The organism is Pseudomonas fragariae (ex Marin et al. 2024) (assembly GCF_059621105.1).
Genome location: NZ_CM184369.1, coordinates 1,945,291 through 2,175,976 on the forward strand (window position 1 = coordinate 1,945,291; position 230,686 = coordinate 2,175,976).

Genomic DNA, 230,686 nt, shown 5'->3' on the forward strand with positions numbered 1-230,686 from the left:
CGCGTTCCTGCAGCAACACTTTTGCCTGTTCCAGCGCCTTGTCGGTGCTATTCAATTGCACACGCAGTTGCTCGACATGCGCATCGTCGTAGGTCAGCAAGGTGTCCAGCGCGCTATCGTCCAGCTGAGGATGCTGAGCGCGCCATTCGCTGATCTGCACATCAAGTTCAGCCAGTTCCTGTTGCAGGGACTGCTGTTGTTGCTGTCCGGACTTGAGTTCGGCAGCCAGTTGAATCAGCTGATTGTGGATGTCCTGCAGCGCCTGCGCCGCCAGACTTTCCGCCTGCCTGGCCTGCTCGATGGTCTGCTCCAGCGTCTGCTGCCATTGCTCTGCGCTGGCGTGGTCGCCCAGCAGACCGGCAAGCGTCTGCTGACTGGTCTGCTGTTGCTCGCCGAGCCGGGTGAGTTCCTGCGCCAGTTCGGTCTGGCGGTGCAGACGCGTCTGCTGCTCGACCTGCTGCTTCTCGATCTTCTGCTGACGCTCGGTTTGCTCTTGCTGCTCTTCGTGTTGCTGCTCCAGCTGATCGAGACGCTGGGTCACCTGCTGTTCGAGCTGCAGCACGGTCGCCGATGCATCATTGCGCAGCCCTTCAAGCACCTGCGGTGATACCAGCGGCGTGAATGCCGTCAGTTCTTCTTCCAGTCGCTGCCCGTCGGCCTCCAGTTGTTTGAGCTGCTCGGCAACATGACCCGCAGCGGTCTGGCTGGCTTCGGTCGCCGCCTGAAGCTGCTGCTGCAGGCGCGCAGCGTCTTTTTGCAGGGTCAACAAGGCTTGCTGACGTTGCTCGTCACGGCTGATGACTTCGCTCAGTTGACTCAATTGCTGACTCAACCAGGCGTCGCGCTTGTCGGCGTCGCGGTCGAGCAATTGGGCGGCGAGGGGGTGTGACTCCAGGTCCGGTGCCAAAGCCTGATGGCGCACTGTGAGCTGCTCATGCTGGCGCAGCAGCTCTTTCTGCCGGGCGATTACGCCGCCGACCTGTTCACGCAACTGATTGCGTTGCTCGGTCAGCAGGTCCACGGCTTTCTGCGCGCTGGCCTGCTCGTTGTCGTCGTGTTGCGTGAGGCTTTCGAGCAGCGCCTCCGGCTGATGCCAGGGGTGTTCAATGCTGCCACAGACCGGGCAGGGCTGGTCGTCCTGCAACTGCACGCGTAACTCCTCGACACTGGCGCTGCGGGCCAGCCGCTGGCGCTCCAGCAGTTGCCGGGTGACGGTCAGGGTCTGCTCGGCGACGGTCAGTTCATCACGAACGCGAAGGCCTTCGCTGTTGAGCTGTTCGCGTTGCTGCTGGGCGCTCTGCTGTTGCTGGGAGAGGTCGGCAAGCTGGCGGTCGACGTCTTGCTGACTGGCCCATAGACGGGCCAGCTCCTCGAATGCACGTTGCTGTTTGCGGTTGTCCTGCAACAGGCTGCCGAGAATCTGCACCTGCTCGGCCACTGCCTCTACTTCGCAATCGGCTTCGCGGTACAGCAACTCCAGCGCGCTGCGTTGCTCGGTCAACTGCTGATCGGCAGTGCTGGCACGCTGCTGCAGCGCCGGCAGCTCACTGTGGCCGTGCTTGAGACGATTGGCGATCAGCGTGAGGGATTTCAGCCGGTCACGCCACGCGTTCCAGGCCTGAGCCAGCGGTGCCAGTTCGCTGCTGTGCTGCAGTTGCCCGGCAATACGCTCCAGACGTTGAGCCACCTGCTGTTGCTGATCGAGCAGGGTTTGCAGGCTGGTCTGGCCCTGGATGCAGAGCTGCTCGCTCTGCTGGTGCAGGTCGGACGCCTTGGCCAGTTCCTGGGCCAGGTGGTTCAGAGTGTTCTGTGCTTCGAAAGCCTGCAGCAACAGCGGTTTGGCGCTGCTGTGCGCTTGCTGTGCTTCCAGCAGACTGGTCTGCGCCTGAGTACGGCGGCTTTCCAGCTGTTGCTGCTGGTCGTGCAGCGAGGCCTGCTGTTGCTGATGCTGGCGAATCTGTTCAGCCAGCGGATCAAGCTGAGCGTTCAGTGTGACCCGACGCGCGAAGCGATGGCGCTGCGGGCCCAGGCGTTCCAGCTGGCCGAGGGTCTGGCGTGCACCGCTGTGCTCGTCCCAGGCCTGTTGCGCACTGTTCAGTGCTTCCTGGGCAGCGAGCTGTTCGTCACGCAGGCGGTGCAGCTCGGTCAGCCACTGCTGTTTGATTTCCAGTTGTCGTTGCTGTGTCTGATGGGCCTTGAGCTGTTGCTGCGCGTCGCTCAGGCGCTGCTCCAGTTCCGCCAGCAGTTCCGGGGCCAGCGGGATGATGTTGCTGGCCTGCGCGGTCAGGGTTTTCAGGGCGTCTTCGGCTTCCTTGCTTTTACTGTAGGCGCGTCGACCGAGCTGGCTGTAGATCGCGGTGTTGGTGAGCTTTTCCAGCAGTTCGCTGCGTTCCTTGTCATCCGCCTTGAGGAATGCGCTGAATTCACTCTGGGCAAGCATTACGGCACGGGTGAACTGCTCGAAGTTCAGGCCCAGGCGGTTTTCGATCAGTTGCTCGAATTCGCGTTTGCTCTGGTTACTGAGGATTTGCTCGCTGTCCAGATCGGTGAGGGTCTGGCGGCTGGCCTGCAGCTTTTTAGTCGCATTGTCGCGCGCGCGATTGGTTTCCCAGCGCGCGCGATAACGCCGCTGATCAATGCCGATGAAGTCCACCTCGGCGTAACCGCTGCCCGTGCCGCGGCGCAGCAGGGTACGTGGGTCGCTGGTGGTGATGTCGCCGTCGATGTCCGGGACCTTTGACTGACCGATATTACTCAGCCGCGGAATCGCCCCGAACAGCGCCAGGCACAGGGCATCGAGCAGCGTGCTTTTGCCCGCGCCAGTCGGGCCGGTGATGGCAAACAGTCCGGCGCTGGCCAGCGGCTCTGCAGTAAAATCGATTTCAAAGGGGCCGGCCAGCGAGGCGAGGTTTTTCAGGCGAATGGCGAGAATTTTCATGGCTGCTCGCTCTCCTGCTGGACTTCACGCAGCAGCGTGGCGAAATCGGTCAGCGTCTGTTCGTCGACCTCGCTGCCGAAGTTGTCCTGCCAGGCACGGCTGAACAGTTCCTGAGGCGTGAGCTGGTCCAGTTCGATCAGCGTGGCGTCACCCTCGCTGCCGTCCGCGCTGCCTTTGCCGGCGTATTCGGCACCGATGCGCACCAGCCGCACGGCCTTGCCCTGTAGGGCGTTTTCGATCTGGTTGCGCAGGTCCGGCTGGGGTTCATCCAGACGCACGCGCACTTCCAGCCACGGCTGGCGGTCCGGGTCGGCAAGCAGGTCGATGTCGGGCAATGCTTTGAGCTGCACCAGCAGGTCGGCCAATGGTGCAGGCCCGAGGCGTTGCAGGTTGACGGCGCGAGGGATCAGCAACGGCTCGACACTGGTCAGCGTCTCGCCGTGGCAATTGATCTCCAGAATCTGGTGCTGATAGCTGATTTCCGAAAAGGACAGCGGGATCGGCGAGCCGCTGTAGCGAATGCGCTCTTCGCCGTTGACCCGCTGCGGTTTGTGCAGGTGGCCCAGCGCAACATAGGTGATGCTCGGCCCGAACAGGCTGGCCGGCAGGGCTTCGGCGTTGCCGATGATCAGGCTGCGCTCGGAGTCTTCCGAGACCGAGCCACCTGCCATATGGGCGTGACTGATGGCGATCAATGCCTGACCGGGCTGGCGCTTGAGGTCAGCCGCCGCGATCAGCAGCTCATGCACCCGGCCGATGCCTCGCAGATAGTCATCGCCCAGGGTCGGGCCGGTGACTTCGGCGGGACGCAGAAAGGGCAGCGCCAGGCACCAGGCCTTGATCTCGCCATTGGCGTCTGGTAACGGCAACAGCAGACGTTCGGCATCCAGCACGCCGTCGTCCAGCCACATCACCCTGCCCAGCGCGTGAGTGCGCAAGCGGCGCATCAGCGGGGCGGGAAGTTCGATACGCGAGCCGGAGTCGTGGTTGCCGGCGATCATCACGATGGTCAGCAAGGGTTGCTGTTCGTGGGCGTTGACGATGAAGTCGTACAGGCGCTCCTGCGCTTTGACCGGCGGGTTGACGGTGTCGAAGATGTCGCCCGCGATCAACAGTACATCCGGTTTACGGTCGGCCAGACGGGCCAGCAGCCAGGTCAGGAAGCAGGCGTGTTCGAAATCCCGCTCCTGGCCGTGCAGGTTCTGACCCAGGTGCCAGTCAGAGGTGTGAAACAGACGCATTGGTTTACCTTGTCGTATAGGGGTGTTGCCTGAGCTGCATCCTTATTTGGGATACAGCGGCGGCAACCCGGCATCACCTGCCGGGTCCTGAATATGTTCGGCGGCGGGCAGTTTGCGCACCGCGCGCCAGAGGTCCTCGCCCAGCCACAGCTTGCCGGTTTCGCTGTACAGCGCACCGTTGAGACCGTCCAGAGCATCGGACAGCGGCACGAAACGCGCGGCCATTTCGGCCAGGGTTTCCGGCTGCTGACGTGCCCAGGCGTCGAGCGCCTGACGGGTGCCCTGCGGGTCGTTGGCCAGGCAGGCGCGTTTGAGGTCATCGAGTACGGTACGCGGGCTGGGCCCGGTCTGCACGGCCCGGGCGATTGCCGGCTGTCCACGGGCGCGCCACCACAGGCCGAAACCGAGCAGGGTGGTGCAGGCCAGCAGCAATGTGCTCATCTGCCACGGCCAGACTGGCGGGCCGATCACGGTCACACCGCTCATGTCGTTGTTCACCGGTGTGTCCACCGCCAGACCGGGGTTGCTGCTGATCTGCAGGGTGCGCGCGGGCAGGCTGCTGTGCTCCAGATGATCTTCGCGGGTGTTCCACCAGGTCACTTCAACCGCAGGAAGGTCGATTGCGCCGGCGCGGGCGGGCACCAGGGCCTCGCGTTCTTCGCGCGTGCCGATCAGGCCGCGTTCGCTGGGCAGGTTGCGCAGTTGTGGCTGATCCGGGTAACGCCGCAGGCCGGGTACTTCCGTGGGCGGCAGGGGCGGCAGTTGCGCGCCGGCCAGCCCTTCGGCCTTGAGCGTCAGGGTGCGGGTCAGCGAATCGCCGACCTGCGTAGTACCGGGCTCCGGGCTCCAGTTTTCTTCCAGATTGATACTGCGTGCCGGCAGCCAGGCGACATCGGCCGGGTAGTCGGCAGGCTTGGGCTTGACGGTCAACGGCACTTCGGCGGACTTGACCCGCACCGACCGGCCCGGCTGCGGGCCGAACGGATTGGCGTCCTGGGCTTGCGAACCCTCGGCAGGCGTCTGCACCAGCGTGGCACTGAACACTTGCGCCGGTATCTTCAGTACGCCGCTCTGCTGCGGGTAGATCGCGTAGCGTGTCTCGATCACCCCATGGCGCACACCGTTGATCAGCTTTTCGTAGGTGCGCGAATCACCCAGTTTTTCGACCCGTGCGTCCGGCACTTGCAGAGGGCTCAGGCTGCTGTCGTCGAACAGTGACACCGAGTGGTAGACGCGCAGGGTCAGCACGGCCTGGGCCTGAACATACACGCTGTCCTGATCCAGGCTCGCTTCGATGAAGATCGATGCCAGATGGTTGCCTGGCTCCTGGGGTTCGCTCTGCAGGACCTGCAGGGTCAGCGGCTGGCTTTTCAGTTCGCCCAGTTGCAGCGACGGAATCAACACGCTTCCGGTCTCGCGGGGCAGCAGAGTGACGATCCAGCGCGTCGTGGCCTGGCTGCTGCCATCCAGGGTTTTCAGGCTGTTGAGCTGACGCGTGTCACGCACCTCGAAACTGCTTTCCAGCGCGCTCATGTCCGGTTTGCCGAACTGCGTCACATCGTCTGTTTCCAGCGTCAGTTCGACGGTTTCCCCGGCGTTGAGGCGCGTGCGGTCAACGCTGGCGGTCAGTTGCGCAGCCTGCAGCGACAAGGTGACCAGGCTCAGCAGCAGGCTGATCAATAAGGTGTACACGCGACTCATCGGGTCTTTTCCTGATGTTGCTGTTCGTAGCGAAATTTGCGCCGCAACAGTTCGCCCGGATCATCCGGAATCTGCCTCAGCCACTGCTCCAGTTCCTGACGCCGCTCGCCGGTCATGGGGCTGTCGGCGGACTGTAGCGGCGGGCGGGTGGTCTGTTCGTCGTCGGTCGACTCGCCCGAGGTGGCCTTACCACTGGTGTCTGGCGGCAGGCTTTCGCTGGTGCCGGGTTGATCCGATCGGGACGGGTTCTGCTCGGCGGGTGATGCGCTGCTGTTGGGGTCTTGCGACGCCTGTTGACCTTCTTCGCCCTGATCGGCCTTGTTCTGTTCATCCTGGGCAGGCTTCTGCTCATCGGCCTGATCCAGCAGGCCTTGCACCAGTGCCCGATTGGTTTGCGCCGCAGGGAAGTCGGGTTGTCGGTCCAGGGCCTGCTCGTAGGCATCCAGTGCCGCTGCCAGCTCACCGCTGCGGGCCAGGGCATTGCCACGATTGTAGTGGTCGGCGGCGCTATTGCCTTCGGCAAACTGCCGGGCGGCGCTGGCGTAGTCTTGCGCCTGGTACAACGCCACGCCTTTCCAGCGCGAGTCTTCGAAGCGCTGCGCGGCCTCGGCCGGCCGATGCTGTTCCAGCAGGCGCTGGCCCTGTTGGTCGGGACGCAGCCACAGGTCCTGAAACTCGAACGCCTGGCTGTTCTGCGGAAACATGAACAGCAGCGGCAGGCAGAACAGCCAGCCGCGCCGGCCGGCCAGTGCCGCGATCAGCAACAGCGGCAGCAGCAACCAGTGGCCCTGGTCAGCCCAGGTGTCGAGCTGCACGACCTGACCGTCGCGGGTCATGTGTCGGGGGCTGGCCAGCAGACCGAGGCTGCGCAAGTCTTCTTCATCGCCGCGTGCCTGACGATAGCTGCCACCCACCTGATCGGCGAAGTCGTTGAGGCTGGTACTGTCCAGACGCGGCACCAGAATCGCACCTTGATCATCCTTGAGCAGGCTGCCGTTTTCCTGCGTGACCGGTGCGCCTTCCGCTGTGCCGACCCCGAGAATCAACAGCGGCGGCGATTGCCCGCGCAACGCGGCGCGGATGCCCTGACGTTCCTGTTCGCTCAGCGACGAGGTGATCAGCAGAATCCGCCCCTGACCCAATGCGCCCTGTTTGAGCAGGTGCAGCGCTTTCTGCACGGCCAGATCGGCGCGCTGGCCGGTCACCGGCATGATCGACGGTCTGATGGCTTCCAGCAGGTTGTGGCTGGTGACCAGATCATCGGACAGCGGCACCAGGGTGTGTGCGCTGCCTGCGTAGACGACGATGGCGGTCTGTGCATCGCTGCGTTTTTGCAACAGGTCCAGCAGCTTGCGTCTGGCCTGTTCCAGGCGGGTAGGCGGCGTGTCGGTGGCGAGCATCTGCGGGGTGAGCTCGAGAATCACCACCAACGGATCGACCGGTTTCTGGCTGATCTGTTCGACGCGCTGCCAACTGGGGCCCAGCAAGGCGAAAAGGGCCAGCAACCAGGCGAGCCCCAGCGCGATCCATGGCAGTTTGCTGTTGCTGCCGCGCCCGCCGTTGAGCAACACCTCATGAAAGTGAGTGGGCAGCAGCATTTGCCAGCGTCCGGCGCGTTTCTGCCGGTGCCAGAGTCGCCAGATCAGCAGCGCCAGCAAGGGCGTGATCAGCAGCCATTCCGGGCGAAACCAGTGCGGCCAGAGTCCGCTGATCATCGCGACCTCCACAGGCTTTTGCAGCGCTCGCGCCAGTTGATGGAACGCACCACCGCCAGCAGGCGTTGCAGTGCGTTGTTCGGCCATAACTCGCGCAGCACCAGCAGCACACTCAACAACAGGGCTGTCGCCAGTGGCCATTGATAAAGCGCTTGCGCCGGGCGCGCCTGGGTGGGCTGCTGTGCAACCGGCTCCAAGGCATCGAGGGTGGCGCGGATCTTTTCCAGCTGGTCGCCATCGCGCGCGCGGAAGTACTGGCCACCGCTGAGGCTGGCGATTTCCTTGAGCGTCGGTTCGTCCAGATCAAGGCTGGGGTTGAGGCCCAGCACGCTTTGCAGCGCGTCTTTGTCCGGGTCCGAGCCGATGCCGATGGCGTAGATTTTTACGCCTTCTTCGGCAGCCAGTCGTGCAGCGGTGACCGGATCGATCTGACCGGCGTTGTTGGCGCCGTCGGTGACCAGCACCAGCGCACGACTGGTGGCCGGACGCATACGCAGACGTTTCAGGGCCAGGCCGATCGCATCGCCCAGCGCAGTGTTCTTGCCGGCAATGCCTATCCTCGCCTCGTCGAGCCAGACCCGCACGGTGCGGCGGTCATAGGTGAGTGGCGCCTGGACAAACGCCTGGGTGCCGAACAGGATCAGGCCGACCCTGTCGCCCTTGCGGCCCTCGAGAAAGTCACCGAGCAGTTGTTGCACCAGCACCAGTCGGCTGACTTCATCGCTTTTCCATTGCATGTCCGGGTAGTCCATCGACCCGGACACGTCGACCGCCACCAGCAGGTCGCGGCCACTGGCGGCGACCGGCAGTGGCTCGCCCAGCCACTGCGGTCGCGCTGTGGTGATCAGCAGCAACAGCCAGATCAACAGAAACGGCGCACGCTGTCTCCAGACCGGCAGATTGGCTTTGGCGCGGCGACCGCTCAGGCCTTCGAGTTCACTGAGAAAGCTGACCTTGAGCGCCGGCTCGCCGCTGTCGGCCATGGGCAGCAGGGCGCGCATCAGCCACGGCAATGGCAGCAGCACGAAAGCCCACGGCCAGGCAAACTCAAACATGTTTGCGGATCCAGGTATCGACCGCCTGAGTCAGGCCGGTGATGGCCTTGTCGTCCAGTTTGCACTCGGGCTTGTAAGCGCCTTCGACCAGGATCATCCAGCGCGTCAGACCGGCAGCCGGGCAGCGGTTGTCGAGGAACGCCAGCCATTTGCGGCCGTTGAGGGTATGGCTCTGGCTGTGCGGGTAGTGGTTACGGCACAGGCGCTTGAGCAGGCCGTTGATCTGCTGCAGCCAGGCACCGGCCGGCGCGCCGTCGTAGGGTTTCGGCAGGCTCGCCAGTTCTGCCAGCGCGGCGAGGCGAACCGGGTCCAGCGGCTGTTCGCTGCGCACCTTGCGAGCTTTGGCCGGCAGCAGTTTGCGCAAGCGCCACAGGCCCCAGCCCGCCACGGGGATCAGCAACAGCAGCAGCCACCAGCCCGGCGCAAGCGGCCAGAAGCCGACGGCTTCGGGCGCAATCAGTGGCTCCAGCTGATCGAGGGGATTCATTTGCGCTTCACCGGACGACGCGCATTGAGGTATTCGCGCAGTTGTTCGACGAGCTCCGCCTGAGTGCTCAATGGCATGAGCAATACCCGCAGCTTCTGCGCCAGCAACTCCCAACGCGCCGTGCGCTCCTCGCCCTGTTGCCGATAGGCGCGGCGCAGCTCGGGGTTGAGCGTATCGATCTCCAGTTGCGCGCCGCGCTCGGCAAAGCGCAGCAGACCGGCAGCGGGCAGGGCGCGGTCCAGTGGGTCGGACAGCGGCAGCAACAGCAGGTCGCTGTGGCGTGACAGCAGGCTCAGTTGTTGTTCGGCGGCATCGGACAGGGCGCGCTCGTCGCACAGGACGATGACCAGACTGCCGGGGCGCAGCACTTCCCGGGCACGACGCAGCGCAGTGCCGAACGCATCGCGGTCTGGCGGAATCTCGGTATGCAACGACTGATTGACCCGCACCAGCCGGTTGAGCAGTTGCAGCAGGCTTTGTTTGCTGCGCCGGGGCTTGATCTCGTAGTGTTCGTTATCGCCGAACACCAACCCGCCGACCCGGTCATTGTGTTCCAGCGCCGCCCAGCCGATCAGCGCCGCCGCCTGAGCGGCGAGTACCGACTTGAACATCAGGCCGGAGCCGAAGAACAGCCGTCGGCTCTGTTCCACCAGGATAAAAATGGGCCGTTCGCGTTCCTCATGAAACAGCTTGGTGTGCGGCTCCTGCGTACGTGCCGTCACGCGCCAGTCGATGCTGCGCACGTCGTCACCGGCCTGATAGACCCGCACCTGATCGAAATCCACGCCACGCCCGCGCAGCTTGGAATGGTGCAGGCCGATCAGCGGGCTGCGCTGGCTCGGGGTGGAAAACAGCTGCACTTCCCGCACCCGATGACGCATCTCGATCAGCTCGCTGAGGCTGACGCGGATGCCCGGCTGGGGGATCAGGTAGGGTTGCATGGGCTCAGGCGACGGCCACGACGTCGAGGATGCGCTGAATCACGCGATCCTGATCGATACCCGCAGCTTCGGCCTCGAACGACAGGATGACCCGGTGGCGCAAGACATCGAACAGCACCGCCTGAATGTCTTCAGGGCTGACGAAGTCACGTCCGGCCAGCCAGGCATGCGCACGGGCGCAGCGGTCCAGCGAGATGGAACCCCGCGGGCTGGCACCGTAGGCAATCCATTCGGCCAGTTCCGGGTCGAACTTGGCCGGGGTGCGGGTGGCCATGACCAGTTGCACCAGGTATTCCTCGACCGCATCGGCCATGTACAGGCCAAGGATTTCCTTGCGTGCGGCGAAGATCGCCTGCTGGCTGACGCGGCGCTCCGGCTTGGTTTCGCCATTCAAGGCTTCGCCACGCGCCTGTTGAAGGATCTTGCGTTCGACGGCGGCATCCGGGAAGCCGATCTTGACGTGCATCAGAAAACGGTCGAGCTGGGCTTCGGGCAGCGGGTAGGTGCCTTCCTGCTCGATAGGGTTCTGGGTCGCCATGACCAGAAACAGCGGCGACAGGTCGTAGGTGCTGCGCCCGACACTGACCTGCCGTTCGGCCATGGCTTCGAGCAGCGCCGACTGGACCTTGGCCGGCGCACGGTTGATTTCGTCGGCCAGCACCAGGTTGTGGAAGATCGGCCCTTGCTGGAACACGAAGCTGCCGGTTTCCGGGCGATAGATTTCCGTACCGGTGATGTCGGCAGGCAGCAGGTCGGGGGTGAATTGAATGCGGTGGAACTGGGCTTCGATACCTTCTGCCAGCTCCTTGATCGCCTTGGTCTTGGCCAGGCCGGGAGCGCCTTCGACCAGCATGTGGCCGTCGGCAAGCAGGGCGATGAGCAGACGTTCGATCAGCTTTTCCTGGCCAAGGATCTGCGTTGAAAGAAAAGTTCGCAGCGCAATCAGCGCTTCACGATGTTCCATCGGTGACGGTTCCTGGCAGGGCGAACAGCGGTGTCTGATGACTGCTGAGCTGGGGGCGATACTTTAATCCATCCAGGCAGGTATCGACTAACGACTCCCGCGTTTTTTATTGCATTTAGAGAAGTGCCTGTCATTTATGCAGGTATTGTCCTACATGATCCATGGGTGTCCATGTAGGACGACTGGCTCGGGCTCCCGGAGCCGCGGCGTCAGAGTCGATAGAAGCTCGCCGCGTTATCCCACAGCGCCTGACGAGCGCCGCTTTCGCCCAGTGCGTCGATCAACAGGTCGATATCGTCGGGCCGGAAAGGGCGGGGTGCGCGGGTCGACGGCAGGTCGGTGCCGAACATCAGGGCATTCGGGTTGGCGGCGTGGATATCCCTGAGGGCCTCGCGCACCGGAAAGTCCACACGCCCGAAACCACAGGCCTTGACGCGTACGCCGTGCTCGGCAAGGCGCAGCACCACGGGCAGCCCTTCGGCACTCAGCCCCAGATGATCGATGCTGATGGCCGGGAGTTTGCGCAGGCGTGTTTCGATGGGCGCCAGTTCCCGCGAGTCGATGTACAGCTCGGAGTGCCAGCCTGCGTGCTCATGGACACGCACGGCCAGGGCCTCCAGCTGGTCGAGCTGCTCCGAGCCGCCGCGCTTGAGGTTGAAGCGCAAGGCGCGCACGCCTGCGGCATTCAGGGTGTCCAGTTCCGCATCGGTGACGCTGGCGGGCAATTGCGTGACACCGACGAAGCCCGGTCCCAGCAGACGCAGCGCCTGAAGCAGATAGCCCTGATCAAAACCCTGAAAGGAGCCCGATACCACCGCGCCGCCCTGAACGCCCAGCGGCTGGACCGTCGCAAGGTAGTCACTGACAGCGAACGGCTCCGGCACATAACCGTTATTGGCGATCAGCGGGAAACCAGGATCGATGATGTGGCAGTGGGCGTCGAAAATGCGGTTCATGACACACTCCTGTTTGGCGAAGTGCTCACTTTAGCGCTTTTTGCCCATCAGCTGATTGTGCTGGTGTACTCACCGACGTTTTCGAGAATGATCTGTAACGTCTGGTGAACGTCCTGCAACTCGCCTGCGTCGGTGGCATGGAGAATTTCGTACTGATGGTGGCCATCGAGCTGCTTGGCGTCCTGCGGTTCGATTTCCACCAGCAGGCGCTCGGCACTGAAGGTGACCTTCAGGCTGGACACGTTCAGTGACTTGTCGTCGCTGACGGTGATTTCCACTTCGTTCTCGTCCGGGAAACGGGTCAGGGAAAACAGCATGCCGTTTTCTGCGTGGCAGCAGAGCAGTGCCATATCGTCGTATTCGTCGTCGCACGGGTTGGCGATGAGGCTGGCGGTCTTGATTTGCATGGGGGGCTCCGGGTCTGTCCAGGTAAGGCGTGAGGGGATTTTGCCAGTCCCGGGCAAATTATGTCGGGCGATATTGGCACCATCGTACGCAGTGTATCGCGACCTGATGACCGAATATGTCGCAGCCTCGTAAGCAGTGTGCGCTCAGCTCTCGTTAAGCTGCATGACAGACGAGTGGTGTACGGTGTCGGGTGCGCGTAGCGTTTTTTCACCGCGATATACAAATGTGACTACCCTGACACAGCGCGCGTTACTACTTTAGCTTTACACTCGATCAGGTGATGCCCACGCGATTGACTGCAAGGGCACACCGGTTTCAACACCTTCTTCAAGCCTCCCCAATAAAAGCCAAAGCGGAGTACCACAGATGGCGTTCTTCACCGCAGCCAGCAAGGCCGACTTCCAGCATCAACTGCAAGCGGCACTGGCTCAGCACATCAGCGAACAGGCACTGCCACAAGTGGCGCTGTTTGCCGAGCAATTCTTCGGCATCATTTCCCTCGACGAACTCACCCAGCGGCGGCTTTCCGACCTGGCAGGCTGCACCTTGTCCGCGTGGCGCCTGCTGGAGCGTTTCGAACATGCTCACCCGCAGGTCCGTGTCTACAACCCCGATTACGAGCGCCACGGCTGGCAATCGACTCATACTGCCGTTGAAGTGCTGCATCATGACCTGCCGTTTCTGGTCGACTCCGTACGTACCGAGCTGAACCGCCGCGGCTACAGCATCCACACCCTGCAGACCACCGTGCTGAGCGTGCGTCGCGGCGCTGCTGGCGAATTGCTCGAGCTGCTGCCCAAAGGCACCACCGGCGAAGACGTGCTGCAGGAATCGCTGATGTACCTGGAGATCGACCGCTGCGCCAATGTCAGCGAGTTGAACGTGCTGGCGCGCGAGCTGGAGCAGGTGCTTGGCGAAGTACGCGCCGTCGTCGAAGATTTCGGGCCGATGAAAGCGCGTCTGCACGAACTGCTGGCCAGTATCGATGCCAACGAGTCGAACACCGATGTCGAGGAAAAGGCCGAGATCAAGGTCTTCCTGCAATGGCTGGTAGACAACCACTTCACCTTCCTCGGCTACGAAGAGTTCGAAGTGCGCAACGACGCCGAAGGCGGCCAGCTGGTCTACGACGAGTCGTCTTTCCTGGGGCTGACCCGACTGCTGCGCCCCGGCCTGACCCGCGAAGAACTGCACATCGAAGACTACGCGGTGAAATACCTGCAGGAACCGGTGCTGCTGTCGTTTGCCAAGGCGGCGCATCCAAGCCGCGTGCACCGCCCGGCTTATCCGGATTACGTTTCGATCCGGCAGATCGACGCGTCGGGCAAGGTCATCAAGGAATGTCGCTTCATGGGCCTGTACACCTCGTCGGTGTATGGCGAGAGCGTGCGGCAGATTCCGTACATCCGTCGCAAGGTCGCCGAGGTCGAGCGTCGCTCCGGCTTCGACGCCAAGGCGCACCTGGGCAAGGAGCTGGCGCAGGTGGTCGAAGTGCTGCCACGTGACGACCTGTTCCAGACGCCGGTGGACGAATTGTTCACCACGGTCATGTCCATCGTGCAGATTCAGGAGCGCAACAAGATTCGCGTGTTCCTGCGCAAGGACCCGTACGGCCGGTTCTGCTACTGCCTGGCCTATGTGCCACGCGACGTATATTCCACCGAAGTACGCCAGAAGATTCAGCAGGTCCTGATGGACCGCCTCAAGGCCAGCGATTGCGAGTTCTGGACGTTCTTCTCCGAATCGGTGCTGGCGCGGGTGCAGTTGATTCTGCGCGTGGACCCGAAGATCAATCTGGACATCGACGTCGCCCAGCTGGAAAACGAAGTCATTCAGGCGTGCCGTTCGTGGAAGGACGACTACGCCAGTCTGGTGGTTGAAAGCTTCGGTGAAGCGCACGGCACCAACGTGCTGGCCGACTTCCCGAAAGGCTTCCCGGCCGGATATCGCGAGCGCTTTGCGGCGCATTCGGCAGTCGTCGATATGCAGCACGTACTGAGCCTCAGCGAAGCCAATCCGCTGGTGATGAGCTTCTACCAGCCACTGGCCGGTGGCCGCCAGCAATTGCATTGCAAGCTGTATCACGCCGATACACCGCTGGCCTTGTCCGATGTGTTGCCGATTCTGGAAAACCTTGGCCTGCGCGTGCTGGGCGAGTTCCCGTACCGCCTGCATCATGCCAACGGTCGCGAGTTCTGGATTCACGATTTCGCCTTCACTTACGGCGAAGGTCTGAACCTCGATATCCAGCAGCTCAATGACACCCTGCAGGATGCGTTCGTGCACATCGTGCGCGGCGATGCCGAAAACGATGCGTTCAACCGCCTGGTGCTCACCGCCGGTCTGCCATGGCGTGACGTGGCGCTGCTGCGGGCTTATGCGCGTTATCTGAAGCAGATTCGTCTGGGCTTCGATCTGGGCTACATCGCCACCACGCTGAACAACCACACCGACATCGCCCGCGAGCTGACGCGTCTGTTCAAGACCCGGTTCTATCTGGCGCGCAAGCTGGGTTCCGACGATCTCGACGACAAGCAGTTGCGTCTGGAGCAGGCCATTCTGACTGCGCTGGATGACGTGCAGGTGCTCAACGAAGACCGCATCCTGCGTCGCTATCTGGACCTGATCAAAGCCACGCTGCGGACCAACTTCTATCAGTCCGATGCCAACGGGCAGAGCAAGAGCTACTTCAGTTTCAAGTTCAACCCGCGCCTGATTCCCGAACTGCCCAAGCCGGTGCCCAAGTTTGAAATCTTCGTCTATTCGCCGCGTGTCGAAGGTGTGCATCTGCGCTTCGGCAACGTGGCGCGTGGCGGCCTGCGCTGGTCGGACCGCGAGGAAGACTTCCGTACCGAAGTGCTGGGCCTGGTAAAAGCCCAGCAGGTGAAGAACTCGGTGATTGTGCCGGTAGGTGCCAAGGGCGGCTTCGTGCCGCGTCGCCTGCCGACCACCGGCAACCGCGACGAAGTGCAGGCCGAGGCAATCGCCTGCTACCGCATCTTCATCTCCGGGCTGCTGGACATCACCGACAACCTCAAGGAAGGCGCGCTGGTGCCGCCGGTCAACGTTGTGCGTCATGACGACGATGACCCGTATCTGGTGGTGGCAGCCGACAAGGGCACGGCGACGTTCTCCGACATCGCCAACGGCATTGCCATCGACTACGGTTTCTGGCTGGGTGACGCCTTCGCTTCCGGTGGTTCTGCCGGTTACGATCACAAGAAGATGGGCATCACCGCCAAGGGCGCATGGGTGGGCGTGCAGCGTCACTTCCGTGAACGCGACATCAATGTGCAGCAGGACAGCATCAGCGTGATCGGTATCGGCGACATGGCCGGTGACGTGTTCGGCAACGGCCTGTTGATGTCTGACAAGCTGCAGCTGGTCGCAGCGTTCAACCACCTGCACATCTTTATCGATCCGAATCCGGACCCGGCCAGCAGCTTTGCAGAGCGTCAGCGCCTGTTCAATCTGCCGCGCTCGTCGTGGACCGACTACGACACCAGCATCATGTCCGCTGGCGGCGGGATCTTCCCGCGCAGCCTGAAGAGCATTGCCATCACCGAACAGATGAAGGCGCGCTTCGACATCAAGGCCGACAAGCTGACCCCGACCGAACTGCTGCATGCGCTGCTCAAGGCACCGGTCGATCTGTTGTGGAACGGCGGTATCGGCACCTACGTGAAGTCCAGCGAAGAGTCGCACGCCGATGTCGGCGACAAGGCCAACGATGCGCTGCGCGTCGACGGCAACGAGCTGCGTTGCAAGGTGGTGGGCGAGGGCGGCAACCTGGGCATGACCCAGCTGGGCCGTGTCGAGTTCGGCCTCAATGGCGGCGCGACCAACACCGACTTCATCGACAACGCAGGCGGTGTGGACTGCTCCGACCACGAAGTGAACATCAAGATCCTGCTCAACGAAGTGGTGCAGGCCGGTGACATGACCGAGAAGCAGCGCAATCAGCTGCTCGAGAGCATGACCGACGAGGTCGGCCACCTGGTGCTGGGCAACAACTACAAACAGACCCAGGCGTTGTCGCTGGCAGCCCGTCGTGCTTACGAGCGGATTGCCGAATACAAGCGCCTGATGAGTGACCTGGAGGCGCGTGGCAAGCTTGATCGTGCCATCGAGTTCCTGCCTGCTGAAGAGCAGATTGCCGAGCGGATTGCGGCCAAGCAGGGCTTGAGTCGTGCCGAACTGTCGGTGTTGATCTCGTACAGCAAAATCGACCTCAAGGAAGCGTTGCTGGAATCCCGTGTGCCGGATGACGATTATCTGGCGCGTGATATGGAAACCGCGTTCCCGCCTTCGCTGGGCGCCAAGTTTTCCACGGCCATGCGCGGCCACCGCCTGAAGCGCGAGATCGTCAGCACGCAGATCGCCAACGATCTGGTCAACCACATGGGCATCACCTTCGTGCAGCGGCTCAAGGAGTCGACCGGCATGAGCGCTGCTGCGGTGGCCGGGGCCTACGTGATCGTGCGTGACATCTTCCACCTGCCGCACTGGTTCCGTCAGATCGAGGCGCTGGACTACAAGGTTTCGGCCGAAATCCAGCTGGCGTTGATGGATGAGCTGATGCGCCTGGGGCGTCGTGCCACACGCTGGTTCCTGCGCAGCCGTCGCAACGAGCTGGACGCTGGTCGTGACGTAGCGCACTTCGGTCCGCACCTCGCTGCACTGGGTCTCAAGCTTGACGAACTGCTGGAAGGCCCGACCCGCGAGATCTGGCAGACCCGTTATCAGGCCTATGTCGAAGCCGGTGTGCCGGAACTGCTGGCGCGCATGGTCGCCGGTACGACGCACCTGTATACGCTGTTGCCGATCATCGAAGCCTCCGACGTGACCGGGCAGAACGCTGCGGACGTGGCCAAGGCGTACTTCGCCGTCGGCAGCGCACTGGACATTACCTGGTACTTGCAGCAGATCAGCAGTCTGCCGGTGGAAAACAACTGGCAGGCTCTGGCACGTGAAGCGTTCCGTGACGATGTCGACTGGCAACAGCGGGCGATTACCGTGTCGGTTCTGCAGATGGCCGACGGTCCTTCGGAAATCGATGCGCGTCTGGCTCTGTGGCTGGAGCAACACACACTGATGGTCGAGCGCTGGCGTGCCATGCTGGTCGAGTTGCGTGCGGCAAGCGGCACGGATTACGCCATGTATGCCGTTGCCAACCGCGAACTGCTGGACCTGGCCATGAGCGGGCAGGGCATTACCGTGTAACCAGGCTGTAAAAGCTGTACCCATAAAAAACCCGCATCGAAAGATGCGGGTTTTTTTGTGTCTGACTGATAGGTTCGATCAGCCGATTACTGCGCCGCCGACAGGTGCTCATAAAGAATCGTCGCACCCACCACGATCAACACGATACCGCCAATGATTTCAGCGCGTTTGCCGACCATGGTGCCCAGCACCCGGCCCAGCATCACGCCGATGGTGACCATGACCGTGGTCGCCAGGCCGATGGCCAGGGCGGCAACCACGATATTGACGTCGACAAACGCCAGGCCTACGCCGACCGCCAGTGCATCGATACTGGTGGCGAATGCGGTGACGGCGAGAATCCAGAAAGAATGCTGCCCCGGCTTTTCCTGCTCTTCGTCATCGTCGTGCTTGATGCCGTTGTAGATCATGTGCAGGCCGAGCACCAGCAACAGGGTGAAGGCGATCCAGTGATCCCAGCTCTCGGCGAAGCGCGCAGCCACCTGGCCAATGCCCCAGCCGATGACCGGCGTGATGGTTTCGATGGCGCCGAATATGAGGCCCGTGCGCAACGCTTCGAGAAAGCGCGGTTTATGCAGGCTTGCTCCTTTACCAAGAGCCGCAGCAAAGGCGTCCGTGGACATGGCAAGCGCGAGAAAGAGGAGGGAAATCGGGTTCACGGTTATATCCAGTCGGGCTATGAGTCAACGACGCAACCACACGCCCGACTTTAGGCATGGATGCATCGTTGGTCTCGCCAACCAGAAGGTGTTCGCACCACGGCATGCTGCCGAGAATGTTGATACGAACGCTCTGTGACCGGAGTCACGAGCAGGCTACTCCCCAACAAGGGCCGCCACTATAGCCATGTGAATGTGAAAAATATATGTACGGGCATGCTCGAAAGCAAAAAAACCCCATCACGAGGATGGGGTTCTTCTGATGCCTGCTTTCGTGCTTACACTTGAACGGCCGGGATGTTGGCGTTCGCTGCGGCTTCACGGAACTCGGCGATTTGATCGAAGCTCAGGTAGCGGTACACGTCCGCTGCCATGGTGTCGATCTGGTTGGCGTAGCCCATGTACTCTTCGACCGTCGGCAGACGACCCAGAATCGAGGCAACGGACGCCAGCTCGGCCGAGGCCAGGTAGACGTTCGCGCCATCACCCAGACGGTTCGGGAAGTTACGGGTCGAGGTCGACACCACGGTCGCGTTCGGTTCAACGCGTGCCTGGTTACCCATGCACAGCGAGCAGCCCGGCATTTCCATGCGTGCGCCAGCCTTGCCGTAGATGCCGTAGTAGCCTTCTTCGGTCAGCTGGTGAGCATCCATCTTGGTCGGCGGCGACAGCCACAGACGCGTCGGCAGCTGGCCCTTGACCTGATCCAGCAACTTGCCCGCAGCGCGGAAGTGGCCGATGTTGGTCATGCACGAACCGATGAACACTTCGTCGATCTTCTCGCCCTGTACCGAAGACAGCAGGCGGGCATCGTCCGGGTCGTTCGGCGCGCAGAGCACAGGCTCCTTGACGTCGGCCAGATCGATTTCGATGATTTCGGCGTACTCGGCGTCCTTGTCGGCTTCCAGCAGCTCCGGGTTGGCAACCCAGGCTTCCATCGCCTGAGCACGACGCTCCAGGGTGCGAGGATCACCGTAACCCTGTTCGATCATCCAGCGCAGCAGGGTGATGTTCGAATTCAGGTATTCGATGATTGGCTCTTTGGCCAGCTTGATGGTGCAACCGGCAGCCGAACGCTCGGCAGAGGCGTCGGACAGCTCGAAAGCCTGTTCGATGCTCAGGTTGTCGAGGCCTTCGATCTCCAGGATGCGACCGGAGAATGCGTTCTTCTTGCCTTTCTTCTCTACGGTCAGCAGGCCAGCCTGAATCGCGTAGTAAGGAATGGCGTGAACCAGGTCGCGCAGGGTGATGCCAGGTTGCATCTTGCCCTTGAAGCGAACCAGGATCGATTCAGGCATGTCCAGCGGCATGACGCCCGTTGCAGCAGCGAATGCCACCAGGCCGGAACCGGCCGGGAAGGAGATACCGATCGGGAAGCGGGTGTGCGAGTCGCCACCGGTGCCGACGGTGTCCGGCAGCAGCATGCGGTTCAGCCAGCTGTGGATGATGCCGTCGCCCGGACGCAGGGAAACGCCACCGCGGGTCATGATGAAGTCAGGCAGCGTGTGGTGCGTCTTGACGTCGATCGGCTTCGGATAGGCCGCGGTGTGGCAGAACGACTGCATGACCAGATCGGTCGAGAAGCCCAGGCACGCCAGGTCTTTCAGTTCGTCGCGGGTCATCGGGCCAGTGGTGTCCTGGGAGCCGACGGTGGTCATCTTCGGTTCGCAGTAGGTGCCCGGACGAACGCCCGCTACGCCGCATGCCTTGCCGACCATCTTCTGCGCCAGGGTGTAACCCTTGGTGCTTTCGGCTGGCTGGTCAGGGGTCTTGAACAGGTCGAACTCCGGCAGGCCCAGTTCGGCGCGCGCCTTGCTGGTCAGGCCACGACCGATGATCAGCGGAATACGGCCGCCAGCGCGGACTTCGTCGAGCAGCACCGGGGTCTTCATTTCGAAGGTGGTGATGACTTCGTCGCTGTCGTGCTTGCAGACCTTGCCGGCGTAGGGGTAGACGTCGATCACGTCACCCATGTTGATGTTCGAGACATCGAATTCGATTGGCAGAGCGCCGGCATCTTCCATGGTGTTGTAGAAGATCGGAGCAATTTTGCTGCCGAAGCAGAAACCGCCGGCACGCTTGTTCGGGACGTAAGGGACGTCGTCGCCGAAGAACCAGAGTACCGAGTTGGTTGCCGATTTACGCGAGGAACCGGTACCGACCACGTCACCGACGTAGGCAATCGGGAAGCCCTGACCGCGCATTTCTTCGATCTGCTTCATCGGGCCGATTGCGCCCTGAACGTCAGGGACGATGCCGTCACGGGCCATTTTCAGCATGGCCAGGGCGTGCAGCGGGATGTCCGGACGCGACCAGGCATCAGGGGCAGGGGACAGGTCGTCGGTGTTGGTTTCGCCGGTGACCTTGAAGACGCGCAGGCTGATCTTGTCGGCCAGCGTCGGGCGCTTCTTGAACCACTCGCCGTCAGCCCAGGACTGCAGCACAGCCTTGGCGTGGGCATTGCCGTTCTTGGCTTTTTCGGCCACGTCGTGGAAGGCGTCGAACATCAGCAGGGTGTGCTTGAGTTGTTCGGCAGCGACTGGCGCGAGGGTGGCGTCGTCGAGCAGTTCAACCAGGGTGACGATGTTGTAGCCACCTTGCATGGTGCCGAGCAGTTCGGTAGCGCGTTTTTTGTCGATCAGGGGAGAAGTGGCTTCGCCCTTGGCCAGGGCAGACAGGAAACCGGCCTTGACGTAGGCAGCTTCGTCAACGCCTGGCGGAACGCGATTGGTGATCAGATCGACAAGGAAAGCTTCTTCGCCAGCCGGGGGATTCTTCAGCAGCTCGACCAGGCCTGCAGTTTGTTCGGCGTTAAGCGGCTGGGGCACGATGCCCTGGGCGGCACGCTCTTCGATATGTTTACGGTAGGCTTCAAGCACAGTATTAACCCTCATCAGTGGTCCCAAATGGGTGTCCGGGACGCTCATCCAGAAATCGCCCGTACCCACGCAAGGCTTATTGAGCCTTGTTGGCAGGGTATCGGTGATTCCTAACAGAAGCTGTTTTCAAAGTTTTACGCCTGCAGGGCGGGGGGAGTGGCGGTCGACACGGCCATTCGTGATGAGGGAATGGCCTGTCGACGCCGCACTGCGGGATTAACTTGACTGTGCTCGTGACGCTTTGAAAACAGCTTCCAACGGACATTGGCGCCTTAAAAGGCTCGCTGATTCTACGCCAAAACTTTGCCAAAGGTAAGTTAGCCCCTACATCTTCGGGGGTGAACTTGCTTAGACAAAGGGCTAACATGAGTCCCTGTTTCGCCTTCCGCAGTCCTGCCTGACATGCCCGATTACATTATCAAAACTCCCTGCGTCGGCCTCTGCTCCACTGTTTACGGGGATCTGGTGTGCCGTGGCTGCAAGCGGTTCCACCACGAGGTCATCCACTGGAACGGCTATAACGAAGACGAAAAAAGAGCCGTCTGGCTGCGTCTGGAGCAACTGCTGGTCCAGGTTATGACTGCCAAGCTCGAAGTCTTCGATGCCGACAGGCTGCGTGCGCAGCTCATCCAGCGCAAGATCCGCTTTGTGCCGCACCAGTCCGAATATTGCTGGGCTTACCAGTTGATCGCCCGTGGTGCCCGGGTCATCAGCCAGGTCGAGGCCTATGGTTTTGTGCTGTTGCCGGAGTTCCGCGACTGGACGCTGCCGGAACTGCGCGATGCGATCGACCGCGAGTTTTTCCTGCTGTCCGAGGCGCACTATCAGCGTTACATCGCGCCAGGCTTTTTGCGCGACGCCTTCGGCGCCTGACAAACCCGGCATGCTTTTGTGTCGCGGGGCATCGTTGCTGCTCGTATAATGCCCGGCCGTGCCTCTCCGTCATTCTGTGAGCCTATGTACCCGATCCCTGAAATCGAAGCCTTCCTGCTTTGCCGCACCCCCGACAGCTGGGTCCAGGCCGCGCTGCGCAATCTGGACATCCTGCTGATCGACCATGCGAACAACGAGAAGAAGGCCGCCGGGGCCGCGTTCCAGTTCATGTTTCAGTACAACGACAAGTTCGACCTGTTGAGCAAGATGTCACGTCTGGCCCGGGAAGAACTGCGCCATTTCGAGCAAGTCATCAGCATCATCAGAAAGCGCCAGATCCCCATGGCCAATATCAGCTCGGCCCGTTATGCCGGAGCGCTGCGCAAGCTGGTGCGCAATCACAACCCGTACCGGCTGACCGATGCGCTGATCGTCGGTGCCATCGTCGAGGCGCGTTCCTGCGAACGCTTCGCCGCGCTGGTGCCGCATCTGGACGAAGAGCTGGCCAAGTTCTATGGCGGCCTGCTGAAGTCCGAAGCGCGGCACTTTCAGGACTACCTCAAGCTGGCTTACAGCTACGGCGACAAGGCTGATGTCGATGCCAAGATCGAGGAGATCCGTCTGGCCGAGCGTGAGCTGATCGAAAGCCCTGACGAAGAGTTCCGCTTTCACAGTGGCGTACCTGTCGCCGCCTGATTGCTCTCGCGTTCCCTCCAAAACGACCGCCTTGCCAGCGGTCGTTTTTTTATGGGTATTTAGTAAGCAAGCTAATAAATGCTTTGACAACGGCTGCCTAGGCAGTAATATTTTGCAATCACTGCCTAGGCAGCTATCTGGGTCAATCCATGAAACATTTCAGCCCCGACAATTTTGAATCCAGCCTCATCGGGCTGCTGGTCGGTCGTACCAATGCGCTCAAAGACCGCATGCTCGACAAGTACCTGCTGCCCTATGACGTAACGTTCGCGCAATTCAAGGTGCTGATCATCATTGCCCAGTTTTCTACCGATACCCCCGTGGAATTGTGTCGGCACCTGTCGCTGGACAGTGGTTCGATGACCCGCATGCTCGATCGCCTGGAACAGAAGGGGCTGGTGGTGCGCCAGCGCTCCGCGACCGATCGCCGTCAGGTGCGTCTGGCGCTGACCGAGCAGGGGCAGGCGCTCTCCGATCTGCTGCCGCAGATTGGCGCGGACGCGATGAACGACACGTTCGCGGCGCTCGACAGTGAAGAGGTCGAGAGCCTGAAAAGAATTCTCACCAAAGTGCTGGTGGCTGCTGATGACCACATCACTCTGACTCGTTTGAGCTTCAACCCCAAAGCTAAACGCTGAGCGGCCGACGTGTTGGCAGGCGTGAGCCTGATCGCCGTCGTTCCGTCGCTTCGCTGATTAAAGGTAACTGCCATGGCCACTGCTGCCGCTGAAAACACATCTGCCCCGGCTCCTGAACAGGAGCCGAAGTCCGGCAAGCGCACGTTCATGCTGATCGGGCTTGCCATTGTCGTGGTGATCCTCGCACTGGGCATCTGGGCCTGGTACGAGATCTACGGCCAATGGAGCGAAGAGACCGACGATGCCTATGTGAATGGCAACGTGGTCGAAATCACCCCGCTGGTCACCGGAACCGTCATCAGTATTGGTGCGGACGATGGTGATCTGGTGCACGAAGGGCAGGTTCTGCTCAAGTTCGACCCGAGCGATGCCGAAGTCTCGCTGCAAAGCGCCGAGGCCAATCTGGGCAAGGTCGTGCGCCAGGTGCGCGGCCTCTATAGCAATGTCGATGGCATGAAGGCGCAACTGGCCGCGCAGCGTGCTGCCGTGCAGACCGCTCAGGACAACTATAATCGCCGTCGCAGCCTCGCAGCCGGCGGGGCGATTTCCCAGGAAGAGCTGTCGCACGCCAGGGACAGCCTGACCAGCGCGCAGAGCGCCCTGAACAATATTCAGCAGCAATTGAGCACCAGCGTGGCGCTGGTCGATGACACCGTGGTGTCCTCGCACCCGGACGTCAAGGCAGCGGCTGCGCAGTTGCGTCAGGCCTACCTGACCAACGCACGTTCAACACTCGTGGCACCGGTCACCGGCTACGTGGCCAAGCGCACCGTGCAACTGGGGCAACGCATTCAGCCGGGCACCGCTACCATGGCGGTCATCCCGCTGGATCAGTTGTGGATCGATGCCAACTTCAAGGAGACCCAGTTGGGCAAGATGCGCATCGGTCAGCCGGTGGAGATCAGCTCCGACCTGTATGGCAGCGATGTGAAGTACAGCGGCACCATCGACAGCCTGGGGGCCGGTACCGGCAGTGCCTTTGCGTTGCTGCCGGCGCAGAACGCCACCGGCAACTGGATCAAGATCGTCCAGCGCGTGCCGGTGCGGGTGCATATCAATCCTGAAGAGCTGGCGAAGTACCCATTGCGCATCGGCCTGTCGACCACGGTTGAGGTCAACCTGCACGACCAGAGCGGTCCGGTCCTGGCGCAACAGCCGCGCAAGCAGGCCGCTTTCAGCACTCAGGTGTACACCGAGCAACTGGCTGACGCCGACGCGCTGATCGCCCGCCTGATTCACGAGAACAGTGCGCCCGGTGGCAAGACTGCCGTTCAGCGCTGAACCGCCAATCCGTGAGCCCCGGCCTGCTGGCCGGGGTGTCGCATTCGTCTTCAGGGATTCGCGATGAGCAACAACGCCCCCGCTTCTTTTACCCCGCCAAGTCTGTTGCTGTGCACCATCGGTCTGTCGCTGGCGACCTTCATGCAGGTGCTCGATACCACGATTGCCAACGTGGCGCTGCCGACCATCGCCGGCAACCTGGGAGTCAGTTCAGAGCAGAGCACCTGGGTGATCACCTCGTTTGCGGTCAGCAACGCGATTGCCTTGCCACTGACCGGCTGGCTCAGTCGCCGCTTCGGTGAGGTCAAGCTGTTCCTGTGGGCCACCATTCTGTTCGTGATCGCTTCGTTTCTGTGCGGCATTTCCCAGTCCATGCCGGAACTGGTGGGCTTCCGGGCGCTGCAGGGCATGGTCGCCGGGCCGCTGTACCCGATGAGTCAGACTCTGCTGATTGCGGTGTACCCGCCCGCCAAAAGGGGCATGGCTCTGGCATTGCTGGCGATGGTGACGGTAGTTGCACCCATTGCCGGGCCGATCCTCGGTGGCTGGATTACCGACAGTTACAGCTGGCCGTGGATCTTCTTCATCAACATTCCCATCGGTCTGTTCGCTGTGCTGGTAGTGCGTACGCAGCTGGCCAAGAGACCGGTCAGCACGGCTCGCCAACCGCTGGACTACATTGGCCTGCTGGCGCTGATCGTCGGTGTGGGTGCGCTGCAGATAGTGCTCGACAAGGGTAATGATCTGGACTGGTTCGAGTCGAACTTCATCATCTTCGGCTCGCTAATTTCGCTGGTGGCGCTGGTTTTCTTCGTCATCTGGGAAATGACCGACAAGCACCCGATCGTCAATCTGCGCCTGTTTGCCTACCGCAATTTCCGCATCGGCACGCTGGTCATGATCGGCGGCTATTCCGGCTTCTTCGGCATCAACCTGATATTGCCGCAGTGGTTGCAGACCCAGATGGGCTATACCGCGACCTGGGCGGGGCTGGCTGTCGCGCCGATTGGCATCCTGCCGGTACTGATGTCGCCCTTTGTCGGCAAGTACGCGCACAAGTTCGACCTGCGTCTGCTGGCCGGGCTGGCGTTCCTGGCGATGGGGCTGAGCTGCTTCATGCGTGCAGGCTTCAACACCGACGTGGATTTCGAACACGTGGCGATGGTGCAGTTGTTCATGGGCATCGGCGTGGCACTGTTCTTCATGCCGACCCTGAGCATTCTGCTGTCCGACCTGCCGCCTGATCAGATCGCCGATGGCTCCGGACTGGCAACCTTCCTGCGCACCCTGGGCGGCAGCTTCGCAGCATCGCTGACCACCTGGATCTGGATCCGCCGCGCCAACCAGCATCATGCCTACCTGAGCGAAAACATCAGCACCTTCGACCCCGCCACCCGCCACGCCCTCGACAGCCTGGGCGGCGCCAGCCCGCAAGCCTACGCGCAACTGGAGCAGACCCTCAACGCACAGGCCTACATGATGTCCACCGTGGATTACTTCTACCTGCTGGGCTGGATATTCGCCGGACTGATCCTGCTCGTCTGGCTGGCCAAACCCCCATTCGCCGCCAAGGCCGGGCCTGCGGCAGGCGGCGGGCACTAGTTTCTTGTGCGCCTATCTGAACCGTGTCTATGGCCAAACTGCTCTAAAGTGCTTTTTCAACCACGATGGCACAGACGACGCAGAACCGCTGTGTGACGCAGAGCGTCACGAACTGCATTCCCACGCGGAGCATGGGAACGATATTCAAAACAATCTCATGCCTTACCCGCAGCCACTGCCGCAAAAGTGTTTTTCAACCACGATGGCACTGACGACACAGATTGCGACGTAAGTGACGGCTGAGTCCTGACATTGATCCGGGGGAAACTCGGCAAGGATGCCGAGTTAGCTGCACCGGGCCAGGGATGGCCCGTTGCAGCGACCCCCGGATCAGTGTCAGGACGAAGGAACCCGACGAAGTCGGGCCGGAAACAGGAGCGGGGACTTTGCTCACTTTGGTCCCTCAAAGTGAGTCGCCGAGGGGCGAAAAGGTGACCTGAGCCTACTGCCAATCTACCTGATATCGCAGAACCGCCGTGTGACGCAGAGCGTCACGAAAGGCATTACCACGCGGAGCGTGGGAACGAGAGTCTGTGTCGAGCCCCAATCCAAAGGTGACCTGAGCCGAACCCCAATCCACCTGACATCGCAGAACCGCTGTGTGACGCAGAGCGTCACGAACTGCATTCCCACGCGGACCATGGGAACGATAGTCAACCGTCCAGCTTTTCGGGTTCAGTTCACGCGATCCCGCACCATCAATTCAACAGCGCAACCGTCTCGGGCACAAAGTCGAACGAACTCAGATTGAAACCCTGCTCATCGACTTGCAACACCCAGCCCTGACGATCCCAGTCACCCAGCACAATGCGCCTGGCCGCCTGATCGCCAATCTGCAACTTATGAATAGCCGGACGATGAGTGTGGCCGTGGACCAACGTACGCACACCGAACTGCTGCATGATTCGCGGCACCTCGTCCGGCGTCACATCGACAATATCATTGGCCTTCATACGGGTTTGCGCACGGCTCTCATTACGCAACTTGCGCGCCAGCTTGTGGCGAGTGCCCAGCGGCAAATGGCGCAAAATAAACAGCGTCAGCGGATGGCGCAGATAGCGACGCATCCGGATATAGCCTTCATCGCGGGTGCACAGACTGTCGCCGTGCATCAGCAGCACCGGCTCACCGTTCAGTTGCACGACACTGGGGTCGCCCAGCAGCGTACAGCCCGCTGCCTTGCAGAAACCCTTGCCGAGCATGAAATCACGGTTGCCGTGCATCAGAAAAATTCGTGTGCCGCTGTCGCTCAATTCGCGCAGGGCCTTGCAGATCGAAAGCTGGAACGGCGACATCGCGTCGTCACCGATCCAGACTTCAAAGAAATCCCCGAGGATATACAGCGACTCGGCGTCGCGAGCGCGTCCTGCGAGCAGATCCAGAAACGCCCGGGTAATGTCCGGGCGCTCCTGTTCAAGATGCAGATCGGAGATCAGCAGTATCACTCAACGATCTCGGCTTTCTCGATGATCACGTCTTCTACCGGGACGTCCTGATGGCCGGCCTTGCTGGAAGTCGCCACGCCTTTGATCTTGTCGACCACGTCGGTGCCTTCGATCACTTCACCGAACACAGCGTAACCCCAGCCCTGAACGGTCTTGGCGCTGTGGTTCAGAAAGGCGTTGTCAGCGACGTTGATGAAGAACTGCGCAGAGGCCGAATGCGGCTCCATGGTACGGGCCATGGCGACGCTGTACTTCTTGTTCGGCAGACCGTTGTCGGCTTCGTTCTGGATGCTCGGGCGCTTGTCTTTCTTTTCTTTCATGCCAGGCTCGAAACCGCCGCCCTGAACCATGAAATTGCCGATCACACGGTGGAAAACCGTGTTTTCGTAGTGGCCGGCTTTAACGTATTCGATGAAGTTGGCAACGGTCAGCGGCGCTTTTTCTTCGTTCAGTTGCAGCACGATGTCGCCGTGGTTGGTAGTCAGCTTTACATTAGGCATTTGGGAAGTCGCTCTCTAGTCATGCATGAATGGGCGGATTATGACCCTGACGCGCAGTTTACAGACGAGGTTACATTTTTCAGCGCTTTTGCAGCTTTTATGCCTTCAAATACGCAGTCTGTTGTCAGGGACTTGACAGCTTCGGCTATGATAAGCGCTTTGATTTAGTCGGCCTACCCTGGCCGCGCACGTATGTCCAAGGATCCTATGAGCAAGCCCACTCCAGAACCCGCTGCCCATTCAAAGGCAGGTCCAGCCGTACCGACCAATTTCCTGCGTCCTATCGTGCAGGCAGACCTGGACTCGGGCAAGCACAGCAAAATCGTGACCCGCTTTCCGCCGGAGCCCAACGGCTACCTGCACATCGGTCACGCCAAGTCGATCTGCGTGAACTTCGGTCTGGCCCAGGAGTTCGGTGGCGATACGCACCTGCGTTTCGATGACACCAACCCGGCCAAGGAAGACCAGGAATACATCGACGCCATCATGAGTGACGTCAAGTGGCTGGGCTTCGAGTGGGCGGGCGAAGTGCGCTACGCCTCGCAGTATTTCGACCAGTTGCACGACTGGGCGGTCGAGCTGATCAAGGCAGGCAAGGCCTATGTGGACGATCTGACCCCCGAGCAGGCGCGCGAATATCGCGGCACCCTGACCGAGCCGGGCAAGAACAGTCCGTTCCGCGAGCGTAGCGTCGAGGAAAACCTCGACCTGTTCGCGCGCATGAAAGCCGGTGAGTTCGAGGATGGCGCTCGCGTACTGCGCGCCAAAATCGACATGGCCTCGCCGAACATGAACCTGCGTGACCCGATCATCTACCGCATTCGCCATGCGCATCACCATCAGACCGGCGACAAGTGGTGCATCTATCCGATCTATGACTTCACCCACGGTCAGTCGGATGCCCTCGAAGGCATCACCCACTCGATCTGCACCCTGGAGTTCGAAAGCCATCGTCCGCTGTACGACTGGTTTCTCGACAACCTGCCGGTGCCGTGCAAGCCGCGTCAGTATGAGTTCTCGCGCCTGAACCTGAACTACACCATCACCAGCAAGCGCAAGCTCAAGCAACTGGTTGACGAGAAACACGTCAATGGCTGGGATGACCCACGCATGTCGACGCTGTCGGGCTTCCGTCGCCGTGGCTACACGCCCAAATCGATTCGCAATTTCTGCGAAATGATCGGCACCAACCGCTCTGATGGCGTGGTCGATTTCGGCATGCTCGAATTCAGCATCCGCGACGACCTGGACCACAGCGCGCCGCGCGCCATGTGCGTGCTGCGGCCGCTGAAAGTGGTCATCACCAACTACCCGGAAGGCCAGGTCGAGAAGCTGGAACTGCCGCGCCACCCGAAAGAAGATCTGGGCATGCGCGAGCTGCCGTTCTCGCGGGAGCTGTACATCGATCGCGACGATTACATGGAAGAGCCGCCGAAGGGCTACAAGCGTCTTGAGCCCAATGGTGAAGTGCGTTTGCGCGGCAGCTATGTGATCCGTGCCGATGAGGCGATCAAGGATGCCGACGGCAACATCATCGAGCTGCGTTGCTCCTACGACCCGGAAACGTTGGGCAAGAACCCTGAAGGCCGCAAGGTCAAGGGCGTCGTGCACTGGGTGCCGGCAGCCGAGAGCGTAGAGTGCGAAGTGCGTCTGTACGATCGTCTGTTCCGCTCGCCGAACCCTGAAAAAGCCGAAGAGGGCGCAAGCTTTCTGGACAACATCAACCCGGACTCCCTGCAAGTACTGACCGGTTGTCGCGCCGAGCCTTCATTGGCGCAAGCGCAACCGGAAGACCGTTTCCAGTTCGAACGCGAAGGTTATTTCTGCGCGGACATCAAGGACTCCAAACCCGGTCGACCTGTCTTCAACCGCACCGTGACGTTGCGGGATTCCTGGACCTGATGCTGTACGTTTGAGGGGGAGCACGTGCTTTCTATCTACAACACGCTCACCAAGAGCAAAGAAGTTTTCAAGCCGCTGGATGGCAACAAGGTGCGCATGTACGTCTGCGGGATGACCGTGTACGACTACTGCCACCTGGGCCATGGCCGCAGCATGGTTGCGTTCGATCTGGTGACGCGCTGGTTGCGCTTCAGCGGTTATGAACTGACCTATGTGCGCAACATTACCGATATCGACGACAAGATCATCAACCGGGCGCGGGAAAACGGTGAGTCGTTCGACGCACTGACCGCGCGCATGATCGAGGCCATGCACGAGGACGAGGCGCTCCTCAACATCCTCAAGCCGGACATGGAGCCGCGTGCCACCGACCATATCCCTGGCATGCACGCCATGATCCAGACCCTGATCGACAAGGGCTATGCCTACGCGCCGGGTAACGGCGATGTGTATTACCGGGTCGGCAAGTTTCAGGGTTACGGCAAGCTGTCGCGCAAGAAGATCGAAGACCTGCGCATCGGCGCACGCATCGAAGTGGACGAGTCCAAGGAAGATCCGCTGGACTTCGTCCTCTGGAAAGGCGTCAAGCCGGGCGAGCCAAGCTGGGAATCGCCCTGGGGTGCAGGGCGTCCAGGCTGGCATATCGAGTGCTCGGTGATGTCGACCTGCTGCCTGGGCGAGACTTTCGATATTCATGGTGGCGGCAGCGATCTGGAGTTTCCGCACCATGAAAACGAAATCGCCCAGAGCGAAGCGGCCACCGGCAAGACCTACGCCAATGCCTGGTTGCACTGCGGCATGATTCGTATCAATGGCGAGAAGATGTCCAAGTCCCTGAACAACTTCTTCACTATTCGCGACGTGCTGGAGAAATACCACCCTGAAGTGGTGCGTTACCTGCTGGTGTCGAGCCACTACCGCAGCGCGATCAACTATTCCGAAGACAGCCTGCGTGAGTCGAAGGCGGCACTGGAGCGGTTCTATCACGCGCTCAAGGGCCTGCCGGTCGCCGAACCTGCGGGTGGCGAGGCGTTCGTCGAGCGTTTCAGCACGGCGATGAACGATGACTTCGGTACGCCTGAAGCCTGTGCGGTGCTGTTCGAGATGGTCCGCGAGATCAATCGTCTGCGCGAATCCGATATCGCAGCAGCGGCGTGTCTGGCGGCGCGCTTGAAGCAACTGGCCAGCGTGCTGGGTGTCCTGCAACTCGAGGCCGACGACTTTTTGCGCGCTGGCGCGGAAGGACGGGTCGATGCGGCTGAAGTGGAGGCGCTGATTCAGGCGCGTCTGGCGGCGCGTGCCGCGAAAGACTGGGCCGAGTCCGACCGTATCCGCGACCGGATCACCGCCATGGGCGTGCTGCTGGAAGACGGCAAGGGCGGCACGACCTGGCGTCTGGCGGACTGATCAAGGACTATCCCTGAAATACTATCGTGCCCATGCTCCGCATGGGCATGCTGTTCTGGACGCTCCGCGTCCTGTCCTCGATGATGTGCTGCCTGCCGAGCGTCAAACACTAAACGATCCGCTGCTCCCGCAACCGCTTGTACAGCGTGTTGCGGCTGACGCCCAGACGTTTGGCCAGCTGTGAAATATTCCCGCCTGCCGCTTGAAACAATTGGCCGAGGTCTTCGCTCGAGTGAAGGCGCGTGGCCGACTCCTGAGTCCTGACCGGGGCACGGCATTCCTCATCCGCGTGAGCGTCGAGCAGAAAGTCCTCGGGCAGATGGTCAGTGCCGATCGGCTGTTCGTCGGCCAGTGCCAGTGCTACCTGAATCACACTGTTGAGCTGGCGCAGGTTGCCCGGCCAGGGGTGATGCTCGAATAATTCAAGCACTTCTCTGGAAAAGCCCGCGCGCTGGTGAGCATCACGGTGCCGCTCCCAGATTCGCTGGATCAGCGCATGTTTGTCAGTCCGCTCGCGGAGGGGCGGGAGTTCGATGCTCAGGCCGCTGATCCGATAATAAAGATCCTGGCGAAAAAGCCCCGCCTGGACCTGATCGCGCAGGCCCCGGTTGGTGGCTGAAATCAGCCGTATATCGACCGGATACAACTCGCTGCTGCCCAATGGCTGAACGCAGCGCTCTTGCAGCACACGCAGCAGTCGCGCCTGTACCGGCATCGGCATGTCGCCCACTTCGTCGAGAAACAGCGTGCCTTTGTCGGCCTTGCGGATCAGGCCGATGCTGCCTTTCTGGTTGGCCCCGGTGAAGGCGCCTCTTTCATAGCCAAACAGCTCGGCCTCGACCAGATCGGCCGGGATCGCTGCACAGTTGACCGCGATTAGCGGCTGGCTGGCGCGTGCACTGGCCTGATGCAGGGCTTTGACAAACACTTCCTTGCCGACCCCGGTTTCCCCATGAATGAGCAGCGGGATGTCTTTTTCCAGCAGCCGCTGCGCCTGACGCACAGCCTTCTCGACCTTCGCATCGCCCAGGCTGATCGCCTGCAGATCAAGGTTTCGTGGTGCAGCAGGCACCTGCGCAGCCTGGACGCAATGCAGCTTCAATGGTTTGCGAGTCGGACGCTTGAGCAGGCATTGAAAGCGATTGTTGCCAAATGCATGCAGCGCAAACGGACGCGCTTCGGTCTCGCTGAGCAGTTGCAGGATCGGACACTTGAACAGCGTCTCGATGCTGGCACCGGCCGGAGTCGTCCCCAGCAAGGCGTCGGCACGCCGATTGGCGCACAGGATCTGGCCGCTTTCGTCAAAAATCAGCAGGCCAGCCCATTGGCTGTCGAGGTTGTTCAGGCCGGTATTGAAGATCAGCTGGAAATGGGAGTCGCGAAACTGGTCGAGGATCAGGCGGTTTTCCACCGACTGGCTCATCATTTTGACCATGCCCAGCGTGTGCGAAGGTGGCAGAAAGCTGTCGCTGGACACATCCAGCACGGCGATGATGCGCCTGTCTGCGTCGAAGATCGGTGAGGCCGAACCGGTCATGAAACGGTTGGCCTTGAGGAAATGCTCGTCCGGTTCAATATGGATGGCCTCTTCGCAGGCCAGCGCCGTGCCGATGGCGTTGGTGCCCGTGCCGCGTTCGTTCCAGCTGGCACCTGGCATGAAGCCTTGAGCCTGGGACGATTCGACGAAGCGTTGTGCACCCCATGACTTGAGCAACTGACCTTGACGGTCGGCCAGCAGAATCAGACAGCTGGAGTTGCTGAGAATGTTTTCGTAGACCGGCAGGACCTCCTGATGGGTGGTCTGTACCAGTCCGTGATGGCGCTCCAGCAGCCTGGAAACCTCCGTCCCCGGCAATTGGCCGAATGAGGGACGCGTCTGATGACTGAGGCCGAAGTCCCGGCAGCGGGTCCATGAATCCTGAATGATGATGTCGTGAGCAAGCGAAGCGCTGGTTTGAGACATGAGGATGCCTGCGAATGTGACGTATTGTTTTTGTTTTTAGGTCCCGTCGGCGTGACCATCCTTGCCCGCAACGTCAGTCCAGTGTCGTTCAGTTGTGTTCAAAGTCAATGTTCATTTTGTTCAAGTGTTCAGCCTTTTCTGTTCATTATTGTTCAGCTGTGAAAGGCGTTTCGTCCCCTGAATACGGGCGAACGCTCTGTCCCGGGCTTCACCGGCAAGCTGGCTGAGCTGGCACGAATGTCGCTATCTGCAAACAGTCACGCATTCACCCTTAAGAAAAAAACAACAAAGGGCACGCCATGTCACTCACGCTGGAGCATGTCAGTCGCGCCGTCGATGGCCAGGTCTGGATCGACGACGCTTCCCTGAGCTTTGAGCCGGGATCATTCAACGTTCTGCTGGGGCGCACCCTGTCCGGCAAAACCAGCCTGATGCGCCTGATGGCCGGGCTGGACAAGCCGGACAGCGGGCGAGTGCTGATGAACGGGGTCGATGTCACCCATCGTCCGGTTCGCCTGCGCAACGTCTCGATGGTTTATCAGCAGTTCATCAATTACCCGAGCATGACGGTGTTCGAAAACATCGCTTCGCCGCTGCGTCAGGCGGGTCTTTCCAAAGACGTGATCCACAGCCGGGTGCAGGAAACCGCGAAGATGCTGCGCATCGAAAAATTCCTGCAACGCCACCCCCTCGAACTGTCCGGCGGGCAGCAGCAGCGCACCGCGATGGCCAGGGCGCTGGTCAAGGACGCCGAACTGATCCTCTTCGACGAACCGTTGGTCAACCTCGATTACAAGCTGCGCGAAGAGCTGCGCCAGGAAATGCGCGAGCTGTTTGCCGCTCGCCATACCATCGCCATATACGCCACCACCGAGCCCAATGAAGCGCTGGCGCTGGGCGGCACCACCACCATCCTGCATGAGGGGCGGGTGGTGCAGAGCGGCAAGACCCCCGAGGTCTATCATCGACCTGCGACTGTGCTGGCCGCCGAGCTGTTCTCCGAACCGCCGATCAACCTCATGCCGGGCCGTATAGAGGGCAATGAAGTCAGCTTCGCCAATTTCGTGCACTTCCCTCTCAACGTCGACCTGCGTGCCGTCGGCGATGGCGAGTATCGTTTCGGCGTGCGCCCCAGCCATTTGAGCCTGGTGCCGTCCAACGATGACGACCTGGAACTGGCGGTTACTGTCGAACTGGCGGAAATCAGCGGCTCGGAAACCTTCCTGCATGTGCGCAACGAGCTGTTCTCACTGGTCCTGCACCTGCCGGGCGTGCATGCCTACGACGTCGATGCGGCGATTCGGGTGTACATCCCGACCCACAAATTGTTTGTATTCGATCAGCAGGGCGGCCTGATTCAGGCGCCGGGCCTGCGTATGGCGAGGGTTGCCTGATGGCCGAGATCCGCTTGCAGAACCTTGCGCACAGCTACAGTACCAAGCCTGGTCCTGACGACTATGCAATTCGCGAGATGAGCCACGTCTGGGAGCAGGGTGGTGCTTACGCGCTGCTCGGGCCTTCCGGGTGTGGCAAGTCAACCCTGCTCAACATCATTTCCGGTCTGCTCAGTCCGTCGCAGGGCCAGGTGCTGTTCGACTCGAAAGTCGTCAATGAGCTGCCCCCGGAACGCCGTAACATCGCTCAGGTTTTCCAGTTTCCGGTGATCTACGACACCATGACCGTGTTCGACAATCTGGCCTTTCCGCTGCGCAATCAGGGCATGGACGAGGCGCGGATTCTCATCAAGGTCAACGAAATTGCCGATGTCCTGGACCTGCAGCCGCTGCTGAAAAAGAAGGCGCGCAACCTCAGCGCGGATGAAAAGCAGAAAGTCTCCATGGGTCGCGGGCTGGTGCGCGATGACGTGTCGGCGATCCTCTTCGACGAACCGCTGACCGTTATCGATCCGCACCTGAAGTGGAAACTGCGGCGCAAGCTCAAGCAGATCCACGAGCAGTTCAATATCACCATGGTTTACGTCACCCACGATCAGTTGGAGGCGTCGACCTTCGCCGACAAGATCGCGGTGATGTATGGCGGACAGATCGTCCAGTTCGGCACGCCGCGGGAGCTGTTCGAAAAGCCGTCGCACACTTTTGTCGGCTATTTCATCGGCAGCCCGGGGATGAATCTGATTGACGTCACGCCGCAGCCGGGCGGTGCCGGTTTTGCCGATATTCACTTGCCGCTGCCTGAGTCGTTGCAGCAAAAACTGGCCAATACGCCGTGGAAAACTCTGAAAGTGGGTATTCGTCCGGAGTTCGTGCATGTCTGGGACGGGCCTTACGACGATGCGATGTGTGCCGACGTGACCTATGTGGAAGACCTCGGCACTTACAAGATCATCACCCTGAAACTGGCCGGACAACTGCTGAAGGTGCGTCTGCAGGAAGACAAACCGGTGCCGCAAGGCGAGGCCTGGATCAGCTTTCCGGGGCAATGGCTGATGCTCTATGCAGATGATTACCTGCTCGAAGCCGGCCCTGCCAGTGAGGTGTCCCATGCGTAAGGTTCAGAACAACAAGGCCTGGTGGCTGGTGATGCCGGTGTTTCTGCTGGTGGCATTCAGCGCGATTATCCCGATGATGACCGTGGTCAACTATTCGGTGCAGGACATCTTCGACCAGTCCAGTCGCTATTTCGTCGGCACCGACTGGTTCCGGCAGGTCCTGCAGGACCCGCGTCTGCACGACTCGCTGCTGCGTCAGTTCATTTATTCGGGCTGTGTACTGCTGATCGAGATCCCGCTGGGTATCGCGATTGCCCTGACCATGCCGACCAAGGGCCGCTGGTCGTCGCTGTGCCTGATCGTGATGACCATTCCACTGCTGATCCCGTGGAACGTGGTCGGCACGATCTGGCAGATCTTCGGCCGTGGTGATATCGGCTTGCTGGGTTACACGCTGAACAACGTGCTGGGCATCAACTACAACTACGCCGCCAATGCCTCGGACGCCTGGGTGACGGTGCTGGTCATCGACGTCTGGCACTGGACCTCGCTGGTGGCTCTGCTTTGCTATTCAGGGCTGCGGGCGATTCCGGATGTGTATTACCAGGCGGCACGCATCGATCGGGCGTCCGGCTGGGCGATCTTCCGGCATATCCAGTTGCCGAAGATGAAAAGCGTGCTGCTGATTGCGGTGATGTTGCGCTTCATGGACAGCTTCATGATCTACACCGAGCCGTTCGTACTGACCGGTGGCGGGCCGGGCAACTCCACCACCTTCCTCAGTCAGACCCTGACCACCATGGCGCTCGGGCAGTTCGACTTGGGGCCTGCGGCGGCGTTCTCGCTGGTGTATTTCCTGATCATTCTGTTGGTGTCATGGGTGTTCTACACCGCCATGACTCACAGCGAAAAGAATTGAGGGGCTGGTCATGAGTCTGCGCAAAATCATACCGCTGTGGATTTACCTGTTGTTTCTGCTGGTGCCGATCTACTGGCTGATCAACATGTCGTTCAAGACCAATACCGAGATCCTCGGTGGTCTGACCCTGTGGCCGCAGGATTTCACCCTGGCCAATTACAAGGTGATCTTCACCGACGAAAGCTGGTACAGCGGCTACCTCAACTCGTTGTATTACGTGTGCCTCAATACCGTGATATCGCTGAGCGTCGCACTGCCGGCAGCCTACGCGTTTTCACGCTATCGTTTTCTCGGCGACAAGCACCTGTTCTTCTGGCTGCTGACCAACCGCATGGCGCCACCGGCAGTATTCCTGCTGCCGTTTTTCCAGCTGTATTCGTCCATCGGCCTATTTGACACGCACATCGCCGTGGCACTGGCGCACTGTCTGTTCAACGTTCCGCTGGCCGTATGGATTCTGGAGGGCTTCATGTCCGGCGTTCCCAAGGAGATCGATGAAACGGCCTACATCGACGGTTACAGCTTTCCCAAGTTTTTCGTGAAGATTTTCATCCCGCTGATTGGCTCGGGAATCGGTGTCACCGCCTTTTTCTGCTTCATGTTTTCCTGGGTCGAGCTGTTGTTGGCGCGCACCCTGACTTCGGTGAACGCCAAGCCGATCGCTGCGGTGATGACCCGCACCGTGTCGGCATCGGGTATCGATTGGGGGGTGCTGGCGGCGGCAGGGGTGTTGACCATCCTGCCGGGCATGCTGGTGATCTGGTTCGTTCGCAACCATGTGGTCAAGGGCTTTGCTCTTGGTCGTGTCTGAGGAGTCGAAAAAATGGAGTGGATGTCCTGGACACTGCCCACTGCGTCCTTCTTCATCAGCATTGCGCTGCTGCTGGCAGGGATGACCGTATGGGAGCTGCGCTCGGCCAGTATCGAGCGTCGCGGTTTTCTGCCGATTGCCACCACGCGTGGCGACCGTCTTTTCATCGGGCTTCTGGGCAGCGCTTATCTGCATCTGCTGGTGATCGGCGCGACGGACTGGAGCATCTGGATCGCTTCGGGGGCTTCCCTGGTGTGGCTGTTGGTGGTGATGCGTTGGGGGTAGAGAGCGGCCGGGCGTGGCTGCCGGGGTGATCCGGTCGGCAGTATTGAAAAAGCGGGACTACATGAAAGCAACCTGGAGATGACTATGTTCAATAAGAAAAACAAGCTGCAACATAGCGTGACGCTGGCAACCATGATCATGCTCAGCGGGTTGAGTGTGTCGGCATGGGCGGATCAGTACGAAGATGCGGCGAAGAAGTGGGCGGCGAGCGAGTTCAAGCCGAGCACGCTCTCTGATGCCGAGCAGTTGAAAGAGCTGGAGTGGTTCATCGAAGCGGCCAAGCCGTTTCGTGGCATGGACATCAAGGTGGTGTCGGAAACCCTGACCACCCATGAATACGAGTCCAAGACCCTGGCCAAGGCGTTCACCGAAATCACCGGTATCAAAGTCACCCATGACTTGCTGCAGGAAGGTGATGTCATCGAGAAGCTGCAGACCGCCATGCAGTCTGACAAAAGCATCTACGACGGCTGGGTCAACGACTCGGACCTGATCGGTACGCACTTCCGCTACGGCAAGGCCCTGTCTCTGACCGACCTGATGGCCAGTCCGGAAGGCAGTAAAGTCACCTCGCCGACGCTGGACCTGAAAGACTTCATCGGCACTTCGTTTACCACCTCTCCCGAAGTCAAGAACGCTTCGGGTAAAGTCATTGTCGAATCGAAGCTGTACCAATTGCCCGATCAGCAGTTCGCCAACCTGTACTGGTTCCGTGCCGACTGGTTCGAGCGTCCTGATCTGAAAAAGAAATTCAAGGACAAATACGGTTACGAGCTGGGTGTTCCGGTCAACTGGTCGGCTTATGAAGACATCGCCAAATTCTTCAGCGAAGACGTCAAGGAGATCGACGGCAAGAAAGTCTTCGGGCACATGGACTATGGCAAGAAAGACCCGTCACTGGGCTGGCGTTTCACCGATGCCTGGTTCTCCATGGCGGGCAGCGGCGACAAGGGTTTGCCTAACGGTCTGCCGGTGGACGAGTGGGGTATTCGCGTCGAAGACTGCCATCCGGTCGGTTCCAGCATCACCCGCGGTGGTGACACCAACGGCCCGGCGGCAGTGTTCGCCACGCAGAAATACATCGACTGGCTGAAAGCCTATGCGCCGCCGGAAGCGGCGGGCATGACCTTCTCCGAATCCGGGCCGGTGCCTTCGCAGGGTAACGTCGCGCAACAGATCTTCTGGTACACCGCCTTTACCGCCGACATGACCAAGCCGGGTCTGCCTGTCATGAACGCCGATGGCACGCCGAAATGGCGCATGGCACCGTCGCCAAAAGGCCCTTACTGGAAAGAAGGCATGAAGCTCGGCTATCAGGACGTGGGTTCGTGGACCTTCCTGAAGTCGTCTGACGAGAAAAAGCGTCTGGCGGCGTGGCTGTATGCGCAATTCGTGACTTCGAAGAGCGTTTCACTGAAGAAAACCATCGTCGGCCTGACGCCGATTCGCGAGTCGGACATCAACTCCAAGGAAATGACCGCGCTGGCGCCGAAGCTGGGTGGTCTGGTGGAGTTCTATCGCAGCCCGGCCCGCGTGCAATGGTCGCCTACCGGCACCAACGTGCCTGACTATCCGAAGCTGGCACAGCTGTGGTGGAGCCATGTGGCCGAGGCGGTCACTGGCGAGAAGACTGCGCAGGAGGCCCTCGACGGTCTGGCCAAGGACCAGGATGCGATCATGATGCGCATCCAGCGTTCTGAGGTGCAGGAACCCAGCAAATGTGCACCGAAGATGAATAAGGAAACCACTGCGGAAGTCTGGTACAAGAAGGCCGAAGAGAGCAACGGCGAGTTCCTCGCGCCACAGCGCAAGCTGGCCAACGAGAAACCCAAGGGTGAAACCATCGCCTATGCGGACTTGCTGAAAAGCTGGGAAGCAGCCAGGAAGTAAGTTTTTTCGGGAATGAAAAAACGGCACCTCAGGTGCCGTTTTTTATGGGAGCAGAACAGCCTGATCAGTCGTGCAGGGTTTCTGCCGCGTACAGCGTGTTTTCCAGCAGGCAGGCGCGGGTCATGGGGCCGACGCCGCCAGGAACCGGGGTGATCCAGCCAGCGCGGGGCAGGGCGGTCTCGTAAACCACATCGCCTACCAGCTTGCCGTCTTCCTGGCGGTTGATGCCGACGTCGATGACGATCGCGCCCGGCTTGATCCATTCGCCTTTGACAAGGCCCGGCTTGCCGGCGGCAACCACCACCAGATCGGCACGACCCACGTGGCCTGCCAGATCCCTGGTGAAACGATGGGTCACCGTGACGGTGCAGCCCGCCAGCAGCAGTTCCATTGCCATCGGGCGGCCGACGATGTTGGATGCGCCGACGACGACGGCATCCAGGCCGTACAGGTCGACACCGGTGCTTTCCAGCAGGGTCATGATGCCTTTGGGAGTGCACGGGCGCAGCAGCGGAATGCGTTGAGCAAGGCGACCCACGTTATAAGGATGGAAGCCGTCCACGTCCTTGTCCGGGCGAATGCGCTCCAGCAGCAGCGAAGCGTCGAGGTGTGCGGGCAAGGGCAGTTGCAGCAGGACGCCGTCGACAGCGGCATCTTCATTGAGACGGTCGATCAGATCGGTCAGTGCTGCCTGAGTGGTATCAGCGGGCAAGTCGTAAGCCTGGGAGATAAAGCCGACTTCCTCGCAGTCCTTGCGCTTGTGAGAGACATAGACTTGGGAGGCGGGGTCGCTGCCGACCAGAATCACCGCGAGGCCCGGCGTACGCAGACCTTGCTGGCTACGTTCGGCGACACGTTTGGCGATCTGCTGGCGCAGGCTGGCGGCGATCGCCTTGCCGTCGATTAGTTTTGCAGTCATGACGCGTGATTAACCATCGAGAGGAAAAAAATGAGCGCGCATTCTCTCATGACATGGCGCGAGGGCAAAGGCGATTGCTTTGCATATTCAGCTAACTCCTTTATCTAGCTGAATTTTTTTCAAAAAAAGGTTGACGACCCCAGGGGGCGTCTATAAGATTCGTCGCACTTGCCGGGCAGAGCCCAGCACTGGTTAAGCTAGCACTGGTTGATTCGGTCAGGCAGAGTTGCAAATCAGCTCGGTGTGATCGATTGAAAGCCTTTTAGTTTGTTATCGCAAGAGTACAAATTATATAAGTGCCCGTAGCTCAGCTGGATAGAGCATCCGCCTTCTAAGCGGATGGTCGCAGGTTCGAGTCCTGCCGGGTGCGCCATTCAAGGCAGCTTTGGCACAGCAAGTAAGTTGCATCGTCACGCGCAATATGGTGGGCGTAGCTCAGTTGGTAGAGCACAGGATTGTGACTCCTGCGGTCGTGGGTTCGAACCCCATCGTCCACCCCATATTAAGAAGGGCGCCAGATTCATAGTCTGGCGCCTTTGCTTTAAAAGTCTGAAATGCGGATGTGGTGGAATTGGTAGACACACTGGATTTAGGTTCCAGCGCCGCAAGGTGTGAGAGTTCGAGTCTCTCCGTCCGCACCAGATGTACTTTCGTCGGGTTCCAGTGAGCGCCGCGAAAGTCAAGAGAAGCCCGCCCAGTGCGGGCTTTTTGTTGTCCTGGATTTTTCATTAGGCAGTTTTATCTGCGGTTTTGGCTGTGTCTGTGAGGTGGTGCGAATTTGGATCTGGTCGGCGATGGCTGAGGGGGAGAGGCTGCGGCGGCGCGAGCGGTAGTTCATGCTCGCGGCGCGCTGGACTGCAATTTCAGCCTGATGGCGGCTGTATGCTTATTCGATAACCAGCAAAACCCTGGATTGGCACAGAAGTGATGAGTGCTCGCCCGGAATTTCAGTGACTACGCTGTAGCCGCCGGATTCCAGTGAGGATAAATCGGCAGAGAATGAAAAGCCTGATTTCAGGAAGTTTTCATTGCCGAACGCTTTGATCAGATCAGGGCGGTCCACGATCACAGGATCTTTGAACGTGACGGGGGTGCCTTTGTAGCCCGTCAGGCGAAGTCTGATTTCCTTGGGGGCGCGCTGGTTGGCTGTGTCGATGGCCCATCCGTTGAACTGGGCCATGCCTTTGGCTAAATAGACAGTTGAGCCGGTCTTTCCGCCAATCGAGTCGATAGCGCACTTGTCTGTTGCATAGTTTGTGACTTTGGCTGCGCTTTCTTTGCTCCCGTCTTTATCATTGCACCCCGTCATGATCGCTGAAGTTATAGCGAGAACACTTACTGCAGCAATCATCTTGAGCATGATTTTTCCTGGGAGATGTCGATGTTGTGGGGAGGGGCTGAGTGGTTTTAACGGTTTGGCAGCGCATTGACGCGAGGCGGAGATTATATTATTCATCGTCGTCGCAGCCTCTGTCCCCGCTGCTCGGGCAGCAAAATCAGGGGTCTGATTATGGAGTGCTTAGCCCTGCAGCACAAGGGTGCAGGGTCGCCAGGCTCCGGGGTTGACCAGGTTCTCCCGTTGAATGATCCAGGCGATCCGGCTGGCTTGATCTTTCCGTGCGTCAGGTGGGAGGCCGGCTTTGCGTGCCGCTCGCTGCGATCCATCGCTTTCAGGCGAATTGACATGAACGTCCCGCTGTTATGAGCTTGTGTCGAGGTGGTTATAAAAGTTCAGGTGTTTCGCGTGTCGATGTTTTGTAGGTGTCAGGTCAGCAAAAAGTTGTCTTGTCCCCGATAACTTGCAGCGTCGTCGCCTGGATGCTTGATATGTGCGAAGTGGGGTTATTGCCATAAGTTTCAGTTATTGATGAACGGAGGGCGATCGCCGAGCCGGGGTGTATTTGCCCCCCCCCTGTTCGTTGTCAGGCGGTTGCGCGACCCGCCTGAGTAAAAAAGGCCAGTCCGGTCAATTGCTTGCCATGGGTGGCGCGGCATCGCTGCGTTGTGTACGATGCGCGCCGGGTTGAATAAGGCTTCGAAGTTGGAGCAGGCATTTGGTTGATTTTGTAATCGCCATCCGCCGGAGCCTGGATTGCCGGGGCGAGAGCTCCTCGGCTGCACGAAATGGCCGCCTTGAGCGGTTTTTTTGTTTCAAGGTATTCGTTTTAACGTTTCGCTGGTTCGGTGGTCACATTACCACTGGTCGAGTGGGGCGCTGTGTAGATGGAGTCGGTGATCGTCTTGTGCGGATGCGTCCTTATATAAAGGAAGCTGTGCCAGACCTGTCGCGGTTAGTGAGAGGGTCATTTCCATCTCGCCCGGCTGTAGGCCGATTCCTTCTTGTTAACCCGCCCTTTTTCAGTAGGGTGACTTCTTGAGTTTGACCCACTAGAATGCATGCCCTTGATTCTGGGGTCGGAAACGGCCGGCTAACGTCTGTGCAACGAGGAATATCCATGCAAGTTTCTGTTGAAAACACTTCCGCTCTTGAGCGCCGCATGACCATTGGCGTACCTGCCGAGCGCATCGAGACTGAAGTCAACAAGCGTCTGCAACAGACCGCGCGCAAAGCCAAGATCCCGGGCTTCCGCCCTGGCAAGGTGCCGATGAGCGTGATTCGTCAGCGTTACGAGGACGGCGCACGTCAGGAAGCACTGGGCGATCTGATTCAGGCTACTTTCTATGAAGCTGTGGTTGAGCAGAAGCTGAACCCGGCCGGTGCTCCTGCTGTAGAGCCCAAGTCGTTCGAAAAAGGCAAAGATCTGGAATACGTGGCTACGTTCGAAGTATTCCCGGAATTCACCGTTGCCGGCTTCGATAGCATCTCCGTAGAGCGCCTGTCTGCCGATGTGGCCGACAGCGATCTGGACAACATGCTTGAAGTGCTGCGCAAGCAGAACGTTCGTTTCGAAGTGACTGATCGTGCTGCCCAGAACGAAGACCAGCTGAACATCGATTTCGTCGGCAAGGTCGACGGTGAAGTGTTCGCTGGCGGTTCCGCTACCGGCACTCAGCTGGTTCTGGGTTCCGGCCGCATGATCCCTGGTTTCGAAGACGGTCTGGTTGGCGCCAAGGCCGGTGAAGAGCGCGTTCTGAACGTGACCTTCCCTGAGGACTATCAGAACCTCGAGTTGGCCGGCAAGGCTGCCGAGTTCACCGTGACCGTCAACACCGTGTCCGAACCAAAGCTGCCTGAGCTGAATGAAGAGTTCTTCAAGCAGTTCGGTATCAAGGAAACCGGTATCGAAGGCTTCCGCACCGAAGTTCGCAAGAACATGGAGCGCGAGCTGCGTCAGGCGATCAAGTCCAAGGTCAAGAATCAGGTCATGGACGGTCTGCTGGCCGCCAACCCGATCGAAGTGCCTAAAGCGCTGCTGGAAAACGAAGTCAACCGTCTGCGTGTGCAGGCCGTTCAGCAGTTCGGCGGCAACATCAAGCCTGACCAGCTGCCGGCAGAGCTGTTCGAAGAGCAGGCCAAGCGTCGCGTCGAGCTGGGTCTGATCGTTGCCGAGGTCGTCAAGCAGTTCGACCTCAAGCCTGATGATGCTCGCGTTCGCGAAATGATTCAGGAAATGGCCTCCGCCTATCAGGAGCCTGAGCAGGTCGTAGCCTGGTACTACAAGAACGAGCAGCAAATGAACGAGGTACGTTCTGTTGTGCTTGAAGAGCAAGTTGTAGATACTGTTTTGCAGAAAGCTAGCGTGACCGACAAATCGGTCTCCTACGAAGAAGCTGTCAAGCCGGTGGAAGCTCCAAAAGCCGACTGATTTCTCTTTTCGTGCGAAAACACCCACAAGCCAGCCTTCGCGCTGGCTTGTGCGTATTCAAGACTCGACTATTTGGGAGTGAATGCAGGACATGTCCCGCAATTCTTATATTCAGCAGAACTCTGACATCCAGGCCGCTGGCGGCCTGGTCCCGATGGTTATCGAGCAGTCCGCCCGTGGCGAACGCGCCTATGACATCTATTCGCGCCTTCTCAAGGAGCGAGTCATCTTTATGGTTGGTCCGGTAGAGGACTACATGGCCAACCTTATCGCGGCGCAACTGCTTTTCCTTGAAGCGGAAAACCCGGACAAGGATATCCATCTCTACATCAACTCGCCGGGCGGTTCGGTGACTGCTGGCATGTCGATCTACGACACCATGCAGTTCATCAAGCCGGACGTTTCGACCATCTGTATCGGTCAGGCCTGCAGCATGGGTGCATTCCTGCTGGCCGGCGGTGCAGAAGGCAAGCGTCATTGCCTGCCCAACTCGCGGATGATGATTCACCAGCCGCTGGGCGGTTTCCAGGGTCAGGCGTCGGACATCGACATCCATGCCAAGGAAATCCTGCACATTCGTCATCGCCTCAACTCGCTGCTGGCGCATCACACCGGCCAGAGCCTCGAAACCATCGAGCGCGATACCGAGCGTGACAACTTCATGAGCGCAGAGCGTGCAGCCGAATACGGCCTGATCGACTCGGTGATCAACAAGCGTCAAATGCCTGCCTAAGCGGCTCAAAATGTAGGGGGTCGGTACAACCGACCGCCTGCGGACTTGAAAAAGCCCGCAATAGCCTTCATCTTGTGTTGCAAGCCTACCGGATTGGATCGATCGAATGACTGACACCCGCAACGGCGAGGACAACGGCAAATTGCTCTATTGCTCCTTCTGTGGCAAAAGCCAGCATGAAGTGCGCAAATTGATTGCCGGCCCCTCGGTCTTTATCTGCGACGAGTGCGTCGACCTGTGCAATGACATCATCCGTGAGGAGGTGCAGGAAGCCCAGGCCGAAAGCAGCGCGCATAAATTGCCTTCGCCCAAAGAAATCAGCGGCATCCTTGACCAGTACGTAATCGGTCAGGAACGTGCCAAGAAGGTTCTCGCAGTAGCGGTGTACAACCACTACAAGCGTCTGAACCAGCGTGACAAGAAGAACGACGATGTGGAGTTGGGCAAGAGCAACATCCTGCTGATCGGCCCTACGGGCTCCGGCAAGACGCTGCTGGCCGAAACACTGGCCCGCCTGCTCAACGTACCGTTCACCATCGCTGACGCCACCACCCTGACCGAAGCCGGTTATGTGGGTGAGGACGTCGAAAACATTATCCAGAAGCTGTTGCAGAAATGTGATTACGATGTAGAGAAGGCCCAGATGGGTATTGTCTACATCGACGAAATCGACAAGATCTCGCGCAAATCCGACAACCCTTCGATCACTCGTGACGTGTCCGGTGAAGGCGTGCAGCAAGCCTTGCTGAAACTGATCGAGGGCACCGTGGCTTCCGTTCCGCCGCAAGGTGGTCGCAAGCACCCGCAGCAGGAATTCCTGCAGGTGGACACGCGTAATATCCTCTTTATCTGCGGTGGCGCCTTCTCGGGCCTGGAAAAGGTCATTCAGAACCGTTCCACCCGTGGCGGCATCGGCTTCAACGCCGAGGTTCGCAGCAAGGAGGAGGGCAAGAAGGTTGGCGAGTCGCTGCGTGAAGTCGAGCCTGACGATCTGGTCAAGTTCGGTCTGATCCCCGAGTTCGTGGGCCGTCTGCCGGTGCTGGCAACGCTGGACGAGCTGGATGAGGCTGCTTTGATACAGATCCTCACCGAGCCGAAGAACGCACTGACCAAGCAGTATGCCAAGCTGTTCGAGATGGAAGGTGTGGACCTCGAGTTCCGGACCGATGCGCTGAAATCGGTCGCCCGTCGCGCGCTGGAGCGCAAGACCGGTGCCCGTGGCCTGCGTTCGATTCTGGAAGGCGTGCTGCTCGACACCATGTATGAAATCCCGTCGCAGAGCGATGTGAGCAAGGTGGTGATCGACGAAAGCGTCATCGATGGCACGTCCAAGCCGCTGTTGATATACGAAAACAGCGAGCCGCCTGCCAAGGTTGCTCCCGACGCATAAACGCATGTTCATAGGCGTGTGAAGTAACACTGAAGGGGGCCTTTTTGGTCCCCTTTTGCATTTTTAAGCCGTTCATTCGTTTGGTATGAAGAAACTGATCTTGGCGGGTGGCGCCTCTAGAGCTTGTTTTTTTTGGACGCTACCCCCATCTTGGCTTCAAGCTAATTCCATCTGTCCCGGCCAATTGGCCGCCGTAGAGGCGAAATCATGAAGACCACTATTGAATTGCCTCTCTTGCCATTGCGTGATGTCGTGGTTTATCCGCACATGGTGATCCCGCTGTTCGTGGGGCGCGAGAAGTCTATCGAAGCCCTTGAAGCGGCAATGACAGGCGACAAGCAGATCCTGCTGCTCGCGCAAAGAAACCCGGCTGACGACGATCCTGATGAAAAGGCTCTGTACAGCGTCGGCACCATCGCCACCGTATTGCAATTGCTCAAGCTGCCCGATGGCACCGTCAAGGTGCTGGTCGAAGGCGAGCAGCGCGGTTCGGTAGAGCGTTTCATCGAAGTCGATGGCCACTACCGCGCAGACGTCGCGCTGATCGAAGAAATCGATGCGCCGGACCGTGAATCCGAAGTCTTCGTGCGCAGCCTGCTGGCTCAGTTCGAGCAGTACGTGCAACTGGGCAAGAAAGTCCCCGCAGAGGTCCTGTCGTCGCTTAACAGCATCGATGAGCCGGGTCGCCTGGTTGACACCATGGCTGCGCACATGGCGCTCAAAATCGAGCAGAAGCAGGAAATCCTCGAGATTATCGACCTGTCAGCCCGTGTCGAGCACGTGCTGGCCTTGCTGGATGCCGAAATCGACCTGCTGCAGGTCGAAAAGCGCATTCGCGGTCGTGTGAAAAAGCAAATGGAGCGCAGCCAGCGCGAGTACTACCTGAATGAGCAGATGAAGGCCATTCAGAAGGAGCTCGGCGATGGCGACGAAGGCCACAACGAAATCGAAGAGCTGAAAAAGCGTATCGACGCTGCGGGCCTGCCCAAGGATGCTCTGACCAAGGCGAATGCCGAGCTGAACAAGCTCAAGCAAATGTCGCCGATGTCGGCTGAAGCGACCGTGGTGCGCTCCTACATCGACTGGCTGGTTCAGGTGCCGTGGAAGGCGCAGAGCAAAGTACGTCTGGACCTTGCGCGTGCCGAAGCGATTCTCGATGCCGACCACTATGGTCTGGACGAGGTCAAGGAACGCATCCTCGAATACCTCGCCGTGCAGAAGCGCGTGAAGAAGATTCGCGGCCCTGTGCTGTGTCTGGTAGGTCCGCCGGGGGTGGGTAAAACCTCCCTGGCCGAGTCCATCGCCAACGCGACCAATCGCAAATTCGTGCGTATGGCACTCGGTGGCGTGCGTGACGAGGCTGAAATTCGTGGTCACCGCCGGACTTACATCGGTTCGATGCCAGGAAGATTGATACAAAAGATGACAAAGGTGGGCGTTCGCAACCCGCTGTTCCTGCTTGACGAAATCGACAAGATGGGCAGCGACATGCGTGGCGACCCGGCGTCGGCGTTGCTCGAGGTGCTTGATCCCGAGCAGAACCACAATTTCAACGATCACTACCTTGAGGTCGACTACGATCTTTCGGACGTGATGTTCCTCTGCACGTCGAACTCGATGAACATTCCGCCAGCGTTGCTGGACCGGATGGAAGTCATTCGCCTGCCGGGCTACACCGAAGACGAAAAGATCAACATCGCGGTCAAATACCTCTCGCCCAAGCAGATTCAGGCCAATGGCTTGAAGAAAGGCGAGATCAGCTTTGACGAGGAAGCGATCCGCGACATCATTCGTTACTACACCCGTGAAGCGGGCGTGCGCGGGCTTGAGCGTCAGATTGCCAAGGTCTGCCGCAAGGCGGTCAAAGAGCACGCGATGGAAAAACGTTTTGCGGTGCAGGTCACGGCCGACATGCTCGAGCACTTCCTGGGCGTGCGCAAGTTCCGCTACGGGCTGGCAGAGCAGCAGGATCAGATTGGTCAGGTGACCGGTCTGGCGTGGACCCAGGTGGGCGGTGAATTGCTGACCATCGAAGCGGCTGTCGTATCGGGTAAGGGCCAGTTGATCAAGACCGGTTCGCTGGGTGATGTGATGGTCGAATCCATTACCGCAGCCCAGACCGTGGTTCGCAGCCGTGCGCGCAGCCTGGGCATTCCAGCTGATTTCCACGAGAAGCACGACACGCATATCCACATGCCGGAAGGTGCTACGCCGAAGGATGGGCCGAGTGCTGGCGTGGGCATGTGCACTGCACTTGTCTCGGCGCTTACACAGATTCCGGTGCGGGCAGATGTGGCAATGACGGGCGAAATTACCCTGCGTGGTCAAGTGCTGGCGATTGGTGGTTTGAAGGAAAAACTTCTGGCCGCACACCGTGGTGGAATCAAGACGGTGATCATTCCAGAAGAAAACGTGCGTGATTTGAAGGAGATTCCTGACAATATCAAGCAGGATCTGCAGATCAAGCCCGTTAAATGGATTGACGAAGTCCTGCAAATTGCGCTGCAATACGCGCCGGAGCCTTTGCCGGACGTGGCTACAGATCTGGTCGCCAAGGAAGAAAAGCGCGAGTCTGACTCTAAGGACAGAATTAGCACGCATTAAGTCTGGGCAGGCTTCCTTGACAGCTTTTTGGAGCCCTTGTTATAAAGCGGCTCTTTAAAGCAATCACCGGCAAGCCTTCCAGCGCTCGTTTTGCTTAACACCTAAAACTTAGAAACATACTCAATATAGAGATAAGGGGACTTAGAGTGAACAAGTCGGAACTGATTGATGCTATCGCTGCATCTGCTGATATCCCGAAAGCTGCTGCTGGCCGTGCGCTGGACGCAGTGATCGAATCCGTCACTGGCGCTCTGAAGGCTGGCGACTCGGTTGTTTTGGTTGGCTTTGGTACGTTCTCCGTGACTGATCGTCCCGCTCGCATCGGTCGCAACCCTCAGACTGGCAAGACGCTGGAAATCGCTGCTGCCAAGAAACCAGGTTTCAAAGCCGGTAAAGCCCTTAAAGAAGCTGTCAACTAAGCCTCTCGATGCCTTTGCCCGCTGGATCGGGCCTGTCCTGATCCAGTAGCGGAGCGGTGGTGCATTCGGTTGCGACACCGAGGGGTTCGAGCCCTACCGCTTCGTCAGTTACGAGAAGGCGCATCCTCGGATGCGCCTTTCTTCTATCCGCTTTCTACCCACGCTCCGCGGTTGGTTAGTCAGTACAACCGTTTTGGGGGACGCAATGCTGCAGAACATCAGGGACAATTCACAAGGCTGGATTGCCAAGACAATTATCGGACTCATCATCGCCTTGATGGCCTTCACCGGCATCGAAGCGATGTTTACCGCTACCAGCAACAAACAGAACGCAGCTGAAGTCAACGGCGAGGACATCTCTCAGAATGAGTTGAGCCAGGCCGTGGACATGCAGCGCCGTCAGTTGGCTCAACAGCTCTCGCAACAGCTGGGCAAGGATTTCGATCCGGCCATGCTGGATGAGAAACTGTTGCGCGAATCAGCCCTCAAAGGCCTGATCGACCGCAAGCTGCTGCTGCAAGGCGCGGCGGATGCCAAGTTCTCGTTTTCCGACGCGGCACTGGATCAGCAGCTTTTGCAGACGCCTGAGTTTCAGGTGGATGGCAAATTCAACGCAGACCGTTTCGATCAGGTGATTCGCCAGCTAGGCTACAGCCGTCTGCAGTTCCGCCAGATGCTGGGTCAGGAAATGCTCATCGGTCAGGTGCGTGCTGGTGTTGCCGGTAGCGCCTTTGTAACCGACGCACAGGTTGAAGCCTTTGCACGCCTCGAAAAGCAGACCCGTGATTTCGCTTCGCTGACCCTGCCTGCCGATACCTCGGCGGTCAAAGTGACCGATGACGAAGTCAAGGCTCACTACGACGAGCATGCCAAGGAGTTCATGAGCCCTGAGCAGGTCGTACTCGACTACATCGAATTGAAGAAGTCGTCCTTCTTCGACAAGGTGCAGGTCAAGGACGAGGACTTGCAGGCGGCTTATCAGAAGGAAATCGCCAATCTGTCCGAACAGCGTCGTGCGGCACACATCCTGATCGAAGTGAACGACAAGCTGAATGACGAGCAGGCCAAGGCGAAGATTGAAGAAATTCAACAGCGTCTGGCCAAGGGTGAGGATTTCGCGGCACTGGCCAAGGAATACTCGCAGGACCCTGGTTCGTCGAACAAGGGCGGTGATCTGGGCTACGCAGGCAAGGGTGTCTATGACCCGGCTTTCGAAGAGGCGCTGTATGCCTTGAACAAGGACCAGGTTTCGCAGCCGGTGCGCACCGACTTCGGCTGGCACCTGATCAAGCTGCTGGGCGTTGAAGCACCTTCGGTGCCGAGCTTTGCCAGTCTGAAAGGCAAGCTGACCAACGATTTGAAATCGCAACTGGTCGAGCAGAAGTTTGTCGAAGTGACCAAGCAACTGGAAGACTCGGCGTTCGAATCGTCCGACCTGTCCCAGCCGGCACAGGACCTGGGCCTGAAGGTTCAGACCACTGCACCGTTCGGTCGTGAAGGCGGCGAAGGCCTGACGGCCAACCGTGCGGTCATCCAGGCGGCATTCAGCCCTGAAGTGCTGGAAGAAGGCGCCAACAGCAACACGCTGGAGCTGGATCCGGAAACTGTTGTGGTGGTGCGCTCCAAAGAGCACCTGCAGCCGCAGCAGTTGCCACTTGAGAGCGTCGCCAGCTCGATTCGCGCTCAACTGGTCAAGGAACATGCTTCGGCCGCTGCCAAGGCCAAGGGCGAGGCGCTGCTGGCCGGCCTGCGTGACGGCAAGATCCCGTTGGCGGCCAAGCAGGAAGGTCGTGACTGGAAGGTGATGGAAGCGGTCACTCGCAGTCAGGAAGGGGTTGACCCTCAAGTGCTGCAGACGCTGTTCCGCATGCCCAAGCCGACAGGTAAGGACAAGCCGGAATTCGCCAGCATCACTGCTTCGGATGGCAGCTTCGTGATCGTCCGTCTCAATGGCGTCAATCAGGCGGCTGCACCGACTGACGCCGAGAAGGCGCAATACCGTCGCTTCCTCTCCTCGCGTGAGGGGCAACAGGATTTCGCGGCGTACCGTGCACAGTTGGAAAGCAAGGCGAAGATCGAGAAGTTCTAATCTCGAAACGCGCAAACAAAGAAGGCCGCTCATTGAGCGGCCTTTTTTTTGGATGGCGGTGGGCCAGTTACGTACCTGCGTCAGGGTAAGTCATGACTCGTATTCACTCACGAGACTCTGACCATCCAAGCATGCTGTCCAGCACTGGACAAAGCCGTTGTCCCCATGGCGTAAGGCGATAATCAACCTGAGGGGGCTTGAAGTCGTGGAGGGTTCGAATGACCAACCCATCGCTTTCCAGGCTACGTAATTGTTGAGCGAGCATTTTTTGCGATATGCCTGTCACTCGGCGTTCGAGATCTGAAAAGCGCTGAATCTTCCCGTCGAACAGGTGGAACAAAATCACCAGTTTCCACCTGCCGCGCAACAGCGCGAGTACGCTGTTGACGTCTTCGGCAGCAGAGTCCGGTGTATACAACGTTCGATGGCTCATTGCTGTCACTTACTTTTTCGTGCGTTCTTGTGGGGTTACCCCTTGGCGATGATCATGAGTGTCTCGTCATTTGATAATGAGGCATCTCGATGAATATCACTCGGTACCAGGTCATTGAAGCATATTTTGCCAGCGAAGCAGGCACAGCCGTGAACGTGCTGGAGGACCTGTTCACCCATGACGCCCGCGTCACTGATGAGGGAGTGACGGTCTGCGGGATTGAAGCGATCAAGGCGTGGAAGCGAGCGGCGAAACACAAATATCAATATACCGTCGAGCCTGTCGAGAGCCTGGAAAGCGATGGACTGGTTATCGTGAAGGTAAGGCTTAGCGGAACATTTCCTGGAAGCCCTGCCGTGGTGAGGTTCAGCTTCGCAGTGACTGACGGACTGATCAGTGCACTGGAAATCGGTTAATGATCACAGCAGAGGTTCCAGCGATATCGCGGATCAGCGAAAGGGCATTTTCATAGCTGATGTGGAGTTTCATCCATTTTTGCCAACGCGTGAAAGGGCAAGGCGAAGCAGTCGGATAATTCAGGACAACAAAAAGGCCGCTCATTGAGCGGCCTTCTTTTTAAGTCCGGGAAAGTGCCGCTCGCGAGGAGCGGCGTTTACCGTATTACTCGTCCATGCTGCCCATCGCGGTGGTGTTGAAGCCGCCGTCGACGTACATGATTTCACCGCTGATGCCCGACGCCAGGTCGGAGCACAGGAACGCGCCGGCGTTGCCGACTTCGTCGATGGTGACGTTGCGGCGCAGAGGGGTCTGCGCTTCGTTGGCAGCCAGCATCTTGCGGAAGTTCTTGATGCCTGACGCGGCCAGAGTGCGGATCGGGCCGGCCGATACAGCATTGACGCGAGTACCTTCCGGGCCGAGGCTGCCGGCCAGGTAACGAACGCCGGCTTCCAGGCTGGCCTTGGCCATGCCCATGACGTTGTAGTTGGGCATAGTGCGCTCTGCGCCCAGGTACGACAGGGTCAGCAGGCTGCCGTTACGGCCTTTCATCATCTCGCGACCGGCCTTGGCCAGGGCCACGAAGCTGTAGGCGCTGATGTCATGAGCGATGCGGAAACCTTCGCGCGTGGTGGCTTCGGTGAAGTCGCCATCGAGCTGGTCGCCAGGCGCGAAGCCCACCGAGTGAACGATCACGTCCAGGCCGTCCCACTTCTTGCTCAGCTCTTCGAAGACCTTGTTGATCTCTTCGTCGCTGGCCACGTCGCAAGGGAAGCACAGCTCAGGGCCCGAGCCCCAGCCTGCGGCGAACTCTTCGACACGACCCTTGAGTTTGTCGTTCTGGTAGGTGAAGGCAAGCTCTGCGCCTTCACGATGCATGGCGGCGGCAATACCGGATGCGATGGACAGTTTACTGGCGACACCGACGATCAGGACGCGCTTACCGGCGAGAAAACCCATGTGTTGTTCCTCTTCAGGTTAATCGACAGCTACCGGCGCCAAGAAGGCGGCCTCCAGCAGCTGCTGTGTATAAGGATGTTGCGGTGCGGCGAAGATATCCTGCGCTGCACCCTGTTCGACCACTTGGCCTTGCTTGACCACCATCAACTGGTGGCTCAGCGCTTTGACGACAGCCAGGTCATGGCTGATAAACAAATACGTCAGGTTGTACTTGGTTTGCAGCGAGCGAAGCAGCTCGACGACCTGACGCTGTACGGTCCGGTCGAGGGCCGAGGTCGGCTCGTCCAGCAAAATCAGCGCCGGCTTCAAGACCAGCGCACGTGCAATGGCGATCCGCTGGCGCTGGCCACCGGAGAACTCGTGAGGGTAGCGGTGCCGGGTATCCGGGTCCAGACCAACCTCCCTGAGTGCTTCGATGATCGCCGTCTGCTGTTCGGCGGGCGTACCCATGCCGTGGATTCGCAAGCCTTCGCCAACGATTTCAGCCACTGACATGCGCGGGCTCAAACTGCCAAACGGGTCCTGGAAAACCACTTGCATCTGCCTGCGCAGCGGACGGATCTGCTGTTGCGACAGGGATTCTAGCGCGTTGCCCTTGAACCGTATGGTGCCCTGACTGCCGATCAGTCGAAGAATCGCCAGGCCCAGCGTCGATTTGCCCGACCCGCTTTCACCCACAATACCCAGTGTTTGCCCTTGCGGCAGGCTGAAACGTATGCCGTCCACCGCTTTGACGTGGTCGACGGTGCGCTTGAGCAGGCCTTTTTTGATCGGGAACCAGACTTTCAGGTCCTCGATTTCAAGCAGCGGAGCACCTGCGGGGTTGGTCGAAGGACCGCCGCTGGGCTCGGCGCTGAGCAGCACTTTGGTGTAAGGATGTTGCGGCGAACGGAACAATTCTTCGCACGATGCCTGTTCGACGATGCAACCGCGCTGCATGACACATACTCGGTTGGCTATTTGCCTTACGACGTTCAGATCGTGGCTGATCAGCAGCAGTGCCATGCCCAGGCGAGCCTGCAACTGCTTGAGCAATTCGAGGATTTTCAGCTGTACCGTCACATCCAGCGCGGTGGTCGGCTCATCGGCAATCAGCAGCTCAGGTTCGTTGGCCAGGGCCATGGCGATCATGACCCGCTGCCGCTGGCCGCCTGACAGCTCGTGTGGCAATGCTTTGAGGCGTTTGTGCGGCTCAGGGATGCCGACCAGATCGAGCAGCTCCAGCGTGCGCTCGGTGGCCGCCTTGCCGGTCAGGCCCTTGTGCAGGCCCAGCACCTCGTTGATCTGTTTTTCCACCGAATGCAGCGGATTGAGCGAGGTCATCGGCTCCTGGAAGATCATGGCGATCCGGTTGCCACGGATCGTGCGCAGTTTTTTCTCTTCCACTTTCAGCAGGTCCTCACCCGCGTAGTGAATCGTGCCGCTCGGGTGGCTGGCGATGGGGTAGGGCAGCAGGCGCAGGATCGAGTGCGCGGTGACGGACTTGCCCGAACCGCTTTCGCCGACCAGCGCAAGCGTTTCACCGCGACGAATATCGAAGCTGATGTTCTCGACCACGCGTTGCCGCGAGTCGCCCGTCACGAACTCGACCGCCAGATCGCGGATTTCGATCAGATTGTCATTGTTCATCTTATTTCCTTGGGTCGAAAGCATCGCGGGCGGACTCGCCGATGAACACCAGCAGGCTCAGCATGATGGCCAGTACAGCGAAGGCGCTGATGCCCAGCCAGGGCGCCTGCAGGTTGGATTTGCCCTGCGCTACCAGCTCGCCCAGTGACGGTGAGCCGGCGGGCAGGCCGAAGCCCAGAAAGTCCAGCGCCGTCAGGGTGCCGATGGCCCCGGTGAGAATGAACGGCAGGAAGGTCATGGTCGACACCATGGCGTTGGGCAGGATATGGCGGAACATGATCGCGCCGTTTTCCATGCCCAGCGCCCGCGCGGCCCTTACGTATTCCAGATTGCGGCCACGCAGGAACTCGGCGCGTACCACGTCCACCAGGCTCATCCAGGAAAACAGCAGCATGATGCCCAGCAACCACCAGAAGTTGGGTTGTACGAAGCTGGCGAGGATGATCAGCAGATACAGTACCGGCAGGCCGGACCAGACCTCGAGGAAGCGCTGGCCCAGCAGGTCGACCCAGCCGCCATAGAAGCCCTGCAAGGCACCGGCGATGACGCCGATGATCGAGCTGAGGATGGTCAGGGTCAGGGCGAACAGTACCGAAATCCTGAAACCGTAGATCACCCGTGCCAGCACGTCACGGCCCTGGTCATCGGTACCCAGCAGGTTTTCCCGGGAGGGTGGCGCCGGTGCAGGGACTTTCAGGTCGTAGTTGATGCTCTGGTAGCTGAACGGGATGGGCGCCCACAGGGTCCAGCCATCCTTCGCGGCGAGCAGTTCCTTGATGTACGGGCTCTTGTAGTTGGCCTCCAGCGGGAATTCGCCACCGAAGGTGGTTTCCGGGTAACGCTCGAATACCGGGAAGTACCAGCTGCCGTCATAACGCACGGCCAGTGGTTTGTCGTTGGCGATCAGTTCGGCGCCCAGGCTCAGACCGAACAGAATCAGGAACAGCCACAATGACCACCAGCCACGCCTGTTGGCCTTGAAGCGTTCGAAGCGACGGCGATTGAGAGGAGACAGCTTCATATCAATGCTTCCTGCTTTCGAAGTCGATGCGCGGGTCTACGAGGGTGTAGGTGATATCGCCGATCAGCTTCACCACCAGCCCCAGCAGGGTGAAGATGAACAGCGTGCCGAACACCACCGGATAGTCGCGGTTGATCGCGGCTTCAAAGCTCATCAGGCCCAGGCCGTCCAGCGAAAAGATCACTTCCACCAGCAGCGAGCCGGTGAAGAAGATGCCGATGAACGCCGACGGGAAGCCAGCGATGACCAGCAGCATGGCGTTGCGAAACACATGGCCGTAGAGCACCTTGTGGTTGCTCAGACCCTTGGCTTTGGCCGTGGTCACGTATTGCTTGCTGATTTCGTCGAGAAAGCTGTTCTTGGTCAGCAGCGTCATGGTGGCAAAGTTGCCGATCACCAGCGCGGTGACCGGCAATACCAGATGCCAGAAGTAATCGAATACCTTGCCCAGCGTGCTCAGTTCGTCGTAGTTGTTGGAGGTCAGCCCACGCAGCGGGAACCAGTTGAAGTAACTGCCCCCGGCAAACACCACGATCAGCAGAATGGCGAACAGGAACGCCGGGATGGCATAGCCGACAATGATCGCCGAACTGGTCCATACGTCGAACTGGCTGCCGTGGCGGGTGGCCTTGGCAATCCCCAGCGGGATCGACACCAGGTACATGATCAGGGTGCTCCACAACCCGAGGGAAATGGACACCGGCATCTTCTCGACAATCAGGTCGATGACCTTGGCATCACGAAAGAAGCTGTCGCCGAAATCCAGCGTGGCGTAGTTCTTGATCATGATCCACAGACGTTCCGGCGCCGACTTGTCGAAACCGTACATGCGTTCGATTTCCTTGATCAGTGCCGGGTCCAGGCCTTGCGCGCCGCGGTAGTTGGAGCCTGCCACCGATACTTCGGCGCCGCCTCCGGCAATCCGGCTGGTGGCGCCATCGAAGCCTTCGATCTTGGCGATCATCTGTTCGACCGGGCCACCGGGGGCGGCCTGAATGATGACGAAGTTGATGATCAGGATGCCCAGCAGGGTAGGGATGATCAGCAGCAGCCGTCGCAGAATATAAGCCAGCATGTTTATTGCTCCGCGTTCGCAGGCTTGGCCTGATCAGGGGCTGACGGGGTCGCGGTCACCGGTTTGACATCCGGCTTGGCCCACCAGGTCATCAGGCCGATATCGGAAAGCGCTTCGGCCTTGGGATGGTCGAGGTGATTCCAGTAAGCCACCCGCCAGGTCTTGATGTGCCAGTTCGGGACGACGTAAAAGCCCCACAGCAGCACGCGGTCCAGCGCCTTGGTATGGGTGATCAGGCTTTGCCGTGAGTCGGCGTTGATCAGGCCGTTGACGAGAGAGTCCACCGCAGGGTCCTTGAGGCCCATGAAGTTGCGGCTGCCCGGGTTGTCGGCGCTGGAGGAGTCGAAGTACACGCGCTGTTCGTTACCGGGCGAGCTGGACTGCGGATAGCCCGTGACGATCATGTCGTAGTCCCGCGAGCGCAGGCGGTTGATGTATTGCGACACGTCGGCCCGGCGGATCACCAGTTCAATACCCAGGTCACTCAGGTTGCGCTTGTAAGGCAGCAGAATGCGCTCGAACTCGGTCTGGGCGATCAGAAACTCCAGTTTTACCGGGCTGCCCTGCGCGTCGACCATCTTGTCGTCGACGATCTTCCAGCCCGCTTCCTGCAACAGCTGGAATGCCCGACGTTGTTGTGGGCGAATCATGCCGCTGCCGTCGTTAACCGGTAACTGAAAAGCCTCGGTGAATACCCGATCCGGAATCTTGCCGCGCAGCGGTTCGAGGATTTTCAGTTCCTCGGCAGAGGGCAGGCCGCTTGAGGCCATTTCCGAGTTGTCGAAATAACTTTTGGTACGGCTGTAGGCACCGTTGAAAAGCTGTTTGTTGGTCCACTCGAAATCCAGCAGCAAGGTCAGCGCTTCGCGCACCCGCGCGTCCTGGAATACCGGTTTGCGCAAGTTGAAAACGAACCCCTGCATACCGGTCGGGTTACCGTTGGGCAGCTCTTCCTTGACCAGCCTGCCATCGCGAACTGCCGGGGTGTTGTAGGCGGTCGCCCAGTTCTTGGCGCTGGTCTCTATCCAGTAGTCGAACTGCCCGGCCTTGCCGGCCTCCAGCGCTACTGTGTTGTCGCGGTAGTAGTCGGTGGTCAGTACATCGAAGTTGTAGAAACCCTTGTTGATCGGCAAATCCTTTGCCCAGTAATCCTTGACCCGCTCATAACTCACCGAGCGCCCGGCTTTTACATCGACCACCTTGTACGGCCCGCTGCCCAGCGGGAAGTCCAGGTTGCCTTTGCTGAAGTCGCGGTCGGCCCAGAAGTGCTTGGGCAGCACGGGCAACTGGCCAAGAATCAGCGGCATTTCGCGGCTGCCCTTGTGCTTGAATTTGAACAGCACCCGCAGCGGGTCTTCGACGACGACCTGATCGACGTCGGCGTAGTAGCCCTTGTACATGGGCGAGCCATGCTCCATCAGGGTCTTGAAGCTGAATTCGACATCGTCGGCGCGGATCGGGTGGCCGTCATGGAAGCGTGCTTCAGGCCGCAGGTAGAAGCGCACCCAGCTGTTGTCCGGCGCTTTCTCGATTTTGCCGGCAACCAGCCCGTATTCACTGAAGGGTTCGTCCAGGCTAGCGCGGGCCAGGGTGTCGTAGATCAGACCAATGTCGTCTGCCGGTACGCCCTTGTTGATGAACGGGTTGAGACTGTCGAAACCGCCGAAGCCTGCCTGGCGCAGCGTGCCGCCCTTGGGGGCATCCGGGTTCACGTAGTCGAAATGCTTGAAATCAGCCGGGTATTTCGGCGCTTCGTCGTACAGCGTCACGCCATGCTGAGGCGCAGCCTGTACCGTGCAGGCGAGGCTGGCCAGCAGCAGGCCGGCTGCCTGCGAGCGCAGGGAGTGCAGAGGGTTCATCGGGGCTTCTCCAGAGTCTTGAGCCACCACGCACGCAGCCCCAGGGTATAGGGCGGGGTAGTGACCATGGCGAATCGGTTGCGATAGGCAAGCCGATGATTGTTCAGATACCAGTTGGGAATGCTGTAGTGCTGAGACAGCAGTACGCGGTCCAGCGCCCGCGCCGCGGCGACCTGATCGTCGCGGGTCTGCGCAGCCAGCAGTTTGTTCAGCAGGGCATCGACCACGGGGTTGGCGATACCCGCGTAGTTCTTGCTGCCGTTGATCGCGGCCTGACTGGAATGGAAGTATTGCCACTGCTCCAGACCGGGGCTCAGGGTCTGTTGCAGGGTCATCAGAATCATGTCGAAATCGAAACGGTCCAGGCGTTGCTTGTATTGGGCGCGGTCGACGGTACGCAGTCCTGCATTGATTCCCAGGCGGCGCAGGTCTTCGATGTAGGGTTGCAGAATGCGTTCCAGGTTGGGATTGACCAGCAGGATCTCGAAGCGCAAAGGTTGCTTGTCGGCATTGAGCAAACCCTTGTCCGAGAGCGTCCAGCCTGCCTCGGCAAGCAGCTTCAGGGCCTTGCGCAAGGTCTCGCGCGGGATCCCGCCGCCATCGGTTTTCGACGGGGCGAACGGCTGGGTGAACAGGCTGGCAGGCAACTGATCACGGTAGGGCGCCAGGAGCAGCCATTCAGCCCCGGTCGGCAGGCCCGTCGCGGAAAATTCGCTGTTGGGGTAGTAACTGGTCGAGCGGTCATAGGCGTCGCTGAACAGCGTGCGGTTGGTCCATTCGAAATTGAACAGCAGCCCCAGGGCTTCGCGCACGCGGATGTCGGCGAAGGCGGCGCGCCGCGTGTTCATGAACAGGCCCTGGGTCTGGGTCGGTATGCGGTGCGGAATCTGCGCCTTGATCACCTGACCGTTGGCGACTGCAGGGAAGTCATAGCCATTGGCCCAGTTCTTGGCCTGATGCTCGATGTAGATGTCGAATTCACCCGCCTTGAACGCTTCGAACGCCACGTCGCTGTCGCGGTAGAACTCGACCTCGACGCGGTCGAAATTGTATTTGCCGCGGTTGACCGGCAAGTCCTTGCCCCAGTAATCCTTGACCCGCTCGAACACCAGTTGCCGACCCGGCTGCACGCGGGTGATGCGGTAGGGACCACTGCCCAGCGGCGGCTCGAAGGTGGTCGCCTTGAAATCCCTGTCTTTCCAGTAATGCTGCGGCAACACTGGCAGTTCGCCCAGGCGCAGGATCAGCAGCGGGTTGCCGGAGCGCTTGAAGACAAAGCGGATGCGATGACGATTGAGGATGTCGACGCGCTGCACTTCCTGCAGGGCGGTGCGGTATTGAGGGTGACCGTCCTTGAGCAGTGTCCGGTAGGAAAACGCCACGTCGTAGGCGGTGATGGGCTTGCCGTCATGGAAGCGCGCCTGTGGGCGCAGGTTGAACACCACCCAGCTGCGGTCCTCGCTGTATTCCACGGACTGGGCGATCAGCCCGTAACTGGAGGTCGGCTCATCGCCGGACGGGTCGTACTGGCCCGTGCCGACCATCAGCGGTTCATTCAGCTCGTTGACGCCATATTGCAGGAAGTTGCCGGTCGAGACCGGGCTGCTGCCCTTGAATGTGTAGGGGTTGAGCGTGTCGAACGTGCCGAAGGCCATCATTCTCAGGGTGCCACCTTTCGGCGCCTCGGGATTGACCCAGTCGAAATGAGTGAAGCTGGCCGGGTACTTGAGAACACCAAACTGCGCGTAACCATGACTTTCAGTGATGGCTGCGTTGGCGCAGAAGCTCAAGGCCAGGCTGAGGGTTAGCAGGAAGGGACGTATCACGATCCAGGCGGCTTGGGCTTTCGGGTCGCTAACAGTAACAGCTTGTTCCAGCTGGAAAAAGACTGCAGGTGATGGCGTTGCCGGGGCTGCATCGGCCACCCGCCCCAAGGTTATCGAAGGGCAAGTGGCCGAGCTCATCAATGTGGCAGGTAAACGGTCAGGGTCTGGCCGGGTTTGAGGGCCTGCCCGCTACGTGGATTCCAGCGCTTGAGATGTTGCATCTCGACGTTGAAGCGCTTGGCGACCAGGTACATCGAGTCACCTTTCTGGATCTTGTACTGCATGGATTTCTTTTCGCCATCCTTGGCGCTGGTGCTGGCGACCGCCTTGCTGGCGGCTTTACCGGCAGGTTTGCTGGTGTCCTGCATGACCAGCGTCTGGCCGACCTTGAGCTTCTTGCCGGTCAGCTTGTTCCAGCGTTGCAAGTCTTCGACGTCAACCTTGTTGGCTTGCGCGATGTTGGTCAGGTTGTCACCGCTGCGCACTTTGTAGCTGCGGGTACGTGACGGCTTGTCGTTGCTGGCCAGCGCTTCGAACACAGGCTGTGAATTCTGCATGCCCGGCTTGACCGGTATGCTCAGCGACTGACCGACCTTCAGGCGGTTGCCGGACAGCTTGTTATTGCCCTTGAGCGAGCTGACCGTGACCTGATAACGACTGGCCAGGCTTTCCAGAGTGTCGCCCTTGCGCACCCGGTAAGGCTGCCAGGCGACGAGCTCTTCCTGTTTCATGGTCAGCAGGCTGGCCGTCAGCAGTTGCGCCTTGGAGGTGGGCACCAGCAGGTGCTGGGGGCCATCGACGGTCAGGCGCTTCTTGTAGGCGGGGTTGAGCTGGATAAGCTCGTCTTCGTCGATGTCGGCGGCGCTGGCCACTTTGGACAGGTCGACACGCTTGTTGAGCTCGACGACTTCGAAGTAAGGCTGGTTGGCGATCGGGTTCAGATTGACGCCATAAGCTTCCGGCGACAATACAACTTGGGACAGGGCCAGCAGCTTGGGCACGTAATCGCGGGTTTCCTGCGGCAGCGGCAGGTTCCAGTAGTCGGTCGGCAGGTTGAGCTTGTCATTGCGCTCGATGGCGCGGCTCACCGTGCCTTCGCCGGCATTGTAGGCTGCCAGGGCCAGCAGCCAGTCACCGTTGAACATGTCGTGCAGGCGGGTCAGGTAATCCAGTGCCGCAACAGTCGAGGCCTGGATGTCGCGACGTCCGTCATAAAAGCTGGTCTGGCGCAGGTTGAAGTAACGCCCGGTCGACGGGATGAACTGCCAGAGGCCGACCGCCTGGCTGCGTGAAACGGCCATCGGGTTGTAGGCGCTTTCGATAACCGGAAGCAGGGCCAGTTCCAGCGGCATGTTGCGTTCTTCAAGGCGCTCGACGATGTAGTGCATGTACAGGCTGCCGCGCTCGCCAGCGTTTTCCAGAAAGGACGGGTTGTTGGCGAACCACAGGCGCTGTTGATCGATGCGGGGGTTCTGATCGTTGCCTTGTTGCAGTTGAAAGCCCTGACGCATGCGCTCCCAGACATCCTGTGGAGGTGCGAGAGGGGTGGCAGGCTTGTGTGACAGAAAAATCGGTTTTTGCTTGATTCCGGCGGCCAGGTTAGGCGCGCGATGATTACTGGCCGGGTCGACGCTGGCGGTGCTCTGGCAACCGGCCAGAAGGGCACTCGCGGTGACGGCCATGGCCTGAGCCAACCGAGTCAATGCGTCCGAATGTGAAGGCTTGCTGGTAGATGACGACATTGTTCGGGGGGTACATCCAGACGAAAATGTCGGGCGATTCTAGGAAGCAGCCTGCCGTCGGTCAACCTTTCAGAATTTTATTGCGGTTTTAGGGTCGGGTCAGAACTTATCTTTCCAGGCCCTCAAGCTGGCAAAGACCGCACTCTGCGAGGTGTTTTGCGCGTCGCTCCGTTCGTCCGCTTTTTCTTTAACGGATGTTTCCCCGGTACGCAGGAAGGGGTTGGTGCGTTTTTCCAGTGCCATATTCGAAGGAAGACTGATGCGATTTTCGCTGCGCCAGCGCGTCACTTCGGCCAGGCGTTCGGCAATATCGACATTGGCGGGCTCGACGGCCTGGGCAAAGCGCAGGTTGCTCAGCGTGTATTCGTGAGCGCAGTAGATCAGTGTGCTGTCCGGCAGTTCGGACAGGCGGCCGAGAGAATCGTGCATCTGTTGTGGCGTGCCCTCGAACAGCCGTCCACAGCCGGCGGCAAACAGCGTGTCGCCGCTGAACAGCAGGGGCGTCGTGGCGTCCTCATGATAAAACGCGATATGCCCCAGCGTGTGGCCTGGAACCGCATGCACCACAAATTCCAGGCCCAGCACGGTCAGCCGGTCATTGTCGACCAGCGCGATATCGCGCGCCGGTATGGTCTCGGCCGCTGGGCCCAGCACCCGCGCCGCGGTCGACTGCTGGAGTTCCGCAACACCGCCCACATGATCATTGTGGTGGTGCGTGATCAGGATATCGGTCAGCCGGTAGTCGGGATTCTGCGCCAGCCAGCCCAGCACCGGCTTCGCGTCGCCCGGATCGACGACAGCGCACTGCTGGCTCGAAAGGTCTTGTAACAACCATATGTAGTTGTCATTGAAAGCAGGAAGGGCGTGGATCTGTATCATGGCGCAGTTCGCATAGCGGCGGACAATGGTGCATCTTAGAGTCTGTTGCCGCTGTATGCGAGCACCTCTGGAGGAGAACTCATGACCGATGAAGCGTTCGCTCAGGCTGATCCTGAGTGGCTTGCATTGATCCGCGCTGCCCGCGAATGGCTTTCCGGGCCGCTCGGGCAGCTTCTGCTCGAAGAGGAGCGGCGCATTCTCGACGAAGAACTGGGGCGGTATTTCGGTGGCTATCTGGTGCATTACGGCCCGTCGGCGCAAAGCCCGCCGGTGGCTCCCCAGGTGCAGCGCAATGTACGCCTTGGTGCGCCATTGCCGGGTGTCGAGATCGTCTGTGAAGAACAGGCGTGGCCATTGAGTGAGCACGCGGCCGATGTCGTGGTACTGCAACACGGCCTGGATTTCTGCCTGTCGCCCCACGGCCTGCTGCGCGAAGCGGCCAGCAGCGTGCGACCGGGCGGGCACTTGCTGATTATCGGTATCAACCCCTGGAGCACCTGGGGCATACGCCATGTATTCGCCCGGGATGCGCTGCGCAAGGCACGCTGCATTTCATCCTCGCGGGTCGCTGACTGGCTGAATCTGCTGGGCTTCGCGCTGGAGAAACGACGCTTCGGATGCTATCGTCCGCCCCTTGCTTCAGCAGCATGGCAGTCGCGTCTTGCAGGGCTTGAACGCCTTGGCGAGGGACGTCAGAGCCCCGGTGGCGGCTTCTATGTACTGGTGGCGCGCAAACTGGTGGTAGGCCTCAGGCCTTTGCGCCAAGTGCGCCGTGACCCGATCGGCAAGCTGATTCCCATGCCGATGGCCAAGGTCAGCCGCAATACTCAGGATCAGGCTTGAGCAATGCCATGCCGCAAATGAAGCCCATCATTCTGGAAAGGTCGTAATGAGCGATAGCGTTGAACTCTTCACCGACGGTGCCTGCAAGGGTAATCCTGGCCCGGGCGGGTGGGGAGCCCTGCTGGTGTGCAAGGGCGTCGAAAAAGAGTTGTGGGGTGGCGAAGCCAATACCACCAACAACCGGATGGAACTGACCGGTGCGATTCGCGGGCTTGAAGAACTCAAGCGCCCCTGCGAAGTGACGCTGGTGACCGACTCTCAGTACGTGATGAAAGGCATTACCGAGTGGATGGTCAACTGGAAGAAGCGCGGCTGGAAAACCGCTGCCAAGGAGCCGGTCAAAAATGCCGACCTGTGGCAGCTTCTGGATGAACAGGTCAGTCGCCACACGGTGAAATGGCAGTGGGTGCGTGGGCACATCGGCCACCCTGGCAACGAGCGTGCCGACCAGCTCGCCAACCGTGGCGTCGACGAAGTGCGCGGCATCCGGCACGGCTAGACGCGCACGGGCTCGCAACGGCCGCTGCGTGCTAGAATCGCGGCCTGTACATGAGGCAACAGTCAATGGCATTGCAAAACCTGGATAACAGATCGATCGTCCTCGATACCGAAACCACCGGTATGCCGGTGACGGATGGTCACCGCATCATCGAGATCGGTTGTGTCGAGTTGATCGGTCGCCGCCTGACCGGGCGGCATTTTCACGTTTACCTGCAACCCGATCGCGAAAGTGACGAAGGCGCGATCGGTGTTCACGGTATCACCAACGAATTTCTGGTCGGCAAGCCGCGGTTTGCCGAAGTCGCCGATGAATTCTTCGAGTTCATCAAGGGCGCGCAGCTGATCATTCACAACGCAGCGTTCGACGTTGGCTTCATCAACAACGAATTTGCCTTGATGGGTTCGCAGGACAGGGCTGATATCACCCAGCACTGTTCGATTCTCGATACCCTGATGATGGCGCGAGAGCGCCACCCGGGTCAGCGCAACAGCCTGGATGCACTGTGCAAGCGCTATGGCGTCGACAACTCGGGCCGTGAGTTGCACGGCGCATTGCTCGACTCCGAGATTCTGGCTGACGTCTACCTGGCGATGACCGGCGGGCAGACCAGCCTGTCGCTGGCCGGCAATGCTTCCGATGGCAATGGTTCGGGCGAAGGCTCCGGCAACCGTGGCAGCGAAATTCGCCGCCTGCCGGCCGATCGCAAGCCTTGCCGCATCATTCGCGCTTCTGAAAGTGAACTGGCCGAGCACGAAGTGCGTATGAGCACCATCGCCAAGGCTTGCGGTGCTCCTCCGCTCTGGGTACAGATGCTGGAAGCCGGAGCGCAGGCATCTTCCTGACAGCAAGCGGCAAAGGTGGACTGAACGTGGCACATCCTGCTTTGAGCATTCGGGTTGCAGACGAATGCTTCGAGGACTACATCCTCAATAGCGAATTCACGTTTACAGTGCTTGGCTACGCCCAACCGCGCATCGGCGAGCCCGTGGATTCATGGCCGGTCGAGTTGGTCGAGCCGCACAGCAAGAATTACGGCATCGACTCTCAGGAGTTCGCCGATCATCGTGACGCCGCCACCAGTTCGGTGATGGTTGCCTGGCTGGATGACCACCCCGTCGGCCATATCGTGATGAGCACTCACTGGAGCGGCTTCGCCTACATCGATGAACTGGCGGTAGACGAGTCGGCGCGCCGTCATGGCGTCGCACGTTCATTGCTCGACGCCGCACAATTCTGGACTCGCAAGCGCGATCTGCCGGGCATCGTTCTGGAAACCCAGAACAATAATCTGGGAGCCTGCAGGCTGTACGAGAGTTGCGGGTACGTGGTCGGCGGGGTGGATCACATGCGCTATCGCGGCATCGATCCGAGCACTCGTGAAACGGCGATTTTCTGGTATCTGATCTTTTCGGATTAACAGCTTCCCGCTGGCCGTGCAGCCAAAGCGGGAATGCTGCCGGTATTACGTGGGGGTGCGGGTAATTTTTATGCCCGATTGCACCAGCTCGAAGTCCTCACCACCCAGATGCTTGACCCGGTCGCCGATTGCCAGCCTGTAGGTGATCACCGGTTGCCCGCTCTGCGCCTCATCCGGCTGCGATTCCTGGAACTCATGAACCGGATAAACGCGACCTTCGGCGTCCCTGGCATGAAATTGTCCGACGAGAACTGAAGCCATTTGCTCTGTAACCTCTGAAACTGAATATAACTGCTGGTTTACGAATCCATCGAGGCTAGTAGACCACTGATCTATAGGTGAGTTTGCCTTTGGGGGAAAAAATAATCCCTGCTGTTCCAGCGCGTAGGGAATTGACCGGCGCAAAGGTCGTCTAAACCGGGCTTCTGTTCTATACCTAACCTTCCCTTGAATCAGATGACGGATATTTTCATGAGCCAGGTTCATACCATTGCCGTATTGGTCGGCAGTCTGCGAAAAGACTCCATCAACCGCAAGATCGCTCTTGCTCTGGCAGAACTGGCACCTGCCAGTCTGAAACTGAATCTCGTCGAGATCGGTGACTTGCCGTTGTACAACGAGGACATCGACGGCGATTCACCGCCGCCTGCATACACCACCTTTCGCGAGCAGCTGGGTGCTGCCGACGGCGTGCTGTTTGTCACCCCGGAATACAACCGCTCGGTGCCCGGTGCCCTGAAGAACGCCATTGATGTGGGCTCGCGTCCCTACGGCAAAAGTGCCTTCAGCGGCAAGCCGGGCGCAGTGATCAGTGCCTCGCCGGGTGCTGTCGGTGGCTTTGGTGCCAACCATCACCTGCGCCAGTCGCTGGTATTTCTGGACGTGCTGTGTCTCCAGCAGCCCGAAGCCTACCTGGGCGGTGCCGGGAGCTTTTTCGACGAGTCCGGCGCATTGTCCGATAAAACCAGGCCTTTCCTGCAGAAGTTCATCGATGCCTTTGCCGCCTGGGTCGAAAAGAACGGCAAAGTCTCCGCCAACTGACGCTGACGCTGACGAAGCGCGTCTGCGGATAAATTGCTTTATCTAACGCAGGCGCTTCGCGCTACCTCAATAAGCTGTTTCCTTTTTTCCTCTGCCATGCGCTCACGCGCAATGCGCTACGAGGAGTTATCCAAGGGAAACAGTACATGCCAGCAGCACTGCCGTATTTCTTCAGTGAGGCTCTGCGGAGCAGATTTACACAGGACATCCAGTACGCAACGGATGAGGCTCGAATTACCAGCGACGAAGGACGGTGGCTAAGGTTACTGGTCGCTACAGACACTTCAGCAGATACCGGCACGACCTTCCCGAGAGTCGACAGGCTGACAATTGAAGACGGCTCCGCAGGCAATGCCGAGCTGGCCGGAGCATTGTTCATCAGTGATCCCGATAACGCTGACGCTCCTGTTTTTCTGAGTACATTGGCGTTCGGTATCGAGCGATTTGCTAGCCGTAGTTTGCTACTCGCCGGATTGCAGCAGCGGTTGGCCGAGGTCAGCGACATGTCGATTGTCGAAGCCGATCGTGTCGAAGAGGCGTTGTTCGAAGCGCGCAGTCTTGCGGTGATACGCCAGCAAGCCCGGTACCTGGAAGACCTGTGGACACTGTTACAGGACTTGCCTGATCTGTATTCAGCCTGTGGCAAGGCTTTGCAGGCGGTTCTGTTGGCGCGTGGGTTGGGAGACGGCATCGACGTCTTCACTCAGATCGTGCAGATCCTGGAAATGTCCCCTGCTGCCGATCCGGGACTGCCATCGGTCGTGGGCACCCAATACCTGATCGATGCCGCTGTGCAGGTCTTCATCGGCGAGTTGATTCCGACAGGTCTGACGCGGCAGTTTCTGGATGCCAGGGGGGATATCCTGTCCCAGGCCCAGTCAACGCTCTTCGAGCAAGCATTGTCTGACTCGGTTTCCGCAGTCAGCGCTGCCTACGAGCAATTGCTGGTTGACTACTGGACGTCCCTAAGGCCCGACGGCCGGACCGTGAAGGACTTCGCCACTCGCGCCTTGGCAGAGTGCTTTCGTCAGCACCTGCTGTCGAGCCGGGCACATGGCGCGATGACGGACGCGGAGTACCGCCATTTGCTCACCCTGTTGCCTTCATCCCCTGAAGCGATCGATGCACAATCGATCAGGGTCCGACGGTTGTCGGTGTCTGTGGCGGGGCAGGAGCCGGTCAAGCTGGTCGGTGTGGCCCTGATCGAGTTCCCGGCGGACGAACTGGCGGGTGTATACCTTTATTCCTCGTTATCGGGTTTGCTGCGCTTCAGCGATTCGGCCAACGCCATCGAGCACGTCCTGAGCGACCCTTCACGTAACGGAATGCTGTTTTATTCTTCGCTGGACGATCATGTTTCCATTCGGATGCAAGGACCCGTGGAGGTGCGTCAGGATACGCTCGCCACAGAGTTTTTCAGTGATTTCGTCGGGTCGCTCATCGCCCTGCAAAAGCGCAATCTTCGTTACGCGCTGGCGTTGCCGGCGATCGATGCGGCAAAAATTCCCGTCCGGGTTGATGATGCGCTGGATATTCGGGGGCTGCTGGACGGCCGATTGCTGAATCTGCACGACTCAGGACGCTGGCGCTCGGAACGTCTGACCTTTGATCAGGCCTGGGGTGTCTCTGTGCAGACCACCAGTGTGCAGCCGAGCCTCATTCCCGAGCCGTCCTATAACTGGGTCAGCAAACTGAAAAAGCTCGACTGGATGCTTGAGCGCGTTGATGCCCTGCATACGGGCGTGGACAGCTGCATGCGTCTTGCGCTGAACCGCTATCTGGCAGTGATTGGCGGCCCGCATCTTGATGCATGGATGCTCTGGGTGTTACCGGATGCCATCGATGCGCCGCCCGTGCGCCTGCTTTCGTTGGCGCTTGACCGCGTTTGCGGTTATGCACCGGCACCGCTGTCAGGCGGCGTGGTTCTTGCCGGGCTGCTGAAGCCGGTTATGGATCAACCGGTGCAACGTTTGCCCTTGGCATTGATCGAGCAGATTCTGTCCTGCGTCCAGCTGGATTTCCCTCGCCGCTTCAACGAGCAGATAAGCGAATTCTATTCACGCTCGATACGTCATCTGGATACCCGATTACGGCCCGACGTGATGTGCGGTCTGATTCGGGAGTACTCGCTGCGTCTGGAACTGCTGGTTGAAAAACGCATCGCTACGCTTCCTGATTCGGTCATCGCGAACGTCCAGCAAGTACTGGACAGACCGTTACCAGCGCACAGGGCTGCGCTGGGCGAGGCGCGTGTCGATGCTTTTACCGTCTCGGTCGAGTACGACCCGCAATCAGCCGCGATCAAAGTGCCCAATGCATTCGTGATCAATAACAGGTTGCCCGGCAACAAGCCCGCTCTGTGGATAGTGAACAAGGGGCTCATATGTTTCGAAACCCTGCAGGTACTGGAACAGTATGTTGCTGAGCGGTTTACCGGCAAAGAACTGGGATCGCACTTGCCCGGCGTTCTTGCCGAGCCTGACCGGCAGACGTTGCTCGACTATCGTGCCCGGAAGGGTGCTCTCACCCTCAAGGTCGTATTGCAGCGCATCGAAGGGCATTTCATCGAGGCCTTGCAACACGACGAGATAGAGCGTCAGCGGCGCACGATGGCAGAACTTTATCAGCAGGCCGTGACCTGGCGTGTGCCGTCAGAACTGTTTGTCAACCTGTTGGGGGCAGGGGAGCGGGATGACCGAAATCGCCAGAACCTCAGCCATCTGGGCGTCGCCATTCAGTTCATCATCTACAAAGCCATCGTGCCCTCATGGGTCCGCGAAGCGTCCAGGGCCGATCAGGTTATGCTGATTGATGCCCTGCGGCGTTTCTATGTGACCTGTGCCGGAAAGAAAGACTTTCTGTTTGATATTCCCAGCCTCTACGAATACTCCTGTGAACAACTGAGACTCAGGTTCCAGACCGATTTCACCGAGCCTCGTCCGGATCCTGAAAACATCCGGGTTACCCTGAAGCATTTTGTTCCCGCTCCAGTCGCGCCGGGGCAGACGCCTCAATCGATACCGGCGGCCACGGACGCAGTCAGTGAAAACCTGGCGGAGTTTGCCATCAACCGTTTCCTGTCCAGGCAGGACGGCGTCATTCTTCTCTCGTCACGAGATGATCAGCCGCTGAACGCGTCGCTGACGCCGGCTTATGTGCGTGAGCTGGTGAAGTCGCTGGACATTGCCGCAGGTTACCGGAGCCTGCTGGACTCGCGGCTGGCCGTGACGGCTGCGGATTATCCGGAGCGACGCAGGCTGTTCGTCGAACAGGTCCCCTCTCTCGATATTCTGCAAGCGTTTGCGCTCCGGCTTAAAAATGAGCTCAGCGAGCAAGCCTACCAAGTGATTGAAAATGTGCTGAGCATGCCTGATGCCCTCGCGCGACTTCCTGTCAACGGCTGCAAAGTGGTGCTGAGCCCCTTGCAATTGCTCCCTGCCAAAGAGGGCTGGGAGCCGACTGTCGTACTGAATACGTATCTGATGGGGCCGATGGACAACCAGCCGGGACCGTGGGTGCTTTACGCGCCGCTGCATGAAGATTTCGTTTTCAAGGAATACCCGGATCGGGCCGCGCTGTTGCATGACATACACACCTCTGCGTTTCTTCAACAATACATTCTGGATCGTGTTGATCCCGATGTGCGCAAGCTCTACGACAACGGTGGCTTTATGGAGCCGCACCTGCCTTTCAGTGCAGAGTCTTCGTTTGATTTTCCTTTTGAAACACCTGCACCGGTCACCCTGCAAATCGACCCGTATGAGGGAAACTGTCTGCTGCTGATGTTCAGGGGCGCCCTCGATATCCTGAAATTACAGGTGCAACAGCACAGCGTTACCAATGCCGAACAGCACCGTGCTACGTCCCGCTACCTGTTCACGCTGGGCGCCGAGCAAGTCATGGCGCTCATGCCGGGGAGGGTGGGTGCGTTGATCGGCATTATCCAGGGGCAGACGCTGCTGAATATGTCGGTCATCTCGGCCGGGGATCAGAGCTGGGGCAAGGCTTTTTCGGAGTTCATGGCTGCTCTGAGTGTGATGATTTCTTCTGGACAGGCGCCCTCGGCATTCCCGTCACGGGCGGTTGACGAGGTCAACATGACAGCGGAGGAAGCTGTCCTGTCTGACCCGCTTGTACAGCTGGATGACGACGCCGATGTGCCCGAGTTTTCCTGGAGCAACAGCTCACTGACCCAGCAGATACGAGAGCGGCTGCGCCAATTCGAAGTGCATGATGTTGCCTTGAACACGCTGCAAAGAGATGAGTTGTTGAGTACCTACCACGATCCGCTCCCAAATAGAGAGTATGCAGCCATTGGTGGCAAGATCTACGAATTGAAGTCTGATGCTAACGGCTGGTTCATCGTCTCGGGAACCATGGTAGGGCCCCCGGTCAGTCTTGATGCGGACCAGCAATGGAAGCTTGATATCCAGGGCGGGCTGAGGGGCGGAGGGGGCGCGCTGACGCGTATGGAGGGCAGCCTTGTCGACGACCTGGTTGACGACATAATGGTTGTAAACGCCCGGGGGATGTCCGAGATCCGCCACTCATACCGGGAAATGGCCCTGGCCATCGAGGACGCGCACAAGCAGGCGCAGTACTATCTGGAAAACAGCCTGGCCAACCTGGCGATACCCGTATCCGCCAAAGCAGTCGAACCACGCACGGAAAAAATCATCGCCGATTTCTTTGGTCAGAAGAATCCGGACGACCGATTGTACGACGTCACTAAAAAGACAATTACCGATATTTATCAGGAATTGATGAACCCTTCGATGTCGCCCATCGACTCTCAGCGTTATGTGGTGGGTATCAACCGGATGGGCAATGAGGCCTCCAGCGCATTCATCTTCGAGGCGGATCCGTTGAGGCGGGTGTTCCTGACTGAACAGTTCTTTCGTGTACCTACTTACCGTTTCAAGCTCAGCGCCATTCGCTCAGGTGAATTCAAGCATGCTCCGCATTATCGCGCTGCCATTCTGATTCACGAGTTATCGCATATGGTGCTCAAGACCGACGACATTGCCTATGTCGACTCTCAGGCCCCGTTCGTTGACCTGATCGAGGATACCCCGACGTATCGATTGCGCATCAGGAATGAACTGATTACCCAGCAGCAGAAAACCCTGTCCTACCAGACTGACCGCGACAAGCTGTTCAAACAACTGGATGAAGAAACGTGGCGCGATTTGCGGCGAATGGACGGTAACGGCAAGCAGACGATTCTGCGTATCTGCGGCAAGAAGACCCTCGAAGAAGCGCGTGATGTGTTTTACCAGGACGTCCACAAACGTACCGACGTCATGCTCAAAAATGCGGATTCCGTGGCGTTGCTGGTGACATTGCTGGGGCGCGAGCGCTTTGTGAGGCGCTGAGGGCATGCTCCGGCGACCGACGTCACCGGGGCATTCGTGCCTGTCAGACCAGATAATGGCGCAATTCACGGGCGATCAACAGGCGCTGGATCTCGCTGGAGCCTTCGTATATCTGGGTGATGCGCGCGTCCCGGTAGTAACGCTCGACCGGGTAGTCCTCCAGATAGCCATAGCCACCATGAATCTGGATCGCCTTGGAGCACACCCACTCGGCCATTTCCGACGCGAACAGCTTGGCCTGAGAGGCTTCCGACAGGCACGCTTGCCCGGCGCTGCGCAGCCGCGCGGCGTGCAGGGTCAGCAGGCGGGCGGCATTGATGCGGGTGTGCATGTCGGCCAGCAGATTGGCAATGCTTTGATGTTCGATGATCGGTTTGTCGAACTGCACACGTTCCCGCGCATACGCCAGCGCAGCTTCGAAGGCGGCGCGGGCGATACCCAGCGCCTGCGCGGCGATGCCGATGCGGCCGCCTTCCAGGTTGGAGAGGGCGATCGACAAGCCCTTGCCGCGCTCACCCAGCAGGTTGGCAGCCGGGATGCGGCAGTTGTTCAAGGTGACCGCGCAGGTGTCCGATGCGCGGATGCCCATCTTGTGTTCGCTGCGATCCACCACGAAACCGGGGTTTTCGGTCGGCACCAGAAAGGCTGACAGGCCCTTTTTGCCAAGCGCCGGATCGGTCACCGCAAACACGATAGCCAGTTGTGCCCGCTTGCCGTTGCTGACGAACTGCTTGGCGCCGTTGATCACCCACTCATCGCCCTGTAACTCGGCACGAGTCCGCAGGTTGTGGGCTTCAGAGCCTGCATGTGGTTCGGTCAGGCAGAAACAGCCGATGGCCCGGCCCGTGGCCAGTTTTTCCAGCCAGGCATGTTTCTGCTCGTCGGTGCCGTAGTTGAGAACCGGCCCGCAGCCCACCGAGCTGTGAACGCTCATCAATGTGCCGGTGGCCGCGTCGGCAGCGGAGATTTCCTCAACCGCCAGGGCGTAGGCGACGTAATCGATGTAGGTGCCACCCCATTGCTCCGGCACCACCATGCCCAGCAGGCCCAGTTCGCCGAGCTTGGCAACCAGTGCGTCATCGATCCAGCCGGCCTTTTCCCAGGCCTGGGCATACGGCGCGATTTCATTACGCGCAAAGTCGCGCGCCATGTCGCGAATCATTACCTGCTCTTCACTCAATTCAAGGTCGTGCACGGCTCAATTCTCCAGACCGCTGAAGAAACTCTGCACCTGCGCGGCACTGACGTCCTGCGCGCTGGCGTGTTTCCATTGCGGCTTCTTGTCTTTATCGATGATCAGCGCACGTATGCCCTCGATCAGGTCACCGCGTTCGAACCATTGGCGGTCCAGGTGCAACTCCATGGCGAAGCAGGCCGGCAGCGACAGATGACGGCCACGGCGCAGCATTTCCAGGGTCACCGCCATGCCCAGCGGTGAGTGAGCTTTCATTCGGGCTACGGTATCCAGCGCCCACTCGCGGGTGTCGCCGATGACCACCTGTTGCAGTTGCTCAAGCATGCTGGGAACATCCGGCAGCCCGAAAAAGTGGTCGATGGCGTGGCGCAGGGATTCCAGCGGAGGGGAGGGCAGACGCTGGGTCGCCAGCTTGGCCAGCGCACCCTGCAGGTCCTTGAGCGGGGTCGACTTCCATTTCAGATGATCGAGCATGTGGTCGAGGCGCGGCAGCAGTTCGCTGTTCATGGACCAGTTGGCAAGGCCGCAGTACAACGCGTCGGCAGCACCGATCTGCGACCCGGTCACGCCCAGCCAGGTCCCGAGTTCGCCGGGCAGCCGCGAGAGAAAATAACTGCCGCCGACATCAGGGAAATAACCGATGGCGACCTCCGGCATGCCGAGGCGGCTGCGTTCGGTGACCACGCGCAGGTCGGCTCCCTGGACCAGCCCCATGCCGCCGCCCAGCACCAGGCCATCCATCAGGGCCAGTACCGGCTTGCGGTAGCGGTGAATGGCCAGGTCCAGCTCGTACTCTTCGGCAAAAAACGTGTGGTGCAGATCCTGGCCGCTCTGGTGGCTTTCATACAGCGAACGGATATCGCCACCGGCGCAGAACGCCTTGCCGCCTGCGCCGCGCAGGACCACGGCATGAACCGAGGGGTCGTCGGCCCAGCGCTCAAGTTGCTGGCGAAGTGTGCGGACCATGTCCAGATCGATTGCGTTCAGGCCTTCCGGACGATTGAGGGTCAAGTGTCCGATGTGGTTACGCACGTCGATAACGATCGAATCCCGGCAGGCGGACGGTCGAACCGGGCGGGCGGATGAAACCTGTGAACTCATTCTGAACTCCTTGTTCGGTTGCGCTTTTTTCTTATTCGAGCATTCGAGCGTCGCAGAAGATCGTAGCAGCGCAAATGTGCAAAGCAAAACTGCGTTTAAGCATAGTCTGAAGTTTCAGATAGCCACTGTTTAACGCCTTCGCAAGTGCCTGAGTGTTGCGGTATTGGACTGACCGATACGAATCATTGCCTGGCGGATGAGTATTATGAGTGTCATTAATGTCACAAAAGGGAATTCCTCAGGTGTACCCCATGAAAGTCCCCGTGCCAGTCGTTTATGAGCGATAAGTATGCCCCGCGCGAGTGGGCCGCCCACGAGCGTCCGACCATGCCCGGCTCGCCGTCGACGCCACTGCATTCGACCGCGCGGCGTTGGGCGTTTGCCGTCGTGGGGGTTATCGTCGCGCTGACCGGCGGCCTCGGTAATGCGCTGGTGGTCGCCAACCTGCCGTATTTGCAGGGCGCGCTGGGGGCGACATCGCAGGACATTGCCTGGCTGCCGGCGGCCTACATCATGACTAACGTGTCGATGAATCTGCTGCTGGTGAAGTTTCGCCAGCAATTCGGCCTGCGCGCGTTCACCGAGCTGTTTCTGGTGCTGTATGCGCTGGTGACGCTGGCGCATCTGTTCGTCAACGACATCGATTCGGCCATCGCTGTACGTGCGGCACACGGTATGGTCGGCGCTGCGCTCAGCACTCTCGGGCTGTATTACATGATTCAGGCTTTCCCGCAGAAGTGGCGGCTCAAGGCGCTGGTGTTGGGGATTGGCACCGCTCAGTTGGCAACACCGCTGGCCCGGCTGGTGTCTGAAGACTTGCTGCAGATTGCCCAATGGCGTGGCCTGTACCTGTTCGAACTGGGCATGGCGCTGCTCTCGCTGGGCTGCGTGCTGCTGCTCAAACTGCCGCCGGGTGATCGCTTCAAGGCGTTCGAGAAGCTCGATTTCCTGACCTTCGGCCTGCTGGCCAGCGGCTTTGCGCTGTTCTGTGCGGTGCTGTCGCTGGGGCGTATAGAGTGGTGGCTGGAAGCGCAGTGGCTGGGTATCGCCTCAGCGGCATCGATTGCGCTGATCTGCACCGGGCTGGCTATCGAGCATAACCGCAGCAATCCGTTGCTGATCACGCGCTGGCTGGGCAGTGGGGCGATCCTGCGTCTGGGCCTGGCGGTTATCCTGTTTCGCGTGGTGCTGTCCGAACAGTCGGTCGGTGCTGTCGGTTTTCTTCAAGCGCTGAATATGGGCAGTCAGCAGTTGCACACCTTGTATCTGGTGATGTTGCTCGGCAGCGTCTCGGGGCTGGCGGTCAGTGCGCTGACCATCAACCCGGCGCATCTGATCAAACCCTTGCTGATCTCTCTGGCGATGATGGCAGTGGGGGCCTGGATGGACAGTCATTCCACCAACCTGACCCGCCAATCGAACATGTACCTCAGCCAGTTTCTGTTGGCGTTCGGCGGCACGTTTTTCCTCGGGCCCACCCTGGTGCTGGGGATCAGCGGGGTGTTGGCGAACCCGCGCAACATGGTCAGCTTTTCGGTGTTGTTCGGGATCACCCAGAACATCGGCGGGCTGATCGGGTCTGCTGCATTGGGCACCTTTCAGGTGGTGCGCGAGAAATTTCATTCCAGTTACATCGTTGAACACCTGACCCTCATCGATCCGCTGGTTCAGGCGCGACTGCAGAGCTACAGCGCCAGTTACAGCTCGGTGCTCGCCGACCCGTCATTGCGCAACAGTCAGGGCATCCGCGCGATGGCCACGGCAGCGACCCGGGAGGCCAATGTGCTGGCCTACAACGATGTGTTCATGCTGATCGCGCTGATTGCGGTGCTGACCATGATCTGGATTTCAGCCCGGGTCCTGTGGCTGAAAATGACCACTCAACCTCTGGCGCTGGCACCCGTTGCACCTGCTGCTTCGCCCTCCGTATCCAACTCCGGCGTTAAATCTTCATGACCGAATCCAAGACCCCAGATACCGAAGCTCCGCGCAACTCGCCGCCACCGGCACCGTTGACGTCCCCGGTGACCAGCAAGCCGCGCTCGACCCGCAAGCGTGTCGTGTCTTCCGTGATTTTCGGCGCCGTCGCCCTGGCCGGGGTGCTGGTGGTGCTGTACGCCTGGCAACTGCCCCCGTTTGCCAGCCCGATCGAGAGCACCGAGAACGCGCAGGTCAAGGGCCAGACCACGCTGATCGGGCCGCAACTGAGCGGCTATGTCTACGAGGTGCCGGTGCAGGACTTCCAGTTCGTCAAGGCCGGTGATTTGCTGGTGCGTCTGGATGACCGTATCTATCGTCAGCGCCTGGATCAGGCCATTGCACAACTGGCTGTGCAGAAGGCCTCGCTGGCCAATAATCTGCAACAACGGCGCAGTGCCGAAGCCACCATCGGCCAGCGTCAGGCCGAACTGCAGAACAGCATCGCCCAGAGCCGCAAGAGCGCCGCCGATCTGCGGCGCAATCAGGCGCTGGTGACCGACGGTTCGGTTTCGAAAAGCGAGCTGGATGTCACGCGTGCCGCCGATGCACAGGCAAACGCCGCCGTTGCCGAAGCCAGGGCAGTCTTGCAGATCGCCCGTGAGGACCTGCAGACCGTCATCGTCAACCGTGGCTCACTGGAAGCCTCGGTCGCCAATGCGCAGGCGGCGATCGAGCTGGCGCGCATAGACCTGGACAACACCCGTATCGTTGCCCCGCGGGACGGGCAGTTGGGGCAGATTGGCGTGCGTCTGGGGGCCTATGTCAATTCGGGCGCGCAATTGATGGCGCTGGTGCCCGAGCAGCGCTGGATCGTGGCGAACATGAAAGAAACCCAGATGGCCAACGTGCGCCTGGGCCAGCCGGTGAGCTTTACCGTCGATGCGCTCGATGGCCACGAGATGCACGGCCACGTACAAAGAATTTCGCCCGCTGCCGGCTCTGAATTCAGCCTGCTGCCCGCCGACAACGCCACCGGCAACTTCGTGAAGATTTCCCAGCGTATCCCGGTACGCATCGTGGTCGATGCCGATCAGCCCATGCTTGAGCACCTGCGGCCAGGGATGTCGGTGGTCGTGAGCATCGACACCAGCGCGGACGGCGATGTGCCGCCTGATCCGGCGGTGCGCTGAGCCTCTGGATGAGCCTGACAGCTGTAACGTTGTTCACTTTGAATATCGTGCCGACGCTCCGCGTCGGCATGCAGTTCATGACGCTCTGCGTCATCCACCTCTGATGCGAAACAACGTCATGCCTTACTCGCAGACGCTGCCAACGCAGTGCTTTTCAACCGCGATGGCACAGACGACGCAGAGTGCGACGTTAGTGACGGCTGAGTCCTGGCGCTGATCCGGGGGTAGCCTGGCAGGACGCCAGGCTAGCCGCACCGTGCCATGGATGGCGCGTTGCGGCGACCCCCGGATCAGTGACAGGGCGAAGGAACCCGACGAAGTCGGGCCGGAAACCGGAGCGAGGGGGTTTGCCTACTTTGGCCCCATCAAAGTAGGTCGCCGAGGGGCGAAAAGGTGACCTGAGCCGAACGTCAATCCAGCTGATGTCGCAGAACCGCTGTGTGACGCGGAGCGTCACGAACTGCATTCCCACGCGGAGCGTGAGGAACGATAGTCATCAGGTTCCGGGCCGTGCCTCTAGCCCGACTACTCTAAAGTGCTTTTCAACCGCGAAGGAACCCGACGAAGTCGGGCCGGAAACAGGAGCGAAGGACTTTGCTCACTTTGGTCCCTCAAAGTGAGTCGCCGAGGGGCGAAAAGGTGACTTGAGTCGAACTCTAATCCACCTGATGTCACAGATCCGCTGTGTGACGCAGAGCGTCACGAACTGCATGCCGACGCAGAGCGTCGGCACGATAGTCAAAGCGGGGGCGGGCGCAGCAGGCATCAGAACAGCTTGCTGAACACCCAATACAACGAACCTGACAAGAGGATCGCCGCCGGCAGGGTCAGCACCCAGGCTGTGGCCAGATTACGCAGGGTACGCATTTGCAGCCCCGAGCCATTGGCGACCATCGAACCGGCCACGCCGGACGACAGCACATGGGTTGTGGATACCGGCAGCCCATACATGTCCGCCGCGCCGATCGTGAACATCGCCACGACCTCTGCCGACGCGCCCTGGGCGTAAGTCATGTGCGTCTTGCCGATGCGCTCGCCCACCGTCACCACGATACGCTTCCAGCCGACCATCGTGCCCAGACCCAAGGCGATGGCCACGACAATCTTGACCCAGGTCGGAATGAACCGCGTAGCACTGTCGATCTGCCCCTTGAACGCCTCAAGCTTGGTCTTGGTGTTCGCGTCGAAATCGCCGACCTTGTTTTTCTCCATCAGGCGGATGGTTTCCGAGGTCAGGTACATGTCGTTACGCACGTTGGTCACGGCTTCGGCAGGCACCTTCGACAGCGAGCCATAACTGGCGACCTGATCGCCGATCTTGCCCGCCATCACCGCCAGCGCAGGGATCAGTTCAGGGCTCGCTTCCTTGCTGACCAGGTAATCCGACAGCGTCTTGCGCGCATCTCCCGGGGCCGGTTGAGGGACGCTGCGGATCAACGCCTGCTGGGTTACTTCAGCCACAGCAGCGAACTGGGTAGCCTGTTCGGCGGGCATGGTGCGGTTCAGCGCATAAGCCATCGGCAGTGTGCCGACCAGAATCAGCATGATCAGGCCCATGCCTTTCTGCCCATCGTTGGAGCCATGCGCGAACGACACGCCCGTGCAGGTCACGATCAGCATGGCGCGAATCCACAACGGTGGCGGCGCGTTGCCTTCCGGAGCCTTGTACAGCGCGCGGTTCTTGATGAACATGCGCATGGCCAGCAACAGCAACGCCGCACAGCCGAAACCCACCAGGGGCGAGAGCAGCAGTGAGTAACCGATCTTGGTGGCTTGGGACCAGTCCACGCCGCTGGTGCCGTCGCGGCCGTGCATCAGGGCGTTGGCGATGCCGACCCCGATGATCGAACCGATCAGCGTGTGTGACGAGGACGCCGGCAGACCCAGCCACCAGGTGCCGAGGTTCCAGATGATCGCCGCGATCAACAGCGCGAAGATCATCGCGAAGCCCGCCGATGAGCCGGTTTGCAGGATCAGTTCCACCGGCAGCAGGGCAATGATGCCGAATGCCACCGCGCCGCTGGAAAACATCACGCCGAGAAAATTGAAGAAGCCTGACCAGACCACTGCAAAGCCGGGCGGCAGGGAGTGGGTGTAGATCACGGTGGCGACGGCGTTGGCCGTGTCATGAAAGCCGTTGACGAACTCGAAGCCCAAGGCGATAAGCAACGCTACGCCCAACAGCACGAACGGGGTCCAGGTGGTGACCACCGTGCCCATGTCGTCAACGTCCTGTTTGAGGCTGTAGCCGGTGAACAGCAAGCCTGCGATGAGTATCGTGAAGAAAAGTATCATGGTCATTCGGCTGGGCTTGCGACCGAATTGACTCGCTGACAGGCTCGCCTTGCCGAGAGCGTCTGGAGACAGTGCGTTTGTAGCCATGTTCGCAATCCTGGATTGAAAGAATATTGAAATGGTCATTGCAAAATGTGACAGCGGTGAGACATGTAACAATTGATTGCGCTTTTGCGCCGGTTTTCTGACAACCGGCGGTTGCTGACTCAGTAATCGCCGCGTTTGCGGAACGCCCAGCGCCCGGCGACCAGCGTGAAGGTCGCGACCAGCGCCACCAGAATCCAGAAGCCCTCAGGGTCAGAGGCCAGCGGTACGCCCCCCACGTTCATGCCGAAAAACCCGGCAACGATGTTGATCGGCAAGGCCAGAACAGTCACCACGGTCAGGGTAAACAGGGTTCTGCTGCTCTGTTCGTTGAGGTTGGCGGCAATTTCTTCCTGTAACAGTTTGATGCGCTCGCCCAGCGCCGTCAGGTCGTTGATCACCAGTGAGGACTCTTCGATGGACTGACGCAACGCCTGGACATCCTGTTCGCGCAGCCATTGCGGAGGTTTGTGCAACAGGCGCATCAACGAACCGGGTTCCAGCGCCAGCAGGCGTTGCAGACGGACCAGCACCCGGCGCATGGCGCCGAGTTCGGAGCGATTGTTGCTTAGTCGCTGCGAAAGCAACTGGTCTTCGATGCGGTCGACGTTGACGCTGGTCTTGCGCAGGAACTGCGTCAGTACTTCGCCCTGATCGCTCAGCAGGTGGGCGAGGAGCTCCAGCGGTGAGTCGAATTGCTCGCCGCGCTTGACCGCCGAGCGCAGCTTGTCCACCGAACGCAGCGGCTGCAGCCGGGCGGTGATCAGCAAACGCTGGCGGGCACAGACCCACAGGGTGGAAATATCCGTCGAGAGCCTGTTGAAGTCGAACACCACATCGTTGACGACCGCCAGCAGCGTGGTATCCACGTGCTCGATCCGCGTCGAACGCGAGCCCTCGTGCAATGCTTCGAAAAACTCTTCCGGAAGGTCCAGCTGGGCTTTCATCCAGCGTTCGCAGGCCGCGTGCGAGAGGTTCAGGTGCAGCCAGATGAAGCTGTTTTCTTCGGGAGGGTTTTGCAGGTAATCCAGCGCGGCGGCCGAACCGATTTCCTGGCCACTTTCACCATGGCGAAAACGGAAGCCGTAGAGCAGACCGAAAAGGTCGGAGTCCTGATGGTGGTGAGCGATACTGTGGTTCATGGCTGTCCACGTGCGGCCTGGCCCGGGCAGGGGAGGCGAAGGCCGCATGATGACAAGGCGTTATTTCATATTTGTGACAGCTTGTTGCCGGGTGTGACATCCGCCAGATCGAGAAACGACTGCATGGGCAGCCGTTCAGTCAATCGACAGCTCGCTACCGCCTCGACAGCGGTCAGACCATCGCCAGTGGCACCTTGCGAGTCGGCGCAGGCCATGCCAGATCGATATCGGCCAGATCGCGCTCGGTCAGACGAATCTGCTCGGCAGCGATGTTCAGACGAATGTGTTCCGGGTTGGTCGCCTTGGGAATGGCGATCATGTTGTCCTGGCGAAGCACCCACGCCAGGGAAATCTGCGCCGGTGTTGCATCGTGGCGTTTGGCGATTTCGTGCAGGGCAGGGTGGTAGAGCAGATCGCCAGCCTGGCCGATCGGGCAGTAAGCCATCAAGGGCAGATGACGGTCTGCGCTCCACAGCATCAGGTCGAACTCGATGCCGCGTTGCTCCGGGTTGTAGAGCACCTGATTGGTGGCACAACGCGGGTTGTTGAGCTCGATCATGTCCGGCACATCAAAGTTGGACACCCCCCAGGCACCGATTTTGCCCGCTTCACGCAGACGCTCGAATGCCTCGACCGTCTCGGTCAGCGGGTACTGGCCTGGCCAGTGCAGCAAGTACAGATCGATGTAGTCGGTGTTCATTCGCCGCAGGCTGGCCTCGCACGCGGTTGGAATACCGGCGCGGCTGGCGTTGTGCGGGTAGACCTTGCTGACCACGAATACCTTGTCCCGCTGTCCGGCAATGGCTTGCCCGACGATTTCCTCGGCAGCGCCATCGGCGTACATCTCGGCGGTGTCGATCAGGGTCAGGCCCTGTTCGATACCGAGGCACAGGCCGGCGATTTCTGCCGAGCGCTGATGCCCTTTTTCACCCATGTGCCAGGTGCCCTGACCCAGCACTGGTACGGTTCTGCCTGCCAGTTCCAGTGTGCGCATGTGACCCCCTGCAATTAAATAAGCAGCTAATGAGCGGTTGAATAAGCAGGTCTCAGGCAACAAGAGGCGCACGAGGTTCCGTGACACCCCAATGACAATGCAGATTTAAACCCGGAACTGCTTCAGCAAGGTGTTCAACTCTTCGCTCAACCCGCGCAGATGCAGACTGGCCGAAGTCGATTGTTCGGCGGCCAGTGCGGTGCTCTGGGACAGTTGCGCGGCCTGGGTGACGTTCTGGTTGATGTCATCCACCACGTGCGTCTGCTGCAGGGTGGCGCTGGCGATCGATGCATTCAGGCTGTTGAGGTTGCGCAGCGCCTGACTGATGGAGGTCAGGCTCTGGCCGGCCTGATTGGCCTGCTCGATGGTCAACTGCGAAGAGCGGCTGCTGTCACCGATCACCTTGACCGCTGCATCGGAATGCTTTTGCAGGCGTTCGATCATTGACTGGATTTCTGCGGTCGATTTCTGCGTGCGCTGGGCCAGCAGACGCACTTCGTCGGCCACTACGGCAAAGCCGCGGCCCTGTTCGCCGGCGCGCGCGGCCTCGATGGCGGCGTTCAGCGCCAGCAGGTTGGTCTGCTCGGCAATCGAACTGATCACTTCCAGTACGCTGCCGATCTGCGTGCTCTCGCTGGCCAGGCTCTGCATCACTTGCACGGCCTGACCGATGGTGCTGGAGAGGTGTTCGATCTGGCGCAGGCTGTTATCGATATTGATTTGACCCTGCTGTGCCTGTGACTCGGCATCGCGCATTTCGCTGGCGGCATGTTCAGCGTTCTTGGCCACGTCCTGCACACCGTAGGTCACTTCGTTGACCGCAGTGGCAACCAGGTCCATCTGTTGCGATTGTTGCTCGCTGCGGCTCTGCGCCTGTTCGGCGTCGCTGCCCAGATCGGTCGAGGCCTGGCCCAGCGCCACGGCCGAGTGCTGCAACTGACCGACGACATTGCGCAGCTTGGCGACAAAGGCATTGAAGTGCGTACCCAGCTCGGTTATTTCATCCTTGCCATGGGTTTCCAGCGTGCGGGTCAGATCGCTCTCGCCACTGGCAATGCTGGCCATCGCACCGACCGCCGCTCTGAGAGGGCGCACGATGCTGCGTACGATCGTGACCAGCAGCAACACCATGATCAGCACGATGCCGGCGATGAACATCCCGGCGTTCCACAGTTGGGTCTTGAACTCCGCCGCTACGTCATCCACGTAAACGCCGGACCCCAGAATCCAGCCCCATGGTTGAAACAGCTGCACGTAGGAGGTCTTTTTCACCGGCTCGCTGGCACCGGGCTTGGGCCAGCGATAATTGACCATCCCGGCACCCTGGGCTTTGACCAGCGTGACCATTTCATTGAACACCGCAAAGCCGTCCGGGTCCTTGATGGTCGATAGATCCTGGCCTTCGAGCTTGGCGTTGGTGGGGTGCATGATCATCACCGGGCGCAGGTCGTTGATCCAGAAGTAGTCGCTCTGGCTGTAACGCAGGCTCTTTATCTCTTTCAAGGCTTGCTGTTGCGCAGCCTCGCGGGTCATGCCGCCGGCGGCTTCAAGCCCTTGATAGAAGGAGAGGATGCCGCTGGCCGTCTGCACCACATGCATGGTTTTCTCGGCCTTGGCCTGATACAGGTCATTATGCAGTTGCCTGAGCAGCGTCGCCGAAAGGACGAAGAGCATCAGTACTGAAACGACAAGAATCAGCCACAGACGGCGGCTGATGGACAAACTGCGCATACTCATGATCGGCATCCCATGCATTATTTTTTTTCTTCTGATGACTCTGATCCGCGCAGCGCGCGATTCAGGGCCTTTCAAGCATCTCGGCGCGTAATGACCAAACATGAGCGGTCGGTCACACTTTTTAGCGGCGTACACGGGTATGGCGAAAGGCTTACAGCAACAGACGCGATTGGCTCTATCGACTGACCCTCAGTGAATGTAGGATCCAATTCAACAGCTGCAGCGAAGGAACGCCGCAGTGATCAGGGAGGATCGACCATTGCCAGGAGGCTACTGACAGGATGTCGGAATGGTCATGTTGCAAAACCACCCGCTTCGGCGGGTTTTTTGCGTCTGCAGGAAAGCAGGGTGGGTTCAGCGGTCCGGCTCGCAGCCTTTGAGCACCAGCCTGAGGATGGTCCGGGTGGCCGCCTCGTAATCGGCATCCTGCAGTTTTGCCTTGCCGGTGACCGTTGCGATCTGCCAGTCGAAATCGGCGTAGGTCTGGGTCGCGGCCCAGATGGTGAACATCAGGTGATGAGGATCGAGCGGGGCGATCTGTCCGCTGTCGATCCAGGCCTGGATGCATTCGATGTTGTGCCGTGCCTGGCCATTGAGCTGTTCGATCTGCTGCGCTGTCAGGTGCGGGGCGCCATGCATGATCTCGCTGGCGAACACTTTCGAGGCGAAGGGCAGATCACGGGAAATCTGGATTTTCGAACGGATATAGCGGCTGAGGACTTCGGCAGGCACGCCTTCGGGGTTGAAGGGCGTCGACGCACGCAGAATGGGCTCGATGATGCTTTCCAGCACCTCGCGATAGAGGTTTTCCTTGGATTTGAAGTAGTAATAGACGTTGGGCTTGGGGACACCGGCTTTGGCCGCGATATCGCTGGTCTTGCTGGCGGCGAAGCCCTTGTCGGCGAATTCCTCGCTGGCAGCGCGCAGGATGAGTTCTTTGTTGCGCTCGCGGATACTGCTCATGACCCGGTTATTCCCTTGCCTGCATGGCGGTCGCGCATGTTAGCACCGGGTTTGCGCAGCGCTCAATGTTGACGGCCCGGGGCAGGGTTGCACCGGGCCGTTTACTCAGGCACCCATCAGTTCCTGGACTCTGGCGGCCAACGCTTCAATCGCAAACGGCTTGGTCAGTACGCGCATTCCTGGCCCGAGCTGTTCGTCACCGATGGCGGCGTTTTCCGCGTAGCCGGTGATGAACAGGGTTTTCAGATGCGGGCGGACCTCGCGTCCGGCATCGGCCATTTGTCGTCCGTTCATGCCGCCCGGCAAACCCACGTCAGTGATGAGCAGGTCGATATGCACATCCGAACGCAGCAGCTTGAGGCCAGCCAGGCTGTCGGCGGCTTCGATCAGCGTATAGCCCAGGTCGCCGAGGGCGTCGGTGAGCAGCATGCGCACCGTGGGTTCGTCGTCCACGATCAGGATGGTTTCCCCGGACTGGGTGAACTCGAACGGTGCCTTGTGCACATCGCCTTCGTCTCTGGCCGCAGTGCCGTCGTAGCGAGGCAGGTACAGGGATATCGCGGTTCCCTTGCCGACCTCTGACTGAATACGCACCCGTCCGCCAGACTGATTGGCGAACCCGTAAATCATCGACAGACCCAGCCCGGTGCCCTGGCCAATGGGTTTGGTGGTGAAGAACGGGTCGAATGCCTTGGCGATGACATCAGGCGTCATGCCGGTACCGGTATCGGTGACGCACAGCGACAGATAATGGCCCTCAGGCATATCGTGTGCGCGTGCCACATCGCCGTCTATCCAGCGGTTGCTCGCCTCGATGGTGATGCGTCCGCCGTCCGGCATGGCATCGCGGGCGTTGATGCACAGGTTCAGCAGCGCGTTTTCCAGCTGGCTGGCGTCGACCAGTGTCGGCCACAGCCCCGTGGCACCCAGGGTCTCGACCACGATGCTGGGGCCGACGGTGCGCTGGATCAGGTCGGTCATGCCTTTCATCAGCCTGTTCACGTCAGTCGGCTGCGGGTCCAGGGTCTGGCGTCGAGAGAAGGCCAGCAGCCGGTGCGTCAGAGCCGCGGCACGTTTGGCCGCGCCCTGGGCCGTCACGATGTACTTGTCGACCTCGCCCCAGCGCCCTTGCTCGATCCGGGTGCCCATCAGTTCCAGAGCCCCGGAAATGCCTGCCAGCAGGTTGTTGAAGTCGTGGGCGAGGCCACCGGTCAGTTGCCCGACCGCTTCCATTTTCTGCGACTGGCGCAGCTTCTCTTCGGCCTGCATGAGCTCGGTGGTGCGCGCTGCCACGCGTTGCTCAAGCGTGTCGTTGAGGGCACGCAGCGCGGCAGTGGCACGGTCGCGTTCTGCCGCCACGGCGCGTCGTTCGTCAACGTTGATGAGCACGCCGGGAAAGCTCAATGGTGTGCCATCCTCGGCCCGATCGACCCGGCCGTTGGCTTCGATCCAGTAGTAGATGCCATCAGTACGACGAACGCGGTACTGGTGGGCGTAAACACGCCCGTTGGTGATGACCGCATTGATCGCAGTGATCAGGCCTTGCTTGTCTTCCGGGTGAACAGTGGCAATGACTTGCTCCAGACTCAGGCCTTCACGGCCCAGCGCGGGGTCCAGACCGAAGGCCTTGGCGAAGGCTTCGTCGACGGTAAAGCGATCGGTCGGCAAGTCCCAGTGCCAGGTGCCGATGATTGCACCGGCGGCCAGGGCGAGCTGAACGCGGTCGATGTTTTCGCGTGCGACGGCCTCGCTGGTGCGCAAGCGCTCCTCGGCATCGCGTCGCGCCGTCACATCGCTGAAGATCACCGCAATCTGCCGATCAGCCGGTTCACCGACACGCACCGCCTTGACTTCGAACCAGCGCTCGAACGCCTTGGCATAGTTCTCGAAGCTGGCAGGCTCGCCGGTTTTGGCGACGTTGCCATAGGCTTCGAACCAGAACCGCTCCAGGTCCGGCGCGAACTCGGTCACCCACTTGCCGCGCAAATCGACACCGGCCTGACGTTCAAAGGCAGGGTTGGCCTCGATGAAGCGGTAGTCCACCGGGCTGTCATCGGCATCGAACCTGACCTGAATGATGGCGAATGCGGCTTCGATGGTCTCCAGCATGGCCCTCGAGCGCTCTTCGCTCTGGCGCAGCGCGGTCTCGGCCTTGCGCATCTGCGACATGTCGAGCATTGCGCCGATCATGCGCACCGCCTGGCCGTCGATATCGCGTATCACATGACCGCGGTCCAGTACGTCGGCATAGGACCCGTCCAGACGACGAAAGCGGTATTCGTCTGTCCAGGCAGTGCCATTGCCGTCGATCACGGCATGAATGGAGTTGTATACGCGGGTGCGGTCGTCGGGATGGATCTGGCCCATCCACCAGTCACCGGACTTGTCCAGGGTTGCCAGCGGGTGGCCGTAAGCCTCTTCCAGCGCGTCGTTCCAGAGCACCAGATTGGTTGCAAAGTCCCAGTCCCAGATCGAGTCATTGGTCGCCTTGGCGGCCAGCCGGTAACGTTCCTGGGCTTCTTCGGTCGCGCGGCCGGCCAGATGCTCGCGGGTACGGTCGCGCAGGATTTTCACGAAACCGAGGTGGGTATTGTTCTCATCGTAGAGCGGCATCATCTCGCCTGATGCCCAGAACAGCTCACCGTCCTTGCGCAGGTGCCAGCGCTCGTCCGACGCCCGGCCTACGCTCAGCGCAAGCTGCATTTCATGTTCGACCCGGTTGCTGGCCAGGTCTTCGGGCGTAAAGAAACGCTTGGCGCTCTGACCGACCATCTCTTCCTGGGTCCAGCCCAGAACCTGCTCTGCGCCCGGGTTCCAGTCGGTGATGATGCCGTTGCCATCGGTCAGGATCATGGCGAAATCCATCGCGCTGTCAAAGACTGCGCGCTGGCGTGCCGCCCGGGCGACGGCTGAGGGCCGACAGGTATTTGTTGCGGCGTCGATGCCGGCTTCTTCAAGCGTTCTGCGCAGGTCCACGATCTGCGCCTCCAGCTCTTCTCTTGTCAGGTCTTTCAGAGCGCCTCCCGCTCACACGTTATGTTTGGCATGGGCGGAAACTTGCCGATGGCCTGCTTTGCACGGTCTGCTTTCCCTCGGCAGGCAGTGCCTGATGGGCGTCTTTCTATGGCGACCACCATACAGTCATTGCCGCGCCTGAGCTCACGTCCTGCCGTGACTGCAGCGCAGTGGCTGCGTCAGTGGACACCTGCCGACGAATCGGGTTTCGAAGGATCAGAATTTAAAACAGCCATTGTGTCCTGCGCTGGTTCCGGGGACATGTTCAAAGGCGCAGCGATTTTCCCGGGTATTCATCGGCCTGGGGGCGGCTTTCTTTAGAGAATGTCAGGCCTGGGTAACAACTTTGTTTGCAGGCTGCACACATTGCTCATTACCTGATGCGGGTGGGGCTTTCGAGTCAGCCTTTTTTCGGGGTTTTTCGGAACGCGTGCTAGGATTTACCCTTTCGTTATGCGAAACGTGCCCTTCGTATGTCCATCGATGTAAACAGTCCCGCTACTCCTGCACCCACCAAGCGTCGCCTGCCCAAGGGCGAGGTGCGCAAGGCCGAGATCATCAAGGCGGCCATGACCCTTTTCGCTCGGGATGGTTATGCCGGCGCCTCGCTGACCAACATTGCCAAGGTAGCGGGTCTCTCTCAGGTCGGCCTGCTGCACCATTTCCCGACCAAACTGGTGCTGCTGCAAGCTGTTCTCGAACATCGCGACCAGTACATTGCCGGCCGGCTGCAGGATGCCGATCAGGTCGCTTCTCTGCAGGGGTTCCTGTCGTTTCTGAAGCAGGTCATGAGTTTCAGTATCGAAGACGCCGCGGTCAGCCAGGCGCTGATGATCATCAACACTGAAAGTCTGTCGGTCACGCATCCTGCACACCGCTGGTTCAGCGAGCGTTTTGCGATTGTGCACGGCCATCTTCAGGCGCATCTGAAGTTGCTGGTCGAGGCAGGCGAAATTCGGGCGGATATCGACGCAAGGCAGATCAGCCTGGAGATAGCCGCCATGATGGATGGCATGCAGATTCAATGGCTTCGATCGCCAGGGGATGTGCAGATAGAGGAGGGGTTTGCCAGGTTTCTCGAGCGACTGGCGCGGGATCTGGCGGCACGCTGAGCTGCGAGCATTTACCAGACAGGCATCGGTGGTCCTGTCGACCACCGATGCCGTTGGCTTAGTAAGCCTGTTCTGCCTTGACCTGTACGGCCTTGCGCAGCGGGATCGGCAGCGGGTTGGAGTCGCGAGTGGTCAATTGCTCCGGGTACAGCGCTACAACCGTGCGGTCGAGCGCCAGGTTTTCCGAGTCCTTGCCCACCAGCACCTTGAACTTGCCAGGGTCAACGTTCCAGCTCACCGAGTTGGTTGAGTAGTACGCGAACGAGCGCGAGTCCAGCGCAATGGTCACGGTCTTGCTTTCGCCAGGCTTCAGGTAAACCTTGGAAAAGCCCTTCAGCTCTTTCTCTGGACGATCAACCAGCGGCTTTGAAGGCTGCACGTACAACTGAGCCACTTCAAAACCGGCCTTGTCACCCGTGTTGGTCACCGTGAACGACGCCTGAATGGTCGCGCCCGGTGCCAGCACGTTGCTCGACAGCTTCAGATCGCTGTACGCATAGGTGGTATACGAAAGCCCGAAACCGAATGGGTAGAGCGGTTTGGTGTGCTTCTTGTCGTAACCGCGATAGCCCAGGTACAGGCCTTCGCTGTAGCTCATCTCGACAGGCGGATTAGGGCTGCTGAAATAGTACGGCACCGGGTTCGAGTACGACGCATAGCTCGGATTGTCCTGTGCCTTCTTGTCCAGCGTGATCGGCAGCTTGCCCGATGGATTGACCTTGCCGAACAGTATTTCAGCCAGTGCCTGACCGCCCTGTTGCCCTGGATACCAGGCGTGCAGAGACGCGGCTACCTTGTCAGCCCACGGCTGCATGTCCATGCCACCGCCACCGTGCAGTACCACGATGGTTTTTGGGTTGGCTTTCTGAATGAAACCGATCAGCTCGGACTGGAATTGCGGCAGTTCGAACGGACGATCGAGCGACTCACCCTCGTATTCGAAGTTATTGCCGGCGGCTACCACGACAGCGTCGTAATCCCCCAGACTCTTCGGTGGTCGCAACGCTGCCCAGCTCATCTGTACGCCGTTCATGCCGCCCAGTACCGGAGTGAAGTTGCCCTTGAGCCGGCGGTATTCGAGGCGCACGTTGTATTCGCTGCCAGCCTTGAGATTCGGTGTCTTGACGGTGCGCGGCACGACTGGGATCAGGTCGAACGAGACTTGCGCGCCTTCATCTTCAAGCACCAGCTCATCGTTGATCCAGAGTTTATAGGCACCGTCCGCACGGACCTTGAACACCTGCGGCCCGGTGATCGTCGGTTTGATCTTGCCAGTGAAACGGGCCGAGAACGAACCGGCTGAAGGGCTGTAGCCGTTGACCGCGCTGCTGCCGTAATCAGTGACGTTGGTGTTGGTAATCCAGTCCAGGTTGACGCCCGGCTCGATGCGAGTTGCCACCGGGTCGCCGGACAGCGAGGTGTTGGCGTAGTACTCGGCTTTTACGCCGGTATTGCTGATCGCCTGCTGGTCACTGCCTGGCTGATACCAGACCGACGATTTAGGGTTGAGGCTCATCTGTGGCAGGTAGTCCACGTTGGACGGGTCAGACGCCAGTTGCTTGAGTCCGCTCACTTCGGTGACATAACTGGCCGGCGCCGAATAGGCAGTACCGAACGGCGCGGTCGGCGGCTGCATGGCCATGTCGCCAATGACGGCGATCTTCGCGTTTCTCGGCAACGGCAGTAGAGGTTTCTGCCCGTCCACTGGCTCGTTGCGCAGCAGGACGATCGATTCTCTGGCCACGTTCAAGGCCGCCAGTTGACCGTATTCACGATGCTCCAGTGGCTGCGCCTTGTTGATCCCCTTGTCAAAACCGTAGCTGACCAGCGCTCTCAGGTTCCTGCGCACCTTGTCGTCGATCACGTTCTGGTGCAACTGACCGTTCCAGACATAAGGCAGCAGTTTGGCTTCAGTAAACTGAAGGCCGCTGGGCATGTCGATATCGGTGCCGGCCCAGGCGCCCTTGAAGGCGTCCTGAACCGAGTTGAAATCGCTCATGACGTTACCCTGAAAGCCCCACTGGCCTTTGAGGATATCGGTGATGAGGTGATGGTTTTCACACGCGTATTCGCCGTTGATCTTGTTGTAGCCGCACATGATCGAGGCGATATTCGAGTTCTTGACCAGCGATTCGAAGCCCGGCAGGTACAGCTCCTGCATCGCTCGTTCGTCGATCTTCACATCCAGATAATGACGGTTCGCTTCCTGCTCGTTCATCAGGTAATGCTTGGCGGCCGCCTGGATGCCTTGAACCTGGATACCGTTGGTGACGGCAGGTGCCAGTACTGCGCCGAGAAACGGATCTTCGCCACTCATGTACTCGGCCGCCCGGCCGTTGAAAGGCGTGCGGTACAGGTTGATGGCTGGCGACAGCATCTGCTGACCGCCTGCGATGCGGGTTTCGTAGCCAATGGCCAGACCGAATTCCTTGGCGCGATTGATGCTCCAGGTGGCCGCAAGTGCTGACGGGGAAGGGTACTGCGCGCCGAACGTCTTGCCGCCGACCAGTACACCCATGGCCGAGTCATAGGCGACCGTGCCCTGCAGGTTGAACTTGTCCAGCTTGGGAATCATGCGGCCGTCGTCAACGCGCGAAAAATTGATTTTTTCCGATTGCGTCATGTTGTCCAGCATCGCGCCTACGCGCGCTTCCACTTCATTGCCGGTCATCGGCGTGACAGCGAATACGCTGCCTGCCTGGGCGATACCGAGCGCCAACAGGCTCAGGCCCAGGCCTTGTTTGATCATGGACACGGAGTTATTCCTTACGTCATTCATTGATTGATCGGTTGCAGTCAGTGGGTCACTCAGTGGTCTTCATTGCCGGCAGGCGCGTCCGCAGTGTCGATCGGTGCATCCACCACCGTTTGCGCGCCGTTGGGCGTTTTCTGTACGGCAGCGTCGGCACCCGTGATCTGCTCACGCTGGGCGTCGACCTCTGCGCGGCGCTCGCTCGACGTGGATGGCAGCGGGTTCTGCCCGTCAGCGGCAGACACCGGGAGGGCGGCAAGGGACATCAGTAAAGTGGCAACAACAGGCAGCAGGGGGCTGGCCATCGGGAGAATCTCCAAACAGAAATATGAAACAGGCAGACAGGCAAGTCAGCAGCTCAGGGCCGCTGACAGTTCATTCAAGGCGTGCGTGACAAACAGAAAATTGCTGAAAGGTAAAATACACGAATGTAATTTTATATAGTTGAGGTTGGGTAAAATTCAATGGCAGATATTTGGTTTTAGTATTGCTTTAATTTCAAAATATAAATTTAATACGCAATATTTTTATGGTTTTTGTGTTTTTACAGAAATTAATCTTCTTTTTAAAAAGCAGAGTGATCACTCTGTTTTTGGCGGTTTAGATGGTTTTCATGGGGTCGCGTGCTGATGAGCGCAAGTATTGCTGACGCCTGAATACTGGCAGTGAGTGTCAGTATCATCACGTCGCTGTCCGGCCCGTCGAATAAAGTCCGGACGCCACCGAAGAATGCCTACGCCTGTCTGGACTGGAGTGAACGCGCCCCGCACATCGGCGGCTCGTTGGGTGCGGCGCTGCTGGAACTGATGCTCAAGCGTGGGTGGGTAAGTCGACATCTGGATTCCAGAGCACTGTATCTGACGCCCAAAGGGGCAGGCGGGATGGCGAAGGCGTTTGGTCTGGAAGGCGGTGCGTAAACGCTCAGATAACCACGCCGCTATCGGGCATGCCCGGTAGCAGCGTGGCTCAGGTTCAGAAGCTGTACTTGGCCGTCAACGCATAACTGCGCGGGTTGCCGTAGACGTCGGTGGAGCCCCAGACCGAGCTGGCGCCAATCGCCGTGTAGTAGGTGCGGTCGAATATGTTGTTGGCGTTCAGTTGCAGGTCGAGGTTCTTGCTCACCTGATACCCCGCCATCAGGTCGGCGACGGCGTAGCTGCCCTGTTCCAGGCGATAGCTGCCATCGGTGAGCGCGATGTCGTTGTACATGCGGCTTTGCCAGTAGACGTTGCCGCCGACGCGCATTTTCTCCAGTGCACCCTGCAGGCGATAGACCGTCGATGCCTTGAACAGATGCTCGGGTGTGTCGGTGTTGAATTGCTGGTTCTTATTTGCCGGATCCGCGTCCTTGAGGTAGTGGGTGCGGGCGTAGGTGTAGCCGGCGCCGACTTGCCAGTTCTCGGTCAACGCGCCTTGCAGCTCCATCTCGATGCCCTGACTGCGTACCAGGCCTGCAGCGTCGTAACAGGTCAGGACCGCGCAGCCTGCCTGAGTCGGTGACTGGGTCTTGAGGTTTTTCTGGTCGATCTGGAACACCGCCAGGGAGGTGTTGAGGGCGCCGTTGAAGTATTCACCCTTGATACCGACTTCATAGTTTTCGCCGACCACCGGCTTGAGCACCTTGCCGGACAGGTCCTGTGCGCTCTGCGGCTGAAAGACGTCGGTGTAGCTGGTGTACAGCGAGTGGTGTTCATCCAGCTTATAGATCAGCCCTGCGTAGCGCGTCAGGTTACGGGTGACTTTGTAGTCTTCATCGCCGACGCGGTCATCGTAGTCGTACCAGTCCAGACGGCCGCCGAGGATCAGGGTCAGCGGATCGGCCAGGCTCAGGCGTGTGGTGAGATAGACCGCGTCCTGGGTGGCGATGCTGTGCGTCTTGCCATTGCGAACGAAGTCCGGCTTTGGCGCGGCAATGGGCAGACCGGTGTCGTAGGGGCTGTACTCCTTGCTGGTCTGGTCGTACACGCGCCGGCTGGTGCCGACCACCACTTCATGAGTGCGGCCGAAGGCTTCGACCGGCCCACTGGCGTAGACATCGAAGGCGCTCTGCTGCTCTTCCGGCCTCGACTGGTAGGCCGTGGTTTCCAGCGGACCGTTGTAGCGAGACAGGTAGGTCCCCGAAAACAGGCCGTCCAGCGACGAGCTCGAGCCTGCTACGCGCAGTTTCCAGTCGTTGTCGAAACGGTGCTCCAGCTCACCGAACACGGTGTCTATCCGGATTTTCTTGTTTTCCCAATCCGAGCCGGAATAGGTGGAGCGCGGCAGGTTCAGGTGGTGACCATCGACACCCAGAGGCAGGCCGCCCCAGAAGTAGTTGGTCTGGTCTTCCTGACGAGAGAGGCCCAGGGTGGCGGTCGTCGCGTCGCTCAGATCGGCTTCGACCACCCCGTAGAACACGCCGTGATCGCTCTTTTCCTTGTCGCGGAAGCTGTTGGCATCCTGGTAGGAGCCGACTATGCGGCCGCGAACCGTGCGGCTGTCGTTCAGTGGGCCGGACGCATCGAAGACGCCACGGTAATCGTCCCAGCTCCCGACCGTGCCGGTGAGGGTGACCTGTGGCACGGCGGTAGGGCGTTTGCGCACCATATTGATCGCTGCCGAAGGATTGCCAGACCCTGTCGCCAGGCCAGTCGCGCCCCTGATCACCTCGACATGATCGAACATGGCCAGATTGGGTTGAACGCCTGCCGTGTAGCCCGAGTAGGAGGCGGGCAGGCCGTCGTACATGATGTTGTCGATGTCGAAACCGCGCGACGTGTAGGTTTGCCGGCCCGGCCCGCTGGACTGGTCCAAAAACAGTCCCGGCGTATACCTGACCACGTCATTGATGCTGGTCATGGCCTGATCGTCCATGCGTTGGCGGGTGACGACCGTCACGGCCTGCGGCGTTTCACGAATGGTCAGCGGCAACTTGGTCGCGGTCTGCATCGGGCCGGTGGTGTAGGACTGACTGCCCTCGGTTGTGGAGCCAAGTTGATCACTGCTGATCTGCGTGGCGCCCAGCTCCATGGTCGTGGCGGGCTGTTCTTCAGCGCCAAGGGCTGCCTGTGTAGTGGCAGCCCAGATGCCCATGGCCAGCAGACCCGGTGTGAAACGATTACGGCTTTGCGATTGTTGCCCCGACATGAACCCGACACTCCCTGATGCCCTCCATGGCAGGATGATAATAATGTTGATAATGGTTCGCATTAGTGTGACAGGTTGTTTCGCACAGAAAAAGACACTGCGAACAAATAGTTAACAAAATTTTCACATTCAACGCTGAGGCCGGGGGGCCGTCGTTCTGGGTGTCTGATAGGTACCCCATCGAAAAGCGCTATGAAAATCTTGTACATGAAATTACATTGGTACAAGTTTTTATGGCTGCGGAGCCTCTTCCATTGACCCAAGCCCCTCGTCTCCACCTGATCCTCGGCGATCAGCTTTCCTTCGATCTCGCATCCTTGGCGGGGCTGATCCCCGAGCGCGACACGGTCCTGATGGTCGAGGTCATGGAAGAGGCGAGTCATGTGCCGCATCATCCGCAGAAGATCGTGCTGATCTTCAGTGCCATGCGTCATTTTGCCGAGGCGCTGCGTGAGCGTGGTGTTCGGGTGCAGTACGTCATGCTCGATGATCCGCAGAACACCGGGTCGGTGCCGGGTGAGTTACAGCGCTGGCAGGCCCTGTTGCGAGCAGAAGAGTTGCACATCACCGAGTGCGGCGACTGGCGTCTGGAACAGTCGATCAAGGACTGCGGGTTGCCCATCCAGTGGCACGCCGATACGCGCTTTCTTTGTTCCCGCGACGAGTTCTCGTCGTGGGCGCACGGCAAGAAGCAGTTGCGCATGGAGTTCTTCTATAGGGAGATGCGCCGCAAAAGCAGGCTGCTGTTGAACGGCGACGGTACGCCGGTCGGTGGTGCCTGGAACTTTGATGCCGAGAACCGCAAGGCACTGCCCAAGGGCGTGGCAGCGCCTTACCCAATGCGCTTTTCCCCGGACGCTATCACCCGCCAGGTACTAAAGCTGGTGGGTGAGCGCTTTGCCAGCCATTACGGCTTGCTGGATAATTTCGACTATCCGGTTACGCATGCCGATGCCCAGGCGCTGTGGGAGTACTTTCTGGATTACGGCCTGGCCGGTTTCGGCGATTATCAGGACGCGATGGCCACTGATGAGCCTTTTCTGTTTCATGCGCGCATCAGTGCTGCGTTGAACATCGGCCTGCTGGATTTACGCCAGGTGTGCAGTGACGTTGAGTCCGCGTACTGGGCGGGCAGGGTGGGGCTGAATGCCGCCGAAGGTTTCATTCGCCAACTGATCGGCTGGCGGGAGTATGTGCGTGGCGTCTATTGGCTGAAAATGCCCGATTACGCGAGCGGCAATCTGTTCGGTAACAGCCGGCCGCTGCCCGAGTTTTACTGGACCGGCGAAACGCAGATGAACTGCATGAGTCAGGCCATCGGCCAGAGCCTGAAGCATGCCTACGCCCACCACATTCAGCGCCTGATGGTCACCGGCAACTTTGCCCTGCTTGCCGGGATAGTGCCGGAGCAGATCTGCGAGTGGTACCTGGCGATCTACATGGATGCCTTCGACTGGGTCGAGCTGCCCAATACGCTGGGCATGGTCATGCATGCCGATGGCGGCTATCTGGGCTCCAAACCCTATTGCGCCAGCGGCCAGTACATCAAGCGCATGTCTGACTATTGCCGCGGCTGTGCGTACAAGGTCACTGAAAGCACCACTGAGGATGCCTGTCCGTTCAATGCGCTGTACTGGCATTTCCTGATGCGCCATGGCGACCTGTTGCGTCGCAATCAGCGCATGGCGATTATCTATAAAAACCTTGATCGCATGGCTGAGCCCAAACAGCAGGCGCTGTGGGCGCGTGGCGAGCATCTGCTGGCCAGGCTCGATGCCGGAGAGGCGCTTTGAAAAAAGCCGAGCTGCCAGTCAAAACCTGTGTGGTCTGCGGGCTGCCGTTCACTTGGCGCAAGAAGTGGGCGCGCTGCTGGGATGAGGTGCTTTATTGCTCTGAGCGTTGCCGGCGAAACAAGCGCACGGCAAGCCAGTAGCGTTTTCAAAATATTTCGAAATGAAAAGCGCTGAACTATCGCTTGCTCAGCATGATCCTTCCTTATGCGCATTCAGCGCGACCCCGACCTGCCAGCGCATCCGCACTGAGTGTTGATCCAGGGTCGCCGAACGAAAAGGAGCCGTCATGACCGTAACCACCTATCCCGTCTACCGCTACACGCCAGGCCCGCTACATGCGACCTTGCTTGCCGGAACCGTGCCTTTGTTTCTCGGCGGCTTGCTGAGTGATATTGCCTATTACCAGACCTTTCAGGTTCAGTGGAGCAACTTTGCCGCCTGGCTGATTGCCGGAGGCCTGTTGTTCTGCGGGCTGGCGTTGCTGTTCGCGTTGGTCAATCTGGTTCGCGCCGATCACAAGGCTGGTCGTCCCGTGGTGTACTTCCTGTTGTTGCTGGTCACCTGGGTGCTGGGTCTGGTCAATGCCTTCGAGCATGCGAAAGACGCTTGGGCGGTCATGCCGTCGGGCTTGATCCTGTCGGTCATCGTCACCGTTCTGGCCTGCGTTGCGACGTGGACCGGGCTTACCAGCCTGCGTTCCGGAGGTGCAGAATGAGAAATATCCACGCATTGACTGCATTGAGCATGGCGCTGCTGCTGAGCGCCTGCGGTGGTGAAGCCGACAGCACTCAGGCGCGCGGACCGGACCCGAAGCTGCCTGACCCGCAACGCGGCCTGTTGCCGAGCATGAAGATTGCAGAACCCACCGCATGGGGCGATCAGAAGCCTGCCGTGCCTGAGGGTTTCAGCATCACGGCAATTGCCAGCGACCTGAATATTCCACGTCAGTCCATCGTTTTGCCCAACGGCGACATCATCGTTGCCGAAGGGCGCGGCGGCAGCGCTGCCAAGCTCAAGCCCAAGGACGTGATTGCCAGCGTCATCAAGGCCCAGGGCAACACCAAGGTCAAAAGCGGTAATCGCCTGACGCTATTGCGGGACGCGGATGGCGACGGCAAATACGAGCTGAAAACGGTGTTTGCCGAGAACCTGAATGCGCCTTATGGCCTGGCCTTCGCGAACGGCAAGCTGTACGTGGCCAACCAGGATGCGCTGGTCAGCTTCGATTATCAGGAAGGTCAGACCAAGGCCAGCGGTGAACCGACCAAGGTCACCGACTTGCCTGCAGCGATCAACCACCACTGGACCAAGTCGCTGACCGTCAGCCCTGATGGCCGTTTCCTGTACGTGGGCATCGGCTCGAACAGTAACGTGACCGAGCGCGGCATGGAGGTCGAGATCGATCGGGCGATGGTCTGGCAGATCGACGCCGCCACCGGTGCCCACAAACCTTATGCGACCGGTCTGCGCAACCCGACGGCACTGGCGATTCAGCCGGGCACCGGGCAACTGTGGACAGTGGTCAACGAGCGTGACGAACTCGGGCCTGATCTGGTTCCGGACTACCTGACCTCGGTGAAGGAGGGCGCGTTTTACGGCTGGCCTTACAGCTATTGGGGCCAGAATGTCGACACGCGTGCCCAGCCGCAGAATCCGGCCAAAGTCGCTGCGGCGATCAAGCCTGATTACAGCCTTGGTTCGCACGTCGCCGCACTGGGCGTGTCGTTCTCGATCCCGGCCATGGGCGACAAGTTTGCCGACGGCGTGTTCGTTGGCGAGCACGGCAGTTGGAACCGCGATAACCCGGTGGGCTACAAGGTGATCTTCGTGCCGTTCAGCAATGGGCGTCCTGCGGGCGAGCCTGTGGACTTCGCAACCGGTTTCCGCGGAGCTGACGGCAAGACTCGCGGCCGGCCAGTGGGCGTGACGGTTGATCCGAAAGGCGCACTCATCATCGCTGACGACCTGGCAAACACCGTCTGGAGAGTGACCCGCAACAAGTAGGTCACGATGGCCTGAGGTCGTTGTTGAGTAATCGTTCCCAAGCTCTGCTTGGGAACGCCGTTCTTGACCCAGAGCGTCGGCACGATAGCCGGTGATTGATCGTTCCCATGCGCCGCGTGGGAATGCCGTTCGTGACGCTCCGCGTCACCGATGCCACCTCGACCCGGAGCATCACCCTGATGGCCCGTCTTCGCGGGACCTACCTCGCGTCATCCACACAAAATTCTTTCGCAAGGTGGCTTCGATGCGCGCTTACACGTTAGGGTTGGCCGCTTCCATGCGCTGGCCTGAGCGGCCGGTCGCTGACATCCCTGAATTCTGGAACCGCTGTGAGTCGCTTTGAAACCGCTGGAAACGTACGAACAAAACCCGCTTCATGGTGGGCCGTTGGCAGCGTATCGCTTGGGTCGTTCGCCACCGTCACCACTGAATTTCTGCCGGTCGGGCTGCTGCCCGATATCGCTCGCGACCTGGGAACCAGCATCAGCCAGACAGGCTTGATGATGGCCGTCCCCGGCATCCTTGCGGCCATCTCGGCGCCGTCCTGTATTGCCCTGTTCAGTCATGTCGACCGCAAGCGCCTGCTGCTCGGGCTGCTGTCGATATTGCTGGCCTCCAACCTGATCGTCGCGTTGTCCACGCACTTCTGGCTGACTTTGGCGGGCAGGGTCCTGCTCGGCTTCGCGCTGGGGGGATTCTGGACGATTGCCGGGTCACTCGGGCCGCGTTTGAGGCCCGGCAAGGAGGGCGTCAAGGCCACCGCGTATGTGCTGGCGGGCGTCTCGATCGGCACTGTCGCGGGGATTCCGGCCGGCACGTTGATCGGTGAAGCCTTTGGCTGGCGTGCTGCGTTTGAAACAGCGGCAGTGGTCACGGTTGCCGTGGGGGTGTTGATTGCAACCTTCCTGCCTGCGTTGCCGGGCGAGCGCTCTGCCGGCATCAGCCAGATGTTGTCGCTGGCTGGCGAGCAGCGCATTCGTCGCATGTTCGCTGCCGCACTGTTGATCTATGTGGGGCACTTCGCGGCTTACACTTACCTCGCGCCCTTCGTGCAGGAATTCGCGCATATTCAGGGTCAGGCCCTGGGCGCATTGCTCTTTGCCTTCGGCCTGGCGGCGGTTGCAGGTAATCTGGCCGGTGGAGCTCTGGCGGCCAGGAGCGCACCGTCCTCGGTGCTGATCATGACCCTGCTGATGCTGGGTTCGCTGACCGCGCTGTTGATGTTCGTCGGTAACCCGTGGCTGCTCTGGCCGGTGATTCTGGTCTGGGGGTTCGCGTTCGGGATGATCCCCATCACCACGCAGATCTGGTGCTTCGAGGCCTCCAATGATCGGGTCGAAGGCGTTCAGGCGTTGCTGGTCTGTGTGGTGAATCTGTCGATTGGCGGCGGGGCGTTCATTGGCGGTGTGGTGTCCGGTCGGGCCGGCTTTACCGCTGCCATCGTGATCGGTGCGGTATGTGCTGCGCTGTCCATGCTCACCGTGATGCTGGCGATGCGCAACTCAAAGCCGGTCAGTTGCACCGACTGATCTGCCAATAATGAGAGACCGCGGCGACGCTGAATCCATCGCCGCGATACCTCATCACACCTTCGTCACACCCTCAGCCTGCCTTGAAAAATGCGACCTTGCGGGTCAGGCGATCCGCGAGCTGCGCCAGTTCCTCACTGGCGGTCGCCACTTGCTGCGATCCATTGGCAGATTTGAGTGTCGAGTCGTGGATGCTGGTGATGTTTATCGCAACGTCTTCTGCCACCGCGCTCTGTTGAACCGACGCGCTGGCGATCTGCGCGTTCATGTGATTGATCGCACTCACTTCCTGATTGATTCTCGACAAGGCGCTTTGGGCATTGCGTGTCTGTTCCACGGCACGATTGACCAGTTCACAGCTGTCGCGCATGTTCTGTGCCGCAGTTTCCGTACCGCCCTGCAGCGTGCTGATCATGTTCTGAATCTCCTGGGTCGACAGCTGGGTGCGATTGGCCAGCGAACGAACCTCATCGGCGACCACCGCAAAACCTCTGCCATGCTCGCCCGCGCGGGCGGCTTCAATGGCCGCGTTGAGGGCCAGCAGGTTGGTTTGTGAGGCAATCGAGTTGATCACCTCGATCACCTTTTCGATCTCCTCGCCATGCCGTGAGACCTGCTCCACGGTGCTGGTCGTTTCAGTCAGCGTGGCCGCCAGTTGTTCGATGGCAGTGGTCGTACCTTCAACGAGGCTGTTGCCGCTCGCCACCTCACTGTCAGCCAGGCGCGCGGCATCCGCGGCCTGTGCGGCATAGCCCGAGACTTCACTGACCGTCGCGGCCATCTCGCTGATGGCGGTGGCCACCTGTTCGGCTTCACGGGTCTGCACCATGATCTGCGCATTGTTGGCGGAGGAGGCCGCCGACAGCACGCTAGAGGACTGGCTGACCTCCTGAGCGGCCATTCGTACGTCGGTGATGGTTTCCGAAAGACGGCTCAGCGCTGTTCTCAGCACGCCCATGACGCTGTCGGGATACGCCGTGGTGATGGTTTGCTGCAGATCGCCCGCCGCCAGTCGGCGAATGGCCTCGGCAACGTCGACCGGCTCCGCGCCAAGGGTCTTTTTCACGAAGCGGATGATGAACGCCGACAGCACGATGCTCAGCAGCACAGCGAACGCAGTGGCCAGCAGCATCAGGCCGCGGAACTGGCTGGCGGTCGCCTGCACATTATCCAGCTGGACCCTGATCGAGGCTTCCTCATGGTCAATGAGCGCGTTGATGCGCTTCAGCCATTCACTGTAGTTACCGGAGGTCTGGCTCAGCAACAGGGCCTGCGCACCGGCGATGTCTCCGGCACGGCGCAAGGCAATCACGCTCTTGGTAGAGCTGAGCGTTTGCTGTTCGATTTCCTTGATGCCACGCAGCAACTGGCGTTCTTCGGCACTGACGTTGGGCTTGGTGAACAACTGCTCCATCGGTACGGCCGAGTCGACATAGTCCTTTTCAAGACGAGTCATCTCTGCCAGATGCAGCGCCATGTCCTGGTCGTTGTTGACCAGCACGGCGTCGCGCAGAGCGATCGCACGGTTATGCACGCTGCCCCGGAAGTTGATCGCATAGCGCTGCACCTTGGCGGCATTTTCGCCTACGTCTTCCAGGGTGGTGTCGATGAACCCGACCCGCTGAATGCCAACGGCTGTGATCAAGATGAGCAGCGAGACGACAGCGGCGAATCCCAAGCCGATGCGCGTAGCCAGAGAAACCTGATTTTTCATGAAATGAACCCGAGCGAGGCAAGAGAAGAAGTCGAATGAAATAATGGCGAAGAGCCTTTATTCGGAATGGCCTGACAATACCGCCCAGTCGACTCGCTGCCCAATAGATATTTGCGCACGGTGACATAGACAGGTGTTATTTCAGAACTGTATGACAGTTACGAAAGCGTACGGTGCGATCTTTACCGGCGCTCGTCGTCGCTGTGTGCAGCGGGTAACCGGCGAGGCTCATGCCGTTCGCCGGTTACGGGGGTTTTGCTGCGTCGGTCAGACGAAACCGGTCACTGCATGGGGCACGTACGGAGCCTCGAGACGTTTGATGTCCTCATCACTGAGCACCAGTTGCAGCGCTGCGATGGCATCGTCCAGTTGCGTGGCCTTGGAGGCGCCGACGATGGGCGCGGATACACCGCGCTTGGCCAATACCCAGGCCAGTGCGATTTGCGCCATCGGCACCCCGCGCTCTGCGGCCAGCTGTTCCACGGCATCGATCACGCGACCGTCTTCCTTTTCCGTCGCCTCGTAAAACGACTGGCCGGAAACGTCGGTTCTGGTCCGCTCGGTCTGCTGACCATGGGGCCTGGTCAGCCTGCCGCGTGCCATCGGGCTCCACGGCATCAGGCCGACCCCCTGATCGATACACAGCGGGATCATCTCGCGCTCTTCTTCGCGATAGACCAGGTTCAGGTAGTTCTGCATCGAGACGAACCTGCTCCAGCCATGCGCGGTCGCGACCTGCTGGGCCTTGGCGAACTGCCATGCGTACATGGAAGACGCGCCGATGTACCTGGCCTTGCCGGCCTTGACCACATCGTGCAGGGCTTCCATGGTTTCTTCGATGGGCGTGTCATAGTCCCAGCGATGGATCTGGTACAGGTCGACATAGTCAGTGCCGAGCCGGGTCAGGCTCGCGTCGATACTGGACATGATGGCCTTGCGCGAGAGCCCCTTTTCGTTGGGGCGGGTCGAGCCTTCCCACATGTTTGCCGGAAAGAACACCTTCGTTGCGATCACGGTCTCGTCGCGACGTGTGAACTCTTTGAGCAATTTACCGACGATGGTTTCCGAAGTACCTGCCGAGTAGCTGTTGGCCGTGTCAAAAAAATTGATGCCTTGCTCGACGGCGTGTTTGATGATCGGTCTGCTTGCTTCTTCGCCCAGTGTCCAGGGATGCGTTCCGGCATCGGGCTCGCCGAATGTCATGCATCCCAGGCACAGTCTGGAAATATCCAGTCCTGTGTTGCCAAGCTTTACGTAGTCCATGAATCCTCCGTCTATCGTTGATTGAGCAGCCGCCGAGCCGTTTCGCGTCTACAGTTGGGCAACGTCTGCCCGGAACAACTCGCTTTGACGCGATTGGTTCTATAGTTCTAGATCTGTAGAACTATAAGCGACTGTGCACGATTCGGGAGAGCAATATGGCCAGGCTGGAACAGATAGGGTTTCTCGGTTTCGATGTATTCGGCACCGTTGTCGACTGGCGAAACGGCGTGGCGCGGGCCGCTGCGCCATTTCTGCAGCGGCATGGCGTGGACGTCGATCCCCTTGATTTTGCCGATCAGTGGCGGGGTCTTTATCAGCCTTCCATGCAGCGCGTGCGTGCGGGTGAGCGCCCGTACGTGACACTCGAGGTGCTCAACCGGGAGAGTCTCGAAACAGTGCTGGCGCGCCACGAGGTGGATTTCGGCAGCATCCCCGACGCCGAGCTCGTCGAGCTCAACAAGGCCTGGGAGCGGCTCGATCCATGGCCTGACTCGGTCGCAGGCCTGAGCCGATTAAAGCGCAGGTTCTCGATCGGTACGCTATCGAACGGACACATCGCCGGAATGCTCAACCTGGCGAAATTCGGCGGACTGCCCTGGGACGTTATCGTCGGTGCGGAGATCGCCGGCACTTACAAACCGATGCCCCAGACCTACCTGAAGTCTGCAAAAGCAGTAGGCCTGGAACCGCATTGCGTCGCCATGGTGGCTGCGCATAACGCCGACCTGACTGCCGCTCGTGCGAATGGCTTCAAGACCGTTTTCGTCCGACGTCCCGCCGAGCACGGGCCAGGCCAGACGTCTGACCTGAGCGCCGAACAGGACTGGGACGTGATCGTCGATTCCCTGACCGAAGCGGCTGACGCGCTCGATTGCTGAAGCGCCCGTTATCCAGGTGCGCCGGTCACCCGCGCAAGTCTTTCCACATATGCACCTTGGCGACGAACCCGGTGCCTACAGCAACTGCAAGGGGTTCGAGGCCAAAGGTCACGAAGCCCATGCGCTCGTACAGTCCGACTGCTTCGGCGTTGCCCTGCGTGACAGTGAGCTGCACGACCAGAAGCTCGGCGCGGGTTCCGGCATGGTCGAGCACGTTGCGCACCAATCGAGCGCCGATGCCCCTGTTCCTGTGCGCCAGTGGCACGTACATGCCGAACAGGGTCGATTTGTGACGTGCCTTCTTTCGGGTTTCGACGCAGAGGCCGGCGACGCCCAGCAGGTGACCGTCTTCAACGGCTGCAAACACCACTTCGGTTGCGCCAGCGCTGTCATCGAGCCTTTTCTCCCACCACGCCAAAGGCAGCACTTCGCGCTCCGTCACGTCAGAGGTAAAGGCGTCTGGATGACGGTCATAGGCCTCGAGCATCATTGCGCGATAGGCAGGCGCATCGGCCGGAGTCAGTCGTCGGTAGGTGAGGGTCATGGAGGCCGGGCTCGTGTGAGTCAGGTTTCGAGTATTGCATTGCGTGCCGGGAAAAGTCGTCGCCCGATGCTGATATTTGAAACAGATCTCCCGCCGCGACAGCAGTGCCGTTTGACGGACACTTTCGCGGTTTGTAACTTTTTGTTTGCCTCACCGCCAAAAATCGTGGTTATTATCCCCGGCGCTCAGGGCCAAAAACCCAGCGCCAATGACTGTCACGGGTTCACAGACTCCGCAGTCACAGCCGATCGGGTCCACCCTGGCGCTGACACCCCGGCGCAGGCCGTTCCCCGTCGTTGACCCTCGAACGGAAGATGAGGTTTCAATTGGTCACGCGGTATGCAAACGTCAGTTCCAAGGGCAGAGCGATCAGTCTCGTCAACGAGCCAGCCACCCCCCTTTCTGTAGGCGAGTCGCGCCGTGCCGCGTTCGTCTGTCATCCCTCTGCGATCCCCCCGAGTGCTTGCATGTCAGGTCATGACATGAGCCCGAGAGCCCGCGCCGCACCTTCTCCCTGAGTCTCGATGTTCATCCGGCATTGCTCATGCCGTGCCTGACGGGCTTGCCGCTCTGCGCTCCCGTCTGCTTATAAAAAAATAATCTGCTCACGGACGGTGATTCCTGATGGTCGACAAATCTTCCTCGCGCGGGACGGGCTTCGCTCATCCTGATACAGAGCAACCCTTTGACCAAAACCAATGTGTTCATGGCCTTTTCGAAGCCCAGGCGCAGCGCAATCCTGACGCCATAGCGGCACGCTTCGAACTGGACACGCTTGACTATGCAACGCTCAATACCCAGGCCAACCGCCTGGCCCATTACCTGCGCAGCCTTGGTGTCGGGCCGGATGTGCGTGTCGGGATTTGCCTGGAGCGCTCGCTGGGCATGCTGGTCGGTGTGCTCGCGGTACTCAAGGCGGGCGGTGCCTACGTGCCACTGGACCCCGCGTACCCGAAAGCCCGTCTGGCACACATGCTGGCAGACAGCGCGCCACGCGTGCTGCTGAGCCACGCTCCGGCGCGCGCGGCGTTGCTGGCGGCGCTGGAGGAGGGTGAGGTCGCAACGCAGGTGCTCGATCTGACCGATACCCGGCTGTGGGCAGCGCAGCCGACGCACAACCCTGACCCGCACGCGGTTGGTCTGACGTCCCGCCATCTGGCTTACGTGATCTACACCTCGGGCTCCACCGGTATGCCCAAGGGTGTCATGGTCGAGCACCGTGGGCTGATCGCGGTGAGCACCGCCTGGGAGCATTTGTACGCGCTGCACACGCCACTCAATCACCTGCAGATGGCCGGGTTTTCCTTCGATGTGTTCAGCGCCGACCTGATCCGCGCACTGGGTTTTGGCGGCACGCTCGTGCTCTGCCCGCGTGACACGCTGATGGACCCGCCTGCGCTGTATCGCCTGTTGAGCGAGGCGCGCATCGATTTTGCGGACTTCGTGCCGGCGGTGCTCAACCCGTTGCTGGTCTGGGCGCAGGAGGCGGGGCGCGACCTGTCGTTCATGAGTACGGTGGTTTGCGGTTCGGACATCTGGACGGCGCACAGCGCGCGCCAACTGCGTGGGTTGTGTGGCGAGCAGACGCAGATCGTCCAGGCCTACGGTGTTACCGAAGCGAGCATCGACAGCACCTGTTTCGAGTTCGAACCCGACAGCCATGTCGACGCGGTGCTGCCCATCGGGCGGGCATTGGCCAATACGCGGATTTACCTGCTCGATGCTGCTGGCGATAGGGTTCCCCAAGGCGTGACCGGCGAACTGTACATCGGCGGCGCGGGGGTTGCGCGTGGCTACCTGAATTTGCCGGAATTGACCCGCGAGCGCTTCATTGACAGCCCGTTTGTGGCCGGTGATCGGTTGTACCGTACTGGCGACCTGGCCCGCTATCGGGCTGACGGCCATCTGGAGTTCCTCGGGCGCAACGACTCGCAGGCCAAGCTGCGCGGCCTGCGCCTGGAACTGGGGGAAATCGAGGCACGCCTGGCCGAGGTTGCCGGTGTGCGGGACAACGTGGTGGTACTGCGCGAGGACGGCGCGGGCGTGCCCAGGCTGATTGCCTACTTTCGCGAACAGACCGGCGCAGCGCTGACGCCCAAAGGCCTGCGCCAGCATCTGCAGCTCAGCCTGCCGGACTACATGATTCCTGCTGCGTTCGTGCGCATGGACGCGCTGCCGCTGACCGCCAATGGCAAGCTGGACCGCATCGCGCTGCCCGAGCCGGGGGATGACGCGTTCGATCGGCATGTCTTCGAAGCCGCGCAAGGCGCGCTGGAAGTCTCACTTGCGGCCATCTGGGCCGAGGTGCTGGGTGTCGAGCGAGTCGGTCGCCAGGATCACTTTTTTGCACTCGGCGGCCACTCGCTGCTGGTGATGCGCGTGCTGGCCAAGGTTCGGCAGACGCTGCATCTGGAGGTGTCACCCTCAGCCCTGTTTACCGCCCCTGTGCTGCAGCAGTTCGCCGAACGACTGAGCACCGCTCGGCAGGGCAGCCCCCGCCCACCAATCACGGCTGTAGCGCGTAGCGAGGCACACACGTTGTCGTCGGCCCAGCAACGCCTGTGGTTTCTGGCGCAGATGGAAGGCGGCAATGCGGCTTACCACATGCCCTTGAACCTGCGCCTGCGCGGGCCGTTGCAGGTGGCCGCGCTGGAGCGCAGTTTCAATCAACTGGTGACCCGCCACGAGGCGCTGCGCACCACGTTTTTCACGGTCGAGGGCGAGGGGCGGCAGCGTGTTGCGGCGGCGGGCGCGATCATGCCGTTGCCAGTCATTGACCTGCGCGACGAGCACGATGCCCAGGCGCGTCTGCTGGCGCTGATCGACGCAGAGGGCAGCAAGCCGTTCGATCTGGCGGTGGGGCCGTTGATGCGCGTCAGCCTGGTCAAGCTGGCCGACGACGATCACGTGTTGCTGCTGACCCAGCACCACATCGTCTCGGATGGCTGGTCGATGGGCGTGCTGACCCGTGAGCTGGGGCTGCTCTACGAGGCGGCTATTCAGCAACCGGCCGCGCACGGGCAGTCCCTGTCACTGCCGCCGCTGGCCGTTCAGTATGTGGACTACGCGGCCTGGCAACGCCAGTGGCTGTGCGGCGAGGTGCTGGATGCGCAGCGGCGCTACTGGCGTGAAACCCTGAGCGGTGCGCCGCTACTGCTGGAGTTGCCCACCGATCACAAACGACCGGCGGCCCAGGATTACCGCGGCGGCTTCGTGCCGCTGGTCTTTGACCGTGCGCTGACGGCACGGCTCCGAGTGTTGGCTACGCAGCAGGGCACCACGTTGTTCATGAACCTTCTGGCGGCCTGGTCGCTGCTGTTGATGCGCCTGTCGGGGCAGGATGACGTGGTCATCGGTGTGCCCTCGGCGAACCGCAGCCAGCAGGAGCTGGAAGGGTTGATCGGGTTCTTCGTCAATACCCTGGCGCTGCGCATGACCCGCTCCGGCAGCCCGACGGTGGCCAGTTGGCTGCAACAGGCGCGCAGCGTTGCGCTTGCCGCTCAGGAACATCAGGACTTGCCGTTCGATCAAGTGGTGGAGTTGCTCAATCCGCCGCGCAGTCTGGCTTACAGCCCGGTGTTTCAGGTGCTGTTCGCCTGGGAGCAGCATCAGGATTCGGATCTGGAATTGTCCGGGCTCGACGTCAGCGTGCTGCAAAGCGTACAGCCAGTGGCTAAATTCGACCTGCAACTGGCACTCAGCGAACGTGACGGACAAATCGTCGGCGGCTTGGAATACGCGTCGGGGCTGTTCGAGCCGGAGACCGTGGTGCAGATGGGCGAATACCTGCGCCGCATCCTCACGCAGATGGTCGAGGACAGCGAACAGCCGCTGGCGACGCTCGACCTGCTCAACGCCGAGCAGCACCGACGGATCGTCTACGACTGGAACCGCACCGAACGCGATACCTCGGCGCAGCCCGATTGCGTCAAGCGCTTCGAGGCCGTGGCGCAGCGCACACCTGACGCTGTGGCGTTGCTGGCCGATGAGCGAGCGCTGACTTACGCCGAACTCAATCAGTCTGCCAACCGCCTGGCGAACTACCTGATCGAGCAGGGCGTGAGGCCTGAGCAGTGCGTGGGGCTGTGCCTGGAGCGCTCGCCGCAGATGGTCATCGGCCTGCTGGCCATCCTCAAGACCGGCGCCGCTTACGTGCCGTTCGATCCGGCATACCCGGCAGAGCGTCTGGCGTTCATGTTCGCGGATGCCGCACCGAGCCTGCTGCTGACCCAGACTGCACTGCGTGCCGGTCTGCCGCCGTTGCCCGACACGCTGCCGATCTGCTGCCTCGACGTACAGGCGCAGCGCTGGTCTGGGTATTCCGAGGCCAACCCGCAAGTACCCGTCAGCCCCGGTAACCTGGCTTACGTGCTCTACACCTCCGGTTCGACCGGGCGGCCCAAGGGCGTGGCGCACAGTCGTGCGGCGCTGGATAACCTGATCGCCTGGCAACTGGAGCAAACGCCTGTTTCACAACGCGTGCTGCAATTCGCATCGTTGAATTTCGACGTGTCGTTTCAGGAAATCTGCAGCACGTTGTGCCAAGGCGGCAGCCTGGTGCTGATGAGCGAAGCCGGTCGCAAAGACCTCGCCGCGCTGCGTCCGACGCTGGTGGCCGAGGGCGTACAACGGGCGTTTCTGCCGTTCGCCGTGCTTCAGCAACTGGCCAGTTTCACTGAAACCGACGCGTCGGTGCCGATGCCCTTGCCAAAGGGCGGCTGCGAAGTCATCACCGCTGGCGAGGCGTTGCTCGTCAATGATGAACTGCGTGCCTTTGTCTGCGGCCTTGGCGGTGCGCAACTGCACAACCAGTACGGCCCGACCGAAACCCACGTGGTCAGCCAGTTCAGCCTGAACTGTGACGACGCCGGGCAGTGGCCGGACGCACCGCCGATTGGCCGGCCTATCGCCAATGCGCGTTTGTATGTGCTGGACGGCGACCTGAACCCGGTACCGGTCGGCGTGGCAGGCGAGCTGTATATCGCCGGTGCCTGCCTGGCCCGGGGTTATCTGAATCGTCCGGACCTGAGCGCCGAACGCTTCCTGCCGGACCCGTTCAACCCGCAGTCCGGTGCGCGCATGTACCGCAGCGGTGATCTGGCGCGATTTGCGGCCGACGGCAATGTGCACTACCTGGGTCGCATCGACCAGCAGGTCAAATTGCGCGGTTTTCGCGTCGAACTGGGCGAGATCGACAGCCTTCTGCACCAGCAACCCGGTGTGCGGGAAGCGGTGGTGCTGTTGCGCGAAGATGTGCCGGGCGACAAGCGCTTGGTGGCTTATGTGGTGGGGCCTGCAACCGCCGAAACACTGCGTGCCGAGCTGCACCGCCACCTGCCGGAACATATGGTGCCGACGGCCTGGGTGGCGCTGGCGCAGTTGCCGCTGACCCGTAACGGCAAGCTCGACCGTCAGGCGCTGCCGGCGCCAGAGCGGCAGGCCGCCAGTGCCTATGTGGCACCGCGCGACGAGACCGAGCGGCAGATGGTGTGTATCTGGGCCGATGTGCTCAAGTGCCAGCAGGTCGGCATCCACGACAACTTTTTCGAACTGGGCGGGCACTCGCTGCTGGCCACGCGGATGATCTACATGATCAACCAGCGCATGGGCGCGCAGCTGTCCCTGAGCAGTCTGTTCAAGACGCCGGTGCTGATGGACCTGGCCGAGCAGGTGCGGCTCGGGCGGGGTGACGGGCCTTCGCTCGACACACCCTTTGCCCCGATTGAAGCCGATCGCAGCGCACGTTACGCGCCGTTTCCTCTGACCGATATCCAGCAGGCGTACTGGTTTGGCCGCGAAGCGTCGGTCAGCCTCGGCGGGGTCAGTGCCCATGGCTATGAAGAACTGCGCATCCCCGGCCTCGACGTGCCACGTTTCGAGCAGGCGCTGAACCGCATGATCCAGCGGCACGACATGCTGCGCGTGGTGTTCCTTGGCGACGGCACGCAGCAGGTCCTCAACAGCGTGCCTATCTATCACCTGCCACGCAACGATCTGCGCGGCCTGTCTGCCGATGCTGCGCAGCAGGCCCTGCAAGTCACCCGTGAGCGTCAGTCCCATCAGGTGCTGGACGCCAGTCGCTGGCCGTTGTTCGAGTTCAGTCTGTCGTTGCTCGATGAGGGCATCAGCCATCTGCACATCAGCCTTGACGCACTGATCGTCGACGCCGCGAGTACGCAGATTCTGGCGCGCGAACTGATGGCCTTTTATGCCGACCCGCAGTTGCAACTGCCCGAACCGGGGCTGACCTTTCGCGATTACGTGTTGGCCGAGCAGCGCTTGCGCAATGACAGCCGCTACGCACAGGCGCTGGACTACTGGCGCGAGAAGGTTGCCACGCTGGCACCTGCGCCGGACCTGCCGCTGGTGTGCCAGCCGGAAAGTATCAGCCAGCCGCACTTTACCCGCCGCGACCGCGAGCTTTCAGCGTTGCAGTGGTCACGGCTCAAGGAACTCGCCAGGCAATTTGCCGTGACGCCATCGGTGATGCTGCTGACCGCGTTCAGCGAGGTGCTGGCGCTGTGGAGTCGACAGCCGCGCTTCACGCTGAGTCTGCCGCTGTTCAACCGCATGCCGCTGCACCCGGATGTCGATGAGATCATCGGTGACTTCACTTCGCTGGTCTTGCTTGAAGTCAATCTGGACGGGGCCGCGAGCTTCATCGACAAGGCGCGTGCCGTGCAGGCACGGTTGTGGCAAGACATCGACCATTCGGTGGTCAGCGGCGTGCGGGTGCTGCGTGAACTGTCCCAGGCCCGAGGCGTGCAGCAGACCGCCATGCCGATCGTGTTCAACAGCACCCTGTCGGAAGCTGCGCCGGAACTGGCTGAATTCAACCTTGCCGACGCGTTGAATGCCGAGCACATGCACAGCATCACCCAGACCCCGCAGGTCTGGCTTGACCACACGCTGCTGGAGCTGGAAGGGCGCCTGCTGTTCAACTGGGACAGCATCGACGAATTGTTTCCGCAAGGCCTGATCGAGCAGATGTTCGTCGCCTACAACGCGCTGCTGGATCGCCTGCTGCAGGCCGATGCCTGGAACGCCGGCACGGTGGACCTGATACCGCTGGCACGCTTGCCGGTGCCCGAGGCCAGCCCCGCTGACTCGGCGCTGATGCACGAACTGTTTGATCGCCAGGCACTCGCTGCCCCGGATGCGCTGGCGGTCATCGGCACCCAGCGGCAGTTGAGTTATCGCCAGCTGCGAGCCGAAGCGCGGCAACTGGCGGCGCTGCTTCAGCGTCGCGGCGTGGTGCCCAATCAACTGGTCGCGGTGGTCATGGAACGTGGCTGGGAACAGGTCGTCGCGACGCTGGCGATCCAGTACGCCGGCGGGGCCTACCTGCCGCTCGACCCGGCACTGCCGGTCGAACGCCTGGAGCATATTCTGCAACGTGCCGAAGCCAGCCTGGCGCTGACCCAGCCGGCACTGCTGCAACGTGTCGAGTGGCCCGCGCAGGTCCAGGTCATCAGCGTGAGCGACTCGATCATTGCCGATGCTGGCCGTTCCGATCAGGCCGAATTAAACGCCGTGCATCTCACCCCGGACGATCTGGCCTATGTGATCTACACCTCGGGCTCGACCGGCATGCCCAAGGGCGTGGTCATCGATCATCGCGGTGCGGTGAATACGCTGCTCGACATCAACCGGCGCTTTGCCGTCGGCGCTGCGGACCGGGTGCTGGCGGTTTCGTCGCTGAGTTTCGACCTGTCGGTCTATGACTTCTTCGGCACGCTGGCCGCTGGCGCAGCGGTGGTGCTGCTCGAACCGCAGCAAGCCCTCGACCCGGCGCACTGGCTGACGCTGATCGAGCGGCATCAGGTCAGCCTGTGGAATTCGGTGCCGGCCTTGTTCGGCATGCTGCTGGAGTATGTGCAAAGCGAGCGCAGCGCGTTGCCGTCGTGCCTGCGCGTGGCGATGCTGTCAGGCGACTGGATTCCCCTGACGCTGCCCGAGCGTGCCTGGGCGCTGCAGCCGGCGCTGCAACTGATCAGCCTTGGCGGGGCGACCGAGGCGTCCATCTGGTCGATCCAGTATCCGCTGCAGCAGGTCGACCCCACGTGGCGCAGTATTCCCTATGGCAAGGCGCTGGATCACCAGCGCTTCTATGTGCTGGATGACGCCTTGCAGGTTCGCCCGACCTGGGTGGCTGGCCAGTTGTATATCGGCGGTATCGGCCTGGCCAAGGGCTATTGGCGTGATGAAGCCCTGAGTGCCGGCAGTTTCTTCGCCCACCCGCTGACCGGCGAACGTCTGTACCGGACCGGCGACCTGGGCCGCTGGCTGCCCGACGGCAATATCGAGTTTCTCGGGCGGGAAGACACCCAGGTCAAGGTCCAGGGGCACCGCATCGAGCTGGGCGAGATCGAAGCGGCGCTCAATCGCCATCCCGGCGCGCAGAGCGCCGTGGTGCGGGTGCTCGGCGAAGCGCTGGGCGAGAAGCGGCTTGCGGGCTACGTACTCAAGGCCGATCCCTCGTTGCAGGCCAGTGATTTTACCCAGTACCTGGCAGACAAACTGCCGGCCTACATGGTGCCGACGTCGTTTACCTTCGTGCAGGAATGGCCGCTGTCGGCCAACGGCAAGGTCGACAAGAAGCGCCTGCCGGAGCCGTCGCAGGTTCAGGATGCCGGCCCCGCGCTGGAAGTGCAGGGGCCACAGGAGCAACAACTGGTGATGATCGTGCAGAACGTGCTCAAGCGTGCTTCGATCGCTGCCGACGCCAATTTGCTCAACCTGGGCGCCACCTCGATCGACATTGTCAGGATCAGCAATGCGCTGTCCGGCGAACTGCAGTTCCGTCCCAACGTTGCGCAACTGCTGGCGCAGCCGACGCTGCTCAACCTGCTCGGCATGTACCGCCGGAATCTGGCCAATGCCAGCATGGTCGACAGCGTTCGTCAGCACGCGGGTTCGCCCGAGCAGGTGATTGAAGATCCACAGCAGCGGGCGCGCTTCAAGGCCGATCAGCGCGGGCGGCGGACCTTCGCCCCGCAGGTTGTGGCGCTGGACCTTGCGCGTCCGGATGACCCGGCGTTCGCGCGACGCTTCAGCGACTATCGCTCGGTACGCCAATTCGCCGACCGACCCGTTCCCACCGAGGCGTTTGCCGGGTTACTGGCCAGCCTGGCGCAGGGGCAACTGCACGGCGAGGTCAAATATCAGTTCCCGTCCGCAGGTGGCCTGTACCCGATCCAGTGCTACCTGTACGTCAAACCCCAGCGGGTGACCTGCGTTGCTGCCGGTGCCTATTACTACGACCCGGTTGAGCACCGCCTGCTGATGCTCGACAGCGATCCGCTCGACCCCGACACCTACGATTATTTCGTCAACCGCCCGGTGTATGAAGACGCCGCCTTCTCGCTGTTCTTCATCGCCGACATGGCCGCGATCCGGCCGCTGTATGGCGAGCGCAGTCGCGACTTCTGTCATATCGAAGCCGGGGGCATGGCGCAATTGCTGAGCATGACGGCGGTGCAGCAGGGCCTTGGCCTGTGTGGCATGGGCTCGCTCGAAGAGCAGCAATTGTCGGCCCTGTTCGACCTGGGACCGAATCATCAGTTGATCTACTCGATGGTGGGCGGCCTGCGCACTGCCGACGAACAACGCCGCGCGCAGGTCGAGGCGTTCGCTTCTGCTGCGGATCAAACGGACGACGCCAGCGACATGGAGGAGATAGAGATATGAATGCCTATCAATTGCTGGAGTTGTTCGGTCGTCACGCCGTGGTGCTTGAAGTGGACGGCGAGAAACTGCGCTGCAAGGCGCCGCGCGGGTTTCTGAATGACGAGATGTTGCAGGCGCTCAAGCAGCACAAGGCAGAACTGATTGCCTTGCTGAGCGGCACCGACCCCGCCGCGATCCCTCGGCGTGCTGCCGGGCAAACGGCTGTTGCGCTGTCGTTTTCACAACGCCAGCTGTGGTTTCTCGATCAGATGGAGCCGGGCAATGCGTTCTACAACGTGCCCACTGCGGTGCTGCTGAAAGGCGTGCTGGATGTGTCGGCGCTGGAGCGGGCGCTGAACGAATTGATCATGCGCCATGAAATATTGCGCACCACCTTTGCCAGCGTGGATGGCGAGCCACGGCAGATTGTGCACCCGGCGATGCCGCTGGTGATGCCAGGTGTCGACCTGCGTGACCTGTCGCCGACGGCGCGCCAAGCGCACGTCAGCATGGCGGTGGAGCAGCAGGCCAAGGCGCCGTTTGACCTGGCCAGCGGCCCGTTGCTGCGGGCCTCGCTGCTGCGTTTGGCGGATGAGGAATATCTCTGGCTGTACAGCGTGCACCACATCATTGCCGATGGCTGGTCGATGGGCGTGATCCTTCAGGAAGTGACCGCCTTGTATGGCGATTTTCTGTGCGGTCGGGGGTCCAGTCTGGCGCCGCTGGCGGTGCAGTACGCCGATTACGCCTGCTGGCAGCAACAGCGTCTGGGTGATGAGGCGCTGGCCGGGCAGCTGGACTTCTGGAAGCGCACGCTGGCCGACGCGCCGCCGCTGCTCGACATGCCTGCCGACCGGCCACGTCCGACCGTGCAGCGCTACGTCGGGGCGACCTTCAGCTCGACGGTCGACGGCACCACCCTGCGTGCGCTCAACGCGCTGGCCAGACAGACCCAGGGCACGCTGTTCAACGTGCTGATCGGCGCGCTGTCGGTCCTGCTCTGGCGCCACAGCGGTCAGCGGGATCTGTGCATAGGTACACCGTTCGCCAACCGCAGCCGTCCCGAAATCGAGCCGCTGATCGGCCATTTTGTCAACACTCAGGTGATTCGCCAGCGTCTCGATCCGCAGCAGACCTTTGCCGAGCTGTTGCGCGAAGTGCGCGCCACTCTGCTGGATGTTCACGCGCATCAGGATGTGCCTTTCGACCGCGTGGTGGAGGCCGTCAACCCGCCGCGCGATACCGCGTATTCGCCTCTGTTTCAGGTGATGATGGTGTTGCAGAACACCCCGGGCAACGCCGCACAGATGCCGGGCCTGAGCATGACCCCATACGGCACCGGGAGCGCCACGGCCAAGTTCGACCTGGCGTTCGAATGGGTCGAGCGCGACGGTGTGCTGAGCCTGCTGGTGGAATACAACACTGATCTGTTTGACCAGACCAGCATCGAGCGCCTGAGCGGGCACTATCGTCAGTTGCTGGAGCAGGTGGCGCTGAACCCCAAGCAGCCTGTGGGTGCACTGACGCTGATCAGCGATGCCGAACGCGCACAGATACTGCATGAGTGGAATAGCCCGGCACCGCTGGCTCAGCCCGTCGACTGCGTGCATCGCCTGATCGAAGCTCAGGTCACGCGTCGGCAGGCCGAGTGTGCGGTCATCTTCGAGGGTCGATCGCTGAGCTACAGCCAGCTCAACACTCAGGCCAACCGCCTGGCGCATCACTTGCTCACCCTCGGCGTCGGCCCGGATGTGCGCGTGGCGGTCTGTATCGAGCGCTCGCTGGAACTGCCCGTGGCCTTGCTGGCGGTGCTCAAGGCCGGGGGCGCCTATGTGCCGCTGGACCCGGATTATCCATCGGGACGCCTGCGGCATATTCTCGATGACACGTCCCCCGTGGTGCTGCTTGCCCAAGGGCCGACGCGCAAGATCCTGCGCGAAGCTTTACAAGGAGCGGACTGCGAAGTGCCGATCCTCGACGTGCAGGCCGATGCCGTGCTCTGGGCCGAGTGCCCGTCGGACAATCCGCAGACGCAGCGTGTCGGTGTGAACGCCGACCACCTGGCGTATGTGCTTTACACCTCCGGCACCACGGGGCTGCCCAAGGGGGCGATGGTCACGCATCGCGGCCTGAGCAACCTGCTGTTGTGGTGTCAGCAGTTCTGCGGCGAATGTGGAAGCATGTTGCACAAGATCCCATTCGGTTTCGACGCCTCGGCCTGGGAGATCTTCTGGCCGTTGCTTACCGGTGGCAGGCTGGTCATCGCCCGTCCCGGCGGGCATTTCGAACCCGGTTACCTGGCGCAGGTGGTGCGCGAACAAAGCGTTACCGCGATGGTGTTCGTGCCAGCCATGTTGCAACTGTTTCTGGAGGTCGAAGAGGTCAGCGCCTGTCACACCCTCAAGGATGTGTTCAGTGGCGGCGGGGAGCTGTCGTCCGCAGTGGCCAGGCTGTTTCAGCAGCGTCTGCCACATGCCCGCCTGCACAACGTCTATGGTCCGACCGAAACCACAGTGATCAGCAGTGTCTGGACGCTGCAGCCCGGTGCCGACGTCCCGCCGCGCCAATTGCCCATCGGACGGCCCATCGCCAACACCCGTTTTTACGTGCTCGACGAGCGTGATGCGCCGGTGCCGGCCGGGGTCACCGGTCAGTTGCACATTGGTGGTGTAGGCGTCGCACGGGGTTATCTGGGGCTCGACGAGCTGACTGCCGAACGGTTTATCGACAACCCGTTCGTTGCCGGTGACCGGCTGTACCGCAGCGGCGACCTGGCGCGTTATCGTCCGGACGGTCAGTTGGAGTTTCTCGGTCGCAACGACTTTCAGGTCAAGTTGCGTGGCATTCGCCTGGAACTGAGTGAAATCGAAGCGCGGCTGGACCTGTTCCCCGGTATTCGCACCAGTGTGGCATTGATCGTCGGTGATACTGCGCAGAACCAGCGCCTGGTGGCGTGCTGCGTTACCGATAGCCCAGTGGATGAATCCGCACTGCGTGCGCATCTGGCAACGACCCTGTCCAGCGCCGTCATGCCCAGCGCTTATCTGTGGCTGGACGCCTTGCCGTTGACGGTCAACGGCAAGGTCGACCGTGCAGCGCTCGCGGCACAGGCCGATCAGGATCTGGCCGACCGGCAGGTCAATCTCGGCAGCCCCCGTGACCATATCGAGCTGACCCTGTATCAGATCTGGAAAGACCTGCTGCTGGTGCCGCAGATCGGCATTCGCGACAACTTCTTCAACGTCGGCGGGACATCGATTGCGGCGATCAAGATGGCCTACGAAATTGGCCGGGCGTTCAGCGTCGAGGTGCCTGTGCGCGTGATCCTCGGCCACCCGACCATCGAGGCGCTGGGCGGCTGGCTGCGTACCGGGGCCAGCCTGGCCGCGGCACAGGACAACCTGATCGAATTCCGGCGCGGCGCCGGGCAACGCAACGTGGTGTGCATTCACCCGGCGGGCGGCACGGCGTTCTGCTACCTGTCACTGGCCAAGGAACTGCCGGACAGCATCGGTGTGTACGGTGTGCAATCGCCAGGGTTGAACCCCGGAGAAAGCACCGAGCCGAGCGTCGAAGCCATGGCCGACGCCTATTTGCGGCGGATCGCGGCGTTGACCTCACAGCCGCTGGTGCTCACCGGACTGTCGTTCGGTGGCCTGGTGGCGTACGAAATGGCCCGCCGTCTGACAGCTGCCGGCCATCGTCAGGTGACGGTGGTGCTGCTCGATACCCAGGGCTCGGATGACCCGGGGTTCCGGCAACAGATCGGGACTGTGGACATGGCGGAGTTTCGCGACAAGCTGGTGCGCTTCAACGGCATGTACCCCGGCATCGAAGACGCGCAGGTCGAGCGGTATTTCCATCTTTACAACCACAACCGTCTGGCCATGGCCGCGTACGAGTGCGCGCCGCAAGCCGGGCGCATCGTGCTGATTCAGGCTCGCGAAGGCTTTACCCGCACGCAGTTGCATGAGCTGCGCAGCTTCTGGCGTCGTCGCGCGGGTAACGGTTACAAGGCCCGGCTGGTAAATGGCGGGCACTGGGACATGCTGGAAAGCGCCGAGGTGCATCGGGTCTCGCAGACGCTCAGGCAAGAGCTGCAACGTTTCGACACGCAGGAGGCGCAATGATGAACCGGCACGAGGAGAATATCGCCCGCAACCCCCAGACCCTGCTGTCGCGTTTTGCCGAGCAGGTACGCCGTGATCCCCAGGCGCTGGCCGTGGTCGATCGACAGGTACGGCTGACCTACGCGCAACTGGCCAGCGCCAGTGAACGCATCGCCAAAGGGCTGCTGGCACAAGGCGCAAGCCCTGCGGAGCCGATTGCCCTGTGCATGCCGCGCTGCTGGCAATGGGTCGCCACGATACTGGCCGTGCTGAAAGTCGGGGCTGTGGTGGTGCCGCTGGATCGGGCCAGCCCGGCCCGGCGTCGACAATTGATGCTCGACGACGCAGGCTGCGTCGGGCTGGTGACCCTCGGCGAAGACGCGGACAGTTTGGCAGCGCCACAACACGGCTGGTACGTCAGCGTCGAAGCCCTGCTGGAATTCCCCGATCAGCCTGCACTGCGGCTGCCCGAGGATTTTGCCGTGTCGAGCTTCCTGTTCTACACCTCGGGCACCACCGGCACCCCGAAAGCCGTGGACGTGGGCGAGCGTGGCCTGTTGCGTCTGGCCCGGACCGACGGCTGCCTGGATATTCGCGCAGGCGAGCGCGTGGCCTGTTTGTCCAACCCGGCGTTCGACGCCTGTAACTTCGAACTGTGGGCACCGCTGCTCAACGGCGGTTGTTGCGTCATCATTGCCGACGCAGACCTGCAGGACGCACAGCAACTGGCCAGGGTTCTGGAAACGCAGCAGGTCGATAGCCTGTTCATGACCGTTTCGTTGTTCAACACCTTGAGCGCAGATAACCCCGCCTGTTTCGCCAGCCTGCGCCAGGTGCTGATCGGCGGTGAGCAGGTCAGCGCCGCAGCGGTGCGTGCCTGGTATCAGGCCAATCCCGACAGCCGCTGCCGGATTTTCAACGCCTACGGACCTACTGAATGCACCACCTTCGCCGTGTGCTACCCGATCCCCCGCGATTTTGCCGGTGACGCAGTGCCGATCGGTCGGCCATTGCCTGACACCGGCGTGCAGGTGCTTGACCCGCAACAGCGGGCGGTTGCCAGCGGCGAGGCGGGTGAGCTTTACCTGAGTGGCAGCGGGGTCGCACGCGGTTACCGCAACCGTGCTGCAGAGACTGAACAGCGTTTCCTGCGCCTGCCGACAATCGATGCCGGGGACGTGCTGCATTACCGAACCGGCGATCAGGTGCGGGTCAATGCCGACGGGCTGATCGAGTACCTGGGGCGGATTGATCGTCAGGTGAAGGTCCGCGGTTTTCGCATCGAGCCGGGCGAGGTCGAGCAGCGCATTCTGGAGCATCCGCAGGTGGCGCAGGTGCATGTCTGTACCCGTCGCCAGGCGGCCGAAGACCACCAGTTGCTGGCCTTCATCGTGCCGCGCGAGGCGCTGGACTATCGCGATTTCGACCAGCATCTGCGCGACAACCTGGCGGTATGGATGCGCCCGCATCAACTGGTTGTGCTGCAGCGCCTGCCGCTGACCAGCAATGGCAAGATCGATCAGCGTGCGCTGCTGGAGCAGCCCTTGAAACCGTGGCGCCCGCAGGCGGGTTCTCGTGCAGACGAGCAACTCTCGCCCGCGCTGGACTGGCTGCTGAGCCAGGCCCGCAGGTTGTTGGCGCAACCTGAGCTGAACGGCGACGATGACTGGCTGGGCAGCGGCGGCGACTCGCTCAAGGCCATGCGTTTGCGCTCTGCAATCCGCACCCACTGGCGGCGCGAAATCACGCTGGGTGCGGTGCTGAGCGAATCGTTTTCGGCACTGGCCGAGCGACTCGGTGATGAGCAGGGTGAGGCGTCGGCCTATCCGCCTGCGCCGCCCGTCAACCGTTCAGGGCGTGCGCCAGCGACGGCCGAGCAAAGTCGCCTGTGGCTGATGCAGCAGCGCACGCCGCAGGCGACCGCCTACAACGTGCCGCTCATCCTGCACCTGGCGGCGGGTGTTCAACTCTCCGCACTGGTCGACGCCGTGCAGCGTCTGTTGACTCGGCACAGCGGGCTGCGCACGGCGTTCGTGTCCGCTGCCGACGGGCTGCATCAGCAGGTTCACCAACGGGACGCGGTGTGCCAGACCTTTGCCACAGGAGCGTTCAGTGAACAGACCTGGCGCAGCTTTGCAGCCCTGGTCTTCGACACACCTTTCGATCTGGCGACATCGGCCCTGTGCAAGGCCTGGCTGTTGCCGTTTGCCGATGGCAGCTGTCGCTTGCTGCTGAACCTGCACCACGTGGCCATCGATGGCTGGTCGATGAACCTGTTGTTCGATGACCTGGTGCAACTGTACGACGATGCGCTGCAGGGGCGGCCGAGTGCCGAGCCTTCGCCGGGTCTGGGCACGCTGGAGTTTGCGCTCTGGCAACGGCAATGGCGGGTCGACCCGCGTTACCGCGATCAGCGTCGCGCGCTGGCCGGGTTGCACCGTCAGCACCCGGCGTCTTCGCCCGCGCTGCTGCCGGTTCGCGAGCCTGGACCGCAGGCACGGCTCTATCGTCAGCCGCTGGGAGCCACGCGCAGTGCTGCACTGGATCGGTTTTGCAGCCGCCAGCGCGTCACTCGTTATGAGGTGCTGTTCAGCGTCTATGCCTGGAGCATTTACGCCCTGACCGGCTGTGAACGGCCACGCATCGCCAGCCCGGTATCCAACCGTCCGCTGAGCGAATTCGAAGACGCCATCGGGATGTTCGCCAATACCGTGCTGATCCCCACGGCGTTCGACCGCGACAAGGCGCTTGACCAGCAGCTGCATCAGCAGACCGCCACTGTGCGTGAGGTGCTGGCCTTGCAGGACGTCGCGCTGGCGGACCTGGTGGAAGACCTGCGGTTGTCGTCGAGCAGTGCGCTGTTCGATTTCATGTTTGTGCTGGAAAACACCGACTACGCCAGGCTGGCCCAAACCGGCCTGCGCGCCACGCTGGAATTCAACGAGACCGTGCAGGCCAAATGCCCGCTGACCTTGCTGGTGGTCGATGCCGGGTCACAGCTGGAATGCTGGTGGGAGTACCAGAGCAGTTATTTCGATGCGGGCCAAATGGTCGCCGTCAATCAGCTCTTGCAGCAGGGGCTTGATCTGCTGCTGGAGCAACCGACGGTCACACTCGATGCGCTGCTTACGCCTTACCGCTTCAGCCTGCCGCCCGCCAGTCAGGGCGACAGCGCTGAGCTGCCGTTCAACACCGTGGCCGACTGGTTCGCCTATCAGGTGAGTTGCACGCCGGATGCTCCGGCACTGATCGATGATCAGCAGTGCATCAGCTACGCCGAACTGGATGCACTGGCCGATACGCTGGCGGCCACCCTGGTCGAGCAGTGTCCGCTGCCGGAGGAAAATAGTGCGCCGCTGCAAGTGGTCCTGTACCTCGAGGCGTCGGTCGAGCACATCGTGGCCTTGCTGGCGCTGGCCAGGCTGAATTTGACGGCGGTGCCTCTGGACCCTGGCTATCCGCTGGCGGTGCAGCGCCAGGTCATGCAGCAGGCGCAGCCCGGCTGTGTGCTGTACAGCGCGGCCACCGAGGCAGCACTGGCGCAGTTAAGCGCAGACCCACGAGTCTGTCATCGCGTCGACCTGAGCGCTGCCGCACGGCCGTTCGAACGTCGCCGTCATGCGGGCGAACGACCGTTGTACACGCTGTTCACGTCCGGTTCGACGGGAACGCCGAAAGGGGTTCAGGTGCCGGACCGGACCCTTTGCAATCTGTTGCACTGGCAGCGCAACGAGGGGCAGTTGCTCGCGAAGTCAGTGACCCTGCAATTCTCCATGCTGTCGTTCGATGTGTCGTTTCAGGAGATTTTCAGCACCCTCTGTGGCGGAGGCTGTTACCACCTGATCAACCCGCGCTGGCGGCAGGATGCCCAGGCATTACTGAGCTATCTGGTACAGACGCGCATCGAACGGCTGTTCCTGCCGTGCGTGGCCTTGCAGCATCTGGCGCAGACCGCTGTCAGCCAGAGTGTGTATCCGCAGGCGTTGCGCGAGGTGATCACGGCGGGCGAGCAACTGCTGTGCACCGAGGCATTGCGCAACTGGTTTGGCGGCATGCCGCAGGCACGGCTGTTCAATCATTACGGCCCGACCGAAACTCACGTGGTCAGCGCCTGGCGTTTGCCTGCGGCGGTTCAGGACTGGCCACTGCGCGCGCCGATCGGGCGCGCAGTGAGCAATGCACGCCTGCTGCTGGTGGACGAACACGACCGACCGGTGCCGAGTGGCAGCCAGGGCTATCTGCTGGTGGCAGGGCCGATGATTTCGCGCTGCTACCTCGCTGACCCGGCGCTGAATGCCGCGCGTTTTGTCGAGTTGCCGCAGCCTGAGGGCCTGACCCTGTTCTATCGCACCGGCGACCTGGCGCGGGCTGATGCAAACGCCTGCCTGCACTACCTGGGCCGGGACGATCAGCAGATCAAGATCAGTGGCCAGCGTCTTGAGTTGGGGCAGATCGAGGCCGCGCTGATGCAGGTCGCTCAGGTGAGCAACGCGGTGGTGGCCATGCAGGCTGAGCCGCCCCGGCTGGTGGCCTGGTTGCACAGCGAGGGTACGCTGCCCGATGCACAGCAGCTTGACCGACAGATCAGCCTGCACCTGCCGGCGCATGTGCGTATCGACGAGTACCGGCGGGTCGACGCCTGGCCGCGTACGCCGAGCGGCAAGATCGATCGCAGGGCGCTGGGTGATCTGGGCGAGGTGCTGCAACGGCAACGCTCCGGGCTGCCTGCGGCACCGTTGAGCGCACTTGAGCAGCAACTGAGCGAGTTGTTCGTGGCGGTCATCGGTCGCGACATCGAGCCTGATCAGACCTTCTTCGAAGCCGGCGCCACCAGCCTCGGCCTGATGCGCCTGCATGCCCGCTACAACGAGGCACTGGCGCAGCCAGTGGCCATGGCCGCCTTGTTCGAGCATGTCAGCGTGCGCCGTCTTGCGCAGCATCTCTCCGGACCGGCAGGGCAAACGCCCGGTGCAGGGAAGGGCCATGAGCGAGTCGCCAAGGCTGGCGAACAACCCATGGCGATCATCGGCATGTCGGTGAATGTGGCCGGCGCGAGCAACCTCGCCGAGTTCTGGGCGATGGTTCAAGGAAATGGCTTGGGCATCGAGCGGTTTGACGCTGCCGAGGGGCTGGTCGGTGCGCGCAGTCAACTGAGCGGCCTGCTGGATTTCGATCCCGAGTATTTCGGCATCAGCCTGCAGGAAGCACGGCTGATGGACCCGCAACAGCGGCATCTGCTGATGGGCTGCGTGCAGGCACTGCAACATGCGGGGCTCACGCCCGCAGCCGACGGGCCGCGCATCGGCCTGATCGCCAGTTGCGGCGAAACCACGTATTTCCAGCAAATGCTGCGCGAAACCGCCGAGGGCGATCTGCCGGACGGCTTTCAGATGGCGCTGCACCACGACAAGGACTTTCTGGCCACCAAGGCGGCTTACCACCTCGACCTCGGCGGTCCGGCACTCAGCGTTCAGGCGGCGTGCGGCAGCTCGCTGATTGCCGTGCACCTGGCGGCGGCGATGCTGCGTCAGGGCGACAGTGACGTGATGCTGGCCGCCGGGGTGTTGATCGACCCGACTCTGACCGATGGCTATCGTTATCGCCCGCAGCACATTTTTTCCCGCGACGGGCTGTGCCGTCCGTTCAGTGACGACGCCAGCGGCACCATCGGTGCCAGCGGTTACGGGGTGGTGGTACTCAAGCCGCTGGAGCGCGCCCAGGCCGACGGCGACCGGATCTACGCACTGGTCGAAGCCTCTGCGCTGAACAACGATGGCCGCGCCAAGATGAGTTACACCGCGCCGTCGGTGGCGGGGCAGAGCGCGGTGATCAGCGAGGCGCTGCGCAAGGCCGGGGTCAATGGCGCCGACATGGGCTACATCGAGGCCCATGGTACCGGCACGCTGTTGGGCGACCCGATCGAAGTGGCTGCTTTGACCAAGGCGTTCGGCGCGGCGCCGGCCGCCCGTTGCGCGCTGGCCTCAGTGAAAAGCCAGGTGGGTCATCTGGGCGCGGCTGCCGGCGTGGTCGGGCTGATTCGCGCGACGCTTGCCGTGTTTCACGGGGTGATCCCGCCCAACCTGGGCTTTGCCCGGATCAATCCGCAAATCGACCTAGAGCACTCGCCGTTCTACATTCCCACCACCTCACGGCCCTGGCCCGAGGGGCGTCGGCGTCTGGCCGGGGTCAGCAGTTTCGGCATCGGTGGCACCAACGCGCATGTGATTGTCGGCGCCGCGCCGCAGCAGACAGACCGCGTCGAGGATTGCCCGGCGTGCCTGCTGCTGTCGGCGCACAGCCGTACTGCCCTGGAGCGGGACATGCTGGCGATTGAAGCCTGGCTCAACGCCTTTCCCGATCAGCAGGCTGCGCTGCTGCGTTACCTGCAAAACGGTCGACGCGCGTTGCCCTGGCGCTTCGCGATGATCTGCCAGCCCGGTCAGACACCGCGCCTGCAAGCCTCGTCGATCAAGCAGGTGACGCTTTCGGACGTGCGAGTGAACGCCAGCGAGCATTCGCCCCAGGCCCTGCTGGACGCCTGGTATGCGGGGGCCAGCATCGAAGGGGCGACCGGTTCGACGCCGCCACCCTGGGACTTGCCTCCCTCGGCATTCGATCTGCAGACCTTCCGCTTCAAACCGGCCGTTCGTACCGAACTGCAGAAGTCGTCAGCCGTCGAGCGCCAGCCGCTGGCAGACTGGTTTTATCAGCGTCAGTGGCAGCGGGTAAACCGTCTGCGTACACAACCGACTGGTGAGGGTCGTGACGTGCTGGTGGTGTGTAGCCATGAGCGTCTGGAGGCCACCACGCTTGGCAGTCTGCAGGGTGTCTATCGGCATGTCATCGAGGTGCAGGCCGGCAATGGCTACCAGCAGCTTGGCCCGAATCGTTATGAGCTCGACCCGCTGGACCCTGTGGCGTTTGGTCGATTGATCGCCACGCTCGATCAGAATGGGCAGACGGCGAGCGAACTGGACTGGCTGCATGCCTTGCCGCTGTCGGTGGGCGGGTCGGTTGACGAGCAAAGCCTTGCGGCCGCGCAATGGGCCTGTCTGGATACGCTCAGCGCGTTATTGCAGGCCTGGGGACAGAACGTACAGAAGACCGCCCTGCGGCTCTGGCTGTTGTCCTGGCAGGCATGCCCGGTGAACGGTCAGGTCTTGCGTCCTGAACTGGCGGCGCTGGCCGGTATCACCGAAGTGGCGCCGCAGGAGTACCCGATACGCTGTCATTGGCTGGACCTGCCCATGGCGCAGTTGAGCACTCAGGCGCGGCACCTGGCGGCGCTGCTGGCCGAACCGGCGTCGCTGCCGCGGCGCATGGCCATTCGTGACGGTTATCTGTGGCAGCCACAGCTGCTGCCCAGTCCGCTGGTGACTCCGACGGCTGGTTCGAATCTGTTGCCGGCGAACGGCACGTTGCTGGTGCTCGGCGGTACAGGCGGCATCGGGCGTACCTTGTGTGAACACCTGCTGCAATCCAGCCAGCGGCGGATAGTGCTGCTGTCGCGAGGTGGCGAGTGTCCGAAACAACTGCACGCCTACGCTTCGCGCATCGATAGCATCGCTGCGGATATCGCCGACCTGGCGCGCTGGCCCACGGTGCTTGAACAGTTGCGTGAGCGTTATGGGCATTTTGACGGCGTGATTCACGCGGCCGGCACCGGAGCGGGCAGCCTGATCCGTCAGCGCGAGGCTCACGTGCTGTCCGAGGCGATGGCCAGCAAGACCCGCGGCATGCTGGCGGTCGAAGCGTTGATCGAGCAGATGAATCCGGGGTTCGTGCTGTATTGCTCTTCGATGTCGGCACTGTTCGGTGGCGCCGGGCACCTGGACTACGCCGCCGCCAGTGCCATGCTTGACGGTTTTACCCACTACCGGCCGCATGCCGAAAATGGCTGTGTGCGTCTGGGCATCAACTGGGACATCTGGCGCGATGTCGGCATGGCCGCTGCCAGTGGCGTCGGGGATGACGCGCACCAGCGGCATCTGGCGGTCGGCATGTCGGCGCAGGAGGGCTGCCGGGTATTCGATGCGGCGATGACGGCTCAACTGCCGCAGCTGCTGATATCGACCACCGATCCAGCGACGGCACGACACTTTTACCCGGTTCGCCACAGTGCAGTGGCGACGCTGGCTGATACTGCGCCAGCGCTGGCGGCAGACACTGAAGCGCCGGACCGTCTGCCCGGGCATCTGCATGACTGCCTGTGCAAATGGCTTGGTGTGAATGCTCTGCAGCCGGATGCCTCGCTCTATGAGCTGGGCGCCGATTCTCTGACCCTGCTGGACCTGATCGATGAACTGCAGGCCGCGACCGGCGTGGTCTTCCAGTTGTCGCAGTTCAGCCACAAGGTCAGCCTGACCGAGGTCTTGGCGCTGGTGCAGGCGTCAGCGGCCGGAACGGCTGCGGACGAAGACCAATGGGCCGATGCGGTGAGGATCGATCAGTGGCATGCGGGCGCGGGCCGCGAGCGCCTGTATCTGATTCACCCGGTGGGTGGCGACGTGCAGGCGTACCGCGAGCTGGCCTCGGCGCTGCACCCTGATCTGGGCGTGTGGGTGATCGCCGATCCGGCCTTGCGCCTGCCCGAATTGCCGAACATCAGCGTGGATGAGCGCGCGCAACTGTATCTCAAGGCGTTGCAGGCCCATCACCCCGACGGCACGGCATGGCGGCTGGCCGGCTGGTCGTTCGGCGCGTGGGTGACGCAGGCGATGTGCAGCCTGTTAAAGGAGGATTGCGAGCAGCCATTGTTGTACCTGATCGATCCCCCCGCGCCGGATGCGGGCACCGAGCTGGCGCAGATCGGCGAAGCGCAGATTCAGCAGGTCTTCCAGCGCGAGTTTTCTGCACGGCGCGGCCTCAACACGACCACCAGCGCGGCCAGCGAAGACACGCCGCGTTACCTGCAAAGCCTGATTGTCTGCTGCCAGAACAATATGGCGAGCATGGCGGGCCACCAGCCCGTGACGCTGGCGCGCACTCCAGTGCGGCTGTTCATTGCCACGCAGCCCAATCCTTACGGCATGGGCAGCGCCTGGCGGATCGCCGATCTGCAGCGCGCCTGGCAAAGGCTGTTGCCGCACATGTCGAGCTGGCAAGCACTGGACACCGACCACTACGGCATTGTCGCAGCGCCCTGGGCGCAGGTGATTGCCGAGATGATCAATGCGGACCTGTCGGCGGCGCAGGGCTGAACGTAACGGCAGGCTTTTCAGGCGGGGCTGAAGTCCCCGCAGACGAACCACGGGCATGGTGACCAGCCATGCCAACAACCTGAAGGTGAGGGATCATGGATCAAATGGCACTCAAGGCCATAGAAGGCATCGCAGGCGCCGTGCGTGCGCCGTATCAGAGCATCACGGTCAACCGCCTGACACCGATCATCGGTGCCGAGGTCGGCGGTGTCGATCTGTCGCAGCCACTCAGTGCGGAGCAGTTGACGGAAATCCGCCGGGCCTTTCTGGAAAATCACGTGCTGGTGTTTCGCGACCAGCACCTGACGGTCGAGCAGCACAAGGCATTCGGCCGACTGTTTGGTCCGTTGCGCGCCTTGCCGGTGGACAGCATCGATAGCGATGACCCGGAACTGGTCGTGGTGCGCGCCAACGCCCAATCGCGTTTCGCTGCGGGCGAGCTATGGCACACCGACGGCACCGCTGATCTGGAGCCGTCGATGGGCTCGATGCTGCACGTCAAGGAGACACCCGCCATCGGCACCGGCGGCGACACGCTGTTTGCCAACATGCACCTGGCCATTGAAATGCTCTCGCCGGCGATGCAGCAGTTTCTCGGCGGGCTGACAGCCATTCACGATGGCGAGATTCCGTGGAAGGGCTATCAGCCACCTCCCGGCCTCCCGAAAAGCGAGCACCCGGTGGTGGTTCGCCACCCTGAAACCGGACGCCGCAGCCTGTTCGTCAATTCCGGGTTCACCTCGCATATCGTGCAACTCTCGCCCGGCGAGAGCCGCACCGTGCTGAGTATGCTGTTCGAGCTGATCGCCCGCGAACCTTGCCTCAGTTGTCGCGTGCGCTGGGAACCGAACACGCTGGTGTTCTGGGATAACCGTTGCACCCAGCATCACGCGGTGTGGGATTACTTCCCGCACTCGCGCCATGGCGAGCGGGTGACGATTCTCGGAGGGCGGCCTCAGGCCTGAAGGCACTTGCGGATTGACCGGCGAACACCGTTCAGCTGCTTCATCAGCGCAGTGGCAGGTGGTATATCAGGTCGTCGAACCACTGATCGCCGATCTGATAGGCCTGCGGGACGCGGCGCTCGAAGGTGAAGCCGCATTTCTCCAGGACCTTGCAGGAGGCGATGTTGCCGTCGGTCACGGTCGATTCCAGTGAATCCAGGCCGATGGCAGCGGCGTAGTCGATGATTGCCCGGCGTGACTCGGTGCCGAAGCCCTTGCCTTGATGTTCCGGCAGTAACAGACAGCCCACTTCGGCATGACCCGGCGACAGGATGCGAAAGCCACTGACCCCCAGCTCTGCATCGTTTTGTGTGTCTGTGACCACCAGGCACAGCCAGTGATCGGACGCCGGCGTCCACTCGGGGAGGCGATGATCGAAGCCTTTACGGATCTGCGCCTCTTCGATTTCTCCGAATACGTAGCGCATGGTCTCGGGCTCGGAATGCAGCCTCAAAAACAGTGGCCAGTCGCTGGCGAGCAGGGTTCGCAGATAAAGTCGTTCGGTGTGTAGTTCCAGCATCCGTTGCTCCCGGGACAATCAAAAAAGGCACAGGGTTTTGTACTCGGCCTGCGGTCAATGATCAATAATGCACGCGCATTTCATCGCCATTGCTCACGGTAATCGTGACGCAACCAGGCAGGGTCATATCCTTCGGCAGGTCAGGGACGAGTCAATGGCATTTCGCGTATTGGTCATCGGTGGCTACGGTAACTTCGGCAGCCTCATCTGTAATCATCTGGTGATGATGCCGCACATCGATCTGGTCATTTCCGGTCGTGACCCGCGCAAGCTGGCGGAAAAGGTCGCCGCACTGCAAACGCTGGGGGGCAGGTTCTGCGAGAGCTGGTGCGTGGACATCATGCAGGACGGCGCGGGCACTGAGCTGGGTGAATTGGGCATTGATCTGCTTATTCACACCGCGGGGCCTTTTCAGGGGCAGTCGTATGCCGTGGCCCGGCATTGCATCGAGGCGGGCGTGAATTATTGCGACCTGGCCGATTGCCGGGCGTTTGTCGCCGGTATCGCCACCCTAGATGCCCAGGCGCGCGAAGCAGGTGTCAGCGTGTTGAGCGGGTGCAGTTCGGTGCCGACGCTTTCGGCGGCCATCATCGATCAGCATCGGCAGCGTTTTCTACGCATCGATTCCATAGAGCATGGCATCTCCTCGGCAGCAAAAATGCCCGGTCTGTCGACCGTGCGCGGCGTACTGGCCAATGCCGGACGACCGATCAGGCAACTGCGCAACGGCAAGGTCCACGACGTTTACGGCTGGATGGGCCTGACCCTGCGCCGGATGCACGGCATGGGCACGCGGCTGGTGGCCAATGTCGACGTCCCGGACCTGGATGTATTCGCGACACGCTACGCCGCGCAGAACCTGAGCTTCAAGGCCGGTTCCGCGCTCAAGGCCGGCGGCATCGCGACCTGGCTGCTGGCGCTGGCGATTCGCTGCGGGCTGCTGCGCGATCCTGCGCCGTGGGCCGAGCGCCTGTACCGTTGGGGCGCGCGCTTTGAACACTGGGGTGATCGAAAGAGCGCGATGTACATCGATGTCGATGGCCTCGACCTCGGCGGCCAGCCGTTGCACATGCGTGCGCAATTGACTGCACTGAACGACAAGGGGCCGGAGATTCCCGGCAGTGCCGCCGTCGCGCTGAGCAGCAAAATGGCCGGTGGCTATCGTCCACAACCGGGCGCTCGGGCCTGCGTCGGAGAAATCACTGCGGACGAGTACCTGGCGGCAATCGATGAGCCGGAAAACATCCGGCTGGATATTCATTTCAAGAACCATAACGTCTGACACTGCTGCAGATGTCCGATGGCTCCGTACAGGCTGCTGACGTGGCTTTTTAGTGGCACTTTTTTGCTGTTTTCTGCGGCACCAATCATCGGAAAATTCTGTTCAGACAACTTAAATAAATCTTAATCATCGATCCCTGAGCCCGTAATTCATGGGGTGTGAGGTCCTCTCTCTCGACCGGTCCGTTATTCCAGACACATTAACTATCAAGTTAACTCTTTCAGCGCCGACTCACGGGTATTCCGGAAAAATTAAAGGCACACACGTAATGAGCGCAAAATGGTTGGACAATCTGAAAGTCAGCAAGAAGCTCGGGCTGGGCTTTGCCGCTATTTTGCTCGGGGTACTGACCGTTACCGTGATCGGTTACTCCAGCACCAACCTGCTGATCGAGCGCATGGGCAAAAGCAGCAAGGTCGCCGAGATCAAGGCTGACGTTCTGAATGCCCGGATCGCTGCGCAAGCCTATGCGACCGGCCCTACCGCCGCAGGTGTGCAGAATTACGCCAGCGCGCTGGATACCTTGAGCCGCAGTGTCGATCAGGGCCTGCAGGTGTTCGTGATCTCGAGCAACCTGGCCAAGCTGCGCGAGATCAAGGAGCAGGTGGGCGGTCTGAAGCAGACGTTCGACCAGCTGGTCGGCATCAATCAGAAAGTCGATGAAGCGTTGAAACCGATCATCAAGGTGTCCGATGACGTCAGCGCGACCTTCGAGAATCTGCTGAACAAGACCATTGACGACACCTTGCGCGCGCCGAATGAAACCGGCATCAGGCAGGTCAAGATCGCTGGCGACCTGCGTAACGGCATGACCAATTTCCGTCTGGTGTTTCGCCGCTACCTGAGCGTTCCGAATGCCGACAACCGTCAGGCCACCTATAAGGCCGCCGACGCCCTGATTGCGCAAGTGGATGCCGCTCGCAGCCAGTTGCCTGTCGAGGCAAATGCCGCAGTGGATGCCGCGCTGGTGGCGTTGAAACAGTACAAGGTGCTGATGACGTCGATTTCGGACATGCTTCAGCAGACCGAGCAGATCCGCAATGACCTGCAACAGCAATCCGTAGCGACCGCAGCCCGTGCCGATGATCTGGCGGCGCTGCAGGTCATCAGTGCCCAGAAAGAACAACAAACCGCTGTGGTGCAATTGCTCAGCGTAGCGCTGGTCGTGCTGCTGGTCGGCATCTTTGCTGCGTTCCTGATCACGCGTCAGATTACCGTGCCGTTGAACAGCACCGTGATTGCGGCGCGCCGTATTGCCGACGGTGATCTGACCCATGACAGCAGCACCACCCGCCAGGACGAACTGGGCCTGCTGCAGAACACCATGCAACACATGACCGTTTCGCTGCGCGGTCTGATCGGTGGCATCGGCAACGGTGTGACGCAGATCGCCACGGCGGCCGAGCAGTTGTCTGCGGTCAGCGAGCAGACCAGCGCGGGTGTCACCCTGCAGAAAAACGAAGTCGATCAGGTCGCCACCGCCATGAACGAAATGGCCTCTACCGTACAGGAAGTGGCGCGCAACACCGAAGACGCTTCGCAAGCCGCCAAGCAGGCCAGCGAGCGCGCCGCGCACGGTAGCAGTGTGGTGCAGCATGCCACGCGCGAAATCGGTCAACTGGCCGGTGAAGTACAGCAACTGGGTGAAGCCATGCAGCGCCTGACCGAAGACAGCGGCAAAATCGGCAGCGTGATTGACGTGATCAAGGCGGTCGCCGAGCAGACCAACCTGCTGGCGCTCAACGCAGCCATCGAGGCTGCACGGGCAGGCGAGCAGGGTCGCGGTTTTGCCGTGGTGGCTGACGAAGTCCGCTCGCTGGCTCAGCGTACGCAGAACTCCACAACCGAAATCGAAGCGCTGATCCAGGCGTTGCAAAAAGGTACAGGCGCCGCCTCGGGCCTGATGGACGCCAGCCTGCAGCGCACTGAAGGCACCGTGGTACTGGCTCGTCAGGCTGAACAGGCGTTGGTGGAAATCAACCAGTCCATTGGCACCATTGAACAGATGAGTCAGCAGATTTCCGCCGCGGCCGAGCAACAGAGCGCGGTGACCGAAGAAATCAACCGCAGCGTACTCAGTGTTCGCGACATTGCCGATCAGTCCGCTTCGGCCACCGAGCAAAGCGCAGCATCGACCGTCGAGCTGGCCCGTCTGGGCAGCGATTTGCAGAGCATGGTCGCGCGTTTCAAGATTTAATCTGCGCCAGGCTCTGTACGAAAAGTCGGCGAGCGAAGGTCTGGCGAGCCTGTTTTTAACGAAGCATCACCGAGCGCAGCCACTTTTCGTGCAGAGCCTAAGCAAAGTCGGCCTCCTGACCCCATCAAGAGGCCGACTGCCGTTGTTCCGCCCGCACCACCATCCACACGCCGATACCTGACACCGCCATGCCTGACGCCATCTGCCAGGACAGCGGTTCGTCGAACATCGCCCAGGCCCAGAGCATCGTCACCGGTGGGCTGAGGTACAGCACACTGGCGACGCGGGTGGCTGACGCGCGGCGCAGACACACCCAATACAGTCCGTACCCGCCCAGGGTTGCCAGCCCCACGGTCCATAGCACGCTCAGCGCAAAGCCGGTGCTGGCTACAGGCGCCAGGCTGCCCTGTGTGCCTTGAATGATCGCGAAGGCGACGCTGGAGACAGCGCACTGCAGCCACAGGTTGGGCAGCAGTGCCATGGGTTGCGCGGTACCGGATTGTTTCTGCCACAGCGTCGCGATGGCCAGCGAAAACATACCCAGCAGCGGCAGGCCATAGGCCCACAGCGGTGCGTCACCCACCGCCAGCGCGCTGTAGGTCACCAGCACGACACCGATCAGCCCGACAAACAGTCCCGCCCAGATTGGCCAGGCCAGCCGTTGGCCGAGCACTACTGCCGCCAGGAGTGCCATGCCCATCGGCAACAAATCGGCAAACAGCGCAGCGAGGCCGGCAGGCACACCCAGCGCAATGCCCTGCGTGACCCCGGCGACGTAGCCGGTCATGGCCAGCAGGCCGATACCTGCGTTTTTCAGCAGCGTGGCAGCCGGGATCGACCTCAGTTGCCTGGCGACAAAAGGCAGCAGGATCAGGGTGACCACCACACAACGCCAGAACACCACCAGCAGCGGCGGCGCGTGGTCAAGGGAAAAGCGTGCGCCGACGAAGCCCGAACTCCAGGTCAGAACCAGCGCAGCTTCCAGCAGGGGCAGAGGAATGGCCTGGTGCCAGGCAGGCCGCGAGACGCTCGGAGCAATCGACAGGTATGGGTTCATGGACACAGGTTACGAAACCGGCGTAGTCTAATAAATCAAAATTAACTGCATGAGTTATTCAGGAATTCTGAATCATGACGGCCATTCTCGACATCGAACTGGTGCGCACCTTTCATGCGGTGGCGCGGATAGGAAAGTTTTCCGCAGCCGCCGAGCAACTTCATAAAAGCCCGGCAGCGGTGAGTGTGCATATCCAGCGCCTTGAGGCCGTGGCAGGCGGGCGCTTGCTCAATCGGGACAACCAGGCAGTGTCGCTGACGGCGCTGGGCAAGCGCCTGCTGTTGTCGACGACAGAGCTGCTGTCCACGCACGACCGGGTGCTGGCGGATCTGCAAGGCACTCATCTGGCCGGACGCATCACGCTGGGGGTTCCGGATGAGTACGCCGTGCATGTCATTCGCGACATCCTGCCAGTGTTCGCGGCCGCGTGGCCCAATGTCGTGCTGGAGTTGAAATCCGCACCCAGCTACGCCCTGCGCGAGCAGGTTGCGCGTGGCAAGTTGCAGACAGCAGTGATCGCGCAACCCAAAGGGCAGCTGAGTGCTGATGCGCAGTTTCTGGTATCGACCAAGCCGGTCTGGGTCGGGCCGGCCAGCGTTGCACTGGCATCCGCTGACCCGGTGCCGCTGGCCGTTCACGCAGCGCAATGTCCTTATCGTGAAGCCATGCTGGCCTCACTCAAAGACAATGGCCGCAAAATCCGTGTAGTCCTCGAAAGCCCGTCCAATCAGGCGATCAAGGCCTGTGTGGAAGCGGGCCTGGCGATCAGCCTCATCGATCGGAGCGGGGTCACGCAAGCCATGCAGATTCTCGATGACCTGCCTGAAATACCCGAGCACGAAATCGTCTTCCTGCGCTCGCCGTCGTCACAGAACGACGAGGCGGTGAGCCTGCTGGCGCAGGCCCTGCAGAAGTATTTTCGGGTTTAGCCGGGAACACTGCAGCCGAAGTGTGTTATCGACTGCAGGAACGCTTTCGGCTCAACCGTCCTTGAACAGAAAGCTGTAGGCATTCAGCGCCGGCACGCCGCCCAGGTGGGCGTAGAGCACTTTCGAGCCTTCGGGGAATTCGCCGTTGCGCACCATGTCGATCATGCCGTGCATGGATTTGCCTTCGTAGACCGGGTCGGTCAACACGCCTTCCAGGCGGGCGCAGAGGCGGATGGCTTCGAGGGTGCCATCGTTCGGCAGGCCGTATTCCGGGTAGGCGTAGCGGGTGTCGAGCACCACGTCTTCGGCGGTGATTTCGCGGCCCAGCTCCACCAGTTTTGCAGTGTTCTGAGCGATGCGCAGGACCTGCGCGCGGGTCTTTTCCGGTTTCGCCGACGCGTCGATACCGATTACACGCTGTGCCCGGCCATCGGCAGCGAAGCCCACCAGCATGCCTGCGTGAGTGCTGCCGGTCACCGAGCAGACCACGATGTAGTCGAATTTGAAGCCCAGCTCTTCTTCCTGCTGGCGCACTTCATCGGCAAAACGCACGAACCCCAGGCCGCCATACGGATGTTCCGAGCAGCCCGCAGGAATCGGGAACGGCTTGCCGCCGCTTTCCTCGACGTCGGCCATGGCCTTTTCCCAGCTCGGACGAATGCCGATATCGAAGCCTGCCGAATCCAGGCGCACATCGGCGCCCATGATGCGCGACATCTCGATATTGCCGACCCGGTCGTACAACGCGTCGGAATAGTTGACCCAATTCTCCTGAACCAGCACGCACTTCATGCCCAGATGCGCCGCTACGGCTGCCACCTGACGGGTCTGGTTGGACTGGATGCCACCGATCGATACCAGTGTGTCGTAGCCGCCGTCGATGGCTTCCGGCACCAGGTATTCCAGTTTGCGGGTCTTGTTGCCGCCGAAAGCCAGACCGCTGTTGCAATCCTCGCGCTTGGCATACAACTCGACCTTGCCGCCCAGGTGCTCACTCAGGCGTTTCAGTGGGGTAATGGGCGAGGGGCCGAAGGTCAGAGGGTAGCGCTTGAACTTGCTCAGGTTCATATCGGGTCTCCGTTGATGAGTTGATCCGGGCATTGAAGGTGGGCCTCGATGTGTTTATCGAGCGGCCCGGCATGGCTCCCATCATAGGAAAACTGCGAATAATCGTGGTTGCAAAGAATTGTCTATCTACAAAATAAGCGTTAGCCTGAATACAACTAAACAGACTTTTATTGTGTGATTTTCATTATGAAAGCAATAAATGAACGCACTAAAAAGTCCGGTGCCGATGTAACGCCGCTGCTGGACAGGATTGACCGCGCCATCCTCAAGACCCTGCAACGTGACGCGTCCATTTCCAATGTGGCACTTGCCGAGAAGGTCAAACTGAGTCCGCCTGCGTGCCTGCGGCGCGTCGAGCGGCTGAAAGAGGCGGGCGTGATCAAGGGCGTGGTGGCGCTGCTCAATGGCGATGTTCTGGACGCGGGCATGGTGGTGCTGATCGGTGTCGTGCTGGACCGCTCGACACCGGATTCATTTGCGCAATTCGAAGCCGCCGCGCAGAAGGTTTCCGGCTGCATGGAGTTTCATGTCGTCACCGGCGAGTTCGACTACTTCATGTTGCTGCGCACCCGGGACAGTCAAAGCTTCAACCGGCTGCACGCTGAACAGTTACTGTACTTGCCCGGTGTCAGGCAGATCCGTTCGTTCATGGGGCTGCGTCAGGTTGTTTCCACGACACAATTACCTCTCTGACGGGTTTCGGCGTGGCCTGTTTGCTGCATGCAGCGTCAAACGTTCACGTCTGACCAAGGTCGGAGTTACTGACTGCCACACGATTGACTCTGGCGCATGATTCAATCAGTGCCTCTCTCTTTTTTACTTGCTCAAGGATTTTCATTTTGGCTGCTGGAAGCTTGCTTACCCTGCTTGACGATATTGCGACGCTGCTCGATGACGTGGCGCTGGCCACGAAGAAGACAGCGGGTGTGCTGGGTGATGATCTGGCGCTCAATGCCCAGCAGGTCACCGGTGTTTCGGCGGATCGCGAGTTGCCGGTTGTCTGGGCCGTGGCCAAGGGGTCGCTGCTCAACAAGGCCATTCTGGTTCCGGCAGCGTTGCTGATCAGTGCTTTCGCACCCTGGGCGATTCTGCCGTTGCTGATGATCGGCGGTGCGTTTCTGTGCTTCGAGGGCTTCGAGAAAATCGCCCATAAATGGCTGCATCCCGAAACCGGCGAAGAGCATGAGCAGCGCAAGCAGGCGTCGGCGGATGCGTCCGTGGACATGGTGGCGCTTGAAAAGGAGCGCGTCAAAGGCGCGATTCGCACGGACTTCATTCTTTCTGCGGAAATCATCGTGCTCGCACTGGGTGTGGTCTCGGCCAGACCCTTCATGGATCAGGTCGGTGTGCTGGTCATCGTCGCAGTGCTGATCACCGTCGGTGTCTACGGGCTGGTGGCCGGTATCGTCAAACTCGATGACCTGGGCCTGTACCTGAAGAAAAGCGCAGGTTCGGCGTCACAAAAGATCGGTGCCGGCCTGCTGTGGCTGGCACCGGTGTTGATGAAAGTGCTGTCGATCGTCGGTACGGCTGCGATGTTCATGGTCGGCGGCGGGATTCTGGTCCACGGCCTGCCGTTCGCTCATCATTGGGTCGAAGGCGTGACCGAAGCGGCAGCCGGGGCGGTAGGCGGTCTGTCGATGATCGTCCCGACCCTGATCGATGCGCTCGCCGGGATCATTGCCGGTGCCGTGCTGGTGTTGGTCGTGACGCTGATTGGCAAGGTCTGGAAAGCTGCGAAGGAGTGATTGAGGCGGTCATCCACACTTCTGATCCAAGGCCGTGAAGGCGAGCCGGGCGACGCTTCGCTTGCTCGCGAAGGGGTTGGTACAGCCAACCGAAGGGTGGCTGAAACACCGCCTTCGCGAGCAAGCTCGCTCCCATAGAATTCCGGAGTGAGCGTCATCACCGTCAAACAACGTGCTTAGAAGAACACCTTGACCAGCAAGCTCGCGGTGTTCTGATCGGTGTCGAAGGAGCTGGTGTCCTTGATGCCGTATTTGTTGGTCCAGTAGTCGTATTCGATACCCACGTACAGCTGCCGCTCCGGGTAATTCAATGCCTTGCCCAGGTCATACTTGATCTGCGGGTTGAAGTGCAGGTTGGAGTGGTAAGTGCCACGCGAGGTCTTGTCGTTGTCGACCACCCAGTCCATGAAACCGTCGATCAGCACATCCGATTTGCCCACCGGAATGGTGTAGGACCACACCGGAGTGATCTGCCACACGCCGTCGCCCGGGCGATTGCCTTCGGTCTGGCGCTGGTAGAAGTTGAGCTGGAAGTAGTCGAAACCCGGGATCTTCAAGTCGAACGCCGGACCGATCAGGTACGACTCGTTATCGCCCTCACCGAACTCGTAAGTTGCGGCAATCAACACATCGCTGATCGGCCCGAACTCGAACTTCTGGCCGAAGATCTTGCCCAGCGACAGGCGTGGCGAGAACTCGCCGTAATAGGTGTTATCGCCAGCGGTAGCGTCTTTCTTGCCGTTGTAGAAGATCTTGTCGACGAAGAAGAAGTTGTCGCCGTACTTCCAGCTGTCCGCGTGCTCAAAGGTAAAGGTCTGCTGATTTTCCGGGTTGACAGCAAAGTCTCGTCCATTGAGATAGGTCAGGCTATTACTCTGCCACTGGAAGATATCACCTGCCATGGCGGGTGCAGCAGCCAGCAGACTGCTGGCCAGTAATGCACTGGAAATCGTACGGTTCATGCGGTGAGCCCCTTGATGTAGATCGTGATTTTTTCGGACTGGCGTTCTATGCGTGACGCCTTGTCGGTGGTTGCAATAATTTGTCTGTCTGGTCAGCTTTGTGTTGTTAGCAAGAGCTGCGCCAATCAGTGAAAAAAAGTTTAAGTAACCCTTCAAATCGATATCCAGGTGTCGATTTCAGGTCATTTTTTTCAATGGGCAGCGTTCTGAGTGCCGTTCAGCCAGTGGGCCGCCCGGTCAGGTTCAGCTATCGGCAAAGAGAGGGGCGCGTTGGCAGCGGCGGCGGAGGATACTGACTCGCGTCGCCGTGCTCAAGTGCTCCAGAGCAGGGCGTCCGGAGCGAAAACAGGGCAATGCCCGTTGCCTCAGTTGATGTGTGCGCCCTGATCGATCCAGGCGCCTACCAGATCACGTTCCTGCTGGGTCATCTGGGTGATATTGCCCAGCGGCATGATCGGCGCGGTGATTGCCTGCGCCTTGATGCGCGGCGCCTGTTGCTGGATCTGTTCAGGCGTATCGAACATCACACCGGCCGGAGCGACGCTGAACAACTGGCTGGTAGGCGTGGCCGAGTGACAGACCGAACAACGTTGCCGGATGACGTCGTGCACCTTGTTGAAGTCTGCACCTGCCACCTTGGCAGGCTCGGGCTGAGCAGGCGCTGCCTGGGCAGGCGCAGCGGCGGGTTGCGCAGGTTGCTCATCAGCCCGATGACCGCCGACCGCCGTACCGGGCAGTGGCTGATAGACGATCTTGGCTGGCGGTTGCGTAGGGCCGGTGACATACGCCAGGCACAGCATGCCCAGTGCCGCGACCGGCAGGGTCCAGGCGAATCGATGGCTGTTGTGTCGTGTATTGAAGTAATGGCGCACCAGCACGGCCAGCAGCGCGATGCCGGCGAGAATCAGCCAGTTGTACTCACTGCCGTAGGTGCTTGGAAAGTGATTGCTGATCATGATGAACAGCACGGGCAGGGTGAAGTAGTTGTTGTGTCGTGAACGCAACAGGCCTTTTGCCGGCAGGCTTGGGTCCGGCGTACGGTTCTCGGCAATGGCGGCCACCAGCGCGCGCTGGGCCGGCATGATGATGCGGAACACGTTGCCGACCATGATGGTGCCCATGATCGCGCCCACATGCAGGTAGGCACCGCGACCGCTGAATACTTTGCTGAACCCGTACGCCGCCGCCACCAGCAGCACGAACAGGACCACGCCCAACAGGGCAGGGCGCTTGCCCAGTGGCGAGTCACACAGAAAGCTGTAAATGAACCAGCCGACGAACAACGAACCCAGGCCGATGTGCACGCCCTCGGCGCCACTCAGGCTGCTGCCCGGGGCCAGCAGGTACAGCGTCGGATTGGCGTAGAACACCACGCACAACAGCGCGACCCCTGATAGCCAGGTCGAATAGGCTTCCCATTTGAACCAGTGCAGATTCTCCGGCATGGTCGGTGGTGCGAGCTTGTACTTCTCCAGGTGGTAGATGCCGCCGCCGTGGATCGCCCACAGATCACCCGACAGGCCTTCACGCGGGTTGCTGCGGTTGAGGTTGTTCTCCAGCCAGACGAAGTAGAACGATGCGCCGATCCAGGCGACGCCGACAATCATGTGAATCCAGCGCACGCCCAGATTCAGCCATTCCATCATATGTGCCAGCACGGTGTTTACCCTTCCAGTGGGTGGGGATCGAGAACCAGCAACTGGCTCTCGGCAAAGTAATGCTCGTCGCAGTTGTTGCCTTCGCCACTGCGATCAACCACCAGGAAGTCATCCCGCTTTTCGATCGTCAGCACCGGATGGTGCCAGACGCCGCGATGGTAATTGACACCCTGCCTGCCGTTCGACACGAAGGCGCGGGTCGCCTCTGATTCAGGCACATCGCCAACCGGCGCGACCACGATCAGAAAGGGGTTGCCGAGCAGCGGCACGAACGCCTGACTGCCCAGCGGATGACGCTCCAGCATGCCGATGGTCAACGGCATCGGCAGCGCTTCGGCGTGGAAGATGCTGATGATCGCCTTGTCCTCGGGCTGCGCGGTCTGCACGTCAGCCAGACGATGAAAGCGCATGGTCGAGCCGTTGTTGATCATGAAGTGATCGCTGCCGTCGGTTTCGATCACATCACCGAATGGCGCAAAGGCTTCCTTGGTCAGTGGCTCGATTATCAGTTTGCGCATGCGGGTTCTTCTTCAATGGTTTTCAGGGTGCGCTCATCGTTATACACAAATCCGCTTTGGATTCTGGCCGGAGGCCGTAGGAGCGGACCGGGCGACGCTTCGCTTGTTCGCGAAAGGGCCGGTACATTCTCCAAAAATGCGTCGTCTGAAACACCGTCTTCGCGAACAAGCGAAGCGTCGCCCGGTCCGCTCCTACGCCCTTCGGGCAGAAGCCTGGCAGCCTTTTATTCAGGGCGCTCCAGGACTTATGTATATGATGAGCGCCGAACGTAGGAACGAGAGTTTATGCGTTGTTACCTGGCCACCTTGCCCAGCACTCGCAGGCGGCTCACGCCACCGTCCGGGAATACGTTCAGGCGGATGTGGGTGATCGGGCCGATCGCCTTGATCTGCTCGGCGAACTCGTGTTCGGCGTGCATGGTCAGCTTCTGGCTGGGCAGCAACTCGCGCCAGAACAGGCTCTGGGTTTCGATCTGGCTGTCGGTGCCACCCTTGACCAGGGCGCCCTGGATCGAGCAACTGTCCGGGTAGTTACCTTTGAAGTGCAGGGTATCGACGATGACTTTTTCGACTTCACCCTTGTGCCCGAGCGCCACGATCACCCAGTCGTTGCCGGGCGTGCGGCGCCGCGCGGTTTCCCAGCCGTCGCCCATGTTCACGCCGCGACCAGGGTTGAGGATGTTGCTCATGCTGCCGTAGTGTTCATCGGAGCAGGCAATCGATCGGCCGCCATTGAGTGCTGCAACCAGATCGATCTGCTCGTCCGCGCTGACTTTCGACCAGTCGCGATGCGGCACGCCGTACACGCGCAGACGCGCGACACCGCCGTCCGGGTAGATGTTGAAGCGCAGGTGGCTGAACGCCTGATCGCTGCTGATCTCATGGTAATGATGGCTGTTGCCTTGCAGCTCCACAGACGGCAGCACTTCGGTCCAGGCGGTGTTTTCATCGGGCTCGCCCGACGCCAGGAAGCACGCTTCCAGCGATGCGGAAGGCGGGAAGTTACCGGTGAAAAACGAGGTGTCGATGTCCACACCCTTGATGGTTCCCGCCACACCGAGGCGAATCACCGCGCTGTCGTACCCTTCGAAACGCTTGCGGCGTGACTCCCAGCCGTCCATCCACTTGCCGTTGTCGTCGAACACACCTTCTTTCCAGACGGCCGGGGTCGGCTGGAACAGCCGGTTGGCGTCGGCGAACCAGTCATCGGTGACCGAAAGGATCTTGGTGCCCAGACGCGCGTCGGCCAGGTTCACGAACTTCTCGAACGGTGCGGCGTAAACTTTCATGCTCTTTGTCTGCCTTCTGAATACGGTTATGACTGCGACGCTCAAAGCGCCTGTAGACGAAACAGTGCGATCTTGTTGATCTCGGCCAGGGCGCAAGCGAACTCGGCCTCGAGCGAGTGGTGAATGCGTTGCTCGAACGCCGCCAGAATCTTATGCCTGTCGCTGCCCTTGACCGCCATGATGAACGGAAAGCCGAAGCGGGCCTTGTAAGCCTCGTTCAGCTCGGTAAAGCGCTGGAACTCCTCAGGCGTGCAATGGTGGATACCGGCGCCGGCCTGTTCATCGGTACTGGCCTGAGTCAGCTCGCCTCGAACGGCAGCCTTGCCCGCCAGGTCCGGGTGGGCATTGATCAGTGCCAGTTGTTGCTCGTGAGTGGCACCCAGCAGGATCGCGCTCGTGCGCGCATGCAGGGTCTCGACCTGATCGAGTTGCGCGCCTGTGCTTTGGTCGAACGCCTGCTGCGCGACCCACGGTGAGTGTTCGTAGATATCGGCAAAGGCCGCGATGAACGCATCCCGGCCCAGGCTTGAAGGTGTCAGTGTCTTGAACGTGCTCATTGCTCGGCCTTGCCGGTAAACGGATGTTCAGTGTGCCAGTGCCGGGCGATATCGACACGACGGGTAAACCACACTTGCTCATGACCTTTGGCGTACTCGATGAAACGCTTGAGTGCGGCGAGGCGGGCGGGGCGGCCGATCAGGCGGCAATGCAGGCCGATGGAAAGCATCTTCGGCGCGTCTTCGCCTTCGGCATACAGCATGTCGAACGCATCCTTCAGGTACTGAAAGAACTGCTCGCCGTTGTTGAAGCCCTGCACCTGGGTGAAACGCATGTCGTTGGTGTCCAGGGTGTACGGAATCACCAGATGCGGCTTGCCGGTCGGGTTGTTCGGCTCCCAGTACGGCAGGTCATCGTCGTAGGTGTCGCAATCATAAAGAAAACCGCCTTCCTCCATGACCAGGCGCCGGGTGTTGGGGCCGGTGCGCCCGGTGTACCAGCCCAGCGGCCGTTCGCCACTGATTTCGGTGAGGATCTGGATCGCCTGGCGCATGTGCTCACGTTCCTGGGCTTCGTCCATGTTCTGGTAGTCGATCCAGCGATAGCCGTGGCTGCAGATCTCATGACCTTCGGCGACCATGGCGCGGATCACCTCCGGGTGACGCTGCGCGGCCATGGCCACGGCGAAAATGGTCAGGGGGATATCGAACTGTCTGAACAGCTTGAGAATGCGCCACACACCGGCGCGGCTGCCGTACTCGTACAGCGACTCCATGCTCATGTTGCGCTGGCCCTGGAGTGGCTGCGCGGCAACCATCTCGGACAGAAAGGCTTCTGATTCCTTGTCGCCATGCAGAATATTGCGCTCGCCACCTTCCTCGTAATTCAGCACGAAAGACAAGGCAATGCGCGCATTGCCCGGCCAGCGTGGGTGAGGCGGGTTGTTGCCGTAACCGATCAGGTCGCGTGGGTAGTCAGCGCTCACTGCAAGCTTCCTTCTTGTCCATGGGGTGCGTTGGTTGCGTTAAGTCAGGTGCAATGCCAGGCGCGGTCGAGGCATTGCTGGGTCAAGATTGTATACAATTTTATTTTCAGCTTGTAACCCTGTACGTTTCTGCACCGAAGCGTCTCGGCAAGAGTAAAACAAGCAAGAAACCTGCCTGACTGGTCAGCTAATCGTAAAAAACCTGATATTTTTCCTCTGCTTCCTCAAAGTCCGGCCCATCCCGTGCCCAGCCAGCCTCTTGAATACGGGCTGTTGGTCGATCAGGAATTTATTGTGTACAGCTTTTCCCGAAAGTGTCTTAATCGGTCGCAATCGCACGATGTAGAGCACTTCATTGGTGCACTGCGTCACCATGGCCGGATGTGAGGAGTGAAGTTTTGGGAAAATTGACCACACACGTACTGGACGCCGCTCACGGCTGCCCGGGCAGCGCCATCCGCATCGAGTTGTACCGGGTCGAAGACCAGCAGTTGCTGCATATTGTCAGTCTCCTCACCAACAGCGATGGGCGTTGCGATGCACCCCTGCTGCAGGGCGAGGCCTATCAATCCGGCGTCTATCAGTTGCACTTCAAGGCTGGCGATTATTACCGCGCGCGGGGCGTGGTCCTGAATGAGCCCGCCTTTCTCGATGAGGTGGTGCTGCGCTTCGGCATTGATGCAGGTCAGGAACACTTTCATGTGCCGCTGTTAATCTCGCCGTACAGCTACTCGACGTACAGGGGCAGCTGAATACCTCTTGCCCGCCCCACACTGCGGGCTTTTTTTTGCGCGTATCTGCGCTTTTGCCCTGTGTACAATGCGCCAGTCCCGACGCCGCCATCCACCTGCGCACGAGTGCCCATGAACGACCAGTCCCTGCCTCTCAAGAAACAGCCGCGCAGCCTTGGCTCAAGCCGTAACGTCACGCAGGACGATGTCGTTTACGAACATGTTTTCGATGCCATTCTGGAACAGCGGCTGGCGCCGGGCACCAAACTGAGTGAGGAGGCGCTGGGCGAGATTTTCGGTGTCAGCCGCACCATCATTCGTCGCGCCCTGTCGCGGTTGGGCCATGAGGGCGTCGTGCTGTTGCGCCCCAACCGTGGTGCGGTGGTTGCCAGCCCCAGCGTCGAAGAGGCGCGTCAGGTGTTTTTCGCGCGGCGCATGATCGAGAAGGCAATCACTGAACTGGCGGTCGAGCACGCCACTGCCGAGCAACTGGCCGAGCTGCGCCAGATGGTCAGCGACGAGCGCGACAGCTTTGCTCGCGGTGATCGGGGCGCCGGTATTCGTCTGTCCGGCGAGTTTCACCTCCAGTTGGCCGTGGCCGCGAGGAACGCGCCGCTGATCAGCTTCCAGCGCAGCCTGGTGTCGCAGACCTCACTGATCATTGCCCAGTACGAAACCGGCAATCGCACGCATTGTTCCTACGATGAGCACAACCAGCTGATCGACGCCATCGAAGCCCGCAATGCAGCGCTGGCCGTCGAACTGATGATGCATCACATGGACCACATCGACAGCAAGCTCAACCTTGACGAAGACAGCGCCTCGGATGATTTGCATGCGGTGTTCTCGCACGTCATGGGCCGGAAAAAGCCGGTGCGTTGAGGGTGTCTGGATAATTCAATCTCTTGACGACGCAGAGCGTCGTGAACTGCATTCCCACGCTGGAGCGTGGGAAACGATAATCTTAACTTCGTGCTGAAGCTCTGCGTCGGTAATTCAACTATCGTGCGACGCAGAGCGTCGGCATGCCGTTCCGGACGCTCCGCGTCCTCTTGACGACGCAGAGCGTCGTGAACTGCATTCCCACGCTGGAGTGGTGTGACCCCCGAAGGTTGGACAATTATCCACCTACGCTGCCTTGGCGGCCTGCATTCTGTATTCCACAGGACTCAGGCCGTTAAGCTTCAGTTTTATGCGTGAGTGATTGTAATACTCAATGTACTCTTCGATACCCGCTTGAAGCTCATCCAGATCGTTAAATTTGTTCAGGTAGAAAAATTCGGATTTCAGCGTGCTAAAAAAGCTCTCAATAGCCGCGTTGTCGTAGCAGTTACCCTTGCGCGACATGCTGGCTGCGATCGAATTCTCATTGAGCAGTCGCTGGTAAATAGGCATCCGATATTGCCAGCCCTGGTCGGAATGCAAAATCGGCTTTTCATGCGGTCCAAGCCGCTTAAATGCTCCTTCAAGCATTTCGTCGACCATGGAGTACAGCGGGCGCCTGGCAATCGCATAGGAAATGATTTCGCCGCTGTACAGATCCATGATCGGCGACAGATAAAGTTTCTGGCCTCCTACTTTGAATTCGGTCACGTCGGTGGCCCATTTCTGGTTAAGGTATTGCGCTTTGAAATCACGCTTTAGCAGGTTAGGCGCGGCCTTGCCTGTTTCGCCTTTGTAGGAACGGTATTTCTTCACGCGTATCAGGCTCTTCAGGCCTAGCTGCCCCATTAGTTTCTGCACCGTCTTGTGGTTCACAAGATGGCCCGCCCTGCGCAAAGCTGCCGTGATGCGACGATAGCCATACCGGCCCTTGTGCTCGTAGAAAGTTGCCTGAATCAGGTCTTTCAGCCCGGCGTATTTGTCATCTACCAGCAGTACCTTTTGTTGATAGTAAAAAGTGCTGCGTGCCAGACCGGCAAACTTCAGCAGGCCGTCCAGAGAATGTAAAGGCCTCAGTTCCATCACGATTTGCGCTTTTTCTGCTGCGCTATTCGTTGCTTCTTCTGAACCAAGGCATCGAGCTTTTTTAGATAATCGACCTCCATCCGCAGTTGCTTCACCTCGGCAAGCAACTCGTCACGCGAGCGCGATTCATCGTTGATCGGAGCGGAGTTCACAGGGGGAAGGGGCGTCGTCATCTTTCTTGGGCGTCCAACTTTCTTAGGGGGCTTTGAGGATGCGTTAAGAGCACCTTCGTCAAAAAGGCGCTGCCATAGATTGATGATGCCGAACTGACGGATATCGAACAAGGCCGCTGTCTGGCGCAGTGATAATCGCTCATCATGCATGCGCTTCAAAACAGCTAGCTTGAATTCGTCACTGTAACGCTGCCGCCTTTTCTCTTTAAGAGCGGCTGGGCCGTGGATCTGATAAGCCGCGACCCACTGACGAAGGCAGGAAAAGTCCACATCGTGGCGACGCGCAACATCCCTCAAACCTGCCTTGCCGGCACAATACTCTTTCACGGCTGCGAGTTTTGCCTGCTCTGTATATTTACCCATGACGCCTCCAAAGGTTGCATCCAACCTTCGGGGGTCACACCAGAGCGTGGGGAACGATAATCTTAACTTCGTGCTGAAGCTCTGCGTCGTAATTCAACTATCGTGCGACGCTCCGCGTCGTCATGCCGTTCCGGACGCTCTGCGTCCTCTTGGCACGCTGGGGCGTGAGGAACGAGGTGCTAGCCTCTGTCATGCACCAATCGCCCACCCGACCAGGTCTGCTTCACCGTCCGGTCGTCACCGATGGTCATCAGCACGAACAGAATCTCTTCGATAGTCTTCGCCTGCTTCAAGCGATACGACAGCAGCGGGGTGGCGTTGTAGTCGAGCACCAGGAAGTCGGCCTCGTTGCCGGGCTTCAGGCTGCCGACCTTGTCTTCCAGACGCAGCGCCCGCGCGCCGCCCAGCGTTGCCAGGTACAGTGATTTGAACGGATTGAGCCGTGCGCCCTGCATCTGCATGACCTTGTAGGCCTCGTTCAGGGTCTGCAGAATCGAAAAGCTGGTGCCGCCGCCCACGTCGGTGCCCAGACCGACATTCACCTTGTGCTTCTCGGCCATCGGCAGGTTGAACAGGCCGCTGCCCAGAAACAGGTTGGAGGTCGGGCAGAAGGCAATCGCCGAACCGGTCTGCGCCAGTCGGGCGCATTGTTCGTCGCACAAATGAACGCCATGGGCGAACACCGAGCGCTCGCCGAGCAGGTTGAAGTGATCGTAGACGTCCAGGTAATGCTTGCGCTCCGGGAACAGCGCCTTGACCCACTCGATCTCCTGAAGGTTCTCGCTGATGTGGGTCTGCAAGTACAGGCCGGGATACTCGGTGAGCAACTGGCCAGCCAGACTCAATTGCTCCGGGCTGCTGGTCGGCGCGAATCGCGGCGTCACTGCGTAACTCAAACGTCCTTTGCCATGCCAGCGTTCGATCAGTGCCTTGCTGTCGGCATACCCGGATTCTGGCGTATCGACCAGATAATCCGGCGCATTGCGGTCCATCATCACCTTGCCGGCGATCATGCGCAGATCAAGTGCCTGGGCCGCGCTGAAAAACGCCTCGACCGATGCCTTGTGCACGCTGCCGAACACCAGTGCCGTGGTGGTGCCGTTGCGCAGCAGCTCCTTGATGAAGATGTCGGCCACCTGCGCCGAATGCGCGGGGTCGGCGAACTGGCTTTCGCAGGGGAAGGTGTAGGTGTTGAGCCAGTCCAGCAATTGCTCGCCGTAGGAGCCGATCATGCCGGTTTGCGGCAAGTGAATATGGGTGTCGATGAACCCCGGTGTGATCAGTGCGTCCGTGTATTCGATCAGCTCGACATCGTCGGCGAGCCGCTCCAGCAGATCGGCAGCGTGACCCACCGAAACGATCTTGCCGTCCTCGACCAGCAGCAAGCCGTCGGCAAAGTATTCATAGGATGCTTCCAGCGCCACTTCGGCCGGGTCGGCGAGGCTGTGAACGATGGCGGCGCGGTAGGCTTTACGGCGGGAAACTGAACTCATGGCACTCTCGTTGTAACTCATTGCGACTGACTGCGGCGCGATGCAGGCAGCAGTCTGGCGATAGGTTCGGCGTTGGCGGTGTGTTGGCCAAAGCTGACATTGTAAGTGGCGATTATTTCCGCGGCGATCGACACCGCGATCTCGATGGGCAGCTTGCCTTTGACCTCGGCCAGGCCCATCGGGCAACGCATGCGTTGCAGCAGACTGGCGTCGAAACCGCGTTCCCGCAAGCGATGTTCGAACTTGACCCGTTTGGTTTTCGAGCCGATAAGCCCGAAGTAACCAAAGTCGCCACGCGTGAGGATGGCGGCTGTCAGTTCCAGATCCAGCTGATGGTTGTGGGTCATCACGATGCAATAGGTGCCGACCGGCAGTTGCGCGACCTCGTCGACCGGCTCGTCATTGATGATCTTCGTCACGCCCTCGGGCATCTGTTCGGGGAATTCCTGCTCACGGCTGTCGATCCAGCGTACCCGGCAGGGCAGGCTGGCCAGCAACGGCACCAGCGCGCGGCCGACATGACCGGCACCGAATACGGCGATCTGCGCGACGGGCTCGCCCATCGGTTCGAACAACAGCACGTTCACGCCGCCGCAGCACTGGCCCAGGCTTGCACCCAGGTTGAAACGTTCCAGGCGCGTCTGCCGGGTGCCGCTGGCAAGCATCTCGCGGGCGATTTCCATGGCCTTGTATTCCAGGTGGCCGCCACCGATGGTGTCGTGGATGTGCTCGGCGCAGACCACCATTTTCGATCCGGCATTACGTGGCGTGGAGCCCAGCTCCTCGATGATCGTCACCAGAATGCCGGGTTCTCCACGGGCCTGCAGCTCGGCCAGGGCGCTGATCCAGTTGTTCATTTCTGCTCCAGGACAGAGTGATCCAGGCCAGGCGCCTTCGCGAGCAAGCTCGCTCCCACGGGGGCATCCTGAATAGGTGAAGGCGAGCCTGGCGAAGCTTCACTTACCCGCGAAGAGGCAGAAACAATCGGCTCGGCGCCTTCGCTGGATGCGCGACGCGCAGCGCTGTTCTGGCGCATCTGTTCACAGCCCCATAGCACTTTTTCCGGTGTTGCCGGGGCGTCGATGTTCGGCTGATGACGGTAGTCGCCCAGACTCGCCACGGCGTCCTTGATGGCGCACCAGGCGGCGATGCCGAGCATGAACGGCGGCTCGCCGACGGCCTTGGAATGGAACACCGTGTCCTCCGGATTCTTGCGGTTCTCTACCAGCTTGATGCGCAGATCGAGCGGCATGTCTGCCACTGCCGGGATCTTGTAGGACGCCGGGCCGCTGGTCATCAGCTTGCCCTTGTCGTTCCACACCAGTTCCTCGGTGGTCAGCCAGCCGGCGCCCTGAATATAGCCGCCTTCGACCTGACCGATATCGATGGCCGGGTTCAGCGACGCGCCGACGTCGTGCAGGATGTCGGTGCGCAACATCTTGTATTCGCCGGTCAGCGTATCGACGATGACCTCCACGCAGGCTGCGCCAAAGGCGTAGTAATAGAACGGCCGACCACGCGCCTGGCTGCGGTCGTAAAAAATCTTCGGCGTCTTGTAATAGCCGGTGCTCGACAGCGACACCTGGCCCATCCATGCCAATTGCGCCAGTTCGGCGAACGGCAGGAACAGCTCGCCGATCCGCACATGGCCGTTGCGGAATTCGACCTCCGCTTCGCTCACCTGATGGTGCCTGGCAGCAAACTCCACCAGCCGTTGCTTGAGGATTTCAGCGGCATTCTGTGCGGCTTTGCCGTTCAGGTCCGTGCCGCTCGAAGCCGCAGTCGGCGAGGTGTTCGGCACCTTGTCGGTGTTGGTCGCGGTGATCTGGATGCGCTCGATGTCCACCTGAAACACCTCGGCGACCACCTGCGCGACCTTGGTGTTCAAGCCCTGGCCCATTTCAGTGCCGCCATGGTTCAGGTGGATGCTGCCGTCGGTGTAGATATGAATCAGCGCACCGGCCTGATTGAGAAAGCTGGCGGTGAACGAGATGCCGAACTTGACCGGCGTCAGCGCCAGGCCTTTTTTCAGAACCGGACTGCCGGCATTGAACGCACGAATCGCTTCGCGGCGCTCGGCGTACTGGCTGCTTTGCTCGAGGTCGGCGGTCATCTCTTCCAGCAGGTTGTGTTCGACCGTCTGGTAATAGTGGGTGACGTTACGCTCGGTCTTGCCGTAATAGTTGGCCTTGCGCACGTGCAGCGGGTCCTTGCCCAGGAAACGTGCAATGCAGTCCATGACCTCTTCGATGGCGACCATGCCCTGCGGGCCGCCGAAGCCCCGGTAGGCGGTGTTGGACGCGGTGTGCGTCTTGCAGCGGTGGCCGTTGACGGTGGCTTCGCCCAGGTAATACGCGTTATCGGCATGGAACATGGCGCGGTCGACGATGGACGCCGAGAGGTCCGGCGAATAGCCGCAGTTGCCGGCCAGATCCAGCTGTATACCCTGCAGACGACCGTCATCATCGAAACCCACGTCGTACTCGATGTAGAACGGGTGGCGCTTACCGGTCATCTGCATGTCTTCGAAACGTTGCAGGCGCATCTTGGTGGGCTGGCCGGTCAATCGGGCGATCACTGCGCACAGGCAGGCCGGGCTGGCCGCCTGGGTTTCCTTTCCGCCAAAACCACCGCCCATGCGGCGCATGTCGACCACGATGCGGTTCATTGGCACGCCCAGCACCTCGGCCACCAGTTTCTGGATTTCCGTGGGGTTCTGGGTCGAGCAATAGACGATCATGCCGCCGTCTTCGGTCGGCATCACCGAGGATATCTGGGTTTCCAGGTAAAAATGCTCCTGGCCGCCAATGTGCAGGTTGCCCTGCAGGCGGTGGGTTGCGCGCGCCAGCGCAGCGGCAGAGTCGCCACGCTTGTGCGTATGGCTGTCGAGCACGAAGTGTTTCTGGCGCAGGGCCTGGACCACATCCAGCACCGGTTGCAGGTCTTCGTATTCGATGATCGCCGCCATCGCCGCCTGGCGTGCAGTGTCCAGGTCGCGAGCCGCCACGGCGAGCACCGGTTGCCCGACGAACTCCACCTTGTCGATGGCCAGCAGCGGGTCGCCGGGCAGCAACGGCCCGATGTCCTTGAGCCCCGGAATATCCTGATGGGTAATCGCGATGCGTACACCTTCGAAGGCGTAGCAGGGCGAGGTATCGATGCTGACGATGCGCGCATGGGCGCGGTCGGAAAGGCGTGCGTACACGTGCAACTGGTTGGGAAATTCCAGGCGATCATCGATGTACACCGCTTCGCCGGACACGTGTTTGTCGGCACTGTCGTGCTTGACGCTGCGGCCCACGCCGGTGTTCAGACCCTGCTGAAATACCGCCAGCATCTCCGCCTGGGTGCTGTTTGAGGAATGCTCAGACATAGTCAGTCACCCGCGTTGGAACGGCTGGGGTCTGTAACTCGATGAAGTACTTGCGCAGCAGGTTTTGCGCACTCAACAGGCGGTATTCTTTGCTCGCCCGGAAATCCGAGAGTGGGGTGAAGTCCTCGCTCAGTGCCGCGCAGGCGCGCTCGACGGTTGCATGGCTCCATGGTTGCCCGATCAGCGCCTGTTCGCAGGCCGCTGCACGCTTGGGAATCGCTGCCATACCACCGAACGCTACGCGAGCCTCGTGGATGACGCCGCCTTCCAGGGTCAGACGAAAAGCCGCGCAGACCGCCGAGATGTCGTCATCCAGCCGTTTGGAGACTTTATAGGCGCGGAAAATCTGTCGCGAAGAGGCAGTGGGCACGATGATCTTTTCGATGAACTCGCTTTCCTGGCGGGCCGTGACCTTGTAGTCGATGAAATAGTCTTCCAGCGCCAGGGTGCGTTGACTGTTGCCTTTGCGCAGCACGATCTGCGCACCGAGGGCGATCAGCAGCGGCGGGGAGTCGCCGATGGGGGAGGCGTTGCCGATGTTGCCGCCCAGCGTGCCCTGATTGCGGATCTGCAACGAGGCGAAGCGCTGCAGTAACTCGCCAAAGTCCGGGTATTCGGCCTTGAGTGCTGCATAGCAATCGGTCAGCGGGGTTGCCGCACCGATCTCCAGGCGGTCATCGAAACGCTTCACGCCCTTCATTTCATCGATGTGTCCGACGTAAATCATCACCGGCAACTGTTTGTGAAACTGCGTGACCTCCAGGGCCAGATCGGTACCGCCGGCCAGCAGGCGCGCCTGTGGATGGCTGTCGTAGAGGTCTGCCAGATCCGCCACGGTCAGCGGAATGAAGCAGCGTTTTTCGCCGTCATTCAGTTCATCGGTGCTGGCCGGGGCGATGGCGCGCAGGCGTTCGACGGTTTGCGCCTGGCGCTGATCGAACTGGTCCGGCAGGCGCTGCGCGCAAGACTGCTCGGCGGCGGCCAGAATAGGGCGATAACCGGTACAACGACACAAGTTGCCGGCCAGGGCTTCGTGGGCCTGATGGGCATCGGCTTCGCTGCTGTTCTTTTGCAGGGCAAACAGCGACATCACAAAGCCGGGGGTACAAAAGCCGCATTGCGAGCCATGACACTCGACCATCGCCTTCTGCACGCTGTGCAACTGCCCCTGATGCTTGAGGTCTTCGACGCTGATCAATTGCTTGCCGTGCAGCGACGCCATGAACGTCAGGCACGAATTGAGGCTGCGATAACGCAGCGTTTGCTCGCCGTCGGTGTCACTGTGCAACTCGCCCACCACGACGGTGCAGGCACCGCAGTCACCACTGGCGCAACCTTCCTTGGTACCGGGCTTGTGTGCCTGCTCACGCAGGTAGGTCAGCACGGTCATGTTCGGATTCAGGCTGCGCTCGGTTTTTAGCTCTTGGTTCAAAAGGAACTGAATCACGGCGCAAAGCCCTCACGTTTATTGTCATCAGACATGTCGATGAATCTATCAGCTCTGTTTATTGGGTCAATTTGTTTCTGACTTCCGAGTCAGGAAATTGAGTTTTTCGGCAATCTGCCGATCAAAGAGCCTCTGGTTCTTGAATCGCCTGTCGGCTGTGATTCAAGGTTTTGCGTATTTCGTGCCAGTTTCCGCGTTTATGGCCCTGCGCCACCCGTGCCGGTTGAGATACACTCCGCGACTTGCATGCGGAACTGGTTTTTTCTGAAGGATAGTCATGACGTTCAAGGCCCCGGACAGCCTCGCTGAGCAAATTGCTCATCATCTTGCCGAGCGGATCATTCGCGGTGAGCTCAAGCCTGGAGAGCGTATCCAGGAACAGAAAGTCACGCAGGCGTTGAACGTCAGCCGTGGCTCCGTGCGCGAAGCATTACTGATTCTGGAGCGCCGCCACCTGGTAGTGATCCTGCCGCGTCGTGGCGCACAGGTCACGGTGCTCAATGCGCACAATGTCATTAGCCTGTGCAGCCTGATGAGCGAGCTGTACATTCTGCTGGCCAATGCGGTGGTCGAGCGCTGGAAGACCGAAGAGGATCTTGCGCCGTTTCTGCAGATACAACAGCGTCTGCAGGCCAGTTTCGAGCAGCAGGACGTCAATGCATTCGTCGAAGAGAGCTTCAATGTCATGCGCGCGGCTTACCCGTTCGCCAGCAACCCGTACCTCGAAGAAACCGTCGAGAACCTGCAGCCCTCCATGAGCCGCAGCTATTTCATCGCGCTCGAGCAACGCAAGGCTGACATGGGTGACTACCTGGCGTTGTTCGGCGATCTGCTTGGCGCAGTGGTGGCGCGGGATATGCCGAAGATTCGTGTCGTGCTGGTCAGCTACTGTCAGCGCAGCTGCCAGCTGGTGCTGGCCGCCCTGGCAGCGGGCTGACGCCGTGCGCCTGAAGTGCATCAAGCTGGCGGGGTTCAAATCTTTCGTCGACCCCACCACGGTGAACTTCCCCAGCAACATGGCGGCTGTCGTCGGCCCCAATGGCTGTGGCAAATCCAACATTATCGACGCCGTGCGCTGGGTCATGGGCGAAAGCTCGGCCAAGAACCTGCGCGGCGAGTCGATGACCGACGTCATCTTCAACGGCTCCACCAGCCGCAAGCCGGTGAGCCAGGCCAGCATCGAGCTGGTCTTCGATAACTCCGACGGCACGCTGGTGGGCGAGTACGCGGCGTATGCGGAAATCTCCATTCGCCGCAAAGTGACCCGCGACAGCCAGAACAGCTACTACCTCAACGGCACCAAATGCCGCCGTCGCGACATCACCGACATCTTCCTCGGCACCGGCCTGGGGCCACGCAGTTATTCGATCATCGAACAGGGCATGATCTCCAAGCTGATCGAAGCCAAGCCCGAAGACCTGCGCAACTTCATCGAAGAAGCCGCAGGGATTTCCAAGTACAAGGAGCGGCGTCGGGAAACCGAAAACCGCATTCGTCGTACCCATGAGAATCTGGCGCGCCTGACCGACCTGCGTGAAGAACTCGAGCGTCAGCTGGAGCGTCTGCACCGGCAGGCTCAGGCGGCCGAGAAATATCAGGAATACAAGGCCGAAGAACGCCAGCTGAAAGCGCAATTGTCGGCCCTGCGCTGGCAGGCGCTGAATGATCTGGTGGGTCAGCGCGAGGCGGTGATCAGCAATCAGGAGGTCGGTTTCGAGGCGCTGGTGGCCGATCAGCGCAGCGCCGATGCCAGTATCGAAAGGCTGCGCGACGGCCACCATGACCTGTCCGAACGCTTCAACCTGGTGCAGGGCCGCTTTTATTCGGTCGGCGGCGATATCGCCCGTGTCGAGCAGAGCATTCAGCACGGTCAGCAGCGGCTGCGCCAATTGCAGGATGACCTGCGTGAAGCCGAACGTGCCCGCCAGGAAACCGAATCGCACCTTGGGCACGACACCACGTTGCTTGCCACCCTAGGCGAAGAGCTGGAGATGCTCGAGCCCGAGCAGGAAATGACCAGCGCCGCCGCCGAGGAGTCGGCCATCGCCCTGGAAGACGCCGAAGCGGCCATGCAGGGCTGGCAGGAGAAGTGGGACGTCTTCAATCAGCAATCCGCCGAGCCGCAGCGTCAGGCCCAGGTCCAGCAGTCACGCATTCAGCAACTGGAACAGAGCATCGAACGCCTGGCCGAGCGCCAGCGGCGTCTGGCCGAAGAGCGTCAACTGCTGGCCGCGGACCCGGAAGATGCGGCCATTCTGCAATTGAGCGAAGACCTCGCCACCCGCGACATGACCCTTGAAGAGCTGCACATGGGCGAAGAGCAGGCGGTCGAGCGTCTTGAGCAATTGCGCGAGGCGTTGCAGCACGCCAGTCAGGCGCAACAGCAGGCGCAGGGCGAACTGCAACGTCTCAACGGCCGGCTGGCGTCCCTCGAAGCGTTGCAACAGGCGGCACTTGACCCGGACACTGGCACCGCCGAATGGCTGCGTGATCAGCAACTGGCCGAGCGACCGCGTCTGGCCGAGGGGCTGAGCGTCGAAGCCGGCTGGGAACTGGCCGTGGAAACTGTGCTGGGTGCCGATTTGCAGGCCGTGCTGGTCGATGACTTCGACGGGCTCGATCTGGCCAATTTCGAACAGGGCGATCTGCGTTTGCTCAGCGCGGGTGCCGACACGATTCGCGCGCCGGGCAGCTTGCTGGAAAAGGTCGACAGCACGGTCGACCTGTCGGCCTGGCTGGGCCAGGTGATTCCGGTCGAGAACCTGGATGAGGCGCTGGCGCGACGCGCACAACTCAGTGCCGGGCAAAGCCTGATCAGCCGTGACGGCTACTGGGTGGGGCGGCACTTTTTACGTGTCCGCCGCGCCAGCGAAGCGCAGAGCGGTGTGCTGGCGCGCGGTCAGGAATTGCAGCGGCTGGGTCTGGAACGCGATGAGCGCGAAGCGACGCTGGCCACTTTGGAAGAGCAATTACTGGTCTTGCGCGAGCAGCAGTCGCAGCAGGAAGACGCTCGTGAGCAGTTGCGCCGTCGCGTGCAGGACGAAACCCGTCAGCAAAGCGAACTGAAAGCGCAGCTGTCGGCGGTCCGGGTAAAAGTCGAGCAGTTGACCCTGCGCCGCACCCGCCTTGATGAAGAACTGGCCGAGCTGGGCGAGCAGCGCGCGGTCGAGCACGAACACCTTGGCGAATCGCGCCTGCAATTGCAGGACGCACTGGACAGCATGGCGCAGGATACCGAGCAGCGCGAAGTGCTGCAGGCCCAGCGTGATGCGCTGCGTGAGCGTCTGGACCGGATACGTCAGGACGCGCGGCAACACAAGGATCACAGTCATCAACTGGCGGTGCGTCTGGGCTCGATCAAGGCGCAATACGATTCGACCCGTCAGGCGCTGGAGCGCCTGCGCATGCAGTCCGAAAGGCTTACCGAGAAGCGTGAGCAACTGAGCCTGAATCTGGAGGAGGGCGAGGCACCGCTCGAAGAGCTGCGCCTCAAGCTTGAAGAGCTGCTGGAGCGGCGCATGGTGGTCGATGACGAAATGCGCATCGCCAAGAACGCACTCGAAGACGCTGATCGCGAATTGCGTGAGGCAGAAAAACGTCGCACCCAGGCCGAGCAGCAATCGCAACTGCTGCGTGGCCAGCTGGAACAGCAGCGTCTGGAGTGGCAGGCGCTGACGGTGCGTCGCAAAGCCTTGCAGGACCAGTTGCATGAGGACGGCTACGACCTGCATGGCGTGCTCGCCACGCTGACGCCGGAAGCCAGCGAACAGGCTGCCGAGCAGCAACTGGAAAGCATCGCCGGGCGTATTCAGCGCCTGGGCGCAATCAACCTCGCGGCCATCGACGAGTACCAGCAGCAGTCCGAGCGCAAGCGCTATCTGGATGCGCAGGATGCCGATCTGGTCGAAGCGCTGGACACCCTGGAAAACGTCATCCGCAAGATCGACAAGGAGACGCGAAACCGCTTCAAGGATACCTTCGATCAGATAAACAGCGGAATTCAGGCACTTTTCCCAAAAGTTTTCGGTGGTGGCTCCGCTTATTTGGAACTGACAGGCGAAGATTTACTCGATACTGGGGTGACAATCATGGCGCGTCCCCCTGGCAAGAAGAACAGCACCATCCATTTGCTCTCGGGTGGTGAAAAAGCCCTGACCGCGCTGGCGCTGGTTTTTGCCATTTTCAAACTCAATCCTGCGCCGTTTTGCATGCTTGACGAGGTGGATGCGCCGCTGGATGACGCCAACGTGGGGCGCTATGCACGGTTGGTGAAAGAAATGTCACAAACGGTGCAGTTCATCTACATCACCCACAACAAGATCGCCATGGAAATGGCCGATCAACTGATGGGGGTTACGATGCATGAGCCCGGTTGTTCGCGGCTGGTAGCGGTGGATGTGGAGCAGGCGATGGCGCTGGTGGATGCCTGATTCGACGCCTCGTTCTGCGGGCAAATGGCCGCCCGGAGGCCTGAAAATGAGACGCTGGTACATGAGATGGCAATTTGGGCGGCGAAGAGACGTAACAGACGGTGTAAAGTTACCTTTGGTCGTGCTAGTTTAGTGACCACTTTTTATTTTCGCGTGGGCGAATTGCCAGTCAGAACATAGACTTGGCACCACGTATTAAAGGGGTTTAGGCCCTTATTTTCAGATTTCTTCATTAGAGGCACTGGATTACATGGAAATCGGTCTGCGCGAGTGGCTGATCGTCATCGGCATAATAGTCATCGCCGGTATTCTCTTTGATGGCTGGCGCCGTATGCGCGGCAGCAAGGGTAAATTGAAATTCAGACTGGATCGGAGCTTCTCCAACCTTCCGGATGAAGAAGAAACCACGTCTGCCGAAGTGCTGGGGCCGCCCCGTGTGCTGGATACGCACAAGGAGCCGCAGCTCGACGAGCACGATCTGCCGTCCATGAGCGCCAGCCCGCGTGAAGGCAAGCGTAGCAACAGCGACAAACGCAGTGACAAGAAGCGCAAGGACGAGCCACAGCAGGGCGACCTGAACCTGGATCTCGACGGCCCAAGCCTGTTCACGGGCCGCGACGACGATTTCCCGGATGACAAGCCGACCCAGCGCATCACTGAAGACAAGGATCTGCCTCCGGTGGAGGAAGTGCTGGTCATCAGCGTGATCTCGCGCAGCGAAGGCGGTTTCAAGGGCCCGGCACTGTTGCAGAACATTCTGGAAAGCGGCCTGCGTTTTGGCGAGATGGATATTTTCCACCGTCACGAGAGCATGGCTGGCAACGGCGAAGTGCTGTTCTCGATGGCCAATGCGGTCAAGCCCGGCGTGTTCGACCTGGACGATATCGACCATTTCAGTACCCGTGCGGTCAGCTTCTTCCTCGGCTTGCCAGGCCCTCGTCATCCCAAGCAGGCCTTCGACGTGATGGTTGCCGCGGCTCGCAAGCTGGCTCACGAGCTGGATGGCGAACTGAAGGATGATCAGCGCAGCGTCATGACCGCGCAGACCATCGAGCATTATCGCCAGCGCATCGTCGAGTTCGAGCGTCGTGCGTTGACCCAGCGTCGCGGTTAAGCAAGCCCTTGGGCGGGTCCCCGATCATGAGCGTGCTGCGGCACGCCCTGTCGGGGCCTGACCTGAACAGAACAGAGCCAACAGATTGAGCAGCCTCGGCTGCTTTTTTGCTTTTTGAGAGAACACCGTATGAAGGCCGTCGAAACCCGAATCCTGGAACTGCGTGCAGAGCTGGATCAGCACAACTACCGCTACCACGTTCTGGATGAACCGAGCATTCCGGATGTCGAGTACGACCGCCTGTTTCACGAGCTCAAGGCCCTGGAGGCGGAAAACCCCCATCTGGTCACCCCTGATTCGCCGACGCAGCGGGTCGGAAGCGCGGCCTTGTCGGCGTTCACCCAGGTGCGTCACGAAATGCCGATGCTCAGCCTGGGCAACGCGTTCGAAGAAAACGACATGCTCGAATTCGATCGGCGGGTCACCGAGGGGCTGGATCTGCCGGCCGGGGACCTGTTTGGCGAAGGCGGCAAGGTGCAGTACAGCTGCGAGCCCAAGCTGGACGGTCTGGCCGTCAGCCTGCTGTATCGCGACGGTGCGCTGGTGCGGGGCGCGACACGCGGCGACGGAACCACCGGCGAAGACATCAGCGTCAACGTGCGCACAGTGCGTAACATCCCGCTCAAGCTGCAGGGCAAGGGCTGGCCGGACGTGCTGGAAGTGCGCGGTGAAGTGTTCATGTCCAAGGCCGGTTTCGAGCGGCTTAACGCCAGTCAGCTGGAAATCGGCGGCAAGACCTTCGCCAACCCGCGCAACGCAGCCGCAGGCAGCCTGCGTCAACTGGATTCCAAGATCACGGCCAACCGGCCGCTGGAGTTCTGCTGCTATGGTCTGGGCCAGACGTCGGCGGAAATCGCCGACACTCACATCGGCGTGCTTGAAGCGCTGAAAAAATGGGGCATGCCGGTCAGTCGCGAGCTGAAAATGGCGAATGGCGTCGAGGAGTGCCTGGCCTATTACCGCGATATCGGTGAGCGGCGCCTGACGCTGACTTACGAGATCGACGGTGTAGTGTTCAAGGTCAACAACCTGGCAGCGCAGCGCGAACTTGGCTTCCGCGCCCGTGAGCCGCGCTGGGCGATTGCCCACAAATTCCCCGCCATGGAAGAGCTCACCGAACTGCTGGATGTCGAGTTCCAGGTGGGTCGTACCGGCGCCGTCACGCCGGTCGCACGCCTCAAGCCGGTCAAGGTGGCAGGCGTCATGGTCGCCAATGCCACGCTGCACAACATGGACGAAGTGGCGCGGCTGGGGCTGATGATCGGCGACACGGTGATCATCCGGCGTGCCGGTGACGTGATTCCGCAGGTGGTGCAGGTGGTTGCCGAGCGCCGCCCCGAGAATGCCAGGGCAGTGCAGGTTCCGCAGACCTGCCCGGTGTGCGGCTCGCATGTCGAGCGCACGCAACTGATCAAGCGCAGCAAAGGCAAGGAGACTGTCACCGAGGGCGCGGTGTATCGCTGTGTCGGGCGTCTGGCCTGCGGTGCGCAACTCAAGCAGGCGATCATCCATTACGTGTCGCGTCGCGCCATGGACATCGAAGGGCTGGGTGACAAGACCATCGAGCAACTGGTCGATGAGAAACTCATCGGCTCGCCTGCCGATCTGTACAAGCTGAAATACGAACAGATCATCGACCTGGAAGGCTTCGCGGAAATCTCCAGCAACAAGCTGCTCAAGGCCATCGCCGACAGCCGACAGCCGACCCTGGCGCGCTTCATTTATGCGCTGGGCATTCCCGATGTGGGTGAAGAGACGGCCAAGGTCCTGGCGCGTTCGCTGGCGTCGCTGGAGCGTGTCAAACAGGCCTTGCCGGAAGTATTGACCTACCTGCCGGATGTCGGCCTGGAAGTCGCTTACGAGATTCACAGCTTCTTTGAGGACGAGCACAACCGTAGCGTTATCGATGCGCTGCTCGGTGAATGCGGTCTGCAATTGCAGGACCAGGGCGAGCTGGGCGCCGAGTTCGCTGCCAGCACCACGCTGGAAGGGCTGATAGACAAACTGCACATTCCGTCGGTAGGGCCGGGTGCTGCGCAGAAACTGGCGGACCGGTTCGGTACGCTGGAGGCCATCATCAGCGCCGACTGGCTGGACATGCGTCAGGCACTGCCGGAGAAACAGGCCAAGTCGGTCCGTGACTTCTTCGACGACAGCGCAAACGCAGAGCGCGCCCGCGCCATCGAAGCCCAGCTCAAGGACTTCGGCATGCACTGGCGCAGCGAGAAAAAAACCGTCGAAGGCTTGCCGCTGGCCGGGCAGACCTGGGTGCTGACCGGCTCGCTGGAGCGCATGAGCCGCGATGTCGCCAAGGAAAAACTCGAAAGCCTCGGTGCCAAGGTGTCCGGCTCGGTCTCGGCCAAGACCCACACCGTGGTGGCGGGGCCGGGTGCCGGCTCGAAACTGACCAAGGCCAACGAACTGGGCCTCACCGTGCTGGACGAAGATGCACTGCTCAAACGCCTGATCGAGCTGGGCGTGGCGGTTGATTGAGGAAGGCCGACGCTGCGTATGCCCTGATGATCGTGCGACGCTCCGCGTCGCATGCAGTTCTGGACGCTCTGCGTCCGATCTTGAGTGTGAGGGTGCGGCGTAGATCTGTGACGCGGAGCGTCACGCACTGCATTCCTACGCTGGAGCGTGAGGAACGATAATCCCGACTACCGTGCGACGCACCGTTTTGGTCCATGAACACGCCGTCAGCCTCATCATCCATGCCGCTCGATAATATTTTTGAACCCCTGAAGCGTCGGCATGATCTAGTCCATGCAAGGTCAACGGGAGATCGCCATGTATCGCTTTTTCGAGCAACTGAGTTCACGCATCACCGCCCCATTTGTCGGCGAATCCAAACGTAACAGCAAGGTCTGGCAGTGCACCTGTGGCCAGTCGGTGTTTTTCCCCAATACCCAATGCCTGGCCTGTTCGGCAGCGCTGGGCTACCTGCCTGAGCAGGGACGCGTCGCTACGCTCGAAGCAGGGCCTGAGCCCACTACCTGGCGCTTGAGCGATGAGCCGGGTGCCGGGCTGTATCGGCGTTGCGCCAACCTCGGCACTCCGGCAGCCTGTAACTGGCTTTTTCCAGAGCACAATGCCGGCGAATTCTGTGTCGCGTGCAGCCTCAATCACACCATTCCCGACCTGTCCGTGGTTGAAAACGGCGAGCGCTGGCGCAAGGTCGAGACCGCCAAACGGCGTCTGGTCGCACAGCTGATTTCCCTGGGCCTGCAGGTCATCCCCAAGACTGTCGACGAAGAAACCGGCCTGGCCTTCGATTTTGTCGGTGTCGATCTGGAAGGCAACCTGCCAACCACAGGCCATGCCAACGGTCTGATCACCCTGAACATCGAAGAAGCCGACGACGCACACCGCGAAGCGATGCGTGTACAGATGCACGAACCCTATCGCACCTTGCTCGGCCATTTCCGTCATGAAGTCGGTCATTACTACTGGGATCGGCTCATCGCCAATACCCACTGGCAGGACAGCTATCGCAACCTGTTCGGCGACGAGCGCGCCAGCTATGCCGACGCGCTCGATCACCACTACAAGAACGGCGCGCCGGACAACTGGCAGGAAAGCTTCGTCAGTGCCTACGCGACCATGCATCCGTGGGAAGACTGGGCCGAAACCTGGGCGCATTACCTGCACATGATGGATGCGGTCGACACCGCGCTGGGGTTTGGCATGAGCGCTCGCGACATGGAGCTCGATTACCAGCCGTTTCCGCTGGAAGTGCTCTACGACCCTCAGCATCCGGGCGGCCCGGCGTTCCTGTCGTTCGTCAATGCCTGGATCGAGCTGGCGAGCATGCTCAACGAGCTGTCACGCAGCATGGGGCAGCCGGATTTCTATCCGTTCGTGCTGCCTCCAGCAGTCATCGCCAAGCTGCACTTCATCCATCTGGTGATTCAGGATGCCGGTGGCAAGGCTGATGAGGTTCTACAGGCCCAGTAACGCGGGTCGTGCCTGACACGCTTCGGCGGCGTGTCAGGCGTTTGTTCAAAAACGGTTCAAAGCGTCAGGGTAAGTCTGCGCTCGAAGCCGATGCGCCCGCGATACGCCTCACCGGTATCGGTCCAGCCCTGGCCTGTATAAAGCCCGATGGCGGCCGAGTTGTCCGCATCCACCGACAGCATCAATTGAGTGATGTCCGGCCATTTCAGGCGCAACGCCGCAGGCAGCGCTTGCAGGCACGCCTTGCCCAGCCCCTTGCCCTGTTCAAGGTGATCGATCTGCAACGCATGCAGTGTCGCCGTCAGATCCTCCTGAGCCCAATGCGGCAGACAATCATCGCGCTTGAGCAGGAAAAACCCCACCGGCTTCTCGTCACCGAGCAGCGCGAAGCCGCAAATATTCGGACTGGGTCTGACCAGAAGCGTATTGAGCGCGGTGTATATGTCGCCGGAAAACTGTATCTGTTCCTGCGTAACCTCAAGGTATCCGAGCTGCTGGCGTTGAGAGGCTGTGAGGTCGTGGTAGTCGACCAATCGAGTCTGCATGAGCAACCTGCTGGCTGATTATTGTTGAGGCGGGCAGGGTACAGGATCGAACGGGGTCGTTTCGAGGATTTGTAACGCTGATGACCGGTACGCATTTGCCTTTCAGCCCCGGCACACAAGTGCTTGAGCCCCCTCGAAATTTTTATCCGCAGCAACGGTTGTAAACTCGCGCAAGACCGGTACAATGGCGCGGCTCACCAACTGGTGAGTGTCGTTATGGTGACCCCATCGGTCCCCCCGCAACGATTACCCGTGAACCTGGTCAGATCCGGAAGGAAGCAGCCACAGCGGGAACATTGTGTGCCGGGGTGTGGCTGGTGGGGGCACCACCTTAACGAATCTTCAGTCGTTCCTCGACGCAGTTGCACTGCAATTCCCCTTTCTCCCAGTACCTCTGAACCCTCGCCATATGCCGAACGCGCATTAGCTATTCCTGCTTTTGTGTCCGCGCATGGATACCTTTTGCAACGCGTGTGGCCATCCTGATGTAGAGCGGCCGGTAATGCGATCCGAATTCGTCTGAACCCTCCGCGCCATGTGCCACCTAACCCCTTACGCGTCGCTTGAAACCGTTTTACGGCAAGGGGCAATTCAAGTCGCTGCGGGTGTCACAGGCTTTTCGGTCAGGCGTCTCGCAGCAGTGGAGCCGGGGGCCGGATGGAACAGGACATCATCAGATTTTTCACAGACTCGCAATTTCTGGGCATATCGCTCGCTAACTGGATACTGGCTATTTTTGCCTCGACCCTGAGTTTTATTCTGGTCAGGGGCGTGATCGGTTTTGTGCTCAGAAAGATGCGTTCGCGTGCCCAGGCGCCCAGCACGCATATGCGATACATCGTGGTTCAGGTGCTGTCGGGCACCAGTAATACGTTATTGCTGCTGGCTTCGATCCTGATCGGCATCGGCATGCTCGATCTGCCGGAACGCTGGCTCGGGCGGGTCAGCAGCCTATGGTTCGTGGTCGCCGCATTGCAGGTCGGGTTGTGGGCGAACCGGGCGATCGCGCTGGCGTTGCAGCGCTACTTCGTGCGTCACAACGCCGGCGGCACCTTTCAGGGCAGCGCGCTGGCCACGTTGAGTCTGTGGGGCGCGAAGGTGTTGCTGTGGGCCACGGTGGTCATGGCGATGCTGTCCAACGTCGGGGTCAATATCACCGCGTTTGTCGCCAGCCTCGGGGTCGGCGGCATTGCGGTCGCGCTGGCGGTGCAGAACATTCTGGGCGACGTGTTTGCCTCGCTGTCGATTGCGGTGGACAAGCCTTTCGAGGTCGGCGACTTCATCGTCGTCGGTGCGCTGTCCGGCACGGTCGAACACGTGGGCCTCAAGACCACGCGGATCCGCAGCCTGGGTGGCGAGCAGATCGTGATGGCCAACGCCGACATGATCAACAACACCATTCAGAACTACAAACGTTTGCAGGAACGACGCATTGTCTTCGAGTTCAGGCTGACCTATGACTGCTCGGTCGATCAGATCAGGGAAGTGCCGAAGAAAGTCGAAGCGATCATCAACGCGCAGAAACTGGCACGTTTCGACCGTTCGCATTTTCGGGGTTTTGGCGAGACATCGCTGGAGTTCGAGACCGTTTTCATCGTGCTCGACCCCAGCTACAACGTCTATATGGATGTGCAGCAGGCGATCAATCTGGACATCATGGAAGCCTTTGCCGAACTGGATGTGCGTTTCGCGTTCCCGTCCCGCACGGTGTACGTGGCGTCCCTGCCACCGGTTAAAACCGCTCGTCCGACTGCGCTTGAAGCAGCCGACGCGACGACCTGATCGAATCAGGCCGGAAACTGTAGCGCGTTGGTCAGGTCGCCCATCGGCGTCTGGCCACGCGCGATCATGGCCTCGTCGCGGCGTTTCAGGCCGTCGAGCTTTTCCAGGCCATGCACGCGGGTGATCAGGCGCAGGATCGAGGCCGTGTCGTAAACCGTGTGGTCGACCTTGCCCTTGCGGGCGAAAGGGGAGATGACCAGGGCGGGAATGCGCGTGCCAGGACCAAAGCGGTCGCCTTTTGGCGGTGCAACGTGGTCCCACCAGCCGCCGTTCTCGTCGACGGTGACGACGATCACCATGTTGTCCCACTGCGGGCTCTTGCGCAGCACCTTGATCACCCGGTCGATGTGCCGGTCACCCGCAGCCACGTCGGCGTAACCGGCGTGCATGTTCAGGTTGCCCTGGGGTTTGTAGAAGGTAACGGCAGGCAACTTGCCCGCTTCGGCATCGGCGAGGAAGCGATTGGTGCTCGACTCGTCACCCAGCCCGCCGTCACGCAGGCGCTTCTTGCGCTCTTCAGGGTGCTGCGGACCTTGCTGCTTGAAGTAGTTGAACGGCTGGTGATGGTATTGAAAGTTGGGGATTTTCGGGATCCCGGTGGAGTCCTTGAATTCATCCAGCGTCACTTGCCAGGCACCGGCATACCAGGCCCAGTCGACATTCCTTTTCGACAGTTTGTCACCGATGTGCTCGTGGCTTTGCGGAACCAGCACGTTGGGCAGATCCGGTTTCGAGTAATCAGGGTTCTGCGGGTCACGCAGCCAGGTTGGCCAGTACGGCGGGGCCATGGTGTTGACGGCGTAGTTGTCCGGCGTGATGGCGCTGGGGCCGAACTGCGGCGGCCCGTCCATGGCGCTGGCCGGCGACTTGTCGAGTGGTTTGAGGCGCGGGTCCTGCGGGTTGAAACTCTGCAGGGTGGCGATTTGTGACTTGGCCGGCGATTCGGCGGCGTTCGGGTAAACAGGCGCCGTGGCTGAAATCAGGTACTGGTGGTTGAGGAACGAGCCGCCGAAAGCACCCTGAAAGAAGTTGTCACAAAGTACGAACTCCTCGGCCACATCCCACAGGCGCAGCGAGTACTGAGTCTGTGCGTAGTTGCCCATGGTCAGGCCGCCTGCATCGGCCCAGGCCACGAAGCGGTCGTTCTTGCCGTCGTTGATCTGCATCTGGTTCTGGTAAAAGACGTGCCACAGGTCGCGGGTCACCAGGCTCAGCGGCAGGTCTTCACCGTTTGGTCCCTTGAGCGGGAACGGCGCGTTGGGCAGGTCTTGCTGAAATTGCTCGCCCACCGGATAGGTCACGCCATCGACGGTTTGCGGTCCGACCTGCAGCACGCCGCCCCAGGCCGGGGGCAGTTTGGACAAGCGCGTGCCGTCGCGGTCGCGCTGCTCGTAATCGGAAGGCCTGAGCGAGGAGAGCGGCTTTTCGACACCGGGGAAATCGCCGAACAGGTTATTGAAGCTGCGGTTCTCGGCGTAGATCACCACAATGGTTTTCACATTTTCGCGCAAGGCGCGATCCAGCGCGGGTCCGGCAAGGTGATGATGCCGTTCGTTGTCGCCAGGCGGCTTCTCGTGGGCAGAAACGTAACTGCTAAGGGTGACACCTGCACCCAGGGCAGCCATCCCGCCCAGAAAACGACGGCGGCTGGGGTTTTCGTTGGTCTCTTCGTCGTCTGGTCTGTCGCTCATCGCCAAATACTCGCGCTGGTTAATGTGTTACCAAAGATTTCACGCGAGCGTAACCATGGAATATGACGCTATTGCGACAGCGCAGATCAAGGATCAGGGTGCGGTGGGTGTGGTGTAGTGATCGATGATCTGCTGGATCTCGCCCGACAGACGCATCTGCACCAGCGTGCGCAAAATTCTGCCCACTGGCAGTTCGGGGTTATTGCGGATCATGCAGGCGGCCGGCTGTTCGGCGACCAGTGAGATCGGCTTGAGTTTCTTGCCGTCAGGCAGGTTCCGGTTGGTCCATTCGAGGATCAACTGATTGGTCACCGCGTAGTTGTAGCGCCCGGCCATCAGCTTGCCGAGCGTCTGGTTTTGCGTGCGTGCATCTTCACGGACCAGTTGATGAGTTTCGAAAAGGTGCTCGAGGGCCGGGTAGGTGTAGCCCAGCACGGTGCCGACGGTTTCGTTGTCGAACTGCTCGGGGTAGGGGCCGGCAGCTGTTGCGGCCGAAGCGACCAGCCAGTCGCGCTGATAGAGAATCGGCAGGCTCCACAGGTAGTCGCCGGAAAGGTCGGGGAACCACGCCTGGGCGCTGTAACAGTGCATGTCGACTTCGCCGCGCTCGAGCGCCGACTGGATACGCAGGCGCGGCATCACGTGATAACGGGCTTCGAGGCCCACATGGTGCGCAAGGCTTTGCATGATGTCGAACAGAATGCCGGATTCGGGACGAAAGTCGGTGATGTGCATCATCGGCATGGTCCAGCCTTCGTTGACCGCAAAGCTCAAGGTCCTCTGCGCCGCGCTGCCGTTTTGCGGCAACAGCAATAGCAGGCAGACCGCCGCTGCACGAGGCAGCCGCGGGGTGGTGAAGGCCCGAATAAAGCGCGTCAATTGAGTCATTTGCACAGCTTAGCCACAATAGAGGCGGACACCAGATGCAATTTTGCCCCTGCTCGGCTAGCATTGGCGGTCTTCCGCTTACCAGTTGCGACGGTTTTAAATGAGTTATCAGGTTCTTGCACGTAAATGGCGTCCGCGCTCGTTCCGCGAAATGGTCGGCCAGGCTCATGTGTTGAAGGCCCTGATCAACGCGCTGGACAGCCAGCGCCTGCACCATGCCTATCTGTTCACCGGCACACGCGGCGTCGGCAAGACGACTATCGCGCGCATCATCGCCAAGTGCCTGAACTGTGAAACCGGCATTACTTCGACGCCCTGCGGCACCTGCTCGGTGTGCAAGGAGATCGACGAGGGCCGGTTCGTCGACCTGATCGAAATCGACGCCGCCAGCCGCACCAAGGTCGAAGACACGCGCGAGCTGCTGGATAACGTGCAGTACGCGCCCAGTCGCGGTCGCTTCAAGGTCTACCTGATCGACGAAGTGCACATGCTTTCCAGCCACTCGTTCAACGCCTTGCTCAAGACGCTTGAAGAGCCGCCGCCCTACGTCAAGTTCATCCTGGCCACCACCGATCCGCAAAAACTGCCGGCGACCATTCTGTCGCGCTGCCTGCAGTTCTCGTTGAAAAACATGACGCCTGAGCGCGTGGTCGAGCACCTCACCCACGTGCTGGGCGTCGAGAACGTGCCGTTCGAAGACGACGCGCTGTGGCTGCTCGGGCGCGCCGCCGACGGTTCGATGCGTGATGCGATGAGCCTCACCGATCAGGCCATTGCCTTCGGTGAAGGCAAGGTCATGGCTGCCGATGTACGTGCCATGCTCGGCACGCTGGACCACGGCCAGGTCTTCGATGTACTGACCGCGCTGCTGGAAGGCGATGCCCGCGGGGTGCTGGAGGCGGTACGCCATCTGGCCGAGCAGGGCCCTGACTGGAATGGCGTGCTCTCGGAAATTCTCAACGTGCTGCACCGTGTGGCGATTGCCCAGGCGCTGCCGGAAGGCGTCGACAACGGTCACGGCGATCGTGACCGGGTGCTGGCCCTGGCGCAGGCCCTGCCTGCCGAAGATGTGCAGTTTTACTACCAGATGGGCTTGATTGGTCGTCGTGACTTGCCACTGGCCCCTGATCCGCGTGGCGGCTTCGAGATGGTCCTGCTGCGTATGCTGGCGTTTCGTCCTGCCGATAGCGAGGACGCGCCGAGGCAGCCGCTAAAGCCAGTGGGGATCAGCCAGGCCACGGTTGATTCCCGAAAAGCAGTGGCTGATGCGACACCTGTTGCATCGGCAGCTCCCGCAGTGTCGAGCGCCCCGGTGATGGCTGCGCCCGATCCGGCCTTCGAAGCGCTGCCGCCTGCAGCGGCGCCGAAGCCGCCCGCCGCCCGGCCAGAGCCCGCGGTGCAGCCGGAATCGAAGCCAGAGCCACAAGCCGCGCCAGTCGAAGACCTCGACCTGCCGTGGAATGAGCCGAAATCCCCGGCTGCCGAACCCGCCGCCGAAACTGCGCCTGATACCGATACCGCTGCCGAGCCAGTCGCCGAGCCGGTTCTGGAGACCGTTTCCGAGCAGCCTGACCTGACGCCCATGCCGACGCCTGCGCCCGCCAGCCCGGTGCCGGCCGCACCCGAGGCCGAGCCTGAGCAGCCGGTTGCCGAGCAGCAGGACGCGCCGGCAATGCTCGAAGCCATCCCGGACTCTGCGTATCTGTCCACGCACACCGATTCGATGTCTTCCGACTCCGGGCCGATGGGGCGTGACGACGAACCGCCAGCGGATGATGATTACGTCGAGCCGGATATCGACATAGACCCGGCGTCCTACAGCTATCTGGACGAGCTGGCCCACGAAAGTGTCGTCGAGCTTGAAGCCGTCGAGCCGGAGCCTGCTCCGGCCGCCAAACCGGCCACCGGTCTTGCGGCCGAGTGGCTGGACGTGTTCCCCAAGCTGCCGATCTCCGGCATGACCGGCAGCATCGCGGCCAACTGCACATTGATCTCGGTCGATGGCGATAACTGGCTGCTGCACCTGGACCCGGCGCACAGCGCGCTGTTCAACTCGACTCAGCAGCGGCGTCTGAACGATGCGTTGAACCAGTACCATGGGCGCACGATCAATCTGAGTATCGAGCTGATCAAGCCCGAGCAGGAAACCCCTGCGCAGGCCGCTTCACGGCTGCGTGCCGAGCGCCAGCGCCAGGCCGAAGCCTCGATCCAGGCCGACCCGTACATCCAGCAGATGCTGCAACAGTTCGGCGCTGTGATCCGGGAAGATACGATCAAACCCGTTGACGCGCCTGCGGTGCAGGCTCAATAACTGAATACAGGGTGCCGCTGGCGCCACGCAAACGAACCATCCATTTTCGAGGAGATATCCCATGATGAAAGGTGGCATGGCTGGCCTGATGAAGCAGGCGCAGCAAATGCAGGAAAAAATGGCCAAGATGCAGGAAGAACTGGCCAACGCGGAAGTCACCGGTCAATCGGGCGCAGGCCTGGTCAGCGTGGTGATGACCGGTCGTCATGACGTCAAGCGTATCAACCTGGATGACAGCCTGATGCAGGAAGACAAGGAAGTGCTGGAAGACCTGATCGCCGCCGCCGTCAACGACGCCGTGCGCAAGATCGAGCAGGCCAGCCAGGACAAGACGGCTTCCATGACCGCTGGCATGCAGTTGCCGCCCGGTATGAAGCTGCCGTTCTGACGGTCGCCCGGCTCATGATCAATGCCAGGCCCCGTGCCTGGCATTTTTCTGTCTGCTGTCTGGCCGCGCACCGCCATCAGCATTTGGCCTGATCGACTGAATTGAGCGACAATCCTCCCCCGTCTCTGGAGTGCCCCATGTCTGAGCCCATTGAAAACCTCACTGTCGACGCCGAGCTGGACGCCGTAGGGCTGTTTTGTCCGGAACCGGTGATGATGTTGCACCAGAAGGTGCGTGATCTGCCTGCGGGTGGTCTGCTCAAGGTCATTGCAACCGATCCGTCCACGCGTCGCGATATTCCGAAATTCTGTGTATTCCTCGGTCACGAACTGGTTGCCGAGCAAGCCGAAGAGGGCACGTTCCTCTACTGGATCCGCAAGAAGTCCGACTGATCGCCATATCGCTGCAACCCGCGCCTGTTCACGACACGCCTGTTCCCGATTCGAGCAGGTCCTTGTTCGCCAGACCCAGAGAGTCTTCCATGCGCATTGTTGCCGACGAAAATATTCCCCTGCTCGACGCCTTTTTTGCTCATTTTGGTGAAATCCATCGCTTGCCGGGCCGCGCCATGGACCGCGCCGCGGTGGCGGATGCCGACATCCTGCTGGTTCGCTCGGTCACCGCAGTGACCCGCGAACTGCTTGAAGGCAGCCCGGTACGTTTTGTCGGGACCTGCACCATCGGCACCGATCACCTGGATCTGGACTGGTTTCAGCAAGCCGGTATCCAGTGGGCCAGTGCTCCGGGCTGCAATGCGCGTGGCGTGGTGGACTACGTGCTCGGCAGCCTGCTGACCCTGGCTGAAATCGAAGGTGTCGACCTTGCGCAGCGCACCTATGGAGTGGTCGGTGCAGGGCAAGTGGGTGCTCGGCTGATCAGCGTATTGAAGGCCCTGGGCTGGAACGTGCTGGTCTGCGATCCGCCACGCCAGGCTGCCGAAGGCGGTGACTTCGTCAGCCTCGACGAGATCCTGCAGCGCTGTGACGTCATCAGCCTGCACACGCCGCTGAGCAAAACCGGAGCCTCACCGACCTGGCATCTGCTTGACGACGCGCGCCTGCGTCAGCTTCGGCAAGGCGCCTGGCTGATCAATGCCAGCCGTGGCGCCATAGTGGATAACGCGGCGCTGCATGACGTCCTGCTTGAACGGGAAGACCTGCAGGCGGTGCTGGATGTGTGGGAAGGCGAGCCGCAGGTCAACGTCGCACTCGCTGATCTGTGCATTCTGGGGACGCCGCATATCGCCGGCTACAGCCTGGATGGCAGGCAGCGCGGCACGGCACAGATCTATCAGGCGCTTTGCGGCTTTCTTGATCAGCCTGCGACGATCGAGCTGGACGATCTGCTGCCAAAACCCTGGCTGGCCCAGGTCAGTCTCGACGCGGCCTGCGACCCGGTCTGGGCACTTAACATGCTGTGCCGCGGCGTGTATGACCCGCGACGTGACGATGCGGACTTCCGCCGCAGCCTGACCGGTGACACCGCCAGCCAGCGTCTGGCCTTTGATGCATTGCGCAAGCAGTACCCGCCACGCCGGGAAATAGAAGGGCTGAAGGTGCGCCTGGAGGGCGAGTCCGAGGCGTTGGCGCAACTGGTGCGCGCGCTGGGTGCGGTGCTGGTCTGATCGCCAGCCGGGCTGGCGGACAATAAAAAACCCGACCAAGTGGTCGGGTTTCAAATGTCTGGTACGGCTCGGTTTTATTTTTCCGGGGTTACCCAGTTCTTATCGCATTCCTGGCAGGCAGCCTGAACCATTTCTTCGGTGATCAGGACTTCTTCCCCGTGCTGGTCGAGAACTGCACCGCCAACCGGCAGATTGGGCGTGGCTCGAACGACTTGAACTTCGTTGCTGCGCTCTTGCGGGTTCATGGTGTTTCTCCTTTCATCAGGTAACGGCGTTAAGTTAACCGCGCTTGATGACCGGTCCGTGACACGTACTGTCAGCCGCTCAAACGCGCTCCAAGTGCAACAGATATGATGCAAATCTGCCAGCAGACGCTTAGATCGATGTCTTATAGCGGCCTCTGTAAAGCAGTCATAACCTGACTCTGGAAACCGGCCGCAAGTTCATTCGAAATGATGTTCGGCGCGCCCGGCAACACAGGTGTAGGCTTTGCAATTCAGACAGATCGGGCAGACAGGCAGGTTCATCGTTCATGATTTCACGGATTACCCGACGTCATCGCCAGGCCTTGCGTCTGGCTGCGAGTTTCATCGCGCCGTATCGCTGGCAGGCGCTCGGCGCATTGCTGGCACTGGTCATTACCGCGGGCATCACCCTGTCGATCGGGCAGGGCATCAAACTGATGGTCGATCAGGGTTTCATGACCCGTTCACCGCAGTTGCTCGAGCGCTCGATCGGGTTTTTCATGCTGCTGACGGTCGGCCTCGCCGTCGGAACCTTCGCCCGTTTCTATCTGGTGTCATGGATCGGCGAGCGTGTGGTTGCCGACTTGCGCAAGAAGGTGTTCGATCACCTGATCGAGCTGCATCCGGGCTTCTACGAGAACAATCGCAGTTCGGAAATCCAGTCGCGACTGACCGCCGACACCACGCTGTTGCAGTCGGTGATCGGCTCGTCACTGTCGATGTTCCTGCGCAATGCGCTGATGGTCATCGGCGGCATCGTGCTGTTGTTCATCACCAATCCCAAACTCACCAGCATCGTGGTGGTGGCGTTACCGCTGATCATCGCGCCCATTCTCATGTTCGGGCGGCGGGTACGAAACCTGTCGCGCGAGAGCCAGGACCGGGTCGCCAATGTGGGCAGCTACGTGGCCGAGGCCCTGGGGCAGATCAAGACGGTGCAGGCCTACAATCACCAGCAGCAGGACAAGCAGCGTTTCTCGCATACGGTGGAGCAGGCGTTCGAGACCGCTCGCAAACGCATCCTGCAGCGTTCCTGGCTGATCACGCTGGTGATCGTCCTGGTGTTGGGTGCGGTGGCGGTGATGTTGTGGGTGGGCGGCATGGACGTGATCAGCGGCCGCATTTCCAGCGGTGAGTTGGCAGCGTTCGTGTTCTACGCGCTGATGGTCGGCATGGCGTTCGGCACGTTGAGTGAGGTGATTGGCGATCTGCAGCGCGCCGCCGGTGCCGCAGAGCGGATCGGCGAGCTGCTTCAGGCGCGCAGCGAGATCAGCGTGCCCACCACCGACCTGCAGAGCCTGCCACCGCGCATCAGCGGGCGTCTGGCGCTGGAGAATGTCACCTTCGCTTACCCGTCGCGTCCCGAGCGCAATGCCCTGGATAATTTGACCCTGAGCGTCGAGCCTGGTGAAACCTTGGCGCTGGTCGGGCCCTCCGGAGCAGGCAAGTCGACCATCCTCGATCTGCTGTTGCGTTTTTACGACCCGATTCAAGGGCGCATCCTGATCGAGGGCGTGCCGATCGCGCAGCTCGATCCCCATGACCTGCGCCGCTGCTTCGCGCTGGTTTCACAATCGCCCGCGCTGTTTTTCGGCACTGTCGAGGACAACATTCGTTACGGTAACGCCACTGCGAGCCTCGAGCAGGTGCAGGCGGCGGCGCGCATTGCCCATGCGCATGAATTCATTCTCGACATGGCCGACGGCTACCGTACGCATCTGGGTGAGGGCGGGGTGGGCTTGTCCGGCGGACAGCGGCAGCGTCTGGCGATTGCCCGAGCCTTGCTGGTCGATGCGCCGATTCTGTTGCTGGACGAGGCGACCAGTGCGCTGGACGCGCAGAGTGAGCACTTGATTCAACAGGCTCTGCCGAGCTTGATGCAGGGGCGTACCACGCTGGTCATCGCCCACCGGCTGGCCACGGTGCAGAATGCCGACCGGATTGCCGTCATGGATCAGGGGCGGTTGGTCGCGGTGGGCACCCATCAGCAGTTGATCGCCAGCAACCCGCTTTATGCGCGACTGGCGGCGTTGCAGTTCAATGCCGGGGTTGAGTAGGAGAGGGCGAGAAGGGCTTGTGGGGAACGTGGGAGGTCAAGCCTCCCACTCGGTGAGCCTCAGCGATATTCGCACAGGTAGGCGGTATCGACTTTGACCTTGATCTGGAACTTGCTGTTGGCCGGTACGTTGAACTGGTTGCCGGTGGCAAAGGTTTCCCAGTCAGTGCTGTCCGGAAGTTTCACGCTCAACTCGCCGGAGATCACATGCATGATTTCCCGTTGCGCCGTACCGAACTCATATTCGCCCGCTGCCATGACACCGATGGTTGCCTCACCATCGGCCTGGGTGAAGGCGATGGATTTGACGGTGCCGTCGAAGTACTCGTTGACCTTGAACATGGGCGGTTCCTTTTGAAAGGGCTGAAAATGGCTCGCCAGTATGCCCAACACGGTAAAACTCGTCACGCCCCTTGCACGTCGACGCTGACGAAACGTCGACCTGCAGTAGCATTCAATTGGGCAGGATCAACGGCAGCAGCCTGGCAGTATTGCGCGCATCGACCAGGGCGCGGTGTTGTTGCCCGCTGAACTGCATGCCTGCCAGTTGCAAGGCACTGTTCAGCCCTATCGGTTTCTGCAAGTGGCGGGCCTGGGCGAAACGCTGTTTGAGATTGACGTGCGGCATGCTGGACAGCGCACTGTCGAGGTGGTGGTGGCGCCATTCCTCTTCCAGTTGCTGACGATCGTAGTCCCCCCAGCTGGCCCAGCCCACGATGCGTGCCCGATGATGGCTCAACCAGCGCTCGAACTGCGGCCACACCGTCGTCAGCGGCGCGGCGCTGTCGATGCTGCTCTGGTTGATATGGGTCAGCTCGCGGCAGAAATGGGTCAGCAACGGCCTGCGTGCCGGGCGCACGAAGCGTTCGAAATGGTCCAGCTCGCGTCCGTCCTGATTGACCAGCGTCGCGCCTATCTCGATGACTTCCATTTCTGCGACCGGCCATCCACCTTCTTCGGTCGTGGCCTCAAGATCAATCACCAGCCAGTGCGGCATCATCCAGCTTCCTTACGATAGTCAATGGCTTCAGCGTAGCCAGATTAACCCGTTGCGCACACTCAGGGCTTTGCATCGGCATTCTTGTTGTTACAACTGCCCCTACAGTGACCACAGGTGATTGCATTGGTGCCTCGCAGGCGGCTTTCACTTGCCTGTTCGAATACTGCAAGCGCACCGCAGAGCGCTGACGCTGTCGATTTGACAGTTGTTTAAATCCTGGAAACCGCATAGCTTGAACGGCTTTGATTGATGTCGTGTTTTATGAAAAGACTTGCAGTGTTAATTGACGGTATGGCGCGCACGATCGTTACCGGTGTCATGCTCTTCATTCCGTTGATGGCAACGCCGCAGGTCTTCGCCGCGCAGATCGTGCGGGTGGCTGCAGTGCATTTCCCCCCTTATATGGTGCGTCCTGAAAAAGGTGAAGACGCCGGTCTTTTACCCCAACTGATCAATGCCCTGAATGGCGAGCAGGACGACTATGAATTCGTGATGGTCCCCACTTCAGTGCCTCGGCGTTTTCGTGACTTCACGGAAGGGCGTTTCGATGTTGCAGTCTTCGAAAACCCCGGCTGGGGCTGGAAGGACATTCCCCATGAACAGATCGATATGGGGCTCGAGGATGCCGAGGTCTATGTGGCGCGCCGAGTGGAAGGACGTGGGCAGGATTACTTCGACACCCTGGCTGACAAACGTCTGGCACTGTTCAGTGGCTATCATTATGGATTTGCCAACTTCAATACCGATCAGAAGTACCTGAGCGAGCACTTCACCATTACCTCCACGTACTCCCACGACAGCAATTTGCTGATGGTGGTGCGTGGCCGCGCCGATGTTGCGCCCGTTACCCGTTCGTATCTGATTGATTTCATGGCGCATAACAAGGAAGAAGCGGCGCAACTGATGGTGTCCGAGCGTGTCGATCAGGTCTACCGTCAATACGCGTTGTTGCGTCCGAATGGCAATATTGATGTGCCGCACTTCAAGCAGCTACTGGAAAGGCTGCGTGCAGATGGGCAACTGGCGAAGATTTTCGAGCCGCTGCACATCAAGGTGCTTCCGGTGAATGCCGGGATGCCCGGCAACTAGCAGGGGCAGGTTTTGCGCCTGCCACCCGGAGACACTCAGCGGTCGTTGGCGTCCTTGGCATCCATTTCTGCGTTGCGCTCGTGGACGCGCTTGAGCTGTTCTTCGGTGAGGGGCAGTTTCTTGGCTGTGTCGCGCAGCATCATCAGACCGCCGACGATCGAGCCAATGGCTACGAGCAGAATTAACCAGGCATACCAGGGCATAGCGCTCTCCTTATTGTGATACCGCTTTGAGCAGCACGGCTGCCCAATGGTTCAAGAGTATGCGCCCTGAGGGGTTGCGTGCGAAAGCATCCGCCCGCAACCCCTTGGAACCTGGCAGTTACTCCCCGGTCAGCATCGCGTCGGTCGGCGCGTCGGCACGCGATTTGGCGGTCAGGCTGAAGTAGATGAAGCCGATGGCCATCAGGCCGAGGAAAATCAGGCCGATCAATGCGTTGAACCAGGCCATTGCCACCAGACACACGACGGCCAGCGCCAGGGCGATGCCGGGCACTACCGGATAACCGGGGGCGCGGAACGTGCGCTCCAGGCCAGGCTCGGTCTTGCGCAGTTTGAACAGGCTGAGCATGCTCATGATGTACATGACGATGGCGCCGAACACGGCCATGGTGATCATCGCAGCGGTCAGCGTCATGCCACTCAGGTTGATCAGGCCGTCGCTGTAGATCGCGGCGATGCCGATCAGACCGCCGGCGATGATTGCCCGGTGCGGCGTCTGGAAGCGCGAAAGCCTGGCCAGCGAGGCGGGCAGGTAGCCTGCGCGGGCGAGGGCGAAGAACTGGCGCGAGTAACCCATGATGATCCCGTGGAAGCTGGCGACCAGACCGAACAGGCCGATCCACACCAGCATGTGCAGCCAGCCGGAACTGTCACCGACCACGGCTTTCATGGCCTGCGGCAGCGGATCGTTGATGTTGGCCAGGGTGCGCCAGTCGCCCACGCCACCGGCAAACAGCATGACGCCGATCGCCAGTATCACCAAGGTCAGAATGCCACTGATGTAGGCCTTCGGGATGGTGCGTTTCGGGTCCTTGGCTTCTTCGGCGGCCATTGCAGCGCCTTCGATGGCCAGGAAGAACCAGATGGCGAAGGGGATGGCAGCGAACATGCCGGCAATGGCTTCGGGTCCGAAGGTCTGCGAACCGGCCCAGCCGTTGAGGGCGAAGTTGCTGAAACTGAAGGCAGGCGCGACGACGCCCATGAACACCAGCAACTCGGCGACGGCCAGAATGCACACCACCAGCTCGAAGGTTGCGGCGAGCTTCACGCCCACGATGTTGAGCGCCATGAAGACGATGTAGGCGCCGACTGCCGCATGCTTGGGGTCCAGCCCCGGGTATTGCACATTAAGGTACGCACCGATCGCCATGGCAATGGCCGGTGGCGCAAAGACGAACTCGATCAGGGTGGCCATGCCTGCGATCAGTCCGCCTTTTTCGCCAAAGGCACGACGGCTGTAGGCGAACGGACCGCCGGCGTGCGGGATGGCGGTGGTGAGCTCGGTAAAACTGAAAATGAAACAGGTGTACATGGTGGCAACCATCAGGGCTGTTACCAAAAAGCCCAGCGTACCCGCAATGCCCCAGCCGTAGCTCCAGCCGAAGTATTCGCCGGAAATCACCAGCCCTACCGCGATCCCCCATAAATGAATCGTGCCGAGCGTCGGCTTGAGTTGTGTGCTCATTGTTCTCTCCCTGGGATTCGATAAACGTTGAAACATCCTGTTGCAGAGGCCGTGCCAGTGCACGGATCACTGTCGTGATGCTTCAAAACGGGTCGTTTACAGAACGTCAGGGTGAATCGATTCAACTCGTTGTACAGGTTTGGTCCGGTTTGGTGCGGCGATGACCGCCAGGGGTGCATGGAATTCAGAAGTCTCAGGACGCTGTTCGGGCAAATGCCGATCGATGGGTCCCGCCTGTGCGCCGGTTCGGCTACAATGCGCGCCGATTTCGACTTACCTGAGACCACGCTCATGTCCGCCTGCCAGACTCCTGTCATCGTCGCCCTGGATTTTCCGACCCGCGAAGCCGCCTTGCGCCTGGCTGATCAGCTCGACCCCAAACTGTGCAGGGTCAAGGTCGGCAAGGAACTGTTCACCAGTTGCGCGGCCGACATCGTCGAGACCCTGCGCCACAGGGGCTTCGAAGTGTTTCTGGATCTCAAATTCCACGACATCCCCAACACCACGGCGATGGCGGTCAAGGCGGCGGCCGAGATGGGCGTGTGGATGGTCAATGTGCACTGCTCGGGCGGCTTGCGCATGATGGCGGCCTGTCGGGAAGTGCTTGAGCAGCGCACCGGTCCACAGCCGTTGCTGATCGGCGTGACCGTTCTGACCAGCATGGAACGTGAAGACCTGGCCGGTATCGGCCTGGACATCGACCCGCAGGTACAGGTGCTGCGCCTTGCGGCTCTGGCCGGGAAGGCCGGAATGGATGGTCTGGTCTGCTCGGCACTGGAAGCGCAGGCCCTGAAAGCCGCTCACCCGTCGTTGCAACTGGTGACGCCCGGCATCCGTCCGGCGGGCAGTGCGCAGGACGATCAGCGCCGTATCCTGACCCCTCGTCAGGCACTGGATGCAGGCTCTGACTACCTCGTCATCGGCCGCCCGATCAGCCAGGCGGCTGATCCGGCGAAGGCCCTGGCGGCGGTGGTTGCCGAGCTGGCTTGAGTAGATGGATGCGTAACATCACGGCTCTACCCACAGAGTGGCGAAGAGCTGTGACGCTGCGAAAAGCCCGTGGGTTTATTCCACTTTCAGGATCAGCTTGCCCTGATTCTCGCCGCTGAACAGCATCTGGAAGGTCTCCGGGAACGTCTCGAGGCCTTCTACGATGTGCTCCTTGCTCTTGAGCTTGCCTTCCTTGATCCAGCCGGCCATGACCTGACCCGCTTCTGCATAGCGTTCCGGATGGTCCAGTACGATGAAGCCTTCCATGCGAGCGCGGTTGACCAGCAGCGACATGTAGTTGGCCGGGCCTTTGATCGCCTTGGTGCTGTTGTACTGGCTGATGGCACCACAGATCACCACACGAGCGCCGACCGCCAGCTGGCTGAGCGCCGCATCGAGGATGTCGCCACCGACGTTGTCGAAGTACACGTTCACACCATCCGGGCAGTGGCGTTTCAGACCGTCCATGACGTCTTCGGATTTGTAGTCGATGGCTGCGTCAAAGCCCAGCTCCTCGGTCAGCAGACGGCATTTTGCCGTGCCTCCCGCGATGCCGACCACACGGCAGCCCTTGAGCTTGGCAATCTGCCCGGCGATGCTGCCGACAGCACCCGCCGCACCGGAGATCACCACGGTGTCACCGCTTTTCGGTTGGCCGACGTCCAGCAGCGCCAGGTAGGCGGTCATGCCGGTCATGCCCAGTGCCGATAGATAAAGGGGCAGGGGCGCAAGGTTGGTGTCCACCTTGTAGAAGCCCTTCGGTTCACCGGCAAAGTAGTCCTGCACGCCCAGGCGTCCCTGAACATGGTCACCTACAGCGAACTTGGGGTTTTTCGATTCTATTACTTCACCCACGCCGATGGCACGCATCACTTCGCCCAGCTCTACGGCTGGAATGTAGGATTTGCCCTCATTCATCCAGCCACGCATTGCCGGGTCCAGTGACAGGTATTTGCTCCTGACCAGAATCTGCCCGTCGGCAAGTGCGCTGACCGGGACTTCCTGATAGGTGAAGTCTTCACGGCGCGCATCGCCCGAAGGGCGCTTGGCGAGCAGGAACTGGCGGTTGGAAAGATCGGTCATGGCAGGGTCTCCTGAAAAGGGTTCAAGAATGGATTCAAACGCTCATCGCGCCATTCGGGCAAGAAGCGATCACCCAGCGAATGCCGTTTGATCCATGTGGTTGATAGGAGTACGTTGCGCCACTGGCGTTCAGACGGATCTGCGAATGAAACATTCTGACGACGGATATGGCTTGAGTCGCCCACCCTCAGTGCTCTAGATTCCTTGTTCGATCAACACTTGGAAGACATCATGCCTGCTACCTCTTCGAACACTCTCCACCCCCGGGCTCTGCGACCTGGCGACGCCGTTGCGCTGGTGTCTCCGGCAGGGCCTGTGGACCCCGGCAAGATCCAGGCGGCGGTGGCGGTGCTTGAGGGGTGGGGGTTGCGTCCTCGGGTCTATCCGCATGCGCTGGGCAGCTACTCGTTCTATTCCGGGACCGATGAACAGCGGCTCGCCGACCTCAACGCCGCGCTGGCCGATCCGGAAATCCGTGCGGTCCTGTGCACTCGCGGTGGTTATGGCGTGCAAAGGATTGTCCAGCAGGTGGATATGGACGCGGTGCGTCGTGACCCCAAGCTGGTGACCGGCTTTTCCGATATCACCGCGTTGCACGGTGCGCTGTGGAACCACGCGCGCCTGGCGACCATTCATGGGCCGGTCGCTTCGCAGCTGGAACGTGGCGGCCTGTTCGTCAGCGGTATGCGCCATGTGCTGATGAGCACCGAGCCGGTCCTGCTCAAGGCTGATCCGGCCTCGCCAACTGCCAGGGTCAGAACCGCTGGCAGCGCACAGGGCCTGCTGTTGGGCGGCAACCTGTGCATCCTCGATACCTCTGTGGGTACGCCGTTCATGCCCGACCTGAGCGGTGCGATTCTGCTCATCGAAGAGGTCAACGAACCTGCCTACCGGGTCGACCGCATGCTCACCCACCTGGGCAACTGCGGGATTCTTGCGTCTCTGGCCGGCATTGCCGTCGGCGAATTTACCCCTGCCGCGAACACTGGCCGCACCATCAGCCCCGCCGATGTGCTGATGGAGCGGCTGGGCAGTCTTGGCATTCCGGTGCTCGGCGGTGTGCCTGTAGGGCATGGAAATCCCAATCAGGCCGTGCCACTGGGCACTCAGGCGATACTCGATGCCGACGCCGGAACCCTGCTGGTAGCGGCTGCTGCGCGTAGTTGATGTCTCTGCCGCGCTGCTGGCGGCTGGCCTAATCGGTCTTGCGTGTGTTCAGGATCAGCAAGGTCAGCAAGCCTGCGACGATGCCCCAGAATGCCGAGCCTATGGAGAACAGCGTCAGTCCCGAAGCGGTCACCATGAAGGTGATCAAGGCGGGTTCGCGCTCCCTCGGTTCGGCCATCGCAACAGTCAGGCCATTGATGATCGATCCGAGCAGCGCCAGTGCGGCAATCGAGAGCATCAGTTCCTTGGGGAACGCACTGAACAGACCCGCCAGGGTTGCACCGAAAATGCCGGCTATTGCATAGAAAATCCCGCACCAGATCGCCGCTGTATAGCGTTTTGATTTGTCCTCATGGGCATGAGGGCTGGTACAGATGGCGGCACTGATCGCCGCCAGATTGATCCCGTGGCAGCCAAATGGCACTGTGAGCAATGAGGCGAAGCCGGTCACCGATATCAGCGGCGAGGTAGGCGGGTAGTAGCCGTCGGCTCGCAACACGGCCACACCGGGCATGTTCTGCGAGGTCATGGCCACCACGAACAGCGGGATGCCGATGCTGACCGTCGCCGCCCATGAAAACTCGGGCGTGGTCCAGACCGGCATGGCGACTTCCAGCGCCAGGCCGTCAAAGTTCAGCAGCCCCAGCATGCCTGAAATGCCGATACCGACCAGCAGCGCGAGCAGCACCGAGTAGCGCGGCGACAGACGTTTGACCAGCAGATAAGTGAAAAACATGCCCAGCACCAGGCTGGTGTGGTGCTGTGCGGCAATAAAGATCTCGCTGCCGATCCGGAACAGAATCCCTGCCAGCAGGGCCGCGGCCAGCGAGGCTGGCATGCGCCGCACGATGCGCTCGAAACTCCCGGTCACTCCGCACAGAATCACCAGCAGCGCACTGGTCATGAATGCGCCAATGGCCTGTGGGTAGCTGACACCGCCCAGGCTGGTGATCAGCAGGGCGGCGCCGGGTGTCGACCACGCCACGGTAATCGGCATGCGGTAGCGCAGCGAGAGGCCGATGCTGCACACCGCCATGCCCATGAACAGCGCCCACAGCCAGGATGAAATCTGCACGCTGCTCAGCCCTGCCGCCTGGCCCGCCTGGAACATCAGCACCAGCGAACTGGTGCAGCCGGTCATCATGGCGATGAAACCGGCAACCACCGCCGACGGCGATGAGTCTGTCAGCGGGCGCAATGGCACCTTGAGGGATTGGTTCATGCTGGGCGTTCCTTGAAGCGGGCAGGTAGCAAAGGGCGCCAAGCCTAAACGCATGGCTGCCCGGCCTTGCAATACAGCGACACGAGTAAACGCCAGCACAGTTGCAGCCGTGGCGTTTACTCGGCGTCAGCCCCGGCCGGGCAAGCGCCGGACTGCAGGGTCTGCCCCAGCGCCCGATTGACCATCAGCCAGCCGTCCACGGCATCCTGACCCGCTTCGGCGAACACCCGCTGCAGCAGTTTGACCTGTTCGCGACGCAAGCCCTGTTCAAAAAGGGCACCTTCATCGGTAAGGCCCAGCAGTCGTTTGCGCTTGTCATTTTCGGGGACCGCGCTGTGCACCAGGTTCATGGCGATCAGCTGGCGCAGCGGAGCATTGAGGGCCTGTTTGCTCACGCCCAATACGGTGAGCAGCTCCTTGACGCTCAGGCCGGGGTAACGGGCGATGAAAAATACGATGCGCTGGTGCACGCGACTGAAGCCGCGTCTGGCCAGCATTTCATCAGCCTTGGCAGTGAATGCCTGATAGCCGAAGAAGAAGGCTTCCATGGCCATTTGTTGATTGGCAGGTTTTTTAAGGTCAAGCATGTTGACGTATCCGGGTTGATCGTCGTAATTTGAGTCAATCAGTTTGACGTATTTCCAATTGTCTCGGCTACAGGTAACTGCCATGGCTTTTTCCGAACGCGTTTCCCGTCTGAAAAGTTCTCTGATTCGCGAGATCCTCGCCGCCGCTCAGCGTCCGGAAGTGATGTCGTTCGCCGGTGGTCTGCCCGCCGAGTCGATGCTGCCCAAAGTGGAGTGGGCCGACATGCCTGTTGCGCTGGGTCAGTACGGCATGAGCGAGGGCGAACCTGCGCTGCGCGAAGTGCTGGCCGCCGATGCTCGCGCCCTGGGTATCGACTGCGATGCCCGTCAGGTCATGGTGGTCAGCGGTTCTCAGCAGACACTGGACCTGGCGGCCAAGCTGTACATCGACAAGGGCACCGAAATTCTCCTCGAGGCGCCTACTTATCTGGCGGCGCTGCAGATATTCCAGCTGTTCGGCGCCGACTGCATCACCGTGCCGCTACAGGCCGAAGGCCCGGACCTGCTGGCCATGCGTCAGCGTCTGGAACAGCACAAGCCAGCCTTCGCCTACCTCATCCCGACGTTCCAGAACCCCTCGGCGGTGCGCTACAGCCAGGCCAGTCGCGATGCCGTTGCGGCCTTGCTCGACGAGTTCGGTGTCACCTTGATCGAGGACGAGCCGTATCGTGAACTGAGCTTTGACGGCGGCAGTGCCAGGCCGATTGTCAGCGGTCTGAAGACGGCCAGCTGGATTTACACCGGCACGGTTTCCAAGACGCTGCTGCCGGGCCTGCGAGTGGGCTATCTGATCGCCAGCCCTGATCTGTTTCCGCACTTGCTGCGCCTGAAACAGTCGGCCGATCTGCATACCAATCGCCTCGGCCAGTGGCAGGCCTTGCAGTGGATTGGTACTGAGCACTATCGTGAGCATCTGGTGACGCTGTGCGAGTTTTACCGGGGCCGTCGTGATGCGTTCGAGAGTGCCTTGCAAACGCATTTTTCCGACCTGGCCACCTGGAACAGCCCGCAAGGCGGACTGTTCTTCTGGTTGACGCTGAAGCAGCCGCTGGACACGCGCACCTTGCTGGATACAGCGCTGGCGCACGATGTGGCGTTCATGCCGGGCGAACCTTTCTTTGCCGATCCGGACGCCAATCACGGTCACTTGCGGCTCAATTTCAGCCATATCGACCCTGCACGGCTTGATGAGGGTATAAAACGACTGGCGTCGGTGGTCCGCGCAGCACACCTTCTGCAGGCCGCCTGATCCAAGACGTCAACATAGACGCAGCAAGGGAGCAGTCTGATGTACAAGGTTTATGGCGATTACAACTCGGGCAACTGCTACAAGGTCAAGCTGATGCTTAACCTGCTGGGCAGCGAGTACGAGTGGGTGCCGGTGGATATTCTCAACGGCGAAACCCAGACCCCGGCGTTTCTGGAAAAGAACCCCAACGGCAAGATTCCGGTGCTGGAGCTGGAAGATGGCACTTGCCTGTGGGAGTCCAATGCGATTCTCAACTTTCTGGCTGACGGCTCTTCGTACCTGCCGAGCGAACCCAGGCTGCGTACCCAGGTGCTGCAGTGGCAGTTCTTCGAACAATACAGCCATGAGCCGTCGGTTGCGGTGGCCCGTTTCATCCAGTTCTATCTGGGCTTGCCGGCCGAACGCATGACCGAGTATCGCGCCATGCAGAAGGCCGGCTATCGCGCACTGGCGGTGATGGAGCAGCAGCTCGACCGTACGCCGTTTCTGGTCGGCGAGAATTTTTCCATCGCCGACATTGCCTTGTATGCCTACACCCACGTCGCGCATCAGGGCGGTTTCGATCTGGCACCCTACACCGGGATCCGCCGTTGGCTGGATCGGGTCAAGGCACAGCCGGGTTATATCGGTATGCTGGACTGACACATCCGTCATTTGAACAAAGGGAAATGTATGCGCGTTCCAATCGTACTGCTGGGTGCTTTCATTGCGCTGGGTATCGGCTGCTCGGCCCAGGCCGAGGACTGCGACGCCAATCAGGCCAGCATGAACCGCTGCGCTGCCAATGAGCAGGCAGCGCTCGATGCCGATCTCAACAAGCAGTACAACGCGCAGATGGCGTGGTTGAAGACCCCGGCGAAAAAGCAGGCACTCAAGGATGCGCAACGAAAGTGGATAGCCCTGCGTGACGCCGATTGCCTGTATCAGACGGGCAAGCCCGAGGATTCAGGCTCTATCTGGCCCTTGCTGCAGTCGCAATGCCTGGCCGAGCAGACCCGCGTACGACTGAAGCAGCTGCAAGCCTATGTGGCCTGTCGCGCGGAAGGTTGCCCGCGCTGAGAGGCGCCGGGCAAACGGCGGTCAGATCGCGCCGAAGCGCTGGTTCAGGTAGTCGATGATCACCTTGGATTCATACATCCATACGGTTTTGTCACCTTCCTCGATGCGCAGGCAAGGCACCTTGATCCTGCCGCCCTCGTTGAGCAGGGTCTGGCGATCAAGCTCGTTGTTTTTCGCATCGCGCAACGCGACCGGAACATTAAGGCGGCGCAGGGCGCGACGCGTCTTCACACAGAACGGGCAGGCATGGAACTGATACAGCGTCAGGTTCTGAGCCGCTTCAGCGACAGCCGCCTGGGCCTGCGGATCACGTTTCTTCCTGCTCGGGCGAGTCAGGAAATCGATGCCGATTACGAGTTGGCCGAGGCCGACTCTTAACGCTTTCATGAACAAGGTCATACCTCTTGCGGGCGGTGGCGTGCCCAGCCGTGCATTCAGCGTGCCTCACGGCAGGTGAACGCAGGCTGAACGATCACTTGATCAGGCTGAGAAACTCACTGCGGGTGGCCGCGTTTTCACGGAATTCGCCCAGCATCACCGAGGTGATCATGGCCGAGTTCTGCTTCTCGACGCCACGCATCATCATGCACATGTGCTTGGCTTCGATCACCACCGCAACGCCCAGCGCGCCGGTGACCTGCTGGATGGCTTCGGCGATCTGGCGGCTGAGGTTTTCCTGGATCTGCAGACGGCGGGCATACATGTCGACGATACGCGCCACTTTCGACAAGCCAAGCACCTTGCCCTGCGGGATGTAGGCCACATGTGCCTTGCCAATGAACGGCAGCAGATGGTGCTCGCACAGCGAGTACAGCTCGATGTCCTTGACCATCACCATTTCACTGGCATCGGAGCTGAACAGCGCGCCGTTGGTCACTTCTTCCAGGGTCTGCGTGTAACCGCGACACAGATACTGCATGGCCTTGGCGGCGCGCTTGGGGGTGTCCAGCAGACCTTCGCGCGAGACGTCCTCGCCCAGTTGCCCGAGGATGGCGGTGTAATTCTGTTCCAGTGTCACAGAGGGTGATTCCGTATAGGTTTCAGAGCGGTACGTTTGGGTCTGTACCGATTTTTTACCAATCGAGCTGGTGTCCCGTTTGCCGATCCCGCTCCAGTGGAGTTGGGCGATTGCGCATACGTAACCTGCGGATCTCGTCGATTGGCGATGAAAGCGGGGTTTATCCCGGCGATTGGGCACATGTTAGCGTAGGTGTGCTCGCAGTTGTACTGCCGTGGCCTCGTAATGCTTTCGCAATCAGCGCCGGTTTTTAGACTTTGCCCGGCATGGCGCTATAGCCAGGTGCTTTTCAGAGCCGCAGAAAAGCGAATGCAGGGAGCATGTGTTTTGGCTTGGGCTCTCCGACATGCGTTTCTGTTGCCTTGATTGGAGTGCTGGAATGACATATGTCGTAGCTTTTTCAAGCGTTTGCAAAGCAGATCTGAAGCGTATCCTTGCTTCATGAAGGCGGCTTGTGAGATTAAGGCCAGAGTCTGATAGGAGGTTGGATGCCGAGTCAAAAGGACGAGCTGGAACTTGAGAAACTCCAGGCTGAGGTTCACAAGTTTGTGGCTGAGGCACGAAAAATGATCGCAGAGACCAATAAGCTCCAGCGCGAAACGAGCTTTTATCCATTCGTGGCGGCTGGTGGGTTGATCACCGTAATAGTTACTGCTGCCGCTTTCATTCACAAGCTCCAGGCAGCCAGTATCCAGTAGCGGACAGCGACTTGCAGCGCTTGAGATTCAGGCTGGACCAAGCGAAAGTGTGTACGCAACGCATGAATCGGCATTTCGAGAGAAGATGAGTATGAGTCACGATCAAGTCATAAAGCGGATGCGCGAAGACCTCGAGCAGTTGGGCAACGAGGTCCGCAACATGCCTGCCCATGAACCACGAAACGTTCTGGTGTCTGCTGCATCCGGTGCAGTATTTGCTCTGGTTTTTTCATGGCTTGCATTCAAGGTCTGGTTCTGAAGGCCTGCGATAGCTATGTCAGGGCAGTTAGTCGCCTGAGTGGGGTCCAAAGTCGTATGGCTTTTTTGTGTCTGGCTGGCTGTTGTTTTGTTTGCCCTGAAAAATCCGCTTTTACAGCTTTTGTATCCTCTCGCTTACACGTTGGCGACCAGATCGCTACCCACTTCCGAGGTCCATTGCGGTCTGAGTAGGCAGGTCATCAATCCATTGCCTGTCTAGAGAGTAAACCCGGATGTTGAGTCGAGTAGCAAAAATAGCGTTGTTCGCGATTGTACTGTCGTCGGTTTCCGGTTGCTGGCCGTTCTGGCCTGGTCCGGGCGGACATGGCGGCGGCGGTGGCGGGCATCATGAGGGCGGTGGTCCTGGTCCTGGTCCTGGCGGTCCTGGCCCGGGTCGCTGAGTCACCAGCGGGGCGGCAACATGCAGCCCGACGACGAGTCTGACTGACTGGAAGGGCGCGGCGGGTTCTACTCGTCGCGCCCTTCCATCATGGTGCGCCTGAGGATCACGTACACCGCACCTGCACCGCCATGTTTGGCCAGGCAGGAGCAAAAGCCCAGTACCTGCGAATGCTGACGCAGCCAGGTGTTGACGTGGCTCTTGATCATCGGCCGCTTGCCGTCCAGGCGTACCGCCTTGCCATGGGTGACGCGTACGCAGCGTATTTCCAGACGGGTTGCTTCAGCCAGAAATTCCCACAGCGTCTCGCGCGCCACTTCCACGCTCATGCCATGCAGGTCCAGGCTGCCCTCGAAGCTGATCTGCCCGAGTTTGAGCTTGCGCATCTGACCTTCCTGCACACCGTCACGCGACCAGCTCAGAACATCTTCAGGACCGACGTCGATCACGAATTGATCCGACAAGCCGTCGACGGTCACCGAGTCGGTGCGCAAGGTCGCCGACTGGCGCAGGCGGGCCAGCATTTTTCGATCGGTCTTGGGTTTGCCGACATCGGCGTGTTCATGCTTGAGCGGCTTGACGCCACGTGTCTCGCTTCTGAACAGGGAAAAATCGTCGTCTTGCATGGGGCCTCCGCGAAGGAGGCCATTCTAACCGGTCCGGCGAGAGGGTCAGTTGTGTTTTTTCATCAGATGCGAAGAGATACTCAAGCCGCCAGCACTGCGCTGACGACGGCAGCGGCGCCATAGCCAGACACCCATGTACAGCACCAGCAATCCGCCGATGGCGACAAACGCCGCGCCGCCGGGACTGGCGTTGAGTTCACCGAGCATCTGCGGATGAACCGTGAGGCTGGATACACCGGCAATCGTCAGCAACAGACCCGCGACCACAAGGAGCAGTGCGATCAGCGTGCCGATGCGTTTGCCCCAGTTGCCCTGACCCCTGGGGCGCAGGCGACGTGCATCGAAACCATCTGACGTTTTCATGCCTTTTCCTCAACAGGTATCAGCTCAATGGAGTATCGGCGCTCTGACCCGGGGAAGGAGGGGTGGTTCCCGCCTCCGGGACGATCCATGACGGCACAGGATGGGCGGTTATGTGAACGCTGTCACACGCTTCCTCGCCTGTGTCGCGTCAGACAAGATCTTTGGTCAGTGCCAGGGTGGCGAAGTTGTCGGCCATGATTGCCATCTCGGTTCGGTGCACGACCTCTGCGCTGACCACGCCGTGCGGGCTCGGCAGGTCGCGGGTTGCGCAGGCATCGTCGACCAGGGTGCAGCGATAACCGTAGTCCTTGGTGGCGCGAACCGTGGTGCTGATACTCGAATGACTCATGAAGCCGCAGACGATCAGGTCCAGGTGCCCCAGACTCTGCAGCAGTTCATGCAGCCCGGTGCCATTGAAGGCATTGGGCAGGCGCTTCTCGACCAGATGTTCATCGCCCTGCGGCAGCAGCTCCGGCACCAGTTCACCGCGCTCGCCATGGGGGTCGAACGGGCCGCCCACAGTGCCCAGATGGCGGATGTGAACGATCGGGCACTTGACCGCGCGTGCCTTCTCGACCAGCCGGCCGATGTTGGCCATCGCTTCTCTGACGCCGGTCAGGGCCAGCGGGCCGCGGAGGTATTCTTTTTGCGCGTCGATGATGATCAGCGTCGCGTTACTCAGATGGGCGGGCGCATGCACCCTGCCACTGAGTTGAAACATGGTCTTTAAATCGGACATTCACGGGCTCCTTGGTGTGGGGCTTTTGCGACATTCTCCTCTGGCTGAAGCGTTCTGGGAATGGCAACCATCGCAGGCCACGGTTTTTATGGCCTGCAGGGCAGTTGCAGGAGGGGGTAGCTGGCGGTTTGCCTTGATGGCGGTAGACGAATCATGGAAACTTCCCCGCCTATCGGGTACGAAGAATGCACGTTGTTCGTAACCAGACTGTTCACCGAGGCTCGTCTTACAGCAGTTCGTTGCCTTTCAAGGAGTTTGTCCATGATCACTTCCCGTCTGCGTACCGTGCGCGACCATATACGCTGGGCCGTCAGCCGCTTTCACGAGGAAGACGTATTTTTCGGTCATGGCACCGACAATGCCTGGGATGAAGCACGGCAACTGGTGCTGGGCGCACTGCACCTGCCTTGGGAAATTGCCGACAGCTACCTGGATTGCCGTCTGGAAGTCGATGAAATATCCGAACTGCAACGCTTGATCAAGCGTCGCATCGATGAGCGTGTGCCAACCCCTTATCTGCTGGGCGAGGCCTGGTTCTGTGGCATGTCGTTCATTGTCGATGACCGCGTCTTGATCCCGCGTTCGCCCATCGCCGAGCTGATCGAAGAGCGTTTCGCCCCCTGGCTGGCCGACGAGCCGGCGCGGATTCTCGACCTGTGCACAGGCTCCGGTTGCATCGGTATCGCCTGCGCCGAGGTGTTTCCCGAAGCCGAGGTGGCCCTGGCCGACCTGTCCTACGACGCACTGGAAGTGGCCAATCAGAACATCGAACGTCACGGCATGGAGGATCGCGTCTACACCGTTCAGGGCGACGGATTCGACGGCCTGCCGGGTCAGCGCTTCGACCTGATCGTGTCCAACCCGCCCTATGTGGACGCCGAAGACTTTGCCGATATGCCCGACGAGTATCAGCATGAGCCGGAGCTGGCGCTGGCCTGTGGCAGCGACGGTCTGAACCTGGTCCGCCGCATGCTCGCCCAGGCCGCCGATCATCTGAACGAGAAGGGCCTGTTGATCGTCGAGGTCGGCAATAGCCAGGTGCACGTGCAGGCGCTGTACCCGGAGGTCGATTTCGCCTGGCTGGACTTCCAGCGCGGCGGGCATGGTGTGTTCATGCTCACTGCAGAACAGTGCCGCGACCATCAGGCACTGTTCCAGTCGAAGGTTTGAGCTCAACAGCCGCGATAAGCGGCTGAGGCTGAGACAAAAGGGAGGCTGATATCAGCCTCCCTTTTTTATTTTAACGGCTTTATCGGCGCGTCTCTTATCGGTGCGTTGCGATCCAGATCAGCAGCCCGGCCTGGAACACCGCGAAGGTCACCAGACAGGCAATCGTGAAGCGCAGGCCGCTGTCTTCACGCTTGTATTTGCTGACCCGGTCTTCATGCTGGCGAATCGTCACTTCCTGCTCGATCAGATTTTTCTCGGCCTTTTCCAGCATCTGCGAGGCTTCGAGAATCTCGATGATCTGCACCTTGTCGTTGTTCCAGGTGCTGTGCAGGTTGCCGACGTGTACATCCTTGATCGCGCCTTTCATGTGCTGGGCATCGGCATACGTCACTTCAAAGCCCAGCGTGCGCAGAAAGTGATCGCGACGCAGACGTGTGTCTTCGTTCAGACCGTCCTTGCTGGCCAGCGCCACGCCTTCAATCTTGTAGGAAGACCATCTTTTCTGCGCCCAATGCACCGCATGAGCAATCATGAAGCGTCCGATACCGCGGTTCCATGGCTCGATCTGCAAGCCTGACTCGGGACCGAAGCGCACCATGCGTTTTTCGTGGTCGGCCCAGATATCCAGATGGTTCTGTTCCTTGCGCACCCGCTGACCTGGCAATTGCACCGTGATGCGCAGCAGGCTCAACGCCTTGCTGTGCCGCTCGGCACGGCCGAACTGTACGAAGCGCAGAGGGCGGCCGCCGGTCGCGCGGTCGGTGGGCAGCGGCGACAGACGCAGCATCTGAAAGCTTTCGGGCAGAACGTCTTCCCACGGCTGCGGGGGCACCGGCACTGCGACTTCTGCGCTGGCCGGTTCTGCGGGGGTTTCAGTCATGGTAGTTGCGTCTGTCATAAGGGTGTCCTTTCCTGGGCCTTGCCCCGGAGCACGTTCGCCGGGGCATAAAGGTGCCGAAACACTAAGGTGCCGGAACACAGGGCCAGCAAACCGCTATCGGCCAGATTCGCCAGGACTGAAGGGCATTTGACTAACGCGCGTCAGATCTTTTTTCCGGGTGTGGCATCCGGGTGAGGCAGCGCCTTGATGAAGCTCAGGATCCGCTCGGTCACTTCACTGGCCAGCGGCTGGGTCGGATTGCGGTAGGAGAGCAGTTGTTGCTGCAAATCGTCCGGGACGATGCGCAGCACATGATTCATGCCGTCGATCAGGGACAGCTGTGCATCCGGCTTGGCCTTCTGCAACAGCAGCGCATCACCCACACCGACCTGAATGTCGTTGCGACCCTGAACGATCAGCGCCGGAATGTGCAAGGCACCGAAAGCCGCCGCCGGGTCCTGGCGGAACAGCGAGATCAGGTACGGCTGGACACTGGGGCGGAACACCACTTCCAGCTCGGCGGGCACGTTGTCATCGGTCTTGCCGGCCTTGAGTTCGTCGAGCAACTGATCGCTGCGCTGCAGCAGGTCCGGTGGCAGGCGCTCCTGAAACTGTTCGCGCAGCACCTGATCCACCGGTCGCCCGGTGCCGGCCACGGAAATCAGCGCCGCTGCACCTACCTTTTCAGCCGCCAGCGTCGCCACCAGCGCACCTTCGCTGTGGCCCAACAGAATCAACTGGCCCAGGCGCGGGTTGGCTTTCAGCGCTCTGGCCCAGAGCTGCACATCGGCCACGTAGCGCTCGACGCTCAGGTTGCGTTCATCCGGCGTGACCGCCTTGCTGGCCGCGACGCCGCGTTTGTCGTAGCGCACGCTGGCGATATTGTTGCTGGCCAGGATCACCGCCAGGCGTTTCATGCTGTCGTTGCGTCCACCCTCCGGGTTGTTGCCGTCGCGGTCGGTGGGGCCGGAACCGGCGACGATCAGCACCACCGGCACCGGTTTGTCGGAACGCGGCATGAGCAGCGTGCCGTACAGCTTGCCGTTCTCGGTATCCACGCTTATCGGCCGCTGCACCGTACCGGGCGCCGCAGCGCTGGCGGTTGCGGCGGCCAGGCTCAGGATCAGGGTTATCGGCAGGGCCAGCAGACGCAGCGCGTTGGGAACTCGAAGCAGGGAAATACCGGATAACATCGCAAGGCCATCATTGGGGGAGTCACGCTTGGACGCACGCGGTGACAGAAGGTTCGAGGATGAACTGAACCGCGAGCCTGCGTATACTGGCGCGCTTGGTTTAACGATCTGGTTTTTTGGCTGATTTTTCGGAGCGCCCGCATGTCCGGCAACACTTTCGGCAAGCTGTTCACTGTCACCACCGCCGGCGAAAGCCACGGCCCGGCGCTGGTCGCTATCGTCGACGGCTGCCCGCCGGGGCTGGAGCTGGACCTGCAAGACCTGCAGCGCGACCTGGACCGGCGCAAGCCGGGCACCAGCCGCCATACCACGCAGCGTCAGGAAGCCGATGAGGTCGAGATACTCTCGGGTGTCTTCGAGGGCAAGACCACCGGCGCGTCCATAGGCCTGCTGATCCGCAACACCGATCAGAAATCCAAGGACTATTCGGCGATCAAGGACCTGTTCCGCCCGGCCCACGCCGATTACACCTATCACCACAAGTACGGCATCCGCGACTACCGCGGTGGCGGACGCAGTTCGGCAAGGGAAACCGCCATGCGTGTGGCTGCGGGGGCCATCGCCAAGAAGTATCTGGCAAGCCAGGGCATCGTCATTCGCGGCTACATGAGCCAGCTTGGCCCGATCCAGATCCCGTTCAAGACCTGGGATTCGGTAGAAGACAACGCGTTTTTCTGCCCCGACCCTGACAAGGTGCCGGAACTGGAAGCCTACATGGACCAGCTGCGACGTGATCAGGACTCGGTCGGTGCGAAAATCACCGTGGTCGCAGACGGGGTAATGCCGGGTCTCGGCGAGCCGATCTTCGATCGTCTGGACGCTGAGCTCGCGCACGCGCTGATGAGCATCAACGCGGTCAAGGGTGTGGAAATCGGTGCCGGTTTCGACTGTGTTGCCCAGCGCGGCACCGAGCACCGCGACGAGATGACGCCACAGGGTTTCCTGTCCAATCACGCGGGCGGCATTCTCGGCGGCATTTCCTCCGGCCAGCCGATCATCGCGCATCTGGCGCTCAAGCCGACCTCCAGCATCACCACGCCAGGGCGTTCGATCGATGTCGATGGCAACGCCGCCGATGTCATCACCAAAGGTCGGCATGACCCGTGTGTCGGCATCCGTGCCACACCGATTGCCGAGGCAATGATGGCCATCGTTCTGCTCGATCACCTGCTGCGCCATCGCGGTCAGAACGCCGACGTCAGCGTCAACACACCTGTGCTGGGGCAGGTGTAATGCACGCCGTCACGGTTGCGGATTGCTAGCGTGGCGCAACCTGGCGGCGGACAGCTGCCTTACTGGCGGCTGTCCGGGTTCTACGTATGCTATTTCGCCTTGCTGGGCCTGTCGGCGCCGTTCATGGCCCTTTACCTGCATCATCTGGGTTTTTCCAGCGCACGGATCGGCGAGCTGGTCGCCATTCCCATGCTGATGCGCTGCGTCGCGCCCAATCTCTGGGGGTGGCTGGGTGATCACACCGGTTGGCGTCTGACCATTGTGCGGTCTGGCGCCATCTGCACGTTGCTGGCGTTTTCGCTGATTCTGGTCGAAAAAAGCTATGCCTGGCTGGCGATGGTCATGGCGCTCTATGCGTTCTTCTGGCACGCCATCCTGCCGCAGTTCGAAGTCATCACCCTCGCGCACCTGCAAGGCCAGGCCTCGCGTTACAGCCAGGTTCGGCTGTGGGGTTCGATCGGTTTCATTCTGGCCGTCGTGGTGCTGGGGCGGGTGTTTGAATGGTTCAGCCTGGACCTGTTCCCCTACATCGCGCTGACGATCATGTCCGGTATCGTTATCAGCAGCTGGTGGGTGCCGAATGCGCAACCCTCACCGTCGAGCCGCGAAACCGGGTCGGGCGGCTTTCTCAGGCAACTGGCGCGCCCCGGTGTATGGGCGTTCTACCTCAGTGTTGCGCTGATGGTGCTCAGCCATGGGCCGTATTACACCTTTTTGACCCTGCACCTCGAAGCGCTCGGTTACAGCCGCGGCCTGATCGGCCTGCTATGGGCGGTCGGCGTGGTGGCTGAAGTGCTGATGTTCATGGTCATGAGCCGGATTCTGCAGCGCTTCACCGTGCGCCAGGTACTGTTCGCCAGTTTTCTGCTGGCCGCACTGCGCTGGCTGCTGCTGGGGCTGTTTGCCGATCACCTCACCGCGCTGCTGATTGCCCAGGTGATGCACGCCGCCACGTTCGGCAGCTTTCACGCCGCTGCCATTCATTTCGTGCAAAGTAGCTTCGGTCCGCGTCAGCAAGGTCAGGGGCAAGCGCTTTATGCTGCCTTGTCCGGGGTCGGCGGGGCGTTGGGCGCTCTGTATTCCGGTTACAGCTGGAACGCGCTGGGGCCGACCTGGACCTTTGCCATCGCCAGCCTTGCAGCCTTTGCCGCTGCCGTCATGATTGTCACACCCAAGAAAGAGGAAGGTGTATGAGCCGCGAACAATTGAGCCTGGAAATCATTGAGGCCGGGCGTTTTCTGTACGGCCGTGGCTGGTCGCCTGCCACCAGCAGCAATTATTCTGCGCGCCTTTCTGCCAGTGAGGCGTTGTTGACCGTATCCGGCAAGCACAAGGGCCAGTTGGGCCCTGACGATGTGCTGGCCACCGATCTGGCTGGCAACAGCCTGGAGCCCGGTAAAAAGCCGTCTGCCGAAACCTTGCTGCATACCCAGTTGTACAGCTGCAGGCCGCAAGTCGGCGCGGTGCTGCACACCCATTCGGTGAACGCGACCGTGTTGTCGAGGCTGACCACGGCCGATCATCTGGTGTTCGAGGATTACGAACTGCAGAAGGCCTTTAGCGGCGTGGTCACTCACGAGTCGCAGGTCGTGGTACCGATTTTCGACAACGATCAGGACATTGCCCGTCTCGCGGCAAAGGTGCAGCCTTGGCTGGACACCCATCCCGAGTGCGCCGGCTACCTGATCCGCGGTCATGGCCTCTACACCTGGGGGGCTAAAATGAGCGACGCCTTGCGCCAGATCGAAGCGTTCGAGTTCCTGTTCGAGTGCGAACTGAAAATGCGCGCGGTAATGAACCGCTGACAACGTCTTGCCAAACCAGTCTGTAAGCCTGACCGGCCTGTAAAAGCCGGAAGGCGTTGCACCAAACCGAGGATTCACGCATGAGCAGCCTGTCCGTTTATCACGTTTCAAGCCCTGATATGCCCAACAAGGTGCTGACCCATCTGGAAGACATCGCGTCGACACTGGCCGAGCACGGCGTGGCGTTCGACCGTTGGGAAGCCGCGACGCCGATCACTCCCGGTGCCAGTCAGGAAGAGGTGATCAGCGCCTATCGCACGCAGATCGACACGCTGATGACCGAACGCGGTTATGTCACCGTGGACGTCATCAGTCTCAACAGCGATCACCCGCAAAAAGCCGAATTGCGCGCCAGGTTTCTTGAAGAGCACCGCCACGGCGAAGACGAAGTACGCTTTTTCGTCGCCGGGCGGGGCTTGTTCACCTTGCACATCGACGACTATGTGTACGCCGTGCTGTGCGAAAAGAACGACCTGATTTCCGTACCGGCCGGCACGCGGCACTGGTTCGATATGGGCGAAAACCCGCACTTCGTGGCCATCCGCCTGTTCAACAACCCGGAAGGCTGGGTGGCCAATTTTACCGGTGAAGACATTGCCGGCCGTTTTCCACGGCTGGAAGACTGACAGGAGCCCGATTCTGATGCCCATCAAAGCTATCCTCACGGATATCGAAGGCACCACCAGTGCAGTGAGTTTCGTTTTCGACGTGCTGTTTCCGTTCGCCAGAAAGCACCTGCCCGCATTCGTTCGCGAACATGCCGAGCAACCGGCCGTGGCGCAGCAGTTGCAGGCGGTGCGCGACCTGGCCGGTGAGCCGGACGCCGATGTCGAGCGCGTCATTGCACTCCTGCTGGAATGGATCGCCGAGGACCGCAAAGCCACACCGCTCAAGGCCCTGCAGGGGATGGTCTGGGAGCAGGGTTACAACGCCGGACAGCTAAAGGGGCATGTTTATCCGGATGCTGTCGATGCCTTGAAACACTGGCATCAACAGGGCTACCGGCTTTACGTTTATTCCTCGGGCTCTATTCAGGCTCAGCAATTGATTTTCGGCTGTTCCGAGGCGGGCGATCTGTCCGGCCTGTTCAGCGGTTACTTCGATACGACCTCCGGCCCCAAGCGCGAAGCGCAGTCCTACCGGACGATTGCCCAGGCAATGGACTGTCCTGCCGGGGACATTCTGTTCCTGTCGGATATCGTCGAAGAACTCGATGCCGCACAGGCCGCCGGCATGGCCACCTGTGGTCTTGCGCGTGATGGCGGGGCACTTGCCGGGCACCGGTATGTGACCAGTTTTGCGCTTATCGACCCAGCCGCTTTCTAGAAGACTCCCGCCTGCTGTGCGCGGCATCGTCCTGATGCCGCTGCATTGAAAACTGCCTGCCGCAAGGCTCACGCACTACGTCTGTAGGACTTTTCCTGCTTTCTGGTGAGCTGTTGCCGGGTTGAAAGTGCGTTGAATCTGTTTGTTCTGTTCGCCGTTTTTCAACGTGATTATTCGTGTAAGTTCTGCGCCATCGCCAACGGGGTCACGGACAACACCTGTACCGATTCACGGGCGAACAAGGAGCGGCAGCGATGTGCAGTGCCATGACAGAAAGCGCAACCAGGGACTTATTGATACAGCAGATGGTGAGCACGATTACCGAGCTCGATGGGCAGACCGCCATCGAAAATGCACTCGAGTGGTTACGGCGCGAATGCAACAGCGAGCGCGCGATGTTCTTTCAGTTCAAGGGGCCGCTGTTGCTGACGTTCATCACCTCCAACGTCGACGAAGCGTGGGGCGATGCCTACCGTCAGCACGATCTGATCATGCAGGACCCGGTAATCCGTTGTTATCGCAATCAACTGGGCTTCCTTAACTGGCAGGATGCGTTCAGGCAATACCCGGTATCCGCCTTTTATGACGAGCTGGTCGATGCCTGTGAACTGCTTCCGGCCATCTCCTACGGCTACACCAATCATTGCCGCGGTGCCGACAGCGTGACATCGGTGTGTAGCCTGGGCGAAGTGGCGCGGCCCATCAGCGCTGAACAAAAGTACCTCATGAGCAGTCTCATGCCGGTGCTGCACAGTGTCGCGCGGGGTCTGAAGTTCTGTTCGCGCGGTCTGACCCATCGTGAGCTGGAAGTCTTGCAGTGGGCCAGAGACGGGAAGACGGCCTGGGAGATCTCGATGATCCGCGACGTGTCGGAGTCGACGGTGAAGTATCACCTCAAGACCATCTACTCCAAGCTCGGCGTTGCCAACAGGGCACAAGCGGTGGGCGAAGCACTGTGTCGTGGCCTTATCAGATAGTCGGCGGACAAAACGCAGGCAAAAAAAAGCCGCGAGAACAAGGTGTAATCGCGGCAAACAAGGGATGAGAGAGCGTACAGCGGGTGCCACCCAAGAGGGTGGCGGGCAAATCAACGTGTGTGATACGTCGGCAGATCAAAACGGTGCTGGCTTTGCAGCATCGAGATGGCTGGCAACTCGCTGGCTTGTGCAGCCAGGTCACGGCGGATGGCACTGATTACCCATTCCAGTTGAACCGGAGTGTGCAACTGAGCATAAGAGACTGAGCGACGGATCTGCTTACCATCCTGGGTACGCAGTGACAACAGAACACCACCATCGGGACGCGGTTGAGTGGTGACGGTGTAGTCGGAGAATACGGAAGCGAATTTTTCTTGAATAAAAGTCATGTGAGGCGGCTCCATTGCTCATGGGATAACAAGCTTGCAAGTACTATTGCAGTGTCTGTGCCAGACTTTCCTTGAAATTTAATCCTTTAAAATCAATAACTTGAAATATCTCTTGTTTTCAGGCTTCGTGCATTTTGCATGAACACCCGTCGTGCGCCCTGCATTTTGCCGTTTCTTGCACGATGGGCATCGGGCAGAAGGGCGATTGCATGCATTGCGGCGATCATGAGCAGGCATTGCGCATGGGGATCGATGCCGATCGAACAGCTGGCGAGACTTGAGGTCAGTGTGTTTATCGATGCCGGGTCAACGCATACCCGGAGTACTGTGCGCCAAGGAGTAGTTAATGACCGATACAGATATCAGCGCTTCGAAAACCATGACTGAAGACGAAGCTGCCGAGTTCGCCGAGCAGGTATTCGATGTGGCTCGCCAGGGGAATGCCGTCATGCTCGAGCGTCTGCTTGAAAAGGGGCTGCCGGCAGATCTGCGCAACCACAAGGGCGATACGCTGCTGATGCTGGCCAGCTATCACTGCCATGCGGATGCGGTCCGTGTGCTGCTGAACCACAAGGCTGATCCTGAAATCCGCAACGATAACGGTCAGAGCCCCATCGCCGGCGCAGCGTTCAAGGGCGATCTGGCAGTGGTCAGGTTGCTGGTCGAGGCGGGTGCCGATATAGACGGTGCCTCTGCTGATGGCCGCACCGCACTGATGATGGCGGCGATGTTCAATCGCAACGAGATAGTCGATTACCTGATCAGTCAGGGCGCGGACCCGCATGCCACCGATGCCAAGGGCATCACTGCACTGGGCGCCGCTCAGGCAATGGGCGCGACCGTCACCATCGAGCAGTTGAGCAAAATGGGCGTGCAGCCAGCCCGGTCCTGACGGCGAGTGCATTGACCGCAAGGCATGAACACATAGAGGCGCGATGGATTTACCGTTATCCTTCGCGCCTCTTTTTTTGCCCGCTATCAGGATCGCCCCCATGAAAGACTCACTGGTCGAATTAATCAGCAAAGTCAGCTCCGGCTGCATGGGCGACGATGAGATCGTGCATATCGCCGATGAAGCCGCGCAGGCGTATGCCGATCCGCAGGCATTTCTGGCGGCCAACCCTGATATCAACTACGACGATACATTCCCGATCCCGTTGGGCGAGTGGGTCGTGGTGGGCAGCCTGCCGGAAACCGTACTGTTCCAGGCCGACAGCTACATGGACCTGTTCGAGCAGATCGTGCAGTCGTTTGGCAAGGACGTGACCTTCAACATCAAGCCCAGGCAACTGGCCAAGGTAGAGCCGCTGGTCGCGCTCAATCGCATTCAGATTCAGTTGAGCAGCATGAACAAGGAGATGGGCGGCTATGTGCTGATGAACTTCAGCCAGCCACTGGATGACGAGTTGCAAGCGGTGCTGGTGTATGGCCGTGACGAAGCACGCGTAGTCGAGCTGGCAGCAACGGCCGGCATCCATGCCGCACCTGCATTGCAAGCCTTGCGCGGTTAACCCAGCGCCGTATCGAGAAACATCATCACCGCAAAGCCGCCCATCAGGCCCAGGGTTGCCGAGGTCTGATGGCCATTGCGGTGGGTTTCCGGGATGACTTCATGAGAGACCACGAAGATCATCGCGCCTGCCGCCAGCCCCATGCTCAACGGGTAGGCGATGGCAAAGCCGCTGGAGATGCCCAGGCCCACCAGTGAGCCCAGCGGCTCCATGAGGCCGGAACCGATGGCCACCAGCATCGCCTTGAAGGCCGACAGGCCGGTCGCGCGCAGGGCCAGCGCAATGGCCAGACCTTCGGGAATGTCCTGAATGGCGATGGCCGTGGTCAATGGCAGGCCGACGTTCATGTCGCCGCTGGCGAAACTGACGCCAATCGCCATGCCCTCAGGCAGGTTATGCAGGGTGATCGCCAGCACGAACAGCCAGACCCGACTGATTCGATCCGAGTGAGGCCCCTGGCGGCCTACGCTTTCATGTTCGTGCGGGGTGAACCTGTCCAGCCCCAGCATCAGCAGCACCCCCAGCCCCAGGCCGGCGACAACCGTCGCAGCTGCCCACGGCCCGCTGTCGGTAATGTCCCGGGCGGCTTCCAGGCCTGGAAGAATCAGCGAGAACGAACTGGCCGCCAGCATCATCCCCGCAGCGAACCCGAGCATGATGTCCTGAGCGCGTTGCGAGACGTTGCGCAGGGCAACCGCCATCACTGCGCCTAGCGCCGTCGCCAGAAAACCCGCGATACCGCCCAGCAGGGCGTGATTGAAGTTGACCTGACTGGTGCCATAGAAGGCGTTGTAAAGGCTGATGCCACCGAGGGCGACGACGATCAGCAGGGCGAGGGCGAAGCCCAGGCTTACCAGCGGGCTGCCCTGAAGCTGGTTTAACCAGGCCGCCCAGGGCGTTCGGGATGATGCGGGCGTAGGCATTGATAGGGCTACCTTTGTAAAGGGGAGAAGCAATGGTGACTGAAATATAAAGTCGACCCCGTCTGGGAGCCCGAGAATATAAGGTTGGTTCAACGGAACCCCCGAACGGCGCGACTATCCTAGGAGGGTAAGCATTTAATTTAGGGGCAACACCATGGGTTCTAGCTTCAACGGCCTGGTCGGCTTGATCATTCTGGCGCTCGATATCTGGGCCATCATCAACGTCTTGAAAAGCGGTGCCGAGACGGGCAAGAAAATCCTTTGGGTATTGCTGATCGTACTGCTTCCCGTGGTGGGCCTGATCATCTGGGCTATCCTCGGGCCGCGTGGCAACGTACGCATGTGATACGTCCACACGCTGGGCAAATAACGCTTGATTACCCTGGGTAATCAGGCGTTTTTCGTTTCATGCGTCGGGCATTTGCAGCGGCAATGCCACGCCAGGCTGCATAGAGGTTCGACCTGTCATGTTCCTCGACGTAGAATGCGCGCCTTTGTTGTGGGCGGTCGGCCGTCCTGTCATCAGTACCCAGCGGGAGCTTACCCATGAGCGATTATCAGGAAACGTTATACGAAGGCTACGGCCAACGCTTTCGTATGGAAAAAATGCTTCACGAAGTACGTACCGATCACCAGCACCTGGTGATCTTCCAGAACCCGCGCATGGGCCGTGTCATGGCGCTGGACGGCGTCATTCAGACCACCGAAGCGGACGAATTCATCTACCACGAAATGCTCACCCATGTGCCGATTCTGGCGCACGGTGCAGCCAAGCGCGTACTGATCATCGGCGGTGGCGACGGCGGTATGTTGCGTGAAGTCGCCAAGCACATGAGCGTCGAACACATCACCATGGTCGAGATCGATGCGACCGTGGTCGAGATGTGCAAGGAATATCTGCCCAATCATTCCAGCGGTGCCTTCGACGATTCGCGTCTGAACCTGGTGATCGACGACGGCATGCGCTTCGTCGCGACCACCGAAGAGAAGTTCGACGTGATCATCTCCGACTCCACCGATCCGATCGGCCCGGGTGAAGTCCTGTTCTCGGAAAACTTTTATCAGGCCTGCCATCGCTGCCTCAATGAAGGCGGCATTCTGGTCACCCAGAACGGCACGCCTTTCATGCAGTTGAGCGGTGTGCAGACCACGGCCGGGCGCATGAACGGTCTGTTTGCCGACTGGCATTTCTATCACGCAGCGATCCCGACCTACATCGGCGGCGCAATGACTTTCGCCTGGGGTTCGACCGACAAGAGCTATCGCAAACTGCCGCTGGAAACCCTGCGTCAGCGTTTCTCGGGCAGCGGTATTGTTACGCGTTATTACAATCCGGAAGTCCACATCGGCGCATTCGCCTTGCCACAGTACGTTCTGCAGGCCGTGGGCAAGGCCAGCAACGACTGATGAGTCGGTCCGGCTCCTCGAGCCGGATTTTCTCGAGCGTGGCCTGTGAGGCTTTATAAGCGCTTAATTCGCGACAGAAATTTCACACGATCTGTCACAAAATTGCGCGCGAAGCTGAACAGGCACGCGTCTTCATGGGCCGACCTGGCCCCTGGCGACCCGCAATCAAGTAATATCTGCGCCCTGTCGCGCGCCGTCTCCCTCAAGAGGAGGGCGGCGCTGCACTCTGAACCTACCCCTGAATCCACCGGATCCTGACAACCATGGCCAAAACGGACGCCCAGATTCATCGGCAAGCCCGCCTGCAAAACCCCACTGTCAAATCGCATCTGGCGTACATCCTGCTCAGCGGCTTCGCCCTGATGGTGATGTACACGCTGTTGCGTATCGGTCTGCTGGTCTACAACCGCGAGATGATTGGCGACACGCCTGCCTCGACGTTCCTTGAAGCACTGTTCAACGGCACGCGCTTCGACCTGCGCCTGACCATGTACCTGTTGATTCCGCTGGTGCTGTCGCTGTTCAGCGCACGCGCCATGGCGGCCCGCGGGTTCTTCCGTTTCTGGCTGACCCTGGTCGGCAGCATCACGCTGTTCTTCGGCTTGATGGAAATGGACTTCTACCGTGAGTTTCACCAGCGCCTGAACGGCCTGGTGTTTCAATACGTCAAGGAAGACCCGAAGACTGTTCTGAGTATGCTCTGGTACGGTTTCCCGGTGGTCCGCTACCTGCTGGCATGGGCCGTGGTGACCTGGCTGCTGAGCCTGGTGTTCAAGGGCATTGACCGTGCAACCCGTCCACGTGTCGCTGCAAAAACCGGTCCGCAAGCCACTCGCTCCGTTGCGCCGTGGTATGTGCGCGCCGGCGTATTCGTGCTGGTGTTGCTGGTCATGGTGGTCTGCATCCGTGGCACTTTGCGCCAGGGCCCGCCGCTGCGCTGGGGCGACGCTTACACCACTGATTCCAATTTCGCCAACCAGTTGGGCCTCAACGGCACACTGACGCTGATCACTGCGGCCAAGAGCCGTATGTCCGAAGATCGCGACAACATCTGGAAAGCCACGCTGCCACAGAACGAGGCCCAGCAGACCGTGCGCGACATGCTGCTGACCCCGAACGACAAGCTGGTCGAGCCGGATATTGCGGCTGTGCGTCGTGACTTCACGCCACCGGCAGAGAACACCTTGCCGATCCGCAATGTGGTCGTGATCCTGATGGAAAGCTTCGCCGGTCACTCGGTGGGCGCGCTGGGCAACGATGCCAACATCACGCCGTACTTCGACAAGTTGTCCAAGGAAGGCCTGTTGTTCGATCACTTCTTCTCCAACGGTACCCACACCCACCAGGGCATGTTCGCCACCATGGCGTGCTTCCCGAACCTGCCGGGCTTCGAGTACCTGATGCAGACGCCGGAAGGCAGCCACAAGCTGTCGGGTCTGCCGCAATTGCTGAGCACGGGCCGCAACTACGATGACGTCTACGTCTATAACGGCAACTTTGCCTGGGACAACCAGTCGGGTTTCTTCAGCAACCAGGGCATGACCAACTTCGTCGGCCGTGAAGACTTCGTCAACCCGGTGTTCTCCGATCCGACCTGGGGTGTTTCCGACCAGGACATGTTCGACCGTGGCGCGCAGGAGCTCAAGGCGCGTCAGGACGGCAAGCCGTTCTATGCGTTGCTGCAGACCCTGTCCAACCACACGCCGTATGCGCTGCCGGATCCTCTGCCGGTCGAGCGCGTCACCGGACACGGCTCGCTGGACGAGCATTTGACCGCCATGCGTTATGCCGACTGGGCGCTGGGCCAGTTCTTCGAGAAGGCCAAAAAAGAGCCTTACTACAAGAACACGTTGTTCGTGGTGCTGGGTGACCATGGTTTCGGTAACGACAAGCAACTGACCGAAATGGACCTGGGCCGTTTCAACGTGCCTCTGCTGCTGATCGGCCCTGGTGTGCAGGAGAAGTTCGGCCAGCGCAGCAGCATCGTGGGTACGCAGGTCGACGTCGTGCCGACCATCATGGGCCGTCTGGGTGGTCTGAACCGCAACCAGTGCTGGGGCCGCGATCTGCTGAACCTGCCTGAGGGTGACAAGGGCTTCGGCGTGATCAAGCCGTCGGGCAGTGAGCAGGTGGTCGCTATCATCAGCGGCAACCGTATCCTGATCGAACCGACCGAGATGCCTGCCAAGCTGTTGACCTACACCCTTGGCGCCAAGCCGCATGCCGAAGAAGTGCCTGATGCGCCCGACACGCAGGAGCTCAAGCGCAAGCTGGAAAGCTTCCTGCAGACGGCCACCAAGAGCCTTCTGGACAACACGGCAGGTGTAGAAGCCAGCAAGAACCGCAACTGATGACAACTGACTCGTCCGGCTGACCGGCGAGTCGGATCAGTCAAGCGACGAAGGCCCTCGGCATTGACTGCGAGGGTCTTTTTTTTTGCCCGGCATGGCTGGCCCGGCGGCGTAATCGGTTGAACGAATACGCGGGCCAAAAGGTCCAGATCACATAAGCCAGAGTGCCTGGCTTCGTACGGGAGGCATTGATGAAACAGTGGGCCATTGTGTATCTGGACAAGGATGGTGTGCAGCAACGCCGCGAGGCTGGTTTTGATCAGCGTCCCAGTGAGGAGGAGGCCGCGCGTTTCCTGCGCAAGGACCTTTACCCGGTCACCGACGAGCTGGATCTGAATGATCTTGATGGGCGCACTGAGGAACCTACCGTGAAGACGCTCAAGGACCATAACAGTGTGCAGATCGTTTCCATTACAGAAGTCGCCTGATCTGCGCTGATCAAAAACCTTTTCGTGGCAACCACTTGGCATCCGGCCCACGATAGGGCTACTCTGCAGATGAGGCTGTTCAGGCAGCCTCTGACATCTCGATACCCGACCGGCGCCAAGCCTGGTCCGGTCAGCTACATGCTTGATTCCCCGCGCCGGATTATCTGTCGTGAGGCGACCTCCGAAGACTCGGCGGTCGCTCTGGAAGAGTTGAAACTCTATCTATCGTTGCATAGGAGGACGTTTCATGAGCACAGCCTATCAAGAGGACATCAGCAGTAATGTACTGCGCCGCATGAAAGAAGGCGGTTTTGACTTCGCACGAATCTATCCCATCGAGTTCTACGCCATCTTCCCGGACGAGGAGCGGGCACGGCAGGCCGCAGAGCAATTTCGCGGCGAATCCCTCAACACTCAGGTAAACGTACGTGATGACGGCCATTGGCACCTGCAATTGAGCAAGGTCATGTACGCGACTTATCACGGCATTGGTGACTTCGAGCAGGACTTCCAGACGGTCATTTCACCTATGGACGGCGAAGTCGAGGGATGGGGCGTTACTCAGGAGATCAGAAGACTGCACGCTTGATGGCTGCGGATTGTCAGGCAATACACCACCGGCTGATTCGGGACACGTCCCGGATCGGCCGGTTCTGTTTTAGCGCCTCGTTCATAAACATTGATCAAAAAAAAGCCACTCAAACGAGTGGCGCAAAGGGAAGTCTGTTTAAAATCCGCAGGCATTTCTCGCCTGCTGGACAAAATATCGGTTGCGGCAAAAGCGGCGTTTGGTGCCCTGTTTGCTCGGTTGATATGGAGTGTGGAGAACTAATGTCGTTGGCGGAAATCAACTCTGACTATGCTGATCATAGATTTCACGGTTGAATGACGCCTCCGAATGAAGCGCGAAAGAATTGGCTTGGGCGTTTAGTGCACAGGAATGGTGCGTGGAACGTAGAGTGTTTACCTAACCTTTTGAAATCAAAGCGTTTATGCCGGTGGCACGGGCTTTGCGATGGTCTTGGTGTCCATGGTGACAAGGAGTACGGCATGATCCGCACCTTTTATGACGAGATGTACGATGCGGGCGGCGTAGTCCGTCCGCACTATCGGGAGTTCGCCCGCTGGCTGGGTGATACACCTCCCGAGCTTTTGGCTCAACGCAGGCGCGAAGCTGATCTGCTGTTTCACCGTGCCGGGATCACGTTCACACTCTATGGTGATGAGCAGGGCACCGAGCGGCTTATCCCTTTCGATACCATCCCGCGCAGCATCCCGGCCAGCGAATGGCGGGTTGTCGAGCGTGGCTGCATTCAGCGCGTCAAGGCGCTGAACATGTTTCTGGCGGATCTGTATCACGACCAGCGGATTATCAAGGCCGGGATAATTCCCGCCGAACAGGTGCTGGCCAACGAGCAGTATCAGCTGGCAATGCAGGGCCTGAACCTGCACCGCGATCTGTACTCGCATATTTCCGGCGTCGATCTGGTGCGCGACGGTGACGGCACCTATTACGTGCTGGAAGACAACCTGCGCACCCCGAGCGGCGTGAGTTACATGCTCGAAGACCGCAAGATGATGATGCGCCTGTTCCCGGAGCTGTTTTCCGCGCAGCGCATTGCGCCGATTGACCACTACCCGAATCTGTTGCTCGACACGCTCAAGAGTTCCAGCCATCTGGACAACCCGAGTGTCGTGGTGCTGACGCCTGGCCGCTTCAACAGCGCTTTTTTCGAGCATGCATTTCTGGCTCGCGAGATGGGCGTCGAACTGGTGGAAGGTGCTGATCTGTTTGTCCGCGATGACCGCGTGTTCATGCGCACCACTGATGGCCCGAAAGCCGTTGACGTGATCTATCGTCGTCTCGATGACGCATTTCTCGATCCGCTGGCCTTCAACCCTGACTCGATGCTGGGCGTCCCGGGGCTGCTGTCTGCCTATCGATCCGGCAACGTGGTGCTGGCCAATGCGATTGGTACCGGCGTTGCGGATGACAAGTCGGTTTATCCCTACGTCACCGATATGATTCGCTTCTATCTGGACGAAGAGCCGATTCTCAAGAACGTGCCGACCTGGCAGTGCCGCAAGCCCGAAGAGCTGTCACATGTGCTGGCCAACCTGGGCGACCTGGTCGTCAAGGAAACCCAGGGCTCCGGCGGCTACGGCATGCTGGTCGGCCCCGCAGCGACCGCCGCCGAGATCGAAGCCTTCCGGGCGCGCCTCAAGGCCAAGCCGCATGCGTACATCGCCCAACCCACCTTGTGCCTGTCGACCTGTCCGACCTTTGTCGAGAACGGCATCGCCCCGCGACATATCGATTTGCGCCCGTTTGTTCTGTCCGGTCGTGAAACCCGCGTTGTGCCTGGCGGGCTTACCCGAGTGGCCTTGCGTGAAGGCTCGCTGGTGGTCAATTCGTCACAGGGTGGCGGAACCAAAGACACCTGGGTGGTCGAGGATTAAGGATGCCTGCCAATGTTAAGTAGAACTGCCTCTGATCTTTTCTGGATGTCGCGTTACCTGGAGCGAGCGGAGAACCTCGCCCGCATGCTGGACGTGAGCTATTCGCTGTCGCTGATGCCGCAGGACGGGCGGGGCGACGGGCTGGATGAAATAGCCATGCCGTTGCTGATCACCGGAACGCTGGAAACCTATATCGAGCGTCATGGCGAGCTGCATGCCGAGCGCATGCTGCATTTCTTTGCTCTGGACGCCACCAACCCGGCCAGCATCTACAGCTGCCTGGGCGCAGCAAGGGTCAGTGCGCATGCCGTGCGCGGTCGCATCACCGCAGACATGTGGGAGAACATCAACTCCACCTGGCTGGAGATTCGCGGCATCGCCCAGCAGGGGCTGACCCGCTACGGCATGAGCCGTTTCTGCGAATGGGTCAAGGAGCGTTCGCACCTGTTCCGTGGCGCGACCTACGGCACCATCATGCGTAACGATGCGTTCCGCTTCATCCGTCTGGGTACGTTCATCGAGCGCGCCGACAACACCATGCGCATGCTCGATGCCCGCTATGAAATGCTTGAATTACGCGGGCCACAGGCTAACGCTGCGGCGGACAACTCGGCGGCCGGTTATTACCAGTGGAGTGCCTTGTTGCGCGCACTGTCTTCGTTCGAGGCTTACACTGAAGTCTATCGGGATGCGCCAGGCGCGCGTCAGGTTGCCGAACTGTTGCTGCTGCGTGCCGACATTCCGCGTTCGCTACGCGCGTGTCTGGAGGAGATGGACGTCATTCTGGCCAGCCTGCCCGGCGTCAACGGTCGACCTGCGCAGCGCATGGCGGCCGAGATGGACGCGAGATTGCGCTACACCAGCATCGACGAGATTCTGGCTGAAGGCCTGCACGAGTGGTTGAACGAATTCATTCCGCTGCTGGCTCAACTGGGTGATGCCATTCACACTTCGTACCTGGAGGCTGCATGAGACTTTCGATAAGCCATGAGACCACCTATCACTATGATGACCAAGTGCGCTCGAGTATCCAGTATCTGCGTCTGACGCCTCACGACAGTGAACGTCAGCAAGTGCTCAGCTGGCAGTTGACGTTGCCACGTCCGGTGCGCGCGCAGATCGACCCCTTTGGCAATATCCTGCATGTTCTGAGCCTGGAAGAGCCGCACGAAGCGATCATCATTGGCGCGCGCGGGCAGGTTGAAATCGACGAGACCCGCGAGGCCGAGCACGAAAGCCAGTCGGCATTGCCGTTCTTGCGCGTGACCCGACTGACCGAGCCTGACGAGGCGATTCGCAGTTTTGCGGCCATGGAGTGCCGCAAGCGCGCTGACCGCACGGGGTTGATCGACCTGATGCAGGCGCTCAACCAGCACATGACCTACACCCAGGGCGCAACCGAAGTGGACACCAGTGCCGCGCAGGCCTTCGCCGGACGCTCGGGCGTGTGTCAGGACCATACCCACGCGTTTCTTGCCTGTGCCCGTAGCCTTGGGGTACCGGCTCGTTATGTCTCCGGCTATCTGTGCAGCGAAGACAGCGAGCATCTGTCCAGCCACGCCTGGGCCGAGGCCTGGATAGACGACGCCTGGTACAGTTTTGATGTCACCAATCAGCTGGCCATCCCCGAGCGTCACTTGAAACTGGCGGTAGGGCTGGACTATCTGGACGCCTGTCCGGTACGCGGCATGCGGCGCGGCGGCGGATCCGAGCAGATGCACGCCAAGGTCGTGGTGTCGCCCATGACCGGCACGCCGAAAGTGAAAACCCGCGTGCAGGTCCAGACGCAGCATCAGTAATCCGCAGCGGGTCTGCGCATCATGAAGTGGCCGGGCTCAATTGCCTGGCCATTGTTCATTCGGCGGGGTCGTCGGTGATGTCGTAGAGCGCGTTGTGCAGCTCTTCATAGTTGCCGCCATTGATGACGCTGAAGTAGCCGGCAGCCCGGAGCTTTTCCTGGGCCTTGTCGGCCTTGCTGTCCGTGCTGCTGAAAATCACGAACACCGCATTGCGGTCGGTGAGCACCTGTTTCATCTGATTGACCAGCCGTCGATCATCGACGCGTACCGCGTTCAGTACCGTACCTGCGTCATAGTCGGTCTGGCTACGCACATCCATCGCCAATTTGCCTTCCTTAAGCGCCGCCACGGCTGCAGCCTGATCGACCATCCCCGCGTGTGCTGCGAAACTGCTGACAAGTGCACAAACAGCAATCCATTGGCGCATACATTCAACCTCCCTCAGTGCGAAGGGAAAGAGTGGCACAGATGAACGTTGATCGAAAGCGCGTGGATCAACCAAACAATCGATTCAGGTTAGGCACGATCAATAACAGCGCAGTAGTGAAGAGGATCAATCCCGCCTGACGTATTTTGGAGTGTTTGAACTTGAACATGGCTGACCGCCTTTTGTTGTTATTCCTGAGCGACAAAAGCAGGCCCGATCTGCAAAACAGATAATCGACTGCTGGCAAGGTTGTGCATTGAACAGGTGGGTCCGGTCATTCGACCGCTGGCCCGAGCGCTGAAAGGATTTTGCGCGCCTCCTGTTACAGATATAACCATAGAGCCGAGGTGCCCTATAGTTTAGAACTGTTGGGAATCTAAACGTGTTTATCTAGAATCGAAAGCTATTACCGCGTGGGGCGCTGAATGCTCAGGCCTTTTCTAGACGCTTCGTCGGTGGCCTGCAGTTTTGCACCGTTCGTCCGGGACAGAATTTTCCTACATGGAATAAACGTCTGAAACGGGCCGGGGTGCTGCTTGATTTGCCGAGGTCTTCAAGGCAGGCTCTGCCGGTGCGCTACTGCCTCATTACTGCTTCAGGGTCTCTCTTATGTCTTTACGCATCTGTATTCTGGAAACCGACAATCTGCGACCTGAACTGGTCGAGCAGTATCATGGGTATGGGCGGATGTTCGAATTACTCTTCGCTCGCCAGCCCATCGCCGCAGAGCTGACGGTTTACAACGTGGTGCAAGGGGACTATCCACCTGCAGATGAGCAGTTCGATGCTTACCTGGTGACCGGCAGCAAGGCCGACTCATTTGGCACCGACCCGTGGATTCAGACCTTGAAGGTCTATCTGCTGGAACTGTATCAGCGCGGCGAAAAACTGCTGGGTATCTGCTTCGGTCACCAGTTGCTGGCGTTGCTGCTGGGCGGCAGGACCGAGCGTGCGGTGCAAGGGTGGGGCGTCGGCATTCACCATTATCAACTGGCCCCCGCCAGGCCGTGGATGACGCCGGCGATGGACAAGCTCACGCTGCTGATCAGCCATCAGGATCAGGTCACTGCTCTGCCCGAAAACGCGACGGTGCTTGCGTCCAGCGAGTTCTGCCCGTTTGCGGCCTACCATATCAATGATCAGGTGCTGTGTTTCCAGGGGCATCCCGAGTTCATCCATGACTTTTCCCGCACCTTGCTTGACCTTCGTCAGGAAGCGCTGGGCGAGCAGATTTACAAGCAGGGTGTCGCCAGCCTGGATCACGACCATCATGGCGCGACAGTGGCGGAGTGGATGATGCGCTTCGTGGCGCATAAACCGGAAAAACAGTCCGTCTGACCCGGCGCATGGCGCATTGTCATGCGCTGGCCGGACTGTCTGGATGGGAATGCGGTGGCGGAGTTATAGCCAGCCGGAGCGCTTGAAGCTGGCGAACAGCGCCGTACACCCGCCCAGAATGACACCCAGCACGATGAAGTAGCCGTGTTCCCACTTGAGTTCAGGCATGTTCTCGAAATTCATGCCGTAGATGCCGGCAATGGCCGTCGGGAACGCCAGAATCGCCGCCCAGCCGGCAAACTTGCGCTGCACGATGCTTTGTCGCGAAGACTCCAGCAGCAGGCCGATTTCGATCGTCTGGCTGGCGATGTCACACAGGTTGCCGAGGTCTTCCATCTGCCGCTTGACGTGAATTTCGACATCGCGAAAGTAGGGGCGCATGTTCTTGTCGATGAACGGAAAACTGAGTCTCTGCAATTCTTCGCCCACTTCCACCATGGGTGCCACGTAGCGGCGCATGCGTAACAGGTCGCGGCGCAGGGCATGAATGTGCTGGATGTCGGACTCGCGCAACGAACCACCAATGACGCTCTGCTCCAGTTGCTCGAGCTCGGCGTGGATGGCTTCGGTCACCGGCTGATAGTTCTCGGTCACGAAGTCCAGAAGCGCGTAGAGCACGAAGTCTTCGCCGTGCTCCAGCAGCAGTGGTCTGGCCTCGCAGCGCTGACGCACCAGTCCGTAGGACTTGGAGTGGCCGTTGCGCGAGGTGATGATATAGCCCTTGCCGGCGAAGATATGGGTTTCGATGAACAGCAGCTTGCCGTTGTCGCGTACGGGGGCGTAAGTCACGATGAACAGCGCATCACCGAAGGTTTCCAGCTTCGGACGGCTATGCACCTCCAGCGCGTCTTCAAGGGCCAGCTCATGCAGATTGAACTGATCCTTGAGGCTGGTCAGCTCCGCGTTGGTGGGCTGCTCCAGTCCTATCCAGACGAAATGATCGGGCTTGGCCGCCCAGGCGGCGCCCTCATCGAGGGTGATATCACGGACTTTTTTGCCCTTGCTGTACACCGCTGCTGCAACAACTCGGCCCATGGCGCTATCGCTTCTTCAATTTGTCAGTGGCGCAAAAACATGCGCGGTCGCTGATCAGATTGATCAAATGCGTATGAGTTCGCCGATAAACGAAAGCCCGTTTGCGCGGGCTTCGGTTGAGGATCACAGCATGTGCTGTCGATCCTGTTCGATCGCGGCCTCCAGCGTGTCGAGCAAAGCCTTTCTGACCTTGAGCTTGGTCTTCTTGTGCGCGCTCATATTGATCTTTTTCAGCTGCCCGGCGACGGTCAGCGCGGTGCTCTGCAATTCCTCGACGCTGACCACCCGGTCCAGAAAGCCAGCAGCCATCGCGGCCTCGGGGTCGAACATCTCGGCGTTGATTACCGAGCGATTGAAGGCCGACTTGCGCAGGCGGTCGCGCGCCAGTTCGATACCGGCGTGGTGCATGGTCATGCCGATCTGCACTTCGTTCAGGCCGATACTGAACGGCCCGGCGACACCGATTCGATAATCGGCGGACAGCAGCAGAAAGGCGCCCTTGGCAACCGCGTGGCCGGGGCAGGCGACGATGATCGGGAAGGGGTGCGACAGCATGCGCCTTGCCAGCGTCGAGCCCTGTGCGACCAGCTCGATCGCGGCCTCGGCGCTGGAGGTCATGACCTTGAGGTCGTAGCCGCCCGACAGAATGCCCGGCTGGCCGGTGAGAATAACGATGGCCCGATTCTTTTCGGCCTGATCCAGTGCGGCGTTGAACGCAACGATCACGTCCGGGGAAATGGCATTGACCTTGCCGTTGTTCAGGGTCAGCGTGGCGACACCGTCGTCCAGATGGTACGAGACCAGATCACTCATGGCGTGATTCCTTTATTGAAGTGAGCAGACGTTACTCATCCATAAGGAACAGGTAAAGCGCTGACTGCCGGGTCACTGAACAGTGTGCCGATCAATGGCTGATTCAGCGCCGACTGCGCTCCGCGTCATGGCTGGATATCGTTGAATCCGCAATACTCTTCCCAGTCCATCCCCAGCGCTTCGGCGACCTGGCGATGGGCTTCAAGGCGCATGCTCTGCAACTGTTCGGGCGACTCGGCAATCAGTTCCAGCGCCAGCTCCCAGGTCTCGATACCCTGGCTCTCGGCTTCGTCTTCGAACGCCCACTGCACTTGCTGCTTTTGCTCCTTGGGGCTCAAGGCGCTGATTTCATCCTTCAGGGTCGGATGGGTCGCAAGGTATTTCGCCAGCGCGGCCTCGTTCCACTCAAGTGTATTCATGTGGTTTTGCCTCAAACGTTTCGATAGCCAGGCTGTCTCTTTGAATAGTCTGGCAAGACCGCGTGATTGTGAGGGAGGTGGCTTTTGATGTCAGCACTTGCAAACGGTTGTCCGCACGAATTTATCGATCACTTGAAGAGGAACCTGTCGTTATGATCAAAGTGAGCGTGCTGTATGCGTATGAAGAGGGTGCCCGTTTCGACCACGATTACTATCGTGACAAACACATGGCGCTGGTACAGGAACTGATGGGCAAGTACTGCAAGGGTTACAGCGTGGACCGCGGCATAGGCGGAGCCACACCAGGCTCCGACCCTGTGTATATCGGCATGTGCCACATTTACTGTGATTCCATTGAAGACTTTGAAGCCGGCATGGGGCCGCATTCAAAGCAGATCAATGCCGATATCATCAACTACACCGACCTGATCCCTGAAATTCAGATCAGCGAAGTGCGTGCCGATGTGAAAACCGCTCAGTAGGTTATCGAGCGGTATCCCGAAAGGCCGCCTGTTTTTTCGAGGACATTCCACCCGATGGATCGAAACACTGACTGTCGTAATGCGGGCTTTGGCACTGCGAAGGAATGTTCGGGGGAGGCGGGCGGTTTCTCTGGAAGGCCTTGTAGCGCTCTGTCTCGATCACCTGCACTCGAGTGCGACCGCCGACCTTCAGGTATTCGGTAGCCTTGAGGTTGGTCTTGTGAACGTAGTCCAGCGGCTCGTCTTCCCATCGCATGTATGACGGCCCCTGGCGTTGCAATGCGCTTTGCGCGTTTTCATCGCACGGGATCGATGCATAGCTCACCTTGCCTTGGGGTGATGTGCATTTGAAGATCTCGCCGTACGCTGCGCCGCTGCCCAGTAAAGCGGTCATTGCCAGTGTGATCGAAAGCCTTTTCATGATTCTCTCCTTACATGGCGCAAGGCTACCATTTGCCCTTGACTGCCGCCAGATGCCTCTTTGCAATGTTCCGTTCGTCAGACACATCGCACGGCTGTGTTGAGGGGCTCTCTGAATATCAGGTCCTGAATTCAACAAACGGAGGCGCATATGACCGGCACCCAGCCAGGCAGCAGCAACGGAAACAAGAATGATCCGGGTTTTGACGAGAAGTCACCGAACACCGAAGACCCGCAGATCGACCCTACCGAGCCGGCGAAGACTCCTGCCACCGATAAAGGCAGCAAGGACGATTACCCGCCTTACACGCCGGACAAGTAACTGACAGATTGCCCTCGGTGAGTACCGGGGGCGATTCATATCCGAACCTCGCTTTACCCCGCTACTACTTGTTGGCGTCAAGGTATTCCAGCAGATCCTCCATTCGCTCATCGTTACCCATCCACCACAGCTTCATGCGGGTGCCAGGTACAACGGCGCTCGGGTCCTTGATATAGGTGCGCAACTCTTCACGCGTCCAGACCAGCCCCGAGTTCTTCATCGCGTCGGTGTAAACGTAGCCTTCCTGTTGCCCCGCCTGACGACCAATGATGCCGTTGAGGGGCGGGCCAAATGCGCTGCGTGCAGAGGGGCCGATCTTGTGGCAACCCGAGCAGAGGCGGGTGAACACAGCTTTCCCGGCCTCCGCATCGCCCGCGCCCTTGGCAAGCGCAGGCAGGGTCAGTGCCAATAGGAGTAACGTGGTTTTTTTCATCGATAATCCACAGCGCGTTCTGCCTTGCGCTCAAAAGTGGCAGATTTTAGCGCAATTATCGGCGGATCACTTGCTGGCCGGTATCTGGCTCGACAGTTCGTCGAAGTCGCGCTTGTAACTCGCCATCTCGGCTGCGCTGACAAAGCTCTGTTCAAGGACCACTTTCTTCGCTCCGGACTCGATAGTGTCCAGTTGATGAAGGAAGCGCTTCTTCTTTCTGGCCTCCATCCGTGTACCTGCCGCATCGATAGCCGTGCGTAGCTCAGTTGCTCGCTGGTTTACAAAATCCTGGCCTCGACGGTCAACCGTGAGCCCGTCATTTTCGACATAGCCTTCCAGCCCGGTTTTTTTCAAGACCAGCCACAACGCCTGATCAGGGGTGAACCTACCCTTGAATTTCTTGACCTTTCTGCTGCTGTCCGCGCCCAGGTCGACCGTCACCGGGCAGCCGGATCGATGGGCCAACTGCTGCAAGGCCTCGTCCAGGCGTTGCGAAGGCATGTCGTACTCCACCGGCGTCATCTGACACGCAGCGAACGCAGGAGCCGTCGCCAGACACGCAACAGCGAGAAGCAGTTTTTTCAGGGTGTTTTTCATGATTGACGGGTTTCATCCGGGAGGTAGGGCTTGGAAATCGTTTTCTGCATGATGTTCCCTGTCTGCCCGACGCTTGCTTGAGCAGTCGTGTCCCTTATGTCTCTTGACCCATGCCAGACGTTGCATGCTCAAATCGCAGACAAAGAAAAGCCCGCGATGGGGGGTAGCGGGCTTAAGGTCTTGCTGGGAATTGAGTTAACAATAAACCCGCGAACGTGAAAAAAGCGTGAACTGCCGGATACAATTTACAAACAATTCAAATCAGGGCTCGCCGTCCCAGTAATCGAGGTTTTCCGTGGTCCGCTGGTTGGCGGTGAACACTCGGGTCCCTTGAACGGACACCATGGCCTGGTACTTGCCCGAGTCCGGGTACTCACACACTTCCGGTGTTTCCCGGGTGCTGATCGACAGGTATTTCAGCGGCGCCTGCGAGGTATTGATTATCTGGTGCGGGTAGTCGGCACCCGCGGGGATAAACAGGATATCGCCCGTCCTGATCGGCAGCATCTCGCCCGCAACACGCAAACTGCCTTCGCCCTCGATGATCACGAACATCTCTTCCTGCACATGATGAAAGTGATAAGGGCAGGAGCGTTTGCCCGGCGCCACCACGTCAATCGACGCCCCCAGCTTTTGCGCTGCCGTGCCTGTGCCCAGGCGAGCGGCAGAGCTTTCATACAGCGGTTCACGAACTTCATGTTCGAGGGGAGCTTCGTTGAAATTGCGAATCAGACGAGACGCCAGCTCACGTGCGCGTTCATTCATATCGGTCGAGGCTCGGGGAGTTCAGGAGAGGGTACTTTAGACCAGAGAGCGTGAGGTGTTGCAGGCAGTTACCTCGATCAGGCAAAAACAGCCCCAGACATTCGCCACAAAAAACCTTCCGCGACGCATGCGTCCGTTGCGCGGGTCGGAAACCTATTCGCCTGAAACTCGTCTACACTTCACATCACGATTTGGCCCCTTCCAGAGGACGCACCATGTTTTCAAAACCCGATATTCAGCGAGTTCTTGAAACAGCTTTTCTGCCTTCAAAGTGCGAGTGCGTCGTAGCGCCAAATGAAACCTTCTCGGTGAAGCTTCTCCACCCCGAGTCAGGTGATATCCAGCTCTACGTAACGGGGCTGTCCTTGTCCGAGGTAGGCAGCAGCCGATCCATCGCACGGCTGGTGCTCTCGTTGAGAGAACAGAGAGATTTGATGGGGCAGATGAATTTGTCTCTGAGGCGGATGGCGTAAGGACTGGGCTCGTATTTTGATTGCGGTTTTTTGATCGCATTCACGACGGCCTATCGTCTCCAGCAGGCTAATAGCGGGCATTCGCCCATGCAACGTCGCACAGCCGATTTTTGAAGCGTCAGAAACCACAAAGCCCCTGAATTTCTTTCAGAATTCAGGGGCTTTGCGTTGTATCGATATGGCGGTGAAGGAGGGGGTCTCAAGTAGTCGTCAATGGCGTGCTGGTCGAGCCGCTACCATTAAGCGAATCGTTCAGTTCCTGGGCGAAAATGTGATCACCTAGTTTGCTAAGGTCGTAAAGCTCCAGCCCTAGACACGACACAAAACTTTGTCATGGCTACATCATCACCTAAACCCAGATGTCCCATAGCACGCCGAATACCTTTCCGAACTGGACGAGATGTCTAGCAAAGCGCTCATCACGTTGAAAGCCAAGCTTCGGGGCGACTCGGCCATTAGGCTGCGTATAGATCCCAGAGACGAATGCACCATCGCTCTCAACGACGAAATGCGTTCGAATTTGCGAGTATCGAAAGGAAAGTACAAATGGCACTGCCTGTACGTAGGGCTTGCAACTGGCCACACGTTCTATGACGCCTCACGGCTCCGCAGGTGGAGGGATATTTGATGGTGACTTGATTGTCGTCGACCGCTCCTTGACTGCAGTGCATGGCAGCATTGTCATCGCCTCTGTGAATGGCGAACCGTTGTGTAAACGGTTGACCATACAAGGGCAGAGCGTCGTTTGATCTCGGAGAATCCTGGCTATGCGCCGCGCTACATTCTGGAAGGGGAGGAATTGGTAATTTTTTTGGGGGGCAAGCATGGCGTGCGTACCTTCGACCTCACCTCCTGACCAGGTCTTCGCTCTGATTGATTGCAACAGCTTTTACGCCAGTTGCGAGCGCGTATTTCGCCCTGATCTGGCAAAGGTCCCGATCGTAGTGCTGAGGAACAACAATCTGAGCGATACCGATTGTTAGGAAATCTTGAGCCACAATCACGGTCTGTATGATGCTGTAATGAGTGCGCTCATCGATGTGAGCCCTTGCATTCAGGCAGGGCCGAGCAGTCCATCCATGGGAAATTTCCGTCCTGTTCAGGCGAACTATCATGTCTACCGTCTTACAATCTGCTCTGTCATCAGAACTAGATGAACAAATTACGTTTCATAAACGGCCTTCTTTCAATACCTACACGGGTACGTCAGGCGACGACGCACTTGCCGGTACGTATTGGGACGATCACCTGCTCGGCGGCGCCGGGGATGACACCCTGGATGGACATAGTGGCAGCGACACATTGATAGGCGGCGCTGGGGTAGATACCCTCACCGGCGGAGAAACCTACGGATACGGGGTGAAATTCGTGTTCACGTCGCTTACCGATAGTTACGCCAACGCCCAAGGCTCCCACTCGGACCTGATTACCAGCTTCAGCGAATACGACGTATTGGACCTGACCACCCTGCACTTGGAGCGGATCGGTAACGGCCATAATGGCGACCTGGCCGTAAGCTATGACGCGGCCTCGGATATCACCTACCTGCGCTCGCTGGACAAAGACGCCAGCGGTAATTTCTTCGAGGTACGCCTGGCGGGCGATTATCAAGGCAAGCTAAGCACCTCCAACTTTGTACTGCGTAATGACGGCACGGCCGGCAACGACACGCTCTATAGCCTCAGCACCAAGCAATACGTGCTCAATGGCCTGGACGGCGACGATACGCTGTATGCCGGGAAAACCGGCAGTGTACTGGACGGTGGCGCCGGTGCTGATCACCTGATCGGCAATACCAACGCCGAAACCTTCCTCTATCACCAGATCAGCGACAGTTTCGTCAATGACGCCTCGGGTGTGGCCAGCGTTGACCTTATCAGCGATTTCAACCTGTTCCGTGGGGATGTATTGGACGTTTCCGCGCTAGGCTTCACTGGCCTGGGCGATGGCTATGACGGCACGCTGAATTACGCCTATGACAAGACCCTTGGGCATATCGTGGTGCAGTCTTTCGAAGCTGATGCCCAGGGCAACCGCTTCGAAGTGTATATCGACCAGTCCAACCGCCACGGTAGCATTGCTTACCAAGATGCCGATGGTTTTATCTTCGCCGGTGACAACAGCCATGACGATGCAGACCAGACCCTGACCGGGAAGCCGGGTTGGGATTCGCTGCACACGCAAGACGCGGGCGGTGTTCTGATTGGTGGCGGCGCGGGCGATGCGCTGACAGGCGGTTCAGGGGTAGATACCTTCCGCTATCTGGACAGCAGCGACAGCGTCCATGGCGCCGCCGACCTGATCAAAAACTTCGATGTAGCCCACGACAAGATTGACGTGGCCGCCCTCGGCTACACGGGCCTCGGTGACGGCACCAACGGCACCTTGAAGCTGGTCTACGACAAGGAGCTCCACCACACCTACCTCAAGGATTACGACTTGAACGCCGACGGTCAACGCTTTGAGATCGGTTTGGTCGGTACCTTCACTAAGACCTTCACAGCAGACAACCTGATCGTTGCAGGCACCGTTTCAACAGCCGAGCACGCTACCGTTGAATTGGTAGGCGTTGCGCCAGCAGATAACCATCTGGTGGGATAGTGCAATAATCCACACTGGCTGATCGTCGAGATGTTAGTGAATCGCGGCGAGCTCAGCCAGTGTCTCTTGGACAGGCACTGATACGTGGCTTCTCGGCCAATGACAAAGAGCCCGGTAGCCTTCATGGACCACCGGGCTGTCTGGATCAGACCTGCATGATCTAACCGGAATATCTATTAATGAATAATTTAACTTGAATATCAGTAGGTTGTGAGCTGCTAGCAGTTAGTATCATTCATATATAACGACGGCTGTGTGATCGCCCGCAGCTATGATGCGAAAGATCACGTCAAGATGGGCGCGCCTTATTATCAGGTCAAGGATTTGTTGAAGCGCAAGGGCATCCTGGCGTTCAGCAGTAACTATGCCCTCTAGTAAGTTAGGTGGAATGCTTCTGAGCTACCCTGATTCTGTCGACGTTCTGGGGGATCGCCATGGCCTCTACAACTGCCTCTTATGAGCACGTGCTTCACCGCTACCCAAGCGTTCAGGAATGGCTGACACTGCTCGATAACCTGGGAAGAGCGCCGGCTACTTTGGATGCGTACGGCAGGGGATTGGCGCATTTACTTGCTCCACTGCGAAGCCTCCGGTCTGGAGGCTGAATCCGTCACATTTGAGCAAGTAACGCTCTACATCCGTCGGCTACTGCCCGGGCAAGAAAACGCGGTGGCGAATTCGACCTTGCACCAGCGCCTCACCGCGATCCGCCTGTGGTACGACTACCTGGTCTTTCAGGGGCGTTGCGCACAGAATCCGGTACCTCGCGGCCAGCACGGCCGCTTGTGTCAGGTCCCTGGACATTCAGGCTTTGTGAGAGGGCTGGTATCTCGCTTGATAAAGCTGCCCGACATCCCCACGGATGAGCAGTGGCGATACTTTCTGAGTATCGCGGCCAGGTCGTCTATTCGTGATCGGCTTATGCTCTCGTTGGCGTACTGCGGTGCGCTCCGTCGTGCCGAACTGGTGGCCCTGAGAATCGAAGACCTGGATCTCGCCCATCGACTCATTTCAGTGCGCGCAGAGACGACCAAAGGCCGACGCAGCCGCGTCGTGTGCTACAGCCCGGACATTGCGCCGATGCTTGGAACGCATCTTCATGCGCTTCGTCTGGCCGGTTGGTCAAAAGGAGCCCTGTTTCGATCCGAGTCTGATCGCAATCGTGGTTTGGCACTCACGCGGTGGACGTGGAGTAAAACGGTAGAAAGATGGGCCACAGACTCAAATCTGTCCTGCCTTAGCACACACACTTTTCGTCATCTGCGACTCACCCCATTTGGCCCGTGCGGGGTGGAAACTGCATGAATTGACAGCCTATGCAGGTCACCGGGATCCGAAGACCACTTTGAATTTACTTACAGTAGGTTGTCCTATTGATGTGGCCTGTACTTCATGCGCAGAGGCAGACCGTGTTCAGCACGGATGGAGTTCTCTGACGGTTTTTTTGTAAGTGAATAGCGGTACTTGTCTAATCCAACGGCCCTAAGTTCCTCTTTGCCAGATCCCGTACGTGGATTATAGCGATCTCCGCCATCCGCTAAGGAACTCCCACTTAACACGTGTCGAGCATGAACGAGCTCATGAGCCAAGGTCGTGATTTTGTCGTCGTTATCCATTCCAAGGTGTAACGGTGAGCCATTCTGATTTAAGCGTATGCTTGCTTTGTCTGGTGACCAGCCAATAATCGCATTGCTTCCTTCACCTTTGGTAAAGGTCCCCTTTCGTGATAGCTGTGATGCAATGTGTCGATTCTCGTTAAAGTTTTCTGGTTCGTACTTTTCCAGTTGCCTCCTGCTCAGAACAGCTTCGGTATAACACTGGTTATTTATTTCAATCTCTTTTAGTGTGACTTTTCTATCTTTTTGACTGGCAAGAGTGGATATTTTTCGCAATAGCTTATCGCCAGAGGGGCCGGCGCTGATATGGTCAAGCGCTTCCTCTGCCTGTTCTTTGAATGTGTGAGCTGCTGTCGGTTCGCTACTGAGGGGGGCGATATAGATGCCTGGGTATCGAGACGGAGTGATCATGACTATCCTAAGAAGTTAATTGAGCTATATGAACGCTTGAAATTGCAACTATTGGCGCTACCCCAATTGTTGCTGACATGGTTTGGCAGGGAGTCCAATGGACCATCCAGGATTACCTGAAAATTACACTCCCGTGTGCATACATCTATGTCGTAGATATGTTGCGCTGCTTGAGTGGCCCTTGAGATGGGTTCGGTTCCATACAAAGGTAACGTAGTGTGCAATCAGTCGAAAAAGGCATCCTCTGCGTGATGCTAAGGTGGCATTGATGTTGGGGAAACGCTTTTTTCACGCCTCATCGGCCTCTAAAAACGGGTCCTATGCGACTTTACGACGTGTTTCGTTAATGTCAGGCGCACTTCCCCCCCTCAGGTCCTCAGATACTTGGGGGTGAGAGAGAAAACGGACAAAATAGGGGGGGGGGTTGCGGCTGGGAGCGAAATGACACCCTAAGCCGCTTCGCGATGCCTGCGCGCAATTTCAGTGAAGGTGCTTTTGTTGATATCAGGATCTCAGGCGATTCACCTGTCGCTGCGGCATGCTTCAATTGCGTCCATGACTTTTGGGTCAAGCTTGTCGGATTTTGGACGTACTCCCGCTTGGCTCCCTAGTTTACGTCCTTGAGCACGAGCAGCCGCGAGACCCGATTTGATTCGCTCGCAGATCAGATAACGTTCGAACTCCGCAATGCCGGAGAGAAACGTCGTCAGCATTCGACCATGCGGGGACGAGAGGTAAGAATACGGCGCAAGGGCTGATGCTGCTTGTGCTGATCCGTGGATGGTGCGCGGGCAATTGCTGCCGACCATGAAGCTGCCTGGCGACAGCCAGAACCGCCACGTAGCAAAGAGAAGAGGGGAGCGCCCACAGAATTCGGGAACATCGTGCGCTAAGCCTACGGCACCTATGCGCACGATGTTCCATGGCTCCCCATACCCATCAACGCCAGCTACAAAGCCGCCTGGTACTCCATCAGCTGGATTACATATCTGACCAGCGTCTGGCGTTGAGCGATCTGAGCCGTGCCTCCGTATATTGCGAGTTCCGTTCAGGCGGCTCACGAAGATTTGTTCCTGTATTCCCTGAGTAACTTGTGCGAGGCGCCAATCCATGCTCGCGACGTATTGCGTTTTCTGACGGATATTCGTCTTCGTACTGCCCGATGCCAACCGTTCGGAGTTCTTCCTCCGCCGCTCCGCTATCTTCGTCGACATCCGGTCGGCCTCGACTCACTCGGTATTGAGTACCTTGTAACGTTCTGGATGCATGAATAAGTTCATGACCGAGAAAGACGTAAGCAAGGCTTGGGTCAGGTTGCCCATTGACAGACTGGTCATCGAACCGTCTACCAAACCTAGAGTTATATCGTACCGCGACAGACTCGCCTCTCCCGGCTACAAAGGGTACAAAAGGGTCGCGAGTCGGCCGCGCGCAGCCAGTCCAGTGCCCTGGCATGTTGGCTTCCGAGCCCTGATCTGTCTTGGAGATGACCACCCGCTTCTCCGGATCCATTTCACAGGCGGCCTCAATATTGCGAATTACCGTCCGACCGGCGTGTCCTCTATTCAGCTCATCCAACGCAGATGTGGTCTCCTTGTAGTAGTCACTTCGATTCGGATTGCCTGTCGTTTCAATATAGATTCCAGTAAAGCTAGTTGGGTTAATGCGAGGCATGGGGGGCTCCAGTGATCATGGAGAGGTTGAGTGGCTTAACGTGGAAAATAGTTCCAGCCTAAACGGGCTCGCTTCAGAGAGCTACAAGGGCTGTATGTAGGGCCAGCGCTGCACATGCTTGACTTGCGCACTTAATGGCAGCAGTCAGCGAGTCTCTGGGGCGTGGTCACAAGACGCCAAAGCATGATGCCGCTTATAAAGCTTCACTGTCTCTCCGGACCTTTGGTTGATTTTCCATTCCACATAAACGGCGACATGAGCCAAAGGGGCATGGCAATTCTGAATTGCTCGGGCAGCTCAGGCACTTCAGGAACATTGGCAAAAACGAGACGATTATTAATTGCTAGATAAAGCCGAGTTTTAACATCGCTTTTGTGGGTCGCGAGTATTTCCACGGAATCCCGCAGGCGGCATCTGAAATTCCCTAAAGCCATGGCCTGCGTTCCTCGTCAGTCGATGCGCTGCGCCGGACCAGCGCTTTTCAGGCCTCACTACAGCTGAGAGCAGCAAGACAGCGAATCTTGCTGTTCTGTCCCATATCTGTCCCATGGAGCGTCCCACGGCCATTTTTTCAGACCCCAGAAACCACAAAGCCCCTGGATTCCTTTCAGAATTCAGGGGCTTCGCGTTGTTTCAATATGGCGGTGAAGGAGGGATTCGAACCCTCGATACAATTTCTTGTATACACACTTTCCAGGCGTGCTCCTTAAGCCACTCGGACACCTCACCGTATCTCGACGACAACGTTGTGTCTGCCGAGGCGCGCTAATGTAGTCGAAAGCTTTTCCTAACGCAAAACTTTTTTTCAGATTTTTCATGCGCTTAAGCAAATAAACGCTGATTCGCCAGTAAAAGGCCCTGGCGGGGGATGCGGCCCTTGGGCAAAGGGCCGCTTGTGGTGGAGGCGTCAGGCGCTGAAGCCGCCGTCGATGGTCAGGCTGGCACCGGTGATGTAGCCCGCTTCCGGGCCTACGAGGTAGGCGACGAAGCTGGCAATCTCTTCGCTGGTGCCGTAGCGGGGCAGGGCCATCAGCGCTTTCAGTGTTTCGGCGAATTCGCCCTGCGCCGGGTTCATGTCGGTGTCCACCGGGCCGGGCTGGACGTTGTTGACGGTGATGCCTTGCGGACCGAGGTCGCGGGCCATGCCTTTGGTCAGGCCGATCAGCGCTGATTTGCTCATGGCGTACGTGGCGCCGCCCGCAAAGGGCATGCGGTCAGCGTTGGTGCTGCCGATGTTGATGATGCGGCCGCCTTCTTCCATATGCCGGGCGGCTTCCTGGCTGGCGATGAATACGCTGCGCACGTTGATGGCCAGGGTCTTGTCGAAGTCCTGCATGCTGAATTCATTGAGCGGCGCGATGGCCAGAATGCCGGCGTTGTTGACCAGGATATCCAGCCTGCCAAGGGTCTCGGCAGTGGTCTGCACGGCCTGGCGGATGGCTTTTTCGTCGGCGCTGTCTGCGCGAATGGCCAATGCGCGGCCGCCATTGGCGACGATGCTGTCCTGAATCTCCAGAGCGCTGACCTCGGAGCTGACGTAGGTAAACGCCACGGCAGCGCCTTCTTTGGCCAGGCGCTGGACGATGGCTGCGCCGATGCCACGTGAGCCGCCCTGCACGAGCGCTACTTTGCCGGCGAGTTTAAGGTGTTCGATCATGATGTTCTCCTTGGGGGCAGGTCTCGGACAAGCCTGAGGCTGTCGACGATTGCGACCAGAATAGACCTTGATTGCGATAGTCTTGCTGAACCAAAAGTTCGGACTGATTCATCATGGATATTCAAGACAACAGCGCGCTGATCCTGATCGACCTGCAGCAGGGCATCCATCATCCCAGGCTCGGGCGACGTAATAACCCACTGGCCGAGAGCCATGTCAGCGCTCTGCTCAGTGCCTGGCGGCAATCCGGGCGGCCGGTTATTCACGTCCGGCATTTTTCGACGTCACCCGAATCAGTGTTCTGGCCGCAACAGTCAGGGGTCGAGTACCAGCCGGCGTTCGTGCCGCAAGCTGATGAGCGTGAGCTGAGCAAGCAGGTCCCCGACGCGTTTTGCGGGTCCTTTCTGGAAATGTGGTTACGCTCCGACGGCATCAGGCAGTTGGTGATCGCCGGTGTGGTCACCAACAACTCTGTCGAGTCGACCGCGCGCAGTGGCGGTAATCTGGGGTTTGACGTGCTGGTTGCGCACGATGCCTGCTTTACCTTTGATCAAAAGGACTTCTTCGGCACGCCGCGCAGTGCCGAAGAGGTGCACGCAATGTCGCTGGCCAATCTGCATGGCGAGTACGCTACGGTCCTGTCGACGGCGCAGATTCTCCAGCAGGTGGCTGTCGAATAAGCGCCTGACACGCCTACTTGCGGGTTTTCTTCGGTGCGGCGGGCAATGGGGCGAACAGCGCCTGCAAATCTTCGTCGCGCAGCTTCCAGTCGCCGGTTGTGCGACCGTCAAGCACACCCGAGGCCAGCGCTGATTTTTCCCGTTGCAGGCGCTGGATTTTCTCTTCCACGGTGCCGCGCGCGATCATCTTGTAGACGAACACCGGCTTGTCCTGGCCGATACGGTACGCGCGGTCGGTCGCCTGATTTTCCGCTGCCGGGTTCCACCACGGATCGTAGTGGATCACGGTATCGGCGGCGGTGAGGTTGAGGCCGGTGCCGCCTGCTTTGAGGCTGATCAGGAAAATCGGCAGCTTGCCGCTCTGGAAGTCATGAATCGGCGTGCGGCGATCGCGGGTCGAGCCGGTCAGCAGGGCGTAGGCGATACCGCGTTGCTTGAGCTCTTCCTCGATCAGGCTGAGCATCGAAGTGAACTGCGAGAACAACAGAATCTTGCGACCTTCGGCCAGCAATTCTTCGAACATCTCCATCAGGCTGTTGAGCTTGCCCGAGGTGCCCTGTTTGCTGTTGACCGGCATGTCCTGATTGACCAGGCGCAGGTCACAGCAGACCTGACGCAGCTTGAGCAGCGCTTCGAGAATGATGATCTGGCTGCGTGCCACGCCTTTGCGGGTGATTTCGTCCCTGACCTTTTTGTCCATCGCCAGGCGCACGGTTTCGTACACATCGCGCTGCGCGTCGTTGAGGTCGACCCAGTGGATGATCTCGGTCTTGGGTGGCAGTTCGGTCGCCACCTGTTCCTTGGTACGACGCAGCAGGAATGGCTTGATGCGCGCATTGAGGTGATGCAGGCGGTCCTGGTTGCCATGCTTTTCGATGGCGGTGCGGTAGTTGCTGTTGAATTCCTTGCTGTTGCCCAGCCAGCCGGGCATCAGGAAGTGAAACAGTGACCACAGCTCGCCCAGGTGGTTTTCCAGCGGCGTACCGCTCAGGCACAGGCGCTGGCGGGCGTTGAGGTTGCGTGCGGCCTGGGCGGCCTTGCTGTTGGGGTTCTTGATGTACTGCGCTTCATCGAGAATCAGCACGTGGAAGGGCTGTTTTTCGAGCAACTCCAGGTCCCGTGGCAGCAAAGCGTAGGTGGTCAGGATCAGGTCGTAATCCTGAAGGTTGCCGGCATCCTGGTGGCGGTTGGCACCGTACAGGGCCAGCACCTTGAGGTCCGGGGTGAAGTGCTCGGACTCGTCCAGCCAGTTGGGGATCAGGCTGGTCGGCATGACCGCCAGTGCCGGGCGATCGAGGCGTCCGGCCTGTTTTTCCATCAGCAGGTGGGCCAGGGTCTGCAGGGTCTTGCCCAAGCCCATGTCGTCGGCCAGCACGCCGCCGACTTCCAGCTCGCGCAGCGACTGCATCCAGCTCAGGCCTTCCAGCTGATACGGGCGCAGCGTAGCGTTCAGCCCGTCGGGCAGGCTGACCGGCGCGTCCTTGATGTTGATCAGGCGTTCGGCAAAGTGACGCAGGCGGTCGCCGCCCTGCCAGGTCAGCGGCAGGTCTTCGAGCTGGGTAAGGCGTGCCGCGTCGGCTTTGCTCATGCGCAGCGCGTTGTTGCCCTCCTGGCGCCAGTAGAAGTCCCCCAGCGTCGCCAGTACCGGCTTGAGCCGGCCGTAGGGCAGGGCGATCTGTACCGGGCTGCCGCCGCTTTGCGTGAAGTGGTTGAGCTGCACCAGCAGTTGTTCTTCGTCGCCGCGCTTGGCCACGGCCGACGGGCTCATCAGTTCGGGATGGCTGCGGATCAGGTTGATCAGGATCGGCAGCAGGCTCAGGCGCTCGCCGTTGACGATGATGCCCAATTCCAGATCGAACCAGTCGCGCTCGTTCTCTTCATCGATGACCGCGTACCAGTCTTCCACCGGCGTGACGTCGAAGCCGAACTCTTCCTGAATGTCGATTTCCCAGCCTTGCTCGCGCAGCCGCGGCAGGTCATCGAGGACAAAATGCAGCCAGGCCTTGTCGTTGGGCAGTTCGTACATGTCGCCGGCGCTGTCGGGCAGTGCCTTGCTTTGCCGGGTGGCAACCTTGAAACCCAGATCGGCCAGTTCCTGACGCAACTGCCGCTCCCGTTCGCCCTGACGACGGATGCGCAGGGTTTCGGTGTCGGTGTGTTCGATGATGTCGCTTTTCTGGTTCACCAGATCGCTGCCCAGCGAACTGACCAGAATGCTGACGTTGGTGGTGCCGACCGCGTAATGCTTGCCGTAGGCAAAGGCCAGCGCGGCACGGTGCTGGATGTGTCGCTGCATACGCCCGTTGCGCGGCTCGTAGGCACTGAACTCGATGCTGGCCAGAATCAGCCTGGGCCGTGGCTGCAGGTCATCGATCAGGCGCTCCGGCAACCTGGGCTTTTGTTCGACAGGCTTTTCCATCTCTTGCTGGTGCGAGGCCAGCGCGGCCTGCAGCAGCGGACGGTTGTGCGGGTCCTGCAGAAACAGCAGGGCGGCCACGCAGTGTTTGCAGTCGTTGCGAACCGGGCACGTGCATTTGCAGGTCAGGTAGTTCTTGTAGCGATCAGGGTCCTTGAACAGCAGCGTCTGGGTGTAGATTTCCAGGCCCGAGCCCCGACAGGCGGTGCGGATGATCTGCGGGCTGGAGTCTTCCAGCACGATGCGTTTTTGCCGGGCGTAGTCGCGCCCTCGCTCAAGCGTTCGCTCGTGGAATAGGTCTGTCCAGGCCGCAGCCAGGACTTTTTCGAGAATGGACGACAAGTTTTAAAAAGCCCTACGCCGCAGCGATGCTCAAAAAGAAAGGGGACGCTTGGGCGTCCCTTGCGTACGTAAAGATCAAAGAGGAGAAACCTTGATCAGCAACGCGAGGTTGCCATTGTCCAGATAGGTCAGCTCACCGTTCTTTACCCTGGCAGTCTGCTTCAATCGTTCACTGCTGATGACCACGCCATGCGGGTCCAGCTGGTTGACCCAGAATTGTGCACCAATATCGGTGAAGCGTGCCATCGCCAGACTCACGGTACCCTCGATCGGGAAATGCCCAAGCCGCTCTTCACCACTGGTGATGGCGACCTTGCCCGGTTCGGTGCCGATGCTCTGCTGCCAGGCGCGCTGCATCAGCACTTCATAGTGGCCGCTGCCTTGCAGTTTGCTCGCCAGATCATTGAGGGCGGGGCTTCGTTCATCGTTCGCGTCGATCTTCTGTGCGCCCTTGTCCCAGTTTTCCGGTACAAGCTGGCGGGTCGAGGCCGGCTCGCCGCTCTGGCGAAACAGCAGAATCTCGACCTGATACAGGCCATCGGCGAACGCGGCCGGCGCGATCAGCGTCAGCAGCAGGATCAGTGAACGAAACAGAAGCATGCGTGAATCCTTCAAGCAGTTTTCGGGGTCAGGCGCTCAAGCAGCGCTTCGATCGTATTGAAGCGCTCTTCCGGGCGCTCCATGGGAACCATGAATTTGAACAGCGTGGCACCTTCGAACTTGTAGCGGTTGGGCTGGCTCTGGATCAGCTTGATCAGGGTCAAAGGATCAACCGGCGTCTCGGCTGCGAACTCGATACGGCCACCTTGCGGGCCACCGTCGATTTTCCGGATGCCCAGCTGTTCGGCGTGCAGTTTGAGCAGCGTGATACGCACCAGATTCTTGGTCGGTTCCGGCAGCAGGCCGAAGCGGTCGATCATTTCGACCTGCAGGTCCTTCAGTGCTTCTTCGTCAGCAGCGTTGGCAATGCGCTTGTAGAGAATCAGGCGCGTGTGCACATCCGGCAGGTAGGCTTCGGGGATCAAGGCCGGCACGCGCAGGTTGATTTCCGGTCCGCCGCCCAGCGGCTGATCGAGATTGGGCTGTTCGCCCTTGCGAATCGACTTCACCGCGCGCTCGAGCATTTCCATGTACAGGGTGAAGCCCACCGCCTGGATCTGGCCGCTCTGGCCGTCCCCGAGCAGTTCGCCTGCGCCACGGATCTCCAGGTCATTGGTGGCGAGCACGAAGCCCGCGCCCAGGTCCTGGGTGTTGGCAATCGCTTCCAGACGCTTTTCGGCGTCGTGGGTAATCTGTTTGCGTGGCGGGGTCAGCAGGTAGGCATAGGCCTGGTGGTGACTGCGCCCGACACGACCGCGCAACTGGTGCAACTGGGCCAGACCGAACTTGTCGGCGCGCTCGATGATGATGGTGTTGGCGCTCGGCACGTCGATGCCGGTCTCGATGATGGTCGAGGCGATCAGCACATTGAAGCGCTTGTGGTAGAAGTCGCTCATCACCTGTTCGAGTTCGCGCTCGCGCATCTGCCCGTGGCCGATGCCGATACGCGCTTCCGGCACCAGCTCGGCCAGATCGGCGGCGCATTTCTCGATGGTCTTGACGTCGTTGTGCAGGTAATAGACCTGGCCGCCACGCAACAGCTCACGCAGCAGGGCTTCCTTGATGGTCGGCTTGTTCTGCTCCATCACGAACGTGCGCACCGACAGCCTGCGCGCCGGTGGCGTGGCGATGATCGACAGGTCGCGCATGCCCGACACGGCCATGTTCAGGGTGCGCGGGATCGGCGTTGCGGTCAGGGTCAGAATATCGACCTCGCTGCGCAGCGCCTTGAGCTGTTCTTTCTGGCGCACGCCAAACCGGTGTTCTTCGTCGATGATCACCAGACCGAGGTTCTTGATCTTGACGTCATCCTGCAACAGCTTGTGCGTGCCGATGACGATGTCGATCTTGCCCTCGGCCAGATCGGCAACTGCGGCGTTGACTTCCTTGGCCGACTTGAAGCGGCTCATTACCTCGACGGTCACCGGCCAGTCGGCGAAACGGTCGCGGAAACTGTTGTAGTGCTGCTGCGCGAGCAGGGTGGTCGGCACCAGAATGGCCACCTGACGCCCGCCATGCACGGCGATGAAGGCGGCACGCATGGCCACTTCGGTCTTGCCGAAACCCACGTCGCCACAGACCAGACGATCCATCGGCTTGGGCGCCAGCATGTCGGCGCGCACGGCGTCGATGGTGGTCTGCTGATCCGG

At 60.1% G+C, this 230,686-nt stretch carries 182 protein-coding genes, 4 tRNA genes, 1 other RNA gene and 6 pseudogenes (2 of these 193 running past the window's edge); 99 read left to right on the forward strand and 94 right to left on the reverse strand.

The features are described 5' to 3' along the window. The 10 genes from AC54XV_RS08795 to AC54XV_RS08840 all read right to left on the reverse strand — a co-directional run. A protein-coding gene (locus AC54XV_RS08795) for an AAA family ATPase (RefSeq protein ID WP_024641679.1) crosses the window boundary here: on the reverse strand, positions 1-2,938 show its 5' portion. Its footprint begins 707 nt before the window's first position; only the first 2,938 of its 3,645 coding nucleotides appear in the window; its start codon is at positions 2,936-2,938; the stop codon falls past the left edge of the window. Beyond that, positions 2,935-4,179 (reverse strand): exonuclease SbcCD subunit D C-terminal domain-containing protein, encoded by a 1,245-nt coding sequence (locus AC54XV_RS08800; RefSeq protein WP_024641680.1) that lies wholly within the window; start codon positions 4,177-4,179, stop codon positions 2,935-2,937. The genes AC54XV_RS08795 and AC54XV_RS08800 overlap by 4 nt, the downstream gene beginning before the upstream one ends. Before the next feature lie 42 nt (positions 4,180-4,221). Then, the gene (locus AC54XV_RS08805; protein WP_024650794.1) at positions 4,222-5,880 is read right to left on the reverse strand and encodes a BatD family protein; all 1,659 of its coding nucleotides are present in this window, start codon (positions 5,878-5,880) and stop codon (positions 4,222-4,224) included. Then, entirely contained in the window at positions 5,877-7,595 is a 1,719-nt protein-coding gene (locus AC54XV_RS08810) for a VWA domain-containing protein (protein ID WP_011267198.1), read from the reverse strand. The genes AC54XV_RS08805 and AC54XV_RS08810 overlap by 4 nt, the downstream gene beginning before the upstream one ends. Beyond that, entirely contained in the window at positions 7,592-8,650 is a 1,059-nt protein-coding gene (locus tag AC54XV_RS08815) for a vWA domain-containing protein (RefSeq protein ID WP_011267199.1), read from the reverse strand. The genes AC54XV_RS08810 and AC54XV_RS08815 overlap by 4 nt, the downstream gene beginning before the upstream one ends. Further along, positions 8,643-9,137, reverse strand: coding sequence for a DUF4381 domain-containing protein (locus AC54XV_RS08820; RefSeq protein WP_003406538.1), 495 nt, complete (start codon positions 9,135-9,137; stop codon positions 8,643-8,645). Before AC54XV_RS08820 ends, AC54XV_RS08815 begins: the two co-directional genes overlap by 8 nt. After that, complete coding sequence (locus tag AC54XV_RS08825; RefSeq protein WP_003318876.1) at positions 9,134-10,078, reverse strand: DUF58 domain-containing protein; 945 nt, start codon at positions 10,076-10,078, stop codon at positions 9,134-9,136. Before AC54XV_RS08825 ends, AC54XV_RS08820 begins: the two co-directional genes overlap by 4 nt. Positions 10,079-10,082: 4 nt before the next feature. Beyond that, positions 10,083-11,042, reverse strand: coding sequence for an AAA family ATPase (locus AC54XV_RS08830; protein WP_003342804.1), 960 nt, complete (start codon positions 11,040-11,042; stop codon positions 10,083-10,085). A gap of 209 nt (positions 11,043-11,251) precedes the next feature. After that, positions 11,252-11,998 carry an amidohydrolase family protein gene (locus AC54XV_RS08835; RefSeq protein ID WP_058398665.1) on the reverse strand — a complete coding sequence of 249 codons (747 nt, stop codon included), beginning with the start codon at positions 11,996-11,998 and terminating at the stop codon, positions 11,252-11,254. Positions 11,999-12,045: 47 nt separating this feature from the next. After that, complete coding sequence (locus AC54XV_RS08840; RefSeq protein ID WP_003406543.1) at positions 12,046-12,405, reverse strand: hypothetical protein; 360 nt, start codon at positions 12,403-12,405, stop codon at positions 12,046-12,048. Between the two features lie 367 nt (positions 12,406-12,772). Between AC54XV_RS08840 and AC54XV_RS08845 the strand changes: the two genes are divergently transcribed. Continuing rightward, positions 12,773-17,629: an NAD-glutamate dehydrogenase gene (locus AC54XV_RS08845; protein ID WP_054091606.1), complete on the forward strand. Its 4,857-nt coding sequence runs from the start codon at positions 12,773-12,775 to the stop codon at positions 17,627-17,629. An 86-nt stretch (positions 17,630-17,715) separates the two neighbouring features. Here the strand turns inward: AC54XV_RS08845 and mntP are convergent, their stop codons facing one another. Then, positions 17,716-18,288 carry a manganese efflux pump MntP gene (gene mntP / locus AC54XV_RS08850; RefSeq protein ID WP_003318883.1) on the reverse strand — a complete coding sequence of 191 codons (573 nt, stop codon included), beginning with the start codon at positions 18,286-18,288 and terminating at the stop codon, positions 17,716-17,718. 278 nt (positions 18,289-18,566) lie between these two features. Further along, a complete protein-coding gene (gene acnB, locus AC54XV_RS08855; RefSeq protein WP_003409708.1) occupies positions 18,567-21,167 on the reverse strand; it encodes a bifunctional aconitate hydratase 2/2-methylisocitrate dehydratase in 2,601 nt (866 codons plus the stop codon). 402 nt (positions 21,168-21,569) lie between these two features. Between acnB and AC54XV_RS08860 the strand changes: the two genes are divergently transcribed. The 5 genes from AC54XV_RS08860 (at position 21,570) to AC54XV_RS08880 (ending at position 26,257) form a co-directional block, all read left to right on the forward strand. After that, positions 21,570-22,040 carry a DUF1289 domain-containing protein gene (locus AC54XV_RS08860; protein ID WP_003404500.1) on the forward strand — a complete coding sequence of 157 codons (471 nt, stop codon included), beginning with the start codon at positions 21,570-21,572 and terminating at the stop codon, positions 22,038-22,040. 84 nt (positions 22,041-22,124) lie between these two features. Next, positions 22,125-22,736: a MiaE family protein gene (locus AC54XV_RS08865; protein WP_003368536.1), complete on the forward strand. Its 612-nt coding sequence runs from the start codon at positions 22,125-22,127 to the stop codon at positions 22,734-22,736. A 149-nt stretch (positions 22,737-22,885) separates the two neighbouring features. Next, positions 22,886-23,374 carry a MarR family winged helix-turn-helix transcriptional regulator gene (locus tag AC54XV_RS08870; RefSeq protein ID WP_003404499.1) on the forward strand — a complete coding sequence of 163 codons (489 nt, stop codon included), beginning with the start codon at positions 22,886-22,888 and terminating at the stop codon, positions 23,372-23,374. A 72-nt stretch (positions 23,375-23,446) separates the two neighbouring features. Beyond that, the gene (locus tag AC54XV_RS08875) at positions 23,447-24,655 is read left to right on the forward strand and encodes an HlyD family secretion protein (RefSeq protein ID WP_011267203.1); all 1,209 of its coding nucleotides are present in this window, start codon (positions 23,447-23,449) and stop codon (positions 24,653-24,655) included. A 42-nt stretch (positions 24,656-24,697) separates the two neighbouring features. Beyond that, positions 24,698-26,257 (forward strand): DHA2 family efflux MFS transporter permease subunit, encoded by a 1,560-nt coding sequence (locus AC54XV_RS08880; protein ID WP_225650789.1) that lies wholly within the window; start codon positions 24,698-24,700, stop codon positions 26,255-26,257. Between the two features lie 698 nt (positions 26,258-26,955). Here the strand turns inward: AC54XV_RS08880 and lpxH are convergent. Then, positions 26,956-27,702, reverse strand: a complete 747-nt coding sequence (gene lpxH / locus AC54XV_RS08885; RefSeq protein ID WP_058399088.1) for a UDP-2,3-diacylglucosamine diphosphatase — start codon at positions 27,700-27,702, stop codon at positions 26,956-26,958. Continuing rightward, positions 27,699-28,202 (reverse strand): peptidylprolyl isomerase, encoded by a 504-nt coding sequence (locus AC54XV_RS08890; protein ID WP_003404493.1) that lies wholly within the window; start codon positions 28,200-28,202, stop codon positions 27,699-27,701. The genes lpxH and AC54XV_RS08890 overlap by 4 nt, the downstream gene beginning before the upstream one ends. A gap of 207 nt (positions 28,203-28,409) precedes the next feature. Here AC54XV_RS08890 and AC54XV_RS08895 point away from each other — a divergent pair, with 207 nt between their 5' ends. Beyond that, positions 28,410-30,104, forward strand: coding sequence for a glutamine--tRNA ligase/YqeY domain fusion protein (locus AC54XV_RS08895; RefSeq protein ID WP_024642214.1), 1,695 nt, complete (start codon positions 28,410-28,412; stop codon positions 30,102-30,104). A gap of 24 nt (positions 30,105-30,128) precedes the next feature. Then, positions 30,129-31,511 (forward strand): cysteine--tRNA ligase, encoded by a 1,383-nt coding sequence (cysS, locus tag AC54XV_RS08900; protein WP_058399089.1) that lies wholly within the window; start codon positions 30,129-30,131, stop codon positions 31,509-31,511. A 109-nt stretch (positions 31,512-31,620) separates the two neighbouring features. Here the strand turns inward: cysS and AC54XV_RS08905 are convergent, their stop codons facing one another. After that, positions 31,621-33,474 (reverse strand): sigma-54-dependent Fis family transcriptional regulator, encoded by a 1,854-nt coding sequence (locus AC54XV_RS08905; RefSeq protein ID WP_058399090.1) that lies wholly within the window; start codon positions 33,472-33,474, stop codon positions 31,621-31,623. Positions 33,475-33,773: 299 nt separating this feature from the next. Here AC54XV_RS08905 and AC54XV_RS08910 point away from each other — a divergent pair, with 299 nt between their 5' ends. The 6 genes from AC54XV_RS08910 to AC54XV_RS08935 all read left to right on the forward strand — a co-directional run bounded on the left by AC54XV_RS08910 (position 33,774) and on the right by AC54XV_RS08935 (position 39,828). Then, complete coding sequence (locus AC54XV_RS08910; protein WP_003409725.1) at positions 33,774-34,868, forward strand: ABC transporter ATP-binding protein; 1,095 nt, start codon at positions 33,774-33,776, stop codon at positions 34,866-34,868. Next, complete coding sequence (locus tag AC54XV_RS08915; protein ID WP_058399091.1) at positions 34,868-35,983, forward strand: ABC transporter ATP-binding protein; 1,116 nt, start codon at positions 34,868-34,870, stop codon at positions 35,981-35,983. The genes AC54XV_RS08910 and AC54XV_RS08915 overlap by 1 nt, the downstream gene beginning before the upstream one ends. Then, positions 35,976-36,842, forward strand: coding sequence for a carbohydrate ABC transporter permease (locus AC54XV_RS08920; protein WP_002552729.1), 867 nt, complete (start codon positions 35,976-35,978; stop codon positions 36,840-36,842). The genes AC54XV_RS08915 and AC54XV_RS08920 overlap by 8 nt, the downstream gene beginning before the upstream one ends. Before the next feature lie 10 nt (positions 36,843-36,852). Further along, positions 36,853-37,653, forward strand: coding sequence for a carbohydrate ABC transporter permease (locus AC54XV_RS08925; protein WP_003315280.1), 801 nt, complete (start codon positions 36,853-36,855; stop codon positions 37,651-37,653). Positions 37,654-37,665: 12 nt separating this feature from the next. Then, positions 37,666-37,938 (forward strand): DUF2160 domain-containing protein, encoded by a 273-nt coding sequence (locus AC54XV_RS08930; RefSeq protein ID WP_011267211.1) that lies wholly within the window; start codon positions 37,666-37,668, stop codon positions 37,936-37,938. Positions 37,939-38,022: 84 nt separating this feature from the next. Then, on the forward strand, positions 38,023-39,828 hold the full coding sequence (locus tag AC54XV_RS08935) for an ABC transporter substrate-binding protein (protein ID WP_024639687.1): 1,806 nt from the start codon (positions 38,023-38,025) through the stop codon (positions 39,826-39,828). Between the two features lie 64 nt (positions 39,829-39,892). Here the strand turns inward: AC54XV_RS08935 and folD are convergent, their stop codons facing one another. Further along, positions 39,893-40,747, reverse strand: a complete 855-nt coding sequence (gene folD / locus AC54XV_RS08940; RefSeq protein ID WP_003404473.1) for a bifunctional methylenetetrahydrofolate dehydrogenase/methenyltetrahydrofolate cyclohydrolase FolD — start codon at positions 40,745-40,747, stop codon at positions 39,893-39,895. A gap of 296 nt (positions 40,748-41,043) precedes the next feature. On the opposite strand from folD, the gene AC54XV_RS08945 reads away from it, so the two are divergent. The 3 genes from AC54XV_RS08945 (at position 41,044) to AC54XV_RS08955 (ending at position 41,388) form a co-directional block, all read left to right on the forward strand. Then, positions 41,044-41,120: transfer RNA gene (locus tag AC54XV_RS08945), tRNA-Arg, on the forward strand. Between the two features lie 51 nt (positions 41,121-41,171). Further along, a tRNA-His gene (locus AC54XV_RS08950) sits at positions 41,172-41,247 on the forward strand. A gap of 56 nt (positions 41,248-41,303) precedes the next feature. Next, positions 41,304-41,388, forward strand: a tRNA-Leu gene (locus AC54XV_RS08955). Positions 41,389-41,633: 245 nt separating this feature from the next. On the opposite strand, the gene AC54XV_RS08960 is transcribed toward AC54XV_RS08955, so the two are convergent. Next, positions 41,634-42,107, reverse strand: coding sequence for a hypothetical protein (locus AC54XV_RS08960; RefSeq protein WP_003404470.1), 474 nt, complete (start codon positions 42,105-42,107; stop codon positions 41,634-41,636). 1,096 nt (positions 42,108-43,203) lie between these two features. On the opposite strand from AC54XV_RS08960, the gene tig reads away from it, so the two are divergent. The 5 genes from tig to AC54XV_RS08985 all read left to right on the forward strand — a co-directional run bounded on the left by tig (position 43,204) and on the right by AC54XV_RS08985 (position 49,660). Then, entirely contained in the window at positions 43,204-44,514 is a 1,311-nt protein-coding gene (gene tig / locus AC54XV_RS08965) for a trigger factor (protein WP_011267215.1), read from the forward strand. 91 nt (positions 44,515-44,605) lie between these two features. Further along, a complete protein-coding gene (gene clpP, locus AC54XV_RS08970) occupies positions 44,606-45,247 on the forward strand; it encodes an ATP-dependent Clp endopeptidase proteolytic subunit ClpP (protein WP_002552734.1) in 642 nt (213 codons plus the stop codon). Positions 45,248-45,353: 106 nt separating this feature from the next. Further along, a complete protein-coding gene (clpX, locus tag AC54XV_RS08975; RefSeq protein ID WP_002552735.1) occupies positions 45,354-46,637 on the forward strand; it encodes an ATP-dependent Clp protease ATP-binding subunit ClpX in 1,284 nt (427 codons plus the stop codon). Positions 46,638-46,844: 207 nt separating this feature from the next. After that, on the forward strand, positions 46,845-49,241 hold the full coding sequence (gene lon, locus AC54XV_RS08980; RefSeq protein WP_011267216.1) for an endopeptidase La: 2,397 nt from the start codon (positions 46,845-46,847) through the stop codon (positions 49,239-49,241). A 146-nt stretch (positions 49,242-49,387) separates the two neighbouring features. Continuing rightward, positions 49,388-49,660 (forward strand): HU family DNA-binding protein, encoded by a 273-nt coding sequence (locus AC54XV_RS08985; RefSeq protein WP_002552737.1) that lies wholly within the window; start codon positions 49,388-49,390, stop codon positions 49,658-49,660. Here the strand turns inward: AC54XV_RS08985 and AC54XV_RS08990 are convergent. Next, the gene (locus AC54XV_RS08990; RefSeq protein WP_257207138.1) at positions 49,653-49,784 is read right to left on the reverse strand and encodes a hypothetical protein; all 132 of its coding nucleotides are present in this window, start codon (positions 49,782-49,784) and stop codon (positions 49,653-49,655) included. The genes AC54XV_RS08985 and AC54XV_RS08990 overlap by 8 nt on opposite strands. An 81-nt stretch (positions 49,785-49,865) precedes the next feature. On the opposite strand from AC54XV_RS08990, the gene AC54XV_RS08995 reads away from it, so the two are divergent. Further along, on the forward strand, positions 49,866-51,749 hold the full coding sequence (locus tag AC54XV_RS08995) for a SurA N-terminal domain-containing protein (protein WP_024639685.1): 1,884 nt from the start codon (positions 49,866-49,868) through the stop codon (positions 51,747-51,749). Between the two features lie 103 nt (positions 51,750-51,852). On the opposite strand, the gene AC54XV_RS09000 is transcribed toward AC54XV_RS08995, so the two are convergent. Then, a complete protein-coding gene (locus AC54XV_RS09000) occupies positions 51,853-52,182 on the reverse strand; it encodes a winged helix-turn-helix transcriptional regulator (RefSeq protein WP_024639684.1) in 330 nt (109 codons plus the stop codon). 89 nt (positions 52,183-52,271) lie between these two features. On the opposite strand from AC54XV_RS09000, the gene AC54XV_RS09005 reads away from it, so the two are divergent. Beyond that, a complete protein-coding gene (locus AC54XV_RS09005; protein WP_058399092.1) occupies positions 52,272-52,598 on the forward strand; it encodes a nuclear transport factor 2 family protein in 327 nt (108 codons plus the stop codon). Positions 52,599-52,803: 205 nt separating this feature from the next. Here AC54XV_RS09005 and fabI read toward each other — a convergent pair whose 3' ends face one another. The 8 genes from fabI to gloB all read right to left on the reverse strand — a co-directional run bounded on the left by fabI (position 52,804) and on the right by gloB (position 63,629). Next, positions 52,804-53,598: an enoyl-ACP reductase FabI gene (gene fabI / locus AC54XV_RS09010; RefSeq protein WP_003368564.1), complete on the reverse strand. Its 795-nt coding sequence runs from the start codon at positions 53,596-53,598 to the stop codon at positions 52,804-52,806. 18 nt (positions 53,599-53,616) lie between these two features. Beyond that, the gene (locus AC54XV_RS09015) at positions 53,617-55,227 is read right to left on the reverse strand and encodes an ABC transporter ATP-binding protein (RefSeq protein ID WP_011267220.1); all 1,611 of its coding nucleotides are present in this window, start codon (positions 55,225-55,227) and stop codon (positions 53,617-53,619) included. 1 nt (position 55,228) lies between these two features. Further along, positions 55,229-56,248: an ABC transporter permease gene (locus AC54XV_RS09020; RefSeq protein WP_003315267.1), complete on the reverse strand. Its 1,020-nt coding sequence runs from the start codon at positions 56,246-56,248 to the stop codon at positions 55,229-55,231. Between the two features lies 1 nt (position 56,249). Beyond that, entirely contained in the window at positions 56,250-57,323 is a 1,074-nt protein-coding gene (locus AC54XV_RS09025) for a microcin C ABC transporter permease YejB (protein WP_002552742.1), read from the reverse strand. Between the two features lie 2 nt (positions 57,324-57,325). Beyond that, on the reverse strand, positions 57,326-59,182 hold the full coding sequence (locus tag AC54XV_RS09030; protein WP_058399093.1) for an extracellular solute-binding protein: 1,857 nt from the start codon (positions 59,180-59,182) through the stop codon (positions 57,326-57,328). Further along, a complete protein-coding gene (locus AC54XV_RS09035; RefSeq protein ID WP_011267222.1) occupies positions 59,179-61,008 on the reverse strand; it encodes an extracellular solute-binding protein in 1,830 nt (609 codons plus the stop codon). Before AC54XV_RS09035 ends, AC54XV_RS09030 begins: the two co-directional genes overlap by 4 nt. 137 nt (positions 61,009-61,145) lie before the next feature. Then, complete coding sequence (locus tag AC54XV_RS09040) at positions 61,146-62,750, reverse strand: lytic transglycosylase domain-containing protein (protein ID WP_011267223.1); 1,605 nt, start codon at positions 62,748-62,750, stop codon at positions 61,146-61,148. A gap of 99 nt (positions 62,751-62,849) precedes the next feature. Beyond that, on the reverse strand, positions 62,850-63,629 hold the full coding sequence (gene gloB / locus AC54XV_RS09045; RefSeq protein ID WP_496718394.1) for a hydroxyacylglutathione hydrolase: 780 nt from the start codon (positions 63,627-63,629) through the stop codon (positions 62,850-62,852). An 81-nt stretch (positions 63,630-63,710) separates the two neighbouring features. On the opposite strand from gloB, the gene AC54XV_RS09050 reads away from it, so the two are divergent. From AC54XV_RS09050 to AC54XV_RS09065, 4 genes are all read left to right on the forward strand, one after another. Next, on the forward strand, positions 63,711-64,472 hold the full coding sequence (locus AC54XV_RS09050) for a methyltransferase domain-containing protein (RefSeq protein ID WP_003404449.1): 762 nt from the start codon (positions 63,711-63,713) through the stop codon (positions 64,470-64,472). A gap of 46 nt (positions 64,473-64,518) precedes the next feature. Then, positions 64,519-64,971, forward strand: coding sequence for a ribonuclease HI (rnhA, locus tag AC54XV_RS09055; RefSeq protein WP_003368579.1), 453 nt, complete (start codon positions 64,519-64,521; stop codon positions 64,969-64,971). Between the two features lie 65 nt (positions 64,972-65,036). After that, entirely contained in the window at positions 65,037-65,816 is a 780-nt protein-coding gene (gene dnaQ / locus AC54XV_RS09060; RefSeq protein WP_003368580.1) for a DNA polymerase III subunit epsilon, read from the forward strand. Between the two features lie 20 nt (positions 65,817-65,836). Continuing rightward, on the forward strand, positions 65,837-66,391 hold the full coding sequence (locus AC54XV_RS09065) for a GNAT family N-acetyltransferase (RefSeq protein ID WP_058399096.1): 555 nt from the start codon (positions 65,837-65,839) through the stop codon (positions 66,389-66,391). Positions 66,392-66,436: 45 nt separating this feature from the next. Here AC54XV_RS09065 and AC54XV_RS09070 read toward each other — a convergent pair whose 3' ends face one another. Then, positions 66,437-66,652, reverse strand: a complete 216-nt coding sequence (locus AC54XV_RS09070; protein ID WP_003404447.1) for a hypothetical protein — start codon at positions 66,650-66,652, stop codon at positions 66,437-66,439. A gap of 210 nt (positions 66,653-66,862) precedes the next feature. On the opposite strand from AC54XV_RS09070, the gene AC54XV_RS09075 reads away from it, so the two are divergent. Together AC54XV_RS09075 and AC54XV_RS09080 are read left to right on the forward strand one after the other, a co-directional pair. Then, complete coding sequence (locus AC54XV_RS09075) at positions 66,863-67,432, forward strand: NADPH-dependent FMN reductase (protein ID WP_024650809.1); 570 nt, start codon at positions 66,863-66,865, stop codon at positions 67,430-67,432. 146 nt (positions 67,433-67,578) lie between these two features. Further along, positions 67,579-72,807, forward strand: a complete 5,229-nt coding sequence (locus AC54XV_RS09080; protein ID WP_496718398.1) for a dermonecrotic toxin domain-containing protein — start codon at positions 67,579-67,581, stop codon at positions 72,805-72,807. 43 nt (positions 72,808-72,850) lie between these two features. Here AC54XV_RS09080 and AC54XV_RS09085 read toward each other — a convergent pair whose 3' ends face one another. Continuing rightward, a complete protein-coding gene (locus tag AC54XV_RS09085) occupies positions 72,851-74,002 on the reverse strand; it encodes an acyl-CoA dehydrogenase family protein (RefSeq protein ID WP_011267227.1) in 1,152 nt (383 codons plus the stop codon). Between the two features lie 3 nt (positions 74,003-74,005). Beyond that, positions 74,006-75,103 (reverse strand): enoyl-CoA hydratase/isomerase family protein, encoded by a 1,098-nt coding sequence (locus tag AC54XV_RS09090; RefSeq protein WP_058399095.1) that lies wholly within the window; start codon positions 75,101-75,103, stop codon positions 74,006-74,008. Positions 75,104-75,379: 276 nt separating this feature from the next. Here AC54XV_RS09090 and AC54XV_RS09095 point away from each other — a divergent pair, with 276 nt between their 5' ends. After that, positions 75,380-77,059, forward strand: coding sequence for an MFS transporter (locus AC54XV_RS09095; RefSeq protein ID WP_003404439.1), 1,680 nt, complete (start codon positions 75,380-75,382; stop codon positions 77,057-77,059). Continuing rightward, positions 77,056-78,213 carry an HlyD family secretion protein gene (locus AC54XV_RS09100; RefSeq protein WP_003404437.1) on the forward strand — a complete coding sequence of 386 codons (1,158 nt, stop codon included), beginning with the start codon at positions 77,056-77,058 and terminating at the stop codon, positions 78,211-78,213. The genes AC54XV_RS09095 and AC54XV_RS09100 overlap by 4 nt, the downstream gene beginning before the upstream one ends. Before the next feature lie 765 nt (positions 78,214-78,978). Here the strand turns inward: AC54XV_RS09100 and AC54XV_RS09105 are convergent. The 6 genes from AC54XV_RS09105 to AC54XV_RS09130 form a co-directional block, all read right to left on the reverse strand. Next, the gene (locus AC54XV_RS09105; protein ID WP_003415783.1) at positions 78,979-80,595 is read right to left on the reverse strand and encodes an inorganic phosphate transporter; all 1,617 of its coding nucleotides are present in this window, start codon (positions 80,593-80,595) and stop codon (positions 78,979-78,981) included. 119 nt (positions 80,596-80,714) lie between these two features. Then, complete coding sequence (locus AC54XV_RS09110; protein WP_024643017.1) at positions 80,715-81,734, reverse strand: transporter; 1,020 nt, start codon at positions 81,732-81,734, stop codon at positions 80,715-80,717. 172 nt (positions 81,735-81,906) lie between these two features. Further along, the gene (locus tag AC54XV_RS09115) at positions 81,907-82,728 is read right to left on the reverse strand and encodes an aldo/keto reductase (protein WP_003315245.1); all 822 of its coding nucleotides are present in this window, start codon (positions 82,726-82,728) and stop codon (positions 81,907-81,909) included. Positions 82,729-82,833: 105 nt separating this feature from the next. Then, positions 82,834-84,465, reverse strand: coding sequence for a methyl-accepting chemotaxis protein (locus tag AC54XV_RS09120; protein WP_024651275.1), 1,632 nt, complete (start codon positions 84,463-84,465; stop codon positions 82,834-82,836). Positions 84,466-84,819: 354 nt separating this feature from the next. Then, on the reverse strand, positions 84,820-85,428 hold the full coding sequence (locus AC54XV_RS09125) for a TetR/AcrR family transcriptional regulator (protein WP_010429686.1): 609 nt from the start codon (positions 85,426-85,428) through the stop codon (positions 84,820-84,822). Between the two features lie 105 nt (positions 85,429-85,533). Then, positions 85,534-88,404: a PAS domain-containing hybrid sensor histidine kinase/response regulator gene (locus tag AC54XV_RS09130; RefSeq protein ID WP_496718404.1), complete on the reverse strand. Its 2,871-nt coding sequence runs from the start codon at positions 88,402-88,404 to the stop codon at positions 85,534-85,536. A 512-nt stretch (positions 88,405-88,916) separates the two neighbouring features. On the opposite strand from AC54XV_RS09130, the gene AC54XV_RS09135 reads away from it, so the two are divergent. Beyond that, positions 88,917-89,555 carry a TetR/AcrR family transcriptional regulator gene (locus tag AC54XV_RS09135; RefSeq protein ID WP_103359765.1) on the forward strand — a complete coding sequence of 213 codons (639 nt, stop codon included), beginning with the start codon at positions 88,917-88,919 and terminating at the stop codon, positions 89,553-89,555. A gap of 58 nt (positions 89,556-89,613) precedes the next feature. On the opposite strand, the gene AC54XV_RS09140 is transcribed toward AC54XV_RS09135, so the two are convergent. Then, complete coding sequence (locus AC54XV_RS09140) at positions 89,614-92,304, reverse strand: beta-glucosidase (RefSeq protein ID WP_496718928.1); 2,691 nt, start codon at positions 92,302-92,304, stop codon at positions 89,614-89,616. A 59-nt stretch (positions 92,305-92,363) separates the two neighbouring features. Beyond that, positions 92,364-92,612, reverse strand: a complete 249-nt coding sequence (locus tag AC54XV_RS09145; protein WP_024639210.1) for a hypothetical protein — start codon at positions 92,610-92,612, stop codon at positions 92,364-92,366. 426 nt (positions 92,613-93,038) lie between these two features. On the opposite strand from AC54XV_RS09145, the pseudogene AC54XV_RS09150 reads away from it, so the two are divergent. Beyond that, positions 93,039-93,224, forward strand: a pseudogene (locus AC54XV_RS09150) (transcriptional regulator); the annotation flags it as partial. Between the two features lie 55 nt (positions 93,225-93,279). Here AC54XV_RS09150 and AC54XV_RS09155 read toward each other — a convergent pair. Beyond that, entirely contained in the window at positions 93,280-95,433 is a 2,154-nt protein-coding gene (locus tag AC54XV_RS09155) for a TonB-dependent siderophore receptor (RefSeq protein WP_148193606.1), read from the reverse strand. A 233-nt stretch (positions 95,434-95,666) separates the two neighbouring features. On the opposite strand from AC54XV_RS09155, the gene AC54XV_RS09160 reads away from it, so the two are divergent. The 5 genes from AC54XV_RS09160 (at position 95,667) to AC54XV_RS09180 (ending at position 100,759) form a co-directional block, all read left to right on the forward strand. Further along, complete coding sequence (locus tag AC54XV_RS09160) at positions 95,667-97,226, forward strand: cryptochrome/photolyase family protein (protein ID WP_496718407.1); 1,560 nt, start codon at positions 95,667-95,669, stop codon at positions 97,224-97,226. Continuing rightward, positions 97,223-97,366 carry a DUF2256 domain-containing protein gene (locus AC54XV_RS09165; RefSeq protein WP_003404413.1) on the forward strand — a complete coding sequence of 48 codons (144 nt, stop codon included), beginning with the start codon at positions 97,223-97,225 and terminating at the stop codon, positions 97,364-97,366. The genes AC54XV_RS09160 and AC54XV_RS09165 overlap by 4 nt, the downstream gene beginning before the upstream one ends. A 146-nt stretch (positions 97,367-97,512) precedes the next feature. Continuing rightward, entirely contained in the window at positions 97,513-97,941 is a 429-nt protein-coding gene (locus AC54XV_RS09170; RefSeq protein ID WP_003404410.1) for a DUF2231 domain-containing protein, read from the forward strand. Next, positions 97,938-99,230: a PQQ-dependent sugar dehydrogenase gene (locus AC54XV_RS09175; protein WP_011267237.1), complete on the forward strand. Its 1,293-nt coding sequence runs from the start codon at positions 97,938-97,940 to the stop codon at positions 99,228-99,230. The genes AC54XV_RS09170 and AC54XV_RS09175 overlap by 4 nt, the downstream gene beginning before the upstream one ends. Before the next feature lie 329 nt (positions 99,231-99,559). Then, positions 99,560-100,759 (forward strand): MFS transporter, encoded by a 1,200-nt coding sequence (locus AC54XV_RS09180; RefSeq protein ID WP_024660452.1) that lies wholly within the window; start codon positions 99,560-99,562, stop codon positions 100,757-100,759. 73 nt (positions 100,760-100,832) lie between these two features. On the opposite strand, the gene AC54XV_RS09185 is transcribed toward AC54XV_RS09180, so the two are convergent. The 3 genes and pseudogenes from AC54XV_RS09185 to AC54XV_RS09195 form a co-directional block, all read right to left on the reverse strand. Beyond that, a complete protein-coding gene (locus AC54XV_RS09185) occupies positions 100,833-101,891 on the reverse strand; it encodes a methyl-accepting chemotaxis protein (RefSeq protein WP_431191816.1) in 1,059 nt (352 codons plus the stop codon). Between the two features lie 72 nt (positions 101,892-101,963). Beyond that, a pseudogene (locus AC54XV_RS09190) lies at positions 101,964-102,473 on the reverse strand (MCP four helix bundle domain-containing protein); the annotation flags it as partial. Between the two features lie 267 nt (positions 102,474-102,740). After that, positions 102,741-103,736, reverse strand: coding sequence for an aldo/keto reductase (locus AC54XV_RS09195; RefSeq protein ID WP_004413987.1), 996 nt, complete (start codon positions 103,734-103,736; stop codon positions 102,741-102,743). Positions 103,737-103,891: 155 nt separating this feature from the next. On the opposite strand from AC54XV_RS09195, the gene AC54XV_RS09200 reads away from it, so the two are divergent. Next, on the forward strand, positions 103,892-104,614 hold the full coding sequence (locus tag AC54XV_RS09200) for a haloacid dehalogenase type II (protein WP_024641999.1): 723 nt from the start codon (positions 103,892-103,894) through the stop codon (positions 104,612-104,614). Positions 104,615-104,639: 25 nt separating this feature from the next. Here AC54XV_RS09200 and AC54XV_RS09205 read toward each other — a convergent pair whose 3' ends face one another. Next, the gene (locus AC54XV_RS09205) at positions 104,640-105,158 is read right to left on the reverse strand and encodes a GNAT family N-acetyltransferase (protein WP_060405886.1); all 519 of its coding nucleotides are present in this window, start codon (positions 105,156-105,158) and stop codon (positions 104,640-104,642) included. A gap of 624 nt (positions 105,159-105,782) precedes the next feature. Here AC54XV_RS09205 and AC54XV_RS09210 point away from each other — a divergent pair. From AC54XV_RS09210 to AC54XV_RS09225, 4 genes are all read left to right on the forward strand, one after another. Beyond that, positions 105,783-114,848 (forward strand): non-ribosomal peptide synthetase, encoded by a 9,066-nt coding sequence (locus AC54XV_RS09210; RefSeq protein WP_496718411.1) that lies wholly within the window; start codon positions 105,783-105,785, stop codon positions 114,846-114,848. Beyond that, on the forward strand, positions 114,845-118,957 hold the full coding sequence (locus AC54XV_RS09215) for a non-ribosomal peptide synthetase (RefSeq protein ID WP_496718413.1): 4,113 nt from the start codon (positions 114,845-114,847) through the stop codon (positions 118,955-118,957). Before AC54XV_RS09210 ends, AC54XV_RS09215 begins: the two co-directional genes overlap by 4 nt. Then, the gene (locus AC54XV_RS09220; protein ID WP_496718415.1) at positions 118,954-128,136 is read left to right on the forward strand and encodes a hybrid non-ribosomal peptide synthetase/type I polyketide synthase; all 9,183 of its coding nucleotides are present in this window, start codon (positions 118,954-118,956) and stop codon (positions 128,134-128,136) included. The genes AC54XV_RS09215 and AC54XV_RS09220 overlap by 4 nt, the downstream gene beginning before the upstream one ends. A 95-nt stretch (positions 128,137-128,231) precedes the next feature. After that, positions 128,232-129,101 (forward strand): TauD/TfdA dioxygenase family protein, encoded by an 870-nt coding sequence (locus AC54XV_RS09225; RefSeq protein ID WP_496718417.1) that lies wholly within the window; start codon positions 128,232-128,234, stop codon positions 129,099-129,101. A 43-nt stretch (positions 129,102-129,144) separates the two neighbouring features. Here AC54XV_RS09225 and AC54XV_RS09230 read toward each other — a convergent pair whose 3' ends face one another. Then, positions 129,145-129,660, reverse strand: coding sequence for a GNAT family N-acetyltransferase (locus tag AC54XV_RS09230; RefSeq protein ID WP_003404381.1), 516 nt, complete (start codon positions 129,658-129,660; stop codon positions 129,145-129,147). Between the two features lie 154 nt (positions 129,661-129,814). On the opposite strand from AC54XV_RS09230, the gene AC54XV_RS09235 reads away from it, so the two are divergent. The 3 genes and pseudogenes from AC54XV_RS09235 to AC54XV_RS09245 all read left to right on the forward strand — a co-directional run bounded on the left by AC54XV_RS09235 (position 129,815) and on the right by AC54XV_RS09245 (position 133,139). Further along, the gene (locus AC54XV_RS09235) at positions 129,815-130,942 is read left to right on the forward strand and encodes a saccharopine dehydrogenase family protein (RefSeq protein ID WP_103359801.1); all 1,128 of its coding nucleotides are present in this window, start codon (positions 129,815-129,817) and stop codon (positions 130,940-130,942) included. A gap of 397 nt (positions 130,943-131,339) precedes the next feature. Then, positions 131,340-132,233: pseudogene (locus AC54XV_RS09240) on the forward strand (methyl-accepting chemotaxis protein); the annotation flags it as partial. A gap of 201 nt (positions 132,234-132,434) precedes the next feature. After that, a complete protein-coding gene (locus tag AC54XV_RS09245) occupies positions 132,435-133,139 on the forward strand; it encodes a methyl-accepting chemotaxis protein (protein ID WP_371124565.1) in 705 nt (234 codons plus the stop codon). A 124-nt stretch (positions 133,140-133,263) separates the two neighbouring features. Here the strand turns inward: AC54XV_RS09245 and AC54XV_RS09250 are convergent, their stop codons facing one another. Next, on the reverse strand, positions 133,264-134,196 hold the full coding sequence (locus tag AC54XV_RS09250) for a DMT family transporter (protein WP_032655312.1): 933 nt from the start codon (positions 134,194-134,196) through the stop codon (positions 133,264-133,266). A gap of 74 nt (positions 134,197-134,270) precedes the next feature. Between AC54XV_RS09250 and AC54XV_RS09255 the strand changes: the two genes are divergently transcribed. After that, a complete protein-coding gene (locus AC54XV_RS09255) occupies positions 134,271-135,125 on the forward strand; it encodes a LysR family transcriptional regulator (RefSeq protein ID WP_058822608.1) in 855 nt (284 codons plus the stop codon). 51 nt (positions 135,126-135,176) lie between these two features. Here the strand turns inward: AC54XV_RS09255 and AC54XV_RS09260 are convergent, their stop codons facing one another. Continuing rightward, positions 135,177-136,193, reverse strand: coding sequence for a 1-aminocyclopropane-1-carboxylate deaminase (locus AC54XV_RS09260; protein ID WP_002552793.1), 1,017 nt, complete (start codon positions 136,191-136,193; stop codon positions 135,177-135,179). Positions 136,194-136,379: 186 nt separating this feature from the next. On the opposite strand from AC54XV_RS09260, the gene AC54XV_RS09265 reads away from it, so the two are divergent. Then, on the forward strand, positions 136,380-136,886 hold the full coding sequence (locus tag AC54XV_RS09265; protein WP_003315203.1) for an Lrp/AsnC family transcriptional regulator: 507 nt from the start codon (positions 136,380-136,382) through the stop codon (positions 136,884-136,886). Positions 136,887-137,032: 146 nt separating this feature from the next. Further along, complete coding sequence (locus tag AC54XV_RS09270; RefSeq protein WP_496718422.1) at positions 137,033-137,941, forward strand: DUF808 domain-containing protein; 909 nt, start codon at positions 137,033-137,035, stop codon at positions 137,939-137,941. Positions 137,942-138,117: 176 nt separating this feature from the next. Here the strand turns inward: AC54XV_RS09270 and AC54XV_RS09275 are convergent, their stop codons facing one another. The 6 genes from AC54XV_RS09275 to puuE form a co-directional block, all read right to left on the reverse strand. After that, the gene (locus tag AC54XV_RS09275; RefSeq protein ID WP_003423373.1) at positions 138,118-138,903 is read right to left on the reverse strand and encodes an outer membrane protein OmpK; all 786 of its coding nucleotides are present in this window, start codon (positions 138,901-138,903) and stop codon (positions 138,118-138,120) included. A 365-nt stretch (positions 138,904-139,268) separates the two neighbouring features. Continuing rightward, on the reverse strand, positions 139,269-140,561 hold the full coding sequence (locus AC54XV_RS09280) for a urate hydroxylase PuuD (protein WP_496718424.1): 1,293 nt from the start codon (positions 140,559-140,561) through the stop codon (positions 139,269-139,271). 5 nt (positions 140,562-140,566) lie between these two features. After that, positions 140,567-141,079: an ureidoglycolate lyase gene (locus AC54XV_RS09285; protein WP_496718426.1), complete on the reverse strand. Its 513-nt coding sequence runs from the start codon at positions 141,077-141,079 to the stop codon at positions 140,567-140,569. A gap of 293 nt (positions 141,080-141,372) precedes the next feature. Next, positions 141,373-142,368 (reverse strand): allantoicase, encoded by a 996-nt coding sequence (alc, locus tag AC54XV_RS09290; protein WP_024641047.1) that lies wholly within the window; start codon positions 142,366-142,368, stop codon positions 141,373-141,375. Positions 142,369-142,409: 41 nt separating this feature from the next. Then, positions 142,410-142,925, reverse strand: a complete 516-nt coding sequence (gene uraD, locus AC54XV_RS09295; RefSeq protein ID WP_024641046.1) for a 2-oxo-4-hydroxy-4-carboxy-5-ureidoimidazoline decarboxylase — start codon at positions 142,923-142,925, stop codon at positions 142,410-142,412. Continuing rightward, the gene (gene puuE / locus AC54XV_RS09300) at positions 142,922-143,851 is read right to left on the reverse strand and encodes an allantoinase PuuE (RefSeq protein ID WP_024641045.1); all 930 of its coding nucleotides are present in this window, start codon (positions 143,849-143,851) and stop codon (positions 142,922-142,924) included. The genes uraD and puuE overlap by 4 nt, the downstream gene beginning before the upstream one ends. Positions 143,852-144,249: 398 nt before the next feature. Between puuE and uraH the strand changes: the two genes are divergently transcribed. Together uraH and AC54XV_RS09310 are read left to right on the forward strand one after the other, a co-directional pair. After that, positions 144,250-144,603 (forward strand): hydroxyisourate hydrolase, encoded by a 354-nt coding sequence (uraH, locus tag AC54XV_RS09305; RefSeq protein WP_024641044.1) that lies wholly within the window; start codon positions 144,250-144,252, stop codon positions 144,601-144,603. A 111-nt stretch (positions 144,604-144,714) separates the two neighbouring features. After that, complete coding sequence (locus tag AC54XV_RS09310) at positions 144,715-145,464, forward strand: GntR family transcriptional regulator (RefSeq protein WP_003397271.1); 750 nt, start codon at positions 144,715-144,717, stop codon at positions 145,462-145,464. A 246-nt stretch (positions 145,465-145,710) separates the two neighbouring features. Here the strand turns inward: AC54XV_RS09310 and AC54XV_RS09315 are convergent. The 5 genes from AC54XV_RS09315 to xdhA all read right to left on the reverse strand — a co-directional run bounded on the left by AC54XV_RS09315 (position 145,711) and on the right by xdhA (position 153,399). After that, a protein-coding gene (locus tag AC54XV_RS09315) for an IS3-like element ISPsy9 family transposase (RefSeq protein WP_104722995.1) occupies positions 145,711-147,086 on the reverse strand; the annotation gives its coding sequence in 2 pieces (ribosomal slippage) (positions 145,711-146,615 and positions 146,615-147,086; 1,377 coding nt in all). A gap of 179 nt (positions 147,087-147,265) precedes the next feature. Continuing rightward, the gene (guaD, locus tag AC54XV_RS09320) at positions 147,266-148,579 is read right to left on the reverse strand and encodes a guanine deaminase (protein ID WP_058399295.1); all 1,314 of its coding nucleotides are present in this window, start codon (positions 148,577-148,579) and stop codon (positions 147,266-147,268) included. A 17-nt stretch (positions 148,580-148,596) separates the two neighbouring features. Next, positions 148,597-149,436, reverse strand: a complete 840-nt coding sequence (gene xdhC, locus AC54XV_RS09325) for a xanthine dehydrogenase accessory protein XdhC (protein WP_024640636.1) — start codon at positions 149,434-149,436, stop codon at positions 148,597-148,599. Beyond that, positions 149,433-151,952, reverse strand: coding sequence for a xanthine dehydrogenase molybdopterin binding subunit (xdhB, locus tag AC54XV_RS09330; RefSeq protein WP_024641686.1), 2,520 nt, complete (start codon positions 151,950-151,952; stop codon positions 149,433-149,435). Before xdhB ends, xdhC begins: the two co-directional genes overlap by 4 nt. Beyond that, positions 151,945-153,399, reverse strand: coding sequence for a xanthine dehydrogenase small subunit (gene xdhA / locus AC54XV_RS09335; protein ID WP_058399256.1), 1,455 nt, complete (start codon positions 153,397-153,399; stop codon positions 151,945-151,947). The genes xdhB and xdhA overlap by 8 nt, the downstream gene beginning before the upstream one ends. A 277-nt stretch (positions 153,400-153,676) precedes the next feature. Between xdhA and AC54XV_RS09340 the strand changes: the two genes are divergently transcribed. From AC54XV_RS09340 to AC54XV_RS09360, 5 genes are all read left to right on the forward strand, one after another. Continuing rightward, positions 153,677-154,336: a GntR family transcriptional regulator gene (locus AC54XV_RS09340; protein ID WP_011267259.1), complete on the forward strand. Its 660-nt coding sequence runs from the start codon at positions 153,677-153,679 to the stop codon at positions 154,334-154,336. A gap of 4 nt (positions 154,337-154,340) precedes the next feature. Further along, on the forward strand, positions 154,341-157,829 hold the full coding sequence (smc, locus tag AC54XV_RS09345) for a chromosome segregation protein SMC (protein ID WP_496718432.1): 3,489 nt from the start codon (positions 154,341-154,343) through the stop codon (positions 157,827-157,829). Between the two features lie 250 nt (positions 157,830-158,079). Next, a complete protein-coding gene (gene zipA / locus AC54XV_RS09350; RefSeq protein WP_003405868.1) occupies positions 158,080-158,943 on the forward strand; it encodes a cell division protein ZipA in 864 nt (287 codons plus the stop codon). Positions 158,944-159,072: 129 nt separating this feature from the next. Beyond that, a complete protein-coding gene (gene ligA, locus AC54XV_RS09355) occupies positions 159,073-161,436 on the forward strand; it encodes an NAD-dependent DNA ligase LigA (RefSeq protein ID WP_152091955.1) in 2,364 nt (787 codons plus the stop codon). A 297-nt stretch (positions 161,437-161,733) separates the two neighbouring features. Then, positions 161,734-162,900 carry a zinc-binding metallopeptidase family protein gene (locus AC54XV_RS09360; protein ID WP_011267262.1) on the forward strand — a complete coding sequence of 389 codons (1,167 nt, stop codon included), beginning with the start codon at positions 161,734-161,736 and terminating at the stop codon, positions 162,898-162,900. A 56-nt stretch (positions 162,901-162,956) separates the two neighbouring features. Here the strand turns inward: AC54XV_RS09360 and AC54XV_RS09365 are convergent, their stop codons facing one another. Beyond that, positions 162,957-163,445, reverse strand: coding sequence for a GNAT family N-acetyltransferase (locus AC54XV_RS09365; RefSeq protein WP_496718435.1), 489 nt, complete (start codon positions 163,443-163,445; stop codon positions 162,957-162,959). Positions 163,446-163,671: 226 nt separating this feature from the next. Between AC54XV_RS09365 and ffs the strand changes: the two genes are divergently transcribed. Beyond that, an RNA gene (ffs, locus tag AC54XV_RS09370) (signal recognition particle sRNA small type) lies at positions 163,672-163,768 on the forward strand. A gap of 334 nt (positions 163,769-164,102) precedes the next feature. Then, complete coding sequence (locus tag AC54XV_RS09375) at positions 164,103-165,227, forward strand: mechanosensitive ion channel family protein (protein WP_003405859.1); 1,125 nt, start codon at positions 164,103-164,105, stop codon at positions 165,225-165,227. 5 nt (positions 165,228-165,232) lie between these two features. Here AC54XV_RS09375 and AC54XV_RS09380 read toward each other — a convergent pair whose 3' ends face one another. Together AC54XV_RS09380 and AC54XV_RS09385 are read right to left on the reverse strand one after the other, a co-directional pair. Continuing rightward, the gene (locus tag AC54XV_RS09380) at positions 165,233-166,918 is read right to left on the reverse strand and encodes an acid phosphatase (RefSeq protein WP_024643164.1); all 1,686 of its coding nucleotides are present in this window, start codon (positions 166,916-166,918) and stop codon (positions 165,233-165,235) included. A 93-nt stretch (positions 166,919-167,011) separates the two neighbouring features. After that, positions 167,012-167,806 (reverse strand): substrate-binding periplasmic protein, encoded by a 795-nt coding sequence (locus AC54XV_RS09385; RefSeq protein ID WP_024643172.1) that lies wholly within the window; start codon positions 167,804-167,806, stop codon positions 167,012-167,014. Between the two features lie 100 nt (positions 167,807-167,906). On the opposite strand from AC54XV_RS09385, the gene dnaX reads away from it, so the two are divergent. The 4 genes from dnaX to pdxB all read left to right on the forward strand — a co-directional run bounded on the left by dnaX (position 167,907) and on the right by pdxB (position 172,129). Continuing rightward, entirely contained in the window at positions 167,907-170,117 is a 2,211-nt protein-coding gene (dnaX, locus tag AC54XV_RS09390) for a DNA polymerase III subunit gamma/tau (RefSeq protein WP_496718438.1), read from the forward strand. Positions 170,118-170,178: 61 nt separating this feature from the next. Beyond that, entirely contained in the window at positions 170,179-170,505 is a 327-nt protein-coding gene (locus AC54XV_RS09395; protein WP_002552818.1) for a YbaB/EbfC family nucleoid-associated protein, read from the forward strand. Between the two features lie 137 nt (positions 170,506-170,642). Then, the gene (tusA, locus tag AC54XV_RS09400) at positions 170,643-170,897 is read left to right on the forward strand and encodes a sulfurtransferase TusA (RefSeq protein WP_003371482.1); all 255 of its coding nucleotides are present in this window, start codon (positions 170,643-170,645) and stop codon (positions 170,895-170,897) included. 89 nt (positions 170,898-170,986) lie between these two features. Continuing rightward, complete coding sequence (pdxB, locus tag AC54XV_RS09405; RefSeq protein WP_024660979.1) at positions 170,987-172,129, forward strand: 4-phosphoerythronate dehydrogenase PdxB; 1,143 nt, start codon at positions 170,987-170,989, stop codon at positions 172,127-172,129. 74 nt (positions 172,130-172,203) lie between these two features. Here pdxB and AC54XV_RS09410 read toward each other — a convergent pair whose 3' ends face one another. Next, a complete protein-coding gene (locus AC54XV_RS09410; protein ID WP_003315168.1) occupies positions 172,204-172,374 on the reverse strand; it encodes a PA1571 family protein in 171 nt (56 codons plus the stop codon). Between the two features lie 287 nt (positions 172,375-172,661). Between AC54XV_RS09410 and AC54XV_RS09415 the strand changes: the two genes are divergently transcribed. Then, positions 172,662-174,431 carry an ABC transporter transmembrane domain-containing protein gene (locus AC54XV_RS09415; RefSeq protein WP_058399264.1) on the forward strand — a complete coding sequence of 590 codons (1,770 nt, stop codon included), beginning with the start codon at positions 172,662-172,664 and terminating at the stop codon, positions 174,429-174,431. A 59-nt stretch (positions 174,432-174,490) separates the two neighbouring features. Here AC54XV_RS09415 and ppnP read toward each other — a convergent pair whose 3' ends face one another. After that, positions 174,491-174,772 (reverse strand): pyrimidine/purine nucleoside phosphorylase, encoded by a 282-nt coding sequence (gene ppnP / locus AC54XV_RS09420; RefSeq protein ID WP_003343080.1) that lies wholly within the window; start codon positions 174,770-174,772, stop codon positions 174,491-174,493. A 112-nt stretch (positions 174,773-174,884) separates the two neighbouring features. After that, positions 174,885-175,427, reverse strand: coding sequence for a 3'-5' exonuclease (locus AC54XV_RS09425; protein WP_003405835.1), 543 nt, complete (start codon positions 175,425-175,427; stop codon positions 174,885-174,887). Between the two features lie 252 nt (positions 175,428-175,679). On the opposite strand from AC54XV_RS09425, the gene AC54XV_RS09430 reads away from it, so the two are divergent. Next, on the forward strand, positions 175,680-176,519 hold the full coding sequence (locus AC54XV_RS09430; protein WP_011267270.1) for a substrate-binding periplasmic protein: 840 nt from the start codon (positions 175,680-175,682) through the stop codon (positions 176,517-176,519). Positions 176,520-176,554: 35 nt separating this feature from the next. Here AC54XV_RS09430 and AC54XV_RS09435 read toward each other — a convergent pair whose 3' ends face one another. Beyond that, positions 176,555-176,722: a DUF2897 family protein gene (locus tag AC54XV_RS09435; RefSeq protein ID WP_003405831.1), complete on the reverse strand. Its 168-nt coding sequence runs from the start codon at positions 176,720-176,722 to the stop codon at positions 176,555-176,557. A 118-nt stretch (positions 176,723-176,840) separates the two neighbouring features. After that, positions 176,841-178,205, reverse strand: a complete 1,365-nt coding sequence (gene eat, locus AC54XV_RS09440; protein WP_496718443.1) for an ethanolamine permease — start codon at positions 178,203-178,205, stop codon at positions 176,841-176,843. 291 nt (positions 178,206-178,496) lie between these two features. Between eat and pyrF the strand changes: the two genes are divergently transcribed. Then, entirely contained in the window at positions 178,497-179,195 is a 699-nt protein-coding gene (gene pyrF, locus AC54XV_RS09445; RefSeq protein ID WP_024643169.1) for an orotidine-5'-phosphate decarboxylase, read from the forward strand. Between the two features lie 75 nt (positions 179,196-179,270). On the opposite strand, the gene AC54XV_RS09450 is transcribed toward pyrF, so the two are convergent. Further along, on the reverse strand, positions 179,271-180,278 hold the full coding sequence (locus AC54XV_RS09450; protein WP_024643170.1) for an NADP-dependent oxidoreductase: 1,008 nt from the start codon (positions 180,276-180,278) through the stop codon (positions 179,271-179,273). Between the two features lie 231 nt (positions 180,279-180,509). Here AC54XV_RS09450 and AC54XV_RS09455 point away from each other — a divergent pair, with 231 nt between their 5' ends. Further along, on the forward strand, positions 180,510-181,445 hold the full coding sequence (locus tag AC54XV_RS09455) for a S66 peptidase family protein (RefSeq protein WP_057457050.1): 936 nt from the start codon (positions 180,510-180,512) through the stop codon (positions 181,443-181,445). Positions 181,446-181,473: 28 nt separating this feature from the next. On the opposite strand, the gene AC54XV_RS09460 is transcribed toward AC54XV_RS09455, so the two are convergent. Then, the gene (locus AC54XV_RS09460; RefSeq protein ID WP_496718446.1) at positions 181,474-182,667 is read right to left on the reverse strand and encodes a benzoate/H(+) symporter BenE family transporter; all 1,194 of its coding nucleotides are present in this window, start codon (positions 182,665-182,667) and stop codon (positions 181,474-181,476) included. Between the two features lie 116 nt (positions 182,668-182,783). Next, positions 182,784-183,254, reverse strand: a complete 471-nt coding sequence (locus tag AC54XV_RS09465; RefSeq protein ID WP_024640620.1) for a MarR family transcriptional regulator — start codon at positions 183,252-183,254, stop codon at positions 182,784-182,786. A gap of 82 nt (positions 183,255-183,336) precedes the next feature. Here AC54XV_RS09465 and AC54XV_RS09470 point away from each other — a divergent pair, with 82 nt between their 5' ends. The 3 genes from AC54XV_RS09470 to AC54XV_RS09480 are packed head-to-tail and all read left to right on the forward strand — an operon-like array spanning position 183,337 to position 185,562. Then, complete coding sequence (locus tag AC54XV_RS09470) at positions 183,337-184,503, forward strand: aminotransferase-like domain-containing protein (protein WP_103378557.1); 1,167 nt, start codon at positions 183,337-183,339, stop codon at positions 184,501-184,503. A 39-nt stretch (positions 184,504-184,542) separates the two neighbouring features. Next, the gene (locus tag AC54XV_RS09475; RefSeq protein ID WP_003343108.1) at positions 184,543-185,145 is read left to right on the forward strand and encodes a glutathione S-transferase family protein; all 603 of its coding nucleotides are present in this window, start codon (positions 184,543-184,545) and stop codon (positions 185,143-185,145) included. A gap of 30 nt (positions 185,146-185,175) precedes the next feature. After that, entirely contained in the window at positions 185,176-185,562 is a 387-nt protein-coding gene (locus tag AC54XV_RS09480; RefSeq protein WP_011267277.1) for a lysozyme inhibitor LprI family protein, read from the forward strand. 21 nt (positions 185,563-185,583) lie between these two features. On the opposite strand, the gene AC54XV_RS09485 is transcribed toward AC54XV_RS09480, so the two are convergent. Together AC54XV_RS09485 and folE are read right to left on the reverse strand one after the other, a co-directional pair. Beyond that, entirely contained in the window at positions 185,584-185,961 is a 378-nt protein-coding gene (locus AC54XV_RS09485) for a glutaredoxin family protein (protein WP_003405811.1), read from the reverse strand. A gap of 73 nt (positions 185,962-186,034) precedes the next feature. Further along, on the reverse strand, positions 186,035-186,580 hold the full coding sequence (gene folE / locus AC54XV_RS09490) for a GTP cyclohydrolase I FolE (protein ID WP_003343112.1): 546 nt from the start codon (positions 186,578-186,580) through the stop codon (positions 186,035-186,037). A gap of 488 nt (positions 186,581-187,068) precedes the next feature. Here folE and AC54XV_RS09495 point away from each other — a divergent pair, with 488 nt between their 5' ends. Together AC54XV_RS09495 and AC54XV_RS09500 are read left to right on the forward strand one after the other, a co-directional pair. Next, positions 187,069-187,278 carry a hypothetical protein gene (locus tag AC54XV_RS09495; protein WP_003343114.1) on the forward strand — a complete coding sequence of 70 codons (210 nt, stop codon included), beginning with the start codon at positions 187,069-187,071 and terminating at the stop codon, positions 187,276-187,278. A gap of 91 nt (positions 187,279-187,369) precedes the next feature. Then, positions 187,370-187,537: a hypothetical protein gene (locus AC54XV_RS09500; protein WP_003405800.1), complete on the forward strand. Its 168-nt coding sequence runs from the start codon at positions 187,370-187,372 to the stop codon at positions 187,535-187,537. 467 nt (positions 187,538-188,004) lie between these two features. Here the strand turns inward: AC54XV_RS09500 and AC54XV_RS09505 are convergent, their stop codons facing one another. The 3 genes from AC54XV_RS09505 to AC54XV_RS09515 all read right to left on the reverse strand — a co-directional run bounded on the left by AC54XV_RS09505 (position 188,005) and on the right by AC54XV_RS09515 (position 189,664). Then, entirely contained in the window at positions 188,005-188,562 is a 558-nt protein-coding gene (locus AC54XV_RS09505) for a Smr/MutS family protein (protein WP_003405798.1), read from the reverse strand. A gap of 45 nt (positions 188,563-188,607) precedes the next feature. Continuing rightward, the gene (locus AC54XV_RS09510; RefSeq protein WP_011267280.1) at positions 188,608-188,925 is read right to left on the reverse strand and encodes a hypothetical protein; all 318 of its coding nucleotides are present in this window, start codon (positions 188,923-188,925) and stop codon (positions 188,608-188,610) included. A 148-nt stretch (positions 188,926-189,073) separates the two neighbouring features. After that, on the reverse strand, positions 189,074-189,664 hold the full coding sequence (locus tag AC54XV_RS09515; protein ID WP_003315142.1) for a cysteine hydrolase family protein: 591 nt from the start codon (positions 189,662-189,664) through the stop codon (positions 189,074-189,076). A gap of 261 nt (positions 189,665-189,925) precedes the next feature. Between AC54XV_RS09515 and prmB the strand changes: the two genes are divergently transcribed. Further along, positions 189,926-190,834 carry a 50S ribosomal protein L3 N(5)-glutamine methyltransferase gene (gene prmB / locus AC54XV_RS09520; protein WP_003405794.1) on the forward strand — a complete coding sequence of 303 codons (909 nt, stop codon included), beginning with the start codon at positions 189,926-189,928 and terminating at the stop codon, positions 190,832-190,834. A 94-nt stretch (positions 190,835-190,928) separates the two neighbouring features. Here prmB and AC54XV_RS09525 read toward each other — a convergent pair whose 3' ends face one another. Further along, entirely contained in the window at positions 190,929-191,732 is an 804-nt protein-coding gene (locus AC54XV_RS09525) for a hypothetical protein (protein ID WP_024642073.1), read from the reverse strand. A 143-nt stretch (positions 191,733-191,875) separates the two neighbouring features. After that, positions 191,876-192,907 (reverse strand): alpha/beta hydrolase, encoded by a 1,032-nt coding sequence (locus AC54XV_RS09530; protein ID WP_058822461.1) that lies wholly within the window; start codon positions 192,905-192,907, stop codon positions 191,876-191,878. Positions 192,908-193,048: 141 nt separating this feature from the next. On the opposite strand from AC54XV_RS09530, the gene aroC reads away from it, so the two are divergent. From aroC to AC54XV_RS09560, 6 genes are all read left to right on the forward strand, one after another. Further along, the gene (gene aroC, locus AC54XV_RS09535; RefSeq protein ID WP_003405788.1) at positions 193,049-194,140 is read left to right on the forward strand and encodes a chorismate synthase; all 1,092 of its coding nucleotides are present in this window, start codon (positions 193,049-193,051) and stop codon (positions 194,138-194,140) included. A 30-nt stretch (positions 194,141-194,170) separates the two neighbouring features. Then, entirely contained in the window at positions 194,171-195,334 is a 1,164-nt protein-coding gene (locus AC54XV_RS09540) for an MFS transporter (protein ID WP_011267283.1), read from the forward strand. Then, positions 195,331-195,945, forward strand: coding sequence for a methylthioribulose 1-phosphate dehydratase (locus AC54XV_RS09545; RefSeq protein WP_003405783.1), 615 nt, complete (start codon positions 195,331-195,333; stop codon positions 195,943-195,945). The genes AC54XV_RS09540 and AC54XV_RS09545 overlap by 4 nt, the downstream gene beginning before the upstream one ends. 80 nt (positions 195,946-196,025) lie before the next feature. Next, positions 196,026-196,571 carry a 1,2-dihydroxy-3-keto-5-methylthiopentene dioxygenase gene (locus tag AC54XV_RS09550; protein WP_011267284.1) on the forward strand — a complete coding sequence of 182 codons (546 nt, stop codon included), beginning with the start codon at positions 196,026-196,028 and terminating at the stop codon, positions 196,569-196,571. A gap of 16 nt (positions 196,572-196,587) precedes the next feature. Continuing rightward, positions 196,588-197,271, forward strand: coding sequence for an acireductone synthase (mtnC, locus tag AC54XV_RS09555; protein ID WP_024640613.1), 684 nt, complete (start codon positions 196,588-196,590; stop codon positions 197,269-197,271). A 254-nt stretch (positions 197,272-197,525) separates the two neighbouring features. Next, positions 197,526-198,248, forward strand: coding sequence for a helix-turn-helix transcriptional regulator (locus AC54XV_RS09560; RefSeq protein WP_024640612.1), 723 nt, complete (start codon positions 197,526-197,528; stop codon positions 198,246-198,248). A 110-nt stretch (positions 198,249-198,358) separates the two neighbouring features. On the opposite strand, the gene AC54XV_RS09565 is transcribed toward AC54XV_RS09560, so the two are convergent. Next, positions 198,359-198,637, reverse strand: a complete 279-nt coding sequence (locus AC54XV_RS09565) for a DUF3509 domain-containing protein (RefSeq protein ID WP_003315128.1) — start codon at positions 198,635-198,637, stop codon at positions 198,359-198,361. Between the two features lie 346 nt (positions 198,638-198,983). Between AC54XV_RS09565 and AC54XV_RS09570 the strand changes: the two genes are divergently transcribed. Next, complete coding sequence (locus AC54XV_RS09570) at positions 198,984-199,529, forward strand: ankyrin repeat domain-containing protein (RefSeq protein WP_003405774.1); 546 nt, start codon at positions 198,984-198,986, stop codon at positions 199,527-199,529. 100 nt (positions 199,530-199,629) lie between these two features. Continuing rightward, the gene (locus AC54XV_RS09575; RefSeq protein WP_003405772.1) at positions 199,630-200,148 is read left to right on the forward strand and encodes a hypothetical protein; all 519 of its coding nucleotides are present in this window, start codon (positions 199,630-199,632) and stop codon (positions 200,146-200,148) included. Here AC54XV_RS09575 and AC54XV_RS09580 read toward each other — a convergent pair. Beyond that, positions 200,145-201,071 carry a ZIP family metal transporter gene (locus tag AC54XV_RS09580; RefSeq protein WP_011267287.1) on the reverse strand — a complete coding sequence of 309 codons (927 nt, stop codon included), beginning with the start codon at positions 201,069-201,071 and terminating at the stop codon, positions 200,145-200,147. The two genes, AC54XV_RS09575 and AC54XV_RS09580, sit on opposite strands and share 4 nt — an antisense overlap. Before the next feature lie 154 nt (positions 201,072-201,225). On the opposite strand from AC54XV_RS09580, the gene AC54XV_RS09585 reads away from it, so the two are divergent. The 8 genes from AC54XV_RS09585 (at position 201,226) to AC54XV_RS09620 (ending at position 209,516) form a co-directional block, all read left to right on the forward strand. Continuing rightward, the gene (locus AC54XV_RS09585) at positions 201,226-201,417 is read left to right on the forward strand and encodes a PLDc N-terminal domain-containing protein (RefSeq protein ID WP_003315122.1); all 192 of its coding nucleotides are present in this window, start codon (positions 201,226-201,228) and stop codon (positions 201,415-201,417) included. A 200-nt stretch (positions 201,418-201,617) separates the two neighbouring features. Continuing rightward, a complete protein-coding gene (gene speE / locus AC54XV_RS09590; protein WP_003371548.1) occupies positions 201,618-202,478 on the forward strand; it encodes a polyamine aminopropyltransferase in 861 nt (286 codons plus the stop codon). 263 nt (positions 202,479-202,741) lie between these two features. Continuing rightward, positions 202,742-204,829, forward strand: a complete 2,088-nt coding sequence (locus AC54XV_RS09595) for an LTA synthase family protein (RefSeq protein ID WP_058822460.1) — start codon at positions 202,742-202,744, stop codon at positions 204,827-204,829. Positions 204,830-205,020: 191 nt separating this feature from the next. Beyond that, positions 205,021-205,257 (forward strand): hypothetical protein, encoded by a 237-nt coding sequence (locus AC54XV_RS09600; protein ID WP_003405762.1) that lies wholly within the window; start codon positions 205,021-205,023, stop codon positions 205,255-205,257. Positions 205,258-205,504: 247 nt separating this feature from the next. Further along, complete coding sequence (locus tag AC54XV_RS09605) at positions 205,505-205,846, forward strand: ribonuclease E inhibitor RraB (RefSeq protein ID WP_003371555.1); 342 nt, start codon at positions 205,505-205,507, stop codon at positions 205,844-205,846. A 461-nt stretch (positions 205,847-206,307) separates the two neighbouring features. Beyond that, positions 206,308-207,717: a circularly permuted type 2 ATP-grasp protein gene (locus AC54XV_RS09610; RefSeq protein ID WP_003371557.1), complete on the forward strand. Its 1,410-nt coding sequence runs from the start codon at positions 206,308-206,310 to the stop codon at positions 207,715-207,717. A gap of 12 nt (positions 207,718-207,729) precedes the next feature. After that, positions 207,730-208,689, forward strand: a complete 960-nt coding sequence (locus tag AC54XV_RS09615; RefSeq protein ID WP_003405759.1) for an alpha-E domain-containing protein — start codon at positions 207,730-207,732, stop codon at positions 208,687-208,689. Further along, on the forward strand, positions 208,686-209,516 hold the full coding sequence (locus AC54XV_RS09620; protein ID WP_003371560.1) for a transglutaminase family protein: 831 nt from the start codon (positions 208,686-208,688) through the stop codon (positions 209,514-209,516). Before AC54XV_RS09615 ends, AC54XV_RS09620 begins: the two co-directional genes overlap by 4 nt. A 55-nt stretch (positions 209,517-209,571) precedes the next feature. Here the strand turns inward: AC54XV_RS09620 and AC54XV_RS09625 are convergent, their stop codons facing one another. Beyond that, positions 209,572-209,943: a rhodanese-like domain-containing protein gene (locus tag AC54XV_RS09625; RefSeq protein WP_011267291.1), complete on the reverse strand. Its 372-nt coding sequence runs from the start codon at positions 209,941-209,943 to the stop codon at positions 209,572-209,574. Positions 209,944-210,552: 609 nt separating this feature from the next. Here AC54XV_RS09625 and AC54XV_RS09630 point away from each other — a divergent pair. Continuing rightward, positions 210,553-211,281, forward strand: a complete 729-nt coding sequence (locus AC54XV_RS09630) for an amidotransferase (protein WP_011267292.1) — start codon at positions 210,553-210,555, stop codon at positions 211,279-211,281. Positions 211,282-211,344: 63 nt separating this feature from the next. Here the strand turns inward: AC54XV_RS09630 and AC54XV_RS09635 are convergent, their stop codons facing one another. From AC54XV_RS09635 to AC54XV_RS09645, 3 genes are all read right to left on the reverse strand, one after another. Next, the gene (locus AC54XV_RS09635; RefSeq protein WP_003405754.1) at positions 211,345-212,316 is read right to left on the reverse strand and encodes a magnesium and cobalt transport protein CorA; all 972 of its coding nucleotides are present in this window, start codon (positions 212,314-212,316) and stop codon (positions 211,345-211,347) included. A gap of 123 nt (positions 212,317-212,439) precedes the next feature. Next, positions 212,440-213,129, reverse strand: coding sequence for a crotonase/enoyl-CoA hydratase family protein (locus AC54XV_RS09640; RefSeq protein WP_024641414.1), 690 nt, complete (start codon positions 213,127-213,129; stop codon positions 212,440-212,442). 125 nt (positions 213,130-213,254) lie between these two features. After that, the gene (locus tag AC54XV_RS09645) at positions 213,255-213,548 is read right to left on the reverse strand and encodes a DUF6388 family protein (protein WP_003405751.1); all 294 of its coding nucleotides are present in this window, start codon (positions 213,546-213,548) and stop codon (positions 213,255-213,257) included. Positions 213,549-213,700: 152 nt separating this feature from the next. Here AC54XV_RS09645 and AC54XV_RS09650 point away from each other — a divergent pair, with 152 nt between their 5' ends. Continuing rightward, entirely contained in the window at positions 213,701-214,030 is a 330-nt protein-coding gene (locus AC54XV_RS09650; protein WP_496718463.1) for an EthD family reductase, read from the forward strand. 1 nt (position 214,031) lies between these two features. On the opposite strand, the gene AC54XV_RS09655 is transcribed toward AC54XV_RS09650, so the two are convergent. After that, positions 214,032-214,451 (reverse strand): DUF4124 domain-containing protein, encoded by a 420-nt coding sequence (locus AC54XV_RS09655; RefSeq protein WP_104683927.1) that lies wholly within the window; start codon positions 214,449-214,451, stop codon positions 214,032-214,034. Positions 214,452-214,601: 150 nt separating this feature from the next. On the opposite strand from AC54XV_RS09655, the gene AC54XV_RS09660 reads away from it, so the two are divergent. Beyond that, positions 214,602-214,772, forward strand: coding sequence for a DUF6021 family protein (locus tag AC54XV_RS09660; protein WP_003405741.1), 171 nt, complete (start codon positions 214,602-214,604; stop codon positions 214,770-214,772). Between the two features lie 64 nt (positions 214,773-214,836). Here the strand turns inward: AC54XV_RS09660 and AC54XV_RS09665 are convergent, their stop codons facing one another. The 3 genes from AC54XV_RS09665 to AC54XV_RS09675 form a co-directional block, all read right to left on the reverse strand. After that, positions 214,837-215,205 carry a c-type cytochrome gene (locus AC54XV_RS09665; RefSeq protein WP_011267295.1) on the reverse strand — a complete coding sequence of 123 codons (369 nt, stop codon included), beginning with the start codon at positions 215,203-215,205 and terminating at the stop codon, positions 214,837-214,839. A gap of 66 nt (positions 215,206-215,271) precedes the next feature. Continuing rightward, positions 215,272-215,802, reverse strand: a complete 531-nt coding sequence (locus AC54XV_RS09670) for a hypothetical protein (protein ID WP_096103742.1) — start codon at positions 215,800-215,802, stop codon at positions 215,272-215,274. Between the two features lie 261 nt (positions 215,803-216,063). Next, entirely contained in the window at positions 216,064-216,567 is a 504-nt protein-coding gene (locus tag AC54XV_RS09675) for a cupin domain-containing protein (RefSeq protein WP_024651626.1), read from the reverse strand. A gap of 215 nt (positions 216,568-216,782) precedes the next feature. Here AC54XV_RS09675 and AC54XV_RS09680 point away from each other — a divergent pair, with 215 nt between their 5' ends. The 6 genes and pseudogenes from AC54XV_RS09680 to AC54XV_RS09705 form a co-directional block, all read left to right on the forward strand. Further along, positions 216,783-217,040, forward strand: coding sequence for a DUF1652 domain-containing protein (locus AC54XV_RS09680; RefSeq protein ID WP_003405731.1), 258 nt, complete (start codon positions 216,783-216,785; stop codon positions 217,038-217,040). A gap of 590 nt (positions 217,041-217,630) precedes the next feature. Next, positions 217,631-217,789, forward strand: coding sequence for a LexA family protein (locus AC54XV_RS09685; RefSeq protein ID WP_225650781.1), 159 nt, complete (start codon positions 217,631-217,633; stop codon positions 217,787-217,789). Positions 217,790-217,864: 75 nt separating this feature from the next. Next, a pseudogene (locus tag AC54XV_RS09690) lies at positions 217,865-218,002 on the forward strand (Y-family DNA polymerase); the annotation flags it as partial. Between the two features lie 151 nt (positions 218,003-218,153). Then, positions 218,154-219,641, forward strand: coding sequence for a M10 family metallopeptidase C-terminal domain-containing protein (locus tag AC54XV_RS09695; RefSeq protein WP_011267298.1), 1,488 nt, complete (start codon positions 218,154-218,156; stop codon positions 219,639-219,641). Between the two features lie 243 nt (positions 219,642-219,884). Beyond that, positions 219,885-220,013, forward strand: a pseudogene (locus tag AC54XV_RS09700) (DNA polymerase V subunit UmuC); the annotation flags it as partial. A 62-nt stretch (positions 220,014-220,075) separates the two neighbouring features. Next, positions 220,076-220,989: pseudogene (locus tag AC54XV_RS09705) on the forward strand (tyrosine-type recombinase/integrase); the annotation flags it as partial. 22 nt (positions 220,990-221,011) lie between these two features. On the opposite strand, the gene xopG reads toward AC54XV_RS09705, so the two are convergent. From xopG to AC54XV_RS09735, 6 genes are all read right to left on the reverse strand, one after another. Continuing rightward, positions 221,012-221,668, reverse strand: a complete 657-nt coding sequence (gene xopG / locus AC54XV_RS09710) for a XopG/HopH/AvrPtoH family type III secretion system effector (protein ID WP_079998110.1) — start codon at positions 221,666-221,668, stop codon at positions 221,012-221,014. 521 nt (positions 221,669-222,189) lie between these two features. Continuing rightward, complete coding sequence (locus AC54XV_RS09715) at positions 222,190-222,477, reverse strand: recombinase family protein (protein ID WP_103359791.1); 288 nt, start codon at positions 222,475-222,477, stop codon at positions 222,190-222,192. A 172-nt stretch (positions 222,478-222,649) separates the two neighbouring features. Beyond that, a complete protein-coding gene (locus AC54XV_RS09720; protein ID WP_161633377.1) occupies positions 222,650-223,342 on the reverse strand; it encodes a M91 family zinc metallopeptidase in 693 nt (230 codons plus the stop codon). A gap of 203 nt (positions 223,343-223,545) precedes the next feature. Next, entirely contained in the window at positions 223,546-223,776 is a 231-nt protein-coding gene (locus AC54XV_RS09725; RefSeq protein ID WP_200868642.1) for a hypothetical protein, read from the reverse strand. A 205-nt stretch (positions 223,777-223,981) separates the two neighbouring features. Beyond that, positions 223,982-224,071 (reverse strand) — tRNA-Ser (locus AC54XV_RS09730). Positions 224,072-224,249: 178 nt separating this feature from the next. After that, positions 224,250-224,999 carry a 3-oxoacyl-ACP reductase family protein gene (locus AC54XV_RS09735; protein ID WP_240846104.1) on the reverse strand — a complete coding sequence of 250 codons (750 nt, stop codon included), beginning with the start codon at positions 224,997-224,999 and terminating at the stop codon, positions 224,250-224,252. A 113-nt stretch (positions 225,000-225,112) separates the two neighbouring features. Between AC54XV_RS09735 and AC54XV_RS09740 the strand changes: the two genes are divergently transcribed. Continuing rightward, positions 225,113-225,679, forward strand: coding sequence for a cysteine hydrolase family protein (locus AC54XV_RS09740; protein ID WP_058821963.1), 567 nt, complete (start codon positions 225,113-225,115; stop codon positions 225,677-225,679). Between the two features lie 13 nt (positions 225,680-225,692). On the opposite strand, the gene AC54XV_RS09745 is transcribed toward AC54XV_RS09740, so the two are convergent. The 3 genes from AC54XV_RS09745 to mfd form a co-directional block, all read right to left on the reverse strand. Then, positions 225,693-228,437, reverse strand: coding sequence for a DEAD/DEAH box helicase (locus AC54XV_RS09745; protein ID WP_011267302.1), 2,745 nt, complete (start codon positions 228,435-228,437; stop codon positions 225,693-225,695). Between the two features lie 75 nt (positions 228,438-228,512). Next, on the reverse strand, positions 228,513-229,037 hold the full coding sequence (locus AC54XV_RS09750; protein ID WP_011267303.1) for a CsiV family protein: 525 nt from the start codon (positions 229,035-229,037) through the stop codon (positions 228,513-228,515). An 11-nt stretch (positions 229,038-229,048) separates the two neighbouring features. Beyond that, on the reverse strand, positions 229,049-230,686 hold the 3' end of the coding sequence (gene mfd, locus AC54XV_RS09755; RefSeq protein WP_016567723.1) for a transcription-repair coupling factor. 1,815 nt of this gene lie beyond the right edge of the window; the window shows 1,638 of its 3,453 coding nt (coding positions 1,816-3,453); the start codon falls outside the window, past its right edge; the stop codon is at positions 229,049-229,051.

What these genes read in the sequence shown, in the direction of transcription:
- AC54XV_RS08995 (WP_024639685.1), top strand. Translation starts at nt 49,866, where the DNA reads ATGCTGCAGAACATCAGGGACAATTCACAAGGCTGGATTGCCAAGACA.
- AC54XV_RS08845 (WP_054091606.1), top strand. Translation starts at nt 12,773, where the DNA reads ATGGCGTTCTTCACCGCAGCCAGCAAGGCCGACTTCCAGCATCAACTG.
- AC54XV_RS08930 (WP_011267211.1), top strand. Translation starts at nt 37,666, where the DNA reads ATGGAGTGGATGTCCTGGACACTGCCCACTGCGTCCTTCTTCATCAGC.
- AC54XV_RS09100 (WP_003404437.1), top strand. Translation starts at nt 77,056, where the DNA reads ATGACCGAATCCAAGACCCCAGATACCGAAGCTCCGCGCAACTCGCCG.
- pyrF (WP_024643169.1), top strand. Translation starts at nt 178,497, where the DNA reads ATGTCCGCCTGCCAGACTCCTGTCATCGTCGCCCTGGATTTTCCGACC.
- AC54XV_RS09080 (WP_496718398.1), top strand. Translation starts at nt 67,579, where the DNA reads ATGCCAGCAGCACTGCCGTATTTCTTCAGTGAGGCTCTGCGGAGCAGA.
- AC54XV_RS09425 (WP_003405835.1), bottom strand. Translation starts at nt 175,427, where the DNA reads ATGCCGCACTGGCTGGTGATTGATCTTGAGGCCACGACCGAAGAAGGT.
- dnaQ (WP_003368580.1), top strand. Translation starts at nt 65,037, where the DNA reads ATGGCATTGCAAAACCTGGATAACAGATCGATCGTCCTCGATACCGAA.
- AC54XV_RS09070 (WP_003404447.1), bottom strand. Translation starts at nt 66,652, where the DNA reads ATGGCTTCAGTTCTCGTCGGACAATTTCATGCCAGGGACGCCGAAGGT.
- AC54XV_RS09515 (WP_003315142.1), bottom strand. Translation starts at nt 189,664, where the DNA reads ATGTCCGATTTAAAGACCATGTTTCAACTCAGTGGCAGGGTGCATGCG.
- AC54XV_RS09095 (WP_003404439.1), top strand. Translation starts at nt 75,380, where the DNA reads ATGAGCGATAAGTATGCCCCGCGCGAGTGGGCCGCCCACGAGCGTCCG.
- AC54XV_RS09275 (WP_003423373.1), bottom strand. Translation starts at nt 138,903, where the DNA reads ATGAACCGTACGATTTCCAGTGCATTACTGGCCAGCAGTCTGCTGGCT.
- ligA (WP_152091955.1), top strand. Translation starts at nt 159,073, where the DNA reads ATGAAGGCCGTCGAAACCCGAATCCTGGAACTGCGTGCAGAGCTGGAT.
- AC54XV_RS09120 (WP_024651275.1), bottom strand. Translation starts at nt 84,465, where the DNA reads ATGAGTATGCGCAGTTTGTCCATCAGCCGCCGTCTGTGGCTGATTCTT.
- AC54XV_RS09655 (WP_104683927.1), bottom strand. Translation starts at nt 214,451, where the DNA reads ATGAAAAGGCTTTCGATCACACTGGCAATGACCGCTTTACTGGGCAGC.
- AC54XV_RS09560 (WP_024640612.1), top strand. Translation starts at nt 197,526, where the DNA reads ATGTGCAGTGCCATGACAGAAAGCGCAACCAGGGACTTATTGATACAG.
- AC54XV_RS09505 (WP_003405798.1), bottom strand. Translation starts at nt 188,562, where the DNA reads ATGCAAGACGACGATTTTTCCCTGTTCAGAAGCGAGACACGTGGCGTC.
- AC54XV_RS09585 (WP_003315122.1), top strand. Translation starts at nt 201,226, where the DNA reads ATGGGTTCTAGCTTCAACGGCCTGGTCGGCTTGATCATTCTGGCGCTC.
- AC54XV_RS08840 (WP_003406543.1), bottom strand. Translation starts at nt 12,405, where the DNA reads ATGCAAATCAAGACCGCCAGCCTCATCGCCAACCCGTGCGACGACGAA.
- AC54XV_RS08895 (WP_024642214.1), top strand. Translation starts at nt 28,410, where the DNA reads ATGAGCAAGCCCACTCCAGAACCCGCTGCCCATTCAAAGGCAGGTCCA.
- AC54XV_RS09470 (WP_103378557.1), top strand. Translation starts at nt 183,337, where the DNA reads ATGGCTTTTTCCGAACGCGTTTCCCGTCTGAAAAGTTCTCTGATTCGC.
- AC54XV_RS09310 (WP_003397271.1), top strand. Translation starts at nt 144,715, where the DNA reads ATGAACGACCAGTCCCTGCCTCTCAAGAAACAGCCGCGCAGCCTTGGC.
- AC54XV_RS09720 (WP_161633377.1), bottom strand. Translation starts at nt 223,342, where the DNA reads ATGCCTCGCATTAACCCAACTAGCTTTACTGGAATCTATATTGAAACG.
- AC54XV_RS09210 (WP_496718411.1), top strand. Translation starts at nt 105,783, where the DNA reads ATGGTCGACAAATCTTCCTCGCGCGGGACGGGCTTCGCTCATCCTGAT.
- AC54XV_RS08825 (WP_003318876.1), bottom strand. Translation starts at nt 10,078, where the DNA reads ATGCAACCCTACCTGATCCCCCAGCCGGGCATCCGCGTCAGCCTCAGC.
- AC54XV_RS09735 (WP_240846104.1), bottom strand. Translation starts at nt 224,999, where the DNA reads ATGATCGAACACCTTAAACTCGCCGGCAAAGTAGCGCTCGTGCAGGGC.
- AC54XV_RS09460 (WP_496718446.1), bottom strand. Translation starts at nt 182,667, where the DNA reads ATGAACCAATCCCTCAAGGTGCCATTGCGCCCGCTGACAGACTCATCG.
- AC54XV_RS09685 (WP_225650781.1), top strand. Translation starts at nt 217,631, where the DNA reads ATGACGCCTCACGGCTCCGCAGGTGGAGGGATATTTGATGGTGACTTG.
- mtnC (WP_024640613.1), top strand. Translation starts at nt 196,588, where the DNA reads ATGCCCATCAAAGCTATCCTCACGGATATCGAAGGCACCACCAGTGCA.
- AC54XV_RS09040 (WP_011267223.1), bottom strand. Translation starts at nt 62,750, where the DNA reads ATGTCGTCATCTACCAGCAAGCCTTCACATTCGGACGCATTGACTCGG.
- AC54XV_RS09385 (WP_024643172.1), bottom strand. Translation starts at nt 167,806, where the DNA reads ATGACTCAATTGACGCGCTTTATTCGGGCCTTCACCACCCCGCGGCTG.
- AC54XV_RS09430 (WP_011267270.1), top strand. Translation starts at nt 175,680, where the DNA reads ATGTCGTGTTTTATGAAAAGACTTGCAGTGTTAATTGACGGTATGGCG.
- clpX (WP_002552735.1), top strand. Translation starts at nt 45,354, where the DNA reads ATGACTGACACCCGCAACGGCGAGGACAACGGCAAATTGCTCTATTGC.
- AC54XV_RS09645 (WP_003405751.1), bottom strand. Translation starts at nt 213,548, where the DNA reads ATGAATACACTTGAGTGGAACGAGGCCGCGCTGGCGAAATACCTTGCG.
- AC54XV_RS09135 (WP_103359765.1), top strand. Translation starts at nt 88,917, where the DNA reads ATGTCCATCGATGTAAACAGTCCCGCTACTCCTGCACCCACCAAGCGT.
- AC54XV_RS09020 (WP_003315267.1), bottom strand. Translation starts at nt 56,248, where the DNA reads ATGAAGCTGTCTCCTCTCAATCGCCGTCGCTTCGAACGCTTCAAGGCC.
- AC54XV_RS09465 (WP_024640620.1), bottom strand. Translation starts at nt 183,254, where the DNA reads ATGCTTGACCTTAAAAAACCTGCCAATCAACAAATGGCCATGGAAGCC.
- uraD (WP_024641046.1), bottom strand. Translation starts at nt 142,925, where the DNA reads ATGAGCACGTTCAAGACACTGACACCTTCAAGCCTGGGCCGGGATGCG.
- eat (WP_496718443.1), bottom strand. Translation starts at nt 178,205, where the DNA reads ATGAGCACACAACTCAAGCCGACGCTCGGCACGATTCATTTATGGGGG.
- AC54XV_RS09570 (WP_003405774.1), top strand. Translation starts at nt 198,984, where the DNA reads ATGACCGATACAGATATCAGCGCTTCGAAAACCATGACTGAAGACGAA.
- AC54XV_RS09170 (WP_003404410.1), top strand. Translation starts at nt 97,513, where the DNA reads ATGACCGTAACCACCTATCCCGTCTACCGCTACACGCCAGGCCCGCTA.
- AC54XV_RS09205 (WP_060405886.1), bottom strand. Translation starts at nt 105,158, where the DNA reads ATGACCCTCACCTACCGACGACTGACTCCGGCCGATGCGCCTGCCTAT.
- AC54XV_RS09230 (WP_003404381.1), bottom strand. Translation starts at nt 129,660, where the DNA reads ATGCTGGAACTACACACCGAACGACTTTATCTGCGAACCCTGCTCGCC.
- AC54XV_RS09625 (WP_011267291.1), bottom strand. Translation starts at nt 209,943, where the DNA reads ATGCGCCAATGGATTGCTGTTTGTGCACTTGTCAGCAGTTTCGCAGCA.
- AC54XV_RS09090 (WP_058399095.1), bottom strand. Translation starts at nt 75,103, where the DNA reads ATGAGTTCACAGGTTTCATCCGCCCGCCCGGTTCGACCGTCCGCCTGC.
- AC54XV_RS09725 (WP_200868642.1), bottom strand. Translation starts at nt 223,776, where the DNA reads ATGGCTTTAGGGAATTTCAGATGCCGCCTGCGGGATTCCGTGGAAATA.
- AC54XV_RS09125 (WP_010429686.1), bottom strand. Translation starts at nt 85,428, where the DNA reads ATGAGCAGTATCCGCGAGCGCAACAAAGAACTCATCCTGCGCGCTGCC.
- AC54XV_RS09395 (WP_002552818.1), top strand. Translation starts at nt 170,179, where the DNA reads ATGATGAAAGGTGGCATGGCTGGCCTGATGAAGCAGGCGCAGCAAATG.
- AC54XV_RS09175 (WP_011267237.1), top strand. Translation starts at nt 97,938, where the DNA reads ATGAGAAATATCCACGCATTGACTGCATTGAGCATGGCGCTGCTGCTG.
- AC54XV_RS08820 (WP_003406538.1), bottom strand. Translation starts at nt 9,137, where the DNA reads ATGAATCCCCTCGATCAGCTGGAGCCACTGATTGCGCCCGAAGCCGTC.
- AC54XV_RS09245 (WP_371124565.1), top strand. Translation starts at nt 132,435, where the DNA reads ATGGCCTCTACCGTACAGGAAGTGGCGCGCAACACCGAAGACGCTTCG.
- AC54XV_RS09665 (WP_011267295.1), bottom strand. Translation starts at nt 215,205, where the DNA reads ATGAAAAAAACCACGTTACTCCTATTGGCACTGACCCTGCCTGCGCTT.
- AC54XV_RS09250 (WP_032655312.1), bottom strand. Translation starts at nt 134,196, where the DNA reads ATGAACCCATACCTGTCGATTGCTCCGAGCGTCTCGCGGCCTGCCTGG.
- AC54XV_RS09660 (WP_003405741.1), top strand. Translation starts at nt 214,602, where the DNA reads ATGACCGGCACCCAGCCAGGCAGCAGCAACGGAAACAAGAATGATCCG.
- AC54XV_RS09435 (WP_003405831.1), bottom strand. Translation starts at nt 176,722, where the DNA reads ATGCCCTGGTATGCCTGGTTAATTCTGCTCGTAGCCATTGGCTCGATC.
- AC54XV_RS09340 (WP_011267259.1), top strand. Translation starts at nt 153,677, where the DNA reads ATGACGTTCAAGGCCCCGGACAGCCTCGCTGAGCAAATTGCTCATCAT.
- AC54XV_RS08800 (WP_024641680.1), bottom strand. Translation starts at nt 4,179, where the DNA reads ATGCGTCTGTTTCACACCTCTGACTGGCACCTGGGTCAGAACCTGCAC.
- AC54XV_RS09580 (WP_011267287.1), bottom strand. Translation starts at nt 201,071, where the DNA reads ATGCCTACGCCCGCATCATCCCGAACGCCCTGGGCGGCCTGGTTAAAC.
- AC54XV_RS09415 (WP_058399264.1), top strand. Translation starts at nt 172,662, where the DNA reads ATGATTTCACGGATTACCCGACGTCATCGCCAGGCCTTGCGTCTGGCT.
- zipA (WP_003405868.1), top strand. Translation starts at nt 158,080, where the DNA reads ATGGAAATCGGTCTGCGCGAGTGGCTGATCGTCATCGGCATAATAGTC.
- AC54XV_RS09160 (WP_496718407.1), top strand. Translation starts at nt 95,667, where the DNA reads ATGGCTGCGGAGCCTCTTCCATTGACCCAAGCCCCTCGTCTCCACCTG.
- AC54XV_RS08915 (WP_058399091.1), top strand. Translation starts at nt 34,868, where the DNA reads ATGGCCGAGATCCGCTTGCAGAACCTTGCGCACAGCTACAGTACCAAG.
- AC54XV_RS09500 (WP_003405800.1), top strand. Translation starts at nt 187,370, where the DNA reads ATGAGTCACGATCAAGTCATAAAGCGGATGCGCGAAGACCTCGAGCAG.
- AC54XV_RS09605 (WP_003371555.1), top strand. Translation starts at nt 205,505, where the DNA reads ATGAGCACAGCCTATCAAGAGGACATCAGCAGTAATGTACTGCGCCGC.
- ppnP (WP_003343080.1), bottom strand. Translation starts at nt 174,772, where the DNA reads ATGTTCAAGGTCAACGAGTACTTCGACGGCACCGTCAAATCCATCGCC.
- AC54XV_RS09410 (WP_003315168.1), bottom strand. Translation starts at nt 172,374, where the DNA reads ATGAACCCGCAAGAGCGCAGCAACGAAGTTCAAGTCGTTCGAGCCACG.
- AC54XV_RS09285 (WP_496718426.1), bottom strand. Translation starts at nt 141,079, where the DNA reads ATGCGCAAACTGATAATCGAGCCACTGACCAAGGAAGCCTTTGCGCCA.
- dnaX (WP_496718438.1), top strand. Translation starts at nt 167,907, where the DNA reads ATGAGTTATCAGGTTCTTGCACGTAAATGGCGTCCGCGCTCGTTCCGC.
- AC54XV_RS09075 (WP_024650809.1), top strand. Translation starts at nt 66,863, where the DNA reads ATGAGCCAGGTTCATACCATTGCCGTATTGGTCGGCAGTCTGCGAAAA.
- AC54XV_RS09615 (WP_003405759.1), top strand. Translation starts at nt 207,730, where the DNA reads ATGTTAAGTAGAACTGCCTCTGATCTTTTCTGGATGTCGCGTTACCTG.
- AC54XV_RS09495 (WP_003343114.1), top strand. Translation starts at nt 187,069, where the DNA reads ATGCCGAGTCAAAAGGACGAGCTGGAACTTGAGAAACTCCAGGCTGAG.
- AC54XV_RS09670 (WP_096103742.1), bottom strand. Translation starts at nt 215,802, where the DNA reads ATGAAAAACACCCTGAAAAAACTGCTTCTCGCTGTTGCGTGTCTGGCG.
- AC54XV_RS08810 (WP_011267198.1), bottom strand. Translation starts at nt 7,595, where the DNA reads ATGATCAGCGGACTCTGGCCGCACTGGTTTCGCCCGGAATGGCTGCTG.
- AC54XV_RS09105 (WP_003415783.1), bottom strand. Translation starts at nt 80,595, where the DNA reads ATGGCTACAAACGCACTGTCTCCAGACGCTCTCGGCAAGGCGAGCCTG.
- AC54XV_RS09450 (WP_024643170.1), bottom strand. Translation starts at nt 180,278, where the DNA reads ATGACCGATCTTTCCAACCGCCAGTTCCTGCTCGCCAAGCGCCCTTCG.
- AC54XV_RS08935 (WP_024639687.1), top strand. Translation starts at nt 38,023, where the DNA reads ATGTTCAATAAGAAAAACAAGCTGCAACATAGCGTGACGCTGGCAACC.
- speE (WP_003371548.1), top strand. Translation starts at nt 201,618, where the DNA reads ATGAGCGATTATCAGGAAACGTTATACGAAGGCTACGGCCAACGCTTT.
- AC54XV_RS09000 (WP_024639684.1), bottom strand. Translation starts at nt 52,182, where the DNA reads ATGAGCCATCGAACGTTGTATACACCGGACTCTGCTGCCGAAGACGTC.
- AC54XV_RS09225 (WP_496718417.1), top strand. Translation starts at nt 128,232, where the DNA reads ATGGATCAAATGGCACTCAAGGCCATAGAAGGCATCGCAGGCGCCGTG.
- xdhC (WP_024640636.1), bottom strand. Translation starts at nt 149,436, where the DNA reads ATGAACAACTGGATCAGCGCCCTGGCCGAGCTGCAGGCCCGTGGAGAA.
- AC54XV_RS09750 (WP_011267303.1), bottom strand. Translation starts at nt 229,037, where the DNA reads ATGCTTCTGTTTCGTTCACTGATCCTGCTGCTGACGCTGATCGCGCCG.
- guaD (WP_058399295.1), bottom strand. Translation starts at nt 148,579, where the DNA reads ATGAGTTCAGTTTCCCGCCGTAAAGCCTACCGCGCCGCCATCGTTCAC.
- AC54XV_RS09255 (WP_058822608.1), top strand. Translation starts at nt 134,271, where the DNA reads ATGACGGCCATTCTCGACATCGAACTGGTGCGCACCTTTCATGCGGTG.
- AC54XV_RS09145 (WP_024639210.1), bottom strand. Translation starts at nt 92,612, where the DNA reads ATGGCCAGCCCCCTGCTGCCTGTTGTTGCCACTTTACTGATGTCCCTT.
- AC54XV_RS09380 (WP_024643164.1), bottom strand. Translation starts at nt 166,918, where the DNA reads ATGAGCGACAGACCAGACGACGAAGAGACCAACGAAAACCCCAGCCGC.
- AC54XV_RS09740 (WP_058821963.1), top strand. Translation starts at nt 225,113, where the DNA reads ATGGATATTCAAGACAACAGCGCGCTGATCCTGATCGACCTGCAGCAG.
- AC54XV_RS08920 (WP_002552729.1), top strand. Translation starts at nt 35,976, where the DNA reads ATGCGTAAGGTTCAGAACAACAAGGCCTGGTGGCTGGTGATGCCGGTG.
- AC54XV_RS08870 (WP_003404499.1), top strand. Translation starts at nt 22,886, where the DNA reads ATGAAACATTTCAGCCCCGACAATTTTGAATCCAGCCTCATCGGGCTG.
- AC54XV_RS09365 (WP_496718435.1), bottom strand. Translation starts at nt 163,445, where the DNA reads ATGCAGACTCGATTGGTCGACTACCACGACCTCACAGCCTCTCAACGC.
- AC54XV_RS09610 (WP_003371557.1), top strand. Translation starts at nt 206,308, where the DNA reads ATGATCCGCACCTTTTATGACGAGATGTACGATGCGGGCGGCGTAGTC.
- AC54XV_RS09185 (WP_431191816.1), bottom strand. Translation starts at nt 101,891, where the DNA reads ATGCTGCTGGCCACTGCGTTCGCTGTGCTGCTGAGCATCGTGCTGTCG.
- AC54XV_RS09595 (WP_058822460.1), top strand. Translation starts at nt 202,742, where the DNA reads ATGGCCAAAACGGACGCCCAGATTCATCGGCAAGCCCGCCTGCAAAAC.
- aroC (WP_003405788.1), top strand. Translation starts at nt 193,049, where the DNA reads ATGTCCGGCAACACTTTCGGCAAGCTGTTCACTGTCACCACCGCCGGC.
- AC54XV_RS09550 (WP_011267284.1), top strand. Translation starts at nt 196,026, where the DNA reads ATGAGCAGCCTGTCCGTTTATCACGTTTCAAGCCCTGATATGCCCAAC.
- AC54XV_RS09110 (WP_024643017.1), bottom strand. Translation starts at nt 81,734, where the DNA reads ATGAACCACAGTATCGCTCACCACCATCAGGACTCCGACCTTTTCGGT.
- AC54XV_RS09480 (WP_011267277.1), top strand. Translation starts at nt 185,176, where the DNA reads ATGCGCGTTCCAATCGTACTGCTGGGTGCTTTCATTGCGCTGGGTATC.
- AC54XV_RS09545 (WP_003405783.1), top strand. Translation starts at nt 195,331, where the DNA reads ATGAGCCGCGAACAATTGAGCCTGGAAATCATTGAGGCCGGGCGTTTT.
- AC54XV_RS08865 (WP_003368536.1), top strand. Translation starts at nt 22,125, where the DNA reads ATGTACCCGATCCCTGAAATCGAAGCCTTCCTGCTTTGCCGCACCCCC.
- AC54XV_RS09005 (WP_058399092.1), top strand. Translation starts at nt 52,272, where the DNA reads ATGAATATCACTCGGTACCAGGTCATTGAAGCATATTTTGCCAGCGAA.
- AC54XV_RS08805 (WP_024650794.1), bottom strand. Translation starts at nt 5,880, where the DNA reads ATGAGTCGCGTGTACACCTTATTGATCAGCCTGCTGCTGAGCCTGGTC.
- AC54XV_RS09115 (WP_003315245.1), bottom strand. Translation starts at nt 82,728, where the DNA reads ATGCGCACACTGGAACTGGCAGGCAGAACCGTACCAGTGCTGGGTCAG.
- AC54XV_RS09375 (WP_003405859.1), top strand. Translation starts at nt 164,103, where the DNA reads ATGGAACAGGACATCATCAGATTTTTCACAGACTCGCAATTTCTGGGC.
- AC54XV_RS09640 (WP_024641414.1), bottom strand. Translation starts at nt 213,129, where the DNA reads ATGAGTGATCTGGTCTCGTACCATCTGGACGACGGTGTCGCCACGCTG.
- AC54XV_RS08815 (WP_011267199.1), bottom strand. Translation starts at nt 8,650, where the DNA reads ATGTTTGAGTTTGCCTGGCCGTGGGCTTTCGTGCTGCTGCCATTGCCG.
- AC54XV_RS08860 (WP_003404500.1), top strand. Translation starts at nt 21,570, where the DNA reads ATGCCCGATTACATTATCAAAACTCCCTGCGTCGGCCTCTGCTCCACT.
- AC54XV_RS09195 (WP_004413987.1), bottom strand. Translation starts at nt 103,736, where the DNA reads ATGGACTACGTAAAGCTTGGCAACACAGGACTGGATATTTCCAGACTG.
- AC54XV_RS08835 (WP_058398665.1), bottom strand. Translation starts at nt 11,998, where the DNA reads ATGAACCGCATTTTCGACGCCCACTGCCACATCATCGATCCTGGTTTC.
- AC54XV_RS09635 (WP_003405754.1), bottom strand. Translation starts at nt 212,316, where the DNA reads ATGGGCCGAGTTGTTGCAGCAGCGGTGTACAGCAAGGGCAAAAAAGTC.
- AC54XV_RS09525 (WP_024642073.1), bottom strand. Translation starts at nt 191,732, where the DNA reads ATGACAGACGCAACTACCATGACTGAAACCCCCGCAGAACCGGCCAGC.
- AC54XV_RS09260 (WP_002552793.1), bottom strand. Translation starts at nt 136,193, where the DNA reads ATGAACCTGAGCAAGTTCAAGCGCTACCCTCTGACCTTCGGCCCCTCG.
- AC54XV_RS09050 (WP_003404449.1), top strand. Translation starts at nt 63,711, where the DNA reads ATGACCGATGAAGCGTTCGCTCAGGCTGATCCTGAGTGGCTTGCATTG.
- AC54XV_RS09695 (WP_011267298.1), top strand. Translation starts at nt 218,154, where the DNA reads ATGTCTACCGTCTTACAATCTGCTCTGTCATCAGAACTAGATGAACAA.
- AC54XV_RS09200 (WP_024641999.1), top strand. Translation starts at nt 103,892, where the DNA reads ATGGCCAGGCTGGAACAGATAGGGTTTCTCGGTTTCGATGTATTCGGC.
- AC54XV_RS08890 (WP_003404493.1), bottom strand. Translation starts at nt 28,202, where the DNA reads ATGCCTAATGTAAAGCTGACTACCAACCACGGCGACATCGTGCTGCAA.
- tusA (WP_003371482.1), top strand. Translation starts at nt 170,643, where the DNA reads ATGTCTGAGCCCATTGAAAACCTCACTGTCGACGCCGAGCTGGACGCC.
- folD (WP_003404473.1), bottom strand. Translation starts at nt 40,747, where the DNA reads ATGACTGCAAAACTAATCGACGGCAAGGCGATCGCCGCCAGCCTGCGC.
- AC54XV_RS08875 (WP_011267203.1), top strand. Translation starts at nt 23,447, where the DNA reads ATGGCCACTGCTGCCGCTGAAAACACATCTGCCCCGGCTCCTGAACAG.
- AC54XV_RS09030 (WP_058399093.1), bottom strand. Translation starts at nt 59,182, where the DNA reads ATGAACCCTCTGCACTCCCTGCGCTCGCAGGCAGCCGGCCTGCTGCTG.
- AC54XV_RS09215 (WP_496718413.1), top strand. Translation starts at nt 114,845, where the DNA reads ATGAATGCCTATCAATTGCTGGAGTTGTTCGGTCGTCACGCCGTGGTG.
- AC54XV_RS09360 (WP_011267262.1), top strand. Translation starts at nt 161,734, where the DNA reads ATGTATCGCTTTTTCGAGCAACTGAGTTCACGCATCACCGCCCCATTT.
- AC54XV_RS09220 (WP_496718415.1), top strand. Translation starts at nt 118,954, where the DNA reads ATGATGAACCGGCACGAGGAGAATATCGCCCGCAACCCCCAGACCCTG.
- AC54XV_RS08830 (WP_003342804.1), bottom strand. Translation starts at nt 11,042, where the DNA reads ATGGAACATCGTGAAGCGCTGATTGCGCTGCGAACTTTTCTTTCAACG.
- AC54XV_RS09140 (WP_496718928.1), bottom strand. Translation starts at nt 92,304, where the DNA reads ATGATCAAACAAGGCCTGGGCCTGAGCCTGTTGGCGCTCGGTATCGCC.
- AC54XV_RS09600 (WP_003405762.1), top strand. Translation starts at nt 205,021, where the DNA reads ATGAAACAGTGGGCCATTGTGTATCTGGACAAGGATGGTGTGCAGCAA.
- AC54XV_RS08960 (WP_003404470.1), bottom strand. Translation starts at nt 42,107, where the DNA reads ATGCTCAAGATGATTGCTGCAGTAAGTGTTCTCGCTATAACTTCAGCG.
- AC54XV_RS09015 (WP_011267220.1), bottom strand. Translation starts at nt 55,227, where the DNA reads ATGAACAATGACAATCTGATCGAAATCCGCGATCTGGCGGTCGAGTTC.
- xopG (WP_079998110.1), bottom strand. Translation starts at nt 221,668, where the DNA reads ATGATCACTCCGTCTCGATACCCAGGCATCTATATCGCCCCCCTCAGT.
- xdhB (WP_024641686.1), bottom strand. Translation starts at nt 151,952, where the DNA reads ATGTCTGAGCATTCCTCAAACAGCACCCAGGCGGAGATGCTGGCGGTA.
- AC54XV_RS09620 (WP_003371560.1), top strand. Translation starts at nt 208,686, where the DNA reads ATGAGACTTTCGATAAGCCATGAGACCACCTATCACTATGATGACCAA.
- AC54XV_RS09530 (WP_058822461.1), bottom strand. Translation starts at nt 192,907, where the DNA reads ATGTTATCCGGTATTTCCCTGCTTCGAGTTCCCAACGCGCTGCGTCTG.
- AC54XV_RS09680 (WP_003405731.1), top strand. Translation starts at nt 216,783, where the DNA reads ATGTTTTCAAAACCCGATATTCAGCGAGTTCTTGAAACAGCTTTTCTG.
- AC54XV_RS09630 (WP_011267292.1), top strand. Translation starts at nt 210,553, where the DNA reads ATGTCTTTACGCATCTGTATTCTGGAAACCGACAATCTGCGACCTGAA.
- AC54XV_RS08910 (WP_003409725.1), top strand. Translation starts at nt 33,774, where the DNA reads ATGTCACTCACGCTGGAGCATGTCAGTCGCGCCGTCGATGGCCAGGTC.
- lon (WP_011267216.1), top strand. Translation starts at nt 46,845, where the DNA reads ATGAAGACCACTATTGAATTGCCTCTCTTGCCATTGCGTGATGTCGTG.
- AC54XV_RS09650 (WP_496718463.1), top strand. Translation starts at nt 213,701, where the DNA reads ATGATCAAAGTGAGCGTGCTGTATGCGTATGAAGAGGGTGCCCGTTTC.
- AC54XV_RS09565 (WP_003315128.1), bottom strand. Translation starts at nt 198,637, where the DNA reads ATGACTTTTATTCAAGAAAAATTCGCTTCCGTATTCTCCGACTACACC.
- AC54XV_RS09475 (WP_003343108.1), top strand. Translation starts at nt 184,543, where the DNA reads ATGTACAAGGTTTATGGCGATTACAACTCGGGCAACTGCTACAAGGTC.
- AC54XV_RS09715 (WP_103359791.1), bottom strand. Translation starts at nt 222,477, where the DNA reads ATGGTCGGCAGCAATTGCCCGCGCACCATCCACGGATCAGCACAAGCA.
- AC54XV_RS09265 (WP_003315203.1), top strand. Translation starts at nt 136,380, where the DNA reads ATGAAAGCAATAAATGAACGCACTAAAAAGTCCGGTGCCGATGTAACG.
- AC54XV_RS08905 (WP_058399090.1), bottom strand. Translation starts at nt 33,474, where the DNA reads ATGTCTCAAACCAGCGCTTCGCTTGCTCACGACATCATCATTCAGGAT.
- AC54XV_RS08990 (WP_257207138.1), bottom strand. Translation starts at nt 49,784, where the DNA reads ATGCGCCTTCTCGTAACTGACGAAGCGGTAGGGCTCGAACCCCTCGGT.
- clpP (WP_002552734.1), top strand. Translation starts at nt 44,606, where the DNA reads ATGTCCCGCAATTCTTATATTCAGCAGAACTCTGACATCCAGGCCGCT.
- AC54XV_RS09025 (WP_002552742.1), bottom strand. Translation starts at nt 57,323, where the DNA reads ATGCTGGCTTATATTCTGCGACGGCTGCTGCTGATCATCCCTACCCTG.
- AC54XV_RS09455 (WP_057457050.1), top strand. Translation starts at nt 180,510, where the DNA reads ATGCCTGCTACCTCTTCGAACACTCTCCACCCCCGGGCTCTGCGACCT.
- AC54XV_RS09155 (WP_148193606.1), bottom strand. Translation starts at nt 95,433, where the DNA reads ATGTCGGGGCAACAATCGCAAAGCCGTAATCGTTTCACACCGGGTCTG.
- prmB (WP_003405794.1), top strand. Translation starts at nt 189,926, where the DNA reads ATGATCACTTCCCGTCTGCGTACCGTGCGCGACCATATACGCTGGGCC.
- AC54XV_RS08925 (WP_003315280.1), top strand. Translation starts at nt 36,853, where the DNA reads ATGAGTCTGCGCAAAATCATACCGCTGTGGATTTACCTGTTGTTTCTG.
- AC54XV_RS09485 (WP_003405811.1), bottom strand. Translation starts at nt 185,961, where the DNA reads ATGACCTTGTTCATGAAAGCGTTAAGAGTCGGCCTCGGCCAACTCGTA.
- rnhA (WP_003368579.1), top strand. Translation starts at nt 64,519, where the DNA reads ATGAGCGATAGCGTTGAACTCTTCACCGACGGTGCCTGCAAGGGTAAT.
- tig (WP_011267215.1), top strand. Translation starts at nt 43,204, where the DNA reads ATGCAAGTTTCTGTTGAAAACACTTCCGCTCTTGAGCGCCGCATGACC.
- AC54XV_RS09675 (WP_024651626.1), bottom strand. Translation starts at nt 216,567, where the DNA reads ATGAATGAACGCGCACGTGAGCTGGCGTCTCGTCTGATTCGCAATTTC.
- gloB (WP_496718394.1), bottom strand. Translation starts at nt 63,629, where the DNA reads ATGATACAGATCCACGCCCTTCCTGCTTTCAATGACAACTACATATGG.
- pdxB (WP_024660979.1), top strand. Translation starts at nt 170,987, where the DNA reads ATGCGCATTGTTGCCGACGAAAATATTCCCCTGCTCGACGCCTTTTTT.
- AC54XV_RS09575 (WP_003405772.1), top strand. Translation starts at nt 199,630, where the DNA reads ATGAAAGACTCACTGGTCGAATTAATCAGCAAAGTCAGCTCCGGCTGC.
- fabI (WP_003368564.1), bottom strand. Translation starts at nt 53,598, where the DNA reads ATGGGTTTTCTCGCCGGTAAGCGCGTCCTGATCGTCGGTGTCGCCAGT.
- AC54XV_RS09235 (WP_103359801.1), top strand. Translation starts at nt 129,815, where the DNA reads ATGGCATTTCGCGTATTGGTCATCGGTGGCTACGGTAACTTCGGCAGC.
- AC54XV_RS09510 (WP_011267280.1), bottom strand. Translation starts at nt 188,925, where the DNA reads ATGAAAACGTCAGATGGTTTCGATGCACGTCGCCTGCGCCCCAGGGGT.
- alc (WP_024641047.1), bottom strand. Translation starts at nt 142,368, where the DNA reads ATGAAAGTTTACGCCGCACCGTTCGAGAAGTTCGTGAACCTGGCCGAC.